The organism is Microbulbifer mixtoriginis (SeqCode) (assembly GCF_052466765.1).
On record NZ_CP174289.1, the window covers coordinates 1,441,120 to 1,671,805 of the forward strand.

Genomic DNA, 230,686 nt, shown 5'->3' on the forward strand with positions numbered 1-230,686 from the left:
TTCTGGCGACTGAAGGCAAGCTTTTGTTTTTGCTCAGCCAGCAACGATGTTTCTGTATCCAAGTCCACCGGGCTGTGCAGTAGTGAACAGCTGGCCGAAAGCCATAGGCGCTCGCCCAAACGATCCGCCAGAGGCTTCAGCTGTGAGTGCCACTTCTGCAAATCCGCTCGCCAAACATTGCGGCCATTCAGTACCCCCGCGGAAAGTACCTGATCTTCCCCAAGCAACTGCGCGGCTTCCGCAAGCTCCTCTGGCGCCCGTACGCAGTCAATGTGTACTCCCGCAACCGGCAGGGAAAAAGCCAACTGCAGGTTTTCCCGCAACGGGGAAAAATAGGTCGTCAGCAACAATTGCAAATTTGCCGTCTGGTTGAGTTGGGCATACACAGCGTGAAACGCTTTGCGCCACTGCTCTGGCAAATCCAAGCCGAGAATCGGCTCATCAATTTGCACCCACTCCACCCCCAGGCTTTCAATCTGGGAAAACAGCTCGGCATAGCAGGGCAATAGATTGGCGAGCAAATCCAGAACATCATCAACACCCCGCCCCAACCAGAGGTAAGTGAGCGGCCCAAGAACCACCGGCTTGGCCTTATAACCCAGGGCTTGTGCTTCACGTATTTCTTCCAGCAACCAATTACTATCCAGGGTAAAAGTTTGCTTCTCGTGAAGCTCTGGCACTAAATAGTGATAATTGGTATCGAACCACTTGGTCATGGCACTCGCCGCAACCGGTTGACCGGAGGGCGCGCGGCCGCGGGCCAGACGAAAGTATTGATCCAGTTTATTGTTCGCAGCCCCTTCGGCAAAGCGCTCAGCAACCACACCAAACATCAGCGAATGATTGAGCACCTGGTCATACCAGGCAAAATCACCAACCGTCACTAAATTGAGCCCCTCACTTGCCTGGGCCTGCCAGTTCTCCCGACGAATACTCTCACCAACCTCCAGTAGCCGCTGCTGAGATATTTCACCGCGCCAATAGGCTTCCTGAGCTTTCTTTAGTTCGCGATCAGCGCCGATGCGCGGATAACCAAGGACATGCGTTTGCACCATTTTCTACTTTCCCAAGTCCGTTCCTGTGAGAGGGGCCAAGCCCTTTTTTCCTGCCCACACATGTCGGCGCTATTTGTCTACCGATTGCGGCTTCACCACTTGTGAGGCTTAGGACTTGATTGTGTGCCTGCAATGTTATTCAATCAATTTCATATTTTTTGCCATAAACATGAATAATTTTAATGATGATAGAAATGCGCCATCTGCGCGCCCTCTCAGTTCTGCGTGAGACTGGCAGCCTGGTGCGCGCCGCTGAGCATCTGCACCTGACCCAATCGGCCCTCTCTCATCTATTCCGGGAAATGGAGGAGCGCCACAACCTGCCACTATTTGTGCGTAAATCCCGCCCTCTGCGCTTTACCAGCGCCGGCTTGCGCCTGCTGCAGCTGGCCGATGACATATTGCCGCGCGCGGCTCTAGCCCAGCGAGACTTGGCACGGCTGGCCTCCGGCCAGTCGGGGCGCTTGAATATCGCAATCGAATGCCACAGCTGTTACCAGTGGTTGATGCCGGCTTTGAATACTTATCGCGACGACTGGCCCGAGGTGGAGCTGGATCTGTGCAGTGGCTTTCACTTCGCACCGCTGCCAGCCCTTACCCGCGGTGACTTGGATCTGGTGGTCACCTCTAATCCAGACCAGGATTTGAAAGGCATCCACTATCAGCCACTATTTAGCTTTGAGATGTGCCTGGCACTCAGCCGCAAACATCCACTATTGCAAGATGATGCTAAACGCCGCTGGGTGACTCCCGGGGAGTTGGCCGGGGAGGTACAGATCACTTACCCGGTGGAGCGGGAGCGGCTGGATATTTTCCAGAATTTCCTCGAGCCCGCTGGCATCGAGCCCGCGGGTGTACGCACGGCAGAGTTGACGGTTATGATGGTGCAGCTGGTGGCCAGTGGCCGCGGTGTCTGCGTCCTGCCCAACTGGGCCTTGCACGAATATCTGCAAAAAGGATTTGTCGCGCAGCTGCGTCTGGGGGAAAAGGGTCTATGGAGTACTCTTTATGCCGCCGTACGCGAGGAAATGCTGGAGCAAGCCTATGCCGCTGACTTTCTGCGGACCGCCCGGGATACCTGTTTTAGCCATCTAAACGGGATTCGCGCGGCGAGTTAAGCGAACTAGCCACTACTATCAGCAACAGATAACTGGAGCGGGTGCACACGCCCGCCGCAACCTAACGCCCGCGCTGGGCGCTGCTTTACAGGAGACGTTCTATGTCCACAACGAATGATCGCTGGAACTCAGTGAGTAAAGGCCTACATTGGCTGTTTGTGATTCTACTACTGGCGGTATGGGGCGCCGTAGAGCTGCACGAATTCTTTGAACGCGACGATCCAATGCGCGGCTGGTTTATGCGCCTGCACTTCTCTCTGGGTGTCGCGGTGTTAATGCTGCTGGCAGTTCGTCTCTACTGGCGTGCGCGCCACAAGCGCCCGCAGATCCAGGGCCGCTCCTGGCAGAAGGCCTTATCCAACCTGACCCATGGTGCTCTCTACTTGGTTTTACTAGCAATGCCGGTTTCCGGTATTGCGATGCGTCAGCTGTTCGGCAGGGATACAGAGTTTTTTGGCCTTTTTGCCCTACCGCGCCTACTAGCAGAGAATTCAGACCTGGGCAAGCAGCTCGGTTTCCTGCACAAGGATGTTCTGTGGCCGGCCCTGCTGATATTGGTGGGACTGCATATCGCTGCCGCGCTCTGGCACCACTTCGTCATGCGCGACAGCACTCTGACCCGTATGCTACCGCAGCGCTAAGCACAGCTACCCTAGATTTGCGGCATAAAAAACGGCGCTATAAGCGCCGTTTTTTATGCCTCGGGATTCGCTGGGAAAAGATTACTCCCCGCCATTATCCCGTTTGAACTTGGGCTTGCCCTTGGGTTTGCCCTTGGGCTTACCTTTAGGTTTGCCCTTCGCCTTAACGGCCGACTCATCGAAACGGGAAATCTTCATGGGCTTACCAGCCACCCGTACCTTCTTCAGATGCTGGAAGATTTCCTTGGGCATACCTTCCGGAAGGTCCACGGTGGTGAAGTCTCCATAGATCTCAATACGACCTATATAGGAACTATCCAGATCCACCTCGTTGGCAATGGCACCAACGATACCACCCGGACGCACACCGTGCTCGCGACCAACTTCGATACGGTAGCGCTCCAGCCCCTCATCGGGTACTGGCATCTTGCGATCTTTTTCATAACCGTCTTTCTTACGGCGACGCCCTTCAAAATCATCGTCCCGCTCGCGGCGCTCCCTTTCCCTGCGCGGCTTGGACTCCTGCTCTTTGATCAGCAGCGGCTGGTCACCCTGGGCCATGGAGGCCAAGGCAGCAGCGACATCCAGTGGATCCACTTCATTCTGGGCGAGGAATTCCTCCACCAGCAAGCGGTAGGGTGCCAGGTCTGTCTGGCCTTCCAGGGTTGCGGTAATACGCTCGCGGAAGCGCTGCATACGGGCACTGTTAACCATCTCGGCACTGGGTAACTCCAGCTTCTCAATGGGTTTCTTGGTGGCCTTCTCAATAACACGTAGCATACGGCGTTCACGCGGCGCCACAAACAAGATGGCATCCCCTTCACGACCGGCGCGGCCGGTACGACCGATACGATGAATATAGGCTTCGGTATCGTAAGGGATGTCGTAGTTGATCACGTGGCTGATACGTTTCACATCCAGTCCGCGCGCTGCCACATCAGTGGCCACAACAATATCGAGCTTGCCGTTCTTAAGCTTATCGATTACCTGCTCGCGCAGGTTCTGCGCCATATCGCCATTCAGGGCGGCACTGGCAAAACCGCGCGCGGCCAGCTTGTCTGCAAGCTCAACAGTGCTGTTTTTGGTGCGTACGAAAATAATCGTGGCATCTACCGGCTCGGCTTCGAGGATACGAGTCAGGGCATCCAGTTTATGCAAACCGCCCACGGGCCAGTAGCGCTGGCGGATGGTCTCCGCAGTCTCTTGCTTGACACGGATTTTGACTTCAACTGGCTCGTGTAAATGCTCGCGAGCTATCCGAGCGATCTCTTTGGGCATGGTGGCGGAGAACAGCGCGATCTGGCGCTCTTCCGGAATCTGTTCCAATACCCACTGCACATCGTCGATAAAACCCATGCGCAACATTTCATCGGCCTCATCCAGCACCAAGGTACTCAGATTGGAGAGATCCAGGGAACCGCGACGCATATGATCCATCACTCGGCCAGGGGTACCCACCACTAGCTGCACACCGCGTTTTAATTGTTGGATCTGTCCACGATAGTCGGCACCGCCATAAATTGGAGCCACATGGAAGCCTTTCAGGTTAGAAGCATAAGCCTGGCAAGCCTCAGCTACCTGGATAGCCAATTCACGAGTCGGCGCTAGTACCAAAGCTTGCGGCCGACGGTTTTTCAGGTCCAGTTTGGACAGTAAAGGCAGTGCAAAAGCAGCTGTTTTGCCGGTGCCGGTCTGGGCCTGGCCCAGCACATCGCGATTCTCCAACAGGGAGGGGATTGTCTGTGCCTGAATCGGAGAGGGGGTCTCATAGCCCAGTTTTTCGATGGCAGTTAGGATTTCAGGCGGCAGGCCCAGCTGGTCGAAGCCGGCCGGTTTTGGGGTATCGGTCATTTCGGAATTCACTTGAAGCCTAAGTCCCTATCGTGGGACCGGAGCGGTGGGTCAAAAGGTCGCGCAGTCTAACAGGTTAGGCGTCCCAGATCAGCCTGTTTTTTAAGCAGATACCAGAAGAAAGCCACAACAGCTGCGAAATCTCGGCCCCACAGTGGGAGAATGATAGAAGAGAAAAGACCAGGCAGGGGCCGCAATCTAGTTAAAAAACCACTGAACACTCATTTTGCATCGGTCCTGATATTAGTGCCGACAGGCTTTGATAGCGGCAAAATGGAGTCTTTTCTACCAACTTCCTTCAAACGGGCACAAATCCTGTCCACTGTCGACTTAAGCCCTCGGGAAAAGCTGCCATCCACCTGTGTGCGCTCATACAGATAAGTATGAAAACGCCGGAAAAAATTGATGTCTACCGGCTCTGGCTGTTTCCAGAAACTAGAAAGGCTGCCCTGGTGCGTCAAACCCGGCAAATCATATAAGGACCGCCCCATTACCTTGGTAGGCACCTTGTGAAGCAGTGCGGAAATGCCCACAGTACTGTTGATAGTTACCACACCCCTTGTATGGTCCAACAAGGTCGGTAAATGCAGATCATGACAATAAATCACCCGCCCACTTATCCGATAACGCGCTTCCAGTACACTGATCAGCCTTTGATAGTGGCAAAAGCCGCGGTCCATCGGATGGTGCTTAAAAACAATGACCGTATCTTCAGGCGCATTTCGTGCAAAAGATTTACATACGACATCTATCGCATTCTCAATCGAGAGCAGGTCAGAATGCTTGCGCAACTGAAAATCATCGCAGGTCTGCAGAGGAAACAGGTAAAAACGGCCACTGTACTTTCCAGTCATCTGGCGGATAAGGCCGCGCTCGTTGAACTTATAGAGTCCCTTACGATAAAAGCTTCTCAGCCAACAGACGCCCTCCTGTAACCAACTGCGATTCCGGTGATGGCGATAACTGGCAAACTCTGATTGGGCAAAACGCATAGCCAAGTAATAAGCAGATGCGAAGTAGGCACGCCGCCAAAAAGTATGACCAACTGGCGCCGCCGGGGTACAGCCTCTAGGTAGATATTGGTCTATTGCCTGCCTGGACCAATCAGTTGAGGAAAAAGCATTAACCCCACCCCACTCCATAGTGACAAAATCGGGGCGCAGATAGCCTTCCTCGAAAACGATAAAAGCAACTCCCATCGATTGGCATACTTTTTTGGCGCTTTCATGCAGCCTTCTGCAGTCGCCATATGCAAAAACCGTATCAGCGCCATGCTCAGAAAGATAACGACGAAAAAAAGATGGCCAGTCAGCTTCTCTACCGGTGAAATCTACTTGGTAGTTCCCCCAGCCAAAGTAGCGATCACCTCCATTGAAGTTGATCTTGTGGGTAACAACACCGAGTTGCGAAAACCGCTTTGCCAGCTGGGCAAAAAACGGGCCATGCGGTCCCTGTAAAAATACTGCCACAGACATGAATAGGCCTACTCCGGAGTCACCCTACTAGGGGCATTGAAACTGAACAATGAAACATCAAGGGTACGATCGATAACTCATCACATACAAACGACTGCTATAGCAGACCAATAAACATCGCAACAAGAAACACAAAGCTGGTCATTCAATAGCCCAAAAATTTCCGAATAAAAAACGAACATCGATTGTACAGGCACTAATTTAGCGGCATAAACAGGTCTTCAGGATACATTACCGCAAATTTATCCATCAGGCGATAGCCTGAAAAGCCACCTTTAGAGACAAGTTTGCCCGATAAATAACGATGCGGGCCTGTGGATACTTCTCTGGTAAATTGATGCAGATTCAAAATTCATTTCAGTAATGGGGTTGGAAGCAGGCTCTATAGGAACCGGAATAGACACCAGTAGCCTTCACTTTATATATAGCAGAACAGATGACTCTCTGAGATTGCTCATTTGAAGAGTGTGGCGTACTTCACGGACGGCTATTCTAGAGAGTAAAGAAAATAATGCCAAGACAACCTATTACACGAGGAGCTCGCCAGCAATGTTCGTCTCTAGCAGGTTTAAAATCCTCTAATATATTTCAAATAACTTGATGCGCGCTCACTTTTTCAAGAGCCAACTTTTTCTCTGCACTACAGTGCCCAACTTAAAATAAAATGTATTTCAATCGATTGCATTCAGAATTATTCAGACTCAAGCATTTTGGAAGCCATCACACTTTTAGCACGATTAAAGGTACCAAAATAGTTACTCTGTTCTCCTCCTTCTGTTTTCCGGCTATCAATCTTCATCAACGCCTTCTTCCATATCCACTCAAATAGCAACGCGGTTGATCTCGGAAAAGGGGTGAACAAGGGGTTAAATGGGTTATCACGCGCCTGCATCCAAACCGTCATTCGGTGTGACTTTTGTAGCGCCCTACCACGGCAATGGAAACCATAAACATTGCCAATGATAAGCGTATTTTTCGGCACGGATAGCTTCTCCGCTTTAAAACCCATTTCTGCCAGTTCCTGAGTACTTACGCGAAATGAGCCATCCCAATAGCGCCCTGGAGCACGATCGGCCCCTTTCTTACATGCTTCTAAACTCTGCCTGTATTCCCATTTGAGCCGCCTCCATGTCAACCGGTGGGAACCGGGAACATAAACAAATGAGCCATTAGTATCCGAAGAATCATCTATGTATAACCAGGCTTTTACACATGGATGAAACGTGTCTGCATGCAAATCCCGCTGAGGATCTGGACGTGGAGTGACGTTCGCATGGTTACATAAATTTTCAATATAAAAGAGTGGAGGTCGATTCTTTGAAGAACAATAACGCATCAATCTATCCAAACCTTTATGGGAATAAAGCCTTTGAAAGTTTGGTGTTTTAGCTCTCTCCGTAGAGTCCATAAAGACTCGTTGGGTAATGGTAGTTCCCTCAATAACCTCTCTGACAGGGGCCTTCAGCTCAATCAACTCTTTAGTCAAGCGTTGAAACTCAGCCTGAGAAAGAAAATTTTTCTTAAGTAAATAACCATTACGTATGAATTCACGCCGATCTTCTGAGGAGACCAAAGGAGATAATAGTAAAAGACGAAATCGAAAAAGCAGGTGGGCCAGAATAACTCTGATCACATGTAACCCACAGCGATTTAAGAAGCTATTGCCCAGCAGGGGATTATTCTTAAAACTTTTACCCCAGCTGAGCAACTCAAAAATCCACTTTGGTACTTTCCAGCTTAGCCCAACCATAGAACGCCACATAACACTCCCCAAATTAAAATATGTTCTAAGCAGGTTTTACCCCTCCCACAAAAAAGAGGGAGGCCCAACAAAATCAAACACTCAAAACCGACTTATATTTGTTGCCAAATTAATTGACAAAACATAGATAAAAAGTATTGAGCTGAAATTCAATACTTTAAAAATCGACTCCGATACCAACGAAATATCTGCAAGAAAAAGCTTGCCGATTGATCGGATTTGCGACTTTTTTGCAAGATCTCAATGTTGGTTTTTGCATCAATAAATTCACCGCTCACCGAATCCACATATACAGGATAGAAAAGTAGAGTACCAGCGATTAACTGCTCCAAACTTAACGCTCTTTGCCGCCGAAGTTTAAAAGACTGCAAATCTAAAGCGTCATATACTGGCGCACTGAGAAGTATATCTTCTGTAAGCCCCCAACCAGCATAAAAAGGAAGCCCATAAGTTACCACTTTGATTTCTCGCAACAAAGCCTCAAAACCACACAGTGAACTCATGGTATGCACTTCATCCACTTTATCCAAAAGCAGAGAAATATCACCTTTTTCAATTAAACTGTCGTAAAGGGATTTTGCACCTACAGGCATCCCCCCTTCTCTTGCACCTTCAACAACATCTGGGTGGGGCTTATAGATAATATGGGCACTAGGATTTCTCGCCCTCACCTCTTTCAACAAAGCATAGTTACTTTTTATTAGCGGCGATCCAGTGGCAATGGAAGCATCACTCTCAACTTGACCGGGAATTAGAATAATTTTTTTATCCCTCGGAATCTCCAGCTCATAGGGTGACAATTCTCGACCAATGTTATATTTAGTTACTCTTTTATTTATTAAATTATCTCGCAATATTTTTGCTTGAATTAAACTTTCCGATGAAAATCTAGCACTATTGAGATACACTTCCAGATCACTGGAATAGCGGGCATCAAAATAAATACCACACGCATCCAATACCAATGAGCTTGGTTTTACCAGGTCAGCACCCAAACCCGCTGAGCGTAGAAAACCATCTTCAATTCTCCATAAATTTAATTGATTTTGTTGACACTGCTCAACCAAAGAATCTGTAACCTTACTGGCCCACACCAAAATATTGGTATTAGGTCTGGTTATTGCAGCCCTATCAAGAGATCTGAAGAAAGTAATCCTAGATTTATCCCCCAAAAAATTGGGAATAAAACTGCGTTTCCATGGGGAAAATCCAATTCCTAACCATGTCCCCTGAAAACGTTGCCACTGTCTTTTTTGTTCCAAAATCAATGACAACGTATCTTCAAATTCGCATGTAACACCCGTATAAGGATTGATATAACGGCAATAGCGAAGATAGGCCGCACAGAAAATTTCAGTCAGTGTTCGTTTTACATTGCGTCTGTCAACAAACTGGCGATCCTTTGTGAGCCCCCAGCCTGCATAGAAAGGAACACCAAAACAGTGCACTTCCTTACCTGCGATCAATGCATCAAAACCCAGCTGACTGGTAACTACATAGACTTTTTCAACGCGGTCAAATATTGACCATGGAGATAAATCCTGTCCAATAATCCTACAGCCTTCTTGCTTTGCAAGCTCTTGCAAATAACCACGTTTTCTGCCTGAAATAACGTCAGGATGTACTTTGACACAGATCTCAGCACCTGGATTTTCAGTAATCGCACTTCGCAGCATTTCCCTGAAGTGGCTCTCGGAAGCCAACCCAGCGGTTATTGATATATCACCATAAGTCTGGTCTACCACCAGGATCGCCGGACGCTCATCTGCTAAATCCAGAGGGATGTCAACCGATTTGTTATATTTGCACAAACGGTGGGTACGAAGAAGATAAAGTCCATTTTCAGCCCTATTGAGTTCTTCAACGCTAAAATCACTTGCACTGATCAAGCCCTCAAGATCACTGGGGCGAGAGGCGTCGTAATAAATACCGCTATAGTCCATGACCAAACTATGCGCTTGTGCTCCCTCCACTCCCAACCCCAGAGAGCGTAAAAAACCATCCTCAATACAGAAGTAAGGAAGTCCATTCCGTGTGGCTATTCGCTTTGCCTTTATCGACGTAGCCTTGAGCCCCCAGCCCACCATTTGGCTTACGTTTCTATTAGGCCTGGAAAATACATATTGACACTTAGCACCAAGAAAACGCTCTAGGGTACGCATTCTGCTAAGCCCTAAAGAGCAGTGCCCAACTACAGGCATTTTTTTGCCTCACTCAGCAGTTTTCCTCTTAAAGCATCATCAGCTGCCAATTGTAAAATGCCTTCTATCCAGAGTGATGGCTCCATAGGCAATAGAATTCCATTCTCCTGATGTCGAACCACCTTATCGTAGATAGCCCCCTCCGCATAAATGCCCACCGCACCTGCCTGCGTAATATCATAAAATTTGGTATGGGATCTTGCCCTATTGAAGGGGCTGTCCAAAAGAGGAGCTAAGCCTATAGAACGTCCCGGCCTCCGTAGCAAGGATAAATAAGTAGGCCATTTCATGGGGTACAGTACCCGTACTCTTGGTACACCACTAAATAAACGATTTACATGTTTATCCCCAATAATCTCAAAGCTCAGATCCGGATTTTCTGCCATTACTTCTTTGATAATTGGATAGAGCCAGTTGATGTCCTCATAGTGGGACGCTGATCCATGATAGAAAATAGAAAGTTGCTGGCCTTTATCTAGATCCAGTGGCTCTGCCGACAATAATTCAGGGGACCAATCCCGATATTTATTCTGTAGAAATGGAGTTGAGACCAGTAATTTCGCCCCTATAGACTTTAGCCAACGCTGTTTGGACCAGCTATAGCGCAGGATTTTGGCCTGATAGCGCACTGGCATCCTCGCGAAGGCCGACCAATCCAACAAATCATCATCAAGAAATACCGAAACGCCAGATAACTTGCTTAAATTCTGTTGTATCAGTGATTGCCAGGAACGAGAAATATAACGTACAAAAATGAGCTGCACCCCTTTGAGCTCACCTTCAGAAGGAAGCTCATTGAAAGTTAAGCGCTTGATATTTACCCCAAGCTTGCGTAAGTAGGGAATAACAAAGTAATCGGTCGAGGGATTAGGCCCCTCCTCTACAACGATCCAACGGCTAGCTACTTCCATTCATACTCCAGTAGTTCAGGTAAATATAGGGTCATCACTTAAAAGGAAATATGATTGGCAGTAGTATCAAAACTGTTATTGAATAGGCAATTGTGAGGGGTAAGCCTGCACGTAAGAAGTCACGTAAATGGTAGCCACCCAAGTTTTGTACAATTAAATTAGTTTGATAACCAAAAGGCGTCAGGAAACTTGCACTGGCCCCATAAGCTACAGCCATCACAAACGGCATCCAACTAACGCCAAAGCTATCGGCTAAACTCCAGGCTAATGGAAATGTGAGCGCCGCTGCAGCATTATTGGTCATCAATTCGGTTAACAACAGAGTCAGCAAAAAAATACCAATAACCCCAACAAATGGTCCAGCCCCCTGGAGTGAATCTCGCATTGACAGAGCAAGACTATCTGCCAGTCCACTACCGGAGAAAGCTTCTGCTAAGACTAACGCACTGGCAATAATGATCCAGATCTGGAATGGAAAGCGCCGTTGTAGTTCAGTGGTAGTAACGATGTTCAATATCACCATAAAACCTAGCAATACCACCAAGCCTTTTAGTAGTGAAAAGAGCCCCAGAGCTGATCCTGCCACAACACTAGCGAACCCCAGCCCCAGTAACCAACTGTCCCTAGAAGTTAGTTGGCGCTGTACATCAGTACCACTGATTACATAGAAATTCTTATCAATATTACGATGGTGCTTAAAATCCTGACCTACCGCCAAAAGTAAGGCATCACCAGGTTGAAGCTCAACCTCACCAAGCTTTCCGGACAGGCGATCACCGCCTCGGCGCATTGCCACCACGGCTGCATCGAAACGAGTTCGAAACTGACAACTTTTTAAGGTTTCACCGACGATACTGGAATTGGGAGTTAGAACGACCTCTGTCAGGTCCATATGCAGAGTATCATCATCCAATGCAAACAAATGCAGCCCCTCTATAGCCTGGAGCCTTTGTATGTCACGTACATCACCACTAAAAATCAGCTTGTCACCACTACGAATAAGTTCGGTGGGGGCCACAGGGCTAATACTCTGCCCTCCACGGACAATCTCGATTAGGTAAAGTGTTTCGAGTTGGCGCAAATTGTTTTGCTCTACACTGTGGCCATCCAACGGTGAAGCGGGAATGACTTCAGCCTCCAACAAATACTGAGCCGCCTCCTCCTCTACGGCACCCCCTTCGGGGAGCAGATGATTGCACAGTAACAATACAACCAGCCCTACCATAACCGCGGCACTACCAATAGGTAGGAAAGCAAAAAAGTCCAGTGACGCCGCCCCCCTATCCAAGACAAAGCTATTTACAATCAAATTAGTAGAGGTGCCAATTAGTGTCAGTGTACCACCGAGAATGGCTGCATAAGATAAAGGCAACAGGAGCTTACCTGAAGGATGGCGCTTCTGAGCCTTAACACTGGATGCCAACGCCGCGACAATAGCTGTGTTATTTAAAAAGGCAGAACTCAGGGCGGTAGCACTGGTAAGTCTAAGTAGGCTGGATATTAACTTCCCACCGATCAAACCATCAGATATCGCCCGGAGCCAGCGTGCTTTCTCCAAGCCAATAGAGATTAGTAGTAACACGACCAATGTCACCAAGCCGGGGTTAACCGCCTTTTGTAGCACCGACTCGGCTGGAACTAACCCGGTCAAAAAACATACAATAGCAGCAGAGGCAAAAACCAAGGAGGGACGAACACGAGTAAAAATCAGCGTAAAGATAACTAGACCGAAAGTGCCAGCAACAAATAATTGGGAAAAAGTCATAAAATTGGGGGGTCGCTCTGCTTACCTAGGTAGATATTTCACCTGAAAGATATCTTTGGCAAAGGCAAACTATACTAAATCTGTTGCCGGCACCCAACGCCTAGCTTTGCTCCCAACCTCGTAATGAATCTAGTTCTTCTCGCAGGGATGAAGATGGAAGCATACTAGCCCAATAGCTTCTATCAGTGACTAAAGAGATTGGGTTGTTCAGCCTAAGTATGCCAGTGCATGAACAACAAACTACCTGCTCATAAATTAAACAGGTATCAATCTTAGGGTTGCTCAAAAATTACTCAACAGATAAAAAACTACCCCCGAAAAACCTCCTCTAAACCCGATATGAAATCTGTGGTAACAAATCCAAGATGTTTTGCCCAACTACGAGCAAATTCTCAAAGTATATAGCTATGGATTGTGGAATAACGACAAAACAAATGGCTACGTTTTAAAGAGGCATATTTTGAAGAACCAATACTATTTACGGTGCGTAGGCCAAATATTATCTACTAAGAAGCAATAATAGGAAAAGTCATGGGCTAAAATTAAATTCTTGGGCACACCCCAGAAATTCACAAACGTCCCTCAGCGCGCAACTTTTTAACATTATATCGCACACACTCACACTACAGCACATTCCACATATAGTAAGTAGTAAGTAGTAAGTAGTAAGTAGTAAGTAGTAAGTAGTAAGTAGTCTAGTAATATAGTCGGAGTCATCTGTGGAGCTTTGATAAGTCTGCCAATGCCCTCTAAGGAAAATCAGGTTTTTTTTGGCTGAAACAATCATTCAGCGCCACAAAGGAGCCTTTGTTTTTTCATTTAGACCTAAAGAAAAGTCTTCCCTGGTATGAGTTAAAAATGGGCTGTAGTAGGGATCCTTTCCCTCGTGTGTTGACCACCTGGTCTTTAAACACATTGCTTCGCGATCAAACCTAGCCCGCTTTTCTGGCGTATTATCAATACCACGACTTATAGATTCATGGTGATACATTTCTGCCCAAGGTGTCCATAAATTACGATAACCAGCTTCCTTAACCTTCAAACAGAAATCAACATCATTGAAGGCCACCTCGAAATGTTGTTCGTCTAACCCTCCAACAGTTTCATAAATACTCTTTCGCACCACTAAGCAAGCAGCTGTAACCGCAGAGAAATTTTGTGTACACATCAGACGATTCATGTACCCTTCTTCATTGCGATGATAAAATTTATGAGGATGACCTGCTAATCGCCCCAGACCAACAACGACGCCAGCGTGTTGTATACGACCATCACCATAATACAATTTGGCACCAACACAACCTATTTCTGGCCTTAAGGCATGTGAAACCATTTCATTCAGCCAGTCAGGAGAAATCACTTCGATATCATTGTTTATCAGACCAACAAAATCACCACGAATATGTTGGACACCAAAGTTGTTGATTGCCGAGTAATTAAAGGGTGCATCGTACTTGAGCACTCTAACATTGGGGTATCCTTTCAACGCAGACAAATATTTTAGTGTTTTCGGATCAACACTTTGGTTGTCAAGAACCAGTATTTCATAGTTCCTATAGGTAGTATGATTAACAATACTTTCGATACATTGACGAAGTATCGATAACATATCTCGTGTGGGGATCAAAAGAGAAACCAGGGGTTCTTCTTTTTGAAGGGGCCAACGAAGCTTAAGAACCTTATGGTTTGTCATAGCCTTTACTTCAACATTTCTGCATCCTACATCATTTAGATACGTCTTTAAAATATGCTCACTCTTTTGTAAATATCTTGTATTATAAAAGGATTTCTGCCTGTGAAAAAGGACTCTAGGGATATGGATAATTTCCCGTTGCGGCTCCTTTAGCTTCCGTAAAGCCAAGAGGAATAACGAGTAATCCCATGCATCTTCAGAAAATAGTCTATGAATTTCAGAAATATCTACTAAACCAGGGGCAAAAAGAACAAATTCACCAATATAATTCCTTGAGAAGAATAGATCTGGATTCCAAGCAGGCTTGAAATCAGGCAGGCATCTTTTCCCAGCTTCATTAAGAAAATCCTCATCCGCATAGATTAGTTTTGCATGCGGCTTGCTCTGTAAAACATGCTGTAGACAAGTGAGAGCTTTGGAGGCAAGTGATGCACGCGGAGGACATAAAAGTTGGTAAGCATCAAAAGAGATAAGATTTGCAAATTGATTTACAGATATAGATTTATCAAACCATTTAATTCTATCATTTCCATTCACAATTTTATCAAGCTCGATGAAAGTGTCTTTTGTAATTTCATCTGAAGGTAAAATAAAAAGTTGCCAAGTTTTATAATCTTGGTCAAGAATTGAATCGATAGTACTTCGAATAGACTTCAGGGAATCATTTATATCAATGGGCATTAACAATAGAAATTTTATTTTATCTGAGGAATCAAGCGGATCGGGCCAAAATGTTGGTTCTATTTTATTCACCCAATCTCTATAAGATACACGTACCCCAGTTGGTCTAAATGTGGCGTCGTAGCAAGCCCAACGGTTTGTGAGCCTGAATGGTACTTGTAATTGGCGACGCTTAAGTCGTGAACGCATTCGATCACGAGCAAAAAAAAACGATACTCGAACAAGGGTTAATTGGCGAATAGTAAATTTACACTCAGTTTGAGCGGGAGAAAACTGTAATTCTTCTCCTCCCCTAGCAAACCAAAGCAAACGCTTGGATATACGTCCATTACGAACAGGTAGGTGAAGCTTCTGAGATTTATTCCTGTCATTATGCCGTAGAGTGAAAATCGCATTTAAATAGCTTAGATTAGACTCAATTAAAACCTCGACCATATACCATCCACGTGACATATATTTGCTGTCTATGCTAAAATTTGGCTGATTGGTTGTTGATCTTCCCACTACGTTACCATGGGTCTCACTCTTAACTTCTAATCCCTGAAGCGGAATTAAAAGTGGACGTAAATCGTATCTAGTGAAATGAGGGATAGTAATTTTTGAAATTTCAGTTTTCATAAAAACATTAAATAACTCTTCAATATTTTCATATCATTTGTTAAAGCACTGTAATCCTTGAAAAAAAACCTATACTCTTGAATGATAAATTTAAATTATTTAAACTTAGATGAACCAAATAATTTAAATAAAAGAGACTTGAAGTCTCGAGTAATACTATATTGTGTTATTGCAGCTTCTTGACTATTAAAATAAGCCTCTAGCTCAACATTCCCACCAGAGAAAATATGGACCATATATTCAGATCCATGGGATTTAGGAAGTGAATTTGGATATTCTAACTTCCAATCAGAGAAATCATATTTCAAGTAGCACATATACCTCTTGAAAATAGGCTTTAAAAAGGTTACATCTTCTTCCGAATACCATTCCCTCCAATTTCCATAGGACTTAGTTCTGATAACTCCTTTGTGATTTTTATCAACGGAGATATTATTCTCAACAGGAAAGGTAAGGTATTCTTCTAACTGTCCCAAATTTCTATCAATTAAATCCTCATATTTCAAAATAAGCCAGTCCTTATTAACTGCGGTGAGGAATTTTTCAACTTTCAGGTGTAGATCTGTAATTTTTTTTGCAAATCTTGAATAAGATTTGTGACTCTGGTTAAACAAAAAAAATGTAGGTATATCTTTCGGATATAACTCTTTATGTCTGACTAATCTGAGAATCCTTTCAAATTTATTCTTATCTGGGTTATGTGCCCGGTGCCACCTATATAAAGTCTGACTGATGAATCTATCACGAGGATCCCTAACAATAAAAATTTTTTTATCGAAATAGTCCTGATAGCGTAATATCTTTGTGGGCGATACTCCAGAATCAAGTAAGGCTTTAACAATTTCATTGTCATTTGATTCCACATGGCAATTTACTCCATCTTTAGAATACAGTAGAGATCCATTAGTTTCATAGATATCATATGGCTCAAAAACTTCTTGGGAGCTCCCATGAAGTATATTTTCCATAGATTTCTTCACCATCGTATGTAGAAAAGTGGTCCCAGATTTACTCAACCCATAGATTAAAATCCGCATTAAAAATATTCACTTTTGTAAAAAAACAATAATATTATTACTGCAAAGTATATTTCACACATGTCAGAAAATATATTCTTTATTTTCCAAGCTCAAGAATAAAGATAACCAAAAATATATTTATATTACTGTAGTTGTTGGAAAGTTAAATTCTTAGTAATTGTCTCAAAAAAGGGGTTCCACGCTTGTTAATTTCATATTAACTTTGCACATACTTATACTACTCTTTCTGAACATATGTAAACATAAAAGCCAATAAAGTTTGAATTTCACAGTATAATTCCAGCTAAATTCTATTCCTTTAACATCCTAAATTGAAGTAAACTACCAGCCTTAGCTTATAAATGGAAGTACTTCAACCAATCGCTGACAGACTGTGATCCTAGATAACAATTGAAAATATTTTTGCTTTTAGAACATCCAATTCAAGTATTTATAAATCAAAAATTAAGTGATTAATTCAGATATATTAACGTAATATCCGATTTTATCCTTCATATTTTAAAAAAACAAATAAGTAAAAATAAAATTGCAAGGAAATAATCAAGGAATAAAAGTTATATGAGATCCGCTTACACGGGGTACATCAAACCTTGTCCTTGCGCTTGTCCGCTCAGAAATATACATATAAATAATTTGTGATATCTTAAAAATTTAGCGTCCTTAAAAAGGATAGAACATAAATCAGAGAGAAAAACGGATTATTGCAATAATTATATAGCAATAAAACTAAAGTTAAGTAAAATCCACGATAATTTTTTTGAAAATTTTTTACTATAAAACTTAACTGTAAAGCTATACAGAATAAATTTTTATATTGATAAACTCAGCAAGGTAATGGCTCTCTACCTTCTTCCTTACCCATCGATATATAATGAATCAATGGATTAAATCCACTATCTTTTACATCAGGATTACTATCAAGGTACCACTGACTATCAAAATTAGGACCTGGGTTACGACCTTCAAAAGCTCCAAGTTTCAGATAGTGTAAAGCAGGATTATTGCCTAAAAATTTATCCTCAGTAATGTCTGGATAGGTTGTTAGGTACCATTCTGCATTAAATAAATCCGAGTGACAAATTTGTTCTAGTTCCTTTTTTTGCTTGCGTAATTCTTTTGCCTTCCTTGCAAAAGGGATATTAACAAGAAGTCCTTTTTTATTGTTAGTGCGATTCTCTGGTGTAGCAATTTTTTTACTCTTCTCTTCTATAGACAATCGTAGATCTGTAATCACCATCTCCTTCTCTTCTAATAATTTTGTCAGCAATGCTAATTCTTTAAATCGTTCTTCAACCGAGCTTGTTGCTCCAGAAAGGTCGGATTTTAATGATTGTATACGCAGTTGTAACTGTTGTTTTTCTTGAAGAAGTTTATCACGTTCTTTTACAACAATAATTCGCTTCTGCTCAATACTCTTACAGCGAGAATCAAGTTCAGACAGCGACTCCTCAAGCCCCGCCTTACTTAGCTCTATTAATCTAAGCTTTTCTTCCGTGGATTTAAGTGAGCCTTTAAGATTCTTATTTTGTTCATCCCACTCTTTATTACGATTTGATAGATCTTTTCTCAAATTATCAATTACTACATCACGATTTTTCTCAGTTTTCTTTTGTTCATCAAGTATGGTACTTCGCTCTTCGAGCTGATGTTCCAAATTTTTAATGGTTAGCTCAAGATTATTGATACTTTTCAGATAGTTATGGTACTTTTTCTCATATAAAACATCCGCTTCATCTTTCTGTTTTTTAAGAATTTTAAGATCACTAACAAGCTTCTCCAGCTCAAGATTGCGATCATTCAAAGATTTATTTTTTTCATCAAATTCCCTTTCTAAAGATTTTAATTCAACTTCTAGGTTTTGATTTTTATTTACGACTTCCGAATAACTTGATTTAAGTTCAGAAAGTTCGCCCTTTATGTGCTCTGAATTTTCTTGTTCTTTCTGTAAACTATCATTTAACGTGTTTTTTCTTTTTTCTAGATCATCTTTTTCAACCCATAATTTCTCATATCTTTTTTTATGTTCTGCAAGATCCTTCTCAAGTTTAAATTTAATATCTCGCATCTCATTTAAATTTTTGTTTTTACTTTCTAAAGACTTCAAACGTTGAGTGAGATCATGATTTTGTTTTGTAGCATTTTCATATTTTTGCTCAAGCACACTAATATTTTGTTTGAGATTATTTGCCAACCGTTGTGATTGATCCTTCTCTTTTTCTTCAATCTCCAGAGCTTGTATCCACTGATCAAGCTCGCCCTCTTCAACAGTCAATTGTTGTAATTTATTATCTAAATTGAATATTCTTTGCTCGAGTGTTTCGACATATTTCCTAGTTTTTTCCAATTCAAAGTTGGTTTTCTCAAAACTCCGAACATGCTTTTCAAGCTTGACTTTTTCGGTGTAAATGGAATCATACTTACTATGAGACGCTAAAAGATCCTTCTCTAATTTTTCTATACTTTGTTTTGATTTTTCCCAAATATCCTTCTGGGTCTTAAACTTTTCTAACTCCGAAGTAAGCTTTTCCTTCTCTACTGTCAAATATTTTATTTTTTTGGCATTTTCACCAAGTTGATTTTTTAAACCAGATAAAATGGTTCGGTCTTTTTCCCAATGTTGCTGTTTTATATGATATTCATGTGCCTGAACTGAAAGTTTCTTATGTTCTTTTTTTGAAAGTTCATATTTTTGAGACAAATTAGTAAGGTCACTCTCTAATTGTTCAGCTCTAATCTTAAAAGGCTGCAATTGCTGGATTTCGACATTAAGAGTTTTTACTTGGCTTTTTAGGTCTGCAGTCTCTAATAAATCTTTTTCAGTTTTAAGTTGATATTTCTTATAATCTATCTCTAATTTATCGGCATGACTCTTGACTTCTGCCCATTTATCTTGCTCAGCTTTAAGCTCCTTTATTTGATCTCTAAGTTTTCTTTTCTCTATAGAATCCGTCTCAGATTTACAAATTAATTCCTTAATTTTTTTCTCAAGATTTTCAATTTTAGTTTTAGCATACTCCCACTGTTTTTTTTCAAGATAAAGAGTCTTCAAATCATTCTCAAGTTTATTCCTAGCTGAAATAGAAGATTCGTGCTTACGGCTAACTTTCTGAAGCTCTTTTCCCATTTTCTTAGCGAGAACTTCCATTTCACGTAACTCATGATGCTTCTCTCTTAAAGTTTGCACTCTATTTTTTAATTTTTTCTTAACTTCTTCTCCATCATCAAGTTTACTTTGTAAAATGGAAATACTTTTATGCAGCTGTTCTGCATGTTTTACCTCCTCCTGTCGTTGCACACTGATTCTTTGTAGTTGATCTTGAAGCTGTTCCTTTTCTGCACTAATTATTTTATATTTATTCTCAGACTCCTTAAAAGCTTCCTTTATTAATTCAAGTTTTTCTTGAGAAATTTGCGAGCGTTCTTGTTCTTTAGAAAGCAAATTAACTTGTTCTTTAAGATTGATTTTCTCACATTCATTTTTCTCTAGCTTACTTACAAGATCAGCCTGAATTTTCTCCAAGGATTTTACTTGGGCCTGATATTTTTTTCTAAGTGAGTGTTCCTCATCAAAGAGTTGTATTTTCTCTTCTAATTTATATTTTGAAGAAAGTACTTTCTCATTTTCGGATTTTAAATCTAAACAATCTTTTTCAAGTTGCTTGATCCGCTTTTGTGAAGATTTCCAATTCTTTTGCTCTATCTGAAAATCTATGATTATATTTTCAAGTTCATCTTTCTTAAAGATAACACTTTGATATTTAATTTCTTTTTCTTTAATTTCACTTTTTAATTTTTCTACGTAGATTTGAGCCTGGCTCCACAGTAATTGTTTTTCCTGTAATTCATGGATATCCTTTTCGAGGCTATTCTTTTCTGAATTAACAGATTTAAAATTGCGCGTTATTTGTTCAAGTTCAATCTGCATCTTCTCAGCTTGATTGCGAATCTGAGAATAATCCTTTTGCTTCTTCTTAATTTCATTTAACTCTCTTTCAAGTGCTAACTTATCCTTTATTATGTCTTCAGATTTTTTCGAGAGTTCCAAGCAACTTTTTTCAAATTCCTCAGACCGAATTTTTTCTTTTTGTCGCTGGTCTTCCTTTTCTACCAATACAGATTTTAAGCTTTCATTTAATGCACGCTGAGCATCGAGAGCCTCCTCTTTGTTATTAAGTGTTCTACTTACATTATCCAATTGATCTGTCAAAGATGAGAGTTCTTTACCATGTTTTCTGCGGGATTGTCGCTCAATAGCTAGTTCAGATTCTAGCGACTTAATTTTCTCACCTTGTGATACTGAAGTTTTATTTTGAGACTGTCTTTCCTTGATATTTTTTGACAGCTCTACTTGTAATTTATCCACCTCTTCATTTCTTGTGGATAGCTGCTCATTCAAAGCCTCTATGCAAGAGTTTAGTGTGCTCCCCTTATCTCTTTGTTGCTCATACTTTTGTTGAAGGTCCTGTAGGCTATTCTGTGTCCTAACCAATTCTTCAGAGATTGATTCAGATTTTAATTGGTACTTTGAAAGTTCACATCGATATTCCCCACTTGCTGCTTGCAACTGAAGTAGCTGTTGATTACGCTCATCCATCTGGAGGTACTGGTTTTCCAACCGTTGGCGTAGCTGAATTATTTCAGACTTTAATTCATCACGGAACTCCTGCAGGATACTAACCCGTTCAGCTAATTGACCCCTTTCTTGGGCATGTCGCTCTAAAGACTGCTCAAAACGTTGATTGAAAATAATTAATTCATTTCGCTTGGATTCTAATAGATCTCTAGTTTTGTCATAGTTATCGCCTAATTTCTGAAGTTTCCCTTCGTTCTCATTAAGACGTGCCTGCAGAGACTCAGCCTTCTGCTGGTATTCACCAGCAAATAAAGAGTCTTTACAAGTCTTTCCCAAACGAGCAAATACATCTCGAACAATCTTTATTGCTGAATTGGATTCACTCCGCTCAAAAAGTTTTACTAACAATGGACTCAACTTACTTCCTAATGAAACAACACCTAATCCTTCTCCATGTTGGAATATGAAAAATGGTTTATCTTGAGCAAGATTATTAAATGTACTAAATGTAGTATTACTTTTAACGCGTTTTGATATACCTGGTACCAGCAAAATACCATGAGGGGACATCTTAGAATACCAGCATGAAAGCAAGCTTTCTAAATCCTCATCGACATCAGGATTTACCAAAATTAAATCAATACTGGAATCATCAAATTGATTTACGGCTCTCATTAAGGGGCTGTCAAGAAAAAAAGAGAAACTATCATAATGCTTATCATTGTAGTTTCGTGTCTGATTTCGTAAGGATGAGCTTTCATTTATTTGTTCATTACAAATAACATAACAACAGCTATCTAACCTTAGTCGTTGTATAGACTGACAAAGTGCAAAGTGTGCTACCCCAGACTCCATTCCTAAGGATACCGAAACTTTTGGTTGATGTGCCTCTGTTAACCAGAACAAAAAAGGGACATGCTCAAGCCAATAAGAAGTCTTAAGATAATCTGGCTTCCAAAACATGGAACTTTGAGCTAGAGTATTGATCGCTGGTTTTATAGCTAATTCAGATTGCATTTCTAAGTTCCTTTTTAGACTTGTATCCCTTACAATTACTAATAAGTATAGCTTAGTTATTCTTTGTAACAATTATCCCGAAAATCTAATAACAAAATAACTTGTATTTTCTTTTGAAAAAGATGTGAAGCTTGCATTAGGGATAGGTTAAATTATTTAACTAAATTTATTACGATGCCCTAGAAAATATATTTTTATCAATCTAGGAGGAATCATTTTGATCTTAGCAAACTAATATTAATATTTTTTAAATATTAGAAACTTGTTATGATGAAATACTTAAGCCCCCAATAACTCCGAGTTTTTTGTGTGCTTATTTAAGGGTTAGTTTAACAATTTGTAATGACACCCCATAAGTCACCCTTTGTGTCTTATACATATGCCGGAATGAAAGTACACAAGTAATGTGCCTGACCAACGGTATATCCTCAAAACTCTGATTGGATCGGGACTCTCGACTCACCGTCGTGATATTTCAAAGAAATTCTTGTAATCGCTCTGTAAACTTATCATGTTTCGTTAGACTGAAAATATACTATTGTTAAAAGTTGCTCAGCTAATAGTGACTCTTCCGTATCTCTTTCTAGATTCTTAAAGTCACTAACTGAACTCCCGCCACCAATTACACTCGGTTTCTATGGATAAAAAAATCTAATTCGTTCCACTAAAAGATATTCATTATGAGTGTTATATTTAAATAAACATCAATCAAAGGTTTGATTGTTTAAAAAAAGACATATTTCTTTCGAGAGATTTTAGGTACTTAGGATCATTTTTTGTGAAATTCTTCAGAAATTGTGAACTTAAAGAATCTTCTATATTATTTAAATTCTTCATGCGACCCAATCCCTTTTCTAAAGTTAGGTATTCCAAACTAAAGTTATGGTCTTTTACCCAGCGCTCGCATATGGTCTTCTCTTCTTTACGAATAGTATCATCCATCCAAACTTCAGCCCTGCTGGTCAACTTATTGAAAAGAGCAGGTAGCGCTGGGTACCGACTATATGGACAAGTAGCTCCCGGTGGTCCATCTATCCAAAGCAGATCAATATTATCAATTCCATCAAATAGAGACAAAGGATACCAGTGGCAAGGACTATTGGAATCGTCAGAGTTTAAATGTTTACCGCTCCAAAGTTCTAAATCACCAACTCTTAGATCAACCCAAGATTGTAAATACTCAACCTCGAGTGTAGATAATGTTTGAGCTCCATAATTATCGCTATGCTCAATAGAAATTAACTTACCCACTCCATTCTGGCGTAAAGCATCAGCAATGACCAGTGTAGAAGCACCGCTGCCCAACTCAACGACTATAGCTGGACGAGTAGACATAATATGTGTATGTAATAGAAGCAAAACGTCGGGAGATGCAGCCCATCCACGTAATGGTGGTAACTGCCCCTTAATTGACAGGCGTTTCTGAAGCCAGCTAAGGCTTTCAAGCTGAGCGTAAACACGATTCTGAACAGTTATTAAGTCTCGTGTAAGCTTACTAGCATTGTCTTTTCCTGATTGAATAATTTTCTCTTCAATACTTTTTAATATGGTATCAAGATCATCCAATTTCATTCTCAACTGTGAAGTTATTTTTTAGAATTACTTATAAATCAAGAAATATCAATATTCAAAAGTTATTACAATAGTAAACAGAAAATCCATTTGAAGAAAATCAATTATAACACATTTTTTAAAAGATAATAAAGATTAAACCAAATAGAAAGAGCGTTTTATGAAATATGATAGGTGTCATAGTTTTTGAAATTATTTTTATTTAAGGCATTTAAGACCATCAAGCGATCTTGTAGTTCCAAATCCTTTGTTTCTAATAAAATATCTTTAGAATATTCCCACCAAAGACTATCCAAAACTGATGAAAATAGAGATGAATCGATCCTGTATTTTATATGTCTTGCTGGTGAACCAGCAACTACGCTGAAATTACTAACATCTTTAGTAACAACAGCATTTGCTCCAATGACCGCACCTGTACCAATCCTTATCCCAGGTAAAATTATAGCTCCATCACCTACCCATATATCATTTTCTAAAATTACTGGACTTGTTGGTGTTTTTTTTGATAACCCCGGATAGGTTGTTAAATTTTTCATGGAGTGAGATCCTGCGCCAATGGTTACACGCCTACCAATAGAGCAATATCTTCCTATAAAGCATTGTTTTAAGTATCCACCCTCGCCTATGTAAGAATGTGCACCGATAAATGACCTAAATTGACCTGTTAATACTAAGGCGTTAAGCCTCACAGATTCTTCAAAGAAAGCATTCTTTAGCGCCTTTGGGCTTTTTATATTTATATATTCACAATCTAAGCTATCAATATATGTTGAATAATTTTCAGGTATGTTCGGTAGTTCCGATAAAAAAAGGGCTAATTTATCAAACAGTAAAGAGTTAATTGCATGCATAAATCTAACCCTCACTATAGAATATAATATGAATTAAATGTCGAGTTTAATTAAATAGTATATCATAAATCTAAAAGAGTAAATATCATTGACAATTAATATCCATAATAAATATCAAGAATTTTCTGATTCAAGAAATTGATCTTCTATTTTTTTATACTCATGACAATTCGAAATAAATTCCTCCTCATCAACTGTAAGCTCTTCCACCGGAGATGAGTCTTTAATAACTTTTTTTACTTTTTCAAGTGTGTTTTGAGGAGAAATTCTATTAATGCATTCGATAAAATCTGCATTATATTTGAGTTTAAGAATATCGAAGATTGGGCGATAAACTTCAAATGGTTGTAATTTGTCGAGCTTGTCAACATTTATGAAAATTATTCTATCTGGATACTTCTCCTTTATTTCTGTATAAATTCGATAGCTATTCTTGTAGTTTTCAAAAAGATCTTTAAATGGCAATTTATTCCATTGTATATTTTTTAAATTCTTTATACTTCTTAAAACATCGTAGGCATTTCTTGCACAGTAAATATAGATTGGCTTATTTATAGAAAATATTTCTTCATAGGTTTGATAATGTTTTTCAGCTCTAGGCGTCTTATTCCCAATAATTACTGCCTTATGTGATTTTTCTATTTGGTCAAATGTACAACGAAGAGTCCAATAATTTTTAACTAGCAATTCTTTCCGCAAAGGAATTGAATCTTCATCGACACGCTTGCTTAAGAAAGAAGAAATCTGTCGATTAGCAAGATTTAACAACATCTCTACATTGTAAAATTCATCTGTTATACAAATGTCAGGATGTACATTAAGCACTGTTGCACACATTCGTGTACCGCTTCTAGGATTACCAAAAATAATTACAGGCGGAGAATTTAACATTACGCAACTCCTTGAGAGTCATGCAAATTAAGAGTTAATAAGTGAAATATAATAATTTAAATCAAGCTCAATAATTTTTTCAGATTTTTTTAAGTAAATTTTTGAAGAGGATCTAGATTCAATGGTAATATCTAATTCGTCTTTTTCGCCTAATTGAACAAGTGTTAAAAAATAATCACTTTTAGTTTCGAATACAATACGTTGGCTTGGATGTTTTATGTTAAAATTTTTTGCGTAAAATCCTGGTTGAATAGAGCCAGTTGCTCTTTGCTCTGGGATATTATCTGGTTCATTAAACTGAAATTGTTCTATTCGACAGACTCTGACGCCGTTTATGTCAATTAAATTAGCGTGAATCCCATCTATAGACGCCTTAAAGCAAGACCCTACATGAAAAAACTGCTCCATGCTTTGATGCACTCCATCCAATGTATCATAAATTAAAAATATATTAGGTTTCACCCAAATAATCAATCTGTCAATTGTGCATGACTGGTAGTCTGATATTTTTGCTAGTGCTATTTCGACTTCATTTAGATTACGATATCCAATTATTTTTGATCGGCCAATATTGCCCTGATAGTTTTGATTTTCTTGAGAGAGATTGATCTCAATTATTTCTTGATTTTCACCTTTAGGGCATACTGTATTGTGAAAAGATGTTTTTTTTATTTCTATTGAGCTATCTGTTTTTTCATAATTTAAAAATCCTGGATCAATAAAAACATCCTGACCTTTATAAAAGAGATTAAAGGCCCCATTATCACCATGTTTATGGACATGAGTTTTATAACCAGAGCAAAAGTAGGCCCAAACAGTATCATCCGGATCTCTAAATATCACTTTATTTGCATCTTTCAAATACTTACTTGAAAGGCCTTGTGATATTTTATATTTAACACCAGCATGAGTATCCCCGATGGCAGGGACTGAACCATCAGGTCTTGCAATGAGCATTGCATATGCCGAAGCTTTTTCTAAGACACAAGAGGCTAGTTTATATAAATCTGTATCTATGTAAGCTAAAGGGTCAATAACTTTCTCTAAGAAACTTAATAGCCAGAAATGATAGCCAGGGCTATTTTCAACATGGACACCATCAGAGGTAATATCTCTAGAGATAGAATGGTTCAGGCGAGCAATTAAATTAAGCTTATAGCTTGCTGGGTAATTTATGTGTTCACCATCAAGAGTATTAATAAGGCCTAATAATGAAAGATCCATCATCAGTCCGTGATTGTAGTGGCTATAGTTTTTAATATCAGATAAGTAATCTCCATTTTTAATAAGATTTTCAATAAGCTTATCGGAAATGTTTTTACCTGCATGTCGCATGCATACTAATAAATAACATAGAGATTGTGTTCTATTTGAAAATGCATGATCTCCATGCAAAATTTTTCTCATTTTTTTATTTATTTTTTTAAAACCTTGTGCTTCCCATCGATAAAATCCGTCAACTAATTTAAGCGCATTATTTAGGTATATCTCGTTCTGTGTAATCTCATACGCATTAAGCAAATATGAAATTGGATAAAATGCGTATATATAGAGAGAATAGGTACTTTGAGCTGATGTAAATCGCGTCCACCATAAATCATTTAAACTAGTTACAGAGATATTTGGCAAAGTGGGGAATACTTTAATATTATTTCTAATTATTGAATCCGCAACCTGAACAGTGTCTTTTGTTATTGGGGTCAATCTAATTATTCTTTCTGAATTAAAAAAATTAAAATTCATTTCAAAACCTCAAAATAGTGAAATTAGCCTATCAGAGTTTAATTTATGGCAAAATTTTCTTGTATAATTCTTCTGAAGGTTTGAATCATGGCTTTTATTTTTCTTTATATAATTACAAGCGGTGCTAATTGTATTGAAAATATAATTGCTATTATATATGTATTCACTCCCAGGCCAATTTAACAGAATCGGTGTTGAGCCAGAGGCCATACCCTCAGCAACCGACAAGTGAAAACTTTCATTATCGCTTACAGATAGAATCCAGCCAATTTTTCGAAGCCATTCATCAATTGGCCCAAATCCTTCGAAGATGACATTATTCATCCAGTTATTTGTTTCAATTCTTTTATATAGCTGCTTGTAAAAAAATAATTCATTTTTTTTTGCTTTAGAGTGCATCCATGGATATTCTTCTGGCCTTTTTCCTTTTATAAAAAGTTTATATCTATTATCGTTTTGGTATAGATCCTCAAAAATATCTAAAGCTCGATCTAGTCGTTTAGATTGAGGCACATCCCCTATCATACCCAAATTAAATTCTGAACCAGACAATTTCGGCTTGTCAAGAAATTCCCTGTCAATCATATTAAAGATCATTCTGCATTTATTTCTAGCAAGAGAATATTTTTCTACCATCAGCTCATAATAATAGGGTGACACGAAAATATAAAAATCTATATTTTCATGATTACATCTTTTAAGATGTTCAGTTTTTAACTCTTGAGCGTGGACACGTGTAATAAGTTTTTGTCCTTTTTTCTTGTTTTTGGAATACCAAACTAAATTCCCTAGTCCCCATTCACAAAAGATTACATCAGCCTGATTTAAAAGATCTAGGCTCTTTTCTTCATCATGCTTTTCATGGCTTTCCCATTTATCAACTAAAACAATGAAATTTGTATTTTTTTTAACCTCGTTAATAACAAATTTGGCAAATTTCAAATCATGTCCAGTTATCAAAATGACTTTTTTATCATCCTTAAATGTCAGTGTCTCTCTAGCTTTTTCGGCATTATGTTTACATGAATAACTTTCTGCCTCATTCTTATCTATTATGTAACGTCCTTTAATCATGCCATACATTGCATCAGCAATCCCTTCAATATTATCTTCGCTGAGGGACGCACCTCCCAACTTAGAAAGTATATCTGGGACATAACCATTCTTCATAGTAACAGCCAATACAGGTCTTTTGGCACCAAGGTAATCAGCTAATTTTCCTGGAAAAAATGGACTGTAATCCAGACCTTGCTCACTAAATTCTGCATCGCGTAAAAGTAAGCAATCTGCCTTAGTCATCAAAGTAAGGCTTTTTAAATAATCAACAGTTCCTTTAAAACTCACGACCTCTTTAAGGTCATATTTCTCAGCAGCCTTAATAAAAGAGTCATTGGCTCCATAGAAGTCAATTTTAATTCTTCCTTTTAGATTGGGATGCTTCTGTAGTAAGCGTTGTGCTCCGAGCATAAATGGTTCAGATGTTCTCTTAAATTTATAAAGCATTCCGATATGCATGAAGCGAAAAATGCTTGTTTTTTCACCGGCTTTATTCTTTTTCTGTAATTCCTTTTCATACATTCGCTCATCAAAACAATGTGGAAGAACAAAAAATTTACTTTTTTTAATTGATTTAGTTTGTGAACTTAAAACTATTTTTTGCTGATATGGATTCGTGACAATAATGCGATCTGCTTTTTGTAGGACTTCCTCTTCTAGTTGAATATCCTCTTTGAGCATGGGGAATTTGTATGAATGGTTATATGGATTTGCAGCTATTGGATCCCCGAACGATGCTATCCAACGTAATTGAGGATTAAGATTTTTAATGGCCATTGCAGCCATATGTGAAATATTCTCATGTGAGTGAGAGAGTAATACTGAATAATGGTTGTGATCTCTTAAGATTCTATAATAATCAATTACTCTTTCTACAAAGTACATTCTTGATTCAGTATTTCGTGCATCTTCCGAGGGTACCGTTACTTCGTATCTATTAAAGCAACTTAATGAGTAATTAAACATTCTCTCGTTGTCAGGTTTCTCATCTCGGTAAGCCTGAATTACATCAAATTCAAAACATGTGTCTTTTAAGCGTTTAAATAAATTGAACGCTGATGAACTCTTATAGGGAGGGAAATGCCAAGATATCAATAATATTTTCTTCTTCATTTTTTAAAGATGCCCCCAATAGATAAAGTCCTCTAAGGCTTCCGGAATAATGTTATCTTTCATGTCAGCTTTTAATACGTTTTCAGTGTTGTAAAAACTATTTTCTGAAGGATAAAACTTCTTTGCAAAATCCATAGCATAAGTAATAGAATGAGAAGACTGGTTTAAGTAATGATAAGCTGATTCAAAGTTTTCTAGTTGAATAAATAATTTTTTATTTTGAGCTGTTTGTTCTTTAAATATTTTTTTTGCCTGATCTATTTCTTTTTCACTTTTAGCTGTCAAAGCCAACGTGGCATCTGGATATGAAATTTTCACGTCTAAACCAATTAAATTACATAATTCTTGGATACGATGGCCATAAGTGTGAGATCTCATAACTCTTCTAACTCCACAGCGTGAAAGATTTCGGTATTCATCTGGAGACCTTTCTAACTCCCCAAGTTGACTAGTAATTGTTTTGTTATTCTTGGGCATGATAACAATATCACCAAATAATTTTCTAACACCAACTGAATCATTGCTTATAACTGGTGTACCTGAAGCTAGCGATTCATAAACTCTACGGGCAAACATTGTTTCCGAATCTTGAACCGAATTAATATTTACTTGATATTTATAACCTTGGTGAGCTTTCCAAACTTCAGAAGGTATTAAATTTCCAATAATATTTTTTTGATATTTTTCTGGGAAAATGAATTTTTTGATATTTTTTCCAAAATTTCGATCAAAAATATCAAATTCTAAGCCTGCGTTTTCTATTTGATCAAATATAAATTTAAAATCGGAGCATCGTTTAGGTTTATCCTCATAGTATGACCCAGCAAATACTGTTTTAGCTTTTCTTATGAGAATACTTCGTGGGTTATGAATTTTCGGCTGTGCAGCAAAAGAGAGTGGATACACATCAATACCATAATCCTTCTTATAAATAGGAATCATATTACTATCTGTAGTAATTGCCACATCAAAGAGCTTAGCAATAGGGCCGAATTTTTGATAGTGAGGTGGATCCTCTTTATTCCAAAAAATTGTAGGAATATTTTTCTTTTTGCAGAAAGTAAGTAGTCCACTAAGCTTTTTTCCAGCTCCGCTACCCTTACTAAGGGTTCCCCAATTATTGTTGTTTCCTTTCCAACAGCTTTCAACTAAAAGAAAATTAGGATGATTCTTTTCTAATTCATAAGCCCAATTTTCTTGTGTTATCTTTATTAAAATAACCTCATGCTCTAAACATTCTGTAGTAAATTCATCCAGTATACATGCGACAACTAAATCTTTAATTAAACGCTTATGAGTAGGTTCATGAACAATTGCTGGAGGCATAGGCTGACGCTTTAAGAACTCTTTCTTACGAAGCATTTCTGCTGCTATGTTATAGCATCTACCAAGAATACGTATATCAATATGTTCGTCTGACTTCAAACCAAGACTTGCAACGGATATTGCCACACTCGCGACATCATCAGGAAGATTCAATTTGAAGATTTCTTTTACATCATCCTCTAATGAGTTATTATTTTTATTCAAATATCGAAAATGTTGATCAAATGCAGCAGCAATTCCAACCCCAGGAATACGCTTAATGATCTTTTCAAATTGATCGAAAAATTGGAAGAGAACTACGGCTTTACGCGTAGTTTGAGAATTACTAACATGATATACAATCGTCGAAGATAATTCTAGTATTGATCCATGTATAGGAATTTTTATTTGAGCAACATCTTCTCTTGTGTTTTCTTTTAGTCTAATTGTTTTTTCTTTAATATACTGAGCTTCATTTATTAATTCTTGTTTTTCATTTTTATTTTCAGTATATTTATTTGATGGTCCATTTGGAAATTTTTCACTCAACCTATTTGTAATTGGTTTAATGTTTTTTAAATAAGAATTAGATCGATTTCCATTAAAGTCAGCTCGTAGTTGATCTTGATTGGCCAGCTGAAAACTTATGTTAGAAGAAGCTCCTTCTAAAGTTTCTAATTTATTTTCTATTCTTTTTTCAAGCTGCTTTACTTCCTCCTCTCTATCTTCGTAATTTCGTGAAGACTTAACACATTTTGGCTGAAAGTTTTTGGTCTTTAACTCCGAAACTAACTCTGAGATATAATCTTTTAATAATGGAATTTGATTCGTATTTGAATCAGGTACATTTAATGAATTGTGGATGCATTTCACTAAATTATTGATATTTCCGGATTCAAATACAGTAATATTTTTATTTTTCCCTACAATTTCATTAAGTGGTACTACATCTGATACTACAAGCTGCTTCCCAAATGCAATGGCTTCTGCAACCTTTATCGGTGAAACTAGTTCACATACGGCTAATTTTTTACGTGGAATTACAACTGTATCGATAAGTGCATAATAATCAGCAACCAATTCATGTGGTACTCGTCCTACCTGAATAAACCAAGATTCATTGGAAATTCTTTGTGGTGTTGATATCGTTTCATTTACTGGTTCATAATCTCCTACAAGTAGTAATTTGATTTTATCTTCTTGGATTCTTAACTTTTTACAAGCATCAATAAGTAAATCTATTCCTTCATATGAAGAGAAACTACCAATATATCCTACAACCTTGTCATCATCATTTATTCTCAGCTTAGCCCTCAAATTAGAAATACTTTGCCTAACTTTTGGAACCTCACTTATACAGTTAGGTACAATAGATATTTTATTATTGTCCAATCCACGTTTTGTAAGCTCGGCTTTCATTCTTTGGTTTAAGGTAAAGATTTTTACTGCTTTACTACTTACAAAAGAATTACGATCTGCTTCTATTTGAAAATCCAAAGTTTTTTCAAAACCAGGTTCTCTGGCTGCTTTTGAAAGCTCCCAAAATCCTCTTACCTCATTATAAAAAGGCAATCCCAGTGATTTAGAGACAATCCATGCTGGCAAGCCGACCGTATAATCTGAAGCTGCTAATATAATTTCTGGCCGATAAATGCTAAAAAGTTCTGAATAACAAGCCACACTTGCTTCAAGTGAAGCTTGTTCATTGTTAGGAGGTATGTCATTTTTCCATCGGCTATGAATATATCTTACTCCATTAATTGCAACCTCTGGATTAATTGAGCCTTTTTTTACCCCCAACTCCCATGGTCTACCAGGGCGAACAAAGCAAAGAGTTTCTAATCCATTTATATTTAATGCTTTGGCTATCGCTTGTGTTCGTATTGAATAACCGTTGCTAGCATAACTTTGTCCGTGGCTGACTACATAGGCAACACGACCTTGAATAGGTAAATACACATCCTTTATAAGACGACTAGCAAGATCTTCAGCATGTTTTAATAATACATCCATATTGAGTTCTGCCCAACGGTTTGAAAGTTAGAGGGATCAAACACTTTGCTGTATTATTAAATAGCTAGCTAAGAAGGCCAACTACGTCGATAATATTATCTTTCTGATCGAATTTATTTACTAATTTTTGAAATTCATTGTGCTTTACAAGTATGCAAAAAATATCTGCATTCATTAATGAGTGATCTAAAGAAACTAGTTCAACATTTTTATTGGAGAGATTTTCAGGTAAAAGTTGGATATTAGGCTCAACAATTTGTAAGTTACAGTCAAGATTTGTGATTCCCTCTGCAATCATTAAAGCAGGACTCTCTCTAAGATCATCAATGTTTGGCTTAAAGGTAATTCCCAAGCAAGCAACAGTAATATCTCTGCTAGTGTAGCCGGGATTCTTGACTCTTATATTTTTTAAAATAACCTCCAACTGATTCAATACCCATTCAGGTTTACAGTCATTTACATCACGTGCTGTACGAATGAGTCTTGATTCAGCAGGACATGATTGAACAATAAACCAAGGATCGACTGCTATACAGTGTCCTCCTACGCCAGCACCTGGTTGAAGGATATTGACTCGGGGATGCCTATTAGCAAGAGATATCAATTCCCATGTATTGATATTTAATTTGCTGCAAATAACTGATAGTTCATTTGCGAATGCGATATTTAAATCCCTAAAACTATTCTCTGTAAGTTTGCTCATCTCAGCGGTACGTGCTGTAGTTAACAAGCATTCACCTCTAACAAAAATCTTATATAGGCTTTCTGCTGCTTCGGAACATTTTTTTGTTAAGCCACCTATAACACGATCGTTTTCAACAAGTTCATGAAGGACATTCCCAGGCAATACTCTTTCTGGACAATAAGCAATTCTTATATCGGATAACTCTCCATCAGCGTGCGGAAATGTGAGATCAGGGCGTGCTTCGGCAAGCCACTCCGAAATTTTCTCTGTTGTACCTACTGGAGAGGTTGACTCAAGTACAATTAAATCACCAATTTTTAATAAAGGCGCTAGTGATTTCGATGCAGCCTCAATATATCCTAGATCTGCTTTTTTATCTTTGACTTTTGACTCCTCAATAAAAGGAGTAGGAACAGCAATTAAAAATGCATCAGCAGATTGATGTTTAGTCGTTGCATGTAAATATCCGCTAGATACTGCCTTCTGAACAATTTGTTCCAGGCCCGGCTCTATAATATGTATATTGCCTGAGTTGACAATATTTATAGTGTCTTGATTAATGTCAACACCGATTACGTTAATTTTTTGAGTTGCTAGCATAGCAGCTGTTGGTAATCCTATATACCCTAAACCAACTACTGAGATTTTTTCAAAGTTCATAAATATCCCTATTTGAACAAAAGTGTCTTTTTAAAATAGCTTTTTAAGCTATATATTTAATCTTTTGAATTTTTTTTCAAAATCAGCTAACACATTAATTATTTTTTTTGATGCTTGACCATCCCCATATGGATTATGGGCAAAACTCATTTTATTATAGCTGTCTTTATCAGTAAGTAATGTAGATGTTTCCTTAATAATAACATCTACTTTTGTTCCTACTAATTTTACAGTTCCGGCTTTAACAGCTTCTGGTCGTTCTGTTGTGTCACGCATTACTAGTACAGGTTTACCTAGCGAAGGAGCTTCCTCCTGAATTCCACCAGAATCTGATAGAATAATGTATGATTTATTCATTAGATAGATAAATGGAAGATAGTCTAAAGGCTCTATCAGGAAAATATTCTCTACGTCATTTAATAGTCGATTAACAGGTTCCCTTACATTTGGATTTAAATGTAAGGGATATACTATTTGTACATTTCTATGTGATTTCGCAATTTCCAAAATGGCTTGACAAATACGTTCAAATCCGCCACCAAAGCTTTCGCGTCGATGCCCAGTTAATAAAATTAATTTTTTATTGTCATCAAGGAAATTAAATTCATTATTAAATTTATCATATATCTTCTTATCTTCATCTAATTTTCGTACTACTTCTAACAAGGAATCTATTACTGTATTGCCAGTAACAAATATTTTCTCAGAGCTTACTCCTTCATTTAGAAGGTTTTTCCTTGAATTTTCTGTTGGTGAAAAATGAAGGTCTGCTAAGGCACCTGTTAACTTCCGATTTGCCTCTTCTGGCCATGGAGAAAATAAATTTCCGGTTCGTAGGCCTGCTTCTACATGACCTATGGGGATTTTTGAATAATATGCTGCAAGACTTGTAAAAAAAGTTGTTGCCGTATCACCATGAACTAATACAATATCAGGTTTTGCTTCTTCAAGAATCTTATGCATACCTTGAAGTATTCCTACGCTTATATCAGTTAAGTTCTGACCAGATCTCATTAGATCTAGGTCATAATCAGGAATTAATCCGAATAGATTGAGTACCTGATCTAACATTTCTCTATGTTGAGCTGTTACACAAACTTGAGTATTAAATCTTTGATCAATTATCAGTTTTAAAGCTAATGGTGCCATTTTAATAGCTTCAGGACGAGTTCCAAAAACAATGAGTACCTTCATTTAAAACCTTCCTTACAAATACAAGATTCAATTTTTTTCATCTATGATTTGATATTCAAGCTCTCTGCATCGTCTGACATACTTTTCAAGTAAACCTTGAGTTTTTTTTAATTGATTTTTAAACTCTTCATTTAAATTTTTTTTTTCATTATCCGTCTCAGGAAAAAACAATTTATTAGTATCAATATTCAAATCTTTTTTTGTAAGAAAATTTTTCTCTTTTACTGCTTGCACTTCCCTTCCTTCTCGTTTTCCAAATCGGAGATAGTGGATAAGTGGATTTTCATTTCTCAGAGCTACATCGGGATATTTATTATGGTAACCTACTCCACAAAATAAAGATGATGGACTTCTTCCCATTCTCCACCCATATCGTAGATAATGTTGCTCTGGTGTTATCTCTATACTCTCAACATCTGAATGTTGTGACAAATACCATTCAGGGTCGAATAATATTGAATTCTCAAGTAGCTTCACCTGATACTTCTCATCCATTTTTATACCATTCAAATTAAATATCTAATTTGTTAATTGCCTTACTCAAAAACTAAAAATTACTAAGGGATTTGAATAAAATGATTTCTATAAACTTAAATCATAATTAATAAGCTAAATATAAAGTTTTAATTTAAAATATTTAGTTAACCTGAATTCAAACTCTAAAAAAGTTAATGCAACTGGGGGACCCTGTTCAACTATTAATAATAGAAAAAATCTTATGTTAATTTTGTTGTATTTCATGATATCATTAATGTTTATACGAAATTATGATCTCTTTGTGCGTCATTCAAGATACGCATCAAATATTCACCATATCCACTTTTCATAAATAATTTAGCTTGAACTTCAAGCTCATCAAGTGAGATAAAACCTTTACGAAATGCGACCTCTTCAGGGCATGCAATTTTTAATCCCTGACGACGTTCAATTGTTTGTACGAAGTGTGCCGCTGCGAGCAAATTATCATGCGTTCCAGTATCTAACCATGCAGAACCGCGGCCCATTAACTCTAGACTAAGTTCACCTCTTTCAAGGTATATTTTATTGAGATCCGTAATCTCCAACTCTCCACGATCACTTGGCCTGATCTCTCTGACTAAATCGCAAACATTATTGTCATACAAGTATAATCCAGTAATAGCATAATTTGATTTTGGTTTATTTGGTTTTTCCTCAACACTTATAACTTTTCCATCTTTATTGAATTCAGCAACTCCATATGCGCTTGGGTCCGCAATCCTATACCCAAAGATTGTTGCTCCTTGAATTCTTGAATTAGCTCTCTTTAAAAGTTCACTAAATTGATGAGCATAAAAAATATTATCTCCAAGAATTAGCGCGCAGGGACTGCTCTCTATATGATCCTGTCCAATTATAAATGCTTCAGCCAAACCATTAGGTGAAAATTGCTTGGCGTAACTTAGATTAATTCCCCACTGAGATCCAGTACCCAAAAGTCCCCTAAACAAACTTTGATCTTGGGGGGTAGTTATAATTAATATTTTTCGTATTCCAGCCAACATTAAAGTTGTTAACGGATAGTAAATCATGGGCTTGTCATATACTGGCATTAATTGCTTGCTGATACCTTTTGTTAATGGATACAGACGGGTACCAGTACCACCAGCCAGAATAATTCCCCTTCGTTCGGTATCAGTTTCAGCCATAATTCCTCCATCAATCCTTGAAATTAGAAACAGCTAAATTTCTACAGTAGTATTTTGAATATTTTCTTCAAAGAAGTTATTTAAAAATAAGATATTCATGTTGTTTTTCAGAATGATAGTATGGCCGCAGTCCCAACTGCTATACGATATAAAATTTCCGTAACATCTTTAGTTACCTGTAGTTCACTTGAATTAATTTTTGGCATTACCATTATTTCATCCCCAGGACGCAATCTATTTCCAAGTTTATTATCAAAGTCTCTATTATGAACTCGTGTTATCGTCCCGTCTAAATGTAAAATAATCAGTTCGTTACGGTTTGCATTATTGGCAAATCCACCTGCTAATTCGATATAATCTTCTAATGTATATTTTTTATGATACACAAGTGAAGTTGGAAAAATTACCTCCCCAACTATAGATATGGTTGATGTTTTCAGAGGTACAGTTATTTCATCACCATCTTCAAGTAACATTTTTCCAGCATCTGGGTTATTAGCAATTACTACCTGCCCTTTTGGAATGACTCTTCGAGCTTTTTTTATGAAATTTTGAATCATTAAAGCGTTATCTTTCTGAGCGTCTTTTTCAAGATCAGTTTTCGGTTGACGAGTTAAAACTTCCATTTGTAAAGCATCTAGTGATCTATCCAATGCAACCTGTTGTTTTTCAGCAACACTTTTTCGATATAACTGAATAGAATTTTGATCAGCATTTTCACGAAATTTTAATTTTGTCATCAACATTTCAAGTGTTGCGCCATATGGAAGCACATAAGTAGCGGGGCCATCTAATTCACCAGAAACAATTACTGAAATCGATTGAATATCATTATCGCGGACTAATTCTACAATTGCGCCTGGGTAAAGGCGTGTTGTCATTGCATTAGTTAAGGGTTGGTAACTTGCTTGTTTGACTCCATCAACTACCTGAGTAATACGAGCAAAATTTGCAAGAGGATCTGGCTTAATAACTAATAACATCTCTCCCAATTGAGTATAAGGACCGATAAATTCTAGTTGAGCCGACTGTTGAACTGCACCTTTAACCGTAACAAATCCTTTTTTTCCACCAACTACTATTACATCACCATTTCGCAGCTGTACGGCAGGCATTATCCCATCTACAATAAAACTATATAAATTTATTTCCTGTATTATTTTGTCCCTTCGAATTATCTTTATATCGACAAAACTACCACTTTGTGAACTTATTCCTTCAGCACTATCCAAATAATACAGAATTGAATCCGAACTAAAACCATTGAATAAACCAGGATTATTTACATACCCTGTCACAAACACTTTAACCGGCTGACTTGCTTCCAAGTTCGCATAGGCTTGTACATTATTTTTAAAAACACGCTTCACATGGCGTAACACAAAATTATTTAAGTCGCCATTTTGTACTCCAGCTACATGAACCGGTCCTACTTCTGGTACAAAAATATTTCCTTTTGGATCAACAGTTAAAGTTGCGCTAAAACTATAAGCGCCCCATAATTGAAGATTAATCTGATCCCCAACCGTGATTCTGTAGTCCGGGTTGAAACCATTAAATGGCTGGTCCTTAAATGTTCCCTGAAATAAAGATTGACCAAAAATTGGTATCTCATTTTTTGGTGTGGGCTGAGAATCTATACCATCTACTAACTGGGTTTCTAGTGCAAAAGCCAACCCATGACCCAAAATGATCAGTAAAGTTATTATCAGGGATAAAATATTTTTCTTTACTCTATTAATAGGTATCATGATTCTACAAGGCTTCCTTTATAGCTATTGAATAGCTCAACATATTGTTCGATAATGAAAACTCAGCCTATAAATTTTACATACGATGATCTCGAATACTGGCTGACAGCATAATTCCAACACCATATAATAAGAATAAAATCACCGTTAGACTTACTAAATTATATATTTTATGTGGGTACTCAGCCTCCTCTGCCAATGAAGGCCGTGTAATTACTATCAGATGTTTCAACTTACCAGAAGCTTCCATTCTTGCACTTTCCAAAGCTTTTAGTGATGCGGCGTAAGCATCAGTAGCAAATTGTAGATCTAATTCAAGATTCTGAAAGTGTGCACTTAGAGTATTGAGTCGCTGTTCACCTTTCTCGTCACTTATACCAACCAATCGAACTTTCTCTACTTTAATTTGATTTTCTAAGGCGCCAATTTCAGCTTGAATTGATATTATTTGTGATGAATCAGTATTTAAGTAGCTTTTGGCGGCTGTTAGTTTAGCGCGCTCTTCTGCTAATCGTGTCTCTAATCCTTGAATAATACTGCTTATCCCTTTCGTTAACTCTTCGGGGCTAACTAAATTATTACTATTCTGAAAATCTAGGATGTCTTGTTTTATATTTCTCAATTTTCTTTGAGAGAGTTCTACTTCATTATTTACGAAGTCAACTTGTTTATTGGCTAGTTGATTACTCAAAGCATTAACGAATAATTCTGATTTTTGTATTACAGTCTCAACAAGAATACGAGCGAAGATCGGTTCAATAAGCTTGCATCTCTATTGAAATTATACCATTTGTCTCATCATGACTAACATCTACATAATTTCTATAGTATTCTAAATATTCTTCTTGTGTTGCATCCGAAGACAAACGGGAAAATACGTCATACTGATTACTTTTATAGTAATTTTTTAATCCTAATTCCCTATCCAGATACAAGGCCATATCAAGTGACTGGATATAGTTTACAACTAAAAATGTATCTTGATTATCAACTCCTATACTAGGTATAAGAAAACTAATCCCCGTTGATGATCCTTGAGATGACGCTGTATCTTTAACAATTAATTGTGTAGTACTTACAAAACGATCAGTTACCCAAAATAAATAATACCCACTCACACAAACGATGGGTACTATTACAATCAGAGTAAAGCCATAATACCAAGGTAAATGTAATCTATGTTTATTTTTTATTTTTAAACTTTTTATTTTTGAAGAAATATTCTTATACCAAGAAATAAGTAAATTAAAGTATATGTTTTTTATTGCTCCACCAGTTTTTATTAAGCACTCTTTTAACACTCATATTTAAACTTTAAGTTTTATCATTTATGAAAATTTATACACTATTTTGGTAAATGCTTATGGCTTCATTTATAGATTGACAAATTCTAACCTTTCCATTTTCAATGTAGATTCCTACCTCACAATTTTTCTTTAAAACTTGAGTCGTATGAGCCACAATAATAAATGATGCTTTTTTTCTTTTTTCTTTAATTATATCTTCACATTTTTTTTTAAAGTGTACGTCCCCAACCGACATAACTTCATCAACTAAATAAACATCAAATTCTAGGGCGATACTTAGGCCAAATGCTAAACGCGCGCGCATTCCTGAGGAGTAACTTTTAATTGGTAAATCAAAATAATTGCCGATTTCAGAAAACTCTTGCACATAATTCATAATTTTACATTTATCTTTTCCCCATACACCATGAATTCCGCAAACAAAAGCCACATTCTCTCTGCCGGTCATACTTCCCTGGAACCCGCCAGAGAGCCCCACTGGCCATGAGATTCTCTTATCTGTGATTACTCTACCGGAATCTGGATAATCAATCCCCCCCATAATTCTAAGTAACGTAGACTTACCAACCCCATTGCGCCCTAAAATTCCAATATTCTTGCCCTCAGGAAAGATCGCATTAACATTTTTAAAAAGTGTTTTCCTTTCGTTTTTTGTTTTATACGATTTTGTGAGATTTTCAAGCCTAATCATTGACTACGTACCAAGTCTTTCCAGAAAGCACGATATGTCAGAAGACCTAAAGCAAGCATCATTATTGATGAATATATTAAATATTTAAAATTTGCAAAAATTCCATGATAGCTTTTAAATAAACTTTCTCTGGTTAATTCTATGATATGTACTAATGGGTTCCAAACAAGGTAGCTGTGATATTCTGAAGGAATTTGTTCAAGTGAAAAGAATACTCCTGAAATGAAGTAAAGAGGTCTTACAATCAATGGAAGAACTTTAGACATCTCAGGTAATTTCTCACCAATGACCGCTAATGTCAAAGATAACCCAAAAGAAAAGCATAAAAATAAAAAATTTACCTGAATAAGTAATAGAAAATCTCCAAATTCAGCTCTAATACCAATCCAAGATAATAAAGCTAATAGCGTAAGCATGCATAAGATATAAATAAAAAACTCTAATAATACTCTACTCAAAATTGCATCAAATGGTCGTAACTGACGATAGTTAAATAATCCACGATTTGATGATACAGCAGCAATTCCTTTATAAAAGCAGTGACTAAAAAATAAAAAAGGTGCAATTCCTCCCAACATAAATAAAGTTGTCGGAATACCTGGATAAAAGTTCCTATCAAGGAAATTAAATATTGCTGCCAGCATTAAAATATGAAGAGCTGGCTCAAGTAGTATCCAAGCATAACCCAGTCGCCACTTACCAAACCTTGTATTCATCTCACGAACGAGAAGTGAGTAGATCACATCTCTCTGGATCTTCCATTTAGTTCGATTAGATGTAGGAATTTTTATGCTCATATACTAGCGACTAGTCTCTCGTACACTCTTATTATTTAGAGTTATGCTAAAGTTATACGTATATATAGCGAATATTCCTGATAATGCCACTTAAAATTTTAAATTGGCGCCATAATTATTATGGTGACGTCTTTTGGCTCTTTTTAATGAAAAAATCTATCCTCACTAATTATTTAAAAAAGTTCACTATCATTAATTTCAACATTCATGTTAATTTTTATTTTCTTAATAAAATACTATGATTACATTGATATTCAATTGAATTGGTGTCTGTAATAATATAACAGACCTTATCTTTTATATCTTTCGTGGATTTATTATATCTAGAAGTTATGAACAGGAAATAGCAACTGCCAAAGCTTATAATAAATTTTTCATTTTAGAATGTTCTTTTATTGTAAGCTTTCCTACATTCAAACTACCCGCAAACGGGATAGATTATACTAGGAATGAAATATTGACTAAGTTTTATTAATACAGGTTATCTAAGGCCAAATATAACAAATTACATTGAAAAATACTTTTATCAGTTTTGATGAAGCACTCTAAACCTAAAACATAATGTGTCAGAATTTATCTGACAATTACAAATACTTCAGAATGTGTTATGTCAAGTCAGATTCGGTTGATACGTTTTCTTTCAGACGGCCTGCCCATCTTCAACTGTTACTATCAATATGCAGCACAACACTTTTAGCTTGATAAGTGCGATTAATATTATAATAGATAGACCATTCGTTTAAATTTTTTTCCTCTGTTGACCGATAAATATTTCAATATAATGATGGTTGGTAGAACTCTTGTAAAATAGTTTTATGGAATCTTCCATCGATACACTGGTTTGTAAATGGCTTGCTGTATATATTTCATTCATACTTAATAGCCGTGTTACACTAGATTGTAACAATATTCTGTTCTACGATCATTCAGGTAACATAAAACTATAAGATAATGTATGGCATAAAATGGAAATACAATGTCCTTCAGAAAGTCCTAAAAAGTAATTTGTATTTCGATGGTATACAGCTTGCAATAAATTTCTGTTAAAAAAGAATCGATATAGCCTTGCTGTTAAAAATGGCAAACTCCTTAAACTTTCCTACATAGAAGACATCCCGCGAGTCTAGATAGACTGGATGGTGAGTTTCAATTTCCCCTCAGGCTCCACCATGATGTCGCTATCTATCCGAAGCCTGATCCTGCTACTCCGTAAGAATTGGCACCTCCTGAGTACCTTGGCTTAAAGCGTCTTTAATCACAATTGAGACTTAGCCAAGTCATGCCACAGCCAGGTATTAAAAACCCCAATAGAGTAAACAAATACACTGCCTTTAGGCAGTTCATTGGAAACGTATAGTTTTCCACAGACAAGTTCTTACAAAAAAGACAAAACGCTAACTTCAATAACATAGTTTGCCTGATTTCTATGGTTGGGTACCAGCAGATTCATCTCAAGAAGAGTATCTACACCAGCAGTTTAAGCATAGAGCGTAAAAGTCATTTGATATATTAAGCATATTCCAAGCTTCGTAGATGTTCCCATATCTAATTTAACAATCCGATTTTTAGTTAATGTAACGATCATTAGTAAGGATCATGAGGTTTATCCTTAGTTTGTTTTTAAACGCACATCAAAACAATAAATTATATTTTTATAGAAGGATCTATCAGACATGGTCTAAAATAATAGAAGTTATTTATATGGCTGCAAGATAATTTTCTTGCAGCCTTGAGGAGTTGAAATTAATATTATACTTATTATCGAAACATTGGTGCTTTAATATCTTCATTTAAACCGAGAGAGAAATCCTCTCTTTTATGAGTAAGAAATGGGCTATAGTAAGGATCTATACCTGAATGAGTTCTCCATCGATTTTTTAAACATGTAGCTTCTCGTTCAAATCTTGCACGTTTTTCTGGTGTGTTATCAAGGCCACGGCTAATAGATTCATGATGATACATTTCTGCAAAAGGTGTCCAAAGATTACGAAAACCGGCTTTTTGGACCTTCAGGCATAAATCCACATCATTAAAGGCTACTTCAAAATTTTTCTCATCCAACCCTCCAACTTTCTCATAGGTTTCTTTTCGTAGTAATAAACAAGCAGCTGTTACTGCAGAAAAATTTTGGGTGCAAATTAATCGGTTCATATAGCCCATCACACTTTTTTTAAAAAATTTATGCGCATGACCTGCCAGCCCACCAAGTCCAATTACAACCCCAGCATGTTGAATTCGATTATCACTATAATACAGCTTTGCCCCGACACAGCCTATATTTGGACGGCTTGCATGAGCAACCATTTCCTCTAGCCAATTCGATGAAATAACTTCTATGTCGTTATTAATCAAACCAATAATTTTTCCATGGGCATGTTTCACCCCGAAATTGTTAATAGCTGAATAATTAAATGGTTGGTCATATTTTATAACTCTCACTTTATTAAAGTTTTTTATGTATTCTAGGTACTCTATCGTCTTTGGGTCTTTACTTTGGTTATCTAGAATTAATATTTCATAATTTTCATATGAAGTCTTTTTGAGAATACTTTCTACACATTGTTTTAGTATCGGTAACATATCCCGAGTAGGAATTAGAAGGGAAACCAACGGATTTTCATTCAGAATCGGCCAACGTACATACAGTGCACCTTGATCTTTTTCATATTCAACTTCAACATTCCTTTGCCCTTTATCATTAAAATATCGTTTCAGAATTTTTTTTGAACTTTCCAGGTAAAGATCTTTATTAAAATCACTAAACCTATGGAAGAGAATTCTTGGTATATGAAAAATAGAATCATTGGGTTTCTTTATTTTTTTCAGTATTTGAAGAAGTAAGTTATAATCCCAGGCCATCTCATTCTTCAAGTTACTGAATGAAGAGGCTTCTAATAGTCCAGGAGCAAAAACAACAAATTCACCTATATAATTTATTGAATAGAATAAATCTGGATTCCACGCTGACTTGAAGTTCGGTGAAGACCTTCGGCTAGCACTATTAAGCATGTCTTCATCAGAATAAATGATTTTCGCTTTTGGTTTCTTACGTAAAATGTATTCAAAACAAGAAAGGGCTTTATTAGCAAGGACCGCCCTAGGGGGGCACATGAGATAGTAGGTATCTTTATTTAAAATTTTTTCAATCGATTGTCTATAATTAACTCTATCAATCAATCTGATTTTTTCATTATAACCAATTAGAGACTTAATCTTAGAGATTATCTTTCTATCTAGAACTTCCATTGGGATAATGAATAGGTTCCAGTTCTTATATTTTTGAGATATTATAGAGTATACAGTTCTTTTAATGCTATCTAAATTACTAGACTGGTCAACTGGCATCAAAATGGTAAAGCTAACTTCAGTTAAACCGTCTAGTTTAGGCCAAAGGTCTGGTTCAACTTTTTTTATCCACTCTCTATAAGAAACTCGGACACCATTAGGATTGAAAGTGGAATCATAATATGCCCATCGATAAGTTAATCTTGATGGAACTGAAAGTGACCTGCAAGATAGCCGGGCTCGCATTCGATTGCGTGCGAATAACATAGAAACACGAACTAGTGTTAATCTCTTAATTACAAAATTACATTTATTTTGTGCCGGAGAAAACGATATATTTTCTTCTCCTCTGGCTAACCAAATCAATCGTTTTGCCATACGTCCATTTCGTACGGATAAATTCAGCTGTTTAGATTTCCGCCCTGATTGATGATGAATTGTGAAAAAGGTTTCAAGATAGCTTGTATCTGATTCGATCAAAACTTCAACCATATACCAGCCTCTTTCAAGTCTATTCTTCTCTATAGTAAACAGAGGCCGATTTGATATTGATTTCCCAACAATACAACCATTTTTATTTGTCTCAGTTAATATATCCTGAGAAGGGCGAAGTAATGGGCGTAAATCCAATCTTGTTAAATGGGGAATATTATTGGTTAGGCGCTTAGCTACTTTATACATCTTTATGAGCCCCATTTATATATTTCATTTTCTTAGTAAAATTAAAAATCTATTTTAAATTGTTTTATTTTCATTGTCTGCCTTTAAGGCATATATTTTGTGCAGAGAAATATATAATTAAAGGGTAAGAATATTTTAATTGAGTATCTTTAGAGCATTTTTCTATCCATTGATCCTGATTTACTATTATTTCTTCTCGTTCTTTATCATTTAATCCAGCCCATTTTTTTTCAATTTCATCTTCCAGCCGATAGCCAACTATTGGTGCTCTAATAACAAAGCGGCCATTAGTCTGCGCCAGTAGATAATTTGGACGTACCTGATTGAGTATAGTAACATCTATATTTCCAGCGGAATGAACAAAGATTACTTCATAAAAAATTCTAGAAACATAATCCAGCATTGTATAACTAGATGAAGATCCAAAAATCAAACACTTGGCAGAAACCAAGGCATCTTTATTTTGAGTAATCAGGACCCGCCCCATATTAGGTAAATGGTTATCATAATGAACCCATTGACGATATGAAATACCACTAGGTATCAACTCGCGAGCAGTCCGCCTCGGAAATATTTTATTTCCTAAATCTCCCGCCCTAACAGCCTCTCTAAATTTATCACCTGAAAATAGACTCGAGACTGCTTCGGTATCCAAACCTAAAACTTCTAAAGCAGCTAATAAACCACATTGTGCACCTTTGTGTGTCCAGTGGGTATCACATACACGAAAAACTCTATCCTTTGATGCTTGCATTCTCTTCACAGGATGCACAACATTATGCTTTTTATCTGCCAATTTCTCCACTTGCTCTACGGGAGTCATTGAACCTTTTCGATGAGGATAATAGTCTGACATCACCATTTCTTTACTTGGTGCTATCAATACTGAATGAGCAGAGAGATATTCCTCCGCTAACTTACTTAAAGAATCCAAATAATCATACCAAGCCCGCTTTTCACGCCAATCTAATAATAATTTTCCAGTAAATTGTTCGACACTCTGATTGGTATCATTATCAAGAAAGAGCCAACCATCAAGCCCTTCAATAATCTTTAAACTCCCCTCTATGATAATTTGCATTGTGTCATAGTCACATTTATTATTTTCAAAACCAAAAAAGCAAGTATCACTATTTAACGGTATTGCTGAACGAAATCCACAATATAATCGTGGATGTCCCTTTGACTCTTCATTTAAAACTCTTCTTATGACATCTGGCCTTGATAGATTTATCTTTAAATAATATTTCTTTGAATTCAATCTTATATAAGGTCTAACTGTAGCGCCTTCTTTAGCCAGAACCCAACCTTGGAAAATTAAACCACTTCCCAAAAGAGTTTCAGCATCATAGGTCTGTTCACGACGCGGATAATCCATACACCACCGGAAGACTTCCGGGCAATTATTCGAGAGTGGTATTATTGAAATTTGATACATATTTTAGTTTTTAACAACGCTTTACTAACTCTAAAAAACCAATACTAATTATTCTCGTATAAGTTCGTGATCTGTTATTAATGCTAGCGCTCTTTTGAGTTGACGAAGCATAACAGCCTCACAGAAATGCTGTTCCACTCTCTGCCTACCTCTCTTCCCCATACGTAAGCGTAATTCTCTATTTACTACTAATTTATTAATTCTATCTGCTACTTCATCAATATTGCCAAAAGGCACCAAAAATCCGGTGTCATTATCTCGAACAAGCTCAGGTATAGCCCCACGATGATAGGCAACTACAGGAAGTTCAGAAGCCATAGCTTCCAATACCGTTCGACCAAATGACTCATGAAAGTGGGAAAGATTGACCACAATATCAGCCTGGGCCAAGGCCTTTTGCGGGCTGGTAGCATAACCAACGAATTTAAGATTCTTAGTAATTAGTCCCCGATTTTGACTGACTTGTAAGTCTTTAATATAATCATTCTCTGGACCTATTAATATACAGACAGCAGGAATAGCTTTATTTTCAAGTCTCCTTGCCAAATCTACAAAATCTGATAAACCTTTCTTGGGTAAATTACTACTGATTAATACTACCCGAACAGTCCTCTCATTCGAACTGTCTGCCTCAATAGATAACTTGTATTGATTTGTATTTACAATATTCGGTACTACTACCGTATTAACTGCGCCCAGTTCACTCTTAACAGCTTCCGAGTTTACTAACACTATATCAGCTAGTGACTTAACATGAGAGATGATATTCAATGCATCAGTTTCTAATAATTTACAAAGAGCTATATCATGTTGTGGTAATTCACGTACATGGACTAAGGTTGGTACCTTCTGAGCTCTTGCCGCTAATAGAGGCTCATTAAGTACAAGTGTATTGGTATAGACTGCCTTGATATTGAATCGAGTTATCAGTGCCTCAAATTGTCTTAAGGTGACATGGTTTGCTGGCCGGTCAAATTTCCACCAGCCATAAGGGAGAATTACCACTCGCCAAGCATAATCCCTAATTTGTCCAACATAAAAATTATTGAGAGCACTTGGTAGCGCTACAATAAGATTAACATTCAATTTGTTTAAAGTAGACAACACATCTAAGAAGCTTCTTTCTGCCCCATACAACAACTCACCAGCTTGATGGGCACACAGAAGTATATTCAAAGACTTCGGTCGATATTCTTGTTTCCCTGAAATCTCTGGTAGAGGCTCAAATTGACTTTCAATACCTATTGTCAAATAGTGATAAAGTGCTGGTATATTATCTTTACCAGACTCCATATATTTGTATCTATAACCAGATTCACTAAAATCTGGACCTGGATCCCTTCCCTCTGAAGCACCGACGGTCCAATAATGCTCGAATAAGTCTTCGGATAAATTCTGCAAATCTGGGTACATTTCTAAGTACCATGATTGATTGAAACGTCCTGATTGCTGCACGATATCCATAGGATTTGGCTTCAATACTTTGTTCACATTAAGACATAAAGCCTTAGGTGCTAAAAATGGACGGTGCTTTGGACTTGACGGCAAATAAAGATCTCCCATCTCCATAGCTTCTGAGTGCCAACGCCTTGCAGCATCTTCATAATCCTTACGAAGCCCAACAAAACGTGTGCTAACGTGTGTTTCACTATTTTGACTCAGGGAGTTGTTTGTAATGCGGCCAAAACTAAGTGGTATATTTGGTAACACTTCAACTAAAGCTTCCTCACCAAAAACCTTTAGTAACCTATAGTAATATTCAGTATCAGCATTTACAGACACTCTGTCCCAATAGCCGATAGTATCTATTACCGAGCGACGTACCATCAATGAAGAAATATTGCGATGTACCCAACTCTCATCTGGAAACCAACGAGAAAAATATAGATTGTTGTTAGCGCGCACCCAATGTGAAATAGAACCTTGTGCATTTTCTGATTGAAGTAAAGCTTTGGCCTGTATTTCTATCTTTTGAGGATGAGACCAGTCATCACTGTCGTGAGTGGTTATCAAGTCGCCTGTCGCACTCTCCAAAGCAGTATTACGAGCACCATAAGAACCTTGATTCTTTTGATGACGAATTAGATGAAGCTCAAACCCAGGACGAAAATGACTACATCTTAAATACGAATTTAGTATTCGCCAAGTCCCATCCGTACTCGCATCGTCAACGATTATAACCTCTAGATTACGCCAAGTTTGATTACATAGTGATGTTAACGCTGTAATCAATGTATCCTCAGAGTTGTAAGTAGGTACAATAACCGAAACTTTCGGATCAGACTCCCCACCTACAATAGTAATCGGTAAAGTAGGAGTTATGGTATCCAAGCCTAATAGACCGTCACCAGTATTGGTCAAACTACACAACTCGTATCGAGTAAGAAAACTATTGATCAATTCCAGGCGCTGATAATTAAGCTGACTACTTGACCGAGTACCATCTAATTGACTTAGTAAATTAGATTTGGCTAGATTCAAATCAACGCACTCACCAAAACGCTGGGCTAATATGTCAAGCTCATTTTGAGCAATATCCAAATGTCCACATCGAAGTGCAGCCTCCAACATAAGTAAGTTTGGACCAGCATGAGCTGGATAGGAAAGTCCTTTCTCATGAAAACGCAGTAAAATATTTAACACTTTCTGCCAGTCATTTTTTACTGCGTACCAACGGGAGGTAACCCATGCTGCATAGTGACGCTCTAGCTTAGTGGCATCCGGTGTATCTATAAGGCGAATCAGCCTTGGTAATAAGAGTTTATTCCCCCCGCGCCACAGGTGATATTCCCAAGCAAGAGCGCGATTATTATATGGTAATCTACCTTCAAATTGTCCATGATTAATATAGTGTAAAAGAGGATCTATTCCCGAAGCAGCAACATCAGTATAGGTCTTTAAATACCACTCAGGATCAAAGTTCTCTATGTCTGGTACAGTATCCTTAACATTAGTAAAATTTTTTTTGCGCCTATTCTTATACCAATGAAAAAGATGCATCAATCTCAACATTTTTTTAATCCATTCAATAGGGTAGGGGCTCGCGCCCTTCCTTTCGACCCATGGATATATAATGTAATAATGGGTTACAGCCACTATCTTTAACGTCTAAATTAGTATCCAAGTACCATTGACTATCAAATCCAGGTCCAGGATTACGCCCCTCAAATGCACCATGTTTTAGGTAATGTAAGGCTGGATCTCTTGCTGCATCTTCATTACATGCTACATCAGGATAATTTCTTAGGTACCATTCTTCATTAAAAAAACCTGATTTGATGATTTTTTGTAATTCTTTTCTTTGCCTATGTTTTTGTTTTAAACCTTTACCCAAAATCTTGGCTACTGAAAAGGTACGTTCATTGAATGTGAAATTATTAGTTAATATAGCCTTACCATCAGGATCTAAATTTTTTTTACGTAGTTCTTTAATTTGAAGTTCTTTTTCTTCAAGTAGGCTTGTCAACAAAGACAACTCTCTAAACCTTTCATCAACAGAATTTTTTTCTTCTAAAAGATCATCTCTCAGAGATTGAATTTGCGCCTGGAGTAATTTCTTCTCTTGGTTTAGGTTATCACGTTCATTTTTAACAAGCTTTAAATCCTGTTCAATTTCCTTATATCTAGAATTAAGTTCTGTGTTTACTTTATCTGAATCATGGTTAGCTTTCCTCATCTGTTCTAAATTGGACTCATGGGTTTTTAACTGTGATTCAAGGCTAGTAATATTTTTTTCTAATTTATGAACACTTTCTGCAGACTTAAGATGTCTGTCTTTTTGCAACTCTTGCTGTTCAGTTTGCTGTTTCCTCATCTTCTCAAGTAACTGTGTGAGGGTGGCCAGCTCCTCAAAACGTACTTTAAGGGCAATATCTTTTTCAACGAGCTCCTTGTCTTTTTGTCGTATCTGCGAGTTCAAATTATTTTTCTCAATCTCCAGATTTTTAAAATTTTGTTCAACCTCTAACTCTCGCTGTTTTATACGTTGGCTAAAATCAGTAAGCTCCTTCCTTTGTAAATTAAGCTCAGCGTTAGCACCTGCATACTCTGCACTCAACTTTTTTAATTTATCTTTTTTAGATAAAAGATTTATCTCTAGGGACTTTACTTTTTGTTGATATTTTTTCGCCTGCAGTACATCAATATAGGTTTGCCCTAATCTCGCGAAGTTATCGCGAACAACTTGCCAGGAAGAGTTATTCTCGTCACGATCAAATAAATTTATCAGTGTCGAACTTATCTCATCTCCTATAGAGATAACACCCAGCCCTTCCCCATGGTAGAAAGAAAAATTGGTATATTCCTCTTTTAACAACTCAAAAATCCGGAAAGTCTCACACCCTGGATTCCTTTTAGAGATTCCTGGCACCAGTACAATACTTCGTGGGGACAATTTAGATTTCCAGTGTGCTACTGTACTCTCAAGATTATGTTCATCCGTTGGGATAAAAAGTAGCAAGTCAATACTGCCATCTGAAAATTGACTTGCAACATCAGACATTGAACTTTCAAGAATATATGAGAATGTATTATAATATTGGCTATTGTAATCTTGACATTCGTAATTTAAGCCATCAGATTTTTCATTCTGTACATCGATACTCAAATAGCAACTAGCCTTTAGGCGAAGGTGTTTTATCGCTTGACAGAGTGCGAAGTGTGCCACATCTGAGGTGGCCCCTAAAGAAACTGCCTTCCGTGGCTGATGTGCCTCAATCAGCCAAAACAAAAAAGGTAAATGCTCTAACCACTCTGAAGGTCGAAGATAATCAGGTCGCCAAAAAATTGAACTCTGGGCTAGAGAGTTGATAGCTGGCTTTTTAGCCAAGTTTTTTGATATTTTTTTTTGCTTTTTAATCGACATCTGAAATTTCTCAAATTATATTTAGGTAAAAGCACAGCATTAAATATTGCTAAAAATACACTTCAACTCTACTCAAATATTTTTTGCCATAAAATTGATTTTATATAAAATAATTCTACTTTTTGAACTACTCGATTTTCAATCTAACTTCTAGACTTTTATCCAAACCACCAAGCAACACTCTATTGCATTTGGAAAATTGGCCATATTTTTTGGAGAAAATTGAGTTGGTACTCAATTCATTTGAAGACCAACCATGCATTATCCTTTTTGACTTCGACTGGTCAGAGCTAATAACCAGTCTGAAATTAGAAAATTCAATCTTGACTCCCTTGTTTGATAAAGTTATATCACGATCACCAATGATCCAGTTAGAGGATAAATCTTGGTCATCGCATTCATCCCTCACAATCAATAACCCGTTATTTAGGTTGGAGTAATCAATTTCCCTCATAACCTTAATACCATATCCATAGCTTATACCACTCAGCACTTTTTTATTTGTCTCATGGATTAACTTCGGAAGTAAAGACAACTTTGACCTTTCTCGGATGAATGGACGATTAATGACTGGCATTGTGTGAGCATGAACGGATCTTAGGTATTTTCTTTTAGGGTTTTTTTCATCATGTAAACCAAGTCCACCATCACCTAAAAGTGTCTCACCATCTACATTAAGATAAATCATCAGATCATCATCATGACGATGGTAATTAGAGTCATGGCAGCATTTAAATATCAGGGTAAACGAATGCTTCTTTTTGATTTTACCCTTAACTATTAGGTAACCTGAAGAAGAATAGTCGTAGACTCTATATCCCTCTTCAGGAATTTCATCATCAACCAGCCCTTTGTCCTCACTTCGAGTATCTCCAATTATCGGGAGATAACCATTAGGTAAGGTTATTGCTTTAAGAAAGGACTCTGCCTTCGCTATGTAGTGCTCCCCTAATTTCGTTACTTTATCTTCTCCAAACACTGATAGCGAAGTTAGCTGCCTTAATCTTCCGAGCATTGCTTTCTGATAGCCAGGGCTATTCTCTTTATGAACACCCTCAACAGTGAAAGCAAAAGTCACCTCATTTTCTAAACGCTCACGATTAATCCTACGATAGGGTTCAAAATCATCATGTGTGAACATTAAGCTTACTGTTAGTCCAATCATAGCCTGATCAAATCCATGATTGGTATGAATGGAGTAATTCTTATCATCTTGCAACCAGTCAAGATGCTCAAAAACTAGATCTTCTAACCAATTCACTTTAACATCAGCACCAACTGGTAACTCTGCAACTTGACAAAATATAAACCAGTTAACTAAGTTTTTAAGTCGAAAAGCCGATGCATGATCGTGCCAAACTAATGGAGAATCTTTGTTGTCTTTCCCATTGTTTATCCAACATAAAATTGCTTTAAGACATAAAGAAAAATATTCTAATCTTTCCTCTTTGGTTTGTACCTTATAACTATTAATATACCAATTCAGAAATGGTAATGCCTGCAATTGCCACCACCAATTGCGGTCACATTTAACACTGTTCCAGTCGAAATTTAAAACATCTAGATCCACATCAGAAAAACTATTGGCTTCATATTTTCTTTCCGAAAATAATTTCTTCAGCTTGTTGTAGTCCGTCTGATTCCTGCTAAATATATTTTTATCAATATATAGTTTTGTTTCTGAAGCAATACCCATTTTCAGATTATTGATAGACATCTTGCTGCAAACTCTTTCTTTCAATTGTCTCTAGAATTTATATTTAACGCACAACCTTAATCATAAGGAATATTAATTAAACAACCTTAATAACAAAAAAATCTTCCTATTATATTTTTATTCAAAACCTGATGTACCTAATACTAGTGCGTCATATATTAGTCACCCCTAGAAATTATTAAAGACTTAAATCTTGATGGCGATTAAATATATTTTTAAATATACCATCCTTAAATATCTCAAGGGAGTGATGAACTAAAACTTTAAAATTTTATCAAATATTTTTTTAATTTTAGTGGTGGGTTGTTACACTCACCACTAAAATTTAAGAGCAATCAGTTATTAAAACTCTGACAACCATTATAATTGAATTAAATTCGTAAGACTTCTCTCATGTTGGAATAAATTATCTCTGAATCGAACTGGCTTGCTGCATAGCTAGTTACATTTAATTTATGCTGACCATCCAAAATATAACTAACCAAAGCTTCTTCATCTGAAAATATATTACTGCTAGGGTATACAGTTGATGCCCCTTTCCATGGTAAAATTACTGGTATCGCGCCTGACGCCATTCCTTCTGCAACGGCTTGATGACTCCCTTCATAATCACTAACAGAAAGCAAATAATCAATTTGTTTATACCAATCATCCATATCATTACCATGGGAGTCAAAATATACATTTCTTTTCCATGGTGCATTTTCAATTTTTTTAAATAATTTTGTGTATTTCTCGAGCTCACCAACATGTTGAGGATTATTCATCCAAGGCAGTTGTTCCGGCCTCTTACCTTTAACACGCAATTTGAAACGCTTATCTATGCCCCATAATTTTTCAAAAATATTTATGGCTCGATCTAATCGTTTTCCCCAGGGTACAATACCGACTATGCCTAATGTAAAGCCATCGCTATTTCTATTCTTAGAATTAAATCTTTTTGTGTCAACTGTGTTAAATATCATTTTTGCTTTAGATCTTGGTATATCAACCTTCTCTACAAACTCCTCATAACGATATGGAGCAATAAAAATATAACCATCAATCTTTTCAGCTTCCGATTCACAAAGATAATCTAATCTCTGAATCTCTTGTCGATGAACCCTTACAAAAAGTTTTTGACCTGGTTTTTTATTTCTGGAATACCATCGAATATTTCCTAAACCCCACTCACAAAATATAATATCCGATTGTTCTAACTTAACCAAACTTTGTGTTTCATCATGAACTGTGTGGCCTTTCCATTGATCTATCAGAATATCATATCTCTCATCTTTCTCAAAAGACCGCATGATATCTCCGATAAACTTAAGGTCATGGCCGGCAAATAGAATTGTATCTTTCTTATAGCTTACTAACCGTCTTACAATGTCTTGATGATTTACCCTTTTGGAAAAAGATTTGTAGGCCCCATATGACATTTTTGCAGCTTCACTATAAAGCTCAACACAGGTTAACGCTTGAAAGCACTTTTCTGCTGCTTCATCACAATCGTTTGCAAAAAGTGGATAATTTTGACCTAATAAATCCTTGTGCACTGTTGTCGGTCTGAGAATTACAGGTTTACCAGCACTCATGTATTCAAATAATTTTGTAGATAATTCCTGTGAGTTGTTATTATCAATTTCACTTGAGCGTAATGCAAAACCAATATCGGAACTACGTGACAATCCAATACTGTCCTGCCGTGAAACCTCTCCAATCCAATTAACATTACTATCATTTGAGAAAAATTCTTGTACTTCTTCTCGTCTACCACCAAGATCACCGTGAAACTTATTTCCTGCAATATTTAATTTCACATAGTGAAGTTTCTTTTTTAACTTCTTGAAAGTATCGACAAGACCTGGTGTCCCCCATTCTTCAGAAAACTTCCCAGTATAACATACGGTGTTAGAGCTATTTCTGAAACTAGGATTCTTTACTATTGGTGGAATCAATGGGGGCAAGATATAAATGTGTTCTTTCGGAATAGAAAAATCTGAGGAGTAGCTATTCTTCATTCGCTCACTTTGCACAATAGTAAATGCAGTCTTATTTAGAAGATTTTGTATCTCTTTATTTTCCTCAGGGGAAAATTCACCCCTTCTCTGAAAAGGCTCAAGGGTGTAATAAACAAGCCTGTTAGGTAGGAACTCAATAAGATCCAGTCCTAAACTAATATTACCACGGACAAGAATCCTCTCATATTGATTCTCATTATCTAGGTCACGTATGGATTCTACCACCTGTTCCAACTTCATTGGCTTAGGGTGTTTTTCTATCCGTTTTATATTTTTTATTTCATTAACTTGTGCATTCAATGGGCCACCTTCATCTGGGGCTTTTTGCAGAAAATCTAACTGAATTCGAGGGTCATTCGATAATAAACGCAAGAGCTCAACAAGCCAAACAGAAGACCCATCCATAATATTTAGATTTACATCCGCATACACTAATAATTTCAACGTATTCATGCTGCGAACTCTCTATTTGATTGGTTTGATTGTTCCACTTGGAATTGTGTTTTAATTGCTTCATCTTCTATGAAATTTTTGGAGTAGGTATCTTGCAGGTCCATTTTTAATTCAACACCATCAATAGGTTTAGCAAACTCTGTAAGAACTCTAAAAATTTCTTCATCGGTATTTCTATTGAGATATGAGTGTAAGAGGTTACTGTTTTTTAGATTTACAACAAGCCTCTTGCGGTGGTAGCTCTGTTTTTGGAATGCATTTCTTGCAATTTCAACCTCTTCATCGCTACCGACAGTATATACAACATTAATAATTGGCAGGTGTGGCTCTACAAGTATGCCTAAACGTTCGCAAACTTGTTCTAGGCGATCTGCCAAAGTATGTCGTCCAAGGGTTTCTCGAACTCCAGCATTACTTATACGCTGATATTCTTCTGGGTTCTTCAAATGATTAAGAAAATCAGATATCTCTCTTTGATTATCGCTTGCACATACAATCCCCCCAAATTGTGTTATCACACCTTCTGAGTAATTGCTAATAACTGGTGTTCCACATGCTAATGACTCATACACACGGCGGGCAAACATAGTTGGACTATGTTTTACGGTATTTAAATTTATGGTATATCGATAGGATTTATAAGCTTTACTCATTTCATGAGGCTCTAAGTAACCTACAACATGACTTTTGTATTTCTTAGGAAACTGTAAATGTGCAGTCCCCCTTTTTAAACACCGATCATAAATATCGTAATTAATTCCAGCTTGTTTTAATCCAGCTACAATTGTATGGAAGTTTTCACATCGTTCTTTTTTATCACTGTAATAAGATCCAGCAAATGCCGCTTTATTATTCCTTGGTGACATACAAATGGGGTTGTGCACCTTTGGCTGACAGAAAAATGATAATGCTTGTGCATCAATTCCATAGTCTTTCTTATAGGCCGGAATCATATTTGCATCACTGGTATAAACGTAATCGAACAATTTAGCTGTAGGAGCAAAGCGTTTATAGTGAACAGGATCTTCTTTAGCCCAAAAGATGCTTGGTATACCTTTTTGTCGGCAATAGGTAATGACTTTAATTAATTCATCCATTCTGTTGGGGCCGTTGGAAGTATAGCCATACATTAAGCCACTCCAACTGTTACCATTGCCAAACCAACAGCTTTCTACAAATAAAAAATCAGGATGCTTTTTTTCTAATTTTTCCCGCCAGTTTGAGGGGGTAATCAAAGTAAGGTTTACCTCCGGCCGAAAGCATTCCATAGTAAATTCATCAAGAATTGCTGCGACTTTAATATCTGACAGTTTACGCAGTGGAGTTTTTGTTTCTTCTCTACTATTAACGGAGGGAGTTTTAATAGTAGGATTAACTTTAATCTCAGATTCGAGAATAAAGTTACCATCTAGCCAGACCTTACTTTTAGCATTCCATCGCTGCAACCCAATAGCGGCCTCCACAGCTCCTTTTGGTGGCATCAGCTGGACAATTCGTTCTTCTTTAGCGCTGATATATGAAAATGAACCTACTGTTTTAGACAAAGGTAGACCTGAATAAGGACCAGGAATTTCTTTCTTTTCCTTATCGAAATATTTAACTCTTACAATGATAGATTTGCTATGTTTATCTTCTGATTTTTCAAACTTAAGTTTTGCATTTAGACTATGTGGAATAAACTCATTGACTCTAAAATTTTCCCAAAGAGGTTCCTGATTTAACTCTATAAGATCTTTCTTCTTATTAAAGGCTTGAAATTCTCTAACACTAAACTCACGAACTTTTACTATCTCCCCTTCCTGATAGTTAAAAGCACAAAAACCAAGCTCAATTTGCTCAACTCCTTTAGGAATAACAAATTTATGTCTCTCCTCTAACCCTTTATCAGATTCAAGGTACTTAAAATATGAATCAAGATGTGTAGACTTCGCTAACTTCCCTAGCGGCTGATCTATTTCATTTCCATTCATATCTTTTGATTTTAACAACATCACCGCTTTACGTTTATGATGCTTATGTAATTTTAACGAATCCTGATATTCTATGTTTGCATCAATAACAAGTTCCTGTCCTGGAACAACTTGAATTTGGAACCAAATAGGCTCTTTATTCGCTAGCGGTAAGGGTTCAATTTTTTTTACTAATTCTCTTGGGTTAGAATTATTATTAGACTCTTTTCTTTCACAATTCTTGCTGTTTAGCCCCTTTAATATATTAACTAATGGTAATATACGTGTAGCCAACGTTAGATCATTAATTACACTATTCTGTGTTGCAGGTTTCCTTAAGCTTTCTTGCAAACATTGTGTTAAATGGCTAGGTACTTCAGCCTTAAATGTAATCAAATCTTCATATTTGTTGTCATTTTCAGCCAAAGGAATCACATCAGATATTACGATTCGCTTTCCATAGGCCATTGCCTCAACCAGCTTCATCGGTGATACTAGTTCACATACCGGCATTTTTTTTCGCGGGATTACTACCGTTTCTATTAACGCATAATAATCTGCTACTTTCTCATGAGCTACACGACCAACTTGAATTAACCAGGGCTTACTAGCAAGTCTTTGATCAGCCACAATAAAATCATTTACTGGCTGCTCATCACCTACCACCAATAATTTTATATTTTCTCCTTGCTCAATTAGTTCGGCACAAGAATCAATCAATAGATCTAATCCCTCATAAAAATTCAAGCTACCTACATATCCTATAACTCTATCATGTGACTCTATACCCAATTTCAAACGTAAATTATCATCTTCGGGATTTTTCTTTGGAAAAGAATTAATCCCATTTGGGATAGCATGTATTTTGTTCGCACTAACTCCACGGTCAACCAATTCTGATCTCATTGCGAGATTAAGAGTAAATACCTCTAAGGCCTGCTTACTCACAAAAGAGTTACGCTCAGCTTCAATTTTAAAAAAAGAGGTGTTTTCAAAATTTGGTTCCCGGGCAGCACGAGAAAGTTCCCAGAAACCACGAACTTCATTATAAAATGGTAAATTGAGGCGTTTTGCCGCGATCCATGCGGGTAGCCCAATAATATAGTCTGAGGCAGCTAATACTACTGCTGGTCTATAAACTTGGAATAACTCAACAAAGCGCGCCACACAGGCTTCCAGGTGTGCTGTTTCATCAGCCGGTATTTGATCATTATGCCAACGGCTATGGATGTATAAAACCCCATCAATTTCAGCCTCTGCATTGATTATATTTTTCTTTGCTCCCAGCTCCCATGGCCGACCCGGACGAACAATACATAACGTCTCAAAGCCATGGCTATTCAATTCCTTCGCAACCTCCTGAGTTCGTACTGCATATCCGTTACTGGCATAACTTTGCCCATGACTAACTATATAAGCTATACGCTTATCAATAGGGGTATACAATCCATTAACAGGGTGGCGCGCAAGTGTTTCAGCGTGTTTTAACAGTACATCCATAGGAAATTGTGTCCAGCGATCAGCAAACTGATAATTACTATTAGGTTTTAGCGGCAGGTTCCGCTCAACTAAGTACCTAGCTAAGTAGGCCTACCGAGTCGATAATGAAATTCTTAGCTGATAGGTTTTTAATTTCTTCAGTGAAAGGGCTATGTTTAACAAGTACACAAATCACATCGGCTTCATCCAGAGATTGCCTCAAAGATACAAGTTCTATATTTTCTCGTACAAGATCCTTTGGAAGGCGTTCGATATTAGGCTCAACAACCTGTACCTGACATCCTAATTTTGAAATTTCGCCTGTAATACTCAGTGCAGGACTTTCACGTAAATCGTCAATATCCGGTTTAAAAGCAATGCCTAGGCATGCCACTTTAATATCACTTGTGGTACACCCAGTTTTACTTTCGCATGACTTGATCAATGCATCTTTAACTTGATTCAATACCCAACTCGGCTTTTTATCGTTCACCTCACGTGCCGTGCGTATCAAATGTGCCTCTTCAGGACATGAGTCAACAATAAACCAGGGATCTACGGCAATACAATGACCTCCAACACCTGCACTTGGTTGTAATATATTTACTCTAGGATGACGATTGGCGAGGGAAATCAACTCCCATACATTTATATCTAGTTTTTCACAAATAATCGACAATTCATTCGCAAAGGCAATGTTTACATCTCTAAAACTATTTTCGGTTAACTTCGCCATTTCAGCAGTTCTAGCTGTCGTTACCAAACATTCACCTGAAACAAAAATTTTATACAGAGCTTTGGCCGCTTCAGAACATTTTGGTGTCATGCCTCCAATGACACGATCATTTTCAACCAGCTCACGTACCACGTGTCCAGGTAGGACTCGTTCAGGGCAGTGTGCAATACGAATATCGGAAGATTCGCCATGAGTTTGGGGGAAGGTAAGATCTGAACGAATCTCAGAAAGCCATTCAGACATTTTTTCAGTTGCTCCTACAGGAGAGGTAGATTCTAATATTACTAGATCCCCTGATTTTAGAACTGGGGCTAAAGCTTTTGCAGCAGCTTTAATGTAGCTAAGATCTGCTTCATGATGATTATTCTCAAATCCTGACTTAAAAGGCGTAGGCACTGCAATCATAAAGGCATCTGATGGCTGTGGCTTAGTTGTAGCCTGGAGATACCCTTCTGTTACCGCAGCGTGTACGATCATATCTAGCTCGGGTTCTACAATGTGAATTTCACCCCGGTTAATCGTATCCACAGCATTTTGGTTTACATCTACGCCTATCACTTTTTTCCTCCGTGAAGCGATCACGGCGGCAGTAGGCAATCCAATATAACCTAACCCAATAACGGAAATAGTTTCAAATTTCATAAACACCTTTAAAGAACTTTCCTGCTTGTTATTTTAAAAGTAAAGCAATTAATTTACTCTGCCTTTTAATCCTATTTTTTTAAATTGATTAATTCGTTGATTATTTTTTCACAGGCCTTGCCATCACCATAAGGATTATGTGCAAAGCTCATTTCCTTATATGCACTCTCATTTGTGAGCAGCAAATTTAGTTCCCGAGTAATATTATCTACTTCCGTCCCGACCAGCTTCACGGTTCCAGCAGAAATAGCCTCTGGGCGTTCCGTAGTATCCCGCATTACTAAAACCGGTTTGCCAAGTGAAGGGGCTTCCTCTTGAATACCTCCAGAGTCAGTTAGAATAATATTGGATTTATTCATTAAGTAGATAAATGGTAAGTAATCCAGTGGCTCTATAAGGTATATATTCTCTATTCCCTTCAATATACGATTCACTGGTTCACGAACATTTGGATTTAAATGTACTGGGTATACTATTTGAATATCTGGGTGTTCTTTAGCGGTATTTACTAATGCCTGACAAATTCGCTCAAACCCACCACCAAAGCTTTCTCGTCTATGCCCCGTTACCAAAAGCAGCTTTCGAGCATCTTCTAAAAAAGGAAATTCCTCCCTTACCTTTTCATAAGTTGACTGGTTGCTATCAAGCTTATGGACGACTTCCAGTAGAGCATCAATTACTGTATTTCCTGTAACAAAAATACTCTCTTCTAATACCCCTTCTTTTATTAAATTACTTTTGGAATCATTTGTAGGAGCGAAATGTAATGCGGTTAAAGCACCTGTAAGCTTACGATTCGCTTCCTCTGGCCAGGGTGAATAAATATTCCCCGTCCGCAATCCTGCTTCAACATGCCCGACAGGGATTTGTTGATAGTAGCAAGCCAAACTCGTTGCAAAAGTTGTTGCTGTATCGCCGTGCACTAATACAATATCTGGCTTTGATTTTGTCAATACTTCACGCATTCCCTGAAGAATACCCGTCGTTATATCTGTTAAATCTTGCCCCGGTTTCATCAGATTCAAATCATAATCTGGTTTTAATTCAAATAGACTAAGAACTTGATCAAGCATTTCTCTATGTTGTGCGGTAACACAGACTGATGCATCAAACCGAGTATCACGCTGTAACTTTAACGCCAAAGGAGCCATTTTTATCGCTTCTGGGCGTGTCCCAAACACGATTAGAACTTTCATCTCCACATTCCCCTAAATAAACTTATCTTTTTGCATCCATAATTTGATACTCAAGTTCCTGACAACGCAAAAAATACTTTTCTAATAAACGTTGAGTTTCTTTTAATTGCATGAGAACTAAATCATTTGATCGAGAAAGATCTCTATTACTTACCTGAAAACTGTTATTCCCCTTATTTAAGTCAATATCAGATCGTATATTCAGTTTTTTATGATCTACAGGCTTTACTTCACGCCCCTCACTTCGTCCAAAATTTAAGTAATGTATAAGTGGGTTCTCATTATTCTGAACGACATCAGGATACTGTTCTTGATAACTTACACTACAAAACGAAACCGAAGGGTTTCTCCCCATTCTCCATCCATAACGTAGATAATGCTGTTCAGGTGTTAGCTTTTTGCTTTCCACATCTGGATGCTGATTTTTGTACCATTCAGCATCAAAAAGAGGAGATTCCATTAATAATTGAATTTGATATCTCTCATCCATTACAGCTTCCTCATAACTCATCACTTAAAAAATTTCGTTAACACCTAAAACTTACTTCTGGTAATTGTTAAGCACTATAGGTCTCCACCAAGTATCATTTTTGAGATACCAGCTAATAGTTTTCTGTATACCTGATTCAAAAAATTCACTCGGCTGATATCCTAATTGTGAAACAGCCTTATCTGTGTTCACAGCATATCTACGATCATGGCCAGGGCGATCAGAAATAAAATTTATTAATTCTTGTGCCCTTCCTTGTATTGCATGTACTGCCAGAGGATATTGTTTTTTTAGTTCAGGGGCTCTGGAAAATTCTTTATTGATTTTTTTACATATCAGCTTAACGATATCGATATTGGTCCATTCATTATTCCCACCTATGTTATAACACTCCCCTAACTCTCCTTTTTGTATCGCCAGCTCAATCCCACGGGCATGATCAGCTACAAAAAGCCAGTCACGTACTTGCTGGCCATCACCATATATAGGCAATGATTTGTTCTGTAGAATATTGGTGATTACTAGTGGTATTAGTTTCTCTGGGAAATGGTAAGGCCCATAGTTGTTCGAGCAATTACTGGTTGTAATCTTTAGGCCATATGTATGATGGAAAGCACGTACCAAATGGTCAGAAGCTGCCTTACTGGCTGAGTAGGGGCTATTAGGTGCATAAGGTGTGGTTTCCCTAAATGGTGAATCCTCAGAATTCAAAGCTCCATAAACTTCATCCGTGGAAACATGATGAAATCGATGGCTATCTTTGTTTATTCCTTCATCCAACCACACCCTCTTAGCAGCCTTAAGTAAACTGTATGTTCCGATAATATTGGTTTCAATAAATGAATCTGGACCACAGATAGACCTATCTACATGACTTTCTGCCGCAAAGTGTACCAGCGTATCAATTTTATACTCTCTAAGTAGAGCTTCTACTAGAGATGTATTACAGATATTTCCATGACAAAAATAGAAATTAGTATTTTTTGCTACCGGATTCAGATTCGCTTTATTTCCTGCATAGGTTAAAGCATCGAGAACTATAATTCGATCCTCAGGGTGATTTTCCATCCAATAGTGTACGAAATTCGCACCTATAAACCCTGCGCCACCAGTCACCAGTAAATTACTCATTCTGTAGCTACCACTTCTTTTTATAAAGTAGGAAAGAAATAATTGAATATATGCATAGCTCTAAGTAATCGATAATTAAATATTAAAATATGACGTATTTAACTTCTAACTTTAGGCTCCTATATCCTTTTTGTAAGTTACAAAAAAGGATATAGGAATCGAGTATACTTTTTAGCTATTAACTTTTTCTTGTAACACTTGACGCAATGCTTGACGCCAGTGCTTTAGCTCAATACCTAGATCTTCTACGAGGCTACTTTTATCCAATACACTGTATGACGGCCTTACCGCGCAAGAATGATATTCGGTATTTCCAATTGGTATAATATTGACATTAGCGTCTTTGGTTAGCACCCCTAAATTTTTGGCTTCCTCATAGATCGCTACAGCAAAATCATACCAGCTGGCTGTACCGGCATCGGTGCAATGATAAATACCGCTAACTTCCGGTTTGCTTACCAAAGTAAAGATAGTTTCAGCCAATGTTATACAGCTAGTAGGGGTACCTATCTGGTCTGCAACTACACCTAACTGATCACGCTCGCGCATAAGTCTAAGCATAGTGTTGGTAAAATTAGTTCCGTGGGCGCCATAAACCCAGGCTGTCCGTAAAATGACTGCTTGTGGTAATACACTTTGAACGGCAGCTTCACCAGCAGCTTTACTTTCTCCATAGATACCCAATGGACGAATCGAATCCTGAGGTTTGTATGGGCTACAACCCTGGCCATCAAATACAAAATCTGTGGAGATATGTATTAAGCGAGCATCCATTTCGTGACAGGCCCTAGCTAAGTTTTCCGGACCCGTAGCATTAATTGCGAAAGCTTGCTCTCTCTCTGATTCCGCCTTGTCTACCGCCGTGTAGGCAGCGGCATTAATCAACGTATCTGGTTTGTACTTATTAACAGCTTGCATAACCTGATTACTATCTGTGACATCCAGATCATTGCGGGTTAACGCTACCAGATTGACATCGCGCGGTTTGCGTTTTTGTAATTCTCTTGCCAGCTGGCCATTTCTACCTGTTACTAGGATTCTCATTTACTTATTCACACTGAATTAGTTAGTGCCAACTGTTCCTGTCCCTTATGGTGGAAACTAGGAATGATGAAGCTTATCCCTCAAAGTTACATACCTGAGCCTATTCATTATTTTGGCTATACTTTGAAGAATAGATCTTGTCTACAACGAGCCTTTACTCGAAAACAAACGCTTCTTTTAAATATTTTCCCTCAGCATCTTTAGCCGAGAGTTTTGGCTCCTCGCCATTTACCAAGGGCCATTCGATCGACAGTTCAGGATCATCCCAGCGGATGGAGTGCTCATACTCGGGAGCATAGTAATCAGTACATTTATAAACGAACTCTGCTTCAGAACTAGTGACATAGAAACCATGAGCAAAGCCTTCCGGCACCCAAAGTTGGCGTCTATTTACTGCTGAAAGCGTCACACCAACCCACTGGCAAAAAGTTTGCGAATTTTTACGTAAATCAACCGCCACATCAAAAACTTCACCTTTAGTGACTCGAACCAGCTTACCTTGACACTGCTTGGTTTGGTAATGGAGGCCACGAAGTGTTCCTTGTGTAGATTTGCTGTGGTTATCTTGAACAAAAATTCTATCTTTACACTCTTTATTGAAGAAATCCTGGCGAAAGGATTCGTAAAAGAAACCACGATCATCATTAAAGATTCTAGGTTTAATAATTTTCACATCTGGAATTGCGGTTTCAATCACTTTCATGCGGTTTCTCTAACTGCTGATTTTTCTCAACATGGGTCAAGCATTAAGGTCAAAGTAATGTGGCTAAGCGTTGCTGAGTTAAAGAGGAGATTTCGCCATTTTCGTACAATAGGTTCATGAGATATTCACCATACCCACTCTTCAAAAGTGACTGAGCTTGCTTTTCCAGCTGCTCTGCGCAGATAAATCCCTTACGATAGGCTACCTCCTCTGGGCAAGCAATTTTCAACCCCTGACGACGCTCCATAGTTTGAACAAAATGTGCGGCCTCAAGCAGGTTGTCATGGGTTCCGGTATCCAACCAAGCACTACCACGGCCTAAGAACTCAACGTTTAGTTGATTTCTGTTCAAGTAAGCATTATTGATATCAGTAATTTCTAGTTCACCACGAGTACTAGGCTTCACTTCTCTAGCTAAGTCACACACCTGATTATCATAGAAGTAAAGACCAGTCACAGCATAATTAGATTTAGGTTGAACCGGCTTTTCTTCTAGGCTTATTGCTTTACCTTCCTTGTCAAATTCAATGACTCCATAATCCTTTGCATCTGCTACTCGATATCCGAATACCGTTGCACCATCTTCACGTGCATCAGAGCGCTGCAGTATCTGACTAAAATGTTGGGCATAAAATATATTGTCGCCAAGTACTAAAGCACTACTATTGTTTCCTACATGATCACGGCCTATCAAAAATGCTTGTGCTAAACCATCTGGGCTTGGCTGTATCGCATAGCTAATATTAATACCCCATTGTTCACCACTTTCAAGTAAGCGCTGGTACAAATATTGCTCTTCTGGAGTAGTGATAACCAATATATCTCGGATACCCGCAAGCATTAGAGTTGTCAGGGGATAATAAATCATTGGTTTATCATAGACGCCCATCAGTTGCTTGCTTACCCCTTTAGTTAGGGGGTATAAGCGCGTACCAGAGCCACCAGCAAGAATAATTCCCTTCCTAGTTGAGCTTCCTTTTATTTCCATAGTTTTCCCCTGAAGCTAAATAAGCTGCTCCCTCCTTATTATGTTTGCTTTCTCACTCTCAATTACCAAAAGTAATTAAAAGAAGGAAGTAACTTTAAGTTTTAGAAGGACAAAACTGCCGCCGTTCCTACAGCAATACGATAAAGAATTTCTGTGACATCTTTAGTCACCTGTAGCTCACTGGAGCGCACTTCTGGCATCACCATTATTTCATCGCCAGGGCGCAAGATATCCTTCAGACGATTATCGAACTTCCTTTTTTTAACCCGGCTGATTGTGCCATCCAAATGCAGGATCACCAGTTCATCTTGATTGGCGTTATTGGAGAAACCGCCAGCCATTTCAATATAATTTTCCAGTGTATGGCGCGCATTAAATACCAGTGATGTGGGGAAAATCACTTCACCTACTACTGAAACGGTCGAGTTCTTCAGGGGCACCACCAGCCTGTCACCATCTTCAAGCAACATCGTTCCAGCATTGGGATTGTTAGCCAGTACCACTTGACCACGGGGATGTGCTTTTCGTGCCTCAGCAATAAATTTTTGAATCATTGCCGCATTTTCAGACTGAGCGCCTTTTTCTAACTCAGTGTTTGGCTGGCGGGTAAGAACTTCCATCTGAAGTGCATCAAGGGAGCGTTCTAGTGCTGCACGCTGCTTCTTGGCCACGCTCTTACGATATAACTGCACTGCAGATTGATCGGCATTACCGCGATACTGAAGCTGCGACAAGAGATCTTCCAGGGTTGCGCCGTAGGGAAGGACATAGCTGGCAGGGCCATCCAATTCACCACTTACGCTAACGGATATCGATTTGATGTCGTTATCTCTAACCAACTCAACTCTGGCCCCAGGATAAAGCGCAGTATTCAGAGCTTCCTCTAGAGGTAAATAGCTGGCTTGCTGCTGATCATCGATCACTTGGGTAATACGGGCAAAATTAGCCTGCGGATCTGGCTTGGTAACCAGTAACATCTCCCCTAACTGGGTGTAAGGACCGTTAAATTCAATTTCTGCGGCCTGTTGCACCGCGCCTTCGATAGAAACGGCTCCGTTACGTGCTCCAATAACAATGGTATCACCATTACGCAGCTGCAATGCGGGCATGCTGCCCTCGGTAAGGAATTTATACAAATTGACGCTTTGCAACAGCTGATCACCACGTACAACTTTAACATCTATAAAGCTGCCACTATCGCGATCAATACCACCGGCACTATCCAGATAGTAGAGGATGGAGTCAGAGGAGTATCCATTATATAAGCCTGGATTTTTCACATAGCCAGTTACAAATACTTTGACTGGCTGACTCGCTTCCAGATTGGCATAGGCGCGCACATTTTTCTTAAATACGCTTTTAACGTGACGCAGAACAAAATCATTGAGTTCGCCATTTTTCACGCCGGCTACATGTACCGGCCCAACCTCAGGCACAAAAATATTACCCTGGGGGTCCACCGCCAGGGTCGCGCTAAAACTATAGGCGCCCCACAGCTGTAGGTTAATCTGATCACCTACGGTAATACGATAGTCTGGGTTAAAGCCACTAAAGGGCTGATCTTTAAAAGCACCTTGGAATAGGGATTGACCAAAGACCGGCACATTGGATCTGGGAATCTCTGTAGATTCATTCTTATCCAACAGTTGGGTTTCCAGGGCCTGCGCATTTGGCAAGGCAAAGCCAGTCAGTAAGCCTAATAATACCCCAAGGGTTTTTAAGTTTCTCACGATCATTTTTTCGGTTTTTTAGTTTGTGTATCTATTTCTAAAGCCCAAATTTTGAATTAAAAATTTTGGCTAGTTTCGTTTTCAATAATTCAGCTACTTTCAGTACCCTCTAAACCTTCAACAGGGATTAACGATACTAAATCCTGTGGTCGCGGATACTGGATACCAGCATCTTCACAATGCCATAAATTAATAACAGGATAATTGCCAAGCTAGTGAGGTTATAAAGTTTGCGTGGATATTCCGCTTTCTCAGCCAACGACGGCTGACTGACAACCATTAAATGCTTCAGCCGCCCGGAAGCCTCCATTCGCGCTGTCTCCAAGGCTTTAAGGGATGCGGCGTAAGCATCGGTGGCAAACTGAAGATTCAATTCCAAATTCTGAAAGTGTGCACTCAAACTGTTGAGTCGCTGTTCTCCCTGAGCGTCTGAGACACCTACAAGGCGTTCCTTTTCTGCAGCTATTTGCCCTTCCAAGGCATTAATTTCAGCCTGCATAGAGACAATCTGAGAGGAATTAGGATTAAGGTAGGTTTTGGCCGCAGTCAGCTTGGCACGCTGCTCAGCAAGTTTTGCCTCCAATCCTTGAATAATGCCGCTGATGCCTTTGGTAAGCTCTTCTGGGCTGACTACTTTATTGCGGTTTTGAAAGTCGAGAATCTCCTGCTTAGAAGCACGGAGTTTATTCTGCGCCAACTCCAGCTCACTGCGAACAAAAGCCACTTGCTTGTCAGCCAGCTGATTGCTAATCGCATTTACAAAATCTTCAGATTTCTGGGTAACAGTTTCAACTAACCTACGAGCAAATTCAGCCTCAAAAGCCTGCATTTCGATTGTAATAATGCCAGTCGACTCATCGTAATCAACTGCAATATGTTCTCGGTAGTACTTCAAATAATCTTCCTGGCTGGCCTCCGAACCGAGACGAGAGAAGATGTCGTAGCGATCGCTCTTGTAGTAATCACTCAATTGCAATGTTTTATCCAGATACACCGCCATGTCCAGAGACTGGATATAGTTAACCACTAGGAAGGCATCCTGATTGTCTATTCCCACCCCAGGCAACAGGAAACCGAGCGAGGGGGACATTCCTTGGCTGGAACCGTTGTCTTTTACAATAAGCTGGGTACTACTGACATAGCGATCCGAAACAAAGAAGAGATAATAGGCGGATACCAGAAACAGCGGTAGGCCAACACAAAGCAGTAATCCATGCCAAGAGCTCATGCGCGAGCGACCTGCACCAGGTTGTGGCTGCGGTTCATTCGCAGCAAAACTTGCAAATATACCTTTCACAACCTCAGCGGTTCTTTTAAATGCGCCACTATCGGGCTTAGTCTTTTGCTCTGTGACAAGCTGCGTATTTATTTTCATTGTCTATGCCTTAAGTGCCTGTGCGGCCCTGTTCTGTAGTTGCACCTTGGGCTTGGGGATTCCCTGCTGATAAACCTCTATAGCCTCTTCTACGGTATCGTATATCTGTAACCCTTCCGGCCCGAGATAGATACCAACATCGCAGTTCTTTTTCAGTTGCTGCATTGCATGGGCCACAATAATAAAATTGGCTGATTTACGTCTCTCCGCGATAATCTGCTCACATTTGTGTTTGAAATGTGCATCGCCAACCGACATCACTTCATCTACTAAGTAACAATCAAAATCTACAGAAATACTTAGGCCGAACGCTAAGCGGGAACGCATACCAGAAGAGTAAGACTTAACCGGTGCATTAAAATAATTACCAATTTCTGCAAAATCCTGAACTCTATCTAATACCATTTGCCTAGCAGTTCCCCAAATCCCGTGAATACCGCAGATAAACTCGGCATTCTCTCTGCCTGTCATACTACCCTGGAAGCCACTGGCAAGCCCCATAGGCCAGGATATGCGCTCGTTGGTAATGACTTGTCCATAATCGGGATAATCAATGCCGCCCATAATCCGTAACAGGGTTGATTTGCCGGCACCATTACGTCCAAGAATGCCAATATTCTTGCCTTCAGGGAAAATAGCATTCACATCTTTAAACAACATTTTGCGACCATTCGGCGTTCGAAAGGACTTAGTCAGATTTCTTAACTCGATCACTTGCTGCGTACCAAATCTCTCCACTGGCTGCGGTAAGCCAACAAACCAAAAGCGAGCATTGCTAACGAACTGAAAGCCAGATAAGGCAAGTCTGAAAACATGCCGTGATAACTACTGAACAATCCCTCACGGGTTAACTCAATCACATGTAACAAAGGGTTCCAGGCAAGAAATGGATGGTATTTTTCAGGTATCTGTTCCAGGGAGAAAAACACTCCCGACATAAAATAAAGTGGCCGCTGGATTAAGGTTCCGAACTTCGAAATCTCAGGATATTTCGCGCCTGCTACACAAAGCGCCAAACTCATGCCGAATATGAAACAAAGATAGAAAATGTTTACTGCAACTAACAGTAGAAAGTTATTAAACTTTGCTGATATACCACCCCAAGCCAGTATCCCTAATAGCCCAACCATGCTTATTATGTATATAGCAAACTCCAACATCACTCGGCTCAAAACGGCATCAAAGGGGCGTAGTTGTCGATAGTTGAAGAGACCACGGTTAGAGTCCACCGTAGCCATAGATTTACCAAAGCAATGGGAAAAAAATAAAAACGGAGCGATACCACCGAGCATGAACAGCGCAGTGGGAATCCCAGGATAAAATTCCCGCCCAATGAAACTAAAGATCGCAGCCAAAACCATGATATGCATGGTGGGCTCCAAAAGAGCCCAGGCATAACCCAACTTCCACTTGCCAAACCTAGTTTTCATTTCGCGCACAAGCAGTGCGTAGATTACATCCCGCTGGATCTGCCAGACAGTTCGCGAAGTTTTTGGGCCCATAGCAGCTTTTCTTGAATAACTGTGAACCAGTCCCGCTATCTAAAACGTGAAACTGGGATAATGACTTCAAATCCATTTGGAAGGATTTACTTCAAATACCCGAGTGATACTTGGTAGAGCTTCACTCATCTACTTCTGATAGCTTCAAAGCTTGCAGGAATAGATGATGATGACTCCTCCTGAGTACATCAGCAGCCTTGTTGGTCAGCGCGGCATATTATCGCGGCGATTGATCTACGTCACACTAAATTAATTACGCGCCATTACGTGAACCCCGTCTGATAACTTGCTTTCTTACAAGTCGCAGAACTTACACAGATTAAAAACCAGTCTCAATGAGCGTCTGGTGCCTGTCATCAATGGGCAAACAAGTAGCTCTCTCTTAACTTACTTTGTGAGCACTTACCTCTCTCTAAAGCCATAACGAAAACACAGTATCATTTTTATACGAATCGAGCTGATTTTATACACATCCACAAATGTGATAGGAGTAAGCCCCTAAGGGTTTACCCCCAAACTTGCAAGGTAATTTTTCAAAATCGCTACCAAAAAATAGCGGAATGACCCAGCATCCAAGACTTGCTCTGAATACCCCTAGAAAATAGAACTTGTACTAGATGTAAATATGAAAGGGAGCAGGGTAGTGCTTTAGAAGTTGGTTAGCGCTCACAACCTACTTAAAAGTCATGCTGACCTCATATGCCCGCAAGTAATCAGTACGGAAATCCTCCTATCGATTAAGGAGCAAGATTTACAGGCACAACTCATTTCCGAAAATGACTTGAAACTTTGGTACAGTTTTCATGGGATGGCTAGGCCGAGCACTCTGAACTTGATCATGTTTCGCAGTGAGCGGGCACAACACACGCTAGCTTGCAAAAGCATCTCAGCCTACTATCAAAATTATGAGTGTACAAATACAGTCGTCTAATAACTGAGCAACTTCGAAACATGTTTTGAGCATATGAGGATCAAATCTTATAGCTCTTTCATACTCTGCTCCTACCTTAACAGCTGGCTCCACTGATACTTACCCCCAATAAAGTCAAACCCTCACACTCTTGATTGCTAAAAAGTGCGTGTCCATAACATAAAAGGCACGGCTCAAATCTTTCATAGATTCAATTTTCAACAGCTGCCATCCACATAGAATCATCCCTTCTGTGTTACCAACTGGGCAGCGACATGCGGTTAACTTTGACCAATTCATAAGCCAGCTAAACCTGCTGGCAGGCTGAGAGCAGGTAACGCAGTCGTCTGGCTAGGAAATGGCCAGGCATAAGAAATTACCGCTGCCCCTATATACTGAGCCACACACCTAAACAACGGCGCACCGAAAAAACTAAAGAGCATGTTTGCCAGGTAAGCGCCCGCCGACTGAACGATATGTTTATAGAAGCTCGTAACGCTATTGGACTCTATATTGGATTACCGAATAAGCAAACCCCACCCAGCTTTCACGAAGTGCCTAGCCTGGCCTCAGACCGGTTTAAGCGAATGGGATACGACGTGCAGTCGGTGCAGCAATTGATGGCGCATACTGATGAGCGGGTTACTCAGTCTTATCAAGCGGGACACGATATTGATTATGAAGAGATTAGTATCTATTTGGATAGGCAAGCAATAGGAAGGGAGTTTTAATAGGGGGAATTTTTAACACTAAGATAAATACTGGTCCAGCACCTAAACTGGACTAGTTAGAATTATAATAAATTTACTTAAGTTCTATTCTGCCCAATAGTTTCAATATTATTGTTGGGCTCTAAGTAGCGTATCTTCTTTGATTGGTTCAGCTTGTAATAGCCAAGATTTTTTATGACTCTCCCTGAGGCCTCTTAGGTAAGCAATACACCGTTCAGAAGGAAAAATTTGAACCCAAATCGCTTATTCATTATTCAATAAGCCAATTTCGTGGGCAATCTCCACGATTGGTTGGTACATTGAGTTATCAGCTTTGATAAACCCTTTACGAGGAAATGCGGCAAGTAGTTTTGGATCTCGCATATCCAAAATCGCCTGTTGTACCTTGTTTGTGAATCCATTACCCCAGGTCTCATCGACATCTCCACGAATTGTCCAGTTGTAATCTGGATATCCAGGAGTTTTCCAGATCACTTGTACTTTACTCTCATCCACTTTGCCAGCTTTCTTTTCATTCTCCCACACTTTGTGATTCAGGGCTCCAACCTGATATTTCCCAGACTGTACAAGATCCAAGGTATTGGAATGGTGGTCACCAAAACCAACGTGGCTAAACACATCGGCTGGAGACTTACCGAATGCCTTTCGGATAAAATATTCCGGCATTAGTCGTCCAGAAGTAGAGTGTTCTGAACCGAAAGTAAACGTCATACCCTCAATACCACGGGGAAAGTCTTCTGACGATTTTAGTCCGGTGCTTTTATTAGCAATAAAGTAAGAAGTGAAATTTTGATCTTCTTCACCTTGAGCAATAGCTTTGGCGCCAGGATCCGCAATACGAGCCTGCACCCCAGTAAAACCTCCGAACCAAGCCAATTGAACTTTATTATTTCTAAAAGCTTCGACCGTATCGCTATAGGACTCCACAGGTAAGTACTTAACTTCAACCCCTAGCGTATCAGATAAATACTGAGCAACTTTGCCAAAACGTTTTTGTAAGCGTACCGGGTCCTGGTCCGGGATGGCAGTAAAAACAAACCGATTTATATTTTCTTGGGAAGATATGAGGGATATGCCGAATAGCATTATGAGACTGAGAATAGACACGGTTAAACGTTTTAACATTCTATTGGTCCTCTACAGGCCCATAATTCGAAATTTATAGGCTAAAAGTAAGCAAGTAAATATAAGTGTTATATATAGATACGAAAGTGTAACCAAAATGTATGGTATTTATTTGGATATTCAAGAGCGAGATAGCTTTTCACCATTATACGTATTATCTGAACTGTTAATATAAAGGCGGTGGGGAATACTATGACGGAGGTATACAGAGGCGAGAAGCTGCACCACTTTGCGCAGCTTCTCTTTTCACCGTTGATTACCCTGCTGTATTCGAAGCTACCACAGGGATTTAGCTGGATTATTTTAAGAACAGCTAACCACTTTTCAGCAACTTGTTATATGCCTACCGCCGCGCCACCAATAGTACGCCTGCTACTATGAGTAGCGCGCCACACACCCTTGAAATTGACAATTCTATCTTGGGATACCCAAGCCATCCGTTATGATCTAGCACTAGAGACGCTATAACTTGGCCACAAACAATAGAGATTGCCAAAACTAGCGCTCCCAGCTTTGGAGCCAAAAATACAGACATTGCAATATTGAATGCTCCGAAAGCGCCACCAAGCCAAGCCCACCATGGTATGGAAGTAATTGACTCTTTAGTAAACCAGCTTTCACTTTGAAAAAGTGAGATAGATCCTAGTATGAGCGTGCCTATCAAGAAAGAGATAAATGCCGCTTGGATGGGAGTATGGAGAGCTACACGAAGCTGTGAATTCACCCCCGCTTGTGATGCAAGAGAAGCTCCAACAATCAGAGCAAAAACCAGTAAGGTATACGTACTTAAACTATTCAACTTCCAATACTCTTTACTACTTATCGCACTAAGCGCTTATCGTAGGAGCGGAAACTCGTCCAACGATTTTAGGGACCGGGCCTGTAAGGCCGTACTGCCGGTACTTATTATATGCTCTTACTATCATTTAGACTCATTGCTGCTTTTACTAAGATTCTCTCTACTTCCTTGTTTCTACACTCGAAGTATCGATGAACATCAAGGGCAACTAATGCAGGGGCATTTTCTTTAATAGCATCGAGAATAGCAGCCCGTTGTTCTGAGTTTGCGCTTTCTAGCTTGGCAATATTTTTTATAGTAGCAGCAATAGTTCCTTTTCTTACTCTTACCCCTTTAATAGTTTTGTAATCCTCATCATCCTTGAGTAAATCTTGTGCCTTTACTGGTCTTTCACCCATACAGTTCGACTCCTTCATCGTGAAATACTCGCAACACATAACGAGACTGTAGAAAAACAGTTTTAGAAAAATCTGCCATTTCCCAGATTCCTCCAATTGAAATTTCGGCCAAATTTTATCTATACCACCAAATTTCATTCATTGTATTAAATTTAGGCATCTTGATGCCCTTAATTTATACTCAATCAGTGGATACTGCCATATCTCATCAACTTTTCAATGTTATGTACCAAGCAGAACATCTGCCATTGTCCTTGAACCTTACTTTTTCCTCGTAGCGAGAAGCGATTCAATCGTTTATTGGTACCAATGTTTCCAAATACCGGTTCGACAGCAGACATTCGATGTCCATAAATGGTCTTGCCCTCGATACTATCAACCCTCTTCTTCATCCAGTCGGTGGCTGTCCGTCCGTTTGTCCACGTAAGGGATACTTGCCTTCCGTGTCCTTTTCGAGAGTCAGCAGAGTCTGGGTTTCGCATACACTGACTTTTAAGGCTGCATGCCCTGCAGTCGGTGAGGCGCCCTTCGAACAGTAGTTTCTTCTTACCTTCACTGACATGCTCTTCTTTTAACAAGAGCATGGCTTTTCCTGCAGGACAGATACAGGTTTTCTTTTTCTTGTTGAATGTAAATTCACTAGCTGGGGTAGTCTTCTGGACATTAGCCCTACCTTTTTGATTGCGCTTGCCATACTTGGTTTTTTGCGTTGTAAAAGCTTTATCACGTGAACGGAATTTATTATCAGGTATGTAGGCATTGATGCCGTTCTCTCGCAGGTAGTTGTAGTTAGCGTCGTTGGAGAATCCAGTATCAGCAGTAATGATGACCTGTTTGGCCAAGATGTCTTCATCTATTCCTATATTCTGATAATGGCAACTGATGCCATCAAGAATAGGTTTCAATGTATGATGCTCCTGGCCCTCTCCAAAGGCCTGGGCCTCAACAACTATCTGATGCTTCCTATCAACTGCGGCAACACCGTTATAGCCCTGGATGGTTCCCTTGCTGGTAGTCATCTTAGCTGATTCATTGTCCGTGATATTACTTTTCACTTCTTTAGGTTTTTTACCTTGCCCCATCCTGGGGGAATGATTCTTTAAGAACTGATCAATTTTATCAAAGTGTTTCTGCAGCGTATCCGCCGCTTTAGCTACCGCTTGCTTTCGCTCTTTTTCTTTAGGCTTCCTGCCATCCAGCCTCTTGTGCTCTTTGAGGAAATATTTGATCTTCTTGCGAATTTTTTCCTGCTTCTGTGCTAGCTCTCTAAAAGTCCCCGAATGTTCTTTGCTGGCATTGGATGGCATCTTGCATCCATCTATTGCGAAAAGTTCGTTTCCAAGCAGTCCCTGCTGATCGCAGACCAGTAACACTTGCTCAAACACCGACTCAATCGCATCAGGATAACTGCTTACGAAACTTGCAATACTAGTAAAATGCGGAACGGTATCGCATGACAGTGCTTTGAAGAGGATATTGTTCTCACATTGCCATTGAATTTCACGACTTGAGGTAATGCCTTTTGAGTAAGCAAACAATATGATTTTCAGGAGGATAGCTGGATCATAAGCGGTTCGCCCGCCGCTATCATTTTGATATTTTTTATGGAAGGCAGAGAGGTCGATATGATCATCAATCAGATGATGAAGTGTAAACTCAAAGGTTTCAGGTTGTAATTGTTCTTCGAAATTGATGACGACCATTGCATCTTGGTTGTAATCGTAACGTTTGAAGTTGGGCATATGGATAATCTCGACATCAAGACCTCCATTTTAACAAAAAAGCTACCTTTTAAGAGTTTTTCTACAGCCTGAACGCCGCCAGCAGGGGCTGGAGCAAGCAGTGCGGAAGTCCCTCTGGCTTGCCTTATTAAACATTGCTTTTCAGTTTTTGAACATACTTGTACGAAGTTTTGGTGAAACCAATACTTTCATAAAACTGTTGAGTCGACTCACGTTTGAGCGATGTTGTTACTTCAAGTGTACTACAACCTTTTGCGGCAGCATTATCTCGCGCGAAATCAATTAGTCTTGTACCCACACCATATCCCCTGACATCTGAATCCACGACAATGGCTGTAATTCGGCAAAACCTTTCAGCTGAAGGAAAATAGTCAAAGTAGATGACAGACATAACGCTTACGACAGATTTGTCTAAAATTCCAACAAGCGTTTCATCGCTATCGCAAATGGGATTTGATATTAGCGATTCAACTGCCTGAATGGATGGCTCATATCCTAGCTGTTGCAGCAAGCTCACAACGACTTGAATATCATTTTTCTCAACTTTTCTTATTTCGAAATTAGCCATAACTTTGAGTGATGTTTAACAACCAGCTTTGGGGCAACCGGAAGGCAGTGTAGGCTGTCCTAGCCATGTGGAGCATGGCGACAACAGCGTTTTTTTATGTGTTTTTGGCATGTCGCCTAATCAGAACCTTATTGAGTATCATTGCTGATAGCACTAGGGCGAATGACAAGGCTATGCCACATGTAACCCAGAACGCTACGTATTGAAACCCGTGATTATTAGCATACAAATCTGGCGACGGATTCCTAGCCAGTTTCTCCATTATTTTGGAAGCATATATTTCGCCAAGAAAATGAATACTAACAGTTCCCAGAACAATATATATCGCAACACAGATTCCCCTAATCCTCTTACTCATTGTTGCCTCGGATTACACATAACATTGCGAGAAGGGGCGGCACGTATGCGGCGTCCGCTGCCTTACCTTGTATGGTTGTTCTTGTCCAATTCTGATGTTGAAAATCCTTTTCGCTAACGGGTAAATTGAGACCCACCTTCGGCGGCCACCGAAGGCCTTGTTTGTCACAGTTCGTTGCTGCGCCGGTTCATAAAGACCGTTAACAAGTATGAACGTGACAGACACTCACTAGGCATAACTCGAATAGTCATGTGGGCCTCGAGCCCGAATAGCAAGGCGGAGATAGCTTATCTTATGGAACCTCAAGAGATCAATGTCGGTATCGATACCAGCAGTAAACAACTCGATATATATGTGAGACCTAATGGCCAGTTCTTTAGTGTTACCAATAACAAAGAGGGTATTAAAGACGCCATTAAACAACTACAACCGCTTAAACCGCAAAGAGTATTAATCGAGTCCACAGGAAGACTAGAATTAGAATTCGTCTGTGCTGCTTATAAAGCGGGACTGCCGATAGTTGTTTGCAATCCTTTACAAGTAAGAAACTTTGCAAAGTCAGCGGGGCGACTCGCCAAAACAGATAAGCTAGATGCAATTGATATCGCACATTTTGGTGAAGCAATGAAGCCAAGATTGTCATCAATCAAACCAGAAAAACTTAGAAATATTAGTGATTTACTGACGGTCAGGAACCAGTGCTTAGAAATGAGCACAATGCAAAAGAATCGCCTCAAGAGAATGCCCAAATCTGTTCACAAGCCCATTCAGGCTATCTTAAAAGCCATCAAGAAAGAGCTAGAAGGGGTCGATAAGCAACTTGATAAACTTGTTAACAGTGTTGCCGAGTGGCGACAAAAACGCGATCTCTTATTAAGTGCTAAAGGAGTTGGCAATGTACTGGCTTACACGCTAATGAGCGAACTTCCTGAGCTGGGCAAGTTGAACCGCAAAGAGATTGCGGCACTTGTGGGTATCGCCCCGATGAATCGTGATAGCGGCAGCTTCCAGGGTAAGCGCTATATTCGAGGTGGGCGACATCGTGTACGCACGGTTTTGTTTGTTTCTATGATGTCGGCAATACAATGCCACCCTAAATTAAAGCCAATGTATGAGCGCCTGGTCGCTGCTGGTAAACCAAAGAAAGTAGCCCTTATCGCATGTATGAGGAAGCAACTTACCATTCTAAATACGATGGTAAAAAACAACACTTACTGGGATGAGAAAATGGCTTAAATACTTGACAAAGGACCATAGTCACTTGTTATGCCTTGCCCTCTAAAAATCTTCCGAATCAGAATCTAATCTGACCTGCAACTCTTCCATCGTACTAAACTTTTCTGTACTAGGATAAGGAGCTTCCTCCTCCTTACCAGACCAAGTTAGATGAACTATATAGAATGCACTCTGGTCAGTTAAGAGTATATCGTCTTGGTCTTCACGCTTTGCGAGAGCTTGAAGCTCAATCCCATACAAGCAATGATCTTTCGAGAGTTCCTTAAACAACTCTCGCTGTAAAGCCTTGCTATGACTTTCACCGTATTCATTTATATCTGACCAAGGTTCCTTGTACATCACTACCTCTCAAGAGGCATAACGCCGCCAGCAACGGCCGCAATGTAGGGGGGAAGGTTCCGTAAGCCGTCCCGCCCCGATAGAGACGAACAAGGTGCGCTTTTTAAGCATGACGTGGCCCAAGCATGATGATTGCCATCCCAATTAGGCAGAATATAACACCGACAAAGTCCGTGACCACAGGTCGAGTTGATTCTACTGCCCAAAGCCTAAGTAGCGCGACTGAAACATAGACGCCACCATATGCTGCATATGTACGGCCTGCAGCTTGTGGATGTAAGGTAAGCAACCAAACGAACAATGCCAAGCTTAATGCAGCAGGAACGAGCACCCAAATAGAATAACCTTGACGCAACCAAAGGTATGGGAGATAACAGCCCACAATTTCCGCTATGGCAGTAGCTATAAAAAGAAATAATACCTTTAATATTTCCATAGTTCTTTATGAATGCTTAACGCCTCAAGAAGGGGGCCAGTTACGGCGTCCCGCTTCCTTGATTTGTAAGTACCTTTGACGGATTTAGGGGCCCAAATAATTATTGATAGTAATACTTTGAATATCAATTAAACCTGAGGAACCATCATAATCACGGAGATTATCATTTAGTTCTCCAAGTTGATCAGTAAACTCATTCACCAGCGGATAGTAGTCCCTTGATAAAACAGTTTCTTTATTTGGTCCAGAAAAAAGAATTGTTTCTACATTTGTTAAGACGTTACCGCTAACTAGATTATCATATGTGCTCTTAGTAAATTTTCCATGATAGCTCATAGTTAACTGTAAATACCCTTCTACATTCGTGAGTTCATACGAAAGATCGCGCCCAATAAGAGTGCAGCACCAGCCTATAATATCTCCATAGCTCCAAGTAAAGAAGTAATCTGTCAGATCGCAACTTTCAGAACCGCTTGGACAATCCATATTGTAAAAAAGGGCAAAGTCCTGCCCCATAACATCACCAGCTCCATCGGTAGCCACCACAACTTTTACTCCGATATTGAGTGCGTCTTCTTGCGATACGTTCTGTGAAAATCGTACAACAACTTCAAAAGTAGGAGGATCAATTGAAAGTATTTCGGTGGAGGTAAAGCTTTCTATTTCAGCGGGCATCTCTACTGGATCAGAACTATCTCCGCCGCTGCCACCACTGCATGCGAGCAGAAGGCCCGCAAAAGAAGCTAGAGAGATCAAATGTAGAATTTTTTTTAGTATATATAACATCTAAGTTTAGGCTAATTTATTTTGGGTATCACTACTAACGCCGTGTTAACTGGCCCAGTGTAACGAAACCAGCGTGTGGTAACGTGAGCGAAAGCGAGCCACATGCTGGTAGAACGTAGCTGGATCCACGTTCAACACTTTGTTAGAAACATCATATGCCGCTTTCTGGCTTTAATCTCTGCTTATCACTTTCAGCTTTCTGTTGCCACTTAGGCAGATACTTAGATTTCAATTTTTCAATTTCACTTGCTTTGTTTTTTGCCCAATTTAAACCAGTCTCGTTAGGCACAACTTCAGCCGTACTATTGTACCAGCTATCAATCTGTTGTTGAGATACGTCTCCACTTGCAGGATTTAAACTAAACCTAGCCTTCCATACTCCCATTCTGGGCGACACCAAAACATAGTATGTTTTATTTTCCAAAAGATTCGCTTCAAGAAAATCTGCATTTTCTCCAATTACCATAAACATATGCTTGCCCGGTTCCGCTTGGTAGGCAACTCTTGTTTGCGCTGATACTGTACCTAGATAATTAGAGTCATTATAAATCGTCGACTGAATTGCTCCGCCATAATTGGAAGGCCTCATGAAATGAACCAACGCCTTACCGTCTTCAGGTTTTGTTACAACGGATTCCGGTGTAACTCTTGTCATATGATTGCTTTGGGTTGCACAGCCTGAAAAAAATAAAACCCCAAGAAATACAATTATCAACCTATTAAACATCTATCTTTCCTCTTTCTGTGAATGAAAATTTTTTCTAACCGCTTATTAAAGAGTCAGGGGCTCACTATCCTTTTGGCTACTATTTCTGGGATTGAGGCTTCAAGCTCCACAAAAAAGCCTTTATTTACAGCAGGCTATAAACCACTGTCTAAATAGCAACCAGGGATAGTGAGCCACTGACTCAAGTCGTCCGACTCAACTTCCCGTTCTTAAACACACTTTACCCATAATTCAACCAATAAGTTAGGGAGCACCTTTCTGTAGATGTAAGCCATGGCTCTATAATTCGGGCCCTCGCACCGGCGACACGCTTTCTCCACTGTCCAGCTTTTCGCTCGAAAGAACTTATCCAGAAACTAAAGCTACAAGCTTTCTTCTTCCTTCCTTTACACGAACACGAAATAGTTCAGGGTGAGCCTCTGCCAACTCTATCCATGAACCTGCTGATTCTGGTTTTCTTTGAAGCTGTCCCCCCACCCCCTCTTCGCTTCTACTCGTGCCTTTATGATATGCAAGGACTTGTATTAACGACAAAACCTCTCCCAACCGTGCAAGCTCTAAATAAAATGATTTTTTGCCACTCATACCATCTTCCTTAATGCGCAAAAAATTAATTCAATAGAAACTTCGTTAAGTGCAAGTATTTTCGCTGCTATAGAACACCTTGAGCCCCCTTAAAAAACCAACTGAATAGCACCTCTACCAGTGAATGGGTGAGTGAAGACGCTGTTGATTCTAATTAACCCAGGCAAAGAGCTTGATGTTGCACATGAGAAGAAATCAATATTTGTCCAGGCAAGCGAGTGACTAAAAGGGATTTTTTGTGAAAAGGTAAAATTTCAGACGAAAAAAAAGGGCCTAAAGGCCCTTTTTTCTTTCTTGTGAGTTTTGTCCGGTTTTTATTCACCGGATAAGAGGTCATTACTCTCTTCTCACAACCCCTTGATAGACAAGAGAAATTTGGTGGAGCTAAGCGGGATCGAACCGCTGACCTCAACACTGCCAGTCTTCTCCGTACAAAAACTTAGTCGGTTGTTTTATATACAAAAATCCATCTTTCATCAACCTCTAGTCGAGCAATCTCGTCCATGGTAGAGTGCTTATACCTTTATCACTCTCTTCACAATCAATTAAAGCCTATCTTAAATAGGAATAAGTGATTTATTCGAATTTTTGGCAACAAATACTGAAACACTGTTGGAAAGTTCACAATTAATAAGTAATTATTTAGATTTATTTTCAATGCAAATATAACTGAATTATATAATCGAGTCATGATCACTAAGCAGGCATTTAGTGTAGCTAATTTTTCCATTCAACAACTAGGATCTTAAGGTAGCTCAAATCTCGGAACCTCCAGAAATTTGCTACTTGCTATTTGCTATTTGTTAGTGAGATACGATTTCCTATTAATTTCAGTTGACGCATAAGGAGTAGACTAAACGAAAAAATATTTCGAGTACTATGCTGAACCATAAGCCCACAAATAAACAAATGGCTCAGCCAGATGAAAAAATACCTTATAAGGAAAATATATTAGCTATAAATTTCATTTCACTTCAAAAGTATTTGAGATGTCCTTGAATACATTCGCAATGTTTTTATATACTCCATTTTGATATACAGCAAGAGATACATAGCTAGCTGTAGTTCCTAGCTGACAAGTAGATGAAATATTTTTAAGCTCTACACCATGCGTACCAGCCATGTATTTTCCTGTAAACGTGTCGCCATCATTAAATCCATAAATTTTTCTTACATAAGAGCCATCAATATAAACATCTGCACTACATCCACTTTCACCTGCGATTAAAAACTCTACAGTTTTCCTCTTATCGGGTATTGACTGACCAGGACAACCTAATGTCACATCCCATTCGGTAAGACCATCTCTGTTTCCAGTTACCTTTAATTTTACTGAGTGAGTGGATGTATCCTTAGGGTCTGGATCATGCTGAAAAGACTTTCGATGATACCCAGATTTTAACCCATATGTCGAGGCTACCACTGCATCATCTGAGGTACGCTTAACCGTCATTGCGTCAGGTATATGATAAGCTTCAAATACTACTGTCACTTTACCAGGCTTATTTCCTAAGTTTACGGGAGGCGGTGAGAAACCTTCACTGCTACCACTAGCATTAATAGTGCTTCCACATGCTATTGTTGAGACAGGTTCAGCGTAAGAGAATTGTTTTCCGCCTAGGCCTATTTTCTCACCATGGCGAGAACTGGAAGCGACGATAATGTAATTCCCGCTCGTATCTTGAGGCTCAAGAAAGCCTATCAAATCGATTGACTGACCCGCCTTAATAGTTCTTTCTCCATAATTTGCTCCACTAACTATCTTTCTCTTTCCATCCGTCGTGTCATAATAAGTAGTTAAATTCGCAGTTAGCGTTTTGTCACTAAGATTAGTAACACGCCATTTTGATGGTTTACCTTCACCTTGTGATAATTCTTGGATACCTAATCGGTATTTGAAGAAATGGTTGACTAGCCCTGCCGTATATCCAACTGCTCTCGGCAATAGAGCTTCAATTTGACGCTCTAAATTAAAATAGTTAACAGAAAAAATACTAGGGGCTATATTCATACCACCTATATTAAATTCACGTCCAGTAAGCCTTTCCGTAAACAATGAAAAAGTCGCCATGCGATCATTATATAACCTCTGCCCTGTATAGTTATCGGTATAATAGAGCCCTATAAACTGTAGCTTTCCATCACCCAAACCTTGAGGTACTTTCAAGCCTCTTTGTTTCAACAAATCACTCAAGAGAATAGTTTGAACTGTTGTAACTGTCGGATTACCATTTGGCATAGGAAGAGAAATGCTATTAGGCCCTAACTTATCAAGCTCAAAGTCACAGGGAAGTGATGCGCTTCCTTTGCAGCCAGTATAACTATAATGAGTATCGGTAGTAATAAAGTTACGACTGGAAAAATCTGCTAGTCCACGATTACCCGCTGTATGCCAGTAATCACGAGGAGTATCCAAATTCACAGCAGGGTAGCCTGATAATTTAAAGCGCGGTGATCTCCAATCATACTTCCAGTCAGCAATGTTCTCGGCTGCACAACCCAAATGACCACCACCTTCAGGTCTATCAGCATCAATAGCATTACATACTAATAAATCATATGTAAAAACCTCATAAACACTAAGATCACTATCATTTTCTGGATAAATAGCTACACACAATGGAGCATCACAATGAGCATCTAGACGTGTATGCTGAGGTTGAGCCATATCCTGAATATGATGAACCACATGACCCAATCTTTGTATGGTTCGTCCCAAACTCAACAATCGGTCAGAAGCCGATTGGTTGGTCAAAGATTTGAAAAATTGAACCTGAGCATCATGATAAGAGAAGTTTTGAACTTCACACCCAGCTCCTTGGAATGGTGAGACACAAGTAGTACGCGATATCTCTTTTGTATCCTCCAAAATCCAATCAGGGGACGTAAAATTATATTGAATAGGTGCAACAAAGCTAACATCCAATTTTTGATTGGCCTGAGGATTATAGAAATGGTTGAATGCTCTAGAAACTTTAACTTCATGTTCGGTATCTTCCACATCCGCCCCATATGCCATAATATCTGGTGCCGTGAGTGTAGAAGGCAAAGGATGATTTGCCCATGAAATATTTGACCCAATAGGTAATGCATTATCAAAAGTTAACAACGTATTCTTACCAGGGTATCCCCAATCACGCCATAAAGCGTCAGAGCTTCCAATTACTGATTGTTTGGATGCATATTTTGTCAGCTCGATATGTACATCTTGTTTATACGCCATAGAAATTGTGGGACAGCATAACGCCACAATAATTAAGCTCTTAAAGCACTTACTCGTAAATTTCTTTTTCTGCATTAGTTAAAACTCCACTGCTCTTTGAGCTTCAATCCATTCGATACCACCAGGACAGTCCCCACTATAAGCTGTTTTCTCTGGAGGCATATACCAGGGCCCAGCAGACCCCTTTAGCAACCCCAACTTCTCACCTTCATGCATTTGTTTATCATATTCAATTATCATGTGCTTCATTTTTGTCCAAGTGCAGCCTTGATCAAGGGCTGGGATAAGAAATGGAAGCGGGTTTCTTGACAACCCCATAAACTTTTGGAACCGAGTAGATGGATCATCAGGCAGAGCTGATATATTCAATGTCTTTTTGCCCTTCCATTCGATATTACCAGATAGATCACGCAGACCCGGTTTAGAGGACTGGCTATCGTAACTATTCATGTAGCGCTCTGGTACGTACTTGTATTTAAAAACCACTATTTCTGGCTGCCTCGCGGAAATAAAACTATTGCTAAACCAGGGCCACCAACGTTTATCAAAACCGGGCAATAAAACTTTTCCCTCAGAGTCTGATAAGGCTTCCTGTAGCTCAAACGCTCCCGCATTATAAGTTTGAAACCAACCCTTAGAGACCGTCCAACGCGCAACCACAACAGCCCCCTGAACCGGCTTTTGTGTATCGGCATCAAGAATTGTTAAATAAATTGGTGACTGCTGGTAATAAGGCACCATCGGCTTTCCAAGCCACACAGTTAATGCTATGAGCGGCATAATTATTATCGCAGCCTTTCTCATAATTGATGCAGCTTCCAAGAACCATCTGACTGCCGTCTATATGTGACAGTATGGATATAGGTACCCCCATCATCTCCTTGTTTTTCAAGTAAGAAAATTGCTACGTCTCCACTAATAAAGTACGGTTTTTGTGTTCGAACTTGAGCGGCAACTTCGGCAACTTCCTCACCAAGCACATCAAATACTTGACCAAATTTTTCTCGAGACCGGACATCAATGTACTTGTTCATATTATTCCGGTCATTGGCCAACATTGCATTTAAGAATAAATTCCATGTAGTATTAATAGTTGCTATATCATCACTTCCATTTTCTTCAGAAAATAAACCATCGTCTCCTGCAAGCAAAGTTCTGATATACTCTCCCGACTTATAAACATTGATATCTTTGCGACCATCGCCGTTAGTATCCTCGACAGAAATGTCGTACCGATCGCTACGAATGATTAAACCTAGAGATTCACTACTTAGTAAAACTCCACTTTTAGATACAACAAGTACAATAGAACTATCGGTTTTCCCCTGCAGTAACAAATCTTTTTGCCCATCCCCGTTAAAATCACCATCAAAGAACTTGTACGTTGATTCCTTACAAACGTAGCCGCTAGAAACACACATTTTTTCTATAGTCTTGGCGTTTGTGCCTTCAGCCATTTTAGACAGACTACCTAAACTTCCATTAGCATAAAGTGTGCCAGTAAATGCAGGCCCATCCTCATAATAAATTATAGGGATAGCAATATCACCATGGAGAATCAATATCGACTCTGAGGGCACAACATACAAGACCTTATCTGAACCTTTTGTACGCTCATATACTGCATAAGAACTTGCTAGAATCTCTGCATTAGCTCCCATACAAAATAGGTATATACAAGTTGCAAACCCTACAAGAAATATCTTTTTATACACAAAATTCTCAACTTTATTTCAATGAATAACACCCTACTCAAGGTAGGAGCTTTTAGGGAGTGAAGGGACATTAGCCTGTTCTACTACCCGTAATTTTTTTAACTACTTATCCTAGTAATTAACAAGAACAACCTTATCTATCTCAGGAGCACAACTTGAGATTTTGCTTATTACAAGTTTGACTTTCTTTCCAGTAACAAACGAAGTGAGAAGAGTTGAAGATGTTACCTCATAGTTATGGTGATCTTTTGGCAAAAAGAACCTGCGACCCTCATTGCATGTAGAATAATTTGAATTAACCGTTTTTAGTACGATATTTACACCATTTTGATCAGGGTAAAATTCATCAAGAGTGTCAGGTGCAAGCCACTCAGTACTTTCCGCGCTCGCCAAAAGTGAGAAACTACTCACCAACATAAACAAAAACAAGTGCTTCATATATTTTCAATCTCTATTGTAATTTATAATTAAATTACAGAATTTCTGTAACTACCCCAGCGTTACCCCATACGCTCACCACCCTGGAGAAACCAAAAAGACGATCATTAAAATAGGGAAAAAAGTTCATAACTATACTCTTCATACACATTCCAGAAATTTATTTTTTAAAGCAAAATAATGTTGATCGTCTGGAGCAGGTTAGGTAGAAATTTTACTTAAATATCTCAATGTATGCGGCTCGATGTCCGATTCAATATAGTTCTACCCACCGTCGAAAGACGGTCCCAAGCTGGCACTACCCCAGGCGTTTATAAACTTAATTCTGCACGTATATTTGGTCTATAGACGGATTGCCGTGTACGCACGAATCCAAAGTGTTTACTTTTACGCTTAACTGTGCAGTTAGTGCTGTTAGCGCAATTGAACGAACCATTGACATTGCCATTAAGTCCTTTTGTGTGTTATCCGGCTCTCCCAGATACACTTTTGCGAATGTATCATTACAATCCGGAGGACCAATTGCTCGGTCAAACCGGATATACAGTAAGCTATTACCCGTTGTCCAAGCTCCTACTTCCACAACTTTTAGGTTGCTAACACTTGTCGCACTAGCTGAGCTGTACACACCAAAAAAAATCAAAAATAGCACTATCTTCTTAAACATCAATAAATCCTGTATCTATGAAAACCTAATGGGTTTATGGGTTTATGGGTTTATGGGTTTATGGGTTTATGGGTTTATTGCATGCGATCCGTTTACTTCATACTTTTCTCCCCCGTTCTTGACACCGAGTCTATTTTTTATACCCACCATTTAAGCCCATTTAGAGTTTCTGTAGCCTCAATATGAATCTGTAACTTATTTATTGCAGGGATAATTTTATCTTCCTAGTGATAACTAAATTTACTAATTTTAGCGGGTAACTTGGCAACAACCTGACAGTGTATCTAAAAAGCAGCTGCAATTTACCCCGGTATTATCGCTTCCAAATATCTTTTTGGAAACACCATAAAGATTAAAGGGTTAGTAGTTATTCCCTGTGAATAGATGAGTGGGCTATAAATCTCTGATATAAAAGCAGTCTAGTTCGTCTGATCATCCCAAAACACCCCATCCAAAGCCCCCAATATCTGCCCAACCACCCCAGCCAAATCCGTTGTAGTATCCCCAGTAATCTGTGGCAGTGTCGCCGGGCGGTTGGCGATTTGCCAGCCGCTATTAGCTTTTACATACAACAGACCATCCGCTTTATTTAGGGCCACTTTTGCGGGGAAAAATTGCCAGTAGCCAGGGTCTGCCACATAGCGGGCCAGCTGGCCGTCTTTGCCCGCCCACTCATTGGTGCCTGTGGCAACTAAGTAGCGTTCGCCATCGCTGGCAGAGCCCGGTGGATCATTCTGTATGGCCAGCACTTCCAGCTGTAGCAGTGCGTCTACTGTATCCAGGGCCTGATTGAGGCTGGCGGCAGGGTCTAGGGTGCCCTCTTGTGCGTAAGGGATACCGTTATTCGGTGTGTTGCTCATGGGGTTTGCTTCCTGCTTATACCGTGATCTGTGCGGCCGGGCCTGGGCCGGTGATGCTGTTTAGCGGACTGACGGTGATAGTCGCGGTGCCTGGATCTGCAATGGTGAGTGTGGTTGCGGTGGTGTCAGTGCTTTGGTTGTTGATCGTTACCCGGTAGCCACTGAAGTATTGCGACTGGTCGTAGGCGGCGCGGCCACCGAGGCGCCCTACTCCGAGCCATTGGATTACCAGCTGGCCATTTGCACGGTGCGCGTTGAGATTGGCCGGTGCGAGTTCAGTGTGGCTGGCGCCAGTGAAGCTGCCGCTAGTAACTGTCTCTTTACCACTGCCAATACTGGTGGCGCGGAAGGTCAGCGTCTGGCCGAGGTTGTAGCGCTCGGTGGCAATAAAATTCAGGGTGTTGCGCTCGAGTAATACAAAGCGTGTGCCCGCCGGGTGATTTGTGGGTGTAGTGCCGAGGCGCCCACGCAGCAAGTAGCCAATTTCCCAAACACCGGGGCTGACTTCTTCCGCCTCACCAAAGCTGACAATTTCGTTGCCGATCAACGCCCTATTCTGGCGGTTGAGCAGGTCCGAGAGGGTGCGGTTTTCCAGGGCGTCGCCGCTATCGTACAGACGCAGCTGCACGCGATTGTAAGTGTCGGGGATTTCTGGTTTATGGCTGGCGAGGCTGGTGGTGAGTTCGCCCATCACTGCTTCGATATCGGTATTATCGGACTCGATATAGTTCTGCCCACCATCGAGGGACAGGGCCACTGTAGCGCCGGCCCAGGCGCTGTTGCTGCCAGCAATCGCGATGTAGTAGCCCAGCTGTAAATCATCACCGCTGGCCAGAATGGGCGCGTCGATAAATTGGATATACGTAGAGCCCGGTACCAGCGGCACTGGGGCCGGCGGTGCCATAGGAGCTACGCCGAAGGCCTGGCTCTGGTAAGCGCTTTTGCGGTCGTGGATCAGTTTGTACTTCTGCTCGCCGCTATCCAGGGAAACTTCATCGATGCGGCAACGATCCCCACGGAACAGCACCACGTCGCCGGGGGTGAGTTTTAGATAACTATCCGGCAGGGTAATTTCAAAATCCCCGCGCTGCTCCTCAATCATCACCTTGTGCATAATCACGGCGATCTGCGCGGCCTGGTCGGCTTCTAAAACTAATGGGCTCTCGATATTTTTCTCGCCCTCGCCACGGGTATCGATGCTGCGATCTGAGGTTTGCTTGCAGGTATCGATACCGCCTTCAGCATCGTAATAGTTCAGGTTTAAAACCCGCACAATCTCCTCAGGGGAGCGTCGGGTTTTCTCGTCATCGCTATCACCGATTAAATCGTTTTCATCGATGGTCATTACCGGCTCAGCGCCGCGCGGGGTAAATACCAGGGAATCGCCGCGATTGGCCGGGTCAAAGAAAAACGCCTTGGCCAGCTCCTGAATATGTTCGAACGCGGGGGCCTCGTTACTAATCTGCATACCCGAGACATACCCCTCCAGCAGGGTGGTATCAAATTTGCCGTACGGCAGGCCGGCGCGCTCGCAGATCTCTGCGACCACGGCATAAAGGGGATAAGGCATAGGAATTTATTCGAGGGTTTTCTAGTCGGGATTTTTGAGAAGAAACTGCAGGCGGAATTGCCGGTGTAGTCCTATTTTTACCAGGCCGGGACTGGGTACGTTTTGCTGTAAAACATATGCGGTTTGGTAGCGGTCGCGCTGCTGGCGGTAGCAAAGATCGCCGTTCTTTAAATAGGCAAAAATCACATCACTGATGTGCAGCTGCGTGGGCCGCTTATCATCCAGAGTCACGCGGGGCGTGATCAGGCCGGGCCAGTCGGTAGTGACCTGGGCGCCCTGGCTGCTGTCATACCAGTACAGTTTTGCGGTGCCGCTCTCGACGTAAGCGATCACCGGGCGCATATTCTGATCGAAGGCCAGGCTCACCTCAGTGATATGGTTTCCAGTAATCACCGTAAACGGGGCCACCTGTTCGGCATCCAGCACTATCTCGCTGCCATCCTCCAACACCCGCGCACGCCAGTGCTGATAGTCCAGGCCGCGGCTGGTGTCCTGAATGGCGACGCCGCCGGTTTCATAGTCGGTAATGGCGCGCACCGGTAGCGCGCGGCCACCAAGAAACGGGGCAAAGATGGGCTGAGCACTGAGCGCGTTATCGGGCAGGGCCATCAGACGGCCACCCGGTGGAAACTTTGCGTAAAGGTCAGCACCAGCGCCTTATCCGAGTTTTTGGGGATGGCATCGCCGCTGCCCTGGGCGGCAAACTCGATCTGCCAGGCAGCAAAACCCATGCGCGGCTCTACCGAGCGAATACCGTTAGTAAAGTTTGCTTTGTCCGGGGGATAGGTTGCCGTCCACACCGCTTCAAAACTGCCGTCCACATAGGGCGCAATCTCAATGGTGTTGTAGTGGATAGAATCACTATTACCGCTGGGGCGGTTGTACATATCGCCAATGCCACCGTCGTAAGCCAAGCTGTTTTGCGTTACGCCGGGTAGGCTACGTGGGGAAGTCATCGCCCACCCGGGGGATGTTTGGCCGGTAGAATTGAAATCGGCATTGCTGGGGCGGGCGCGCCAATCGTAAATAATGCCCCCCAATGCCACAGTGCCAACCGCGTCTACCGTGGGAATATAAAGGCGCAACTCATAGGTAACGTCTAAGTATTCATCTGGCAGCACGGTTAGCGAAGTGGGGTTGCCCTGGGCATCGGTAATCAAGGTGCGAGAAAATAAATCGGTGTGATTCGTGCCCCAGCCCACACCGACCTCAGCCAGGTTGCCTGCAGCCTCGCCTTCACCAAAGGAAAACACCGTGCGTTTCCACACAAAGGGCGCACCGCTGTTATCCAACCCGTTGGTGAGCGAGGAGCGGTCCTCGGTGTAGGCCAGCGGGCTGCTTAAGCCGGTATCAGTGACCGCCGGTGTGCTGGAACCGGCACCCACATGACAAACCCGGTTAATATCCTTATTCACTGCCCAGCCATCCAGGCCCTGATCCAGAATCAGGTTGTTAAACCAGGGCGCAGCCACACGGCGACTGCCGGGGATTTCCGCACCGCTGGCATCGCGTTTATAGGCTTCGATTTTAAACCTTCCGGCTAGGCCGCTTTTTAATTTCATTCCAGTGATCCTTCGATTTTGACAAACAGGGCGTTGACGGCCTCGGTCTCGACCGTGTGTTTAATACAGTCCGGCATACGGCCGCTGACCGATGCCAGGGCGGCGTTAACGCTTTCAGTGGGGATTTCAATATTGTGTTTTTCCCGTATGTAACCGCTCAGGCCAGCAAAACCGGCAGCGATGGTTTCGGTGTAGGCGTGGGACTGATACACCGAACGCAGGCTGCCGCTAATACCGGTAAAGCCGGCCTGGGTAGCCTCGGTGAATTCACGGGTGTAATCGGGCTTGGTGCGCCCACCCTGCACACCGGGGCAGGTAGTCACGCCATCGGTGGCCTCAATGGCATAGGGTTTACTGGTGAGGACAAAACCCTCGGCCCGCTCCACCTCAAAGGCATATTGCGGAATCGCGCCGCCGGTACTGGTGAGGTTTTCGTTATCGATGACCAGATAACAGGTGCCGCGATAGGCGGGCACGTTGTTAATGCCAAAGGCAGCCTGCAGTACCGCGCTGGGCATTTGCCCAAAACCACCGAGGAAAAACTCGGCTAGCTGTAAAAACGCTTGGTTATTGTCGATCTGGGTGGGGTCTGTGCTGTCACGGTCGTAAACCAATTCATTGTTGCGCCAGACCTTACAGACGCCGGTAATCGGGCCTTCGCAAATACGGATCGCATAAGTGCGGTACACCTCCTCGTTCACGACCTCGGTTTTGCCGCCGCCTTTTCCGCTTTTTTGCTTTTGCTTCTTCTTAACAATTTTTGGCGGCGTGGTGGCGATAATATTGCCGATCACCGGCTTTACCCGTCCGAAAATAATCTGGCGCGGCACCCCCGCCTTGCTAGTCTGCAGTTGGATCTTGTCGAACTTACGGCCCTGGATTGTGGTGGTGCCGAATATTAAAGCGCCCATGGCGAGTACACCTCCACCAGTAGCCTGCGCCAGCGCGCATCCAATACATGCTCTCTGCAATCCTGATCGGCGTGGGCATGGATCAGGGAGAAGTCACCAAAACTTCCAAGTGGGTAATCCCCTAAAAAACCCACATGGCTGGGATCGCTGCGCTGCGGGGATTTAAAAACAGCAATATCCCCCGGCTGCCATAAATCCTCGGCAATCGGCTCGCCGAAACGCGCGCGCATTTTCTGGCGCACGCCGTCTTTCCAGGGCTCACGGCCGTAGTGTTTTTCATCTTCGATATTCAGCCCGGCGGCGTGCAGGCTGAGTACGATTAACCCCACACAATCCACCGCCCAGGGGGTGCGGCCCCGGTGCCGCCAGCGCACGCGCTTAGCCACCAGGCCGCGGGCAAAGGCCAGTGTGTCGATTCTTTGTTGTTGCATTAGTGGTGCTGCTGGCTGGAATTAAACGAGGAGCCACCGCCGGTACTACCGGGCACACCGGCGCCGGGGGTATCGCTGGCCTGGCCGATCGGAATTAAATTTTCGCCTTTAAAATCCAGGTGATTGCCGTACACATCGCGGCAGACAGAAAAGGTCTTGTCGCAGTCCGGGCGGATCTGCAGTTGATCCCCATTTTCTACCGCAAAGGGCAGCGGCTCGATTTGGGTGATTTGTCCGCTGGCGGTATCTACTGCTTCCACCTGATACAGGCGCGAACTGACGTTATTGCCGCTTTTCCAGCGCACCCGCCAGCGCTTGGCAGCGGTGGGCAGGCTGGCAATATCGCTGACCTTGTAGGTGACTTTGGGCTCATCCCCAGAGACGGCGGTCACCGTGGCGGACTGCCACAAAGGGTCTGCATTCACACCGCAACCGGTCTGGGAATTGGCCTGGGTGCCGAAAATCGCGCGGCAGGTGACGGAATCCACATGGCCGATAGACTGGCGCAGGCGCATGGCATAGCTGAGTAATTCCGGCATAAAAACCGTATTGCGCGCGGTGCGCACCTCGCCCACATCACCGCCATCCAATAACAGCGCACCCATGGACAGATCGCGGTAATTCACCAGAACCATGGCCCACTCCGCCCCGTCCAACTCGCCGCGCTCCGCCATCTCGACGGTAATGCCGGGTACGTCGGTGCTGTAGAGGGAATAGCCCTCGGCGTTGTCCACATCGAAACTGGTATCACTGGCGATAATGCTGGAATCGAAACCGTTCTGGGCGTAATAAATCAGACCTTCGAATTCGATATCGCGATCGAGCGTTGTTGCACCGAACTGGCGGCCATCGGTGAGGGTAATTTTTAATAAGCGGCACAGTGTGGTGACGCCGCTGTCCAAGTGGGCCTGCAGTGCTGGGGGAATCGTTCTCACAAGCGAATCTCCAGCAGCTCCACATTGCCATTCAGCACCGGCATTCGCTGGTGGCGATTGTCGATGCTGAAGCCGATCTCATCGTCTTCAAAGCGCACCGGCACATCGAATTCCCCGCTCCAAGTAATTTCCGCACCGTTATCGGCGCTGAGCTGCACTTGGCCCGTGGTGTAGTCGATACTGGCGGCCACCGGGTTGCCATCAACAAAAATCATTACTCGGCCAATCACCGGTTTTACAATTTTGCGCTGATAGGAAAAGGCACCGAATATATATTTTTTTACCAGCTGGTAGCTTTCGCTATTGCCGCTGCCAAAGCCAATCACTTCCCGCTCTGCTTCAAAATCACTGGCGTCTTTAAAACGAAAACCAATCAGGGCACCCATACAGGCGTGATGAGCGGCGACCACGATTTGATGGTGTTCTTGATTTAGGTTTTTAAACAGTACCGAATAACGGCCCAGCGGGCGCTCCCATTCGGCATTGCGGCGCTCTACCCCGCTGCGCAGTTCTTTAATATCAGTTTTATAGCGGTGGCCGTATTCGGAGCCATAGGCCACTTTTTCCAGCAGGCGACTTTCGTTAAACATTAAGAGCCGAGCCTCCTGCGGTTAATCCGTTGTTTGCGCTCGCTCTCACGGGCGAGCTGTGTGGCGGTGCGATTATTTACCGTGCCATCTACGCGAATATTCTGCGTCATGGAAACCGGGCGACCGTAATCTCCACCGCCGCCACCGCTGTGCATATCCGCCTGAATCATGGCCAGGGTGCGGTCCAGTTTTGCGCTGGTTTCCGAGGTGGTTACCCGCTCGCCTTTTTGCAGTAGCCAGGTGCCATCTTCCGGTACGGCATCGAGTCCGTCGTGGGCCATACCGGTAATTTTTGCCGCAGCCAAGCCACCAGTGACATAGACCGCACCCGCCGCAGCGGCGCCCAGCACCGGACCGACATAGGGAATAGAGGCCATCGCGTTATAGGCACCCATAGCAGCGTCCTGGGTATTGGCGATTACGCTTTGCAGGGCATTGCGTTTTTTCTCATCCAATAGGGCCCCGCCGATAGAAAGGGCCGCGCGCATATAGGCCGCCTCTTCGCCTTCCATGCCCGAGTAATAATCTGAAGCCACCTGCATCAAGGTGCTGTAGCCATCCAGCTGTTGCTGGCGGCGCAGGTCTTCATTGGCCTGGGTGATTTCAGTCAGGCTCTCTTCGTATTGCTGCCGCAGGGATAATTCCTCTTCATCCCAGGTGGCATTGAGGTCGGCGCGCTCACTGCGGAATTGCTCCAGCATTTGCAGCTGGGTGGAATACCAGTCTTCCAGCTCGGTGCGCGCGGTTTCGACATCCTCACCACTGCCAAGGCCGCCCAGGGTTGGGCCGTCTTCGGTGGCGGCATCGGCGATACGGCCGAGGGTGCTGGCCCGCTGCTCTTCGGTGAGGCCAGCCATGGCATCGACGATGGCCAGGCGCTCGCGCATCTGATCGGTGAGCACTTCTTCATCGGTACGCAAATCCCGCAGTAAACCCCCATAGGCTTCCTGATTGCGCTGCAGGGCCTCAGCTTCTTCCTTGGCAATTTTAAATTCGGTGCCGAGTTCTTCGATGACTTCGTTAAAAATCAGCCAATGGTCTACAGGCGGAAGTAGCTCACCCTCCGGGTTCGCATCAGTAACCAGGCTGGTATTTTCAACTAGGCCGGCGGGAGCTGGTGATGAGTTACCGGTAATTTTTGAGCGCGGTTTGTAATAGGTATCAATCGCGGATTCCAGCCGCGCCAGCTCCGTTTTTAATTCTTCGTCATTCCAATATTCCACCACGCCTTTCGGGCCGAAGAAACGCAGACGCTGGCCGAAGTCATTGCTGTCGAGCACATCGCGAATACGCTGGGCATCCCGCTCCAGACGCACAATATCGCCGGCATGAATGCCCACAGTAATTGCCGCGAATTCCTCGGCCAGATATTGAACCGTGTTCACCGTGTCGGTAACCACTTTGGAAACTGCGGTAAAGCCTTTGATCAAACCATTGGTAAGCGCAGCGGCCGCCTTCTTGGTAGCCGGATCTTGCAGCAGTTCGGTCAGCTCCTGCAGGGCCGCTTTCCCCTCATTGAGCCCGCCCTCGGATTCGAGCAGATCGCCAAAGGCATTCTGGGCCTGCTTTAATGCCCCACCAAAAGTATCCGCAGCCGCCTCGGCAGCGCCACCAAATTGCTTTTCCAGCTCTTCAAGGATCAGCCCCTGCGCCTCAGCAGTGCGACCGGATTCCACCAGGGCTTCAATAGTGCTTTTCTGCGCGTCGGTAAACTGAATACCGGTACGGCTCAGGGCTGAAATTCCCTTAATTGGATCATTCAGCGCTTTGCCCAGCTGTACTGCCGAGGAACGCAGATCTGTACCCATGGCCACGGACATATCCAGAATCGCCGGGGTAGCCCTTTTAAATACCTCGCCTTGGATATTGGTAAAAGTGAGCAGCAGCGCTTCCATTTCCATCACGGCTTCATCACCAAAGGTGGTGAGCTGCTGCATGGTGCCAGCCAGGTTTTGCAATTCCTCCGAGGAGAGACCGGCGGCGCCCTCGGTGGATTTAAGCCGCGCTTCCAACTGACGTAAGGCGTTTTCCTGGCGGATAGTGGCCTCAATAATCTCCTTGGTGCCCACTGCCGCACCAATCGCGGCGAAGGCGGCCCCGATAGCCCGTGCGGCGGTTTGACTGCTCTTTTTAATTTCCCGCATACGTTTATTCGTATGACGAGTGGCCTTATCCAGCCCCTTTTCAAAACCGCCCACCTTGGCGATTAAATCCAGCGTTAATGTGCCCAGGCTTTTTTTAGACATAGCGATCCACTGGCCCCTAGGACCAGCTTTTCATCGCCTCTTGCAGCGATAGCTCTGGCTCTTCCTCATGGGGCATAAAGTCGGTGATTTTTACAGGGTTGCGTTTACCACGATGGGTATTGGCGTAGAGGGTGGCGAGTAGCGCCGATGATCTTTCGATTCGCATCCCAAGATGCAGGGAGCCGCGTTTTTTGCGGTAGAGTGCCCAGCGCTGGACCTCTTCATAGCTGAGTCGCTGCTGGGCCTCGGCGATGGTGCAACCGCCGATACCATTCAGCACCAACTCATGCCAGAGTTCGTCTAGCTCGCTGAGCTGGGCGTCTTTCCCAGATTATTGACCGCGCCGATTTCCAATAGCAGGGCCTGGGTCAGATTCGCACTGAGCGGGCCGCGCTGCGGGTCTGCCTCACCGGTAATATCCGCCGGGGTAAACACCGGCTTGCCCTCGGCATCGACAATACAGGCAGCGATCCGCCCGGCAATCACATCCCCCTCACCACGCAGCGCCGCCACATCACTGACGGCGCTGTGATAAGAGAGTCGGCGGACATAAACGGTTGCCGACAACTCCTGTTCACCCTGCTTCCAGGTAATGGAACGCTTCACAGGCGCACCGGAAAAAGCCCCCTGCTGCTGCAGGGATTCGATTGTTAATTCCATAATTAAGCTCTCAGGTTGAAGACTTAACGGTCCAGGCCGAACCGCCACTGCGCTGGATCGACATTTCACCAGTGACCAAACTGTTCTGCTGGAAATCAAAGGGGAAGTCGGCCACATAGCCCTCAAAGGTGAACCAGGTGCGGGTGGTCGGTAGGGTCCACTCGCCGGTCGTCACCGTGGGCGCCTCGGTGCCATCACTCCAACCCACCGCCCATTTCATATTGTCCACGGTGTCATCTTGGGACAGCTCATGCAGGCGTTTATGGACTGCATTTCTCGGATCAATTTTGAGACCTACCGACGCCTGCCCCGGTGTACGCAGGCCCCGTTTGAATTTTTTATCCAAATCCTCCAAGGAGGTATCGTCGATCTGATCCGCCGGATTGCCACCGGGGTTAAAAGAATTCAGCCCGGTCACTTTCTGCACAGAGTCATCTGCCGGGTCGATAAAATAGATATTGGTGCCCTGAGCCAATTGAGACATAGGGGTTCTCCAGTTGCTTTTTTAGAAGTGAAAGTCCGACGCAGGGGTGCGTCATTCAGTGGAATATTGGGCGGTATAGGTCAGGCGTGCTTCACCAAGCGGGTGATCCTGATCCAGGGCAAAATCGGTTTGTGACAGCGCAAAAATCTCACAGGTACTGCCCAGGGTTCGATCCTGCAGGACGCCCTCTACATCCTCAGAAGCCTGATCCAGCAGTTCATAGATATCCCCCCGGCTATGCACCACCACCGACACAACAAGATCCAGCTGGCGGGTAGTACCTGAGAGTTCCTGCTCTGTTTGTTCCGTGGCAAAGCCCACAAGGATGGCCGGCAGTTTTTCCCGCTCGATACCTTCAGTACTACCCACTGAGGGGAAGTTATAGCCGGATAAGGTTTTCAGCTTTTTTAGTACCGCATCGCGGATTGTTATGCGTTGGGTCAATGGGATTGCTCCAGGAATTTTGGGCATAAAAAAACCCGCTGGTGCGGGTTTAGGGCATCAATAATTCGACAGTGTCTTTTGCACCAATCGCTTCAACTTAGGATATCAATAATTAACTAAAAAAATAATATTTATAGATATATAGATTTACTCTCTGTCTTATCGAGCAACGCAGCGTTTTCTTGGAAGACCCAAAGGCTCGCAGTGAAATGCAACCACTTATTTGAACTGATTACTAAAAAGGAACAACAATCACATTAATATCTTCCCTATCTCCCCAATAATTGCATCCATGCTTTCCATGGATTTCTACTTGTTTACCCTGGGATGCGGCTGCCAAAGCAGCCGAATACATTGCTTTACCAGTATTCGTTGATACATCAATTGCAAACTCTTTTATCTCCTTGGCACAATCAGGCGGGTTCAAATAGTCTACTGTCTTAATAAAGACTCTATCCCCCTCATGAACGAGAATCTTTTCTATTTTGGTTAGTGGAGTCGATCCTGCATGAGTAGAAGAGGAAAAACTTAAAATCAAGGCTACCGGTAGAAAATATACTTTAAACAATCTCATTTTAAACCTTATTTGTTAAACTCCAAAAATGGAAATGGCTCTATACTCTCGTAACGATTAAAGCCCCCCTACTTTCCATCCTTGCTGGCCGGCATTTTCTCCTTTTTGTATCACGTTGAAAACCCTCTAAATATTAATTGGTTACTAATGTTCACCGAAAATAGGAAAAGCGGTTGCTGGCCTTTGTCATGAAGTGCAAAGCTTGGGTGTTTTTCACTCAATGTGATCGATTTTTAATGGTAAAAACCGAAATTCTACAGTACTCTCTCAATATTCTCTGCAGTCATATCCAGTAGCTTATAGATACCCCCCGGCTATGCACCACCACCGACACAACAAGATCCAGCTGGCGGGTAGTACCCGAGAGTTCCTGTTCTGTTTGTTCCGTAGCAAAGCCGACAAGGATGGCCGGCAGCTTTTCCCGTTCAATGCCTTCAGTGGTTCCCGCTGAGGGAAAGTTGTAGCCGGACAGGGTTTTCTGCTTGTTTAGTACGGCATCGCGGATTGTTATGCGTTGGGTCATGGCGTAGCGCTCCAGGAATTTTGGACATAAAAAAACCCGCTGGTGCGGGTTTGAAAAACTACTGTGGTTTTAACTAGCTATCTTTTTGATATCGACGATTCAAATAGCCATGTAAAGAAAATTAAAATTTACTCTTTCACACAACCGTTAAGCATCTCAGTCTCTACCCTTTCGCCTTTTTTACCACCAGTAATATCGTAGATGAAGACGACGCAAAAAAGTGGATACGCTTCATAGCGTTTATTACTCTCTAGGCTCATAGCATAAGTGCCTCTACAAATTTCTTTACCTGATTTATTCACGTGAAGCACAATATTTTTGTTAACTTGAACATATACATTTTCGCTATCCAAATAGCTTTCAGTCCTTACAGCTCTAAAGTTGACAGCACAACCCTTCTCGTTTAGCTCACCTAGCATGTATAAAGTGTTGTCATCTTTTGGCAATTTCAATTTAGCCAAATTACTATTTTGAGGTGGCTTATACGTTACAAGGGCAGAATTACAACCCAAAATGGAAAGTGAAATTATAATAAGAAAAAAACTTTTCATATCTACTACAAGCTACCACGTTTAAAACTTAAACACACATAACGCCCGCCAAACCACCCCATTATCCGCCAATTTATGTTCATAACGATTTCAATAGGTCTGATTGGACAAGGCGGCAGCCACTGAACACCCAAAGGAGAATGAAAAGTGGGCGAGCGCTATTTCCTTGCGGTATTGTATTCACGCTCATGGCCGCCATCAAACTTACACTACTTTAAGGAAGGAGCCCCCTGGCAACTTATCGCGGAGCTGTTCGGCATATCGAGCTACCTCTTCCAGTACTGCCTTACGCCATTTGAGCTGCTGCACGGGGGCGCCGCCGGAGTGATTCTTGCCGGTATCGCAATAACGACCAAACTCTTCACCCTTTGGCGTTAACTCCCAGCGTTTCTTGCGCGGCTTGTATTCCACGTGCTTCTGGAGCCCCATCCGCTGTAGGATGGCGTTGAACTCTCGGGCACTCATTTCGTACGCTTTACCCAATTCCGAGGGGGTATAGAGAGGTTCGTTATTCTCGGCCTCCAGGTGGGTTACACCCATTAACTTCATTGGGCTGATGCCGGTAGTTTCTTCCACTACCCGATTGGCCAGTAAGATAGCCTGATTCCCCTTCATGCCCATCCGTTTGGCTAATCCGTGAGCAGCTCCAAATGAGCGATTGGCAACGACCAATAACTTATCGCCTGACAACTCTTCTTTAGGTTCACCGTATTGGCCCGTCTTTCGGATGCTGGGCAGGACTTCATGAGTTACCCAGCGTTTGAACGCTTTGGCTTCAGCTTTCTGGCTTGTCAGGATTACCGAGTACAAACCCGCCTCATTGATGAGGTTCACACCACGATTTCCAAAACCGCCGATCTGGCGGTTTTGAACTTCGTCATCATCCAATTTGCTAGTCATCTTATGGGCATCGGAATACCCAAGCACTTCTGCTACATCCTTGGCGATAAACCACGGCTCACCATTCTGCTCAACAATACGTACTTGGCGGCTTTTGAAATCAAATGGAATTACATTACTCATAATCACTCTCCTGTGGTTAATGTTCAGTACTCTGCCTCGCAGCCATACGTTCGGCGGCGTAGGCCAATCCATCCAGGACCGCACCCTCTTCGCCACAGAGGGCATTGAGTGCGGCGTTTTTTACTGGGGAATCGGGCCAGTCGAGAATGCGCTGGCGGGCTAAATTGAGATATTGCAGTTCGCGCAGCTGCTGGACGTGAGCCGGCTGTAGCACACAATGAGAATGATCCATCTTGGAGATTAATTGGGGATTGGCCATGGGCGGCCTCCATGTAGTTTTAGAGGTGCCGCTTTGCTGAGGCGGCGGGACTCACTAAGGCCTACATAGAAGCCCGGGCGCTATTTCCCCAAAGGGGTGTTGTATTCACGCCTATCTCATCCCGCCATAACTGGCATTTCGCGCACGGATTTCGGGCGCAAAAAAAACCGCTGCTAACGGGTGCGGGAGGCCGCTATGTAAGTTTTAGGCCTCCAACACTACACGCCAATGGCGGTTTAGACAATACCCCGCCACCAACTCCAGTATCATTCCTCTCAACCTATGGGTTTCTATACAGCCCGCTACCGCAGGCAATAAAAAACCCCACCAGCGCTAACTCGTAGGGTTTTTAAGTGCTACTCAGGGGGTAATTAACGAGACTGTAGAAAAACAGTTTTAGAAAAATCTGCCATTTCCCAGATTCCTCCAATTGAAATTTCGGCCAAATTTTATCTATACCACCAAATTTCATTCATTGTATTAAATTTAGGCATCTTGATGCCCTTAATTTATACTCAATCAGTGGATACTGCCATATCTCATCAACTTTTCAATGTTATGTACCAAGCAGAACATCTGCCATTGTCCTTGAACCTTACTTTTTCCTCGTAGCGAGAAGCGATTCAATCGTTTATTGGTACCAATGTTTCCAAATACCGGTTCGACAGCAGACATTCGATGTCCATAAATGGTCTTGCCCTCGATACTATCAACCCTCTTCTTCATCCAGTCGGTGGCTGTCCGTCCGTTTGTCCACGTAAGGGATACTTGCCTTCCGTGTCCTTTTCGAGAGTCAGCAGAGTCTGGGTTTCGCATACACTGACTTTTAAGGCTGCATGCCCTGCAGTCGGTGAGGCGCCCTTCGAACAGTAGTTTCTTCTTACCTTCACTGACATGCTCTTCTTTTAACAAGAGCATGGCTTTTCCTGCAGGACAGATACAGGTTTTCTTTTTCTTGTTGAATGTAAATTCACTAGCTGGGGTAGTCTTCTGGACATTAGCCCTACCTTTTTGATTGCGCTTGCCATACTTGGTTTTTTGCGTTGTAAAAGCTTTATCACGTGAACGGAATTTATTATCAGGTATGTAGGCATTGATGCCGTTCTCTCGCAGGTAGTTGTAGTTAGCGTCGTTGGAGAATCCAGTATCAGCAGTAATGATGACCTGTTTGGCCAAGATGTCTTCATCTATTCCTATATTCTGATAATGGCAACTGATGCCATCAAGAATAGGTTTCAATGTATGATGCTCCTGGCCCTCTCCAAAGGCCTGGGCCTCAACAACTATCTGATGCTTCCTATCAACTGCGGCAACACCGTTATAGCCCTGGATGGTTCCCTTGCTGGTAGTCATCTTAGCTGATTCATTGTCCGTGATATTACTTTTCACTTCTTTAGGTTTTTTACCTTGCCCCATCCTGGGGGAATGATTCTTTAAGAACTGATCAATTTTATCAAAGTGTTTCTGCAGCGTATCCGCCGCTTTAGCTACCGCTTGCTTTCGCTCTTTTTCTTTAGGCTTCCTGCCATCCAGCCTCTTGTGCTCTTTGAGGAAATATTTGATCTTCTTGCGAATTTTTTCCTGCTTCTGTGCTAGCTCTCTAAAAGTCCCCGAATGTTCTTTGCTGGCATTGGATGGCATCTTGCATCCATCTATTGCGAAAAGTTCGTTTCCAAGCAGTCCCTGCTGATCGCAGACCAGTAACACTTGCTCAAACACCGACTCAATCGCATCAGGATAACTGCTTACGAAACTTGCAATACTAGTAAAATGCGGAACGGTATCGCATGACAGTGCTTTGAAGAGGATATTGTTCTCACATTGCCATTGAATTTCACGACTTGAGGTAATGCCTTTTGAGTAAGCAAACAATATGATTTTCAGGAGGATAGCTGGATCATAAGCGGTTCGCCCGCCGCTATCATTTTGATATTTTTTATGGAAGGCAGAGAGGTCGATATGATCATCAATCAGATGATGAAGTGTAAACTCAAAGGTTTCAGGTTGTAATTGTTCTTCGAAATTGATGACGACCATTGCATCTTGGTTGTAATCGTAACGTTTGAAGTTGGGCATATGGATAATCTCGACATCAAGACCTCCATTTTAACAAAAAAGCTACCTTTTAAGAGTTTTTCTACAGCCTGAACGCCTACAACAGGGGTTGGCAGGCGTAGCCTGACAATCCCTTTGCTTGTAATTGTTAGGGCTGATCATTGTGAGAAAAAACCCGAGATGTATAGCGCGCCGTATAGCCCGCCTATAGTCCACACCAAGGTGTGTATCCACGTAGACTTCTCATTTTCTGATGATGGCTCTGGATTAAAGTTTTCGGGAGTCGCGTTATTAGTGAAGGCTGATTGAGGTGGTGGCTGTTGAGCTTTACTTGCTTGGCGCGCAAGTTCGAGTTCATCTTTTAAAGATTGAACTCGATATTGAATGTAAAGAGCTTTGGCTTTTTCATCTTGACCATTGGCGTTCGCTACTGCCTTTGCCCACAAACCATTGCGCCTAAGCCCTTGAGCAAGCTCTTCAACAACTATCTCGTACAGTTGTTCTTCTACAATTCTTGTAGCTGCCGAATGCTTTTTGAATGCCTCAAACAACCTTGTATCTCCTGCTTAAGCCCTAACGCCTTGCTCAGCTGCGCATTGAACTTAGGGTGATTTTGCGCATCAGCGCGAAATTCAAACTAAGTTCAAGGTGTCAGCTGCAGCAATTTGTTAGGTATTTTATTTTTTCCTACCAAGATATTCCAATAAATATTCTTTAGTAATCCATTTACAGTTTTCCCAGCTGTAACATATTTCCCTTTCTGTTTCTAAAAGTTTTTCAGGTGTATTGATATCCACATAACGAGTAGGAAGTAATATGGCATCCTTGTATCCATTTTCGCTTGGGCGCTCTAACTTTCTAATACCATAACCACTGTGCATGACAATCAAATCAGGAAAACTTGATAGACAATTTTTCCGTAATTCTGCCTCAGCTGCTTGCGAAGTAGAATTCGTACTCATTAAAGGTCTAAAGACACTTTCTTTCCTATTTAGAAATACAAGATAATAATTACCTAAACCGTGGCCAATAAAATAACCGAACTCTATATATTCACCTACTTTTGAATTTTTTATAGGATTGATTACCTTTGCCTTGTAAGAAACTCCACATGGCTTCTCTTCAGTTCCTAATGTACTACCATTTTCTATTCTAACAATAGCAGTAACATCTGACCGATCTAGCAGCTCACCAATTTCAACCCTCGGCAAAGTAGTACCGGCCGATACAACTGGAAGAAAAAGTAAAATCAATAAAATAAACCTATTCATACTCTCCCCGAACCTAACGCCGTATTCAGCCGCCGCCGAAGCTGGGCGGATTTTGTGGTAAAAGCGCGGCGACCACAAAAACTGCGTAGCTTTGGCGGTCGTGCTGCAATGCCTTGTTATGGCACCGCTAGAAGATTACTTCACCATCCTAAGTCCCAAAAAATCTTTACGTGCCGCACCTAAAGAATCACAGTTTAATCCATTTTCTGGGTACCTAACCTTTAACCGTTTACCTGACGTAAATGCAGTTAACCCCATAGAATAGATTCTATTCTTTTGATCTTCCGACAACTCGCTGCTTAAATCTTTGTAAACTGCAGTGCTACTTCCGTCAGACTTACTCAGCTCAATCCATATTACCTCAGCGCCTCCATCGTCAGATGTAACATAAACTGAATCAACGTCCATAATGCATTCAGAATATGAAAAAGCCATGTTTGAGCTAGCCAAAAGTAATATTGCAGATAATACCTTCTTCATTGAAACTCCTTTAGTGCCATAACGCCAAGCTTTGGGGCGGACCACGAAGTGGGACGTCCCAGCAGCCGCAGGCTGCGACAACAGCGCCTTGTTATGTGCTGCACTTGCTAATAGATACATTGTAATTACCTGGATTAACCAACAGGATATTTGCATTATTTACGATTTGACTGCCATGCCAACCGCAAAACTTGTGGTCCTTTTCTGTTTGATGACACAGAGCAAGTGCGGACTCTATGTTTCTGGCTTTGACCCCAGAGCAGTTTATAGATATACAATTCTCATCATTTGAAACTGCTACAGTAAAACCTCTGAACGCTTCTACGCTCGACTTACACTCCTGCCCGTCTAGAGCTTGCACAGAAATAGATGATAGAGGTAAAAGCAATAGGAATAAAATTCTAATTTTTCTCATAGCTCTCCCAACCGGATGACACATAACGCCAAGCTAACCGCGCGGGGCGAAGCCACGTCCGGTTGAGCACCCTGTTAACTTTTTAGTCGAAGTCCATTGTATAGATAACTTCTGGACACTTACGACACTTAAACTTATAAACAGCCGGACTACCGCCCTTTTGGTAGCCTTCGAGTATATTTACCCAGATATCAGGTTTGATCATTTCTTTTTCTAAGAATGAATCAAGTGCCTCACCTGATAAAGCCTTTAACTCTTCTTTTTCAGCATCTCCGTGAAACTCACAGGCATCGTCACAATGGCTTTGCCATTGCTCTTGTTGCCAAGAGTTATAGCCTGGGGTTCGTTCGCAAACTTCTGAAATAACTTCTTCGCTTAGACCCGCATTTATTAGTGGGTAATCATCGATATACGTACCATCAAATTTTTTAGCTGCCGAACCATCGGAAATACACCAAGGGCAGATAAATTCGATTTCTTCTTCGGCATAGAGGATTGATGAATAAATATAACCAGTTGCTTTGCCACAACACTCGCAGACTTCATCACTAGCTTCAATTGAGCCAGTAGCTAGAGGGTCAGGATGATATTTAAACTTGGGAAGTTCCACTATCTCTCCTTGAAAGTTAACAGTTAATTCAAAAGAAGCTTCTTTATATCACCCTGCTCTATATTTCTAAGCCCCATTTCCTTCGAAGATGAAAAAAACTCAGCATATCAATAAGCTATCTGCACTTGGCGCAAATGTACAAAAAAAGATATAAAGCAGCGTCTTTATAATTCTGTATTTTCTCTGCTTTATATCACTTTTGGAACCCTTTAAGTATCAATGGGTTACAAAGTTTCACCTAGAAATAGGAGCAGCTGCTGCTGATCTTTGTTATAAAATGCACGGCTGTACACTTTTCGACCACCCTTAATACACCCAAAGGCCTTAATTCAATAACTCTACTTTTTGGGCTACCCATCCACCAACACCCGCCAAACAACTCCATCATCCGATAACCGCCTGCGCACCTGATACGCCACACCACTGAGCGTTATCACCGCCCCAGAGTTGTAAACTCCCACCTCACTCACCAACAGACTCAACTCGATACGCGGCACCCGCACACGCTCATCCTCATCGAAGTCGTCAATCTCTTGATCCTTGATCACCCGGCAATCAATAGGCTCAGCACCGCTACCGTCTGAATAAGTAGCGGGCTTGCCCCATTTACGAAACGCGCGCTCTGCGGCTCGTTGGTCCAGATCCATGGATCACCTAGGTCTTCACAGTGCCCGGCACGCCGGTAAACTTCACCGCTAGGCTGGTAACGCCATCACCGGCAGCCTCTGCGGCAAAGGCGGTAGGGCCAGTGATATCCCCGGTTGCGGCTGTTGCAGCACTATCGTCAAAGGCTGCAGCAGAGATACCCCAAGTGAGGGTTTCCCCCTGACTGATCTCTGCAGCGGATATCTTGGGCACGGTGAAAACGCCATCAATAGCGATCACACCAGATGTGCCCACGGCGATATCATCCATCGCTACACCCAGCACTGCGCCGACCGGTACTACCTGGCCAGAGGTAATATCCGCGCTGGTGCTATTGATGTAATCCAGCATGCGCCCGTCTTGTACAAAATTAGTAGCCATTCTCTTTCTCTCGATTGGGTTAGAACTGTTGCAATAAAAAAGGCCGCACATTGCGGCCTCGTTCGGATTGTTTAAGTTTTGGCTCGGTTTGAGCTGGGTATTAGGTCTTGGGCGTTTTCACCATGCCTTTTGCATCCCAGGCTTTCGCAGCTGCATCGAGGCGCACTTTGAATTCTACCCCGTCGATATTCCAGCCGTTTTGCTGCTCCAGTACTGGGGCTTGCTGGCCATCCAGGTAAAGCACTTCTATGGTGTCGTGCGCTACCGGGTCGGCATTGAGGTACCAGCCATTGTGCCCGCTGAGGCGACCATCGGAGATCACGCTGGCAATATTGCGCACACTGTTGGGAACGGTATTGGATTTCTCAGTAGCACCCACTTCAAACTCTGACTCCAGCGCTACCTTTGCGGCCCCCTCATCGGCGATATCACACAGCAGGAATTTGGGGCGAATATTTAAGAAAGCGGTACCGTCCTTCTGTTTGCCCATCAAAACCCGCGCGGCATCGATGCTGGCTGTATTGATGCCTGCCTTAGTAGCTAGGTTGCCATGGTCGGTATGGAATAAGGCCTTGCCATCGGCCATTTTGGGATTGTTGATCAGGATACTGAAAACCAAATCCCCCACGGTGCGAATAGCAGCAAGACCCATCTTTTGCGGAATGCGGGTGAAGGCCCCCAGGTCGTCATTGATAATCGCCTGGCGATTAATGGAGAAGAGTTCACCGTAAGTGGCCAGCGCGGCAGTCTCGGCGCGCTCCCCGATACTCACATATTTAAATTCTGCCCCGGGTGCCACTTGGCGCAGTGAGGGGAAGGTACCAAGATCCGTGCGAGTGGCTATCTTGAAATCGCTTAAGTTTCCAGTGGCGGTAAACTGCGGAAACACCTCTGCCGCTTCAGAGTAACCCTTCAGCATCGATTTATTGGCGATATTGCCGAGGACGGTAGCGAAGTCACCAGAGCTATGGGTAAAGGCTGCAGCCACCACGCCCATTTTATCCAGCCCTGCTAGATTCTGTCCGTGGGCGTGCATAAACATGCGGGCAATTTCCAGCATGGTATAGCCGGCCAGACTGTTGCCTTCGGTGCGCTTCTCGCCAAAAGCACGTATGGCAATAGCATTCTCAGCATCCGCCTTGATGCGCTTGATACCCTCCCCCTCCTGCACCACTACGCTGTAGCTTTGCACCGGGGTTGGGGTTTGATTACCCAGGGCTGTGAGCAGCTGGTCTTTGGCTTTTTCCGCGGTGCAGTCCATATCATCCAGGCAAGATTGCATCACGGTGCTGTGTGCTTCGAAGCCTTTAAAAACGGCCTTAATCGTGTCTTTGCGCTTTTGCTCATCCGCTGCAAATTGTGCTTTGGCATCGGCGGCAATCTGCGCTTTCATTTCTGGGGTAACCTCGGTCGCAGCGGTTGCAGCTGGCGTAGTGGAGGTGGTTGTAGTCATGGCTTGCGCCTCCTTGGTTTTGGGGGGATTGTCTGCAACCGCAGACGGGAATCTAAATTCAGTGGGCCCCTGCATAACCAATGCACTAATGGCTTGCGGGGTATTTTTGAATTGGTTTAAGTGATCGGCGTTAAAGCTGGCAGCCATTTCCATTGCGGCAGTGGTATCAGTAGCGAAGCCGGCTTCCACGGCTTCGGCGCCGGTATACCAAGTCTCGTCATCCATGACTTGGCTGATTTCCTCATCCGACATCCCTGTGCGTGAGGCATACAAACCAATCATGGTGGTTTTGACTTTTGCCAGCAGGCTCTTGGTTTTTTCCAAGGCGCGCTCATCGCCTCGCACACCGGCACTGGGGTTGTGCACCATGTAATAGGCGTTCTCGGCGATATGAACCGTATCCCCGGCTAAAGCGATCACACTACCCATGCTGGCTGCGATGCCTTCAATCCAGGTTTCCACCTCGGCTTTGTGATCTTTGAGCAGGTTGTAAATAGCGGTGCCGTCGAACACATCACCACCAGGGCAGTTAATGTGCAAATTGATCTTGCTGATATCCCCGAGCGCTTTCAGATCTCGGGCAAAGTCTTTTGCCGTTACCCCCCAATAACCGATGGTGTCGTACAGATAAATATCGGCTTCACCTTTGTTTGCGGCGGAAGTGATGCTGTACCAGGATTTTTTAGGCATTGCGGTTTCCTATTAAGAGTCGGAGTCAGACTCGGAGTCGGACTCAGTATTTTCTGCGGGGACCGCAGTGCGTTTGCTTGGGGTGGTGATATCGTTTTCTTTCAGCTTCCGCTGCCAGGCCGCGGTTTGCTTAATCACATCGTCCGGCTTTTTGCCACGGCGGCGGATGGTCTGCTGTGGGCTGACCAGTACATTTTCCAGCAGGGTTTCATCGGCGCTGGCTTCGTGGGCTGGGTTAATCCAGGGCATCACTGGGGTAATAAAATCGACATGCATCAGGGTGGCCGGGTCGACATCAGCGGGCACTTGAAAGGCATCGGCCAGTAACCCCATTTGCACCCAGCGCCGGGTGACCGGTTCCACGATCTCCTCACAAAATTCCAGGCTGAGGGTTTCGTAATTGGTCCACTGCTCCACCAGTTCCTGGCGCTGCGAACTATAAGTACCGTTGTAGTTTTTGCTGATACTGCTAAAGCTGGCCATGGTGCCGGCGGCAGCCATGCGGTGCATGGTTTCTAAAAATGGCGTTAGCAGACCACTGGGGCGATTGCTTTGGATGGTGCCGACAGATTCCCCGGGGCGGAGATTGTCATAGATGGCACCGGCACGGATATCGAGAATGCGCTTTCCTTCGCTATCCCAAGCATCATCATGCTCATACTCAGTAGGGCTACCCTTCTGAATAAAGCCAACCATGGCCGAGGCAATCTTGGCGGCAACACGCTCGTTTTCTTCATAGTCTTTAATATCGTTGAGGCGATTCATCACTGCGGCAAAGATGGAAACCCCACGGGTCTGATGCAGCCTACGCACAAATTTCAGATGCTCGATATTTTCGGCAGTGTGGCGCCTGCGCTTCATACGCCAGTTCAGAGAGGCCCCCGGGTGTTCGTCGTGCAGCCAGAACGCCTTGGCTTCCCCCCAGGCAGATTTCTCAATGCCCTGCACTATGCGCTTGCTGGGATCGTTGTAATCCACCGGCAGAAAATCCGGTTCCAGGCATTCGATGGTGTAAGGCACCAGGGTGCGGTGCTTTAACCCGGGTACCGTGCCCTGCAGGTGCCGCAGCAGGGTTTCGCCATCGCGCAGCCAGGTATTGCACAGTAAGCGCTGGGATTTGCCCCAGCTGAATTGCCGGGTGCATTCCGGGCGCCGCGCCCATTCCTTGTGAGCTTCATTCATTTGGCTGGCGAGACCTTCGTGAATATCGCCATCCCAGGTTTTGGGCTGGAACTCCACATCGATACCGCGTGGGCCAACGATGTTGTTGGTCAGGGTGGTGAGAATGCCAAAGGCAAAATCGTGGTTTTGCTCCAGGTGCCGGGCCTGGCCGCGCAGGGTTTCCACACTGCCTTCAATGACTAAATCCCCACTACGGTTATCACCGGGATTTTTCCGAAGGCGACTGGGTCGCGCGGCTTCATAGGCGGCGGCAATCTCCAGGGCACGGCGGGCTTGCACGCGGCGCAGGGCGGCCTCGGGCGCAAAGAACCCGATAACAGAATCCAGTTTGTTCATTAGTAAAAGTTCGCGTAGGCGGGTCCGCGGCGTTTGCCGGCAGCCTTTAGTTGTTCTTGCAGTGCGCGGCGCTCCCACTCCTGCCGGCCAGCACGGATTTCCTGCAGGTTCTCTGCCGTAAATTGGCGGCCGTTAATCACCGTGGTTTTACCGGCGAGCACGTCTATCTCGGCCTCGATATAGAGGTCGACCATGGCTTGTGCGGTTTTCGACATTTAACTATCCAGTAGGGAGCCCACCGGCTGTGCTGGCCAGTGTGGTTTTTTCGGGGCTGGCTGCGGTTGATCCGGTTCGCTAAACAGGGTGCGCTGGCCCAGCTGAGATTCGATGGTGGACCATTTTTTCTCGTTGTATTTATGCATGCCCTTGGCGTGGGCTGCGTGCAGGGCGTAGACCTCGGTATCGGTGCCCTCGTTGGGCCTGCCGGGGCGCGGCTGCCAGGTTTCCCTACCCTTGTGCTTTTTGCTTGGGGCTTTCACTTCGGCAGTCACCTGCTCCCAGTAGTCCTGGCGCACATGCTTGCAGCTGTGCATGTAGGCACTGGTGCCGAGCAGACGCTTGGCGATCAGGTCCTTGGCCTTATGGGTACCCACCATATAAACCCGAACCCCGTGGCGGTCTGCCTTGGTGCGGCGCTTGGGATTGTTGTAATCCACCTGCCTAGGTTGCGTGAAGATTTCCTTGGTGCCCAAGTCTTTACTGTCACCCTTGATGGCCATCACCAGCACGCTGCGATGTTTTTTATCGCGGGTTCGTACCCAGTGATACACCGCATTGCTGGTACCACCATCACCAGAGTCGATACTCACCGCCGCTGCGCGGATCTCGCCAAAGCGCTCATGCTCGAAAGGCTGGAATACCAACTTGTCTAGGGCCGCCCAGCAGTCGTCACGCTTGTCTGCGGTATCGCCATCGATCTCACCCCAGAACATCTGCCAGCTTTCTTCATTGCGTCCGAAAGCGCGTATCGATATCGCGAGGCGGTCGTGCTGTACATCGATGCCCACCGTTACCAGCAGGCCACCGGCGGGGCAGGATAATTCCGGGTAATCCTCGGCGGCCTCTTGTAGTTTTTCATGGTCCAGGAGGCGGCTAGCGGCATACTGGTAGGGCCGGCCCAGTTTGTTGTTCTGGAATACGATACGTGCGGATTCATCACCGCTTTTGGCTTCATGCTCCGCTTCGAGAAAATCCCGCACCACATCGGCGAGGCCGGTTCCGGGGATACACACATAGAGCTCGGAGAGCTCCATAAAGGTTTCTATCGGTTCGATTTCATCGGGCCCAAAATCTTCACCGCATTGGGTTTTGACCCAGCCGGCAAAATCATCACCACTTTCCCGCGCGGTTTTGCAGGTCTGCAGGATATTGGTCTGGCGGCGGTAGTCATCCCATTCGCTGCCACATTCCGGGCAGCCATAGATAGCAGTATCAGGCTGGTGCAGACCGAATACCGGGTGCGGTATGCCCTCTTCTTTCTTCAGCCAGCGAACGTTTTCCCAATCCAGTACATGGGATTCTCCGCAGTCATGGCAGGTCACCGGCAGCACGCGCATGGTGCCGAGCTTGGTGTAATGCTCTACCTGGGAAAGATCCGCTACCGCAGGTGTGCCACCGATAATTAATTTCTTATTGCGCATGCGCTTGAGGCGTTCGCGCAAGTGGCGAATAGAGTCGCTCTGATCGCCGACGTCTTTGTTGGTATCGTCTGGCTCCTCCACATAGCCCCGGCGGGCTGTGGTGGATTTCACATTGGAGATAGAGTTGGAGCCAATGGTGCGCACCTCACCGCCGGGGAATTTCTTCCGCGTCGAGCGACTGCCGCCCTTGCGGCTGGTGGTGATATCGATCACCCGATTCACTGCTGGCGAGCCTTCGATAATCGGCACCAGCTTTTCATCCATAAACAGCCGGCCTTTTTCATCCTTAGGAAACAGCATCAGGATACGGGCCGGGTCGGTGACGGCGACCTTACAGATATCGGTGGCCAGCAGAACCGTCCAGCCAATCTGCGCGGCCTTCTGCATTACCACCATCCACGACACCGGATTATCCAGTGCGTGCATCACGCCCCAGAAATAGGGCACATAGTCGTTGCGGTAATAACCGGCGTTATCGCTATCCTCCGACGGCAGTTTGATATTGTCTGGCAACCACTCAATCAGCGGGATTTTAGGCTGCGGTATCCAGGCCTGGCGCACCTCCTCCACCAGCCTCTTCAGATTCAATCTCGTAACTGCCAATAGCTTTGAGGGCAGCGTCAATGTTTGGCTGTAGGGGTTCGCGATCGATGGTAATGGCATGCTGGCTCTCGATAGCAATAACGATGCTTTCCACCGCTCCTAAAAATTCATTCTTGCCAATGGTGGACCACTCCACCATCGCCTTGCGTACGGACTCAATATCCAGGATTAGCTGATCATCTTTATACAGCTCACGCATTTTCATCTGAGCATTCACCTCAGACTCAATGGCTTGGGCCATATCGCGGCGGCTGCGGGCATCGCTAACCTGACGGCCTGCCGCTTCTGTACGCAGCCGCTCGCAATATTCATGAAGCCAAACTCTAAAACTGGCACCTTCAGTAAACAGCTGAGCTTTGTAGTGCTTGGCAATCGCTGGCTGCGAAGCGCCAACCAAGCGAGCAAAGCCCGATTGAGTGGCCTGATCATCAAGAGAGATATCACCAGCCAAGGTATAACCCCCTATGAAATTTTAGATATCTGTTAAAAACACGGGCCCGAATTGCTCGTGGGCTGGGTCGCTCAGGAGGACCCGTTCATCAACGCTTTGAAGTCTTGATTGCATGGTCCATTGCCTTATCAAGCTCTATCGGCAGGTGCCGCCGAGCAATACCCTGTGCAATCCCAACAAAAGGAAAGCGCTGGCGATAGTTCGGCCTGCCTTTAAGGAATATAAGAATGGGTTTAGCGGTTGGGTTGCGCTTACCACCGGCCCTTTTCCATATACCCAACTTCCCATTAATCTTTCCGACAAAATATTTAGACTTACTGCCCTGTGCGCTATCAACCCCGCGCATTTTAGAGCCCGAGCTAGCGCGCAGTTCTGCCAAGATCTTTTTATAAGTCGCCACTGAAATGTTGCCATGCTTATTTAATTTGGCTTCCTTTCCATGCACGGCATACATACCTCTTGGTAAAAAGCCTGCATGACGAAGTGCACGCTCAAAGCGTTTCTCTATCCGGTTCTCATCAATAACCGAGGGTGCCAAGTACTGACTAGGAGCCGTGCCGTTGGTTGCCTCATCTCGGATAAAGATCTTCGCAACACCTGAGCGCTTCGTGGCTTTCTTCACCAGTACAGAGTTCAGCGTCAGCTTCGCCGGGTTTACAAATATGCGCCCAATTGCCGCACGCTCCTCCCCCCGTATACGAAAGGCCACGTTATTTAGGGCAACCGAACTGGCATAAGGTAACTGCTTTTTTAATTCAGCCGATGCTCGATCAAACTTTGAAGTATCCAGCTTTACACTAATGTCCATCATCCCCGTCCTGCTGCCTTTCCTGCAGCTTCAAACGCTTATGGTTGTAATACCAATTCACAATGAACCCACTCAAAGCAATCAGGAAACCACCCACCGCCAATAACTCTTGTGCTGCATATCCACCGACTACCGCTGTACCCGCAGCAACCGTGGTGGTTGCACTGGCGATCTTTTGAACCATGGCTTCCCTCGCTGCCTCTTGAGCTACAGTGTTCACCGCTTAACCTCACTCACCCACGACTTCACGAAATAGAAACCGATGATGATGCTGTAAGGCTGCACAACCACATCAACCAGCAAGCCTTTCAGGTCTGCTACAAAAGGCGCCTTCAAAGCCATGGCCGCCGCAATAAATAAAACCAGCAGCGCCCAAACCAATGTCACCAGAAAGGCAATTAATCGCCGTGCCCGGTTCTGCGGCTGCGTGGCTTCCAGGTATTTGAGATACCAACGAGATTTTTCCTCATTGGTAAACCACACCGCATCCACGGTATTTACAGTGGCATCCAGCACTTTGCCCGCAGACTCTGGGCCAGCAAATAAACCCTTAACTCCAGACCAAATACCCATCACGGATACTCCGGCACATAGTGCGTAATTGTCAGATCAAACTCAGGCGGCAACAGCTCTCGCAACTGCTGCATTGCCTTGCGGGATTGCATCACCCACCAGCCACCGGGAGCCAGGCCAGAACCAATACCAATACAGCCCTGCACATCCGCCGAATAATTAGCAGTGTGGATCAATATTTTTGTGCGGCCAGGGACTTCCTGAAGCTCCCACACATTGGGGAACCTAGGTGAGTTATAGGGATTACAGGAATAAACCCCTTCAGGAATACAGCTCTCGAACGGACGATTACCCAACCACGGGCGCTCTACCGTATAAAACACACAGTCGCGCACTCTCAGCCGCCCCAATGTGGCATCTGGCCCATAGGCGAATCGTTGCAGATTGCAGTTCATGAATTTCCGCTCGCAGAGCTAAGGAATAAAAAAACGGCGCCCACAAGAACGCCGCCAAGTACAGGTGATGGAGCAATGAAAAATAGAAAGTCAGAAACGAAAAAACCCGGCTGGGGGAGCCGGGTTTCTGTTGCAAGCGGAAATACCGCAAGCTAGAAAAAAAGTACCATCCTGGGCCAAAGTCTGTCAACCCACTTTCAGAAACTTTTCTTTGTAACACTCCACAACCTTAGAAACAGGGCCCAGGGCACGTGCTGGTAGCGGGTCCAAACGCCTCTGTAATTTACGCCAAATATTCTTCCACTCCAGATCCCAGGTGGATTTATTACAGCCAACAATAGCGCGGGCCTGCTTCACCTCCACCTTGCGCCCATTCACATCCCGCAACGCACTCGCACTAATACAAAATAACGCCAGCTGGCTAACCTTATCCCTCGGGTGCGGCTCCTCCCACTTATCGAATTCAGAGATCAAGTACTGCAACAGCGCCGCCCGCTCTTTAAATCTTTTTGCCGGTGGTGCATAGGCAGCCATGCCCCAGCAGTAAGCCAGTGGGTCACTTTGTCTCAGCTTGGCAACCACGCTCTGAATGATTCCCTTCTCACAGGAATCCATAACCCGGCTACCGCTACCCTTGCCCACAATCGTTTCAACACCACTCACCCGAGGCGCATCAATGCGGCAAATCACCTGATTAGCCTCTCCCTGCACCTCACCCCGAATAATTAATTTCCGCCCTCGCCGAGCCTTTGAGGTGACCGTGCTCCTATTGCCCATAGCCTCATAATCAAACGCCGCCGCAGAGCCATCAAAGGCATCATGCCAAGCCTGTCTCGCTGAATCGAATCTCATGCCACCTCCCCAAGACTGTAAACACTAACCTCAACTGGCCCCGCCGGGCCCTATCACGCTGCCGCTCGTAAACTTTCGGCATTTTCCCTAAAAACCTTCCTCGCCACATGTAAATTATCCCGGTGGAAAGTCCCCAAATAATCCTCATGCACCTCTCGGATTTTATTTTGAGTCACCACCGTATGAGCAAACACCAGATCCACTTGGCGCGGGTTATCCGTACGAAATACCGCTAAGGGTCTACTCGCAACAGTAGTCATAATTCGCTCTTGGGCTTCTGTCAGAGTTACAACGGTCATACTTCACGCTCCATGATGATTTGTAATTACCAGTTAAAATCTTCCAGCATCTCGGCCCAGGTAGTTGGCCCGCTGGTGGACTCCTCGCAAGGGATATATTCCCCCTCCAAAACCTCCTCCTCTACGCCCTCTGAACTCACTGGAATAACCCCCGCATTTTTGCCAGCTCGCTCTCCCCGCAGCGTCGGGCCCGCTCCTGAGCGCCATCGTCAGGCAGCGCCAGAGGTTTAAACCTGTTGTGCGCCGCACTGCCTGGGGACGGCTGGCAAAGCCCAAGAAATTCCGCATAGTTCGGCGGCCAGCTAGACTCCCCACCCCGCGCAGCTTCGATATTGCGGTGCTCGATGTTTTCCATCCCCCTTGCCCAATCCTTGCCAGACAAGCCCTGTGTCTTTCGCGCCCACAGCATAAAATCCTCACCGTAAACCCCATTTCGCTCCCCCTGCTCCGAGTCATACAACGCGCGCTGGGAAGTCCACTTGTGGCCATACAGCTGCGCCATGCGTTTCCACAGCGCCAACAGCAGCCTCTCGTGCCGAGGCTCTAGCGAAGGCCGTGTTGATCTGCTGCTGTTGCTGCTGGAGCCGGTTGCCAGCGCCTGAGTTATGGTTTTCATTGCCCACTCCCTGTTGGTGACTCACTGGAGGCCTGAATTCCTCCTGCCAATGTTTTCCACGGCCAAAGAACCGCTTGGCCTGCATAACGTATTCAGTCCCGATCTTTCCGGTTTGCTCGCAGAAGGAGCGATAGCGATCCAGCCCTGATTGAAATTCTTCAGGCTGGTGCTGTTTGCGTTGCTTGCGATACGCCTTCAGGGCCTCACCCCTTGGATTACCGCCAGCGCGCTTTGGGTAGGATTTCCACAGCTGGTCAAATTCAGATTCAATCGGATCAACTTCCGAAAAATCCGGATTTGTTCCAATAGTATTATTCTCTACTGTATTACTCAGTAATGTATTCCTCTCTTTTAGGAAACCTAAATACCCCTCTTTAGGATTCCTAAAGGGGTCGTTTAGGTTTTCTAAATACCCCCCTTTAGGTTTTCTAAATAGGTCAGGCTGGTTTTTAGAGTGCGTTTCAGACAGGAAAATGTTCCGCTCAACAACCCGTTTTCCCTCCCGCTTATGGCGAAGATAGATATACCCCTTATCTTCTAGCGAGGTGAGGATTTGCGAAACTCTCGATGTAGAAACCCCAAAGAATTCAGCGAACGCCTTGTTAGATTTGTAACAGCCCCTCACCGGGTCAGCGGATAAACTCTTGATCTCTACCAACATCACCTTTTCTTGCATTGTTAAGGATTTATCCAGCCATAAACTGGCCGAAATCCAAACCCCCTCAAAAGCCCTTTCTTCAGACACAACTAATCCTCCAGCGAACTCACCTGAATTGGCAAAAATCAATGATTAGATATTGAATGCCGGTCTTTCCCGGCTGTCAGCGGTCTTTCCCGCCGTCATCAAAGCGGGCCGGGTTGGCGTCCCTCACCGGCCCTTTCTGTGGTTATTTGAGATAACCCTGTACAAATCCCCATATACCGCAATGAATTAATCCCAACCCTCATTCACCGCAGAATGGCAGGACAATAAAATGGGGATTTGACAATGATCGTTACTCTGGCTTCACCGACAAACCCTCACGGGCTTAACTTGCCTCCCGAACCTCTGGAATGCTTTGCTGATCTATTTGCCCCTCCAACGAACCAAACACATCAGGGCGCAAACAGGCGCGAGATACCTTCCGCTGAGTAGCCAACTCAATTTTTGTGCATAACTTTGGAGGCACTGCTCTCAGCCCTCGACGCATCTGAGACACAAAGACCGGCGTAACCCCAATTGCCCGCGCTAGCTTGGCCTGAGAGCCAACCACCCTCACCGCATCATCGATTGCTGAATTGATCACGTCCTGGGTCATCTAGGCTTCTCCCTACTGTCAGTAGCCAAAGTATTAACTTTCGGCTACCTGAAATCAATAGCCGCTAATTAATTAACTTGTAGCTAACATGTCGATATGAAACATCCTGACTTTGCAAAGCGGTTTAAACAAGCCGTTACACATGCCGGCGTAGAAGACACGCAGGAGGCCCTAGCTCGCCTATTTGATGTCAGCACCGTGACTATTTGGAGCTACCGGAACGGTGAAAAATTACCGCGCATGAGTACCGCCACAAGGATTGCAGAAACTCTCGGGGTGTCAGTGGATTGGTTGCTCACTGGGGCCGGTAAAGGTCCAGGACTGCTAGGTAACACGGAGGGAAGCAATGTTACACAAGGACCAAGAATTCAAGGGAGAATCCCCCTGATCAGCTGGGTACAAGCAGGCGCTTTTTGTGAAGCGGTAGATCTGCTAGAACCCGGCGAAGCCGAAGCATGGCTGCCCTGCCCCGCTGCACACTCAGACCGCGCCTACGCACTACGTGTGAATGGCGACAGTATGACTAGCCCTTACCCAGGCCAGCGTTCTTACCCTGAGGGAACAATCATTTTTGTCGATCCCGACAAACCTCTTACTAATGGATGCCGGGTTATAGCCAAGATAAATGGAGAGGCAACTTTCAAAACTTATGCTGAAGACATGGGCCACATTTACTTGCGTCCGATCAACCCAACTTACTCACCGATGGATGTGACCGGCAAAGACATAACCTTTTGCGGCGTTATTATTGGCTCTTACACCCCTGAATAAAAAAAAGCCCGCAAATACGGGCTTTTTAATACTAAGAATCACAACAGTATTTTTTTAGCCATCTCAACTTCTATAACACCGCGAGATACACAGTTCAAAGTAAGATTTTGAGCCAATTCTCCCGGTATATACTCTCCCTGGATGTTTGAACGAACAATCACAGCTTTATCATCAACGACCACATTAAAAGCCACTTCCGTCTTGGTGTGATTGTCATTCAAGTAATCCATCCCTTTAGCCGTACCACAATGGGCCTGCTCCGGCGAAAGCCTCCAATCTTTAAGGGAGGTCGAGATATAACCCGCCTCTAAATCACTAGATAAAATCTTAAATCCATCTCTCAACAAGGCCTGCCTTGCCTTACTCAATACTTCCTGCTTGCTAGAGAAATGCTCTATAGCGAAATATTCGCTAATTATCACTGGCGCATCATTCTTTACAGCACAACCCTTAAGGCCAAATACCAGCAGAACTCCTACCACCACACAACTTAGCTTTTTCATTCTTATCCTCCGTGATAAGTGCTCTTCGAGCATACCAAGGGTATTAACTGTGAAAAATTAACTTATGGCTATTGACCGGCATGTTAACTTTCGGCTACTTTAATTGCTAACCAAGGACAGGGCACTCAAATGGAAACCGCCAAACACCTCAGACCACTGGCACCTCGCCAGGCCGAAGCACTGACCCATCGCGCCCGAGGTCTTTCCAATCGCGAAACCGCCCAGGCCATGCAGTGCTCAGTCACGAACGTCACCAACCTGCTAGCGGAGTGCTTTTACAAACTCCACGCCCGCAACAGCACAGACGCAGTGGCCAAGGCGGTAAAGCACGGATTAATTCAATTCGCCCTGCTCACCTGCGTACTCAGCGGCATCGGTGCCGATGCACAAGACCAATTGCGCACCCGCTTCCAGCGCCGCCCCACAGTTCGAACCATTCGCATCCGAAACAACCGGGAGGGAATCGCATGACCGCCACCGTGTTTGTACATCCAACGGCCATGAGCAAAAACCATATCGACCAGCTGAAACGCCGCATCGATATCGCCAACACCGACCACAAAGCGAACATCCGTTTAGTGCAGCCAAAACCCACTTTTGCACGGCCAACACAAAACAATAACTGGCCACCATTTGGAGGTGATGCCGCATGAATACTTTCAGCCCAACCCAGAGCGTGGAAACCCTGCTCCGCGTTGCCAACGGATACTCCGGCGCGAGTGAAATAGCCGCACAGGTTTTGCTTTCAGCCTGGAATAGCAGTGATTTCGCAGTCCCCGTTGCCAGCCTCTCCCTGCTGGACGGCGACAACTACGAACACGCAATCAACGTGATGAATCTGCGCTACCACGGCAGAGCACCGCAAAGCGTAATTGCAGACGGCGATAAAAAACTGAATGCCCTCTACCGCGAATGGAACCACCTGGAAATACAGAGGAAGGAAGCAGCGTGAACCAAACCCAGCCGCTTCCGCAAATGCCTTGCCGCCAATGCGGGAAACCCGCAGAACCAGCATTTAACGGGCAATTGAAACTACGCGGCTGGAGCTGCCAACCCTGTCGATACTGGGAGCCCGCCATCGGCAGAGAAAGAAAGTTCAAAAAAACAACGGGGTTAAGCCATGAGTGAATTTAGCCGGATTTTAGAACTTTACGAAGAGCTAGTACGCACAGTACAGCTACAACAAATCCAAATAAATCAACTGCGCAAACTCGCAGCTCAACAAGCTCAAACCCCACAAATAAAACCAAAAAAACAGGAGGCAGCGTGAACCAGACAAAACCCTATTCCGTCACCCAGGCCGCCCGAATGCTGGGAATGGGCAGGAATAATCTGCTGAAGCTTCTGCGCAACAATGGCTTTTTATACAGCCGTGAACCCATGCGTAATTCACCCACAAAGTGGGCTCTAGAACAAAAACTCTTAAAACAAAAAGAAAGTGAATATCAAGTAGGACCAGTAAAAGTGCAGCACATCACCGCACTTGTTACCACTAAAGGCATGGCCTGGATACGTGACATCGTTGAACAAAATGCGGCACCTAAAGCCAGCTAAAAATTTAACCGCGCCCAGGCGCATCAGTCAGCTGTAACCGTTAGGGCTGCCGGTATGGAGCCCAATTTTAAAAAAACTTGGAGCATCCCATGAGCACAAACGTCACCCAGCTTTTCGCCGACTTAGACGGCGGAGTATTTTTAGAGAAACTAGCCCACACCCTCAGCGATGTAGCCGGTGCAGTCACCGACCACGAGAAAAAAGGTGAGGTAAACATCAACCTGAAAATGTCCAAAATCCAGAATAGCGATCAGGTTCAAATTGAACACACCGTCAAGTTCAAAAAACCAACTATGCGTGGCTCTATTGTTCAGGATGATGCCACTTCTACCCCGATGTATGTCGGCAGCAAAGGCGCCCTGAGTTTCTACCCTGAGAAGCAGCCACCACTGTTTGACCAAGATAGTAAAGGCAACGTCGCCAAACTTAAAAGCAACGGCTAAGCCTTAAACACTCAACTCATTTCAAACCCAATCAAGAAAAGAAGGATTTATCGATGACTATGGATCGAAGTGCAATTCAGGAAATTAAGGAATCACAGACTACCGCAGAGTTGGCGTCTGTGATTGAGCAGGCCAAGCTTTCCACTCCAGCAATGGCAGCTCCAAAAGATTTCCAGATTCTAAATCTGGAAAAATATCAGCAGGGCCGCACACGCTATCGCGGGAAAATGGAAACTACATCGCTAGAAGATTTCGAGCAATACTGCATGGACTTCGGTAATAAGAGCGCCAAATGTTTTGTCGATCCCGAAAGCATGACCGCACAAACCATTTTCAACTTGGGAACCACCCAAGAACCCGGCCACGCCGACTTCTCTGCAAAACTTCGCCTGATTAGAACCGCTGAATATAGAGCGCTATTACAACTTAATGGCGATAGATGCTCACAAAAAGCCATGGCGGAATTTATGGAGGATTACGCCGAAAACATCCTCTGCTATACCGCCGATGGGGAGCCGATCAACACCAGCAAAGCCATTGCCGCCGTGCGCCGTCTCACTATCGAATCCTCACGCAAAGAGGATCACTCCGTTGATGACTTTAAATCTAGCCGCAGTGCCTTGGAAAATATCGAAGCCCGCAGTGAAGAGGTTCTCCCGGCCGGGTTTAAATTTGAATGTATCCCCTACAACGGTTTGGAATCCCGCAGCTTTGACTTGCGCCTATCCATCCTCACTGGTGGCGACGCTCCACGCCTTACAGCTCGCATTAAACGCCTAGAGGCCATACAGGAAGCCATGGGCCGAGAGCTACAGACGCACCTCAGCTCAGTGCTGGTTCAGTCCCAAATGAAAACTTATATCGGTGATTTCGCCGCGTAGCTTAGGACTGTCCACAATAGCCAACCGGGCCGCAGGTACTGGGCCCTAATACAGGACCAAGATCCAATGAAACGATACGCCTTATTTTACGGCACCTACAACCTTGAGATGGGTGGCGTAATAGATTTTAAGCAGTCATACCACACAGAAAAAGAAGCCTTTGAAGAGGCAACACAAATTGCCAAAAACGATATTTTCACTAGATGGATACAGATATTCGACAAGAAAACAGACACCGTAAAGATTTTCAGCGTAGTGGATAGAAAGCTAAAGGAACGGAAGGATAAGACCTGCCGAGCAGGGTTATTCGAAACCGCCCAGCCCCAGGCCTGCTGAAAACCAAATACTGACTCAAGCCCGCCCAATGCGGGCTAAGTGAGTAGAGGATATTGAGGAATAGAGAATGGCCAAGCGCAAACCCCGCAAACCTATGAGCAAGCAGGCCCAACACGCCCGCCTGGTAAACCGCTGGCTGCCCGGCTTGGTCCTCACCGCTCGCAGCAGCACCGGCCTGGATACCGATGGCGACCCCATCCTAGCTATCAGCTATCGACGCCAAGGTGGCGCCGTTGGCGATATAGCCCGAGCGAAGCTGCAGCACGAAATCCTCAACTGGCAACACCACTGGCTGGTAACAGTTTTTGTTGAGTGCAAAGCCCCAAAGGGAGAACACTATACCGACTCCACTGAGTTCGAAGCCTACGGCGTTCGCCTGAATGACCTGGCTGAACTGGTGCGCCCAGAGCTGGACAATATCCAAAACCAAGCCAACCCCAACCACTACAAAGACCACGGCTGGCAGGCGGAGATTCTGCCTAATCGCAAACAGGAAAAAGGGAGAGCAGCATGAAAACCAAGAACATTGAAGTTTCAGCTTTTCGAATTATTAACCCAGCGGGCCTTGATTCCATCACTGTGCTTATTGAAAACACCGCCACAGGTTCAGGACAAATCACCCTCACCTGTTTCGGTGAGGCTTGGAATCATTTCTGGCCGCGTATGGGAGAGCAGCACACCATCGAGAGCTTTTTTCTTTCTGCTAGCACGGATTATCTAGCCCGGAAACTATACCCAGACCACCTTCCAAGACAGGTTACACATTTCTCAAAGCTTTATGACGAAGCCAAAAAGACCATTTTGGAGGATCGCCGGCAGGAAAACATAGATAAAGAATCAGCGAGAAAACTATGGACTGACGCTGAGGACTTAATGCACATAACCGAAGAGTACGAGCTGCAAGATAACTTTGACACCCTCAGTGAAATCTTCGGCCAAGAGTGGTACGAGTTTCTACCCACCACGAATCACCATGAATTTAACTACCTATGCAAAATCATTAAGGTAGTAAAAGAAGCACTAAAGCTGCGCACAGCCGATCAACTTGGAGAGGCTGCGTGAAGCTCTGGCAATCCCTCACCGGCATCGCCGCCCTAATCTTCTGCGGCACCAGCTTGGCTTTTACCGTGCAGCTATGGGTATCCATGCCAGCAGGTTTGGGCGGGCAGCTGGTGGCCGGAGCCACTGCGGTGGCTCTGGAGCTGTGTAAATTCAGCTTTGCCCCACTGGGCCTGTGGTTGTGCAGCCAAGGGCAAAAGAGCGGCTATGCCCTGCTCTGCCTCTGGCCCCTGCTGGTACTGATCAGCATTGTCGCCACCGTTGGATTCCTCGCCACCCACAGCGAAGAGCAGCAACAACGTAGCGCCCGCAACAGCCAGGAATACCGAGCGTTGCAACAGCAGCTCAACAGCCTGCAACAGCAGATCAACAGCCTAAACGGCCTGATCAACACCGACGCCAACAACGGCTACCGCCAGCGCGCCCTTAATACCGCAGCGCAGTTATCCACATTGGAGACTGAGCGCACCCAGCTGATAGAAAAGTTATCCACCATCGGCCAAACCGCCAACACACACAGCGCCTTTAACAGCCTCGCCAACACCCTAAACACAGACCCCGCGCGGCTTCAGCACATCAGTTTCCTGGCGCTCGCCATCATTACCGACATAGTGGGACTGGTCGCGTTACTCGCGTTTAACGCCGCTGCAACGGTTGGTAAACGCGTTTCACAACCGTTTCAGCAGCCCGAAACAGCTGAACAACAGCCAGAACACACCAGCCACCTGAGCAAAGAACAGCAACAACTGGCCCAACGCATCTGCGCCGGTGAATTCGGCAACCGCCCAGTGCTGCGCAACCTCAGCAACAGCATCACCGGCGGATACAGAACCGTTAAACCCGTTTTCGACGCCCTGCAACAGGCAGGCACACTCACACGCAACGGCCAGGGTTTTGCCCTGATGCACCATGGAGGGCTGACCAATGGGTAAGCTGGTGAAGGGAACAGCCTGGGCTAGAGAGCAATTCGAAAAAGGCTCCCGCCCCGGCAAAGAGAAAATCTTGGAGTGGATTGAGGCCGAGCACATCCCCGGCCAGATCATCGCCGGGGAGCCCTATGTGGATGCCGACAGGTTCGCCATCCGCGACCACACCGGCAAAACCCCAGCACAGAATACCGCCGCCAACGATGGTCAGCCCAAGACCGGGATGGACCTGTTGGCAGGCTAACCCCTATTAAATAGAAGTAGTCGAGCAAGGAAATGGCCAGACCTAAAAAGCCCCGTATGGTGGGTGACACTTTATTACCCGATAACCTATATCCAGATTCACGCGGGCGGGAAAACTATTGGCGCTATCGTCGCCCCGATCTAACGGATAAAGTTTTCTCTGCATCGCTTGAAGAAGCTATTCGCATGGCCGAGCAAGCCAATGCTCAACGCGGTATGAAGGTAGAGCGCAAGCCAGCAAAAGCCCCTGACAGAGCGAGTTTCGCCTACCATGCTGCACGCTATATAGATTGGCGTGTTGAAAATGACCCACGCCTATCCAATAAGTCCAGCTGGCGCAATCGCTGTAACGCACTCAAACGATTTGGCGAAGAGTTTGAAGTGATCCCCATTCACAAAGCCAAATTGGCTGATCTGCGCAAGTGGTGGGAATCCCTCACCTATCACCAGCAACATGCACGCCGTTCGGAATTTAATAAATTCTTTAATTTCTTAATGGCTGAAGGACTGTACAAGCTCGAGAGTAACCCTTTCACTACTGCCGATGATCGCCCGCGTCTACTGGAAAAAGGAAAGCCTACCAAGAAACGTCAACGCTTAACCTTGGAAGCTTACTGGACCATCTATGAAAAAGCTGGGGAGCTGGGCTATGAAGCACTACAAGTTGCCATGGGCATCAGTATGCTAACCACTATGCGCCGCTCCGATATTTGCGAGCTAAACTTTGAGAAACACTTGCAAGGCGACCACCTACGCAAAACAATCAATAAGTCCGAAGCGCAACGGGATAGCCTCGCCGCCAGCCACTTAAGTTTTAACTTAAAAACGCACCAACAACTCAACAAGCTCATTAACCGCGCTAGAGAGCTCAGCCTAAGGAATTACCGCTGCCCCTACATACTGAGCCACACACCTAAGCAACGGCGCACTGGAAAAACTAAAGAGCATGTTTGCCAGGTAAGCCCAGACCGACTGAGCGATATGTTCACTGAAGTCCGCAACGCTACCGGACTCTACATCGGCTTACCTAAAAACCACACTCCACCCAGCTTCCATGAAGTACGCAGTCTTGCTTCAGACCGTTTTAAGCGTATGGGGTATGACGTGAAGTCAGTGCAGCAATTGATGGCGCATACTGATGAGCGGGTTACGCAGTCTTATCAAGCGGGACATGGTATTGATTATGAGGAGATTAGTATCTATTTGGATGAGCAGGCTATCGGAAGGGAGTTTTGAAAAAAGGGCTTTTTATAAATTAAATAAATTAACGAGCCCATCGTTGACACGAAGGGCCCATAAATCCTAACAAAGCGTGCTATATATCTGATGATTCACTTGTCAGATTTGCATGTGCAACTGCTTCGCCATTTGCCATATCATTAACACCAACAATATTTGCAGATGTAATTTCTTCACCACGAACACGCCCCACAATATTCAAGCTAATGGGCTTTTCATTAGTAAAGGCTCTCATGATATTTTCCATCTCATCCATACTAAGATGCCCCTTAAAAAGCTCAGTAGGCACCACTCTACCATCCGAAACTCTCAGCACATCTATCTTATAACTATCTTGTTTTATTTTTAGCGATGAAATAAGGTACAGGTCATCTATACGTTTCAACTCAGTTGATTGTCGCTCCTGTTTAGTTATATTTTCTATTTCATCCTTTCTTAGCGTGACCTTATCAGTTGTAACTAAATCAGCATCAGGCACACTTTTCAAAATATTTGTGTACGCCGCAACGTTCGCATTTTGGATTTCCATCAGGCGAGGCTGCTGCTTAATAAGCTGCACTGTTATTTCATGCCGATTCTTCTCCTCGGCAGATTTTTGTTTATCTTTTAAGTAGTGATCGTATGCAGAAGTGCTAGCCCAGAGTGCTGCGGCGCCAAGCACAACCGTAACGACTTGCTTTCCTGTCATCTTTTCCATTGCATTTTTGCCTAACTCTGCAAAAAAACCACTTAAATCTGCTACAACGTTCGAACTCCCTTTCTCAACCTTAAAAACAATTTCTAGGGAGGATCTTTCTTCAGCAGTAAGTGATTTCGCACTCTTCCCATATATTATTTCTGCGTAAACTCTATTAAGGTGCCCCTGAAGATCTACAAGAGACCTCATCATACTAGTAGTAATAGTAGAGTCGTACCTGTCGCCTTTAACATTCACATGAAATGAAGGCCACTCGTTGAAATCAAGCTCAACAACGTCATTGTCATACTTCCCTTCTAGCGCCTCCTCTATATAGCGCCATGCTACATCTTCACTTTGAATTTTAATTGCTGTTGTTGACAAGCTTTACTCCTTAAAACTTCACTTCAGATTTACCACAAACTTAAAAGCAAACAGTTAACTCAAAAAACTTTCTTTATATATCCAAGAATGAATTTCCCTGCGAAAAACTACGCACACAATTTATATTCTTTTAATTGGTACCAGTGTGCACTTACACAGCGAGCAACTTAATATTATTTCTGGATTCTCACCGCTATTTAGCTTTTTTGGAACCCCCCACGAAAAACTTAAGATATTTTTTCAGTCTGAAGTATCACTTATATTCGATAAAGCAAAAAACAATCGAATAAACTTTGATAACAGGTAAAGAAGCCAAACAGATATGAGGCTCGTTCCATCAAGGGTAGAGCCAAGCTGGCGAGCCATTCATTGCTATCCCATATAATCTGGCCTAAATCAGCTGATCGTAAGGATGTTTTAGAAGAGGAAATTCAAGACGAAAAAAAAGGGCCTGCAAGGCCCTTTTTGTCACCCGTAAGTTTGTGTACGGGTTTATGTGCAGTTTGTGTGCACCTTGCAGAAGTTGATTTCTCTTCTTCTACAACCCCTTGAAATACAAGGGAAATTTGGTGGAGCTAAGCGGGATCGAACCGCTGACCTCAACACTGCCAGTGTTGCGCTCTCCCAGCTGAGCTATAGCCCCAAATCCTTTTTGCTTAACGTTTCCGTTGAAAGCGAGGCGCATTTTAGCAAGGTTTAGACGCCTGTCAACAGAAAAAATAACTTTTTAATCAATTAGTTAGCAACTTAGCCGGCACAGCCCCCTGCCGGGGGCTGTGGGGTACTTAGGAGAGTGAGGCGTACTCTTTCTCCCAACGTTTGAGGACTTTTTTCCCGGCGCCGCCCAGGGCGTCGATGGCCTGGCGCAGGCGGGCGCGGCTGAGGTCTGGGCCCAGTAGTACCATGGCGTCCATCACAGAGAAGGAGGCGGTGGTGCCACTGATGGCGACAAACAGGGGCGCGTTGAAGTCCTTGAGCTTAATCTCCATGGACGTGGATAGAGCCTTCACCGCCTGGAAAATACTGTCGCGGTCCCAGGCACGCAGGGCTTCCAGACGCCACAGGGCGAATTGCAGCAATTTCTTCTGCTCATCCAGCTCCAACTTATTGCCACTGAAGCTCTCCTCGGTGAGCGGCAGCTTACCGGAGGCAAGGAAGCTCACCAGCGGTGCGAAATCGCCGAAGGTCTCCATACGCTCTTTGGCATGGGGCAGTACCTTGAGCAGGTTCTCGCGGTTAAACATCCAGTCCATAAGGCGGTCGGCAAGCTGCTCATTTTCCAACTCGCGAATCCACAGGCCGTTCAGCCAGGACAGTTTCTCTACATCGAACACCGGACCGCCCAGGGAAACGCGGTGGATATCGAAATGTTCGAGCATTTCCTCCAGAGAAAACTTCTCGCGCTCATCCGGCATGGACCAGCCCATACGGCCCAGATAATTGAGCAGAGCTTCGGGCATAAAACCGGCGCGCTGATAATAAAGAATAGAAGTGGGATTTTTGCGCTTGGACAGCTTGGTTTTATCCGGGTTGCGCAGTAGCGGCAGGTGGCAGAGCACCGGCATTTCCCAACCGAAGTATTCATATAGCAACTTGTGCTTGGGTGCGGAGTTAATCCATTCCTCACCGCGCAGCACATGAGTGATCTCCATCAGGTGATCATCCACCACGTTGGCCAGGTGGTAAGTGGGCATGCCATCGGACTTGAGCAGAATCTGCGCATCGACCTGGGCCCAGTCGATCTCAATAGTACCTCGCAGCAGATCTTCCACTACACAGGTACCGCTCTCCGGTACGTTCATGCGCACTACATAGGGGGCTCCGGCGGCGCGACGCTTCTCTACTTCCTCTTCCGACAGCGCCAGGTCACTGGGCTTCAGTGAGGTGCGGCCGGCTTCGCGCAGTTCTTCGCGCAGCTGCTCCAGCTCTTCGGCGGTGCGGTAACAGTGGAAGGCATGGCCTTTCTGCACCAGTTCATCGCAGTAAGTTTTGTAGATATCACCTCGCTCACTCTGCCGATAGGGGCCGTGGGGGCCGCCTACGTCTGGACCTTCCTGCCAGTCCAATCCGAGCCAACGCAGGCTATCGAGAATCGCCTGCTCGGATTCCGGGGTGCTGCGCTGCTGGTCAGTATCTTCGATACGCAACACAAACTGGCCGCCCTGGGCGCGGGCAAAACACTGATTAAACAGGGCGATATAGGCGGTACCAACGTGGGGATCACCGGTTGGAGACGGTGCGATTCGGGTTCTTACGGTCATGACAAACCTGGTTGAAGATAAATAAAGGACTCTAAAGGCGCGGGATTATAGCGCTGGCCGCGCGTCGGGCACAGATACAAGCTGGTCGCTAATAAGATCTTTTAGGCGCCATAAATCGAAAATTACCCGTAAATGACGTGACTTGAATCACAAAAAAAGTATGATCCCCGCCATAAAGATGGAATAGCTTGACTAACGCATTACCCCTGACAAGTGCAGGATCTTCGCGAGCGGCTTTTCACAGAACGATAACCAACGGCTCAGGAAGATACGCCATGCACAAAAATGTAGTTCGTTCACTGGCCTCTGCTCTCGCAGCAGGCATGCTTTTCAGCGCTTCGGCCGCCACCATGGCAGCCACCAATAGTGCCAGTAGTGATATCACCCTTACCTTTAACCCGAGCATTGTAATTGCCGATGTCGGCGATATCACAATTACCGACCCTGCCCTGGGGACCGATGCCGTTGCCAGTGATGCCTTTTGTATCGGCGGTTTTGGTTTTCCCACCTTTAGCATTACCTTTGAAAGCAATGATGGCAATAACGATACGGCTTTCAGCCTCTCCGGCAACGGCCTAGACGTTCCCTACAGCGTCGGCTTCGACAACAGCACTAACGGTCCCTTTACTGTGGTTAATGAGGGTGAGCCACTAACTGGACTAGATCGTAACGCCGCTTCTTGCAGTGGTTCCGACAATGCCAGATTCCAAATCACTGTTGCCAATAGCGCCTGGCAGACCAACGATGTGCTGGATGGCACCAGCTACACCGATACGCTGCTGATCACTGTAGCCTCAGAATAATTTTGTGGCGTGGCCGGATAGGATTTCCAGCCAAACCCATCGCAGTTTATGGCAGGACGTCTTAACCAATGGCATGCGCTGGCATTTTGTCTGGCGCAGGCCATTCACGCCGATAGCTTTGCAACAACAGCAGCCACTTTTCTGCTGGAGACCTCTGCACCGGAAGGGTTTGATTCACTGACCGAACCACAGCAGTTATTGGTAGACCTCTACTATGGCGGCCGCCAAATAGGCGCAGCGCCAATTACTGTTGACCCCACCCATATCCAATTCGACGAGCCAGAGCAATTGCTCCCTCTTCTACCTAAATTATTGGATAGAAAAACCGTAATAGCGGCGTTGGCCGATCCTTTGCCCAGAAATTCACAGTATCTCTGTCGTTCAAGCTGGCAGCGAAAGTGTGGCTATCTAGCGCCTGAGCAGGTGGCGGTCATTTACGATGAAAACCGCTATCGGCTCGATTTATTTTTCTCCGCAAAGTTACTGCCACAAGAAGCCGCCATCAGCGATCCCTATCTCCCGGCCTCCACCAGTGAATTTTCCATTGTTCAAAACCTCAGTGGCGCCTGGAGTGGTGTGGAGAGTAATCTCGGTGAAAACAGTCATAACGCCACTTTGAATGGCAACACCATTATCAGCTTTGGCGAGAGCGCCCTTCACGTCCAGTGGTCAGCTGCCACTGCGCAGCACAATCAGATTAGTGCCCTACATTGGTCCAGGGATTATCGTGGAAGAGCCTATTCGATTGGCTTACTACAACCCCAAGGGGGCTGGCACTATTTCGGTAACCACAGCAGCCTGTATGGGTTAGAGATGCGCAGCTCCCAGCTCAGCCGTACAGACATTAAATATCGGCAGGGCAGCCCACTGGAAATCAATATGCCGGTACGCGGGCGTGTGGAAATTTACCGGGATCAGCGGCTGATCCACACAGAAATGCTGGAGGCCGGTAACCGGTTGCTAAACACCAGCACCCTGCCGCATGGTTCCTACGAAATTGAGGTGCGAACTTTTGATGAAATGGGGCGCTCGCTGCACAGCCACTCAGAGTTCTTTACCAAAGACTCCCTGCTACCGGCCCCAGGGGAATGGTCCTGGAATTTTTATGCCGGGCAACCCGCGAACAATTACAGTAACTATCAGACGCTACCCGAGCGCTACCAGGATGTGCTGGCTCAGGGATCTATAGCTCGACGCTTAAGTGGCAATCTGGGGTTCTTTGCCTCGGCAGCCTCAACCCGCGAGCAACAACTTTACGAGATTGGCGCCCGCTGGATAAGTGGCTTCTTCGAAGTTTCGCCGAGCATAGTGACTAACAAGGATGGGCGTAGTGGTCACAGGGTTCAGGCGCTGTTGAAAACCCCATTCGCCACACTGAGTGCTATTGATGCCAGGCTGGATGACGCTGCCGATTTTGATCAAACCAAGGGTCTGCAACTGCTACCACTAGGTTACTCGCAGCGCAGCCTGGCTCTACAGAGTAATCTGCTGGGAGGGCAACTCTCTCTTCGCTTGCGTGAGCGGGACAGTGGATATCGGTTGTTGCCCGGAGAGCAAGTCGACAAATTAGATAATGCGAGTAAGCTCACCAGCCTCTCCTTCAAACGCAACTTCTTACAAAGTGCTAAGTGGCTGGGCAGTGCCACTTTCTCACACCATAAGGCCGACGGGCAGCAATATACCGGCCTGGAGATAGAACTCCGACGCCGCGCCAAACACTGGCAGCACAGCGCCAATATAAACAGTGAGCGCAGTAATCACAGCGATCACGAACAGCGCTTGCTCCTGGAGAGTCGCTGGCACGATAGGGATCTATGGGCAGCGGAATTTGAGCAACAAATCACTGCAGAAAAAAGCAGGCATGGCCGTTATCTTGAGAGCAGCAGCCATCTCGCCGGCCACTTCGGATATTTAAACAGCACTCTCACCTTTAATAACGTTAACCATAGCAAGGCTTTCAATTATCTGGGTGGCTTCAGAACCAACCTAATTGTTGCAGAAAATACCTTCGCCTGGGGTGGTGAACGCGCACTGGAAAGTGCTGTAGTTATTGAAATCGATGGCAGCGACCAACAGAATTTTGAAGTATTAGTTGATGGCAACCGGCGCGGCTATGCCAAAGGCGGTGATAGGTCTGTAATCAACTTGCCTGCATTTCAGAGTTATGACCTGTCCCTGCGCCCATTGGATAATGGTTTCTTTGATTACCGCGAACAGAGTAAAACCTTCACCCTATATCCCGGTAATGTTAATTCCACAACCTATCAGATAGAGCAACAGCTGCTTATTTTGGGGCGTCTAACCGATATGGGTGAGGGGTTGCCTAACACCCCATTATTTATCGGTGAGCACAGTACCACCACCGATCGGTACGGCGTTTTCCAACTAAGCATAAATACCAACAAGAATAACCTGCTTACTCAAGCATTAACTTGGGATCACTGTCAGGCTCCCATAAATATTCTGTCTTCTGGGGATAGCTGGTTGAATCTAGGCAGCATTGAACAATCCAAGGCCAACTGCCATATCGAAACTACTGCGAGGTTGACCAGTGCACAGCATTAAACACTTAATTGGGAAACTCCTTTGGCTCGGTGTTCTTTTTTTACATTGTCATAATCCGGCCAAGGCACAAAGCTGCTCCAGCAATGACAGCTTGCGCACCTGTAATCTGGGCAGCACACACACCCTAAATTACCAGTCCAATAGCCAAGAAGTTCCCTTCACCTTGCGCAGTCGCAGCGCATTCAGTGGCCGCTCCCTAGCTTACTACGCGGAACTCACTCCTTTAAGTGGTAGCACTTACTCTCTAACTGCCGACAATGGCGACACTTTGGATATCTCCTTTACTTTAAACCCCAGCAATAGTGATGCACAGCTACTCACACTGAACAATCTCGCTGGCCCCTTTAATGGTAGTAGCAATGATGTCAACGCGTCCTTAACCTTGGAAATTGACGATACGAAAACGCCCTCCTCCAATCGCTATAGCGGTAGTTTTCAAGTCATCCTAGAGCAGTACTTCCTTATTTTTCTGGTTGATAGCGAAACAGTAGAATTTGATATTGTTTTGCAGGTAGAGCCCCGTATTTCAATTCGAAACTTGGGGGATATTAACCTCAGTAACTCGGGTATTTCCTTCGGCCAGGCGATTGAAGGACAGGAAGATTTCTGTATTGGCGGCATTGGATTTGACCGCTATACCGTAAATCTATCTAGCAGCAATGGAAGTACGGGTGGAACTGGGCTTCAGCCTTTTTCCCTTAGAGGTGTTAATGAAAACATTACCTATTCGGTCGGCTTCAGTAATACGTTAAACAGCAACACGTTCAACAGCCCTAATAGTCAGGGTGATATCGCGGGGTCATTTACTAGACAGTCAGATGAAGCTTGTACTAGTGATAACGCCAGAGTATCTATCTCAGTTGCCCCCTCAGATTGGGAGCTGGCTGGGGAACCTGTATATACCGATGTATTGACAATTACGGTCAGTAGCCAATAATAATTTTTACAACTTCTTACTGACCGCCAGCTTTGCAAAACAACTTTAGTATTAAATAAAAAAATTTCGCAAACCCAAAAAACTCCATTAGCTGGTGCTAATCCTTCAAAACTCTTACACATATCCCGTATTAGCGTCTCTATGGTAATCATTCCGCTAACACCCCTCTAAAATTCAATAGGCGCCGAATAAGAACTCTTGTTCCATATAAAACGGCATTTTAAAAATCCTGATAACTCCACAAATCCAGCCAAACAAATATTACGACAATTCAGGCGCACCATTTATCCACAAATAAGAAATTATCACTATTTTCTACCGACCCAATGGGAAATTTTCCCTATTCTTTTAGCCGCAAGCTCAACTATACCCTTCTCTGCTCACACTTAACAAAAGGACATCAATAATGAAGCACATGTTAAGAAGTTATGTCATCCCCGTGGCGATGGCTGCTATATCCACTGCTGGGGCACAATTTGCCATAGCAGCAACTGATCAGGCCAATACAGAAATAATGCTAAAGTTTAATGAATCGATTGATATAAATGGCCTCGAAAACCTCACCTTTGAAGACCCCACACCAAATACTGATGCCGAGGGTTGGGTGGATTTTTGTATTCGAGGCATTGGATTCATAAACTTCGAAATTCAATTTGACAGCCTCAATGGAGACGGTGCATACATACTGAGCAATGGCTCCACGGATATCCCCTATCAAGTTAGCTTTAGAAATGTTTCGGGAGGAAATTTCTCTCCAACAAATGAAGGTGTAGCCCTGAACGGACAAATCCTCCAGAATCCTGGCAACTGTAATGGAGCTCCAGATAACTCCACCTTTGAAGTATTAATTCCAAATGCAAACTGGGAAAAGCCCGATGTTTTAAGCGGCACCATATATACCGATGTTTTGACCGTCACAGTTACGTCAGAATAACCAATACAAATAATAAAATGTAATTTTGTCCAGGGAACAACCTCCCTATGGTAATGGTAAATAAAAGCAACGTCGGGAAGTTTCCTTGGATGCTCTTACCGCTATGGTTCTGGCATACAACTGCAGTGTCAACAGAACCAATGCATCTCGTAACCACAGATGTACCTGCGGGTTTTTCAGATCTAACCAAGCCCCAAAGAATTGTGGCAGACCTGTACTATGGCGGGCGCAGTTTGGGCTCGGCGCTAATTATTGCCGAGCCTGAATCCGTGCGCTTTGTAGAACCTGAGGAGGCTATCAAGCTTCTCCCTGTTAGCCTTAACCCAGAGCGCCTGCTGCTTTCATTACAGAATTCACTTGACAAAAATAGTGATCGAGTTTGTCGGGATAAATCCCAAACAGATTGTGGATTTATAAATCCAGAATACTTCGCAATAATCTATGACGAGGAGAGGTATCGACTGGATGTATTTTTCTCACCAGAATTACTTCCTCAACAAGAAGCCCCGATCGAACGATACTTGCCCCCAGCCAGCAATAGTTTTTCTATTGTGCAAAATATCAGTGGTTCCTGGTCAGGAGTAAAAAGCGATGAAGTAGACAGCAACACACAAACTACTTTAGCTGCTACCACCATTATTGGATTTGGTGAGAGCGCTATTTATGGGGATTGGTACACAGCCAACGAAATTGGTACCCGTGTCAGCAGTCTGCATTGGGAAAGGGACTTCCGCGGAAAAGCCTATAGCCTGGGATTACTGCAACCAAAAGGAAATTTTAGTACTTTCCAATCATTACACCGTCTCTACGGATTAGAGCTCCGTGACTCTCAATACAGCCGCACAGACATCGGCTATCAACATTCCGCCCTTTTAGAAATAAACATGCCTGTGCGTGGCCGGGTGGAACTTTACCGAGATGGCCGTATGATTCACGCCAATTTAATGGAGGCTGGCAATCACTTACTGGATACCACTACTTTACCGCATGGTGCTTACAATATAGAAATTCGTATTTACGACGAATCTGGCAGATTAATTAATAATACCACTGAATTTTTTACCAAGGATTCACAACTGCCCGCACCAGGTGAGTGGCGCTGGAGCCTGCAGGCAGGAATGCCAGTAAAACCTGAAATATCCTCCGGAATGCCAAATCATTATCAACAAGAGTTACTGCAAGGATATATTGCCCGCCGCCTTTCAAAAAACTTTGGCGTTTTTTCTACACTAGCAGCCACCGAAGATCAGCAATTTATGGAAGTTGGCGGCCGTTGGGTAAGCTACTATCTAGAACTCTCTCCCTCATTTGCTAAAGAGTCTAATGGTATTGATGCCTATAAATTACAGGCTCTGATAAAAACACCTTATGCAATGTTGAGCGCCTATCGGATCAAGATTGATGAACAGAGAATTGATTTAAAGCCCGATAGATACACCCTGCTAAGCAATAGACTATCTCAAAATAATATTAGCCTGAGGGCCCCACTCTTTGGAGGTAACCTGAGTATAAGGCGTAGTAAGCGCGACCGCTCTCCCAGAAGTTATACCGATTCACTCTCTTTGGACAATCAACTTAGTGAAGCCCAAGAGCTAAGAACTTTGGAATATCGCAGGAATATATTTCGCGGAAGAAAGTGGCAGGCCACGGCAAATCTATCTTACAGTGATGCTGACGGTGAAAAATTTACGCTGCTGAGTATTGAGCTTCTTCATAATAATAAGAATTGGCAGAATTCAATCAGTTTTCGTGGAGAAAACCAGCAAAGTTCCGGTAATAACCAATATTTCGAAGTCAACTCCCGCTGGCGTGATGCCGACCGCTGGGCAGCAGAGGTAAATCAGGATTTCACTATAGAAGCAACACCGGAAGATTACTATTTAAGAAGTTATAGCCGACTTTCCGGTCATTATGGTTTTATCAGCTCCACCATTAGTCATAGTGACGTTAACAATAGCCGCTCTACAAATTATATTGGCAGTTTTAACACCAATATCATTGCCACAAAGGACCATATGGCATGGGGCGGTGAACACTCACTGGAAAGTGCCATCATTGTAGATATAGAAGGCAGCCAACGGGAAAACTTTGAAGTATTAATCGACGGTAACCGCCATGGCTATGCGAAAGGCGAGAAAAAGTCCGTGATTAATCTTCGTCCATTTCAAAGCTACAATATATCACTTCGCCCGCTAGGGGATGGTTTCTTTCACTACCGTGAAAACACGGATCAAGTGACGCTTTATCCTGGCAGTGTGACCACCGCTACTTACAAGATTCAACCTGTCTATCTGACCATAGGTCGAGTTATGGCTAAGGGTCAGGGCTTAGACAATGTGTTAGTTTCCATTGAAGGAGAGTCAACACTCACAGATAGCTTTGGTGTTTTTCAATTGGAAATACCTCTTTCTGACAAGCCCCCTTCACATCTCGAAGTCACCTGGCTTGATTGTAATGCCAAAGTTGAGGTTGTGGAGTCCAGTGAAGACTGGTTAAACCTCGGGGTTATTGATGAAAGTTCAGCCAACTGTCAAATCTCACAGACTGCTAAAACAAATGACACCCAATAAAAAATCAAGAAAGTTTATTAAAAATTTTCTTATACTAATTTTTCTTCTCTATCTGCCAAATAGCAGCCTTGCCAGCTGCCAAGGTGACACTTACCTGCGCATCTGCAATCTCTCTGGATGGCACACGATCAACAACCAAGCACAACAGCAGAATATTAGCTTCACATTCCTCAGCCAGGAACTCGGGGCAGCCTCACCTTTTTCACTGGAGATTCAGCCAGAGCATGAGGGTTATTATAGGTTATACGCCGATAATGGTGATACCGTAGATTTATCTTTAGCTTTATCTGCCCCTCATCGTAAATACTTTACTTTTCGCCCTGGTAAAACTTATCAGGACATACCCGGCAGCATAAGCGATTTCAATGCTGACCTTAAAGTAAAGTTAGTTGGGAATAGAAACTTCACCTCCAGCAGTTACCGAGGGAATTTTCAATTGCAGGCTATTCAAGAGGAATCAGGCAAAGCTGAGGAAATTAATTTTTCCATAGAACTAACAATTGAACCAACAATCAAGATCCTGCAACTCGACAATATATTTCTTAGTGATACAGGAATCTCACCGGGACAGGATATAGTTGGTCATGAAGATTTTTGCGTTGTTGGCAACGGCTTTAGCCATTACGCCATCTCCCTTTCCAGTAGCAGCGGCATCATCGCTGGTAATAGCGGGCGCATTACCACTAGCCTCCAAGAAGAAATGTTTATGCTCACCGGCATAAGAGAAGAATTGCCCTATATGGCCAGCTTTTCTAATAATGCACAGGGGAGAGCGCTCAAAAACCTCAACGCATCCGGGCATATTCCCGGTATTTATGCTCGCACAACCCCAGAGGGATGCCTTGGCGACAATACCAGAATTACTATTAGAGTACCATCTCCTTACTGGGAACGTGCAACAGAATCCAAATATACAGACGTCCTTACCGTGACAGTTACTAGCCAGTAGCCAATACTAATAGCCATGATTAATGAGAACTTCCGCTTAGCTATACCCTATACAAGCAGTACATTTAGAGTTTGAACGATTGGTTTAGATTAAACCCCAAGCATAAAATAAAAATGGACTTTTTCTTTAAACTGAAAAAATTTCAATGCTGTAAATCAGGTATAAACTTTCGATATTATAAGAGGGATACCAAACCAGGTCTTAGATATCCCCTTATCGTATTTATTCTATATCACCTAGTCAGTAAAAATCTTAGCTAACTGACCCTTAACTGCCCAAAGGAAGCCGCACTCGCTCGCTATCACGCCCTCTTAAAAAGAGCTCTAGTTCCCCTTCGGTGGGAAGGTCCTCTAACGTCAGGCTTGTTCCAGCATACAAACGACCTGAAATATCAAGCTTTTGACATTCACCCTCGCTTGGGCAATGGCGGGCCTCAACCACTTCAATATTGATATTTCCGATGTTCTTTAAGTAGCGTTGACTTCCGTCAGCCTGTAACTCCAGCTGGTAACTTCCATCTTCAGGTTGCACAAATACTAATGCCTGGTAGGCCACAAGAATTTTTAGTGCGGTTTGCTCCGACTTGACCTCCCCAACTACTGGCTTGAAGGTAACCCGGTAGACCTTCTCTTCCTTTAAATCTCTATCCAACGCCATTAGACGAAAACGTTTCCTCTCTCCTGGCGCCAATATGGCCTTGGCCGGGCTCACCAACAACCTGAATTCATCCGGGTTAATCACTCGAATGCGCTCTTCGTTATCTAGCCCGGGGTTATCTACCCGAAATATTTCTGTCTGTACATACAGGGTCTCTTTATCCGGATTAGTGATAACCACGTCATCACGCGCATTGGGAGCATCATCAAGATAAAAAATTATTTTATCCAGGGACATGGCTGCCAGTGCGGGCTGCCCTAGTAGCAACAAGAAAGAGAGCAGTATTTTTTTCATCGCTCTAATATCCACCTAAATTAACCATTATTTTAAAGACTGTATTCATCGAATTTATATGGCTGTATATAGTACTCTTCCCATATTTCTGTTCTAACTCAGGGAGACCTACAGAAACTCACCCCCATACAAAAGAATTAACTCCGAGCCAGTCATTCAAAAACGATTTGTTCTTGAAATGATTACTCCGCTGAAATCATCACTCCCGAAAAGTTCTCAATGGACTTTGTTTCCAGGCACTTATTAACACCTAAATAATATACACGCTGCTCAGAGGAAGACAGCAGAGCTTCGCTTGTTAAACGAAAATGTTTGGCCGGTATGTTGCGAAGACAAAACCTTACCGATTCCCTGCTTCGCTCATAACGCCACTGCACCTGAGGTGTAAAACTCAGCACTATCTGTGAAGTCGCCTGGGCAGTCGGTCCTGCAGACTGTACCTGCTCCGCTAACGCTAGCACAGTGGTGGAAATTGCCAAAAGCAGAATACGTCTTTTACTACTCACGGGGGCTATATACCTCTTTAACAGCGCAGTTATGCCACAGCTGCACAGACATCTAAAGGGCACACCTTAAGTTTAGCTGGCTATTCCCTACTCTTGAGGAATGCACCTGAGCATCGAAATTTCCGCCTAACTCTACTTGCAACAACCTCTCCAGGGTCTATTTTTCCTGTAAGACCCAATTCCAGCCTGGGTCATTTGACCCTTGGGTTACAGAGCGCCTAAGCGCCTATATCCACTCGACAATAACGCCTGCTTTCCGGATTTGACTCACATGCTAATCGCGCACCGAGGCGACAAAACCCGCCACCCGGAGAATACCATCGCCGCCTTCGAGGCGGCCCATAATCTGGGCGCCTGCGCCATTCAGTGCGATGTCCGCTTTAGCTTGAATGGCACTCCCTGGTGCTACCATAGCGATACACTGCCTATGCCAAGTGATAAGCGTCAACATTTCTTCCACGATCTAAGGGACTCCCAACTCAACCGCTTGCCTATCGATTCCTTTATAAAATTGGTGGACTGGGCCAGCTGTCACCGGCATCTGGATTGGTTTGTAGGCATCTCCGCAGCCAATATCACCAACATGGGTTTTACAGCCGCGGTAAAGAAGCTCATGGAGTTAATGCGTAACGAACGCGAGTCCTTCGCGCTGCTCACAAAAGACTGTCGCAGTCTTCGGGCCGCACGCAGCATGGGCTGGCATAGGGTGGCCTTGCAAATCAACAGCGTTCCACGTTGCCTGTCTGCCGATATTGTCACTCTCGCCCCGGAGTTTCTGCTGATTCGCGACAGCTTCGTCGATTGCGAAGAATTACCCCCTGGCCCCTGGCAGTGGGTTGTCTATGAAATTAACTCTGCCGAAGAAGCTGTACTCTGGCGAAAGCGGGGGGCGCACCATATCCTCACCGGCAACCTGCCACTATTAATGCGCTCCTGGGAAGCGAGTGATGTCTACGGATTTTGATGTACTGGTAGTTGGTGCGGGAATTCTTGGCGCAGGCACCGCAGAGGCTCTGGCCAAGGAACGGCATTCGGTCGTGATTCTGGAACAGCTCGGTATCGCCGCAGCCACCTCCTCACGCTCATCCAAGCTTATCCATGGGGGCCTGCGCTACCTCGAGAGCGGTCAATTCCGACTTGTCTATGAGTGCCTGCGCGAACGTCACTGGCTGCTGGAAAATAAGCCGCAGTTGGTGCGTATGGTGCCCTTCTATATTCCTATTTACCGTGACAGCAAGCGTCCACCATGGATGGTCAGACTGGGGCTTAGCCTTTACGCGCTCCTCTCCGGTATCGGCAGTGAGGCCTCGCGCTTTCGCGCTTTACCCAAATCCGAATGGGATACCCTACCTGGCCTCAAGCAGGAGGATCTACTCGCGGTATTTCGCTATTACGATGCGCAAACAGACGATGCCGCCCTAACCCGTGATGTAGTCGCCTCAGCAATCGCGCATGGTGCGCAAATTATCTGTCCCGGCAGTTTAGTCGGGGCGGAAGTTACCGAGGAGGGGGTGCGGGTTGATTACGTGGCCGACGGCAAACTCAATACTCTACACACCCGTGCCCTGGTTAATTGCAGCGGCCCCTGGGTAGCGACCACCAACACGCGCTGTTCTCCCTCTTTGACCCTACCTCCTATAGACCTTGTCGCTGGCACCCACATATTGTTGCCACTGTCGCTCGGCAATAAGATCTTCTATGTGGAAGCCGAGGATCATCGAGCGGTCTTCGTAATGTCCTGGCAAGACAAAACCTTAGTTGGCACCACAGAGCGCCCCTTCTTCGGCGATCCACGGGAAGTGGTTCCCACCATGGAAGAGGAGGCCTATTTGCTACGTACAGTACAGCAGTATTTTTCCCAGACACGCAGCCTACAGGTGGAGGATATATGTGATAGCTATGCTGGATTGCGGGTTCTACCGGAAGCGGAAAAAAGTCCTTTCGCCCGCTCGCGGGAATCCATGATTTGCTGTGATAATGAGCGCAATCCTCGTATTCTCGCGGTAGCCGGCGGCAAGCTTACCAGCTACCGCGCCACCGCACGCAAGATACTGAAAAAACTGGAGCCTACCTTCCAGGCTGGCCAACCGATTGCTACAAAAAACACTCCAACCAAATCAGAAGATAGCTCCTCCGAAAGAGAGCGAAACATTTAAATACATTTTGAAGAGCAGTTTAACCACCTGAGCGCAAGTAATCTGAATAACAATCTGAAGAACTGCCCCCAAACAATGAATTATCTCTCCACATTTTCACCATAAATATGCCTAACCGAGTAGAAAGCTAACGGCAGAATCAAATAGCTAATAATCGGTACTATAATAGCCACCGCAGTAATTACCTGGAGCAATTTATGATCTGGCAAGATTAAGGCTAAACTGTCAGGGATAAAATAAACCAAAGGAATCAAGGACAAAAAAGTAATTAGTGGCGCAAAATGTTTGTTGTGATGAACCATAGGCATACTCCCGCCCCTCCCGTACAAATGAGAGGGGCTCTAAATTACTTTTGGTTTGCTGCAGTAAGGTAGCTGTTATATACCCATCGGTAGGTCGTGTGTTGAGCTAATATGCCCCCAAGTTCCGTGCCGTGATCACTTCGCCAATCATCCATCATTTCTGCCAACACGGATGACCAGGTAGCAACTTTCACACCCGCCTGCGTCATACGATGCATAGCAGCCTGTGTCACTGTACTATTCCAAGTACCTGAAGCATCCACTACGGCATATACATCATACCCTTCGGCTACAGCAGAGATAGCGGGAAACATCAAACAGACATCCGTAACGATGCCAGCCATAATTATTTTTTTACGCCCGGTTGCTTCAATAGCTCGCTTAAACTCCAGGCTTTTCCACGCGTTTATCTCACCTTCACGCTCAATAATTTCATTGCCCAAGATGTTTGTTATCTCAGGCATAATAGGGCCATTTGGCCCCTCAGGCATACTCGCAGTAACAACAGTGGGTAAATTTACTGCCTTCGCAAGATTTGCCAATCCCTTTATGTTCTCCGTCATCAGATGAGGGTCCAGATCCCGACAACTCACCAATAGTCCCGTTTGATGATCAATTAACGCCAACACAGAATTGTCTTTAGTTAAGGTTTCTGAAAACTTATTCACGGTGTTACCTACCTATTTAATGATTTAACTTTCTAATAACAATTGCACTTGTATTAACATCTGCAATTAACTTACCGCTATGACTCCTAATTAAATCTCCATCCTTCACACTTTCTTTTTGCTCAGCTTCAGAAAAGATTCCCCAGCCATTAGTTAGGTAAACCAGAGTCTCGCCATTAAATGAAATTTGCTCGTCTGCATTTAAATTGGCGATCTCGATAATCGTACTGTTATCAAAGGTCACTGTTTGATCATCGCGCCCCCCATAAACTCGGGTGACCTTATTTTGGCTTGGCCTGTAGTACTTGTAGCCTGCGGCTTGACCAGAGACAGGTGGTAAGGCCCATAGCTGGATCATTCGATTTTTTTTGGAATCCGGGTTCACCTCGTTATGTGTAAACCCCTGGCCTCCAGCCCGCTGGACTTGTACTCCTCCTTTATCTAAACCTTTGCCATGCTCTAAAGAGCCCTCATGTTGTATTCGTCCATCCACCATGACCGAAATCACATCTATCTCACGGTGAGGGTGCATGCCTGTTTCGCCTTTCGGATTGAAGCGGGCATCGGCCAGATAAACAAAATTATCGAGTCCTTCAGAGGTATGTGGATGTTTGTGCGGACCGAATACCTGGCTATCCATGACCAACCTGTGCTCGGTAAGCCCAGCAAAACCGCCAAGTGGTAGTGAGTCACGTTTGAGGATTTTCATGATGTGCCTCCAAAATATGTAAGCGATGGAGGTATCTTAGGTACAACTTATTGTTTGATATATACAAAAATTAGAATATAACTATCTCATTTTTAACAACAATTGATTTCTATGAACCAAGACCTCAACGATATGATGGTGTTTTTAGCCGTAGTGGAAACTGGCAGTTTTACCCAAGCCGCAGACCGACTGGGCATACCAAAAGCCAACGTAAGTAGGAAAGTCGCACGCCTGGAAGATCAGCTATCAGTCAGGCTCCTGGAGCGGTCCACTCGCTCTCAAACCTTAACGGAGGCTGGTAGGAAGTATTTAAGTCACTGTAAGCGTATTGAAGAAGAGATAATGCTGGCCGAAGCGGAAGTATCAGAAATCCTGCAGGTCAATCGAGGCCTCATTAAGGTAGGGGCATCAATTACTATTGGCCAGCAAATCCTAAAACCCACGCTAGCAAAATTTTTGCATCTTTACCCTGAAATACAAATGAACCTGAGCTTGGTTAATCACAGAGTCGATTTGATCGAAGAGGGCTTTGATGTGGTGATTCGAGTTGGGCAATTGGATGACTCCAGGCTGGTCGCAAAACCTCTTGGGCACGCATGCCGAAAAATCTATGCCAGTCCAGCTTATCTTAAAGAATATGGAACACCTACGAGAACTATAGACTTGGAGGGGCATCAATGGCTGTTTATGAACGCCATGCAGAAGGCTCCTAAAATAATTTTGCAGAACGGGAAAAAGGTATTTGAAATTAACATAAACCCAACCTTCTCTTCGGATGACTTCTCCATCATTAAGCAAGCCACATTGGATTCATGCGGTATCGCAGTTCTGCCAGACTACATGTGCCACACGGAAATTAGACAAGGCACTCTTGTAAATCTATTACCAAACTGGAACATGGAAAGAATTGGTATCTATGCACTGTACCCACAAAATCGAATCAAGATTGCTAAAGTCAGCGCATTTGTCGAGTTTCTATCAGAGGTATTTAAACAGAAAGAACTTTGTACTACCTAGCCGTGAGGATAGCAGGAATAAAGTGTTATTGCGCATCAGGGCAGCTGCCAGTCTCTCTATGCAACCAGTCAAGTGTTTGAATGTAGCAAATGTCCTGGGAGTTCAGATTGAGGGCTTGCAGGAGGTAAATTTATCTTCATTTACATGCACTTCCACATAGGGTCTATGTTTTACATCCCATATAATGGCGGGCTACTCTGTTTTTATTAGTCTTTTACATCGTAGTTTATGTCTGATTACAGTCCCCACCGCTTTTGCACCGCGCCACTACTCGATTGGAGTGACCGTCACTGCCGCTATATGTGGCGCCTACTGAGTAAACGCGCTCGCCTGTATAGCGAAATGGTGACCACTGGGGCAATTTTGCACGGAGATCGCCAGCGTCACCTGCAATTTGACGCTGCCGAACAACCTGTCGCCCTGCAGCTCGGCGGTAGCGACCCGCGCGAGCTGGCGGAGTGCGCACGAATTGCCGAGGAGTGGGGGTATGCGGAAATCAATCTCAACTGCGGCTGCCCCAGTGACCGGGTTCAATCTGGACGTTTTGGCGCCTGTCTGATGGCGGAACCAGATGTCGTAGCTGCCGGCTTATCTGCGATGCGTGACGCAGTGTCTATTCCGGTCACAGTCAAACACCGTATCGGTATAGACGATATGGAAGACTACCCTGGCCTGACCCGTTTTGTGGAGGCACAGGCAACCATAGGCACAGAGACATTTATCGTCCATGCCCGCAAAGCCTGGCTGCAGGGCCTCAGCCCAAAGGAAAACCGCGAAATCCCACCGCTTAACTACGATATGGTTTACCAGCTGAAAAAGGATTACCCACAGCTGCAAGTCATCATTAACGGTGGCATTAATTCTCTGGAAGAATGCCAGCAACATTTACAGCGGGTAGATGGTGTTATGCTCGGTCGCGCCGCCTATCAGACCCCAGCGCTTCTTTCGCAGGTGGACAGTGTGTTGTTTGGAGAAAATGAAGGGCCCGATGCCGCGCAAGTGGTCGAGCAGATGTTGCCCTATATCGAGCGAGAGCTGGCAAGTGGTCAACGCCTCAACCATATTACCCGGCATATGCTCGGGCTCTTTCAGGGCCTGCCCGGGGCACGCCGTTTCCGTCGTCATCTGAGTGAAAATGCTCACAAGAAAGGGGCAGGGCCTGAGGTTGTGGAGCAAGCTTTGTCACTGGTCACCCAAGCGGCTTAACTTGGAAGGCCAGTATTTCATAGGAAGGGAAGCCAAATACTATCGAGGGAATCGCGATGAATAAACTGGATCAACTCAAACAGCGCAGCCAGGTGGTAGCAGATACTGGCGATATTGATGCCATACGCCGCTATCGCCCCCAGGATGCCACCACCAATCCCTCTTTACTCTTTAAGGCTGCCCAACTGCCCCAATACAAGGGCCTGATCCAAGAGTCACTGGAGTGGGCAACTCACCACCACAGTGGCGCCAACTCCTCTGAAACAGCGCGGCTGGCTGCAATCAAGCTGGCTGTCAGTATCGGTAGTGAAATATTGCAATTGATCCCTGGGGTAGTCTCTACCGAGGTGGACGCGCGCCTGTCTTTCGATACCCGCGCCACTATTGATTACGCCAGACACCTTGTGGCCCTATACGAGCGCGAAGGCGTAGCCCGGGAGCGAGTACTAATTAAAGTCGCCGCCACCTGGGAGGGAATAGCAGCAGCAGAGATACTGGAACGGGAGGGCATTCACTGCAACCTCACCCTGTTGTTCTGTTTGAGCCAAGCGATTGCCTGCGCCGAAGCTGGAGTAACATTGATCTCTCCCTTTGTGGGCCGCATCCTCGACTGGCATCTAGCCAATGGGGACCGCAAAGCCTTTAGTGGTGAAGAGGATCCCGGTGTACTGTCGGTACGCAATATCTATCATTATTATAAGTCGCGCGACTACTCCACCATTGTGATGGGCGCCAGCTTCCGCAACACGGAGGAGATCGAAGCGCTGGCCGGATGCGATCGCCTAACCATCAGCCCTCAGCTGCTCCAGTCTCTGGAAGAGAGCGAGGGTTTATTGGTTGGTGGGCTTCCCACGGTCAACGAACCGCTGCCACGCCCTGAGGGGCGACTCTGCGAAGCGGCATTCCGCTACCAACTCAACAGTGATGCCATGGCCACAGAAAAGCTCGCCGAGGGTATCCGTAATTTTGTCAAAGACCAGGAGCGGCTCGAAATGCTGCTGCAGAGCCAAGTGATGGGACGCCGGGAAACTGATGCTGCAACAAATCCGTAAGCTGTTTGAACAGATTGGCAACAGTGCCGATGTCGAAATGCACGATGAAAAAGACGTGCGAATGATCAGTGCCGCCTTACTGGTTGAGGTGGCTACTGTGGATCAAAAGCTAGACCCGCGCGAACGTAACACTTTGATCGAACTACTTTGCCAACACTACGCGCTGAGCAGCCAAGCAGCGGCAGAGATTATTGATGAAGCCATAGAACAAAGGGAGCGAGCCACTTCCCTGTTTGAGTTTACCCAGGCCGTCAATGACCAGTTCGGCGAGCGAGACAAGTACCTGCTGGTTCGGCAGATGTGGCAGGTGGCTTTTTCCGACGATGTGATCGAGGCTTTTGAAGAACATCTAATCCGCCGGGTTTCCGAGTTAATTTACCTTCCCCACGGACTCTTTACCCGCGCACGGGCGGAAGCTAGAGACATGCGGAGTGGCTGAAAAGTTTTGCCGGGATGTTAAAACTTTGAAGGAGGGTATTTATTAAATCTCAATGCAGGTGCGCGGAGGACTTGCCGTGGGAGCCACATTCTAGCTCGAGGGTATGGACCAGATCGCGAAAGGTTTCCGCATTTTGCTCGTTCATACTCATCAGCACCCGGTGTGCCTCTAGTACCTTCTCCCGAGCAGCACATTCATCCGGGGTTTTACAGACCAACGGAGTTGTCTCCACGGAGAAATCACGTTTCTCATCGCTGATTTCCATCAGGGAATCGAACCCCATCGCATCTAGCAGGTGTTGAATACCCCTATCGGCAAGGAATACCAAGGGCTTCTGGCAGCCGCGCTCCTGGGCGCGAATCGCGATCTTGGCCATCAGCCCCAGGGTTGTGCTATCCACACCCTCGGCACCGTGTAGGTCAAAGGCCACACCGGCAAAGTCACTGCTTGCAAACATATTATCGATAAAACTATCGAAAGAAGTGCATAGGTTGAGGCGAACATCGCCCATCAATTTAATGATGTAAACGCCCTGGTGGGCCCCAACCATAATTTGCCCGGACTGCATAACAACCCCTGGCTCACCCGAACACACTCAGTGGATTAAAGTGTACTGGATGGCGAAAGTTCACTGGTAGAGCAAAAATGCTTGCGGCGGTTTTGCCGCCTCGGCACTTTTGTGCATAGGATGGGCGGAGCTTACTCCTGACTGCTGGGACTGACAAGAGTGCTAGGGCATGAAATTCGACTATTTAGTCGCAGAAATGCCACCTCTAAACGTGGGCAAGGGTAAGAATTGTAATGTCATCGGGTAATGCACCAAAAGTATCCACTTTCAGGCTCTCGCACAGTACCCCCAACTCACCGCCTGTAGCGCTTATCAACTCTAGTAACCGCTCTTCTTTTTGCAGTAAATCGCCTTCGAGTAACTCCAATACACCATCGGAACAGGCCACCAACCGCCAGCTGCTGGGCAGCTCGGCACACATTACCTGCCAGTCACCCCGCTCAAAAATGCCCAAGGGCCGCCCCTTGCCTGGCAGCCAATCGGCGCCAGCAGCACTGGCAAGCGCCGGCATGGGGATCTGTCCGGCGACGGCATAGTGCAGTTGGCTAGCGGCGGTATCTACCACACCGATAAACATGCTGGCGTGCTTACCCATACCTGTGGATAAGAGCTCGCGGTTAATCAACTCCAAAACTTCCAACAAGTCGGAGTCCAGGGACTCCAGTTGGGAAAACAAAGGGCGCTCACGCAGGCGATGCATCACGCTGTTTTTGATCAGTGCCGTAACCAGTGCGGAGGACACCCCATGCCCTGAGACATCCACCAGATAAAACGCCACAAAGCGCTCGCCGAACAAACCGTAATCGACAAAATCGCCGCTGAGATACAGAGAGGGGATCAGGCGGTAGGCGGCCTCAACGCCGCCGGGATAAAAATAGGGACTGCGTGGCAACAGGTGCTGCTGCAGCAAGCGACCGGCCTCCTGATCACGGCGCAATACTTCTACGTGCTCTCGCAGCTCGCTATTGCGCTGCTCCAGGGTGTTGCGGTACTCAATATTCTGCTGGGCGAGGTTTTCCGCGCCGGTGATACGGCAGATTACTTTATCGATCAATGCAGCCTGTTGAATGGGTTTGATCAGATAATCGCAGGCCCCCAGACGCATGGCCTGTAATACTTCGTGAAGCTCACCCTGCTCGGCAATCATTACAACCGCCGTCGCCGGGGAGCGGAGCTTGATTTTGCGCAGTACCTCCAACCCATCCATATCGGGCAGGAGTAGATCGACGATAACCAGCTGAAACAGTTCGGGAGTAAATTGTTCTATGCCTTGCTGGCCACTATCAGCTACAGCAACTGAAAGCCCTTGACGCGAAAGCGCTCCACGCAAGAAATTGCGGGAGCGCTCATCATCGGTCAGTAACAGGCTACTGGGGCCGGCCATGGCAGGCTCTTTTGGAAAGAGGGTTAACTAGCTGTTGCTCAATAGTCACTGGACTCTTCGACTTCCCCCTGATCGATTGCCTCGGCAGCTTCGGTCGCGGTATCCACATCCACTTCACCATCCACAATCAAGAAGTCGCGGCGCTGCAGGTAGGCGTCGCGCAGCAGAATATAGCGATCACCCTGCAGAAGGGATTCAGCCTTCAGCAGGCTAGCGCGACTCTGGATAATATCGGTAGCCTTAAGCGTATAGCGAGTGGGATCGTGCTCCACATAGGTCAGAGGATTGGTGTAGTAATCCACCACTCTTGCTGGCGTATCCCGCACCGTGGAGGGCCCTAGCAGTGGCAACACCAGGTAGGGACCAGAGGGTACCCCCCAAACCGCTAGAGTTTGGCCAAAGTCCTCACCGTCACCTTTCTCCAAGCCCATATGCTTGGCAACATCAAAAAGACCGGCAATACCAATGGTGGTATTGATTAGCAGACGACCGGCGTCATTACCCGCCTGGCCCCACTTACCCTGTAACACACCATTAAAGGTATTGGTTACTTCAGCCAGATTACTGAAAAAGTTGCTTACACCTTGCTGTACAAATATCGGGGTAATCTGCCGATAACTCACAGCCGCCGGTTTTAGCACATAGCGATCCGCACCGTCATTGAAGCTGAATATGGCGCGGTTAAATCCCTCCCAGGGATCGCGAAGAGAAAAGTCTTCACCTTCCTCACTCTCAAACTCTTCCGCGGGGTCAAAGCCATACTCATCCAGTAGTGAACCATTGGACTCACCACTAACGTCATTCTGCTCTACCGCCTCAGGCTGGGCTGAGGGAGTGGCGGCGTCACCAAATGGGTCCTGTGTCGCCAAAGCGCCCATAGGGGAGATGGCCAGTATTGCGGCCATCAACCAGGGCGATAAATCTCTGCGTCCTAGCAAAACCCTGCTCCTCTTCTAACAAATTTCAAGGTCAAGGATTCTAACGCCCCCGCAAACTGTAAACCACCCTCGGCAGCATAGCAGCTGGTATTCATCAAAGATGCCGCAGTTTCAGGCAAGCACACGCTGTCACAGAAAGGTAATTTGCGCCAGAAATCCTAGGCCCGGCCGATCTACTCTGTCGCCTGAGGCCGCAAACCAGCGATCACTCCGTTATCCAGTAATTTCTGGAGTAACTCAATACCGAAGCCGAAAAGGGCTTCGCTATCGACTTGCGGTAGCTCGGCAGCAATTTGTGCCAAGAGCTGCTCCCCTGTGACATCACCCTCTGAGGCCAACTGCAATAGTCGTGCGGTTACTGCATTGATTTCCATAAAGCTGACTTCATCGCTAAGGTCGCGATAGACCAGCAAGAAGGTGGGAGAATCAGCTGGCTCCTGGGGCTGATAGGTAGGACCGATACGGTGCACCGGGAAACGGTAACTGAGACTCCACACCAGCGGTGACACCACCGGAATAGAGGTCAATAAATCTCCCTGGCGATCCAGGTCGGTGGGAATCTCCTCAGTACTCACATCCAGCGCCAGCTCCACCCACTCATAATGAGCCAGCTCCAATAGAAACGCTGGGTCTTCCTCCCGCTGTTCCCTCTCCTGTTGCAGGTAAGTGAGAAACTCCTCACTAATCTGCAGAAAGTACGGGCTCTTGGAAGTGTGGTGCTGAACAAAATCACGCACCATTTTGTGCCAGTGCTCATCACTGTAGAGGCTGCGTAATACAGGGAAACCACTGGCAATAAAAGATTCGATATTGTTGTAAATCAGGTCCCGATATATGGCAACTCGCCGGTCCTCAATATCCTCTGGCGCCTCAACTTGATCAGGGGCGCGTAGGTGATTGGCTAAAGCCCGCTGTAAGCCTTGGAACCTGGCTGTCTTATCGGCGACTGATGACATAGCTCTCTTCTTCTCGGTGACAGGCCTGAATGCTCTTGATCTGTTCCACTTCCTGAAACAATTGCGGCAGCGGTGGGATATTGAAATCGCGCTCCAGCAAGGTCGGCATGACACCGTGTACCTCGTAGGCTTTGTTCAACAACTGCCACACGGGATCAATCACTGCAGCACCGTGTGTATCCACTTTCAGATCATCCGCCTCATCGTAATGCCCGGCTACATGTACATAACGCATACGCTCGGAGGGAAGCCCGCGCAAAAATTCCAGGGGGTCATAGCGATGATTGATTGAATTCACATAGATATTATTTACGTCGAGCAGAAGGTCGCAGTCCGCCTCTTGCAGGACCGCCTGCAAAAATGCCAGCTCACTCATCTCCTGACCCGGCGCCGCATAATAGGAGACATTCTCCATGGCAATACGTTGCTCCAGGGTATCCTGCACAATGCGAATTCGCTCGGCGACATACATTACCGCTTCTTCGGTAAAGGGGATGGGTAATAAATCGTAGAGATGGCCCTTATCTGAGCAGTAGCTCAAGTGCTCGCTGTAAAGACGGATATTGTGATCGCGGATAAACTGCTTGATCGAAGCAAGCAGGTCCATATCCAGCGGGTCAGACGAGCCAATAGATAGAGACAGACCATGTAGGATAAATGGATATCGTTCGCTGAGCTGGTGAAACCAGCGGCCATAGCGCCCGCCGACGCCAATCCAATTCTCCGGCGCCACCTCAAAGAAATCCACCGCACCCGATGAAAGTTCTTCACCCATCATAGAGCGACGCAGCCCGAGACCGGCACCCTCCACTGGATAATTACGCACCGCTATTTGCCTCTAATGATAGTGAAAAGTACTTGGGGCGGCCCTTAACACAGTGCCGCCCCAATCGCGCGTGTTGGGGTATTAGTTACCGCATTTCCCCTCGCCGCACTTACCTTCTTTCTTTTTACCTTCTCCACACTTACCTTCGCCGCATTTACCTTCTTTCTTTTTGCCTTCGCCGCATTTACCTTCTTTCTTTTTACCTTCGCCGCATTTACCTTCTTTATTCTTGCCGTGGCCGCACTTGCCTTCTTTCTCCTTGTCATCGTGATCGGCCAGAGCCAAGTTATAACCGGAGGTGAGCTCAGCAGCGGCAAACGGGTTAGCTTCAGCGGTGGATGCAGATACATTCATCGCAGCAGTTGCAATAAAAGCAGCACCAACAGCAGCTGCTACAGGGGAAAGATGCTTCTTGTTCATAATGAATCTCCTAACTAATACCCAATGTAATATAACTCTCTATGACTTTTTCTATGTCCCGCAACAGTATAATGATGCGCACTGAAAAACCGTCATATTGTGAAACCGGCTCACAGCCATCACATATTTAATGATGCCGCGTATGCTTACCGACTCTCATTCATCTGTCGGGCCAGTTTGGGAAATATTACACAAGGCCACAAATTTTTTTGTGAACTGTGGCTAAGCAGTACTCAACCGAGCAGCTCCATGCCATCAATTTCTATCCAAACTTTGTGCAGGCGCTTGGCGGAGATCGGCATCAGAGTCTTTAACGTCTGTGCAAACAGGCTCACACGGAATTCCTCAAGCATCCAGCGATACTCTACCAGCGCAAGCTCTGAAGCCAGCTCTCTCCTCGAAAACTTCTCAATCTGATTATCGAAAGACTCGGCAGCCTTGTGGTACTCCACTTGCAACTTGCGGTCGCGGTTTGGATCGAGGGCCGCCTTTTCCAGACGCACAGAAATCGCCTTGAGATAACGGCCATACTGGCGCAACCATTGCAGAGGGGTATCAAACAAGACACCCCGGTAGAAAAGTCCTGCCAATTGTTGCTGGATATCCCCCACCGCCATAGCGACTGCCAGGTTCTTTTGCTGTTTGATCTGCTTGCGCAGGGGGACCAATTGCCCCAGGGCTTTGACCAAAAGGTCGCCAATTTCCTGGGCCACTCCCACCAAATCACCCTCTTTCTCCAGTGCAGATAGAAACTCAGCTTCACTGCGTGGCCAGTTTTCACCTCCCCAGAAGACTTCACGCGCGGCAGCCATCAGAATATCGTCTGCCACTTCTTCGCGGCGCCCCAGATCTGCGGCGGAAAGCCCCAACTCTTTGCCACGCAGCAGCTCTTTACGTAGATATTTCACCTTCTCGGGCAAGTGCAACAGAGCCAGGCGGCAGATCCCAGCACGACTCAGGCGTCGCGCTTCAGCAGGATTATCCAGCAATTTCAGGGAAACACTTTCCTTAGCTTCTACGAGCGCCGGATAGGCGCGCACCTTGAGCCCTCCCTGATCGAGGGTATAAGTTTCCGGCAGTTCACCAAAATCCCAGCTGGTAATATCATCCCGCTCGAAGCTATCGCCCGCATTTGCCAATCCCTGCTGTACCCGGTCGCGATAGCGTGCCTGCAATAGCGAGAGATCGCGATCCTGATCCAGCAATTTTCCTGACTCATCCAACACCTGAATATTAAAGCGGTAGAAATCTTCCAAGGAATGTTCCGCAGATTCCCAGGCATCTTCAGGCAGCTGCTGAGCGGTCTGACGTTGCAGCTCCAGGGCCAGCGACTGCCATAGGGGAGTATTGTCTGCGCGCAGTCGCGGCAGGGCCTTATCCACAGCCGCCGGTACCGGTACAAAGTATTTGCGCCACTGTTTCGGCAGGGCTTTTATTAGGGCGATACATTTATCTCGTAAAATTCCAGGTACCAACCAAGAGAGTCGAGCGGCAGGCACCTGATGTAACGCCCCAACGGGCACCTGGATACTGACACCATCATCCACACTGCCAGGCTCGAAGTGATAACGGAGTGGGTAAACAATACCCCCAGTCTGCAGTTCGTTAGGGAATTGCGCCTCACCCACGTGATCAGCACTCTGCTGCATCAACAACTCACGGGGGACAAACAGCAACTGCGGATCACTGGCTTCAGCTTTCTTGCGCCAATGCTCAAACCCGGCCAGGTTGACGACATCTGCGGGAACTAGCTCATCGAAAAAGCGATAAACCACTTCATCGTCCACCAAAATATCCCGGCGACGGGACTTGGCTTCCAACTCTTCCAGGGATTTCAACAGGTCAGTGTAGTGCTTATAAAAACGACCCTTGCCACGATAACGCTGTTCCACTAATGCTTGGCGAATAAATACTTCCCGGGCGATTTGCGGGTCCAACTTGCCATAGGGAATACGGCGTTTTTCTACCAGTACCAAGCCGTACAGAGAGACTTTTTCAAAAGCCATTACTTGCCCAGAGCGGACATCGTAGTGGGGCTCAAAATAATTGCGTTTTACCAGGTGCTTAGACGCAGCCAACACCCAGTCCGGTTCTATTTTCGCAACAGTGTGGGCGAACAAGCGGCTGGTTTCTAATAACTGAGCGGAAACCACCCAGCGCGGAGGTTTTTTAAACTGGCCTGAGCCGGGGAAAATATGGAAGCGACGATTACGACAACCGATAAATTCCTTATTCTCATCTCGAGCGCCAATATTACCGAGTAAACCCACGACAATGGCCCGGTGTATTGCCTCGTACTCCGCAGGTTCTTTGTTTTCTTTGATTTCGAGGTCCCGGCAAGCCACACGCAATTGGTGGTGAATATCTCTCCACTCACGCATACGCAGCCAGGATAAGAAGTTTTTCTGGCACCATTTGCGCAGCTGGTTTTGGCTCAGTTCCTGGCGCTGAGTCTCGAAGGCATCCCATAGCTGCACAAAGGATAGAAAATCCGATTGCTCATGCTGCCACTGTCGGTGCTTTTCATCCGCCGCTTGGCGCTTTTCCGCCGGGCGTTCGCGCGGGTCCTGCACGGCCAGGGCGGCGACAATAATTAATAATTCGCGCGCACTGTCATTGTCCGCACCGGCCAGCAACATTCGGCTCAATCGTGGGTCCAGTGGCAAACGTGAAAGCGCGCGGCCCAGTTTGGTTACTCTGCCCTGGTCATCGACGGCCTGTAATTCCTGCAATAATTTATAGCCGTCATTGATCAGGCGCGGATCGGGCGGATCGACAAAGGGAAACTCACGGATATCGCCGATACGCAGCTGCAACATTTGCAGGATTACCGCTGCCAGGTTGGTGCGCAAAATTTCCGCATCGGTAAATTCTGCGCGCTGTGCAAAGTCCCGCTCTTCGTACAAGCGCACACAGACACCGGCACTGACACGACCACAGCGGCCAGCGCGCTGGTTGGCACTGGCCTGTGAAACCGGCTCTATGGGCAATCGTTGGATTTTACTGCGATAGCTGTAACGGCTGACACGCGCAGTACCCGGGTCAATCACATAGCGAATACCCGGCACCGTAATGGAGGTCTCCGCCACATTGGTGGCCAGCACAATACGGCGACCTTTATGGCCGTGAAAGACCTTAGCCTGTTCTGCCAGACTTAACCGCGCATATAAGGGCAGTATCTCTAACTGAGCAATCTGCGCATCCCGCAAAGCCTTGGCACACTCGCGGATTTCCCGTTCACCACTCATAAATACCAGGATGTCCCCGCCGCGCCGGCTGCTGGACTTTTCCTCATGCAGTAACTCTTCAACTGCTGCGACAACCTGCTCGTTGAGGTCGGCATCGCTATCTGCCGTCGGGCGATAGTGAATTTCCACCGGGTAGGTGCGACCGGATACTTCGATAATCGGTGCGTCATCAAAGTGCTGAGAGAATTTTTCTAGATCAATCGTAGCTGAGGTAATAATCAGTTTTAAATCTGGGCGCTTGGGCAGAATGGTTTTTAAATAGCCCAGTAGAAAATCAATATTGAGGCTGCGTTCATGGGCCTCGTCGATAATCAACGTATCGTATTTATTCAATAGTGAATCGCGCTGAATTTCAGCCAGCAGAATACCATCAGTCATCAATTTGACATGAGTGTGCTCAGTGCTGTGGTCGGTAAAACGCACTTGGTAACCGACTGATTCCCCCAAAGGTTGCTGCAATTCTTCAGCAATTCGATTGGCTACAGTGCGCGCGGCGATTCTACGTGGCTGTGTATGCCCAATCTGGCCATAAATACCCCGCCCCAGGGACAGGCAGATTTTGGGTAACTGGGTGGTTTTACCGGAGCCGGTTTCACCAGCGATAACAACAACCTGATGCTTTTCGATCAGCTCGGCGATTTCCTCACGCCGCGCCACCACCGGCAACGACTCCGGCCACTGCACTTCGGGCAATTTGCCCTGGCGCTCTTCTGCCAAAGACTGTGAAACCTGCAGCTGCTGTTCCAGCTGGGCTAACATACGATCGACCGGCTTGCCCTCTTTCTGGCGCCGGCGCACATTTTTAACCGTTCGATACAGCTGGTAGCGGTCCCGCCCCATACAGCCGGAGATTCGGGCCTGTAAAGCGGCCAGGCTTTTATCTGCTTCGGTGTGACTCATAATTCATACAGAATTGGTAAACGGGAGATTATACCCGCACTTTGCTAAGGGGCAGAAAACCCCTTGGTGGCGCTCAACTATACTGGTCCAGATAGTAATTTTTTTCACAGGCGCACTGCTTTTGGTGGCAGTGCTGCGCCTTAGGGTCACACCTTGCGAGCAGTACTATGCAAGAGATCAAGCCCAAGCCCCCCGCCAGCGCCGGACAGCTGTTTGGCCACCCCAAAGGGTTGTTTCTGCTATTTGGCACCGAGATGTGGGAACGTCTCAGCTACTACGGCATGCGCGGTATTTTTGTCTTTTACCTGACTTCCACTGCCACTGCCGCAGTCTTCGGCTGGGAACAGCTCACCGATACTGAATTGCAGTCCAAAGCCCTGAGCTATCTGGGCTGGTACGCCATGTTGGTGTACCTGACCCCCATTATCGGTGGCTGGATGGCTGACAACCGCTGGGGGCAGCGCCGCTGTATCATGTTTGGCGGTACCCTGATGATGCTGGGGCAATTCTCCCTGGGTTTTCCTCATACCTGGCTACCAGACGGTAGTGAGATTTACATGCTGTGGCTGGGGCTGGCCCTACTGATTATCGGCAATGGTTTCTTTAAACCAAACATCTCCACTATGGTCGGGGATCTCTACGAAGAGGGGGACCACCGCCGCGATACCGCATTTACTATTTTCTATATGGGGATCAACCTGGGCTCAATTCTCGGTTATTTGGTCGTAGGCTGGATTGGGGAAAAGGTGGACTACCAGCTCGCCTTTATTGTTGCAGGCATTGGTATGTTGCTGGGCCTGATTCTGCAAATGACTCAAGCCAAACGCTACTTGGGAGAAATAGGCGTAGAACCCTCCGCTCATCTGGAACTGAAAAATAAAAAAGACGAGGAGGAAAATAAACACCGCCCCCTCACACAGGAAGAGCGGGATCGCATTAAAGTCATTCTGGTTCTGGGTGTGTTTATCGTGGTTTTTTGGGCTGGTTTTGAGCAAGCTGCCGGGTCAATGAATCTATTTGCCAAGTACCGCACCGACCTGAATATCTTTGGATGGGAAATTCCTGCCAGCTGGCTACAAATGGTCAATCCCTTGTTTATTATTATCCTCGCACCGATTATGGCCTCTATCTGGGTAGGTATGGGAGATCGCGAGCCGAGTTCACCGGCTAAATTCAGCCTGGGGTTAGTTTTTCTCGGAATCGGTTTTCTCTCTATGTGCGGCGCGGCACTACAAATCGGCGACTCCGAGACCATTAAAGCAAGCATCTGGTGGCTGATTTTCGCCTACATTTTTCACACCATTGGTGAACTTTGCCTGTCACCTATCGGACTTTCTGTGGTGACCAAATTATCTCCCCTGCGTTATTTATCCCTGATGATGGGACTCTGGTTTGCCTTTATTGGTATCGCCAACAAAGGGGCAGCAGAGATCGGTAAATTAGTGGGGGTTTCTGGACCACTCGCCACTTTCGGCGGTGTCGCACTAACTGCCATAGTGGCCGGTTTTATTCTATATTTGATTCGTGAAAAACTAGTGGATTGGATGCACGGTGCAGAAGAGGTGCATGTTACAGTGGGCGAAACTACCAGAGAAGAAATCAGTATTACTGCTGATCACGAGGGAACGCCACCCAAACACTTCAGCGGTAATAAAGAGTAGTACTTGATTAACTCTAAAATTATCTATCGGGTAGTTCGGCACAGGAGTGTGCCGCCTGCGGATAATTCCTTGCCCAAAACTCCTTAGATTAGAGCTTCTTGCAAGGAACCTTCATTGACGCCGCTATTAGCGGCCTTTGACTAAATAGGCAATCGCCCGATCCAATCCCTCAAGGGTCATCGGATACATATGGCCATCCACTAGACGCTGGGTCATGCCGATACTGGGCGTAAACTGCCAATACTCCTCATCAACCGGATTTAGCCAGATCAGATTGTGGTAAATATCGGTGATACGTTCCATCCAGGCTGCACCCGGCTCTTCATTCATATGCTCAACACTGCCGAAACGGCTGGTAATTTCGTAGGGTGCCATAGAGGCATCACCGACAAAGATAACCTTGTAGTCCTTGCCATAGGTACGCAGTACTTCCAACAGAGACGTATTCTCGCTATAGCGCCGCTGGTTATCTTTCCACACATGTTCATAGACAAAGTTGTGAAAATAAAAATACTCCAAATGCTTAAATTCCGAGCGGCAGGCAGAGAATAACTCTTCACACACGCGCACATAGGGGTCCATAGAACCGCCCACATCGAAAAAAATCAGTACTTTTATTGCGTTGTGCCGCTCTGGCACCATCTTAATATCCAACAAACCCGCATTGCGCGCAGTGGAAGAAATGGTGTTATTCAAATCCAGCTCTTCTGCTGCGCCAGTGCGGGCAAATTTACGCAACTTGCGCAGAGCCACTTGGATATTGCGGGTTCCCAGGCTGATACTGTCATCCAGATTTTTAAATTGGCGCTTCTCCCAAACCTTGGATGCCGAGCGATTACGTCCCTGCCCTCCCACCCGAATACCACCCGGGTGATAGCCACTGTTACCAAAGGGGCTGGTGCCACCGGTACCTATCCAGCGATTGCCGCCACTGTGGCGCTTTTTCTGCTCTTCGAGACGCTTTTTGAACTCCTCCAGCAACTTTTCCAAACCACCCAGGCTTTGGACTTTAGCCTTTTCCTCTTCGCTTAATTGCTTGAGAAATTCCGCTCTGAGCCAGTCTTCCGGAATCATTTGCTCAACGATATCGTCGAGGGTTTCCAAATCTTTGAAATAGGCCTCGAAAGCGCGGTCGAACTTATCGAAATGTTTTTCATCCTTCACCAGACAGACACGAGCGAGGAAATAAAATTCCTCCAGATCTGCAAAAACCAGGCGCTGTTGTAAAGCCTCCAGCAAGGCCAACAACTCGGTGATGGATACCGGTAATTTATAGCGACGTAAATTCAGGAAAAAGCCAATCAGCATAGTAATTCGCAGTCAGCAATGGGAAAAAATGCTCAGTGGTACCGAGCGGAACATCATCAGGGGCAGAAGTTTACCCCTAATGAAAGGCAACAAGGCTTGCTCAGCGGTTGTCACGACGTGCCATAAACGCCAGGCGTTCGAGCATATGCACATCTTGCTCATTTTTCAGCAAGGCGCCATACAGTGGAGGAATGGCACTGCTGTTATCGCGATTCTTGAGTACTTCTTCCGGAATATCATCGGCCATCAACAACTTCAACCAATCAATCAGCTCTGAGGTGGAAGGCTTCTTCTTTAAACCCGGTACTTCGCGCAACTGGAAGAAAATATCCATCGCTTCTGCGACCAGTTGCCCTTTAATTTCCGGGTAATGGACATCGACAATTTTGCGCATGGTATCGCGGTCGGGAAAGCTGATGTAATGAAAGAAGCAGCGGCGCAGGAAGGCATCCGGCAGTTCTTTTTCATTATTCGAAGTAATAATGACAATGGGGCGGTGCTTGGCCTTGATAGTTTCTCCGGTTTCGTAAACGAAGAATTCCATTCGATCCAGCTCCACCAACAAGTCGTTGGGGAATTCGATATCCGCTTTGTCAATCTCATCGATCAGCAGTACCACACGCTCTTCCGCAGCAAAGGATTCCCACAGCTTGCCGCGCTTGATGTAATTGGCAATATTGTGAACCTTATCCACCCCCAACTGGGAGTCGCGCAGGCGGGATACCGCATCGTACTCATAAAGTCCCTGCTGGGCCTTAGTGGTAGATTTGATATGCCATTGGATCAATTTCATTCCAAGGCTCTCGGCAACCTGTTCCGCGAGCAGTGTTTTGCCGGTGCCCGGTTCGCCTTTGATCAACAAAGGGCGCTGTAAGGTGACGGCTGCGTTCACCGCCATCTGCAGGTCTTCGGTAGCTACATAGCTATCGGTACCGGTAAATTTCATGCTTACTCCAATCCTGTCATCACGCTATCTTCAGATTTAGCGAATGATAATTGAACAGCGGGGCGGGTGGCGAGGCGGGAACGATCAAATTGGATGACCAGCCCGAGTAGAGACTAAATGAAGGGGGTTATCGACTATGGCTCAAGCCATCTGAGTGCTGCGGCGGTGTACTACTTGGCGCCCCTTACCGGTGATATACCAGCGAATCCCCAGGTGACTGTGGATTTTGCCCACCATTTCTAATACAAGCAGGCTGTTAAGGGCACGGGCAATAGAATTGGTCTCCATACCACTATCTTGCACCATACCACTTAGGGAGCGGAATACACACTCACCGTCATTTAGCAGATTGAGTACCTGCAGGGCATTGTCGTCCAGCTTGCGAATTTGGTTGAAATCCAGCACCGGCCCCTGCTCCAGATCCCCTTCTATCTCATGTTCCAGCAAAGGCATCATTTCCAATTGCATAGTGCGCAGTTCCTGCTCCATATTTTCCACTCGAGCACGGGCGATACTGGCATCGCGCAGCTGGCGACGCGCAGCATTAAACACGAACATGCGGGAAGCTATAGCGGCAAGCAGACAATAACCGGTAAAAATCAAAAGCCGCGAAGGGTCGCCTTGGATTTCGATCAGTAAATCGCTTTGGGTAAACTTCAGGAAGATTGGCACCATTAAGGCACCACACAATCCCATAATCAGGCAGCGAGCAAGGCCGGCGGGATCCTCCTCCGTAAACAGCATTTGATAATAGTTCACCAGCCCACCGAGAATGCCCGATACCAGCATTACTGCAGTGAGAATCAGCAGGTGGTCGAGCATCAGGGTTCCTCAGCCATCTGGCAACCTGCGCCATAACAATGGGCGAAAATCTACGCCAAGGGCAATTTATAAACTTTATCTGTCGTGAGTCTGGCTTACCAATAAGTAACCCTCTCCACTGGGATATTCAGGAAATACAATCCATGATTTCCCAACAGGGGCTTGTTTATTGGTCTTTATCAGTAAGCCGGCTCGTCTGGCCTCACGCCAAGTGCGTAAGCAGCCTAATAGATATAGCAGCTGTCACCATCTACAGAGAGGCTAGAGAAAGGAAGGAACGCCTTTGATAAGCAAGGGGAGAAAAGTGAGTGGGCCCAGTTGCGATGAGCCCTGTGATGAGGGAAGATCTGGATGAAAAATCCCGTTACTGTTCCTTGAAGTATGGGTCTTCGTCGAAACGACGGCGGCGACTGCGACGAAACTTAGATAATAGCGAAACCAGTCCCCACACAATCATCACCGCTAAAGCACCACCTGCAGCAAATACCAAATTTGCTGTCACTTCCGGTGCAGCCCCATTTTCTTCAAATAATACCTGGTAGAGATACAGGGGTAGTACGGGCATGGCTACTGACTCGGCCACCGGTATTTTTACCGGCAGCAGTAGTACACCAGCCAAGACCAATAACAAGGTGCGGCGCAGCCAGCTCCAGCGCCAATTGCGCATAAACCACCAGCCGGCAGCTAGTAAAACCAGTGTCGAGCCGGTATATACCAACCAGGCAAGTTGAAAATCTTCAGACATTTTTTATTTACTCTATGTTTCCCGCCCAGTTCAGGAACTAGTGACTATGCCTCACTAGCTCAACCGGCTTCCACCCAGGTGACGATGTGCTCCTCCATATCGTCCGGGTGAACCAGCCCCTCACTGATGACACTGCCGCGCACAGACATACCCGCTTTGTGTACAGACTGGCTATCTCCACTCACAAGCGGATGCCACTCCGGCAAAGGGTGCCCTTCGGCCAAGCGACGGTAGGCACAGGTGCTCGGAAGCCAGGTGTATTGGTCTATATCCTCTACCCGCAACTGCACACATCCAGGCACCAATTCTTTTCGCCTTGAATACTGGCTACAGCGACAGGAGTCTGTATCCAGCAAACGGCAGGCGACATTGGTGTTGTAAAGCTCACCAGTTTCCTCATCTTCCAGGCTGTGCAGGCAGCAGCGCCCACAACCATCACACAGAGCTTCCCATTCAGGTTCACTCATTTGCGCTAGAGTTTTACGTCGCCAAAAAGGCAATTGTGCCATTAATCTAACTCAGCGCTGCAGTTTGCTGTTTTTCAATGCGATCTCACGCATTTCAGAATCGGCCACCGGCGGCATCTGCAAATAGTAACCTTGCACACGTACCTCTTGCAGGACTTTGTCGGCATTTGCACGCGCCAGTTTGCGCTCTGGAGTCATTAGCATGGTAGTGACGTGCTGGGGGCTGCCAAACAACTCCAATAAATTTTTAGGTACTCGCGCAGTCCCCTCACGCTTATCGACGTACAAATACATTCCTTCTTTTTTGGGACTGCGATAAATATCACACAAGACTTTCACTTCATTTCCTCTTTGCGTAAATGTCGCAGAGCTTTAAGCAGGGGCCGACCAACCACTTCGGCGCGCCAACCACAGAGACGCCCCTGCAACTGGGGGTCGCGAGCAAGGACCAGGGCTTCCAACTCTTTTTTGCGAATTAGGATTTCTGCAGGCAGATTTTCACGCTCTGCAATACTCGCGACCTCTTTACGCAGTAACTTCAGTAACTCCCCCTGTTGTCGGTTGAGCGGCTGCGGTAAACGCGTCGGTAAATCGCTGCGCTCCAGAGCGCGGGAAATCAACTGCAACAACCTATCACCGTGTTCTCGCAGGGCACGGCCCTCGAGGCCAGCCTGGCTCAAGGCGCCTTTATGCCGCGGCAACTGCTGGGCCATGGTCATACAAAGATTTTCCTTGAGCAGGTGGTTGCGCGGCATATTTCGGGTTCGCGCCTCACATTCCCGCCAAGTACAAAGGTCCTGTAACACGGCCAAGTGTTTACCGCGCAGGCGCCAGGCACCTTTCACTTTCTGGTAATAGAACTCAGGGGGTTGCGGGCTTCGCGCAGTTGCCACCAAAGTTGCGCAGTCTTCTACTAGCCAAGTTTCCCGCTGCTGCTCCTGCAACCGCTTTAGCAAGGCACCATAGAGAACCGGTAGCCAAGCCACATCGAGTGCGGCGTAGGTTTTCTGGGCATCACTGAGAGGGCGCTGCAACCAATCCGAGCGGGTCTCGCTCTTCGGCAGTTCAATACTCAATAGCTCGCGCACGGTAGCGGCGTAACCGAGGCCTGCCCCCATACCACTAATCGCCGCGGCGATCTGAGTATCAAAAATGGGCTCGGGGATCACCCCCAGCAGACGCTCCAGAGTCTCCAAATCCTCGCTGCAGCTGTGCATGATTTTTGTAACAGCCGTATCCAGCAGCAGATCACGCAAAGGTTGCAGGTCTTCAATGCCGAGATTATCGATGAGGTAGCAGTGCCTGCCATCCCCAACCTGTACTAGGGCCGGCTGAGGATAAAAGGTGCGACTGCGCATAAACTCGGTATCCAGAGCCACAGCGCGCTGCTGTCGCCACTGTGCGCACAAAGCCGCCAACTGCTCGCAGGAGTCCACCCAGCGCGGAGTAGTATCTATTTCAACCATCGGTATTACTCTGCTGGGGGGAAGAAGGCGGTGCGACTATTGAAGGCGTGTGCCAGAGTACCGCCGTCGATATATTCCAGCTCACCGCCAATGGGAACGCCATGGGCAATACGACTGACAGTCACTCCCTGCGCTTTGGCGCGCTCGGCAATGTACTGGGCTGTCGCCTCCCCCTCTACTGTGGGATTGGTGGCGACGATCAACTCCTGTAATGGCTCACTGGCCAACCTGCATTCCAGCAGGTCCATTCCAAGATCTGCGGGGCCGATACCATCGATCGGAGACAAGTGACCATGCAGCACAAAGTAGCGGCCATGGTAGTTACCAGCCTGCTCAATCGCCAGCACATCGGCGGGAGTTTCAACAACGCAGAGAGAGGTTTGTTCGCGGCGGCTGTTGTTGCATAGAGTGCATACGGCTTCTTCGGTCAATGTACGGCACTGCTGACAACGACCGACCTTCTCCACAGCCTGCGCCAGGCTGCGCGCCAGTAATTCTGCAGCGTCGCGATCCTTTTCCAACAAGTACATCGCCATGCGCTGGGCCGACTTGGGGCCCACACTGGGCAGGCAGCGCAGCGCGCGAATCAACTCTTCGATTAAGGGACTAAACATATAAGGCTAAACAACCGGGCTCTGCCCCTTAAAATGGAAACTTGAAGCCTTCCGGCAGATTCATACCAGAAGCGAGGTTACCCACCTGCTGCTTTTGTAACTCCTGGGCCTTCTCCTCAGCTCGGCGCACAGCATCATTCACTGCCGCGGCCAAAAGATCTTCCAACATCTCTTTGTCTTCGGACAGCAGGGAAGGGTCGATTTCCACAGAGATAACATCGTGCCGGCCATTCATGGTGACCTTAACCATACCCGCGCCGGATTCACCGCACACGCGTAGCTCATTTAACTCCTGCTGTACCTTCTGCATTTTTTCCTGCATGTCGGCCTGCATTTTCTGGGCCTGTTGCATCAGATCGCCCAAACCTTTCATAGGTAACCTCTATCTCTATTATGTGTGAGCCCGGTTAGACGCCGGGCAACCAAAAACTCTATCAATCCGCCTTCGCCAGGGATTCAACAGTATCTGACACTAACTCAGCGCCCAGCTCGGACTGAAGTTCCTGAACCAGGGGGTCTGAGGTAAGGGCATCCCGCGCTGCTGCTAGGCGCGCATCGCGAGTCGCCGCAGCCAAACGTGCCGGCGTACTGCCTTGTACCTGCCCCACCTGAATCTGTGAAATAACCGGCTGCTGGAAAAAGTCTCCCAGCAAGTCCCCCAGGCGCCGCTGATGCACCTCGTCATAAAGACTGCTAAAAGATTCGTCCAGGGTAAAGGAAAGTATATTGTCCTGGCGCCCCACTAGCTCCAGATGCTGCGCGATCGAGTGCAATATGCCGCTGACGCCCAACTGCTTATAGAGTGCCGGCCAGCTACCTGATGTAAGGGCATCAAAGCGTGCCGGCGGTGCTTCAGCAACCTGAGCAACCGCTTCCGTTCTCGTGGGGGCCTGGTTTTCTACCGCAGGGGGGGAGGCCTCGACTTCCGCTACGCGTTGGCGAAGTTCAGCTAGAACCCCCTCCCGCGAGCCAGAGGGCTGCGCGCTGGGTACCTCTAGTGGTCGCTCAACTATTGCAGTCTGGACACCCAGTACTAACTCGCCGGCTTGTTCTGCATGGTATGGAGACTGCTGGGGCGCGGGTTCTTCAAGTTTAGGGGGCATATCCCCTCTAGCCGGCACCGAGTTCTGAACCGGGCTTTCATTCTGCGCAGCCGCTATCGCTTCGGCATGAGGCCCTGGAGTTGGCACAACCTCGGCACTCTCAGAGTGCTGAGGCACCACAACTTCAGACTTTTTTTCGACGGCATTCTCCTGCTCGATAGGCGCCTGCTCTCTAGGAGCCGTCTGAGTTTGCGCACTAGCAGTTGTTTCAGGCAGTTCTGCCCTTGGAATTGTCGCTACGCCCTGCGGGCGGAACGCCAGCATGCGCAACAGGGCCATTTCAAAGCCACTACGGGGATCTGGGGCCAGGGGTAGGTCACGGCGAGCGTGAAGGGTCATTTGATAGTAGAGCTGTATATTCTCTGGGGCTATGCGACTGGCAAGCTGTCGTAGCCGCTCGCCATCCCCCAGGGCGTTATCTATCGACTGGGGTAGAATCTGAGCGACCGCCAGGCGATGTAAGTTATCGGAGAGCTCTGTCAGGGTGGCGCCAAAGTCTGGAGCCTGTTGAGCCAGCTCAGCAACAGTAGCAAACAACGTCGCCGCATCTTCTTCTGCCAAGGCATGTAGCAGTTTCCACACCAAGCCGGTATCGATACTACCGAGCATGCCGCGCACTTCGGCTTCGCTGATTTTGCCACCGCCAAAAGCGATAGCCTGGTCGGTGAGACTCATACCATCGCGCATACTGCCGTCTGCCGCGCGGCCTAGCTGCCAAAGGGCGCCTTCTTCAAAAGGCACCTGTTCCTCCCCCAGTACAAAGCGCAGATGCTCGACAATCCGCTCGGGGCTCATATTCTTAAGCTTGAACTGCAAGCAGCGGGACAACACAGTTACTGGCAGCTTCTGTGGGTCTGTGGTAGCGAGCAGGAATTTTACATGGGGCGGCGGCTCCTCCAGGGTCTTCAGCAGGGCATTGAAAGAACTGTTCGAGAGCATATGCACTTCGTCGATCAAATAGACCTTGTAGCGACCCCTGGTCGGAGCATACTGGACATTTTCCAGCAGCTCCCGGGTATCCTCCACCTTAGTGCGGGATGCCGCATCCACCTCAATCAGATCGACAAAACGGCCATCGGCTATCTCATTGCAGGCATTGCACTGTCCGCAGGGCTCAGAGCTGACACCCTCCTCACAGTTCAGACATTTGGCCAGAATTCGGGCAATTGTGGTCTTTCCCACTCCCCGAGTACCGGCAAACAGGTAGGCGTGGTGCAGCCGGCCGTTATCCAAGGCATTGATAAGTGCCTGAAGCACGTGCTCCTGCCCCACCATCTCCTTAAAAAGACGCGGGCGCCATTTACGTGCCAGTACTTGATAGCTCATCCAGTCTCCGGTGCTCGGCACACCTCTGCCAACTTATATCTCAGCGCCTTTGGCGCGGGCGCCATTATACCGGCATAGACGACGAGGCATAGCGAATAGCAGGCTATCACCCCAAGAGATCGTTTCGCGCCACTCGTAGCCCAAGCCAACCTTGTGATATAACTGCGCCAGCTCGCACTAAGAACAAACAATTCACAACGATAAAGCGAGCCTGGGACGGGGAAAGCAATACGCAATGAATAAAGCCAGGAAGACACTTCTGGAGAGGCTATTTGCCGAGCACGGCCAAGCCTTGGTGCGCTTTGTCGCACGTATTGTCAAAAGCCCAGACGATGCCGAGGATATTGCTCAGCATGCCTACCTGCGCCTACAAAAACTCAGCGATGAAAAGGAGTTGGAAAACCCTCGCGCCTATCTCTACCAAATCGCAAACAATCTGGCTGTTGACCAACTACGTCGAGGCAAGCTGCATGTGGAGTACCTCAACCAGCAAGTCTCATTAGAGGGGGAGACTCACGGTAACGACCATACCGATCACCAGTCCCCAGAACGGGTTCTCGCGGCACGCCAACAGTTACAGTCCATCTATGAGGCAATGGATAAACTGCCACTGAAGTGCCGACAAGCCTTTCTGCTACATAGAACTCGCGGACTCTCTTATAGCGAAATCGCCCATGAAATGAACATCTCAGTGAGCAGTGTGGAGAAATATATTCTACAGGCACTAAAGGCCTGCCGGCGCAAAGTGGATTCCTCCCCGTAAACCCGAAGCTTCCATTCAGCCTCCTCACTAATTTTTGTTGAGGGGGGCACCTTCTCAGCCGTCTCAGTGTGCATGAGTGGAGCTTAAATCCTGACAAAACCTGAAAAGTGAGGCACTTTCAGAATTATTTGCTGCTACATGAGGCAGTTGCGTTGCGATTATTCTGTAGGAAGATCTTTACCTTCACCGGCATCGCAAAAGTCGGGCAGTTTTGAGTAAGATGCACTGAATTTTGAGACCAAAGTCCCACTCTTAAAGCGTTATTTAACCCTTAACTACCAGAGCAAATATGAACAGCAACCCCCAAAGTCAAACAAGCGATGAGAGCCTGGACCAGGCCTGTGCTTGGGTTGCTCGCTTACGCTCAGAGGCCATGAGTAGCGCGGAAAAGCATGAATTCGAAGCCTGGCTGTCGGCTTCTGAAGCTCATCGCCAGGCTTTCGATGAGGTGGTCGAGCTCTGGGGCGACCTGGGTGCCCTCGCTCATATGCCAATCGATCAACTGTTCCCCGAGAGTGTACCCAGCCCCCACACCCAAAATGGAAAAACTCAAGAAAAGAAAAGAGTACAACCTATTCATTGGGGACTACCGCAATGGTTCATCGGTGGCGGACTCGCCACCTGTGGTGTATTCCTCGCTGTCTGGGTTGGCCTGCAATGGCTAGGAAACAGCAAGACTGATCAACAAATTTATATCACCCAGCTAGGTGAGATTCGCACCATCAGCCTGCCTGATGGGTCCGAAGTAAAGCTGAACTCTAATAGTGAATTTCACGTCAGCTTTAGCCGCAAGGAAAGACAAACGCAACTCCTTCGTGGAGAGGCCTTTTTTGACGTCGCTCGCCAAACTGCCCGCCCTTTCACCGTTGCCGCAGGCAGTGCAAGTATCCGTGTACTGGGAACCGAATTTAATGTAGAGCTGAACCCAAAGAATACCCGAGTATCGGTCACCGAAGGTAAAGTCTCTGTCAGTGAAACAGAGAAAACACCAGGCCTAACCCCCGACTCCGTTACGCTAATCAAGAACCAAAAGGTCAGCGTATCTGACCAAGGCCTCACCCAAGTCCAGCGCACCTCACCGGAAGAGGCGACAGATTGGACTCGCGGTATCCTGGTATTTGAAAGAACTCCCCTCAAAGAGGCCTTGCAAGAGCTAAACCGCTACTTAGCCACCCCTGTTGTCGCTGCACCACAAATCGAGGGGCGCCTAGTATCTGGTACTTTTGCCATATCCGACCCAGATAACACACTCGAAGCCATTACCACGGCCCTGGACCTTCAGCAGGACCGCAGTAACAACAACCTGACTATCTTGTCTCCCAAGCACAACTAGGTTATAACCGTCTCAAATGGCGGTCGTTTATTAAGCAAATAACCAACTCCCCGCCCACAAACACAATAGATACACCCGCTCAGTTAAATTCAAACTGCTGGGCGCAATAAAAATGGGCAATTTCTTGACGGTAAAGCACTGGGTTACAGCTTTTTTAGCACTCATGCTGTCGGCAAATAGTGCGGCCGATGCACTGTGCCCAAAGCCCAGAATCGAGCTTCCAGCGAGCTCTCTGCCAGAGGCCCTCATTTCTTTGGGAAGGCAGTGCCAAGTCTCTATTCTGGTACCAACCTCCTCAGCTTCGTTATATCAACTACCTAAGCAGACACTGAGTACAGGGCAAAACCCATTTGAAGCAACAATTGAACAACTACTAGAAGGCCTTCCATTTTCCTATCACCGTATAGGCCCGACCTCCTTCGCGGTGACTCCAAATAAGGAGTCACCGCCTCGATCTGAACAGCAATCCAGCAAAGCACCTGAAGAAATCACAGTTACCGGCCAAAGCCTTACCGGCAGCCATTTGCGCCATTATCAGCTAGACGGCTATGCTCCTATCGACAGACTAACCCGGGAGCAGCTTGAACTTACCGGAGCGCAAACTGTTGCCGATGTACTCAAGTTTCTCCCAGCCATTTCGGGAAATTCCACCAGTACCTCAGTCAGCCAACAGGATGACGGCACAGCCACCGTCTCTCTCCGTTACCTTCCTGCCAGCAACACACTGGTCTTGATCAACGGCCGCCGCATAATTGGGGATGGTTACAACGGAGAGGCTACTGACCTCAACACAATTCCTTTATCTTTAGTCGAGCGTGTCGAAATCCTAAAAGACGGGGCTTCTGCAGTTTATGGATCGGATGCCATTGCTGGAGTGATCAACATTATCCTCCGCAAGGACTTCGAGGGCCTATCTATAGATAACTACTATGGGCAATCAGGTGCTGGCGATCGCGAAACCGAATCCCACCATTTAACCTGGGGGAGACACGGCGAGCGGGGTCATATCATGCTCAACCTGGCACAATACACCCAAGGCTCAATAATGAGCCGCGACCGCAACTTATCTGAGTCTGCAGACAGCCGAAATTTTGGTGGCACAGATAAACGCTCATCAGCCACCCCCGAAGGATTTATCGCGCTTGATAACGGCGCCACTCTGACCAGCCAAACCTCCAATAATTATCGGGACTGGTCCCTAGAGGATCGCTACAACTATAACGACTACACCTCTGCCGTCACTCCACTCAAAAGTAACTCTGCTTACCTATCTGCTAATTTTGACCTTTCAGACAACCTCCTTTTATTTGCCGAGGTAATGGGTCTACACACCTCTGCAGAGTCGACCAAAGCACCCTCCCCAGTCTTCACACGCTTCGATAACGGTGATTTGACAATAACAGCAGATAATATCTACAACCCCTTTAACCAAACAATTACAGATGTTAGGAAGCGCATTACGGAACTAGGTCCGCGCATTCAAAAAAACCGCACAGCCACCTGGAGACTCAATACAGGAATCAAAGGGGTCTACAACCAGTGGCATTGGGAACTGAATACCTCCCTGCAAAGGGCAAAAAAATCTGAAAAACTCAGCAACCTTATTAACCCCCTAGCGCTCTCTCAAGGCCTGAAGGGGCCTACCAGCTGCAATTCAAGCAACGACTGTACCCCTATCAATCTCCTCGGCCCCAGCGGCAGCATCCCTCAGGAACAACTGGAGTTTATTCGAGGAACAAGCACTACCAACAGCCGCACGAGAATGGAATCTCTCACCTTTATCTCAGACGGATCCCTAGGGGAAACCAGAGCCGGAGAAATTTTAGCGGCAGCAGGATTCGAGATTAGACATGAAACTCTGACCAGCGACTCGAATGACCTAAACGGCCTTTCCTATATTGGTGGGCACTCCCCAGGAGCGACTCGAGGCTCACGCACCATTAAAGAAACTTTCGCCGAGGTCTCAATCCCAATTCAGGAAGAAAAACTCTGGCTCGATGGGGCCGTTCGCTTATCCAGCTATAGCGACTTTGGTAATACCTACAACCCCAAGCTCGCCATACGCTGGCAGGTTTTGGAAGACTTAAATCTACGGGTCAGCTATGCCAGCGGTTTCAGGGCCCCCGCTCTTACTGATATGTATCAACAGGGCTATCAAAGTCAGGAGTTTATCTTTGACCCCTGTACCAGTAAGAGCGCAAGCACTTTAACTGGCTGCCCAGGGCAATCAGACAGCGCACGAATTCAGTATCTTACCGAGTTTGGAGGCAACCCCAACCTCACGCCTGAAACTTCAAAAACCCTTACAGCTAGCCTTGCCTGGACACCAGAACATATAGAAGGGTTAAGCTCTGCAGTCGAATTTTTTAACATTCAACAGGAAGATGTCATTGGCAGTAACCCTCAGTTCCTGGTTGAGCAAAATGCCTATGCTGGGCTATTCAGCGATAGAGTATTGAGAGACGAGCAAGGTGAAATCACCAAAATTCTCGCAACAAGAATCAATCAAGGTCGCAGAACCATCCGTGGTTACGATGTTGCGCTTCGCTACGATCTACCCGAGGATGAGCTTGGGCAGTTCAAGCTAGCTATGAACATAAGCCATATGCTGGACTACCTCAACCAGGGAGCCGCAGGACTACCTGAAGAAGAACTGTCAGGCACTTTTGTAGACATCACAACTGGCGGGGCAGGCTCACTGCCAGAATTTAAAGCCAATGCTGGGATTTATTGGAGCAGCAACCAATGGAAGGCTGGCTACACTGTGCATTTCGTCGGCAGCACTAAGGAAACCTACGCTCACAACGATAAAATCATCACCCACGATATTGGCAGCTGGTTTAGCCATGATGCACAACTCTCCTTCAACCCTTCTAGCAGATTTCGATTCTCAATCGGTGTCAACAACCTACTTAACACTCCGCCTCCTCTTGCTGTAACAGCGACAGAAAATAATTTCGACCACCGTACTTACGACCTGACTGGAAGGTACTGGTATGGGGCTTTCTCCTTCGAACTATAACCTCCTATAGTCCGATAGCGGCAGACCAATTGAATCAATCCACACCCCTCCCAGACCTGCCAAAACAGCCATAACGAAGTATCAGCAAAAAAATGAGATTTTTTTTGAGGGAGTCTTTCTGTCACTCGTTAAGAGATATGTTGGGAGGAAAGCGGCCACTTGGGGGTAGCTGCTTTCAAAACTCGTCATTATTGACAACAGATTATAAATCCAACGATCAAGAGAGGATTGACAATGAAAAAGAACCTCCTGTCCGCAGCTGTGAAAGGAGCCATTGGCTTCACTGCTGCCGCAATTATGGTTCCGACCATGCCTGCTTTCGCTCAACAAGATGCGGAGATGGTTGAAGAAGTAGTAGTAACTGGCTCACGTATCAAACGCCAAGATCTAGAGTCTGTTACTCCACTGACTTCAATTGGCGCAGAAGAATTTCAGATTTCCGGTAACCTTAACGTAGAACAAAAGCTCGCAGAGCTTCCGCAAACTCTACCAAGCTTTGGGCCCAGCTCTAACAACCCTGGTGATGGCACCGCACGCGTTGACCTTCGAGGTCTTGGCAGCTCTCGTACAGTTGTACTTGTAAATGGTCGCCGCTATATTCCATCAACTCAAACAGGAGTTGTAGACCTTAACACCATTCCTAGCACCTTGATCAAAAGTGTAGATGTCATTACAGGCGGTGCGTCCGCGGTATATGGCTCTGATGCTCTCGCTGGGGTTGTTAACTTCCAGCTGGTAGATGATTTCGAAGGCGTCCAAATTACCAGCCTTTATGACGTCTCAGAAGATGGAGATGCTGCAAAGCGCAACATTGATTTAACCATTGGTGGAAATTTCGCTGAAGGTAAGGGTAACGCAACTGTATATGCCTCCTGGACTGACCGCGAAGAAGTTTTCGCGCGTGATCGCGGCTTCACCAACGTTACTTGGACCGAATCTGACACCGATGGAGACGGCTTTAATGATAGCCTGGTTCACGGCGGATCTAGCCGAATCCCTGGCGCCCTAGCAACAACTGCTAAGCACCCTAATGCTGAGTCCGTGAACCTATATAAGACCTTCAATACAGATGGCACCTCTCGTGACTTTGTAAGCCCTGATGACCTCTACAATTACGCTCCTGATAATTATCTTCAATTGCCACAAGAGCGCTTCCTTATCAGTGCATTTTCGCACTACGATATTTCGGATAAGGTAACCGCCTACGGCGAAGCAGCGTTTTCACATAACGAGGTACCCCAGGAGCTAGCCCCGGTACCCGCAGCACTAACCGTTGATGTAAACCCGAATACACCCTTCTTTGATGAAGCTTTCCAACAGAGCCTGAAGGATATCAATACTGCTGCCGGCCTAGACGAGAACACCCCTGTTCCTGTGGCAGTAACACGTCGCATGGTTGAAAATGGCTCTCGTCAACAACGCGATACTCGCGATGCTTTTCGGATTCTCGCAGGCTTCCGCGGTGACATAAATGACGATTGGTCTTTTGATACCTATTACAGCTACAGTAATCTTGAATACACTAGCTTGCTGAATAATGACGTTGCTGCATCTCGCTTTGCCCAAGCAGTCTTAGTTACCGATGATGGAAAAGCCTGTCAGGATACCTCTGGGGGCTGTGCACCTTTAAATATCTGGGGGGAAGGCAACATCAGCCAGGAGGCCCTTGATTTCATCAATGTTGGCGCAACCAATGTAACCACTATCACTCAAGAAGTGATTTCTGCTAGTGTGTCCGGCGTCCTAGGCACAATTCCATCAGCAGATGAAGCTGTCGGTATCGTTTTTGGTCTGGAACATCGCGACGATGAATCTAGCTATCGCCCAGATACCTTCCTCTCCTCCGGAGATGTTCTTGGCTTTAATGCCGGTGAGGCAACAGAAGGTGGCTATACCGCAATGGAAGCCTTCACCGAGGTAAACGTACCGCTTATCTCAGGAAGACCGGGAGTTGAAAGCCTTAGCCTCTGGGGCGCATACCGTTACTCCGATTACTCAAATATAGGCGGCGTTAGTTCCTTCGCAGGTGCATTGAACTATGCACCAATTGAAATGGTGAAGTTCCGCGCAGGTTATCAAGAATCTGTTCGTGCGCCCAATGTATATGAGCTTTACCAAGGTCAAGCTGCAGGGTTCCCTGGCGCCAACGACCCTTGCGCCCAAGGTAACATTACACCCGACACCGACTTGGCTCTATGTAGCCAAATGGCTGGCACTCCAGCAGGCAGCTTCAAACAGCAAGATACTCAAATCGAAGGCCTGTTCGGTGGCAACACTGAGCTTAAAGAAGAAACTTCTAGCACCATTACTTTTGGTGCCGTAGTTGAACCTATGGATGGCCTTGATATCGCTATCGACTATTATGATATCGAGATTGAGGACGCAATTAGTGTTCTTGGTGGCAGTGTTAACAATGTTCTTGACCTGTGCTACAACCAGATTAAGGATATTAACTCCCCATTCTGTCAGGCGATCACTCGCAAAGACAGTGGAAATGTTGATGTTGTCCAAGTTCTTAACCAGAATATCGGCCTTATCGAAACCCGCGGAATTGACCTCAACATTAACTATGGTACTGACCTCGACTTTGGCTTCGATGGCAGCTCCTACTTGAATGTTACTTTTAACAGCTCTTATCTATTGCAGTACGATGTAACCCCAATTGCTGAACTGCCTGACCGTAAGGATGAGTGTGCAGGGTATTTTGGCACTACCTGCGGATCACCGAGAGGTGAGTTTAACTGGAACACTCGCGTCAGCTGGCAGAGTGGTCCTCTAACTGTTTCTGCGCTCGTACGTTACCTTGATGGCACTGACGATGACACGTTGATGTCTGTAACTGGGTCACGCACAATTCAGGTTACTGATGAGAATATTGCTGATCTGCAAAAAGCTGGTAGTGCTTTCGACAATGTTAGTGTTGGTGATGTTGTAACCAATCCTTTTGACGCAAGGAATCAGCTTGTTGCAGACTCCCTCGATGATGAGTTCTATCTAGATTTAAGCCTTGGTTACGCAGTTTCAGACAATTTTGACCTCAATTTTGGTGTTAAAAACGTACTCAATACTGAACCTACTAGGCTAGGGGATTCTGCAGAGCAGGGTAATACCTTCCCATCCACATACGATATGTTAGGTCCCCGCTACTTTATGAGCGCTAGCTATCGCTTTGAATAATAACCCACAGGGTAATTTGTAATACTAAGAAACGGCGGGGCTGCTCGCCGTTTCTTTATTTGGTAATTAGGTATGCCTTCAAATCTAAGTCTTCAGGAGTTACTAACCACCCTAGGAAAAATGATTGAGACGGGAGAGGCAAGTAAAGTCTTACCTATTGCCCTCAAACTAAATAAGCAATACCCCAATGAACCCAACACCTTGCATCTAATTGCCCTTGCCCAGGCCCAAAAATCTAATAAAAAAGATTCAAAATTATTCTTCAAAAGATCACTTGAAATAAAAGACAATCAACCATTTGTCCATAACAATTTCGCCAATTTTCTTAAGCAGCAAAAACAAATAAAATTAGCTCGGCACCACTACAATCAAGCCATTTATTATCACCCAAAATTCGCGGAAGCCTGGCGAAACCTAGCAATATTAGAGTATGAAACAGGCAACCTAAACACAGCCTATGAACATGCACTAAAAGCATCAGAAATAGCTCCCGACCTTATTGCAACATTGACTCTTCTTGGAAATATCTGCAGAAAAAAAGATCAGCTCAAAGAGGCCGCCAATTTCTTCCAAGCGGCCAGAAAAAAAGACCCTAAAAATGTAAATGCCATTTATGGTCTAGCTATCACGTGCTCAGATTTAGAGAAAGCTGAAGAAGCTCTCACTTTATTTGAAGAGGCACTTAGTTTAGCCCCAACGATGAGTGAAGCTCTATACTCTAAAGCACTGGTAGAATTAAATCTAGGGCACCAAGACTCAGCTATAGAGACACTAAAAAAACTAATTGATCTAAACCCCTTGCACGCGCAGGCCCACAAAACTCTGAATGAAGTTTATTGGCAGCTTGGAAATACAGATTTATTTTGCAGTAGCTACCTCAAGCTAACAAAAGAGAAAAGAGGGAACAAAGAAATTGCAATCCCTCACATAGAAAACCTCATCGCAGCGGGGCTAATTGAGGACGCGCAAAGTGCTTTAGATAATTGGCCTAATTCAAGCAATAAATTCGAATCAACTTTCCTTCGAGCCAGAATTGAAGAAGAAAAAGGTGATCTAGTAACCGCCCTGCAACTTTATGAAACTGCCTATTCATTGCAGCCGGATCTCAGCATTACCAAACAGTACTTGGCAATCCTTATGAAAACCCATAATTTTGAGAGGGCAAACAAGCTAGTAAGTCAAGCGTTAGCGTACTCTCCTGACGATCAATTGTTATGGGCTATTCAGGGAACCTGCTGGAAAATACTGAACGACGAACGCCATCTTTGGCTTAATGGCAATGGGGACTATATTCGTAAATATGTGATACCCACTCCAAGTGGATTTTCTAATCTTGGTGAATTTCTTCTAACATTAAAAGAAGAACTACTCAAAATACACAACTTAAAAGAACGCCCCCTCTTCCAATCAGTACGCTCTGGAGTACAGAGCCCAGGAAGATTACTTCACAAAAATAGACCTATAATTCATACCTTAAAAGAAAGCCTGAAAGAGGCGACCAGCCAATATATATTGAACCTCCCCGAGGAGAAAGAGCACCCTTTTTTAGGTAAAAAATCTATAAACTTTAAATTCTCCGGATCATGGTCCGTGATGCTAAAAAATAGCGGCCACCATGTTAGCCATGTGCATACTCAAGGTTGGATAAGTTCGGCTTTTTATGTTGAAATCCCACCATCCACAAGCAAACACACTCCAAAAGATGCGGGCGATATTTATTTTGGCAAATCCCCATACCAATTAGGAGACAAAGATTTTATCGAAAAGCAAATAACACCTCAAAAAGGGACTCTAGTTTTATTTCCCTCTTATACTTGGCATGGAACAGTACCATTATCAAATAATACAAAACACCTGAGAATTACAACACCATTTGATGTTATACCGAACCATAGATAAAAGATGGTTAAATTTACTACTTAACCTGCCCTCGCCTCAACCAACCTGTAATAGAGTAGCGACTCTCTCGCGCAAATGGAGTTACGTATGAAACCGAGTGCTTCTGAGGAACTTTGAATACATTAATAGCATTAAAAGTGGGCACCAAACCTTGAGTCACATTTTTTTTCCCCCCGTAAAAATTTAGTATCCCCCCCCAATCCGCATCCCAATCCGGGGTTAGATTTATTACATATGCTGCTACCCTATTTTTACCATGAACACCATCATCATGCACCTTAAGGAAATGCCCCCGATCAAAACAAGTTGCCTGTACATCAGCAAAGGATATACTTTGATCTCCAACAATTGAGCGCATTAAAGACAAGAATGGTCGACTATTCACCAGCTCAAAAATAGCCGAGAAACGCTTATCTTGACCATACCCACGACTGCAAAAATCAAATATAGGTATACTCTTGTAGAAGTATTGAAACCCCCCTTCTGCCTGAGACCACACAACATCATTTAAAGTAGTTTTTTGCTTACTACTCCAACCACAAAAATCCAAAAAACTAATGTCCGCATGAGACCCAAACTTATTAAAAGAAAGATTCCACTCCTCCTGCCCCCTCAAAAAGGAAAAAATATCCGCAGCTGATTGTGCCTGAAGAAAACTAGACACTTGCACAACCGACGCCTTTAAATATTCTTTGCGCAACTCTTCAACAGCAAAATCAGATGACATATAAAACATTAGGGGCCCAACAAATACTCTTTAATGGAACACAAATAACTAACTTTAGTAACCGATGCAAAAATGAGAGTATACAGATACAAACCATTCAAATGAAGTACCAAGCAGAACTCTAAAACAAACAACTAAAGAATTACCACTTAAAAATTAGGGGTAGCTTCATAATTCTCCAGAAAAATTTTGGAAGAGCGCCCAGGCTTCAATATTATTAGAAACCGAAAAGTCATATCAATAAGAATCTAATCCATTCCCAGAAAACCACAAAGAAACCGGACATTATGGCAAATAAAAAATCTCGCGAAAACTTGACATAGGCAAAGGAGAAAACTTTACAAAGCCCGCCTCAAACTCAGAAAAAGGTATTGAAACTGCATAAAATAATATTCTGCACTCTATAAAACTAACCACCCACTATAAATTTACAAATACTGCAGCAAACCCAAATAATCCGACCTCCCCTTAATTACGAGCCTACTCGAATCACCATACCAACAATAAGATCTTATTTTCTTTTGAAAGATCACAACGAAACTTAACCACGTTAGGATTCTTTATGTTATTAATTTTTTAGATACAAGTACAGGCCCCACTTCACAGCTTAAACCATCATCATTTATTCTTATTTAACACCATGCAAAAGAGTAACAATATTAACCCTTTCAATCATATTTATATTCCCAAACAAATGTAGTCGCTCGATAGCAACCATTTAAATGGCCAACCTTTCCGCACACTCCAAAATACTCTCATCTAGAAATCCACTCAGAAATTACACTTTTAGCTGGTAGCCGATGTATACTTCCACCTCGAAATCAGGTTAAGTGTGAATCTGGGACTGATACCATCACTACAGCTCCTGATAGACCTCAACCGGTCATGACCCTCATCGCTACCGATAGGTACGGCTCTTCATATGCCCCTGCTTTGCTTTGCTTTGATTCAATGGAAGTTAAAGCTCGATTTATCATTGCCAAGTATATCAACTATTTCCAGAATCTAACTTTCTACAGAAACTAAAACGATGAAATTTAATCAAAACCGCCATAAATATTTGATTAATCTTAAAAAGGGAAACCAGGGAGAACCAAACAACAAATTAGCAGGAATGCCATAAGCATGAAATATAAACTAAACAGTGGACTGGACCTCAATCACTGGAATAACGTGTTCAGCATTGACCTAAAGTGTCGAATCAAAAATCTATTAAACTATGAATCCGCATGCCTAATAAGAAGCGAGATTCAAGCTAATGCTAAATTTAGACAGGCTCACTTTTCAGGGAACCAATATTCTGAAATCTCAAAAGACGAGTTTGCCCAATTAGAAGCCAATCAGAGAGTTTCACTCATCAAAAGCGTTCATAATTTAGCAAGAAACGGAGTTGGGTTTTGGTACGGAAGACAAGGACTCAACCAAAACTCCCCCCCACATCTCGCCCAGATTTATAACCTGCTATCTAGTGAAGCGATGATGAGTAATGTTAGAGCAATCACCGGCATTCCTTCACTGGCTTACCTAAGCGCCCAATTAACAGCCTTTGCTCCAGGGGACTTTATTACAAGGCACAAAGATGATATTTCATCCGAGAAAAGGCGCATTGCATTTGTATATAACCTATCAGAAAACTGGCACCCTGATTGGGGTGGCTTACTTCAATTTTATAAGAACGATGGCACCCCTACTGACTGCTGGTCACCCTTATATAACAGCTTGTGCTTATTTGACGTCAAACACGTCCACTCCGTGACTTGTGTTGCCCCATTTGCACCAAAATTGAGAATAGCTATTAGCGGATGGTTTCACGATAGATAAAAAAATATTCAATTAGTTACAGTATAAATGGATCCAATTGCTATTACACAATAGATTGCTAGTGTACATAACTAATAAGATGAGAATTTGGGGCAGAAAACAACAAGAATAAACGATCAATTGGCACTGCAATCAAATGATTGCAGTGCCCTCTAGCCAGCCTCCACCTTCAAGAGCCGGCGCCGAAACATAAAAGCGCTAGGTTACATTCTCCCCTCAAGAGTAAAAAATTAATACATTAAGAAAGCTTCCTAATCAGCAACAAAATTCAAGCAAAACAAGAAAATATAGGATGAAAAAACTAAGTTGATTGGTATATCTCTATAAAAATCGTTTTCTTCACATCTCTTGAATCAGTACATAAGTCATCAAAATTGTCATAATAGTTCCATATTGAAGCCTTTTCATTTAAAGTCAGCTTTGACAGGTTATCTTGTAATTATCTTATAGCCATAAAAGCACCTTAAGTATAAAAAGGTTCCACTATGATCAAGACCAAACTGAGCGTTGCCATTGCAGCACTGGGCACCATCGCCAGCTCTGGCGTTTTCGCCCAGGAATCCATCCCCGGACCAGAGGTTGAGGAAGTAGTTGTTACTGGTTCCCGCATTGCTCGTGACCCACTCTCCACTACCGGCCCCATTACCCTGGTTGACTCTGAAGCTATCCAGCGTTCTGGTGTAGGCACCATTGATGAGCTGCTTAACCAGCTTCCCTCCATGGGTACTACCGGTATCAACGCCAACGACAACAACGGTGGTGGTGGTCTGTCATTTGTGGACCTGCGTAACCTGGGTTCTGCCCGCACCCTAGTGCTGGTTAATGGTCGCCGCTTTGTATCCTCCAGCTCCGGCGTAAGCTCCGCAGTGGATATGAACAATATCCCAGTTGATATGATCGACCGTATCGAAGTTCTGACCGATGGTGCTTCCGCCGTATACGGCTCTGACGCTGTAGCAGGTGTTATCAACGTCGTTTTGAAAGACTCTTTCGATGGTGTTCGTGTTAATGCCCGAGCAGGTGCCACTGAAGCTGGCGGCGGTGAGAATGGCGAGCTGTCTATCACTTTCGGTAAGGAATTCGACCGCGGTCAATTTATCGGTAATCTAACCCATAGCAAGCGTGATGAAATTACTTATAAAGACCGAGACTGGGCGGGATTAACCAGTTCTGTAGCTGCCACAGGCTCCTTGTTCACCAGCTATGGTGATGGGGCTTACACCATCAAGGAAGGCGGGACTGAGCTTGGAGATTACACTCCTTACGATATTGGCCAGTATATGTGGCTATCGGGTGCTATGGAGCGCACCAGCTTAACAGGGAGTGGCACCTTCTCACTTACCGACTCTATTGAGCTTTACGGTGAAGGCTCATATACCGTTAAGACCACTAACCAGCAAATGGCCGCTCAGCCATTATACACTGGTAATGGTTTAGCCTTAACCACAGACAATCTTCCTGCCGAAATTCAGTCACAGCTAGCAGAAGCTTGGGATGAAGCAGAGAACCAATATCAAATTGACTTGGCAGAGTACGAGGCGGCTAAAGCAAAGTGGGAAGAGCTGGGCAAGCCCGATGGACTAGAGCCTGAAAAACCGACAGCCTCTCATGGTGAGAACTGGGCTGATGGTGTCTCCACTATTCTTGTGCGACCCGTAGACACGGGGACCCGCGACTCAGAGCAGAAAACGGAAACTTACCGTTTTCTCGGTGGAGCTCGTGGTGACCTCGCCAATGGTTGGGGTTGGGATACCTTCTTAAGCTATGGCAAAAATGAAGGTGAAAACATCTTAGAAAACTCCATCAGTAAAACAAAACTGCAGGAGATTCTCGATGGAACCAGTGGTATTGATGAAGAGAATATTCAATTCTTCGGCGGTCTTAGTGATGAAGTAGCCAACTATATCGGCTACACCGACCGTGAAGATAATGAATATGAAATGATTAATTTCGGTGCCAGCCTGACTGGAGACATCGAAGCGATTCAGTTCCAAGGTGGTGCTTTAGGTTTTGCTACTGGTGTTGAATACCGTAAAGAGTCTGGCGAGTTTAATCCAAGCGTAGAAACCCAAAGTGGTGATACTTTTGCTAATAAGCAAGAAGCAACTTCCGGTGACTTCGCAGTTACTGAGGTATTTGCAGAGTTTAACCTACCTATTTTGTCTGGAGCTAAGTACGCAGATGAACTCTCGGTTGATGCTGCTCTACGTTACTCCGACTACGATACTTTTGGCGGCCAAGCAACATACAAAGTTGGCGTAGTTTACGCACCAACGGAGAACCTGCGTTTCCGTTCCAGTATGTCTACAGCGTTTCGCGCACCAGGAATCTATGAACTCTATAGCGGTACCGCCCAAAGTTATCCATCACTTATAGACCCTTGTGCCACAAACAAGGAGGCTAACCCCGATGGTCGAGGCAAAAACTGTACATCAGAGCAAGTTTCGGAAACTTTAGTGCAGGTAGGTAGCCAAATTCCTGTAAACATCGGCGGCAATGCTGATTTGCAGCCTGAAGAGTCAACCAGCTTTACCGCAGGTGTTGTATGGACCCCAGCATTTACTGAAGACTTGTCCATTACCTTGGATTACTTCAATATAAAAGTTGAGGATGCAATTACCTCTCCTGACCTTCAGCAAATCCTGGATGACTGCTACCGGATTGATGGTAAACAGGCCGCTTGTGACTTTATTACACGCCTGAATAATAATGAGATCATCGATATTAACGGCGCAAAGATGAACGTTGGTGAGATCAATACCAGTGGTATCGATATCGATGTGGTACAAAACTTCCACTATAACGCTGGAAAACTAGCACTGCGTGCTCAAGCTACACACCTGCTTGAATATGAAGAGCACAACTCCCAAACGGGTAGTACTAGTGACTACCTAGATGAAATCGGAACTACTAGTGGTGCTTATTCCAAATGGCGCGGCTTAGCCAGTGCAACTTGGTACGCTGATAACTGGGACTTTGGTGCTGATATTCAGTATATTGGTGATGGCCATAGTGAAAAATTGGATATGCCCTCTCACACCTACCTAAATCTTAAAGCAGGCTGGGATGTCAGTGAGGCTATGCGCTTGACCGCCGGCATCGATAACGTAACTGATCGCGATCCATCCTACACCGCGATCAATGGTGCCAACAGTTTTGATACTAATAGCACTTACGATTACCAAGGCCGCTATGCTTGGGCTGGTGTTACTTACCAGTTCTAAGTAGCGAATCTTGCAAGTCAATAAATAAGAAAGGGGCCAATCTGGCCCCTTTCTTTATTTAGCAATTTAGCATTGAATTTTAGTACGCCCTTGTACTTAACACTTAATTACAAGTAACAAAAACCCTCACTCACTCTGCATTATCAGATGCAATTTTCGCTGATAGGCGTTGACTGTTGAGGGACTAGTCACCAACGAGAAGGCCTCTTCAAAGCTCTCCCTTGATGCCGCCATTTCCCCAAGCTGATATCTGGCCAACCCGAGCAGAAAGTGGAAGCGATGATCACCCTCATAATGCGATACAGCTCTGCGCAAGCGGCGTTCGGCCCGCTTGAAGTCCCCCTGCTCATAGGCCTCCCGTGCCTGGTAGAAGAGATAATAGGGATTACGTCCCCGGTGGTAGCGGGCACGCTTGGCGTATTCATCGGCAAGTGCTTGCTGGCCGTTGTATCGGTAGAGACGCTCCAGATTGCTGATTGCAACGAGGTTGCTGCTTTTTAAATGTAAGGCTTGCTGGTAACTTTGCTGCGCCTCGGTTAGAAAACCGAAGTGGCTGTACATGGCTCCCAAGTTGGCCCATAAATCACTCCTCTGTGGACGCAGCTCCAGAGCCTTGCGCAGATATAAAAAGGCTTGCTCTCTCTCCCCTTCACGCATCAACTCAACTCCGCGATTACTGTAGTAGAGAGCAAAGGCCGTTGTGTCATCCAGGATATGCTGATCGTAAGCGGGGTCATAAGCGGCAAGGTTGAAATCGACTACACGGCGGCCGCGCGAGCTTTCCGATACCATATTCACGTGTCGGTAAACGATGAAGGTCTCAGCCTCATCGTGGCTCCAGACGGGAGGTACTTCTACCTGGTTGAAGGAGGCCTCAGCCCCTAATTCCCTGGCCATCGCCACCATCATCAGTGTGAAAGCTAAGCAGTTACCCCGTGCCAGCCGATAGGTTTCCATGGCTGTTAAGGTAGCGTTTTCATCATACTCTACAGTGAAGTCGCGCTGCTCAAAGGCCCGTATCAGGGCTGCCAAACGACTTTGCGGGCTGGCATTTGGAGCTAACTCTTTCAAATAAGCGCGTATATCTGAGTCTAACCCCAGAAGATCTTCTTGCGGCAACTCCTCCATGGAGACCGCTCTGCCCAGCAAAGCCTCACCGCTCAAGGCATTTTCCAAGTCAATTGACTGAATATGACCAGACGGTAGCCTCGCACATGCACTCAAGAACAGGAGCAGACTTAGCAGCAATAGGGTTTTCATTGTTATTTTCCCCTTAAAATTCCATGTTACGCAGGATTTACCACTTATCACGCTGCAATGGAAGCACCTGATTACCATTTCTCTAAATTGTTCCACAACGGTTCGCCTGTAATTTAGACAGCTGGTAAACTCTGTCGGCTGTACTGGAAGCTCTGGAAGCAGCCCAATCAATCCCGCCCCTTATTCCGGGAGAGTGGCTAGCGGAGGTTCCCCAATAACTATTACAGACAGAGGAACTTCTATGTCTTCTAATGTCGCGGACGTCACAACGGCGGCCTCTCCGAGCTCGGGCGAATTGCTCGGCCACCCGAAAGGGCTCTATATCTGTTTTGCTACAGAGCTGTGGGAGCGATTCTCCTTCTATGGGATGAAAGCACTTCTGCTACTTTATCTAACAAAATACCACCTATTTTCAGATAGTGCTGGTTTGGACATCTTGGGCGCCTATGCCGGCCTGGTATACGCGCTGCCACTGATTGGAGGTCTGCTGGCCGACCGCTATCTGGGGATGCGTAAGGCTGTACTCATCGGAGGAGTCTTTCTCTGTCTTGGGCACCTGCTAATGGCAGTAGAAGGCCATCAGGCTATCTCCTATGCCGCAGGTACAGTTCTTTCCGAAGCCATTACTTTGAATGATGGTAGCGTGATTGCGGCAGGTACTACCCTGACTGAAAAGGTCATTATTCAGGATGTGGTGGCCCTTAAAGTCTTCTTTATGGCCCTGGCACTGATCACCGTGGGAGTCGGCTTCTTAAAGCCAAATATTTCCACCATTGTCGGCCAACTCTATCCGAAAAATGACTCCCGCCGCGATGCCGGTTTTACCATCTTCTATATGGGTATCAATATCGGCTCTCTAGCTGCAACTATACTCTGTGGATGGCTGGGTGAAACTTACGGTTGGGGCTATGGTTTCGGCCTCGCCGGTATCGGTATGTTATTTGGTCTGATCACCTTTATTTGGGGACAAAAATATCTAAATGGCCTAGCGGAACCGAGCCGACCGGAAGTTCTGAAAGAAAAGGCTTGGGGCATAATCAATAAAGAGTGGGCCATTTACTTAGGTGCAACCATTTCCCTTGGCTTAGTATGGTACCTAGTGCAAAGTGAACCTGTGGTCCATATTGCCCAAAATAGCTTACTAATCGTTGCCATTGTTGGACTGATCCTATTCTCCATGCTTCACAAAGACAACAAGGGCAAAGATGTTGTCGCTATCGGTATGGCCGCTCTGTCTGCCGGCCTAGGATTGATTTGGGCATTCAGCGGCGTGGACCTATGGCTAGGTGGCATGTTGCTAACACTGGTAGCCTTCATTGGTTACGGTTTTGTCCGCCACTACAGTGAAGAGTTCTCCCGCACCGTGGTACTGATGGTACTTATCACGTCCACAATTGTTTTCTGGGCACTATTCGAGCAAGCATATGGCTCTATGACTCTCTTTGCTGATCGTGCGGTAGACCGATCAATAGCAGGGTTTGAAATCAATGCTTCTCAATTCTCCTCGCTGAATCCAGCCTTTATTATTCTTCTGGCAATTCCCTTCGCAGCTGTATGGGTATGGCTGGGCAAGCGCGGATGGGAGCCGAGCACTCCGGTAAAATTCGGTTTAGGTATAATTCAGGCAGGCTTGGGCTTTGGCGCCCTCGTACTCGGAGCAACCTTCCCTACTGAGAGCGGAAAAGTAGCGATGATCTGGTTGGTGCTCGCCTACCTTCTGCACACGATGGGAGAACTATGCCTATCACCAGTTGGCCTATCTGCTGTTACCAAGCTATCCATTGGTAAGGTGGTCAGTGTAAGTATGGGCACTTGGTTCCTGGCTACAGCCCTATCTGAAACAGTAGCCACTCGTATTGGTAAAATTGCTGCTATGGATTCAGGTGCCAGTGCCGATACTGCCGCTGCAGTAGCAACTTACACTGCACTCTTTGAGTATCTAATGTGGTGGGGCCTGGGTGTCGGTGTACTGATGATTGTTATCTCACCGTTATTGAAAAAAGGTATGTGTGGTATCCGCTAAGGGAAACCATCATCACAGCAAAAAGCCGCTGTTTTTACAGTGGCTTTTTTATTTCTGATATCCCACCCCTCAAACACCAATAAATGAAGAAGTCCTCTTCGTCACCTATCGAGCACTAATAAGTTAGAAAGTAGCTCTAGCTCAGCCCCACTAACAGATTGAAATTTTGCCAAATAAATCGAATCCCGATTATGCAGAGCAATAAGGCAAAGCAGAGTTTCAATCGCTTGGAAGATATTTTATGCGCCAGGTTAGCCCCAAGCTTGGCAAAGAGCACGCTGGTAAGAACAATCCCTAGAAAAGCCGGCCAGTAAATATAACCACTGCTCCAGCTCGGCAATAACTTATTACCCCACCCCTGTACAACAAAGCTCAGTGAGCCAGAGATAGCAATAGGCAAACCAAAAGCCGCAGAGGTGCCCACTGCACGCTGCATTTTGACTGCAAAGTACGACAGGTAGGGGACAACCAGTGCCCCTCCGCCAATACCAAAGATGGCCGCGAGCCAGCCGATTACCCCCCCCGAACAGATCAAGGGGAGTGATCCAGGTAAGTGAGTATCACTCTCCTTCTGAGAAGCTGTGCGCAAGCCACTCATGCCCATACGCACGGCCATAATTATGGCGAAGACACCAATCAAGAGTTGCAGCCAGGCTCCAGGTAAAAGATCCGCAGTCACGCCACCCAGCCAAGATCCCACCAGTATCCCAGGGGTCATAACCCAAAATAGATGCCAATCCACACCGCCCTTGGCGTTGTGAGCCCATACCGAGCTTATTGAAGTAACGACAATAGTTGCTAGAGAAGTACCCACAGCCATATGGGTCAACACTTCGGGAGAAATACCCGTCGCGGAAAAGATCAGTACCAGAGCAGGAACAATAATCAGCCCCCCACCAATCCCCAAGAGGCCTGCCGCGGTACCTGCAACAGCACCGAGTAACAAATAAATAAGCAACATTTCCATGTTGCTTCAGTTTAGCCACCCCTGTGGGACTAGGATGGGTTGTGGGCAACAGAGAAGGTACAAAGCACTCACCCCCTAACTGCGCTTTGCCAAAAAGCTCAGATCAATATGACCTGAGCAACCTTACTTCACAGAGCCAGTAAGCCGCTATTCAGCCAAATGAAACGTCCACCGATAACGCAGAGCAACACTGCAAATCCATGTTTCAACCACTTTGCCGGTAGGCGGTGGGCCAGATTAGCGCCGAAGCGAGCGAAGATCGTACTGGTCGCAACAATCCCCAAAAAGGCAGGCCAGTAGATAAATCCACTGCTCCAGCCTGGCAGTAGAGTGTTGCCCCAACCCTGCACCGCAAAGCTGAGAGCTCCCGCAATGGCGATGGGCAAACCGCAAGCTGCGGATGTAGCAACGGCTCTCTGCATCCGCACCTTGCAACGGGACAGAAATGGCACTGTGAGCGAACCACCACCAATGCCAAAGATTGCCGAAACCCAACCAATCACTGCACCTGCGCCAGCTAATATGGGGGCTGCCGGTAAAATACCGGCTCCCTCTTCCGCCCCACTGTGCCGCAAGCCACTCAGCCACATGCGAATGGCAATAACGATGGCAAAGACACCGATTAACAGCTGTAACCAGGCCCCAGACAACCAATCTGCTGTCATTCCGCCAAGCCAGGAGCCAATAAGAATCCCCGGAGTCATCATTCCAAACAAGCGCCAGTCCACCGCACCTTTTTTATTATGTGCGCGCACTGAGCTGATAGAAGTAATGATGATGGTTGCGAGAGATGTCCCCACCGCCATATGAGTAAGGATATCCGGGGAGATACCCATGGCAGTAAAAACCAGCACTAGGGCCGGCACGATAATTAAACCACCGCCCACCCCAAAGAGGCCGGCAATAGTCCCTGCCGCAGCCCCCACTAACAAGTAAATAAGTAAGGTTTCCATCCAGTCTCTATCCTTTAAACAACCGCTAGCACTGACCGCAGCGCCCTTGGGCCTGTGAGTTATCACTATTTTTTGCGAGGAAATTTAGGTGGCACCCGAGTGCCGATTACTCTCGGGCCTCAACGGTGAGCCAGTCAAACCCTTCCTGCTGACAGGCAAAAATGCAGTTCTCGACACTCTCCACCATTTCTGCCAGAGCCGAACGAGCAAGTTCGAGAGTATTGTTTTTTTCGCTGATATGGGCGACCACCAGATGCTGCAGCTGTTCATAACCCACACGCTGTAAAAATCCCGCAGCCTGCTGGTTACTCAGGTGCCCATAGGCACCACCTACACGCCGTTTCAGAGAGGGGGGGTAGGGCCCCTGGGCCAGCATCTGTGGATCGTGGTTGGCTTCCAGAACCAGTGCATCGCAACCTGCAAAATGGGATTCCACATGGGGCGTTACTGTGCCCAGGTCGGTCAATAAGCCCAAACTACTCCCTCGGCTGCGGAATACATACTGTGCAGCTTCTCTGGCATCGTGCGGCACGGCGACAGGTGTCACCTGAATATCCCCAATAAGGAAAGGCTCATGCCCTTCGATCAAATGCACCTGTGGCAACTTGCCGATATCACGGGCGCGAAGAGTCCCAGGAGTCAGGTAAATCGGCAGGCCATACTTGCGCGCAAGCGGAGCGACACCGGAGAGATGGTCGCTGTGCTCGTGGGTTACCAGTATCGCAGCGAGGTCAGCCGGAGACATACCGAGCCGAGACATACGTCGCTCGGTTTCCTTGATGGTAAAGCCGCAGTCCACTAACAGACATTGGTCGCCACTGGCGACCAATGTACCGTTTCCTTTACTGCCGCTTCCCAGTGAGGCGAAGCGCAGACCCATTATTAAATCAGGTTCTGCTGAATAGAGAGCAGTAGCTGGGAGGCCTTGTTGCGCGAGAGAGGCTGACCGCGGGTATCGCGGATACGCACTTCGATCTCATCGTCACCACCCCGAATCACAATTAAGTAGCCGGGGAAGCCGCCCTCAGGAATTGAGCCGACACCCAAGCCTTTGATTTCCTTGAACAGCGCAGGCTCACTACCCTCAGAGGTATCGATACCGGCAAGGATCTGCTGCAGGGTTATCTGGTCAGCATTTTCGGCCAGCTCATCGTCCTGCTTGGACTTCTTACCCCAGGAGAACCAGCCACCATCATCCTCTTCACTCTCCGCCAACTCGCGCTCTTCATCGTAGGTAACGTAGAAAAGACCGATATCGGAATCCTCGCGATGCAGACGATAAGCGCCGGCATTCACAGCGTGGGCAACGGTAGCCCAAGCACGTTCCATCTCGAGCCCCATGGAAATATAGGGTTCGTGGCCTACGGGTTCACGCAGCTGCACCTTTACAGAGCTACCACCTATGGCCTGGGCCACCAGAGAGGCTGAAGCACCGGAGGCATCTGTGGCCAGGGCAGTGGACATCTCATCGATCATCCAGCCCTCGCGCTCCGGGCTGCTTGAGAGTTGCGGCCAGTTGACCGTTCCCCCCACAGGAGCATCCACCGCAACAGATAAGTGGCGCACGTGGACCTCGGTGGTGTCCGGCTGAACACCAGTCTCTATCTGCAGGCGATATTTATCCTTGGTATCGGGGCTCTCATTAAATGTCATCCAAGCGGTTTCCATAATACCGGCACTGGCATCAGACATCTCCACGGTCAGCCCGGAAGTGCGCAGGAAATAGTGCAGCTGGGGCCAAACCTCTTCCGGGGGTTGGGAAATCAATACCCAGCGGCTGTTGCCCAGCTTCTGAATTTTTACTCGCTCCAGCCCCGCATTGACCGATAGTGCCTGTGGACGCGGCACTTCAAAGTCCCCATCCTCTAAGCCATTTCCGGCGATCTGTGGAATCTCGTAGAGTTCTTCCTGGTGTTTGGCGTTGATACCCTCTGGAATCTGCAGCGGCGCCAGGCTGTCCGCCTGCTGGTAATCGTTACTGCGATCGCGAAAATAGCCATCGTTGCCGAACACACCACAACCCGCCAGGCTGAGACTAGAAATACAAAGCGCGACTCCAACGGTCAATTTGTTCATTAAAGCTTTCCTGGTTAATTCACGATTCGCAGGTTTATAGTACGCCGGCACTGCGCAGAGCCTCGCGCACTGTAGCATGATGCTCGGGCGACAGACTGGTCAGCGGCAGGCGGATGCCACCATCAATACGGCCCATCTCCCGCAAAGCCCACTTCACCGGTATCGGGTTGGACTCCAAAAACAAAACTTTGTGCAATATTTGAATACGCTGGTCTATTGCCCGTGCAGTCACGGCGTCTCCAGCCAGTGCGGCCTCACACATCTGAGCCACTGCCGCTGGGGCCACATTGGCAGTGACACTGATATTACCTTGGCCGCCCATCAACATCAGTTCCATGGCAGTACTATCATCACCGGAGTAGAGTGCAAAGCCCTCTGGCAAGGTATCCAATAAAACTTTAGCGCGCTCCAGGTCACCGGTGGCCTCTTTAATCCCAACGATATTACCAATTGATGCCAGGCGCTGAACTGTCTCTGGCAACATATCGACGGCAGTGCGACCAGGCACGTTGTATAGAATCTGAGGAATCGGCACAGCCTTGGCGATAGCGCGGTGATGTTGATATAAACCTTCTTGGCTCGGCTTGTTGTAATAGGGCGTCACCAACAGACAGGCATCGGCACCACAGCGGGCGGCACCTTCAGTTAGATCGATCGCCTCTGCGGTAGAGTTGGCGCCAGTACCGGCAATTACCGGAATACGCCCCGCGACCTGATCCACAACCCGACGGATAATCTCAACATGCTCATTAACGTCGAGGGTTGCGGACTCTCCTGTGGTACCCACGGCCACCAGTGCACGTGTACCCTGTTCAATATGCCAGTCAACTAGGTTACGTAAACTGTCCCAGTCCAAGCTTCCGTCTGCAAACATTGGGGTGACCAGGGCCACCATACTGCCGGTAAACATCCTCTCTCCTTATTTATTGCGCTCGGCCTGGAATAGCACCGCCAAAGTCGAACTGGTATGTTACTTAGGGCGCAGAATCTATGCCAGTGCCACTAGCTCGCTACCTTCCTGCGCTTCTTTTTCTTCTTGCGCACACCTTCATAGACATTGGTTGCGCCCTCTGGACGGGTCTTAAAGCGGCGGTGAACCCACATATACTGCTCGGGCACCTCGCGGATACGCGCTTCGATGAAGCGGTTGACCAGAATCGCGTCCTGTAGTTCATCACCGGAAGGAATTTCATCGATGGGATCGTACACTTTGAGGCGATAACCGGAATTGTCATCCAGGCGGGTAAGCACGTAAGGCACAACCCTAGCGCGCCCCACACGGGCAAATCGCGAAGTCCCTGTGACGGTCGCTGCAGGCACACCAAACAAAGGCGCAAAAACACCCTGCTTAATCCCATAATCCTGATCCGGAGCATACCAGACCGCCCGACCATGTTGCAGGGCGCGCAATACTCCACGCACATCCTTACGCTGATAAACGCTGCCACCGCCAGTATGTCGCTCGCGTCCTTTGCGTTGCATATAGTCGTAAACCGGATTTTTATGGGGCCGGTACATGCCATCCAGGGTAATACTCATACCCATCAGGGCCGCCCCCATCTCCAGAGTGGTGAAGTGCATGGCCATCAACAACACACCCTGCCCCTGAGACTGAATTTCCTGTAACTGCTCAAGGCCCTCGAAAGTACATCGCTTTCGCAACCAGCGCGCTGAGCGAAACCAGGCCATACCGGTTTCCATTAACGCGATGCCACTGGATTCAAAATTGCGGATAAGTAAGTTTTCCCGCTCGGTATCACCGAGCTCGGGAAAACACAGGGCCAGGTTGCGCTCGGCTATGGTACGGCGGCTCTTGGCCATTCTGAGCATTGCTCGGCCAAAACTGCGTCCCATTGCCAGCTGCCAGCGATAGGGCAGTTGAGCCACCAGGAACCAGAGACCGAACAACAACCAGGTCGGCCAGTATCGGGGGTGCAGCAGGGCCGCTCGAAAACGAGGTTTTTCCATCGGGTATCGCTACGCGGCCGGGGAGTTCCCCCGGCTTAATCGGTTGAATTCGGCGTAGTATAACCTATGGGATACGGCGCAGGGGTGGACAACTGGCCAGTGACACGGCGGATTAATGACGCAGCAGTGAGTCCAGCTCATCGACTGCGACGCACCAGTCAGAATCTTCTTCTATGGCACTCTCGAGAAATTGTCGCTGCCCCTCGGTCCAGAAAGATGCTGCGGACAGTTTCTCATGCCGATGCAGGTAATGAGTGATCAGAAACTCGTGAATTTCCGCATCCTCTGAAGCCAGCCCGAGCTGGGCGAACAAATCATTGAGAGTGTGATGCCCGGTGGTCTCCATAAAAGCTCCCTAAAGTTTTCCCTTACCGGTTACGCAATTTTCTCTCCCAATTATAGATATCTCCACCCGCGCACTAAGGTGCCGGGTTAGGGTTTTCGCTGTGGATTGCCTCAATTGCGGCCAGCACTTCCTCATCGAGCTTTAAATCAAGGCTGGCAATATTTTGACGCAACTGCTCCATGGTTGTGGCGCCGATAATATTAGAGGTCACAAACGGCTGCTGATTGACGAAGGCCAGGGCCATCTGCGCAGGGTTTAGATCAAATTGACGCGCCAATTTCACATAGGCCTCGGTAGCTGCACCAGTGCGCCCCCCCGTATAGCGCTGGAAACGATCATATAGTGTCAAGCGTGCGCCGACGGGCTTTTCCCCTCCCAGATACTTCCCGGAGAGGACCCCAAAGGCCAGTGGCGAGTAAGCCAATAATCCACATCGCTCGCGCAGGGATATCTCGGCACAACCAATCTCAAAAGTGCGATTCAATAAGTTGTAGGGATTTTGGATCGAGGCGATGCGCGGCTTACCTAAAATCACAGACTCCTTAAGATACTCATGCATCCCCCAAGGGGTCTCATTGGAAATGCCAATGTGGCGCACCTTACCCACCTTGACCAGCTCCTCCAAGGCATCGAGAGTCTCGGCAATAGCGATGCCATCATCCCCTCCGTGCTGATAGCCGAGACGGCCGAAAAAATTAGTCAGGCGCTCGGGCCAATGCACCTGATATAGGTCGATATAATCGGTAGCCAGCCGTTTGAGGGAGTGGTCACAGGCCTCCAGTATCTGCGCACGATTCAGCCGCGGGCCCGAGCGCAGATGCCCAACGCCGGAGTTTGCCTCCCCACGACCAGCTACCTTGGTGGCGATAATCACCTTGTCACGCCCACCGCGGGCCGAGAGCCACCTGCCGATATACTCTTCCGTCCGTCCCTGGGTCTCTGGCCGAGGTGGCACCGGGTACATTTCGGCGCAATCAATAAAATTCACCCCTTGCTCGAGGGCATAATTCAGCTGTTCGGCGGCATCATCGGCGCTATTTTGCTCGCCAAAAGTCATGGTGCCCAGGCAGATCTGGCTCACTTTGAGATTGCTGGTACCGAGCTGGCGGTATTCCATGAAGTCCTCCCCGCAAAAACAAAAAGGGAATTATGCCCCCTTGCCGCAGGTAGAAAACAGGGAGGTGAAGAAGTAATTAGGGAATGAGAGAAAATGCCATGCAAACCTTAACGGTGAGGCAAAATAAAAGGGAGTAGCGACACAACTCCCCGTGGATAGGGGCTCTAACTTGAGCCCCGCAAAAATCAACGGAACTCCGCCTCTACCAATGGGCTGGTATCCGCCTCATAGTCAACACTCTCAGTGCCAAAACCAAACAGCTTGAGAAAATCCGCCTGATAGCCGCTGTAATCAGTCAACTCAAACAAATTTTCCGCCGTTACCTGAGGCCACAGGTTTTCAATCTTAGCCTGGGTCTCTGGGCGCAGCTCTTTATCGTCCATACGCAGGCGGTTCTCTTCATCGAGGCGCGGCGTATCGGTATAGAGCCCTTCGGTGTAAAGACGATACAACTGCTCAATACAACCCTCGTGAGTACCCTCTTCTTTCATCACCTTGTAGACCAGGGAGATATAGAGCGGCATTACCGGGATCGCGGAGCTGGACTGGGTAACCAGAGCCTTGAGCACCGCAACATTAGCGTTTGCCTTACCGCTCTCGGTAATCGCCTTGGCGGCGCGATCCAGGTCTTCCTTGGCCTTGCCGATGGTGGCGTGGCCATAAATCGGCCAGGTGAGCTTTTCACCGATATAGGTGTAAGCCACCGTCTTGCAGTTATCGGCCAGAACCCCAGCTTCGCCCAGGGCCTGCATCCATAGCTCCCAGTCTTCACCGCCCATCACCTTCACGGTGTTGGCAATCTCTTCCTCGCTGGCGGGGTCGACAGTGATATCAGAAATTTCCAGTTTGTCAGTATTCAGGTTTTTGGCGGTATAGGATTCACCGATGGGCTTTAATACGGAGCTGTAGAGTTCACCGGTCTTGGGATCTGTACGGCGGGGCGAGGCGAGACTGTAGACCACAAGGTCTACTTGCCCCAAGTCCTCTTTAATCATTTCAACAGCCTGGGCTTTTACCGTGTCGGAAAAGGCATCGCCATTGATACTCTTAGCATAAAGGCCGGCCTTATGCGCCTCGGCCTCAAAAGCTGCGGAGTTATAGTAACCAGCAGAGGCTGTGCGCTTCTCCGTGGGCGGTTTTTCGAAAAACACCCCCAGAGTATCGGCGCCACTGCCAAAGGCGGCAGTTATCCGCGAGGCCAATCCGTAACCGGTGGAAGCACCCACGACCAGGACACGCTTTGGACCATTTTCGATCGCTGGCTGCGACTTGATGTAGTCAATCTGCTCACGCACGTTGGCAGCACAGCCCTGCGGGTGGGCATTGGTACAAATGAATCCGCGAACTTTCGGCTGGATAATCATCCTAACAGTCTCTCCCTATGCACTTGGGGAATCGTGGTTATGTGATCACAGATACGCGGAACACGCATCGGGGAAAACGGTGCTGCAAACCCTGCGCATCGACGCCTGAGTCACACTGATACGTCATTCTAATGGTTGTGGCCTAGGAGTCCCATAGCCCCTTTTCCCTTAAAACAGTCTCACTGTCCAGAACCTCCCCAATAGCGGCCAAAGTGGCCAAACACCCCTAAAGTGACTTTTTGCACTATTTTTGCGCATCAGGATTAATTTCACGTCGGATATATGGCTTAAATCTCTTGTTATGGCATGCATTCCACCTGAAAAGCTCAGCTAGACTTTCACAGGCTTGGCACGCTGTGTGCAGAACACTCCATATGCAAAAGCTATCGGTTTGAATACTGGAAGCATCCAATCCGAATAGCCACTGCGCAATTACTTACCCGTCGAGCGTTAAACCCAAAGTAAGTTAGGAAGGTCAGCGTGAAATATTACTCCCGTCACTGCGTCAAACCCTGCGACCTGAATCCCGCACAGCGCCTGTTTGGCGGTCAGCTGCTCGCCTGGATTGATGAAGAAGCCGCCATTTTTGCTGGCTGTCAAATGGGCACGCCCATGCTGGTCACCAAGCTGATGTCAGAAATTGACTTTGTTAGTTCAGCCTGCTGCGGCGATGTCGTGGAATTCGGCTTTGAAGTGGTTGGTATTGGTCAGACCTCCCTGACCGTTCACTGCGAAGTGCGCAACAAGCAGACCCAACAACTGATTGTGCAGGTGGAACAGATTGTTTTCGTGGCACTGGATGCCAACGGCAAACCCACTCCCCACGCCAAGGCCGGGATGACCCTTGAGCAGGCGCGTATCGCTACGCGGCGTGAACGGGAGCTTCGCGAGCGTCGATTGGCCGGTTAAAGCTCTCTTTAGTCCCCAGAAAGCTATTCCTGTGGATGACGGTATAATGACTATTTTGTCACTGCCGTTATCCACCATGTTGCAACTACGCTTTAAAACTCCGAGGGCCTGGGCAGAGGTAGTGCTCAAAGATTTCAATCGTTTTCTACAGGATCACGCCGCCGCCGAAAAGAAGGCCTCTGGCATGGCCGTCTCCATGTTCTCCCACTATCCGGACAAACCTCTGTTGGTGGAAGCCATGGTGAACCTGGCATTAGAGGAAATGAACCATTTTCGTCAGGTCATCAAAATCATGCACGAGCGAGGTATCTACCAAGCAGCGGACGAGAAAGATCCCTATATCCACGCCCTGCGCCAGTTAATCCGCCGCGGCCCTGATGAATACTTGATGGATCGCTTGCTCACCGCAGCCATTATTGAGGCGCGTGGTTGCGAGCGCTTTGGCCTGGTGGCCGAAGTACTACCAGAGGGGACGTTGAAAACTTTTTATCGGGTAATCACCGAGAGCGAAGCCCGCCACCATGAACTCTTTTTAGAGTTGGCACTGGAATACTTTCCTAGCCATACAGTAGAAGACCGCCTTTGCCATCTACTGGGTAAGGAAGCGCGAATTACTGAGGCACTGCCCTACCGTGCAGCTTTGCACTAGCCAGGGATGGAGGCAGTAATTCGATACAACCCACGGAGATAAGCAATCGTGTATGCTGGCGCGGATATACCTTGTCTGTAATGGGGCTTCTGCAGTTATGTCCACCCTTCGCCAACACTGGTACCGCTTGGTACTACTGAGCGTTTTCGCCTTTACTTGGGGTTGGTCCGCCTGGCAGCCCCTACATCCGGATGACTGGTTGCTGGAAAACTACCTGGTCTTTGCAGCCCTTCCCGTTATTTTACTCAGCGCCCGGGTATTTCCTCTATCCAGGGTTTCCTACACGCTAATCACCCTGTTTATGTGCCTGCATGTAATCGGCTCCCACTACACCTACGCGGAGGTACCATTCGGTTTCTCCATGGGAGAGTGGCTCGGCAGCGAGCGCAATATGTACGACCGGTTGGTGCATTTTAGTTTTGGCTTATTACTGGCCTACCCGGTACGAGAGATATTGATCCGCCTCGCCGGTTTGCGCGGTTTCTGGGCTTACTTCTTTCCGGTAGATGTCACCTTCGCCCTGTCCTCCATTTATGAAATTATCGAGTGGCAAGCGGCGCGCACAGTTTCCCCGGAATTGGGCATCGCCTTTCTCGGTTCACAGGGGGATATTTGGGATGCGCAGAAAGATATGTTGCTGGCGGGCCTAGGCGCCATAGTCGCTATGTTGATTGTCCTAGCCCTAAACCTGTGGCTGAACTCCAATACTTGGAAAGAAATACGCAATAGTATGCGGGTTCCTGAAGGGGACCGGGCCAGAGGAGAAGCCAAGCTCCTGCAATGGTGGCGCAACCGGCACAGCCACTAATCCTTCAGCCTGTCCCTGCGTAAGTCAGTGGCAGGCGGGTAGTCTGTTTCATGGTCTCCATCACAAAACTGGAACTGACATCGAATAGGTCAGCTTTGATCAGCGCCTTATAAAGGCGGTCGTAACCGGGCATATCGGTAACCACCGCCTTGATCAGGTAATCAAGGTCCCCACTCATACGGTGCACCTCCAATATCTCGGCGATGCCTTGCACCAACTCACCGAACTGAGCAGCCCAATGATCATTGTGCTGATTGGTTCGAATGGAAATATATACGGTCAGTGGCAGATTGAGTTTCTGCTGGTTCAGCAGTGTCACCCGTTCGGCAATCACGCCCTCCTCCTCCAGCTTGTTAATACGCCGCCAACAGGCGGATTTTGATAGCCCCACCTGCTCGGCAATATCCCCCACAGAGAGTGTCGCATCCCCCTGCAATAATTCGAGAATTTGTTTGTCCTGCCGGTTAAGTGCCGCTGCCATACCTGTCCCCACTCTGGCCATCAAATGGCCCATCGTCTCACTTAACCATTAGAATTCAACACAAAGAATCTAAAAGCTTCAAGTTACGGCACAACGTTTCGGTGATGAGCTGAAAAACCACATAAATAGGCACATTGTTTCACTCCCAAAGCCCTAGAGTGCCCCTATAAAACAGGGAAGAGAATCATGACCACTCTTATCAAGCACATCCGTGAATCTGTTATCGGCGATCGCACACCGATTCCTACTCCTTTTGGACCGAGGCCATTGGTTTATGCCGATTACACCGCTTCCGGTCGTTCATTGACGTTTATCGAAGATGCCATCCGTCAGCAGGTACTGCCCTACTACGCCAATACCCATAGCGAGAGTTCCTTTACCGGTGCCCAGATTAGTGCGCTGCGCGAGGAAGCACGGGAAGAAATTCGCCGTGCGGTCAATGCAAGCCCCGAACACAAAATAATTTTTTGTGGCTCTGGCGCCACCGCTGCGATCAACAAGCTGATTGATATCCTTAACTTGCGTTTGCCGGCTGACCTGGATAAGCGACACCAGCTACTGGAGCAAATCCCTCCGCAACAGCGGCCGGTGGTTTTTATCGGACCCTACGAGCACCATTCCAATGAATTGCCCTGGCGGGAAAGCATCGCCGAACTGGTTTCTATTCCCCTGAATCGCCAAGGCGGGCTGGATCTAAACGGCCTGGAATCCATGTTGCACACTTACGCCGAGCGACCCGTGAAGATTGGCAGTTTTTCCGCTGCCTCCAATGTAACCGGCATTAAAACCGACGTAGCGGCCGTCACCCAACTGCTACACCGCTACGGCGCTCTGTCCTTCTGGGACTATGCGGCTGCCGCGCCCTATGTGGGGATCGACATGTGTGCAGTTGGGGATAATGGTGAGGATGCGAGTAAAGATGCAGCCTTTATTTCCCCACACAAATTCGTCGGCGGGCCGGGTAGCCCCGGTATTCTGGTGGTACACGAGCGGCTGTTAAAAAACTCTGTACCGGCGACTCCCGGCGGAGGCACAGTACTCTATGTCACCCCGAAAGATCACCGCTACCTGGAGGACCCGGAGCGCTGTGAGGAGGGCGGCACACCCGCCATTGTTGAGTCTATTCGCGCCGGTATGGTCTTCAAACTGCAGGGGATGGTGGGCACAGAGGAAATTGCCAGACGTGAAGAGCAGTTTATCAACCGAGCGCTGCAGCGCTGGTCCCGTGAAGAAAATATCGAAATTCTCGGTAACCTGCAGGCACCTCGCCTTTCCATCGCTTCACTGCGTATTCTCTGGCAGGGCAAGGACTTGCACTACGGTTTTGTTGTGGCACTGCTCAATGATCTGTTTGGTATCCAGGCCCGCGGTGGCTGCTCCTGTGCCGGCCCCTATGGGCACGCACTGCTCGGCATCGATATGGAGCACAGCCGCGCTCTGGAAGAACAGATTCTAAAGGGGCAAAAACTACTACGGCCCGGCTGGGTGCGCCTGAATTTCAATTATTTTATCGACGAAGACACCTTTGAATACTTGCTAGAGGCAGTTGCCCTGGTCGCACAGCACGGCTGGAGGCTGCTGCCCTATTACGCCTTCGACACGGCTCAAGGAGTCTGGCGCTTCCAGCAAGAAAAACTCGGCCCAGTTGTCAGCTTGGCAGAGATGGATTTTTTCGCAGGGGCAATAAACGAAGAAGAGGAGCCTCAACCGCTACGACCCCTGAGCGACTACCTTGCTATCGCGGAGGAGGAGCTATGCCGAGCTCGGCCGGAGGCGCATTACTGCGAATTAACACTGCCTGCAGATGCCGAAGCACTGCGCTGGTTCACCAGCCCCAGAGAGGCAGCGTTGGCACTCTGAGGCCGCAACCCCTGAGCTTCAATGATCAACGCAACAGCAGCAGGGGTTGCCGGGTTTTTAGCAGCATCTTGGCGGTGATGCTCCCCATTAACAGGTCACGCAGGCGATTGTGGCTGAAGGCCCCCATCACTGTGAGGTCAATCTGCTGCTCTGACTGATAGGCAATCAAAGCTTCAACCGGATTGCCCTCCAGGTGGCTGGCTGTAACCGCCAGCCCCGCAGTATCCAGCTCAGCGCTGGCCTGCGCCAGCAGCTTCTCCGCTACATCCGCTGGTCCCACATTGACCAGATGGCAGGACATCTGCCGGAACAGAGGGCTCTCTGCCACCAGCGACAGGGCCTTGCGCGCGGCTTCGCTACCATCGTAAGCGAGCATAATGCGCTTAGGTGGCTGGAATTCCCGGTTAACCACCAGAATCGGCTTGTGCAGGGCACGCACCACCGTCTCCAATTGCGCACCCAGGCCCTGGTCAGAATCCGCGTGCTCTTCACCGCGAATACCGAGCACCAGCACACGAATCGAATCCTCAAGCTCCACCACGGACTCGGGCAAGCTGTCGTGGCGCTGGCAGCTCATTACCTGCTCCACTCCAGCAGCCTCAACGCGAGTACGCGCGGCCTGCAACATCAGTTTGCCCTGTTTTACCAGCAACTGCGCGCGCTGTTGCTCCAGCGCGGTCAGCTCTTCCAGTAACTCTTCCTGGCTGCCGAGGCCGATGCTACCAGTGAAGTCCGTTACCGCAGGGACCTCACTGCGTTCGATGTTATGCAACAGCTTTAACGGCGCACCCAGGCTATCGGCCAGCCAGGCCGAATAATCACAGACTGCGCCGGTGTAATGGGAGCCGTCGATACAGGAGAGTATCAACGGCGGTGTAGCACCATTACCAAAGGAGTTATTGTTATTGTCGCTGTTGCTTACGGCCATCAATGTCCTCCAAGAACCCGTTCAATTTCCTCGGGTTTATCATGTACGCCGAACCGGTCGACGATTGTCTCACTGGCTTGGTTAAGTCCCACCAGCTCTACCTGGGCGCCCTCGCGACGGAATTTCAGCACAACTTTGTCCAGGGCGTTCACCGCGGAGATATCCCAGAAGTGTGCGCGGCTGAGGTCGATCACTACCGTATCCACGACTTCTTTGAAGTTGAATGATGCGGTGAATTTATCGGCGGAATTAAAGAAAACCTGCCCAATCACTTTATAGGTACGACGACTCTGCGCCTCGTCCAGTTTACTGCTTACATACATAAAGTGGCTGACTTTGTTGGCAAAAAATAGCGCGGCCAGCAACACCCCAACAAACACACCATAAGCCAGGTTATGAGTCCACACTACCACAATCACAGTGGCCAGCATGACCAAATTGGTGGAGAGCGGATAGTGTTTCAGGTTGCGAATGGAGCTCCAATCAAAGGTGCCGATAGAGACCATGATCATGACCGCCACCAGGGCCGCCATAGGGATCACCGCCACCCAGTCACTGAGGAACACCACCAGGGTCAATAGGCCAATACCGGCTACCAGGGTCGAGAGTCTACCGCGACCGCCAGACTTCACGTTGATTACCGACTGGCCAATCATGGCGCAACCGGCCATACCACCGAGGGAGCCGGCAGCGATATTGGCAATCCCCTGCCCCTTACACTCGCGGTTTTTATCGCTGTTGGTATCGGTCAGGTCGTCGACAATGGTTGCCGTCATCAGAGACTCCAGCAGACCGACCACAGCCAGGCCAGCGGAATAAGGGAAGATAATCTGCAGGGTTTCAAAATTCAGCGGTACTTCGGGCCAGAGGAAGATCGGCAGAGTATCCGGCAGTTCACCCATATCGCCGACGGTACGGATATCCAGCCCCATGAATACGGCCACTGCGGTGAGCAGTAGGATACACACCAGCGGTGAGGGCACCGCTTTACCAATCACCGGAATATAGGGAAAAAGATAAATAATCCCCAGGCCCGCTGCGGTCATGGCGTAGACCTCCCAGGTGCCACCGATCAACTCGGGCATCTGCGCCATAAATATCAGAATGGCCAGGGCGTTCACAAACCCGGTCACCACCGCCCGGGACACAAAGCTCATCAGGCTGCCCAGCTTGAGGTAACCGGCAATAATCTGCAGTACCCCGGTGAGCAGCGTCGCCGCCAGCAGATACTGCAAGCCGTGCTCCTTCACCAGCGTCACCATCAGCAATGCCATGGCACCCGTGGCCGCGGAAATCATACCCGGCCGGCCGCCCACAAAGGCGATCACCACGGCAATACAGAAGGAGGCGTAGAGTCCAACCCTGGGGTCCACCCCCGCAATAATAGAGAAGGCGATCGCCTCTGGAATAAGAGCCAGGGCCACTACCAGGCCTGCGAGAACGTCGCGACGTATATTGCCGAACCAGTCGGCTTTGGTCGATGAGAGCAGCGATGGAAGGAACATAAACGCAATAAATTTGAATTGATCAAAAAAAGGCCGCGCACTCTACCACATGCACAGTCCCCCCGCATAAATCCCCACTACAGACCAAAGATTCAGCGGATAGACCTTCGCCTTCAGTCTCCCCAGCCCTAGCTTTATTCATCTTCCCCGCCCCCTTAGCACTAGCGGACAAAGCGGACAGCGGACACTTTTTGCGGACACCCCCGAAAAAGCCCTGTACTACCAATAACTCAAAAAATCCTTATTTTTCAATGGGTTAACAATTATTTCGAAGTTGGCACAGCCCTTGCTGAATACCCGGCAAAACCAGTTTTTTTGATTTGCATCCGAATAGAAAATTTTTTGCATCCAAGTTGGAAAAGCAAAAGCCCCAATTAGAGAGTAATGGAAAGCGAGATGATCAGAGACACTTCCAGGCAAGATACAAAAATCGAAGCCGTGCCGCTGTGGAAGAATCCAAAAGTAATCAAGAGTACCCTCGGCCTCGGCCTGGCCACCGCTTTCCTCACCTGGGGTATCAGCGCCTGGCATAGCACCAGCTCCGTAGATAACACCCTATCTCTATCAAGGATCAATATCGCCCAAGTGGAGCGCGGTGATCTAGTCCGCGACCTGGTGGTTCAAGGCAAAGTCGTTGCCGCCAACAGCCCCACCCTGTTCAGCCCCGCTCAAGGTATCGTGAAGTTTTCCGTGAAAGCCGGAGATAGCGTAAAGGCCGGTCAGATCCTCGCCAGCGTCGACAGCCCAGAGCTGTCCAACCAACTGGCCCAGGAAAAAGCGCAACTGAACCAGCTCGGTGTGCAGCTGCAACGGCAGAAAATCCAGGCCAAGCGCCAACAGATGGAGAACGAGCAAAAAGCCGACCTGGCCAAAGTCGATCTCACTGCAGCTAAGAGGGAGTTAAAGCGCTCCGAACTCTCGATGGAGAAACAGATTATCTCCCTGCTCGACTTTGAGCGCAGCAAGGATGAAATGGCCCGCGCCCAGCTGGAATACCAACAGGCCGTACAAAATGCAGAGCTGGAGAAAGAGTCCCTCACCTTTGAAACCCAGACTCTGGAGTTGCAGCTATCACAACAACAACTGCAAGTGGAGGAGTTGGAGCGCCGTGTGCGCGAGCTGCAGATTCTCTCTCCAGTGAATGGCACTGTCGGCAGTCTCGCCGTCACCCAACGCAGTGCAGTGCCCGCTAATTCACCGCTGATCACTGTAGTGGATCTCACCAGTTTCGAATTGGAAGCCGCCGTGCCAGAAAACTACGCCGACGACCTGGGTCTGAATATGGCCGTGGCCATCAACCTTGGAGGGCGGGAACTGCCCGGCGAAATCACCGCGATATCCCCTGAAGTCATCGACAGCCAAGTCATCGCCCGGGTGCGCTTTAGCGAGGGGCAGCCCCAAAACCTGCGCCAGAACCTGCGCCTCACCGCTCGCGTACTGCTGGAGAACCGCAATGATGTGTTGCTGGTAAAACGTGGAGGCTTTCTGGATCAGAGCGGCGGCCGCTTTGCATTCCGTCTCAACGATCAACAACAGGCAGAGCGCGTTGCCATTCAAGTCGGCGCGCTGGGATTGAAGCAAGTGGAAATTGTTTCCGGCCTGCAAGAGGGCGATCAAATCATTATTTCCGCCTCCGAAGGATTGGATACGGCGCAGCTGATTGCCCTGAAAGAATAGGTCAAACAAGACATTCGGCACGCGCAAGCTACACCCACTCAGCTTCCGCGATTCATTAAAGATTTAAAAAATTCAGTGATAAACAAGGAATATCGCCATGCTTAAAATGCATAACGTCCGCAAGAGTTTCCGTACAGACACCATAGAAACCCACGCCCTGCGTGACTTCAGCCTGGAAGTAAAGGAAGGGGAATTTGTCTCTGTCACCGGTCCAAGCGGCTCCGGTAAAACCACCTTTCTCAATATCGCAGGGCTACTAGAAACCCCAACCGGTGGCCAATATTTGCTGGACGGTGAAGATGTCAGCAACCTGAATGACCGCCAACGCTCCCTCCTGCGCAACGAGAAAATCGGTTTTATTTTTCAGGGATTCAACCTGATTCCAGATCTCAACCTATTCGACAATATCGATGTGCCTCTGCGCTATCGCGGCTTTAATGCTAAAGAGCGCCGTAAACGCATCGAAAAAGTTCTGGAACAAGTAGGTCTATCTGCCCGAGCCAAGCACCTTCCAGCACAGCTGTCCGGTGGTCAGCAGCAGCGTATCGCCATCGCCCGTGCCCTGGCCGGCGAACCGCGCTTCCTGCTCGCGGACGAGCCCACCGGAAATCTCGACTCCCTGATGGCGCGCCAGGTTATGGAGCTTCTGGAGTTTATCAATGAATGGGGCACTACTATCGTGATGGTCACCCACGACCCCGAGCTGGCCCGCCGCGCGCATCGCAATATTCAGATTGTGGATGGGCAAGTATGTGATCTGCGCCCGGTCACCGAGCAACCTGAAGCCGCTACTGCTTAAGGAGCCTGCAGTAATGATTGGATACTATATTTCCCTGGCTCTGCGCAGCCTGCGCAGTACACCGATATTAAGTGCACTGATGGTCGCGGCCATCGCGGTGGGTGTTGGTGCCTCCATGACAGTGCTTACTTTGAACTACACGATGTCAAAAAATGCTCTCAAGCATAAAGATGACGTACTTTTCGCAGTACAGCTCGATGGCTGGGATGTTAATGAAGCCGCAAATACCACCAATGAAATTCCCTGGCAGCTAACCTATAGAGATACTCAGGCCCTGCTACGTTCCGATATCCCCACTCACCAGGTGGCCATGCACCGCTATGGTTTCACCGTGGAGCTGGAAGATTCAGCGATCCGACCTTATACCGCCGATATCCGCGTAACCACTCGCGATTTCTTCGCCCTGTTCGATGTTCCTTTTATCTATGGAGGAACCTGGGAACAAGCAGCTGATAACTCCCCCTCGCAAGTGGTAATAATCTCCAAGGCCACTAATGAAAAATTATTCTCGGGAAAAAACAGCGTTGGCGAAACCGTTATATTAAATAGCCAGCCTTTTACAGTCATTGGCGTTATTGATACCTGGGAACCCTCACCTAAAGTTTACGATGTAAACAACAGTTCCTTTGCAAAAGTTGAATCCCTTTTCGTGCCTTTTGGCCTCCACCGCAAGCTGGAAATTTACAGCTGGGGGAACACTAATGGCTGGGGTAATAGTGGGGAAGGAGAGGGAGAAGGCTACGAGGGTTTCCTACAAAGTGAGAGCGTCTGGATTCAATTTTGGGTTGAACTCCGCGATAGCGAACAGAAAGCTGAGTACGAAAACTTCCTAACCGCGTATATTCAAGGACAAAAGGACCAAGGGCGCTTCGAGCGACCATTAAAGTTTGCCCTGAGTAAACCTTCCGAGTGGCTAGTTCTTAACGAAGTTCTCAGCGATGACAATCGTATATTGGGCTGGGTATCTCTGGCTTTTCTGTTGGTTTGCGTTATCAACGCGGTAGCTCTGCTACTAGCCAAGTTTCTGCGCAAAGCGCCCGAAGCGGGTGTGCGCCGGGCGCTTGGTGCCAGCCGTAATGCCATCTTCACACAACACCTCATTGAAAGCTCTACCATCGGTATTCTCGGTGGGATAGTTGGTATTTTACTTGCTTTTATGGGCATCAGTGGAATCCGTTATTTGGCCATGGGACAACTGGATACAGTGGCCAAGATGGATTGGATAATGGTAATAGCCGCCATCGGGCTTGCCCTGATCGCAAGCCTGCTGGCAGGACTTTACCCAGCTTGGCGTATCAGTCGCACTAATCCATCCATTTACCTGAAAACCCAGTAAAGGACGAGTCATGCTTGAATTAAAACCCATGTTATCCGCCCTCTGGCGTAACAAAGTTCCTGCCATGCTGATTGCTCTGCAGCTTGCATTGACACTGGCAATCATCAGCAACACGGCTGTTATCGTAAAAGACCGCATTGCAAAAATAGAAAGACCTACTGGTATAGCCGTAGAGGAAATCATAGCCATCAACGTAATGGCGATCCCTAATAACTACGATATGATTGGAGCTGTATCTTCTGATTTAGAGTTACTGCGAAAACTGCCTTTCGTCCAAGATGCAACGGTTACCAATCAAGTACCTTTATCCCGGTCAGGTTCCGCGGGCACTTTTTACAATCAACCTAATCAGGAAATCGGTGGAGAGGTCTCTAACCGTTACAATACAGACCCAAACTTTATCAATACTCTGGGCCTAAAATTAGTGGCGGGGCGAAACTTTACCAGTGCTGAAATGCAATATTTTGATCCCAGTGAAAATCGGGATATAAATGTCGCAGTTATTACCCAGCAATTCGCGGATAAAATTTACCCAGACCAAGATCCTATTGGAAAACCCCTCTATGATGGCAACACTTCCCATCCAATAGAAATTATTGGTATTGTCGAACGGCATCTGGGCGCTTGGGTGGATTGGCCAAAAGCAGGCAATGTGGCCTTTTTCCCCATTGTCAGAAATACTCAGGACGTCAATTATTTAGTACGTGCCGAGCCGGGAAAGCGCGATGAAGTATTGAAGACCTTAGTAGAGAAACTGTCAGAAAGGGATCCTCAAAGAGTTATAAGAACCAGAGTTCTCTCAGAATATGTCGCTCGCAGTTATGCAGGCGATAACTTAATGGTAAAAGTGTTATCTATTGTTGCAGCCACCCTCAGCTTTATCGTAGCACTGGGAATTGTCGGCCTGACAATCTTCTGGATTAATCAACGGGCCAAACAAATTGGCGTAAGGCGTGCACTAGGTGCAACCCGCAGTAATATCAGCCGTTATTTTCTGATTGAAAACAGCCTGATTGCCGCTACTGGTATTGCCCTGGGCAGTGCCGCAGCCTTAATCGCCAACCAATATATGGTGCGCGATTACTCCCAGCCGGTATTAACCCTGCTGCCACTCACTATCTGCGCTCTATTGGTACTGGTTGTCAGTCTTGCTGCAGCTCTAGCACCAGCACTGCGCGCTGCCAATATTTCCCCGGCGACTGCAACACGAAGTGTATAAAGATTGGACTTGGTGGTCAGCCTCTTAATAGCCTGACCACTATTCTTGAGAAAACATAGAAGGATTTTTTATGCGCAATTATTTTGGAGCTGTAGGTTTTACAGCTATATCGCTTTTCATGTCCACAGCACTTGCCGAGCAGCACCCAGTCGTTGCCGGCCCTCAAGCCACGAAGGAATTAGAACAAGAAATCACAGCTGTGGATTCACAACTGTTTGATGCAGTTTTCAACAGCTGTGACATCGACAAACTGAGCCAGCTTATAACCGAAGACTTGGAAATGTACCACGATAAATGGGGAAAAACGGCAAGCTCCGCACAAGAGTTTCTCGATGGTATTAGCGGTATGTGTGAACGACAAAAATCCGGCAGCGATATCAAGGCACGCCGCGAGTTAATTGCTAAAAGCGTAAAGATATTCCCAATCAACAACTACGGCGCGGTCCAAACCGGAACGCATAATTTTTATGGTATTCACGCCAACAACAAAGAAGTACTGCGTGAAAGTGGACAATTTACCCATCTCTGGCAAAAGGTAGATGGGCAATGGAAGCTCGCCAGGGTGCTGAGCTTTGATCACCAACCTGCCAACAATAGTCAATAACTCCTAATACTTTGGTGAACGCCTTCCGCTGGGGCACATATTGCCCTAGCTGCAGTTCCCCCTTAATACCCACTCATTGCATAATGTTCAGCTTACAAGCTGGCTCTTGGCCCTATGGATAAAATACTCATTATCGACGATAACAGCGGTATCGTCTCAGCCCTAGAAATACTGTTGTCACTGCACGACCTACAGCCTCTCTGCGCCATTACCCCCCAGGCAGGTCTGCAGCTGTTGCGGGAAAACCGGGATATCAGCCTGGTGATCCAAGATATGAACTTCACCGCGGATACTACCTCTGGTGAGGAGGGGCGCGAATTGTTTTTTGCCATTCGCGAAATTAACCCAGATCTACCCATCATTCTTTTGACCGCCTGGACGCAATTGGAAATGGCCGTGGAGCTGGTCCGCGCCGGTGCTGCCGATTATCTGGGCAAACCCTGGGACGATAACAAGCTGATTTCCACCATCAATAATCTTCTTGAACTCGGTGAATTGCAAAAACGGCAACGAGCTTCCCAGCAAAAGGCCATCGATGCCCGCAGTGAATTACAGGATAAATTCGACTTGCGCGAGATCATCTACCGCAGCGATAAAATGCAACAACTGCTAGAGATGGCCACGCAGGTGGCCAAATCTGATGTACCAGTTCTAATTACAGGGCCCAATGGAGCCGGCAAGGAAAAAATTGCCGAAATTGTGCAGGCCAATTCCATGCTACGTGACCAACCTTTTGTAAAGATCAATGTGGGCGCCCTACCGGAAGAGCTGATGGAGGCAGAACTATTTGGTGCCGAGCCAGGCGCCTATACCGGCGCTGGTAATAAGGCCCGTGAAGGACGTTTCGAGGCCGCCGATGGCGGCACCCTCTTTCTCGATGAGATCGGCGAACTTTCTGCCAGTGGGCAGGTGAAGTTATTGCGCGTACTGCAAACCGGCGAGTTCCAGCGGCTCGGTAGCAGTCAAACCCGCAAGGTTAAGGTTCGGGTGATCAGTGCCACCAATAGCGATCTGCCCCAGGCCATCACTAATGGCAGCTTTCGCCAGGACCTGTTCTACCGCCTGAATGTGATTGAGTTGCGCCTGCCCCCTCTGTGTGAACGCCCCGAGGATATAGCCCCGTTGGCCATGAATTTTTTACAGGATAACGGCAGTTCAAAAAAACTCTCCCCCCAAGCGTTGACCGCCCTAACCCGCTATCAGTGGCCCGGCAATGTGCGTGAACTGCAAAACGTGATGCAACGCGCTTCGGTTCTCTGCCGTGGAGATACGATAGATGAAGCACTGCTTGCCCTGCCGAAACAGGCCTCAATAGACAGAGCCGAAGTACATTTCGAGCCCAGCCGCGAACTCCTACAGCAAACTCTGGCCAGCTGTAATGGCATTATCGCCCAAGCTGCCAGGGAACTGGGCATGAGCCGTCAGGCACTGTATCGCCGACTGGACAAACACGGTATTCCCTATTGATGTCGAAATATTTCTCTCTGGAAGGCCGTATCCTCGCCTTCTCCATATTGGCTCTAGCCATCGCCGCCGGCCTGCCGTGGTTATTAAGCCTTATTGGTTTGGACGCCCGTCTCTCCTGGACCCTGGGCCTTATCCTGGGAATTTGTACTCTTATCAGCCTGATACGTCTGGCACTAAAGCCCCTGACCTCCACCCTGAAATCCCTACAGGGTGGATTGCTCAACTTTCGCGATGGTGACTTTTCTATTTCACTGGTCTCTCCCCGGGATACTGAACTGAGCAAGATCACGAATTTATACAATGATATCGGCGAACACCTCAGACGCGAACGCGCCCATATTTATCAGCGGGAATTACTTCTGGATACAGTAATACAAAGCTCTACCCAGGCTTTGATCCTGGTGGACCAGAGTGATCATATTATTTATTCCAACAGTAGCGCTAAAAAGTTACTCAATGGCGGGAAACCTATTCAGGGTTTACTGTTGCAAAAGTTGCTGCCCAACAGCCCGAAAGAAATTACCAGCGCCATACAAAATTGGGATAACGGCCTGTTTAATTACACGGATAAATATGGCAGCCACTCCATGCATATTGGCAACAGCACATTTGTACTCAACGCCCACAAGCACCGCCTGATTGTTATGCGCGAGATGACAAAGGAGCTCACCAAGGCGGAAGTAGAGGTATGGAGAAAAGTGATTCGCCTGATTAGCCATGAATTAAATAATTCCCTCGCCCCCATCTCCTCCCTGGCCCACTCAGGAAAAATGCTGATCGCCAAACCGGATAAAGCCGCAGCGCTTGGAAAGGTGTTCGATATTATTGCCGAGCGCTGCAAACACCTGACTGAGTTCACCCAAGGCTATGCCAGCTTTGCCAAATTACCCCCACCAAGCTGTGAACTAGTCAGCTGGCAAGAACTTGTAGAACGCATAGCCCCCTTACAGGAATTTATTTTAAAAGGTGAACTACCAGAGCGACCAGGCTACTTTGATCCGGTACAAATTGAGCAAGCTCTACTAAATTTAATCAAAAATTCCCGTGAAGCAGGCTCCAGCAGTAATGATATCGAACTATCGATTCACACTGATGGTCTGGGTCAACAACTGGTTATTGCCGACCGTGGTTGCGGCATGAGTGAAAAAGTGTTGCAACAAGCGCTGCTGCCATTTTTCTCCACCAAAGAACAGGGAGTGGGCCTGGGCCTCGCCCTCTGTAGAGAAATTGTCGATGCACACGGAGGGCACATTCAGTTAATGAACCGAAACGGTGGCGGCTTGCAAATCTCACTATGGCTACCCAGGGAGCAAGAAACTTAATAGCAAAAATTTAAATTAAACAATTAAAATAGAAATTAAGCCTTCCAAGAAGGATTAAGATAAAAAAATAATTCCAGAGTGTGCACCCACTATCTCAGTGCAAAGCAACGTAAATAACCGAGTAAAAAAATACCAAGTCCATCACAAAAAAAGTGCTGTGGCTCTTCCCTCTTACTTCGTTGAACAACATGGGGCTACTGAATAGTTCAGCCGGCCCTTAAGGTTCGGGTAATGCACCGGCAAAGTGTCCTTAAAATTTATAAAAATCTCCCGAGCTCTTTGTTAAAACAAAAATGAAAGAAGGGATCAATGCTAAAAGTAAATAGTCTGCTGCCCGTCAGCGCGCTTGCTCTCAGCCTGATGGCTGCGAGCAGTTACGCTGCACCCTCACCTCAGCTACAAGGTGGCAATCAGTTCGACCTGGTAATCGCCAACGAAGCCAAGCTGATCGACATGCTCAAGCGCTCAGGCCGCATTAGTAAAAATGCATCCATTGGCGAAGCCGAGCGCACTCTACACCAGTTTCTGAAAGAACGTGCCAGTAAAAGCCAGAACCTGGCCCAGGATTTGTCCAGTGAAACGGTACAAATGATGAAGCATGCCCGTGGCGGCAAGCATCCCAGATTAGGGCGTGGTAAAGGCAAGGGGCGCTTCCATGGCATCGGCCATGCACCGGCACCCATTCAGCTCGAAAACTATGAAGGTGAAATGCGTACCGCGAAGGTTCTCGCAATCTTGATGGACTTCCCAGATTTCCCCCACAACAGCATTGAGCCAGGGGAAACGGATATGTACTACGAGGACTATGCCGCACAACACTATGCAGATCTGCTGTTCTCCCAACAGGGCTTTACTGGCCCCCAGGGTGAAAACCTACTGTCTATGCAACAGTTCTACTGGCAACAATCCGGCAATAGCTACTCCGTCGAAGGTGCAGTAGCAGGTTGGTACACTGCCAGTCAGCCAGCAGCTTTCTATGGTAACAATGAAAACGGCGATGCCCGTGCTTTGGTGCGTGAAGCACTGCAGGCTGCCGCAGCAGATCCCAGCGTTAACCTCGCTGACTTCGATATCGAAGACCGCTACGACCTGGATGGGGATGGCAACTATTGGGAAGCCGACGGCTTGGTGGACCACATTATGATCTTCCATTCCTCAGTGGGGGAAGAAGCTGGTGGCGGCCAGCTGGGAGAAGACGCGATCTGGGCGCACCGCTGGAATCTCGGCGATGTTTTCTCTATTGAGGGAACTACCGCGTCAGTGGATTACTGGGGCGGCACCATGGCGGCCTACGACTACACAGTACAGCCTGCCGACGCAGCAGCAGGTGTTGTCAGTCACGAGTACGGCCATGACCTGGGTCTACCCGACGAGTACGACACCGATGGTTCCGGCCGCGGTGAACCCGTCTCCTCCTGGTCAATCATGTCCAGCGGCAGCTGGGCCGGTGTTATCCCGGGCTCAGAACCCACGGGTTTCTCTGCTTGGGCAAAGGAGTATTTGCAAACCAACCACGGCGGCAATTGGCTGCACGGTGAGACCATCGCCCTGCAAGATATTCCCCGCCGCGGCATCCCGCTCCTGCTTGACGAGGCGGTACACAAGGGCACCAACAACGATGCGATCCGTATCGACCTTCCCAAAAAGGAAGTGGTCGTGACCGTACCAACCAGCGGTGAATACGCCTATTTCAGTGGCAGTGACAACAACCTGCAAAACTCCATGGTAATCCCTGTCGACCTGACCGATGCTCAGAGCGCAAGCCTGACCTTCAAGGCCTGGTATGACATTGAGCAGGATTGGGATTACGGTGCGGTTATGGTTGACCTGGGTGAGGGCTTCGTCACTATTCCCGGTAACATTACCACCGAGACCAGCCCCAATGGGCAAAACCCGGGCTTCGGTATTACCGGCAGCTCCAGTGGTTGGGTCGATGCCGAATTTGACCTGAGTGCCTACGCTGGCCAACAGTTCAACCTGTCCATCGCCTATATTACCGATGCCTATGAAGCCAACCCCGGCCTGTTTGCCGATGACATCACCATCAATGTCGACGGCCAAGCCACCCTCTTCGATGATGCGGAGAGCGACGGCAACTTCAGCCTGACCGGTTTCAGCCGCCACCCCGGCTACAACCTCCACGACCACTACTACCTGTTGGAATGGCGTACCCACCGCGGTGTAGACCAAGGCCTGGCACACATAAATGTGGCCGGCCAAATGCTGACCTATAACGAGGGTCTCCTGATTTGGTATGCGGACACCAGCTATGAAAACAACTGGGTAGGTGTCCACCCCGGTAATGGCTTCCTCGGCGTAGTCGATGCAGATCAGCAGGTTCTGAAGTGGAGCGATGACTCCGTTGCATCTACTCGCTACCAGATCCACGATGCCACATTTGGTGTCGACTGGACCCAACGGCTGACACTGGACCTTCTGGAAGATTACGGCATCACCATGACCGATATCCACAACCGTCCCCAGCGGGTATTCAACGATCGCAGAAGCTTTAGCAGCGATGAGATCCCCGATGCCGGCCGCGCGATTACCCCTTACGGTTTGAAAGTTCGCGTAGTCACGCAGAGCAGAGACAAGTCGGTAGGTAAAATCCTTATCTCTCAGAAGTAATTCTGTTTTGAGATAAATCTGAAAGGCGGCCAGATGGCCGCCTTTTTTATAAGCGAATAAGATTTCTTCTTATTTCGTTTCCCTTCTGCAGCAATGCAAACCCTCCAGCAGAAATTCCAAACCGAGCTACTCTGAAATTCTGAAGACTAATGCAAAGCGTTTTGGAAATTTTGCCAATGGAAAAACATCAGAATATTTCCCGCAGAAGGTTCCTTAAGTTATCCGGCGGTGCCCTGGCGATTCTTCCGGTTAGCATAATCGCCACTGATCGGGCCAGCGCCCAAATCAAGGCGACCAAGGAATCGGTCAATTACCAGGACACACCGAAAGATGGTAAGAAGTGTGTGGACTGCCAGCTATTTACACCACCCAATGCCTGCATAGTGGTGGAGGGCGATATCAGCCCCGAGGGCTGGTGTAGCCTGTTTGTTCTCAAACAGGGCAATGCCACTTCAGACTAAGCCGGCACCCGCAGCTCACCGCGCAGCTTACTGACATCGGCGCGAGGCGGTAGGCCGAACATGCGGCTGTATTCACGGCTGAAATGGGAGGGACTTTCGTAGCCCACCCGATAACTGGCTGAAGCTGCTTCCAACCCCTCTGAGAGCATCAGACGGCGTGCCTCATGCAGACGCAGTTTCTTTTGGAACTGCAGTGGCGACATGCGGGTTATCTGCTTGAAGCTGTGATATAGGGAGGACTCGCTCATATTGGCCTGTTCAGCCAGATCACTGATACGCAGGGGCTCAGAGAAGCGGTCTTTGAGCACCTCTATCACCCGCGACACCCGGTTAGCCTGGCTGTCCGCCATGGCAAACTTGCGCATGCGCGCACCGATCTCCCCCATCAGAGCCCGATAGATAATCTCCCGCCTCGCCATGGGCGCCAGTATTTGCGCGTCTATAGGGTTTCCTGCCAAGTGCACTAAGCGGCTCACTGCATCGAGAATGCCCTGATCCATCTGTGTTACACAGAGGCCGCAGCTGACCTCCGGGCAGTCATAGCCCGCTTCAATGCCGGGAGCCTTATCTCCTAGCTCCAGGACCAGGTCTGCCACCTCTTTGGGGTCAATTATCAACTTTACCCCAAGAAAGGGGACATCCTTGGAAGCCCGCTCTACTCGCCCCAAAATCGGCAAATGTACAGACGTTGCGACATAACTAAGGGGCATATAGGAAATTTCCCTATCCCCCAACTCCAGGGTTTTGTTGCCCTGGATAATAAAGTTCAGTGAAGGCGTATAGACTGACGATGCACAGGCGAGTGGCTCATTGCAGCGAATCAAGGCCAAGCCATCCAGTTCAGTCTCCGTCAAGCCTTGCTCCGGTGCCTGGCGCATCAGGGTTTGGATCAGTTTTTGCCTGGTCGACTCCAATTCCGCCGGAATGACTTCTGCTACCGCTCTCTCTTCACTGCTCATAGTTTTTCCTCGCGCCCGCGTGCCCTGGGCGGCATCAAACAAGGTGGCTGACAGTATACGGAGTTTTAGGCAACTCTCGCAGGATTTTGCAGGATTGGGCAATTACTGTGCAGCAATAGATAACTTACCGTAATCTCCTAACGTTTAAAGCCGTGATAAATTCATTAATGAACCACAAACCTAGTTATATATACAGTACTAATTGATTGACTTAAAGGTCTTTCTCAGACTGTCACCTCACTGAGAAAAATAGAAATAGGCAATCAAGCCATAGTTACCGGATACCGCCCCCCTATTGCGCCCTATTAAAGTTGCCTCCCAACTGAGAGGAGTGCCAAACGGCCCCTCTCTTCCGAAGCAAAGGGAGTACACGCGTTATGGTGAAGAAACTTACCGCCACACTGTTCGGCCTCTCCGCACTAGTCCTGGCTGGCTGCGGCAGCGAAGAGCCCACTGGGCAGCAACCGCCCCCTCCGGCCGTAGAAGTTGCCCAGGTTAGCACCGAGGCAACCACTTTGTGGCGCAGTTTTACCGGCCGCGTTGTCGCTCCGGAGACCGTTGAACTACGCCCCCGTGTCAGCGGGTATATCGACCAGGTATCTTTCACTGAAGGCGCGCTGGTAGAGCGAGGTGATGTGTTATTCACCATCGATCAGCGCCCCTACAAAGCCAAACTGCGTGCCGCTGAAGCGGATTTACAGCGGGTACGCAGCGAACTGGCATTCAATACGAAGCAGGCCCGCCGCGCCCAGCAGCTGCTCGACAGTAAAGCCATCTCGCGAGAAGAATACGACCGCCGCATCGCCGCGCGGGATGCCAAGCACGCAGCCCTGAATGCCGCCGAAGCCGCTGTGGAAAACGCACGCCTCAACCTGCAATACACCGAGGTGACAGCCCCTATTAGTGGCCGTGTTAGCCGCGCCCAGATAACCCGCGGCAATCTAGCCAACGCGGATACAACCCTGCTGACCACCCTCGTGTCTGTAGATCCCATGTACGTGTATTTCGAAAGTGACGAGCAGACTTTTGCCGCCAGTCGCAACCTACTTAACAGCGATGCCAGGCCCCCAGTTCATATCGGCTTAGCAGGCGAACACGGCTACCCGCATAAAGGTCAGTTGGATTTTATCGACAACCGCCTCAACAGCCACACCGGCACTATCCAGTTCCGAGCTGTAGTCTCCAACCCCGAAGGCACATTTAAGCCAGGGCAGTTCGCCCGCGTGGAAATGCCTATCGAAGAAATGGCCCTGGCAGTACTGATCGATAGCAAGGCAGTACTCACCGACCAGGATCGCCGCTATGTCTATGTGGTCACGCAGGAAAACTTGACGGAACGTCGCCCGGTAGAATTGGGCCCGCGGCAGGGGGAGCGCACGGTAATCCGTAGCGGCCTTCAAACTGGCGAACGAATTGTAGTCAACGGCCTTCAGAAGATCTTCTTCCCCGGCATGCCGGTCGCACCCGAGATGATCGCCCAGCAGGGTCAAGGCAGTAGCGCTCAGGCCGCCGGACACTGAGCCTAGGTGCTTCCACCACTTTTGGACACCGAATTTTGGGCGCCGAGCGCCCAACGAATCCTATCAATGGAATCCGAGCGGCCTGAAAGCCGCTCCCCAGGTAGCAGCGTATGAATTTTTCCCGTTTCTTTGTCGACAGGCCCATCTTTGCCTCGGTGCTGTCGATCATTATTTTTGTAGTGGGATTGATTAGCATCCCATCATTACCAGTCAGTGAATATCCTGAGGTTGTGCCGCCTAGCGTGCAAGTAAGTGCCCGCTACCCTGGTGCCAACCCCAAGACGATATCCGAAACTGTTGCCACACCACTGGAAGAAGCCATCAACGGTGTGGAAAACATGATCTACATGAAGTCGGTGGCCGGCAGTGACGGCACCCTCACTTTGAATGTCACTTTTAAACTGGGCACCGACCCAGACCAGGCCCAGGTTCAGGTACAAAACCGGGTATCCCAGGCACTACCCCGTCTACCGGAAGACGTACGCCGCCAGGGGGTAACCACGCAGAAGCAGTCGCCCAACCTGATGATGGCGGTGCATCTGATCTCTCCAGACGACAGCCTCGATGCCACCTATATTCGCAACTATGCGGTATTGCATATTCGCGATGAGCTGTCGCGTATTCCCGGTGTGGGCCTGGCAGCAGTCTTTGGCTCCGGGGACTATGCCATGCGCCTGTGGGTAGACCCGCAAAAAGCGGCGGCCCTGGGCGTGACTGCAGCGGATATCGTCAGCTCAGTGCGTGAGCAAAATGTGCAGGTGTCGGCCGGACAGATCGGCGCCTCACCGATGCCCAATGGCTCTGATTTCCTGATTTCTATCAACGCCAAGGGCCGCCTGCAAAGCGAAGAAGAGTTTGGCAATGTGGTACTGAAGACCGGCAGCGATGGTGAAATCACCCGATTGCGTGACGTAGCGCGGGTTGAACTGGCCTCATCCCAAGACTCTCTACGCGCCTTACTAAACGGCCGCCAGGCGGTCGCCATTCCGATCTTCCAGTCCCCGGGCTCCAACTCCCTGGAAGTCTCCGCTGCAGTACGCGAGAAGATGGCGGAACTGGGAGAACAGTTCCCCGAAGGCCTGGAGTGGAAAGTTGCCTACGACCCAACCGTATTTGTCAGCACTTCCATCAGCTCTGTGATCAAGACCCTGCTTGAGGCGGTGTTACTGGTAGTGCTGGTGGTTATCCTGTTCCTGCAGACCTGGCGCGCCTCCCTGATTCCACTCTTGGCCGTGCCGGTATCCATTGTTGGTACCTTTGCGGTGCTACTGATGCTGGGCTTCTCGATCAACACCCTGACCCTGTTCGCCATGGTACTGGCCATCGGTATCGTGGTGGATGACGCCATCGTGGTAGTGGAAAACGTCGAGCGCAATATCGAGGAAGGACTGACACCCCTGGCTGCAGCCCACCAGGCCATGCGCGAGGTGAGCGGCCCGATTGTCGCCATCAGTTTGGTGCTCTGTGCGGTATTTGTGCCCATGGCCTTCCTGGACGGCATCACCGGCCAGTTCTACCGCCAGTTCGCCACCACTATCGCCATCGCCACCATTATCTCCGCGATCAACTCCCTGACCCTGTCCCCGGCTCTGGCGGCTACTCTGCTGAAGCCCCACGGTGCCAAGCCGGATATGCCTGCGCGCATTATCGAGCGTCTGTTCGGCTGGTTATTCCGCCCGTTCAACCGCTTCTTCCAGCGCAACTCTGAACGCTACCAGCGGGTGGTGGGCCACAGCCTCAAGCGTCGCGGTATCGTATTTGGGGTCTACCTGATATTGCTCGGCGGTACCTTCGCCCTGTTCCAACAGGTGCCCGGAGGCTTTATTCCGGTTCAGGATAAGACTTACCTGGTGGGCAGTATCCGCCTGCCGGAAGGAGCCTCCCTGGATCGCACTGAAGAAGTTGCGCGCCGCGTGAGTGAATTGGCTCTGGAAACAGAGGGCGTTGCCAACGCGGCGGCTTTTGTCGGCTTTAACGCCCTACAAGGCACCAATACCCCCAACGTGGGCACGGTATTTATCCTATTCGACGACTTCGATGTGCGCGAACGCAGTGCCACCGAAATCGCCGCGGAGCTAAACGGCAAGCTCTCCCAGATCAAGGAAGGCTTCGCCATGACCTTCATGCCACCACCCATCTTCGGGCTGGGCGCAGGCTCCGGTTACTCCCTCTATGTCCAGGACCGCCGTGGTGCCGGCTACGGTGAGCTGCAAAATGCCACCAATATGCTGGCTGGGGCCTTGAGCCAGGCCAGCGGCCTCAGCTATCCCTTCAGCTCCTACCAGGCCAATGTGCCGCAGATGGACGCCGAGGTAGACCGCCTGCAGGCCAAAGCCCAGGGCGTGCGTATGGACGACCTGTTCGGCACCTTGCAGCTGTATTTCGGCTCCATGTATATCAACGACTTCAACCTGTTCGGTCGCACCTACCAGGTAGTTGCCCAGGCTGATGCGCCTTTCCGCGATGAAGTGCAAGATCTCGACAATCTCTACACCCGCAATATGAATGGGGAGATGGTGCCCATCAGCACCATGGTGACCCTGCGCCAAAGCTATGGGCCCGACCCGGTCATCCGTTACAACGGCTATCCCGCAGCCGATTTGATGGGGCAATCCGATCCCAGCATGCTGTCTTCCTCTGAAGCACTGGCGGCGGTTGAGCAGGTAGCCGACCAAGCCCTGCCTCCGGGTATGCAGATCCAATGGACCGACCTCAGCTTCCAGCAGGTTAACCAGGGCAACGCCGCTATGGTGGTCTTCCCACTAGCAGTACTGCTGGTATTCCTGGTACTCGCCGCACTCTATGAGAGCTGGGTGATGCCGCTGGCGGTTATTCTGATCGTGCCCATGTGTCTGTTGGCTGCACTATTCGGTGTTTGGGCTACTGGCGGCGACAACAATGTATTTGTTCAAGTAGGGCTGGTTGTATTAATGGGGCTCGCCTGTAAAAACGCCATTCTGATTGTGGAGTTTGCCCGCGAGCTGGAAATGGACGGCAAGGGTACCGTAGAGGCAGCCTTGGAAGCCTGCCGCCTGCGTTTGCGTCCGATCATTATGACTTCCGTAGCCTTTATTGCCGGCGTGGTTCCCCTGGTGCTGGCCAGCGGTGCCGGTGCCGAAGTGCGCAACGCCATGGGTATTACCGTATTTACCGGCATGATTGGCGTAACCCTGTTTGGCTTGTTCCTGACCCCAGTGTTTTATGTTGCGCTGCGCAAACTTGCCGGTGGCAGCTTGTCCAACACAACAAAAACTAATGAACCAGCACTGATTCAGGATTCAATGGAACAACCGGCGCATAGCTAGTAATAACCCCCAACTTCAAGCCCCCGCTGCGCTCTGCTCGGGGGCTTTTTTTTGCTCTATGGTTCTTCTTTTTTCCAGCGGGCACTGGGGAAAACCAATACATAAAGCCAGGTAAACAGACAGAGAGGCATGCAGAAAAAAATCACGATCACCCCCAGCAACACACGCATAAAGTCGCTGCCCTCTTCATGCTTTTCTGCGCGATCCCACAGATAAGACCGGTAGCAATGATCCGGCCCATCAATGGGGATAAAGGTAAAATTGATCACCCATTCCAAAATCCGCCAATAACGGCGTAAACGTGTCTCCTGCACCCGTGAAAAATAACCGCAACGACCAGAGATAGTGGCATCAGGATTGCCTCCGGCAATAGCATTACCGAGCTGATCAATCGCGATGCAGACATTGATTATCCAGCTTCTTCTGGCGCCTCTCATTACACGCTCGTCTAATTAAAAGAAATTCGGCAAGCAGTGCCACTCGCCAAATAATGTATAGACGTATCGAGACAAGAGCAGCCCCCCGAGTTGTACAGACCTGTCACTTCAGATAAAAGGGTCGGCTAGACTTCTCACAGGTGGCAAAGAAACCTTTGCCGGCTTAGAAAGTTGTAGGCGCAGGGGTTTCTCCTAAAAAATGTTGCATATCGCCACCATTGCCACCCACTCGGAAAGAATGTTTCCCGTACTCCAGGAATCCGCCAGACGCAATGGCGTATCACTTACCATTCTTGGGCGCGACCACCCCTGGAAAGACTTCTCATCCAAAATGGATATTTTGCTTCCTTTTTTTCAAACGCTGCCTGAGGAGGACATAATCTGCTATCTCGATGGCTTCGACTCATTGATATTACCCTCAGTACGCCTGCTCGAAAAAAACTTTCACTCCTTTGGCAAGGATATTATTTTTTCCAATGACTACCGGCACGATGGTGTTCAAGGGTATTTTGAGAAAAAATTCTTTCCTAACGAACATGTTTTTTCCACGGGACTATTTATTGGAAAAAACAAAGCGCTACAAAACCTATTCCAGGCAGCCCGCGGAATGTATCCCAATTACTGCGATGACCAGAAAATACTGCGGCGCTATTATGCGCATCACACTTGTGAGCAGGTGGATATAGATCACGAGGCCAAGTTATTTTATAACTTTGACATGGCCGACCCCAGTTACAATTTGCTCAATCAAGTGGACCATATTCAGGGAGGAAAAATTTACCTACTCAACGGGCAGAGCCCCAGCATTATCTCCTTCCCCTGCAGCTGGTTCGCCATTGGTATCAAGAAAAACCTGCATATCCTGCTGGAAAAGCTGGGCTATGATTACTACCCGGAAGTGAATATCAAGGGCACACTTAACGGCTTAAAGTACTATATAGGCACTTCGATAAAAGAAAGCATTAAAACACTGCTGAAGTAACTCAACACTTTTGCCGCTTCCTATATTTTCACCCCTGCTTCACCCGGAGCAGTCACGAGCAATATCTATCAATAGAAGCTGTAACTCAATTCAAATGGTGAATAGGGCCCGGCACACCAGTCGCCAGTATCCAATTGATAGCAAGGCACTCCCGCAGCAATGCAATTGTCCAGGTCACCCATATAGGGATCACAAACCAGGCAAAAGCGTGGGAATGCAGTCAGTTCATCGGGCGGAACGGGACTGTGCTTATAGGAATAATAAATTGCGGTGCCATTTAAATCCTGCCAAAAACCATCGGCACAGCCACCGAGCAGCTGCGCCATAATCAATGACAGTAAAACTTTACTCTTCATAGGAAATACAACGCCTTCCACCGGAAATATCAAAGCAACGGGCACTCTCAGGACAAATTGATCCGGGCGCCAATTCCTCAGAGTCACCGGGGCAACTGGAATGACTGGACCTGCGTGTTGAGGGAGCTGCGGGCATTGCTTGAGAGGGATATGCGCGATATTCCGCATGGCGGGGTATCGGCGCACTGGTTGGGTAGACCACCTGGTTGCGCGTATCCGGGGTACCGCAAGCTGGAAGCAGCAAGCTGGTACACAACGCGGAAATGGCTATAGGGAATTTTTTCATGGGCTTGCCTCCGTATCGGCACCACGCGAAACCTAATTCGCGTACTTCGGTAAATGATCGGACGGTGCAGCCACAACCTTGCGCACTACCTTCCCAGACTCGCAGCTCGGTGCTTAGTACACCCTCAGAACCGGGAAGAACCAGGCGGTGGAGTCGTACACCTGGTGAGTGCAATGCCCTTCACACTCATTATTAACAGGCAAGGCCTGAGCAGGCGATGAAACAATCGAGTCGGCTTCGACAAAGCCACCTTCCTGCCCGCTAGCCTGAGCCTCGAAAAAGAAAGGGTCTTCCCCTTCCACTTCCTCCGCGGGTAAGAATAAGCAACCCTGCACCGCCAGAGCCGCTACAAGCGGCAGAGCGAATTTCCTTGAAGGCCTCATGATCCGACACTCCACTTTCAGTGTTGCGCTGATAGCTGTCTTTCAAAAAAGTCTAGCCGGCGAGGATTATCCAGCCAGTTGGCGCCAGGTCATTTCTGCGTGCAATTCATTTTTATAAAGTTTTATGCGCCATTTTAGGTACTTTTGTGGGTAACTGGTTAAAAGTTTCTTCGCAGTAAGGCACCTACGAGTCCGTTCTGACTAAAAAAAGCAGAAAGAACTCACAACTTCTTAAAAGCCCAATTTCAGCTGAGTGGCCCCCATAAAAAAAGCGGCCATAGGCCGCTTTTTGAGGGTTGTGCTGTAGCTTATGAATAGGCTATAGCAGCAGGCGCCGCACATCCGCAAGCACACTCACCAGGTAGGTCATAAAGCGTCCGGCATCGCCACCATTTACCGCGCGGTGATCGTAAGACAGCGCCAAAGGCAGCATCTGCCGCGGCTCGAATTCCTCGCCGTTCCACACCGGCTTCACCGCCAACTTGGAAACACCGAGGATGCCCACTTCTGGCGAATTGACGATCGGGGTAAATCCAGTACCGCCAATAGCACCCAGGCTTGAGATGGTGAAACAGGCACCCTGCATCTCGTTGGGCTTCAGCTTGCCATCGCGGGCTTTCAGGGCCATTTCAGTGGCCTCGGCCGCCAGCTCGTACAAGCCTTTTTTATCCACATCGCGGATAACCGGCACCATCAAGCCTTTTGGCGTATCCACCGCCATACCCACATGTACATAGTCCTTGCGCACAATCTGCTCGCCATCGTTGTGCAGGGACACATTGAAGCTGGGCTCTGCGCGCAGGGCCGCGGCTACCGCTTTCAGCAGGAAAGGCACAGGCGTGAGTTTCACACCGCGCTTTTCCGCCTCAGCCTTCATAGACTTGCGGAAGGTTTCCAGCTCTGTGATATCCGCATCATCAAACTGGGTGACGTGAGGCACATTGAGCCAGTTGCGCGACATATTGGCTGCGGTGATCTTGTGGATCTTGCTCATCGGCTCCACGCTCACCGGGCCAAACTGGCTAAAGTCGATATCCGGCATCTTGGCAATACCGATTCCACCGCCGACCGCACCGCTCTCGGCTTTCTTCACCTGTTCGCGGATATAATTGTGCAGATCGTCCTTGGAGACCCGGTTGCGCGGACCAGTGGGCTTCACCTTGTTCAAGGTAACACCCAACTCACGGGCCAATTTGCGTACGGCGGGACCGGCATAAACCTGGGCTGCAGCAGTGAGATTGCGCTCCAGCTGGTAATCTTTCTGCGGCACTGACGGCGGCTCAACAGATAAAGGGGCCTGCTGTGGAGCGCTCTCGACAGGCGCAGCAGCTGCCGGAACCGCGGCTTGAGCTGCGGGCGCGGCGGCACCGCCTGCGGCAACCACGTTCAATACACCGAGGGTATCGCCCGTGGAAACCTTATCGCCCTCTTTAACGGCGATAGAAACTACAGTACCGGCGCTGGGGGAAGGGACATCCATGGAGGCTTTATCGCCTTCCACCACAATCAGAGAATCACCCTCTTCGACGGTATCACCGGGTTGCACACTGATCTCGATCACATCCACCGCATCGGCACCGCCCAGGTCCGGGATCTGGATCGTTTCCTCTTTCGGCTCGCCGCTCGCTGCTGCCGCAGGGGCTTCAGCTACAGGCTCTGCCGCCGGCGCAGCGTCTTCCTGGGCGGGGGCTGCAGCGGGCGCCTCTGCCGGTGCTTCCGCGACATCGGTTTCGATCTCGCCAATCACATCGCCTTCAGAGACCTTATCGCCCTCTTTTACGCTGATGCTGAGGATTTTGCCGGCCACCGGGGCCGGCACATCCATGGAGGCCTTGTCGCCCTCCACCACAATCAGAGAATCCTCTTGCGCGACGGTATCACCGACGGCAACCGTAATTTCAATCACATCCACCTGATCGGCACCGCCGAGATCAGGCACTTTAATGACTTGTTTTGCCATAGGAGTTCTGCCTTCTCTTAGCTGATGCGCGGGTTAACTTTTTCGGCGTCGATATTGAGCTTCACGATCGCTTCGGACACTTCTTTCGCATCAATCACACCCTGCTTCGCCAGCCCATTCAGAGCGGCAATCACCACATAGTTGCGATCCACCTCGAAGAAGCGACGCAGCTGCTCGCGGCTGTCACTGCGGCCGAAACCATCAGTACCCAGGGTGGTCAAGTCCCCATCGATAAATTCACGCAGGGGCTCCACATAGGAACGGATGTAGTCAGTGGAAGCGATCACCGGTGAGGTATTGCCCTCAAACTGCTCGGTGATCCAGGCTTTGCGCAACTCGGCTTCTGGGTGCAGCATATTCCAACGCGCCACATCCTGGCCTTCGCGGGCCGCTTCCACAGCAGAGGTGAGGCTCCAAACATCGGAGGTCACGCCAAATTGATCGGCGAGGATATCCGCTGCTGCCAGCACTTCGCGCAAAATAGTACCGCCACCGATCAACTGCACATGCTTCTTGGCAGTCTTGCCCTTGGCGCCTTTCTTGACGTTGGACTGGAGTTTGTAGATGCCGCGAATAATGCCCTCTTCCACGCCCTGGGGCATTTCCGGTTGCAGGTAGTTTTCATTCTCGATGGTGATGTAATAGAAGACATTCTTCTGCTCCTCGTACATCTCCTTGAGGCCCCGCTGCATAACCACAGCCAACTCGTAACCGTAGGCCGGATCGTAGCTGCGACAGTTGGGGATAGTGGAGGACAGTACATGGCTGTGGCCATCCTGGTGCTGCAGGCCTTCACCATTCAAAGTGGTACGGCCGGCGGTGGCACCAATCAGGAAACCGCGCGCCTGCATATCGCCAGCGGCCCAGGCCAGATCGCCCACGCGCTGGAAGCCGAACATGGAATAATAGATATAGAAAGGCACCATCGGCACGCCGTGGTTGCTATAGGCCGTAGCCAACGCCATCCAGGCAGACATGGCACCGGCTTCGTTGATGCCCTCCTCCAGCACCTGGCCTTTCTTATCTTCCTTGTAATACATGATCTGGCCGTGATCCACCGGGGTATAGCGCTGACCTTCAGAAGAGTAGATACCCAGCTGGCGGAACAGGCCTTCCATACCGAAGGTACGGGCTTCATCGGGCACAATCGGCGCGATGTTCTTGCCGATATTCTTGTCTTTCACCAGTGCGGCGATAGCGCGCACAAATGCCATGGTGGTGGAAATTTCGCGCTCGCCGGAGCCTTTGGTCAGCGCGCTGAAGGCATCGAGACCGGGCACTTCCAGTTTTGGGCACTCAATCGGGCGACGGGGAACCGGACCGCCCAGGGTCTTGCGGCGCTCCGCCATATATTTCATTTCCGGGCTGTCCGGAGACGGACGGTAGTAAGGCACTTCTTCCAGCTCTTTATCGGTGAGCGGAATGGCAAAACGGTCGCGGAAGCGCTTAAGGGAATCCAGATCCAGCTTCTTCACGGAGTGGGTATCCATCGCCGCTTCACCGGCGGAGCCCAGGCCGTAGCCTTTAACTGTTTGCGCCAGGATCACAGTGGGCTGGCCTTTATGGGCCATGGCAGCCGCGTAAGCTGCGTAGACTTTATAGGGGTCGTGGCCGCCGCGATTGAGCTTCATAATCTCATCGTCGGACATATCCTTGACCAGCTCCAGCAGCTCCGGGTACTTGCCGAAGAAGTGTTCGCGGGTATAGGCGCCGCCGTTGGCCTTGAAGTTCTGCATCTCGCCATCGACCACTTCGTCCATGACTTTCTGCAGTAGCCCCTTGTCGTCTTTCTCCAGCAGCGGATCCCACAGGCGGCCCCAGAGAACTTTAACGACATTCCAGCCGGCACCGCGGAATACACCTTCCAGCTCCTGCACAATTTTACCGTTACCGCGCACCGGGCCATCCAGGCGCTGCAGGTTACAGTTAACCACGAACACCAAGTTTTCCAGTTGCTCACGGCCGGCCAGGGAAATGGCGCCCAGAGTTTCCGGCTCATCACATTCGCCGTCGCCGAGGAAAGCCCACACCTTGCGGTCACCGCGCGGCGACAAACCACGGGCGGACATGTAGCGCATAATATGCGCTTGATAAATTGCCTGAATCGGTCCCAGCCCCATGGAAACTGTGGGGAACTGCCAGTAATCCGGCATCAACCAGGGGTGCGGATAAGAGGAGAGACCGTTGCCGTTCACTTCGCGGCGGAAGTTATCCAGCTGCTCCTCATCGAAGCGTCCTTCCAAGTAAGAACGGGCATAAATACCCGGCGCACTGTGGCCCTGGAAGAAAATCAGATCGCCGCGCTCTTCACCTTCATTGCCGCGGAAAAAGTAGTTAAAGCCCACATCGTAGAGTGTGGCGGCAGAAGAGAAGCTGGAGATATGGCCGCCGAGATGGTCGTTATTCTGGTTGGCACGCACCACCATCGCCAGGGCATTCCAGCGAATCAGGGAGCGAATGCGGCGCTCCATAAATAGGTCGCCGGGCATGCGCTTTTCCGCATTGGGCGGAATGGTATTGCGGTAAGGGGTAGTGATAGCCGCGGGTAGCTGCACTCCGACATCGGTAGCGCGATCAGACAGCTGCTTTAGAAGGAAGGCGGCGCGCTCTTTGCCGCTGTAGCGGATAACCGCCTGCAGCGCATCCAGCCATTCCTGCGTTTCGAGGTTATCGGTATCTTCGTGCATCAAATGCTCCTCGGCGAATTAGGCGACGTCGAGTCGGTCTATTTCTCAAAAATCGGTACGCGGGCAAACTACAGCGCAGGCGAAAAAATGCTTCCTTTTTTTCAGGCTTCCGCCAATTCACCGCCGTTGGTGGCGGAAATGCAATGTGTGAATCTTCACCCGATCGCGGCGGAGAGGAAAAGCGGCGCCAGTCTGTGCCGCGAGTGCTTAGTTTGACTGTAATTATCTGTTCCGGGCCCCACTCTAACGTGGCGGACAAAGCCCCATTCCCGGTTATTAGCGGAAGCGATTGTAGTATTACTACAAAAAATTTTCCAGATAGGACGGTTAGTAACAAACAAAACAAAACGGCAAAACAATTATTTGCCATTTTGCTGTTTTACCGGAATATTTTATGGAAAGTTTGAGAAATCAAATTACAAAATCGAGTCTCAAATAAAGGTGCCAGTCACAGCTGCACCAGCTCCCCGCCAGATTGGTATTCAGCGTAGACCAAGTAGCGCAGTGGACCACCCGCCGCCATAGCATCGAAGGGATAGCAGGTCACCAGTAGCAGGCCGCGCTCGGCAAAAACCGGCAGACGTTCGCGCTCACTATTTACGATGCGCAGCTCCGTCACCCGATACGTGTGCCAGCGCCCGTCTTCACCCTGCAGGTAAATGCCATTGCCACGCTGCAGGGTTTGCAGCCCCGCAAAGTGCGTATCCCGATGCGCAGCGATTACCGTGGTGCGAAAATCACCGGGCTTACCGGAACCATTAAGCAAGCCGGGACCAAAGGCGAGGGATTCTCCACTGCCTCCCGCCAGCACAATAAAAGGACGCTGGCCCTGCAGCTTGAGTTTGGCCACCGGCCGGGTATCCGCCCAGGGCCAAGGCTTTTGCGGAACCCCGCCCTGCAACTGCTCCTCCCAGGCACTGGCAATCAGCAACTGGGCCAGCTGCGCCTTGGCCAGCAGCCAGGAGGCGGAGCCCAACTGCCACAACCCCACCAGCAGGCACACTGAAAAAAGGAGTAGGCGCATCACTGCGGCGTACTCCCCAGCTGCGCCTCCAGACCACTGTTACAGCGGCGCAAATCCGGCACAACCTTGCGCAGCAGGCGGCGGATTGCCCCCATCAAATTGGCGCGTATTGAGCGGCCGCGGCGCAACAATGCTGCCAGGCTGAGCAGACTCAAGGCAGCGAACAGCTGCGCGTAAACGCCTGTGGCCGTACTGGGGTAAGCCTGGCGCTGCAACACCTGCCCTCTAGGCACCATGTTGGTGAGCGCACTTTGGGAGAGCTTTTCTTCGGGCTTGCGCACCAGCTCTTCTTCAACCGCGACAAAGCTGGTGTAGGGGCTGGCGAGTTGATGATCCAGGGCGAGCTGTAAAATCTGTGCATGCAGAGCCTGACCCGCATCGCTCTCCTCACCCAGCTGGGTCTGGCGGTCGCGCAGGGATTCCATTTTTCTGCGCGCCCACAAACTGCCGATGCCCTTGCTACTGGGGGCCTGCTCCAGTGTCAGCGCCAGGTTACGCACAAACTGCTTACCGGCCATACGCCCACGCAACTGAATGTCCCCATGCAACGACTGCCCTTCCACCCTGGCCACCAGCTGCAATGGCTCGCCGCGATAGAGATCGGGGATTCGCTTGGGATAGGCATCCGCCACCACACCCTCGGGCCAGCTCAGCTGCAGGTCGGTGGCCATAGGGTTTTCCAGCTTGGCGAAAAGGGTCTGCATGCGTCCGCGCACCTCGGAAAGATCGCCGATAGTGACGAAAGAACCGCGGCCAAACTTGGCGGCTTTACGCATAAAGTGGCTGTTAGGGGCCGAGCCAATGCCCACCGTAAATAAACGCGCATCGCCCAGGTGTTGGTGGATTAACTCGAATAGCGCCTGTTCATTGCCCACCGCACCATCGGTAATAAATACCACCTGGTGCACCAGGTTATTGTTATCGGGCAACTGCTGGCCCAGCGCTAAACGTAGCGCAGCAGCCATCTCGGTGCCGCCATCGGCATTTAAGCGTTCCACCTCCCGGCGCGCGCGCTGAATATTCTCCGCACTCGCCGCCAGCGGGCGTGGGAAAAATGCGCGGGGGCTGTTATTAAATTCGATTACATTAAAACGGTCATTACCATCTAGACGCGAGAGCGCCAGGGTAAGACTCTCCTTGGCCTGGCGGATAGAGTTACCGCCCATAGAACCGGAGGTATCGATCACGTAAACCACTTCCCGTGGCAAGCGCTGGGCGCGAGTACCCTCATCTGGTGGCAGCAGCATTAGCTGCAAATAGGTACCGGATTTTTTATCCGCACTTTCCCTGCCATCCGCCTGCACACCGGCGGCACGCTCACCAACATGCTCACTAAACAGCGCCGCACGCGGCATAGCCGAGGGCTCCGGCTGCCAATTTAAAAGAAAGTCCCGATCCATTTTTGCCCTGCCCTTGCGCAGACGAATCGAGTAGCGCTCTCCGGCTTTTTCATCGATGGCAATATCGTGATAAGGACTGCCGATTTTCACCAGCGGCAAGCCGCCCTCCAGCTCCACCTCAATGGCAATATTGTGACTGCCCACCGCTTCCAACTCTGCCGCCGGCTGCATCAACGGGGTAATCGCTGCGGCATCCGGCACCTGATCAGTGGGCAGCGCCCAGCCACTGCTCTGAGTGGCCAGCTCCAGTTCGGTACCACCGAGGGCTTGTGAGGAAATGGGTTCACCGGGGATATAACGGGGAGTCAGGGTGGTTGGCAGCCGCAATGAAAAGACACCACTGTCATAGGCTACTGGCTGTAGATAGCGAATATTCACCTGCACCGTTTCTCCCGGTGCAATATTAGCCACTTTGTTGGTAAACAGGTTGGGGCGCTGTTGCTCTAAAAGAGCCGCGCGCTTACCCGCCGCGCGCGCGGCCTTATAAATCTTTGCCGCCTGTTTGCGTTCGCGCACCTTGCCGACAATACGGCGCTCGCCCAATTGAATCTCGAGACCAGCCACCGCTGCCTGCTCGGGCAGCGGCAGTGCGTAAACCGCCTCCTGCCAGCTATCACTGGTATTCTGAAAAGCCTGCTGTAACTGCACTTCCGCAACCAAACCGCGCACCACCATTTTGACACTACTGTGCAGGTGCACGGCGGGCATATAACGGCCCGGCTCCGCGCCGGTAAACAGTAAATCCCCGGCTTGCACATCGTCCAGGGTAATCAGTTCAGAGGTAATATCACCATTACTAGACGTAAGCTCCTGGGCACTAACCTCGGCTCCGATTGCCGCAATCACCACCGCCAATACCACCACAATAAATAACAACCAGCGCCCGGTACCACCGCTCTTCTGGCGGCGGCGGTAATATTCCTCCGTCGGCAACATCAGATCATCTTTATGAAACCGCTGCCCAAACAACATCACCCTGTTCACTCACTTCCCTCCACTTTTAAATTGGATGTTGAAGTTATTAAACAGAGGGAAGTGGGCGAAAGGCGGCAGGGAATCGGGTGGGAAATGGGTGGAATTATGGCGAATTGTGGTGGGAGAGTAATATGTCGCGAAAATCCTTAGATTTTATAAGACCTGCATCAATTCACTAGGATCTAAAAAAACGTATGATGGGGCTTTCGATGGCATCAAGGAATTACTCAAAGTTGCTGTAATCAAGCCCAATCATATGTTCACTCTCGCTGGCAACTAGGGCGCGATACTAAAAAATAATGCGTATTTCCAGTAACTCGCCTAGCCACTTACACCCTCACACGGCACTGCAATATCCGCATCTTTGCCAGAACTCTTCCAGTTTTGCACCTTATCTAAAATTTGCCCAACATTTT

199 protein-coding genes and 1 tRNA gene (2 of these 200 running past the window's edge) are annotated in these 230,686 nt (G+C 46.4%); 56 read left to right on the forward strand and 144 right to left on the reverse strand.

Annotated features, from left to right (window positions below; all coding sequences use genetic code 11):
- Positions 1–1,055: the beginning of a 5-methyltetrahydropteroyltriglutamate--homocysteine S-methyltransferase gene (metE, locus tag ACJJIV_RS06325; RefSeq protein ID WP_444891144.1), read on the reverse strand. 1,177 nt of this gene lie to the left of the window's left edge; only the first 1,055 of its 2,232 coding nucleotides appear in the window; it begins with the start codon at positions 1,053–1,055; its stop codon lies beyond the left edge, outside the window.
- A 182-nt stretch (positions 1,056–1,237) separates the two neighbouring features.
- Between metE and ACJJIV_RS06330 the strand changes: the two genes are divergently transcribed.
- Positions 1,238–2,173 carry a LysR family transcriptional regulator gene (locus ACJJIV_RS06330; protein ID WP_444891145.1) on the forward strand — a complete coding sequence of 312 codons (936 nt, stop codon included), beginning with the start codon at positions 1,238–1,240 and terminating at the stop codon, positions 2,171–2,173.
- Positions 2,174–2,274: 101 nt separating this feature from the next.
- Positions 2,275–2,814, forward strand: a complete 540-nt coding sequence (locus ACJJIV_RS06335; RefSeq protein WP_444888162.1) for a cytochrome b — start codon at positions 2,275–2,277, stop codon at positions 2,812–2,814.
- 81 nt (positions 2,815–2,895) lie between these two features.
- Here ACJJIV_RS06335 and ACJJIV_RS06340 read toward each other — a convergent pair whose 3' ends face one another.
- The 42 genes from ACJJIV_RS06340 to ACJJIV_RS06545 all read right to left on the reverse strand — a co-directional run bounded on the left by ACJJIV_RS06340 (position 2,896) and on the right by ACJJIV_RS06545 (position 71,106).
- Entirely contained in the window at positions 2,896–4,665 is a 1,770-nt protein-coding gene (locus ACJJIV_RS06340) for a DEAD/DEAH box helicase (protein WP_444891146.1), read from the reverse strand.
- A 221-nt stretch (positions 4,666–4,886) separates the two neighbouring features.
- Positions 4,887–6,140 carry a capsule polysaccharide biogenesis protein gene (locus tag ACJJIV_RS06345; protein ID WP_444891147.1) on the reverse strand — a complete coding sequence of 418 codons (1,254 nt, stop codon included), beginning with the start codon at positions 6,138–6,140 and terminating at the stop codon, positions 4,887–4,889.
- A 691-nt stretch (positions 6,141–6,831) separates the two neighbouring features.
- The gene (locus ACJJIV_RS06350; RefSeq protein ID WP_444891148.1) at positions 6,832–7,902 is read right to left on the reverse strand and encodes a phytanoyl-CoA dioxygenase family protein; all 1,071 of its coding nucleotides are present in this window, start codon (positions 7,900–7,902) and stop codon (positions 6,832–6,834) included.
- 149 nt (positions 7,903–8,051) lie between these two features.
- Positions 8,052–10,064: a capsule polysaccharide biogenesis protein gene (locus ACJJIV_RS06355; protein WP_444891149.1), complete on the reverse strand. Its 2,013-nt coding sequence runs from the start codon at positions 10,062–10,064 to the stop codon at positions 8,052–8,054.
- Positions 10,065–10,093: 29 nt separating this feature from the next.
- A complete protein-coding gene (locus ACJJIV_RS06360) occupies positions 10,094–11,014 on the reverse strand; it encodes a glycosyltransferase family protein (protein ID WP_444891150.1) in 921 nt (306 codons plus the stop codon).
- Between the two features lie 34 nt (positions 11,015–11,048).
- Complete coding sequence (locus tag ACJJIV_RS06365) at positions 11,049–12,779, reverse strand: SLC13 family permease (RefSeq protein ID WP_444891151.1); 1,731 nt, start codon at positions 12,777–12,779, stop codon at positions 11,049–11,051.
- Positions 12,780–13,566: 787 nt separating this feature from the next.
- Positions 13,567–15,771 (reverse strand): glycosyltransferase family 2 protein, encoded by a 2,205-nt coding sequence (locus tag ACJJIV_RS06370; protein ID WP_444891152.1) that lies wholly within the window; start codon positions 15,769–15,771, stop codon positions 13,567–13,569.
- 95 nt (positions 15,772–15,866) lie between these two features.
- On the reverse strand, positions 15,867–16,808 hold the full coding sequence (locus tag ACJJIV_RS06375) for a sulfotransferase domain-containing protein (RefSeq protein WP_444891153.1): 942 nt from the start codon (positions 16,806–16,808) through the stop codon (positions 15,867–15,869).
- Between the two features lie 826 nt (positions 16,809–17,634).
- Entirely contained in the window at positions 17,635–22,401 is a 4,767-nt protein-coding gene (locus ACJJIV_RS06380) for a hypothetical protein (RefSeq protein WP_444891154.1), read from the reverse strand.
- A 708-nt stretch (positions 22,402–23,109) separates the two neighbouring features.
- Complete coding sequence (locus ACJJIV_RS06385; RefSeq protein WP_252084750.1) at positions 23,110–23,973, reverse strand: class I SAM-dependent methyltransferase; 864 nt, start codon at positions 23,971–23,973, stop codon at positions 23,110–23,112.
- 158 nt (positions 23,974–24,131) lie between these two features.
- The gene (locus ACJJIV_RS06390; protein WP_286037004.1) at positions 24,132–24,827 is read right to left on the reverse strand and encodes a CatB-related O-acetyltransferase; all 696 of its coding nucleotides are present in this window, start codon (positions 24,825–24,827) and stop codon (positions 24,132–24,134) included.
- Positions 24,828–24,941: 114 nt separating this feature from the next.
- Entirely contained in the window at positions 24,942–25,718 is a 777-nt protein-coding gene (locus ACJJIV_RS06395; RefSeq protein WP_252084749.1) for a sulfotransferase, read from the reverse strand.
- A gap of 27 nt (positions 25,719–25,745) precedes the next feature.
- On the reverse strand, positions 25,746–27,461 hold the full coding sequence (locus ACJJIV_RS06400; RefSeq protein ID WP_444891155.1) for a heparinase II/III domain-containing protein: 1,716 nt from the start codon (positions 27,459–27,461) through the stop codon (positions 25,746–25,748).
- A 9-nt stretch (positions 27,462–27,470) separates the two neighbouring features.
- On the reverse strand, positions 27,471–29,630 hold the full coding sequence (locus tag ACJJIV_RS06405; protein ID WP_444891156.1) for a glycosyltransferase: 2,160 nt from the start codon (positions 29,628–29,630) through the stop codon (positions 27,471–27,473).
- Positions 29,631–29,633: 3 nt separating this feature from the next.
- On the reverse strand, positions 29,634–32,948 hold the full coding sequence (locus tag ACJJIV_RS06410; RefSeq protein WP_444891157.1) for a glycosyltransferase: 3,315 nt from the start codon (positions 32,946–32,948) through the stop codon (positions 29,634–29,636).
- Positions 32,949–33,012: 64 nt separating this feature from the next.
- Positions 33,013–34,293, reverse strand: a complete 1,281-nt coding sequence (gene wecC / locus ACJJIV_RS06415; RefSeq protein ID WP_444891158.1) for a UDP-N-acetyl-D-mannosamine dehydrogenase — start codon at positions 34,291–34,293, stop codon at positions 33,013–33,015.
- A 48-nt stretch (positions 34,294–34,341) separates the two neighbouring features.
- Positions 34,342–35,487, reverse strand: coding sequence for a non-hydrolyzing UDP-N-acetylglucosamine 2-epimerase (wecB, locus tag ACJJIV_RS06420; protein WP_444891159.1), 1,146 nt, complete (start codon positions 35,485–35,487; stop codon positions 34,342–34,344).
- A 27-nt stretch (positions 35,488–35,514) separates the two neighbouring features.
- Positions 35,515–35,982 (reverse strand): hypothetical protein, encoded by a 468-nt coding sequence (locus tag ACJJIV_RS06425; protein WP_444891160.1) that lies wholly within the window; start codon positions 35,980–35,982, stop codon positions 35,515–35,517.
- 260 nt (positions 35,983–36,242) lie between these two features.
- Positions 36,243–37,154, reverse strand: coding sequence for a glucose-1-phosphate thymidylyltransferase RfbA (rfbA, locus tag ACJJIV_RS06430; RefSeq protein ID WP_444891161.1), 912 nt, complete (start codon positions 37,152–37,154; stop codon positions 36,243–36,245).
- Between the two features lie 107 nt (positions 37,155–37,261).
- A complete protein-coding gene (locus tag ACJJIV_RS06435) occupies positions 37,262–38,905 on the reverse strand; it encodes a polysaccharide biosynthesis/export family protein (RefSeq protein ID WP_444891162.1) in 1,644 nt (547 codons plus the stop codon).
- A gap of 76 nt (positions 38,906–38,981) precedes the next feature.
- The gene (locus ACJJIV_RS06440) at positions 38,982–39,596 is read right to left on the reverse strand and encodes a KpsE/RkpR family capsule polysaccharide export protein (RefSeq protein ID WP_444891163.1); all 615 of its coding nucleotides are present in this window, start codon (positions 39,594–39,596) and stop codon (positions 38,982–38,984) included.
- Between the two features lie 64 nt (positions 39,597–39,660).
- Entirely contained in the window at positions 39,661–40,206 is a 546-nt protein-coding gene (locus tag ACJJIV_RS06445; protein ID WP_444891164.1) for a hypothetical protein, read from the reverse strand.
- 37 nt (positions 40,207–40,243) lie between these two features.
- Entirely contained in the window at positions 40,244–40,903 is a 660-nt protein-coding gene (locus tag ACJJIV_RS06450) for an ABC transporter ATP-binding protein (protein WP_252084739.1), read from the reverse strand.
- Positions 40,900–41,646, reverse strand: a complete 747-nt coding sequence (locus ACJJIV_RS06455; protein ID WP_444891165.1) for an ABC transporter permease — start codon at positions 41,644–41,646, stop codon at positions 40,900–40,902. Before ACJJIV_RS06455 ends, ACJJIV_RS06450 begins: the two co-directional genes overlap by 4 nt.
- A gap of 1,812 nt (positions 41,647–43,458) precedes the next feature.
- Positions 43,459–45,666, reverse strand: a complete 2,208-nt coding sequence (locus ACJJIV_RS06460) for a glycosyltransferase family 2 protein (RefSeq protein ID WP_444891166.1) — start codon at positions 45,664–45,666, stop codon at positions 43,459–43,461.
- A 70-nt stretch (positions 45,667–45,736) separates the two neighbouring features.
- Positions 45,737–47,044: an alginate O-acetyltransferase AlgX-related protein gene (locus ACJJIV_RS06465; protein ID WP_444891167.1), complete on the reverse strand. Its 1,308-nt coding sequence runs from the start codon at positions 47,042–47,044 to the stop codon at positions 45,737–45,739.
- 108 nt (positions 47,045–47,152) lie between these two features.
- Positions 47,153–50,116 carry a glycosyltransferase gene (locus ACJJIV_RS06470; protein ID WP_444891168.1) on the reverse strand — a complete coding sequence of 988 codons (2,964 nt, stop codon included), beginning with the start codon at positions 50,114–50,116 and terminating at the stop codon, positions 47,153–47,155.
- 13 nt (positions 50,117–50,129) lie between these two features.
- Entirely contained in the window at positions 50,130–51,968 is a 1,839-nt protein-coding gene (locus tag ACJJIV_RS06475) for a coiled-coil domain-containing protein (RefSeq protein ID WP_444891169.1), read from the reverse strand.
- Between the two features lie 127 nt (positions 51,969–52,095).
- Complete coding sequence (locus ACJJIV_RS06480; RefSeq protein WP_444891170.1) at positions 52,096–53,685, reverse strand: heparinase II/III family protein; 1,590 nt, start codon at positions 53,683–53,685, stop codon at positions 52,096–52,098.
- A 371-nt stretch (positions 53,686–54,056) separates the two neighbouring features.
- Positions 54,057–56,141, reverse strand: a complete 2,085-nt coding sequence (locus ACJJIV_RS06485) for a glycosyltransferase (protein ID WP_444891171.1) — start codon at positions 56,139–56,141, stop codon at positions 54,057–54,059.
- Entirely contained in the window at positions 56,138–59,590 is a 3,453-nt protein-coding gene (locus tag ACJJIV_RS06490; protein ID WP_444891172.1) for a glycosyltransferase, read from the reverse strand. The genes ACJJIV_RS06485 and ACJJIV_RS06490 overlap by 4 nt, the downstream gene beginning before the upstream one ends.
- A 76-nt stretch (positions 59,591–59,666) precedes the next feature.
- Complete coding sequence (gene wecC, locus ACJJIV_RS06495) at positions 59,667–60,947, reverse strand: UDP-N-acetyl-D-mannosamine dehydrogenase (protein WP_444891173.1); 1,281 nt, start codon at positions 60,945–60,947, stop codon at positions 59,667–59,669.
- Between the two features lie 71 nt (positions 60,948–61,018).
- Positions 61,019–62,143: a non-hydrolyzing UDP-N-acetylglucosamine 2-epimerase gene (gene wecB / locus ACJJIV_RS06500; protein ID WP_444891174.1), complete on the reverse strand. Its 1,125-nt coding sequence runs from the start codon at positions 62,141–62,143 to the stop codon at positions 61,019–61,021.
- Positions 62,144–62,165: 22 nt separating this feature from the next.
- The gene (locus tag ACJJIV_RS06505) at positions 62,166–62,633 is read right to left on the reverse strand and encodes a hypothetical protein (protein ID WP_444891175.1); all 468 of its coding nucleotides are present in this window, start codon (positions 62,631–62,633) and stop codon (positions 62,166–62,168) included.
- A 51-nt stretch (positions 62,634–62,684) separates the two neighbouring features.
- Positions 62,685–63,764 (reverse strand): dTDP-glucose 4,6-dehydratase, encoded by a 1,080-nt coding sequence (rfbB, locus tag ACJJIV_RS06510; RefSeq protein WP_444891176.1) that lies wholly within the window; start codon positions 63,762–63,764, stop codon positions 62,685–62,687.
- Between the two features lie 171 nt (positions 63,765–63,935).
- Positions 63,936–64,808 (reverse strand): dTDP-4-dehydrorhamnose reductase, encoded by an 873-nt coding sequence (rfbD, locus tag ACJJIV_RS06515; RefSeq protein ID WP_444891177.1) that lies wholly within the window; start codon positions 64,806–64,808, stop codon positions 63,936–63,938.
- A gap of 154 nt (positions 64,809–64,962) precedes the next feature.
- Positions 64,963–65,511 (reverse strand): dTDP-4-dehydrorhamnose 3,5-epimerase, encoded by a 549-nt coding sequence (gene rfbC, locus ACJJIV_RS06520; protein WP_444891178.1) that lies wholly within the window; start codon positions 65,509–65,511, stop codon positions 64,963–64,965.
- Between the two features lie 49 nt (positions 65,512–65,560).
- On the reverse strand, positions 65,561–66,499 hold the full coding sequence (gene rfbA, locus ACJJIV_RS06525) for a glucose-1-phosphate thymidylyltransferase RfbA (protein WP_252084724.1): 939 nt from the start codon (positions 66,497–66,499) through the stop codon (positions 65,561–65,563).
- Positions 66,500–66,600: 101 nt separating this feature from the next.
- Positions 66,601–68,229 (reverse strand): polysaccharide biosynthesis/export family protein, encoded by a 1,629-nt coding sequence (locus ACJJIV_RS06530; protein ID WP_444891179.1) that lies wholly within the window; start codon positions 68,227–68,229, stop codon positions 66,601–66,603.
- Between the two features lie 136 nt (positions 68,230–68,365).
- On the reverse strand, positions 68,366–69,604 hold the full coding sequence (locus tag ACJJIV_RS06535) for a KpsE/RkpR family capsule polysaccharide export protein (protein ID WP_444891180.1): 1,239 nt from the start codon (positions 69,602–69,604) through the stop codon (positions 68,366–68,368).
- A 3-nt stretch (positions 69,605–69,607) separates the two neighbouring features.
- On the reverse strand, positions 69,608–70,318 hold the full coding sequence (locus ACJJIV_RS06540; RefSeq protein WP_444891181.1) for an ABC transporter ATP-binding protein: 711 nt from the start codon (positions 70,316–70,318) through the stop codon (positions 69,608–69,610).
- Positions 70,315–71,106, reverse strand: a complete 792-nt coding sequence (locus tag ACJJIV_RS06545; protein ID WP_444891182.1) for an ABC transporter permease — start codon at positions 71,104–71,106, stop codon at positions 70,315–70,317. Before ACJJIV_RS06545 ends, ACJJIV_RS06540 begins: the two co-directional genes overlap by 4 nt.
- Positions 71,107–72,492: 1,386 nt before the next feature.
- Here ACJJIV_RS06545 and ACJJIV_RS06550 point away from each other — a divergent pair.
- On the forward strand, positions 72,493–72,747 hold the full coding sequence (locus ACJJIV_RS06550; protein WP_252084720.1) for a site-specific integrase: 255 nt from the start codon (positions 72,493–72,495) through the stop codon (positions 72,745–72,747).
- 243 nt (positions 72,748–72,990) lie between these two features.
- Here the strand turns inward: ACJJIV_RS06550 and ACJJIV_RS06555 are convergent, their stop codons facing one another.
- The 5 genes from ACJJIV_RS06555 to ACJJIV_RS06575 form a co-directional block, all read right to left on the reverse strand.
- Positions 72,991–73,872 carry a putative selenate ABC transporter substrate-binding protein gene (locus tag ACJJIV_RS06555; RefSeq protein WP_444891183.1) on the reverse strand — a complete coding sequence of 294 codons (882 nt, stop codon included), beginning with the start codon at positions 73,870–73,872 and terminating at the stop codon, positions 72,991–72,993.
- Between the two features lie 343 nt (positions 73,873–74,215).
- Positions 74,216–74,671: a DMT family transporter gene (locus tag ACJJIV_RS06560; protein WP_353505464.1), complete on the reverse strand. Its 456-nt coding sequence runs from the start codon at positions 74,669–74,671 to the stop codon at positions 74,216–74,218.
- Between the two features lie 107 nt (positions 74,672–74,778).
- The gene (locus ACJJIV_RS06565; protein ID WP_444891184.1) at positions 74,779–75,069 is read right to left on the reverse strand and encodes a hypothetical protein; all 291 of its coding nucleotides are present in this window, start codon (positions 75,067–75,069) and stop codon (positions 74,779–74,781) included.
- A 185-nt stretch (positions 75,070–75,254) separates the two neighbouring features.
- The gene (locus tag ACJJIV_RS06570; RefSeq protein WP_444889496.1) at positions 75,255–76,811 is read right to left on the reverse strand and encodes a transposase; all 1,557 of its coding nucleotides are present in this window, start codon (positions 76,809–76,811) and stop codon (positions 75,255–75,257) included.
- Positions 76,812–76,938: 127 nt separating this feature from the next.
- Positions 76,939–77,379: a GNAT family N-acetyltransferase gene (locus ACJJIV_RS06575; RefSeq protein ID WP_444891185.1), complete on the reverse strand. Its 441-nt coding sequence runs from the start codon at positions 77,377–77,379 to the stop codon at positions 76,939–76,941.
- Positions 77,380–78,031: 652 nt separating this feature from the next.
- On the opposite strand from ACJJIV_RS06575, the gene ACJJIV_RS06580 reads away from it, so the two are divergent.
- On the forward strand, positions 78,032–78,973 hold the full coding sequence (locus tag ACJJIV_RS06580; RefSeq protein ID WP_252082793.1) for an IS110 family RNA-guided transposase: 942 nt from the start codon (positions 78,032–78,034) through the stop codon (positions 78,971–78,973).
- Positions 78,974–79,015: 42 nt separating this feature from the next.
- Here ACJJIV_RS06580 and ACJJIV_RS06585 read toward each other — a convergent pair whose 3' ends face one another.
- The 47 genes from ACJJIV_RS06585 to ACJJIV_RS06815 all read right to left on the reverse strand — a co-directional run bounded on the left by ACJJIV_RS06585 (position 79,016) and on the right by ACJJIV_RS06815 (position 118,565).
- Positions 79,016–79,312 (reverse strand): hypothetical protein, encoded by a 297-nt coding sequence (locus tag ACJJIV_RS06585; protein ID WP_444891186.1) that lies wholly within the window; start codon positions 79,310–79,312, stop codon positions 79,016–79,018.
- Positions 79,313–79,415: 103 nt separating this feature from the next.
- Positions 79,416–79,748: a YnfA family protein gene (locus tag ACJJIV_RS06590; RefSeq protein ID WP_444891187.1), complete on the reverse strand. Its 333-nt coding sequence runs from the start codon at positions 79,746–79,748 to the stop codon at positions 79,416–79,418.
- Positions 79,749–79,832: 84 nt separating this feature from the next.
- Positions 79,833–80,534, reverse strand: a complete 702-nt coding sequence (locus ACJJIV_RS06595; protein WP_444891188.1) for a hypothetical protein — start codon at positions 80,532–80,534, stop codon at positions 79,833–79,835.
- A 151-nt stretch (positions 80,535–80,685) separates the two neighbouring features.
- Entirely contained in the window at positions 80,686–81,261 is a 576-nt protein-coding gene (locus ACJJIV_RS06600; RefSeq protein WP_444891189.1) for a hypothetical protein, read from the reverse strand.
- Positions 81,262–81,606: 345 nt separating this feature from the next.
- Positions 81,607–81,846 (reverse strand): hypothetical protein, encoded by a 240-nt coding sequence (locus ACJJIV_RS06605; RefSeq protein WP_252084712.1) that lies wholly within the window; start codon positions 81,844–81,846, stop codon positions 81,607–81,609.
- A gap of 964 nt (positions 81,847–82,810) precedes the next feature.
- Positions 82,811–85,144, reverse strand: coding sequence for a hypothetical protein (locus ACJJIV_RS06610; RefSeq protein ID WP_444891190.1), 2,334 nt, complete (start codon positions 85,142–85,144; stop codon positions 82,811–82,813).
- Between the two features lie 3 nt (positions 85,145–85,147).
- Complete coding sequence (locus tag ACJJIV_RS06615; protein WP_444891191.1) at positions 85,148–85,873, reverse strand: hypothetical protein; 726 nt, start codon at positions 85,871–85,873, stop codon at positions 85,148–85,150.
- A complete protein-coding gene (locus ACJJIV_RS06620; RefSeq protein ID WP_444891192.1) occupies positions 85,870–86,784 on the reverse strand; it encodes an FG-GAP repeat domain-containing protein in 915 nt (304 codons plus the stop codon). The genes ACJJIV_RS06615 and ACJJIV_RS06620 overlap by 4 nt, the downstream gene beginning before the upstream one ends.
- A gap of 1,524 nt (positions 86,785–88,308) precedes the next feature.
- Positions 88,309–88,749, reverse strand: coding sequence for a DUF2793 domain-containing protein (locus ACJJIV_RS06625; RefSeq protein ID WP_444891193.1), 441 nt, complete (start codon positions 88,747–88,749; stop codon positions 88,309–88,311).
- Between the two features lie 16 nt (positions 88,750–88,765).
- Positions 88,766–90,319, reverse strand: a complete 1,554-nt coding sequence (locus tag ACJJIV_RS06630; protein WP_444891194.1) for a phage tail protein — start codon at positions 90,317–90,319, stop codon at positions 88,766–88,768.
- 21 nt (positions 90,320–90,340) lie between these two features.
- Complete coding sequence (locus tag ACJJIV_RS06635) at positions 90,341–90,928, reverse strand: hypothetical protein (protein ID WP_444891195.1); 588 nt, start codon at positions 90,926–90,928, stop codon at positions 90,341–90,343.
- Positions 90,928–91,881 carry a hypothetical protein gene (locus tag ACJJIV_RS06640; protein WP_444891196.1) on the reverse strand — a complete coding sequence of 318 codons (954 nt, stop codon included), beginning with the start codon at positions 91,879–91,881 and terminating at the stop codon, positions 90,928–90,930. Before ACJJIV_RS06640 ends, ACJJIV_RS06635 begins: the two co-directional genes overlap by 1 nt.
- Positions 91,878–92,792, reverse strand: a complete 915-nt coding sequence (locus tag ACJJIV_RS06645) for a hypothetical protein (RefSeq protein WP_444891197.1) — start codon at positions 92,790–92,792, stop codon at positions 91,878–91,880. Before ACJJIV_RS06645 ends, ACJJIV_RS06640 begins: the two co-directional genes overlap by 4 nt.
- Positions 92,780–93,223: an NlpC/P60 family protein gene (locus tag ACJJIV_RS06650; protein WP_444891198.1), complete on the reverse strand. Its 444-nt coding sequence runs from the start codon at positions 93,221–93,223 to the stop codon at positions 92,780–92,782. Before ACJJIV_RS06650 ends, ACJJIV_RS06645 begins: the two co-directional genes overlap by 13 nt.
- Positions 93,223–94,158, reverse strand: a complete 936-nt coding sequence (locus ACJJIV_RS06655; RefSeq protein ID WP_444891199.1) for a phage/gene transfer agent baseplate hub protein — start codon at positions 94,156–94,158, stop codon at positions 93,223–93,225. The genes ACJJIV_RS06650 and ACJJIV_RS06655 overlap by 1 nt, the downstream gene beginning before the upstream one ends.
- Positions 94,155–94,748: a DUF2460 domain-containing protein gene (locus tag ACJJIV_RS06660; RefSeq protein ID WP_444891200.1), complete on the reverse strand. Its 594-nt coding sequence runs from the start codon at positions 94,746–94,748 to the stop codon at positions 94,155–94,157. Before ACJJIV_RS06660 ends, ACJJIV_RS06655 begins: the two co-directional genes overlap by 4 nt.
- Positions 94,748–96,994 carry a phage tail length tape measure family protein gene (locus ACJJIV_RS06665; protein ID WP_444891201.1) on the reverse strand — a complete coding sequence of 749 codons (2,247 nt, stop codon included), beginning with the start codon at positions 96,992–96,994 and terminating at the stop codon, positions 94,748–94,750. The genes ACJJIV_RS06660 and ACJJIV_RS06665 overlap by 1 nt, the downstream gene beginning before the upstream one ends.
- A gap of 16 nt (positions 96,995–97,010) precedes the next feature.
- The gene (locus ACJJIV_RS06670) at positions 97,011–97,274 is read right to left on the reverse strand and encodes a phage tail assembly protein T (protein WP_444891202.1); all 264 of its coding nucleotides are present in this window, start codon (positions 97,272–97,274) and stop codon (positions 97,011–97,013) included.
- Between the two features lie 20 nt (positions 97,275–97,294).
- A complete protein-coding gene (locus ACJJIV_RS06675) occupies positions 97,295–97,654 on the reverse strand; it encodes a phage tail assembly chaperone family protein, TAC (protein WP_444891203.1) in 360 nt (119 codons plus the stop codon).
- 10 nt (positions 97,655–97,664) lie between these two features.
- On the reverse strand, positions 97,665–98,138 hold the full coding sequence (locus tag ACJJIV_RS06680) for a phage tail tube protein (protein WP_444891204.1): 474 nt from the start codon (positions 98,136–98,138) through the stop codon (positions 97,665–97,667).
- Between the two features lie 51 nt (positions 98,139–98,189).
- Complete coding sequence (locus tag ACJJIV_RS06685; protein ID WP_444891205.1) at positions 98,190–98,582, reverse strand: hypothetical protein; 393 nt, start codon at positions 98,580–98,582, stop codon at positions 98,190–98,192.
- 235 nt (positions 98,583–98,817) lie between these two features.
- On the reverse strand, positions 98,818–99,156 hold the full coding sequence (locus tag ACJJIV_RS06690; RefSeq protein ID WP_444891206.1) for a hypothetical protein: 339 nt from the start codon (positions 99,154–99,156) through the stop codon (positions 98,818–98,820).
- Positions 99,157–99,439: 283 nt separating this feature from the next.
- Positions 99,440–99,679 carry a hypothetical protein gene (locus tag ACJJIV_RS06695; RefSeq protein ID WP_444891207.1) on the reverse strand — a complete coding sequence of 80 codons (240 nt, stop codon included), beginning with the start codon at positions 99,677–99,679 and terminating at the stop codon, positions 99,440–99,442.
- A 128-nt stretch (positions 99,680–99,807) separates the two neighbouring features.
- Complete coding sequence (locus ACJJIV_RS06700) at positions 99,808–100,230, reverse strand: hypothetical protein (protein ID WP_444891208.1); 423 nt, start codon at positions 100,228–100,230, stop codon at positions 99,808–99,810.
- A gap of 204 nt (positions 100,231–100,434) precedes the next feature.
- Positions 100,435–101,253 (reverse strand): BRO-N domain-containing protein, encoded by an 819-nt coding sequence (locus ACJJIV_RS06705; protein WP_444891209.1) that lies wholly within the window; start codon positions 101,251–101,253, stop codon positions 100,435–100,437.
- Between the two features lie 16 nt (positions 101,254–101,269).
- Positions 101,270–101,512, reverse strand: coding sequence for a hypothetical protein (locus ACJJIV_RS06710; RefSeq protein WP_444891210.1), 243 nt, complete (start codon positions 101,510–101,512; stop codon positions 101,270–101,272).
- Positions 101,513–102,031: 519 nt separating this feature from the next.
- Complete coding sequence (locus ACJJIV_RS06715) at positions 102,032–103,588, reverse strand: transposase (RefSeq protein WP_444889496.1); 1,557 nt, start codon at positions 103,586–103,588, stop codon at positions 102,032–102,034.
- 137 nt (positions 103,589–103,725) lie between these two features.
- Positions 103,726–104,118, reverse strand: coding sequence for a hypothetical protein (locus tag ACJJIV_RS06720; protein ID WP_444891211.1), 393 nt, complete (start codon positions 104,116–104,118; stop codon positions 103,726–103,728).
- 126 nt (positions 104,119–104,244) lie between these two features.
- A complete protein-coding gene (locus tag ACJJIV_RS06725) occupies positions 104,245–104,838 on the reverse strand; it encodes a hypothetical protein (protein ID WP_444888105.1) in 594 nt (197 codons plus the stop codon).
- 135 nt (positions 104,839–104,973) lie between these two features.
- A complete protein-coding gene (locus tag ACJJIV_RS06730; protein ID WP_444891212.1) occupies positions 104,974–105,318 on the reverse strand; it encodes a hypothetical protein in 345 nt (114 codons plus the stop codon).
- 497 nt (positions 105,319–105,815) lie between these two features.
- Positions 105,816–106,343: a CbrC family protein gene (locus tag ACJJIV_RS06735; RefSeq protein ID WP_444891213.1), complete on the reverse strand. Its 528-nt coding sequence runs from the start codon at positions 106,341–106,343 to the stop codon at positions 105,816–105,818.
- 350 nt (positions 106,344–106,693) lie between these two features.
- Positions 106,694–106,990 (reverse strand): head-tail joining protein, encoded by a 297-nt coding sequence (locus ACJJIV_RS06740; protein WP_444891214.1) that lies wholly within the window; start codon positions 106,988–106,990, stop codon positions 106,694–106,696.
- A gap of 7 nt (positions 106,991–106,997) precedes the next feature.
- Positions 106,998–107,369 carry a capsid cement protein gene (locus ACJJIV_RS06745; RefSeq protein ID WP_444891215.1) on the reverse strand — a complete coding sequence of 124 codons (372 nt, stop codon included), beginning with the start codon at positions 107,367–107,369 and terminating at the stop codon, positions 106,998–107,000.
- Positions 107,370–107,469: 100 nt separating this feature from the next.
- Positions 107,470–109,512 carry a ClpP-like prohead protease/major capsid protein fusion protein gene (locus ACJJIV_RS06750; protein WP_444891216.1) on the reverse strand — a complete coding sequence of 681 codons (2,043 nt, stop codon included), beginning with the start codon at positions 109,510–109,512 and terminating at the stop codon, positions 107,470–107,472.
- A 12-nt stretch (positions 109,513–109,524) separates the two neighbouring features.
- Positions 109,525–111,030, reverse strand: a complete 1,506-nt coding sequence (locus ACJJIV_RS06755) for a phage portal protein (protein ID WP_444891217.1) — start codon at positions 111,028–111,030, stop codon at positions 109,525–109,527.
- Positions 111,030–111,245, reverse strand: a complete 216-nt coding sequence (locus ACJJIV_RS06760; protein WP_444890033.1) for a DUF6148 family protein — start codon at positions 111,243–111,245, stop codon at positions 111,030–111,032. The genes ACJJIV_RS06755 and ACJJIV_RS06760 overlap by 1 nt, the downstream gene beginning before the upstream one ends.
- Positions 111,246–113,258: a terminase gpA endonuclease subunit gene (locus tag ACJJIV_RS06765; protein ID WP_444891218.1), complete on the reverse strand. Its 2,013-nt coding sequence runs from the start codon at positions 113,256–113,258 to the stop codon at positions 111,246–111,248.
- Complete coding sequence (locus ACJJIV_RS06770) at positions 113,203–113,724, reverse strand: hypothetical protein (protein WP_444891219.1); 522 nt, start codon at positions 113,722–113,724, stop codon at positions 113,203–113,205. The genes ACJJIV_RS06765 and ACJJIV_RS06770 overlap by 56 nt, the downstream gene beginning before the upstream one ends.
- A gap of 88 nt (positions 113,725–113,812) precedes the next feature.
- Positions 113,813–114,532 (reverse strand): hypothetical protein, encoded by a 720-nt coding sequence (locus ACJJIV_RS06775; RefSeq protein WP_444891220.1) that lies wholly within the window; start codon positions 114,530–114,532, stop codon positions 113,813–113,815.
- Complete coding sequence (locus tag ACJJIV_RS06780; protein ID WP_444891221.1) at positions 114,522–114,752, reverse strand: holin; 231 nt, start codon at positions 114,750–114,752, stop codon at positions 114,522–114,524. The genes ACJJIV_RS06775 and ACJJIV_RS06780 overlap by 11 nt, the downstream gene beginning before the upstream one ends.
- Positions 114,749–115,105 (reverse strand): hypothetical protein, encoded by a 357-nt coding sequence (locus tag ACJJIV_RS06785; RefSeq protein WP_444891222.1) that lies wholly within the window; start codon positions 115,103–115,105, stop codon positions 114,749–114,751. Before ACJJIV_RS06785 ends, ACJJIV_RS06780 begins: the two co-directional genes overlap by 4 nt.
- Positions 115,105–115,500 (reverse strand): DUF5675 family protein, encoded by a 396-nt coding sequence (locus ACJJIV_RS06790; protein WP_226649293.1) that lies wholly within the window; start codon positions 115,498–115,500, stop codon positions 115,105–115,107. The genes ACJJIV_RS06785 and ACJJIV_RS06790 overlap by 1 nt, the downstream gene beginning before the upstream one ends.
- Before the next feature lie 186 nt (positions 115,501–115,686).
- Positions 115,687–116,352, reverse strand: a complete 666-nt coding sequence (locus tag ACJJIV_RS06795; RefSeq protein WP_444891223.1) for a hypothetical protein — start codon at positions 116,350–116,352, stop codon at positions 115,687–115,689.
- A gap of 53 nt (positions 116,353–116,405) precedes the next feature.
- Entirely contained in the window at positions 116,406–116,651 is a 246-nt protein-coding gene (locus ACJJIV_RS06800; protein ID WP_252084497.1) for a hypothetical protein, read from the reverse strand.
- Between the two features lie 136 nt (positions 116,652–116,787).
- Positions 116,788–117,153: a hypothetical protein gene (locus ACJJIV_RS06805; RefSeq protein WP_444891224.1), complete on the reverse strand. Its 366-nt coding sequence runs from the start codon at positions 117,151–117,153 to the stop codon at positions 116,788–116,790.
- Positions 117,104–118,012 (reverse strand): helix-turn-helix domain-containing protein, encoded by a 909-nt coding sequence (locus ACJJIV_RS06810; RefSeq protein WP_444891225.1) that lies wholly within the window; start codon positions 118,010–118,012, stop codon positions 117,104–117,106. The genes ACJJIV_RS06805 and ACJJIV_RS06810 overlap by 50 nt, the downstream gene beginning before the upstream one ends.
- A gap of 283 nt (positions 118,013–118,295) precedes the next feature.
- The gene (locus tag ACJJIV_RS06815) at positions 118,296–118,565 is read right to left on the reverse strand and encodes a transcriptional regulator (RefSeq protein WP_444890024.1); all 270 of its coding nucleotides are present in this window, start codon (positions 118,563–118,565) and stop codon (positions 118,296–118,298) included.
- A gap of 96 nt (positions 118,566–118,661) precedes the next feature.
- On the opposite strand from ACJJIV_RS06815, the gene ACJJIV_RS06820 reads away from it, so the two are divergent.
- Positions 118,662–119,336 carry a LexA family protein gene (locus ACJJIV_RS06820; RefSeq protein WP_444891226.1) on the forward strand — a complete coding sequence of 225 codons (675 nt, stop codon included), beginning with the start codon at positions 118,662–118,664 and terminating at the stop codon, positions 119,334–119,336.
- A gap of 38 nt (positions 119,337–119,374) precedes the next feature.
- Here the strand turns inward: ACJJIV_RS06820 and ACJJIV_RS06825 are convergent, their stop codons facing one another.
- A complete protein-coding gene (locus tag ACJJIV_RS06825; protein WP_444891227.1) occupies positions 119,375–119,839 on the reverse strand; it encodes a hypothetical protein in 465 nt (154 codons plus the stop codon).
- A gap of 129 nt (positions 119,840–119,968) precedes the next feature.
- Between ACJJIV_RS06825 and ACJJIV_RS06830 the strand changes: the two genes are divergently transcribed.
- The 13 genes from ACJJIV_RS06830 to ACJJIV_RS06890 all read left to right on the forward strand — a co-directional run bounded on the left by ACJJIV_RS06830 (position 119,969) and on the right by ACJJIV_RS06890 (position 126,517).
- Positions 119,969–120,310: a response regulator transcription factor gene (locus tag ACJJIV_RS06830; RefSeq protein WP_444891228.1), complete on the forward strand. Its 342-nt coding sequence runs from the start codon at positions 119,969–119,971 to the stop codon at positions 120,308–120,310.
- On the forward strand, positions 120,307–120,492 hold the full coding sequence (locus ACJJIV_RS06835) for a hypothetical protein (protein WP_152451300.1): 186 nt from the start codon (positions 120,307–120,309) through the stop codon (positions 120,490–120,492). The genes ACJJIV_RS06830 and ACJJIV_RS06835 overlap by 4 nt, the downstream gene beginning before the upstream one ends.
- A complete protein-coding gene (locus ACJJIV_RS06840) occupies positions 120,489–120,791 on the forward strand; it encodes a DUF7673 family protein (RefSeq protein ID WP_444883504.1) in 303 nt (100 codons plus the stop codon). The genes ACJJIV_RS06835 and ACJJIV_RS06840 overlap by 4 nt, the downstream gene beginning before the upstream one ends.
- 168 nt (positions 120,792–120,959) lie before the next feature.
- Positions 120,960–121,109 carry a hypothetical protein gene (locus tag ACJJIV_RS06845; RefSeq protein WP_444891229.1) on the forward strand — a complete coding sequence of 50 codons (150 nt, stop codon included), beginning with the start codon at positions 120,960–120,962 and terminating at the stop codon, positions 121,107–121,109.
- A complete protein-coding gene (locus ACJJIV_RS06850) occupies positions 121,106–121,393 on the forward strand; it encodes a phage antirepressor KilAC domain-containing protein (RefSeq protein ID WP_444885031.1) in 288 nt (95 codons plus the stop codon). Before ACJJIV_RS06845 ends, ACJJIV_RS06850 begins: the two co-directional genes overlap by 4 nt.
- Positions 121,394–121,482: 89 nt before the next feature.
- Positions 121,483–121,836 (forward strand): YfdP family phage-associated protein, encoded by a 354-nt coding sequence (locus ACJJIV_RS06855; RefSeq protein WP_444885032.1) that lies wholly within the window; start codon positions 121,483–121,485, stop codon positions 121,834–121,836.
- 53 nt (positions 121,837–121,889) lie between these two features.
- Positions 121,890–122,717: a DUF2303 family protein gene (locus ACJJIV_RS06860; protein ID WP_444891230.1), complete on the forward strand. Its 828-nt coding sequence runs from the start codon at positions 121,890–121,892 to the stop codon at positions 122,715–122,717.
- Between the two features lie 66 nt (positions 122,718–122,783).
- A complete protein-coding gene (locus ACJJIV_RS06865) occupies positions 122,784–123,053 on the forward strand; it encodes a hypothetical protein (protein WP_444891231.1) in 270 nt (89 codons plus the stop codon).
- Between the two features lie 67 nt (positions 123,054–123,120).
- Positions 123,121–123,567, forward strand: coding sequence for a hypothetical protein (locus ACJJIV_RS06870; protein ID WP_444891232.1), 447 nt, complete (start codon positions 123,121–123,123; stop codon positions 123,565–123,567).
- On the forward strand, positions 123,564–124,115 hold the full coding sequence (locus tag ACJJIV_RS06875; RefSeq protein ID WP_444891233.1) for a phiTE_072 family protein: 552 nt from the start codon (positions 123,564–123,566) through the stop codon (positions 124,113–124,115). Before ACJJIV_RS06870 ends, ACJJIV_RS06875 begins: the two co-directional genes overlap by 4 nt.
- Positions 124,112–125,044, forward strand: a complete 933-nt coding sequence (locus tag ACJJIV_RS06880) for a hypothetical protein (RefSeq protein WP_444891234.1) — start codon at positions 124,112–124,114, stop codon at positions 125,042–125,044. The genes ACJJIV_RS06875 and ACJJIV_RS06880 overlap by 4 nt, the downstream gene beginning before the upstream one ends.
- Positions 125,037–125,282 carry a hypothetical protein gene (locus ACJJIV_RS06885; RefSeq protein WP_444891235.1) on the forward strand — a complete coding sequence of 82 codons (246 nt, stop codon included), beginning with the start codon at positions 125,037–125,039 and terminating at the stop codon, positions 125,280–125,282. The genes ACJJIV_RS06880 and ACJJIV_RS06885 overlap by 8 nt, the downstream gene beginning before the upstream one ends.
- Positions 125,283–125,314: 32 nt before the next feature.
- Positions 125,315–126,517 (forward strand): tyrosine-type recombinase/integrase, encoded by a 1,203-nt coding sequence (locus ACJJIV_RS06890; RefSeq protein ID WP_444891236.1) that lies wholly within the window; start codon positions 125,315–125,317, stop codon positions 126,515–126,517.
- 79 nt (positions 126,518–126,596) lie between these two features.
- Here ACJJIV_RS06890 and ACJJIV_RS06895 read toward each other — a convergent pair whose 3' ends face one another.
- The 3 genes from ACJJIV_RS06895 to gltX form a co-directional block, all read right to left on the reverse strand.
- A complete protein-coding gene (locus ACJJIV_RS06895) occupies positions 126,597–127,580 on the reverse strand; it encodes a hypothetical protein (protein WP_444891237.1) in 984 nt (327 codons plus the stop codon).
- 567 nt (positions 127,581–128,147) lie between these two features.
- Positions 128,148–128,223, reverse strand: a tRNA-Ala gene (locus tag ACJJIV_RS06900).
- A gap of 142 nt (positions 128,224–128,365) precedes the next feature.
- A complete protein-coding gene (gene gltX, locus ACJJIV_RS06905) occupies positions 128,366–129,841 on the reverse strand; it encodes a glutamate--tRNA ligase (protein WP_444891238.1) in 1,476 nt (491 codons plus the stop codon).
- 275 nt (positions 129,842–130,116) lie between these two features.
- Between gltX and ACJJIV_RS06910 the strand changes: the two genes are divergently transcribed.
- The 6 genes from ACJJIV_RS06910 (at position 130,117) to ACJJIV_RS06935 (ending at position 138,599) form a co-directional block, all read left to right on the forward strand.
- Entirely contained in the window at positions 130,117–130,644 is a 528-nt protein-coding gene (locus ACJJIV_RS06910) for a hypothetical protein (protein ID WP_252084710.1), read from the forward strand.
- Between the two features lie 48 nt (positions 130,645–130,692).
- Positions 130,693–133,209, forward strand: coding sequence for a TcfC E-set like domain-containing protein (locus ACJJIV_RS06915; protein ID WP_444891239.1), 2,517 nt, complete (start codon positions 130,693–130,695; stop codon positions 133,207–133,209).
- Entirely contained in the window at positions 133,196–134,146 is a 951-nt protein-coding gene (locus tag ACJJIV_RS06920) for a hypothetical protein (RefSeq protein WP_444891240.1), read from the forward strand. The genes ACJJIV_RS06915 and ACJJIV_RS06920 overlap by 14 nt, the downstream gene beginning before the upstream one ends.
- Positions 134,147–134,552: 406 nt before the next feature.
- Positions 134,553–135,080, forward strand: coding sequence for a hypothetical protein (locus ACJJIV_RS06925; protein WP_444891241.1), 528 nt, complete (start codon positions 134,553–134,555; stop codon positions 135,078–135,080).
- Positions 135,081–135,631: 551 nt separating this feature from the next.
- Positions 135,632–137,650, forward strand: coding sequence for a TcfC E-set like domain-containing protein (locus tag ACJJIV_RS06930; protein ID WP_444891242.1), 2,019 nt, complete (start codon positions 135,632–135,634; stop codon positions 137,648–137,650).
- On the forward strand, positions 137,592–138,599 hold the full coding sequence (locus ACJJIV_RS06935) for a hypothetical protein (RefSeq protein ID WP_444883873.1): 1,008 nt from the start codon (positions 137,592–137,594) through the stop codon (positions 138,597–138,599). Before ACJJIV_RS06930 ends, ACJJIV_RS06935 begins: the two co-directional genes overlap by 59 nt.
- 267 nt (positions 138,600–138,866) lie before the next feature.
- Here the strand turns inward: ACJJIV_RS06935 and ACJJIV_RS06940 are convergent, their stop codons facing one another.
- Positions 138,867–139,550 carry a fimbria/pilus periplasmic chaperone gene (locus ACJJIV_RS06940; protein ID WP_444891243.1) on the reverse strand — a complete coding sequence of 228 codons (684 nt, stop codon included), beginning with the start codon at positions 139,548–139,550 and terminating at the stop codon, positions 138,867–138,869.
- A gap of 777 nt (positions 139,551–140,327) precedes the next feature.
- Here ACJJIV_RS06940 and ACJJIV_RS06945 point away from each other — a divergent pair.
- Together ACJJIV_RS06945 and ACJJIV_RS06950 are read left to right on the forward strand one after the other, a co-directional pair.
- Positions 140,328–141,020: a glycerophosphodiester phosphodiesterase family protein gene (locus ACJJIV_RS06945; RefSeq protein ID WP_252084703.1), complete on the forward strand. Its 693-nt coding sequence runs from the start codon at positions 140,328–140,330 to the stop codon at positions 141,018–141,020.
- Positions 141,004–142,212 (forward strand): glycerol-3-phosphate dehydrogenase/oxidase, encoded by a 1,209-nt coding sequence (locus ACJJIV_RS06950; RefSeq protein WP_444891244.1) that lies wholly within the window; start codon positions 141,004–141,006, stop codon positions 142,210–142,212. Before ACJJIV_RS06945 ends, ACJJIV_RS06950 begins: the two co-directional genes overlap by 17 nt.
- Before the next feature lie 80 nt (positions 142,213–142,292).
- Here the strand turns inward: ACJJIV_RS06950 and ACJJIV_RS06955 are convergent, their stop codons facing one another.
- From ACJJIV_RS06955 to ACJJIV_RS06965, 3 genes are read right to left on the reverse strand one after another with little or no spacing between them, the layout of a single operon-like run.
- Positions 142,293–142,514, reverse strand: coding sequence for a hypothetical protein (locus ACJJIV_RS06955; RefSeq protein WP_252084701.1), 222 nt, complete (start codon positions 142,512–142,514; stop codon positions 142,293–142,295).
- Positions 142,515–142,558: 44 nt separating this feature from the next.
- The gene (locus ACJJIV_RS06960; RefSeq protein ID WP_252084700.1) at positions 142,559–143,182 is read right to left on the reverse strand and encodes an isochorismatase family protein; all 624 of its coding nucleotides are present in this window, start codon (positions 143,180–143,182) and stop codon (positions 142,559–142,561) included.
- A 16-nt stretch (positions 143,183–143,198) separates the two neighbouring features.
- A complete protein-coding gene (locus ACJJIV_RS06965) occupies positions 143,199–143,891 on the reverse strand; it encodes a pirin family protein (RefSeq protein WP_444891245.1) in 693 nt (230 codons plus the stop codon).
- Between the two features lie 111 nt (positions 143,892–144,002).
- Between ACJJIV_RS06965 and ACJJIV_RS06970 the strand changes: the two genes are divergently transcribed.
- The 4 genes from ACJJIV_RS06970 to ACJJIV_RS06985 all read left to right on the forward strand — a co-directional run bounded on the left by ACJJIV_RS06970 (position 144,003) and on the right by ACJJIV_RS06985 (position 147,605).
- A complete protein-coding gene (locus ACJJIV_RS06970) occupies positions 144,003–144,908 on the forward strand; it encodes a LysR family transcriptional regulator (protein WP_444891246.1) in 906 nt (301 codons plus the stop codon).
- Between the two features lie 228 nt (positions 144,909–145,136).
- Positions 145,137–146,114, forward strand: coding sequence for a tRNA dihydrouridine(20/20a) synthase DusA (gene dusA, locus ACJJIV_RS06975; RefSeq protein ID WP_444891247.1), 978 nt, complete (start codon positions 145,137–145,139; stop codon positions 146,112–146,114).
- 56 nt (positions 146,115–146,170) lie between these two features.
- Positions 146,171–147,166 carry a transaldolase gene (gene tal, locus ACJJIV_RS06980; protein ID WP_444891248.1) on the forward strand — a complete coding sequence of 332 codons (996 nt, stop codon included), beginning with the start codon at positions 146,171–146,173 and terminating at the stop codon, positions 147,164–147,166.
- The gene (locus ACJJIV_RS06985) at positions 147,147–147,605 is read left to right on the forward strand and encodes a tellurite resistance TerB family protein (RefSeq protein WP_444891249.1); all 459 of its coding nucleotides are present in this window, start codon (positions 147,147–147,149) and stop codon (positions 147,603–147,605) included. Before tal ends, ACJJIV_RS06985 begins: the two co-directional genes overlap by 20 nt.
- A 49-nt stretch (positions 147,606–147,654) precedes the next feature.
- On the opposite strand, the gene ACJJIV_RS06990 is transcribed toward ACJJIV_RS06985, so the two are convergent.
- From ACJJIV_RS06990 to hrpA, 7 genes are all read right to left on the reverse strand, one after another.
- On the reverse strand, positions 147,655–148,173 hold the full coding sequence (locus ACJJIV_RS06990; RefSeq protein WP_444883864.1) for an STAS domain-containing protein: 519 nt from the start codon (positions 148,171–148,173) through the stop codon (positions 147,655–147,657).
- 205 nt (positions 148,174–148,378) lie between these two features.
- The gene (locus ACJJIV_RS06995) at positions 148,379–149,557 is read right to left on the reverse strand and encodes a PP2C family protein-serine/threonine phosphatase (RefSeq protein ID WP_252084693.1); all 1,179 of its coding nucleotides are present in this window, start codon (positions 149,555–149,557) and stop codon (positions 148,379–148,381) included.
- Between the two features lie 38 nt (positions 149,558–149,595).
- Positions 149,596–150,495: an MlaA family lipoprotein gene (locus tag ACJJIV_RS07000; protein WP_444883863.1), complete on the reverse strand. Its 900-nt coding sequence runs from the start codon at positions 150,493–150,495 to the stop codon at positions 149,596–149,598.
- Positions 150,496–150,668: 173 nt separating this feature from the next.
- Entirely contained in the window at positions 150,669–151,451 is a 783-nt protein-coding gene (locus ACJJIV_RS07005) for an HvfC family RiPP maturation protein (RefSeq protein WP_252084691.1), read from the reverse strand.
- On the reverse strand, positions 151,432–152,277 hold the full coding sequence (locus tag ACJJIV_RS07010) for an HvfB family MNIO-type RiPP peptide maturase (protein ID WP_286037002.1): 846 nt from the start codon (positions 152,275–152,277) through the stop codon (positions 151,432–151,434). Before ACJJIV_RS07010 ends, ACJJIV_RS07005 begins: the two co-directional genes overlap by 20 nt.
- Before the next feature lie 81 nt (positions 152,278–152,358).
- The gene (locus tag ACJJIV_RS07015) at positions 152,359–152,697 is read right to left on the reverse strand and encodes an HvfA family oxazolone/thioamide-modified RiPP metallophore (protein ID WP_252084690.1); all 339 of its coding nucleotides are present in this window, start codon (positions 152,695–152,697) and stop codon (positions 152,359–152,361) included.
- A 233-nt stretch (positions 152,698–152,930) separates the two neighbouring features.
- Positions 152,931–156,845: an ATP-dependent RNA helicase HrpA gene (gene hrpA, locus ACJJIV_RS07020; protein WP_444891250.1), complete on the reverse strand. Its 3,915-nt coding sequence runs from the start codon at positions 156,843–156,845 to the stop codon at positions 152,931–152,933.
- A gap of 167 nt (positions 156,846–157,012) precedes the next feature.
- Here hrpA and ACJJIV_RS07025 point away from each other — a divergent pair, with 167 nt between their 5' ends.
- Complete coding sequence (locus ACJJIV_RS07025; RefSeq protein ID WP_444891251.1) at positions 157,013–158,506, forward strand: peptide MFS transporter; 1,494 nt, start codon at positions 157,013–157,015, stop codon at positions 158,504–158,506.
- Positions 158,507–158,632: 126 nt separating this feature from the next.
- Here ACJJIV_RS07025 and ACJJIV_RS07030 read toward each other — a convergent pair whose 3' ends face one another.
- From ACJJIV_RS07030 to dnaX, 10 genes are all read right to left on the reverse strand, one after another.
- Positions 158,633–159,814: a vWA domain-containing protein gene (locus ACJJIV_RS07030; protein WP_252084687.1), complete on the reverse strand. Its 1,182-nt coding sequence runs from the start codon at positions 159,812–159,814 to the stop codon at positions 158,633–158,635.
- A 100-nt stretch (positions 159,815–159,914) separates the two neighbouring features.
- Positions 159,915–160,760, reverse strand: a complete 846-nt coding sequence (locus ACJJIV_RS07035) for an AAA family ATPase (RefSeq protein WP_252084686.1) — start codon at positions 160,758–160,760, stop codon at positions 159,915–159,917.
- A gap of 141 nt (positions 160,761–160,901) precedes the next feature.
- Positions 160,902–161,582 carry a YEATS-associated helix-containing protein gene (locus ACJJIV_RS07040; protein ID WP_252084685.1) on the reverse strand — a complete coding sequence of 227 codons (681 nt, stop codon included), beginning with the start codon at positions 161,580–161,582 and terminating at the stop codon, positions 160,902–160,904.
- A gap of 364 nt (positions 161,583–161,946) precedes the next feature.
- Positions 161,947–162,327, reverse strand: coding sequence for a hypothetical protein (locus tag ACJJIV_RS07045; protein WP_252084684.1), 381 nt, complete (start codon positions 162,325–162,327; stop codon positions 161,947–161,949).
- Between the two features lie 59 nt (positions 162,328–162,386).
- Positions 162,387–162,836 (reverse strand): YcgN family cysteine cluster protein, encoded by a 450-nt coding sequence (locus tag ACJJIV_RS07050; RefSeq protein ID WP_444891252.1) that lies wholly within the window; start codon positions 162,834–162,836, stop codon positions 162,387–162,389.
- 9 nt (positions 162,837–162,845) lie between these two features.
- The gene (locus ACJJIV_RS07055) at positions 162,846–163,133 is read right to left on the reverse strand and encodes a YcgL domain-containing protein (protein WP_444891253.1); all 288 of its coding nucleotides are present in this window, start codon (positions 163,131–163,133) and stop codon (positions 162,846–162,848) included.
- Complete coding sequence (rnd, locus tag ACJJIV_RS07060) at positions 163,130–164,260, reverse strand: ribonuclease D (RefSeq protein ID WP_444891254.1); 1,131 nt, start codon at positions 164,258–164,260, stop codon at positions 163,130–163,132. The genes ACJJIV_RS07055 and rnd overlap by 4 nt, the downstream gene beginning before the upstream one ends.
- A 5-nt stretch (positions 164,261–164,265) precedes the next feature.
- On the reverse strand, positions 164,266–164,874 hold the full coding sequence (gene recR, locus ACJJIV_RS07065) for a recombination mediator RecR (RefSeq protein WP_444891255.1): 609 nt from the start codon (positions 164,872–164,874) through the stop codon (positions 164,266–164,268).
- Between the two features lie 28 nt (positions 164,875–164,902).
- Positions 164,903–165,247, reverse strand: coding sequence for a YbaB/EbfC family nucleoid-associated protein (locus tag ACJJIV_RS07070; protein ID WP_152451685.1), 345 nt, complete (start codon positions 165,245–165,247; stop codon positions 164,903–164,905).
- 61 nt (positions 165,248–165,308) lie between these two features.
- Positions 165,309–167,303 (reverse strand): DNA polymerase III subunit gamma/tau, encoded by a 1,995-nt coding sequence (gene dnaX / locus ACJJIV_RS07075; protein WP_444891256.1) that lies wholly within the window; start codon positions 167,301–167,303, stop codon positions 165,309–165,311.
- 235 nt (positions 167,304–167,538) lie between these two features.
- On the opposite strand from dnaX, the gene ACJJIV_RS07080 reads away from it, so the two are divergent.
- The 5 genes from ACJJIV_RS07080 to ACJJIV_RS07100 all read left to right on the forward strand — a co-directional run bounded on the left by ACJJIV_RS07080 (position 167,539) and on the right by ACJJIV_RS07100 (position 177,497).
- The gene (locus tag ACJJIV_RS07080) at positions 167,539–168,066 is read left to right on the forward strand and encodes an RNA polymerase sigma factor (RefSeq protein WP_252084678.1); all 528 of its coding nucleotides are present in this window, start codon (positions 167,539–167,541) and stop codon (positions 168,064–168,066) included.
- 289 nt (positions 168,067–168,355) lie between these two features.
- Positions 168,356–169,399 (forward strand): FecR family protein, encoded by a 1,044-nt coding sequence (locus ACJJIV_RS07085; protein ID WP_444891257.1) that lies wholly within the window; start codon positions 168,356–168,358, stop codon positions 169,397–169,399.
- A 112-nt stretch (positions 169,400–169,511) separates the two neighbouring features.
- Entirely contained in the window at positions 169,512–172,421 is a 2,910-nt protein-coding gene (locus ACJJIV_RS07090) for a TonB-dependent receptor (RefSeq protein ID WP_444891258.1), read from the forward strand.
- Positions 172,422–172,655: 234 nt separating this feature from the next.
- The gene (locus ACJJIV_RS07095) at positions 172,656–175,598 is read left to right on the forward strand and encodes a TonB-dependent receptor plug domain-containing protein (protein ID WP_444891259.1); all 2,943 of its coding nucleotides are present in this window, start codon (positions 172,656–172,658) and stop codon (positions 175,596–175,598) included.
- A gap of 72 nt (positions 175,599–175,670) precedes the next feature.
- A complete protein-coding gene (locus ACJJIV_RS07100) occupies positions 175,671–177,497 on the forward strand; it encodes a tetratricopeptide repeat protein (protein WP_444891260.1) in 1,827 nt (608 codons plus the stop codon).
- 16 nt (positions 177,498–177,513) lie between these two features.
- Here ACJJIV_RS07100 and ACJJIV_RS07105 read toward each other — a convergent pair whose 3' ends face one another.
- Positions 177,514–178,233 (reverse strand): 2OG-Fe(II) oxygenase, encoded by a 720-nt coding sequence (locus ACJJIV_RS07105; protein ID WP_444891261.1) that lies wholly within the window; start codon positions 178,231–178,233, stop codon positions 177,514–177,516.
- A gap of 1,116 nt (positions 178,234–179,349) precedes the next feature.
- Between ACJJIV_RS07105 and ACJJIV_RS07110 the strand changes: the two genes are divergently transcribed.
- Positions 179,350–180,045 (forward strand): 2OG-Fe(II) oxygenase family protein, encoded by a 696-nt coding sequence (locus ACJJIV_RS07110; RefSeq protein WP_444891262.1) that lies wholly within the window; start codon positions 179,350–179,352, stop codon positions 180,043–180,045.
- 485 nt (positions 180,046–180,530) lie between these two features.
- Positions 180,531–183,269, forward strand: a complete 2,739-nt coding sequence (locus ACJJIV_RS07115; RefSeq protein ID WP_444891263.1) for a TonB-dependent receptor plug domain-containing protein — start codon at positions 180,531–180,533, stop codon at positions 183,267–183,269.
- Positions 183,270–183,395: 126 nt separating this feature from the next.
- Here ACJJIV_RS07115 and ACJJIV_RS07120 read toward each other — a convergent pair whose 3' ends face one another.
- Positions 183,396–184,529 carry a tetratricopeptide repeat protein gene (locus tag ACJJIV_RS07120; RefSeq protein WP_444891264.1) on the reverse strand — a complete coding sequence of 378 codons (1,134 nt, stop codon included), beginning with the start codon at positions 184,527–184,529 and terminating at the stop codon, positions 183,396–183,398.
- Positions 184,530–184,770: 241 nt separating this feature from the next.
- On the opposite strand from ACJJIV_RS07120, the gene ACJJIV_RS07125 reads away from it, so the two are divergent.
- Complete coding sequence (locus ACJJIV_RS07125) at positions 184,771–186,552, forward strand: peptide MFS transporter (protein WP_444891265.1); 1,782 nt, start codon at positions 184,771–184,773, stop codon at positions 186,550–186,552.
- 136 nt (positions 186,553–186,688) lie between these two features.
- Here ACJJIV_RS07125 and ACJJIV_RS07130 read toward each other — a convergent pair whose 3' ends face one another.
- The 9 genes from ACJJIV_RS07130 to fabV form a co-directional block, all read right to left on the reverse strand.
- Positions 186,689–187,513 (reverse strand): sulfite exporter TauE/SafE family protein, encoded by an 825-nt coding sequence (locus ACJJIV_RS07130; protein ID WP_444891266.1) that lies wholly within the window; start codon positions 187,511–187,513, stop codon positions 186,689–186,691.
- A gap of 134 nt (positions 187,514–187,647) precedes the next feature.
- The gene (locus tag ACJJIV_RS07135; RefSeq protein ID WP_252084670.1) at positions 187,648–188,472 is read right to left on the reverse strand and encodes a sulfite exporter TauE/SafE family protein; all 825 of its coding nucleotides are present in this window, start codon (positions 188,470–188,472) and stop codon (positions 187,648–187,650) included.
- Between the two features lie 106 nt (positions 188,473–188,578).
- Positions 188,579–189,352, reverse strand: coding sequence for an MBL fold metallo-hydrolase (locus ACJJIV_RS07140; RefSeq protein ID WP_444891267.1), 774 nt, complete (start codon positions 189,350–189,352; stop codon positions 188,579–188,581).
- Positions 189,353–189,354: 2 nt separating this feature from the next.
- Positions 189,355–190,548 carry an NlpB/DapX family lipoprotein gene (locus ACJJIV_RS07145; protein ID WP_252084668.1) on the reverse strand — a complete coding sequence of 398 codons (1,194 nt, stop codon included), beginning with the start codon at positions 190,546–190,548 and terminating at the stop codon, positions 189,355–189,357.
- A gap of 34 nt (positions 190,549–190,582) precedes the next feature.
- A complete protein-coding gene (gene dapA / locus ACJJIV_RS07150; RefSeq protein WP_252084667.1) occupies positions 190,583–191,458 on the reverse strand; it encodes a 4-hydroxy-tetrahydrodipicolinate synthase in 876 nt (291 codons plus the stop codon).
- 92 nt (positions 191,459–191,550) lie between these two features.
- Complete coding sequence (gene lpxL / locus ACJJIV_RS07155; protein WP_444891268.1) at positions 191,551–192,516, reverse strand: LpxL/LpxP family Kdo(2)-lipid IV(A) lauroyl/palmitoleoyl acyltransferase; 966 nt, start codon at positions 192,514–192,516, stop codon at positions 191,551–191,553.
- 112 nt (positions 192,517–192,628) lie between these two features.
- Positions 192,629–192,862 (reverse strand): DUF2789 family protein, encoded by a 234-nt coding sequence (locus ACJJIV_RS07160; protein WP_252084665.1) that lies wholly within the window; start codon positions 192,860–192,862, stop codon positions 192,629–192,631.
- Positions 192,863–192,935: 73 nt separating this feature from the next.
- Positions 192,936–193,979, reverse strand: coding sequence for an NADP(H)-dependent aldo-keto reductase (locus ACJJIV_RS07165; RefSeq protein WP_444891269.1), 1,044 nt, complete (start codon positions 193,977–193,979; stop codon positions 192,936–192,938).
- A gap of 185 nt (positions 193,980–194,164) precedes the next feature.
- Positions 194,165–195,343 carry an enoyl-ACP reductase FabV gene (fabV, locus tag ACJJIV_RS07170; RefSeq protein ID WP_252084663.1) on the reverse strand — a complete coding sequence of 393 codons (1,179 nt, stop codon included), beginning with the start codon at positions 195,341–195,343 and terminating at the stop codon, positions 194,165–194,167.
- A 480-nt stretch (positions 195,344–195,823) separates the two neighbouring features.
- Between fabV and ACJJIV_RS07175 the strand changes: the two genes are divergently transcribed.
- The 3 genes from ACJJIV_RS07175 to ACJJIV_RS07185 all read left to right on the forward strand — a co-directional run bounded on the left by ACJJIV_RS07175 (position 195,824) and on the right by ACJJIV_RS07185 (position 197,709).
- Entirely contained in the window at positions 195,824–196,252 is a 429-nt protein-coding gene (locus tag ACJJIV_RS07175; RefSeq protein WP_252084662.1) for an acyl-CoA thioesterase, read from the forward strand.
- A 76-nt stretch (positions 196,253–196,328) separates the two neighbouring features.
- Positions 196,329–196,901, forward strand: a complete 573-nt coding sequence (locus ACJJIV_RS07180) for a MiaE family protein (protein ID WP_444891701.1) — start codon at positions 196,329–196,331, stop codon at positions 196,899–196,901.
- A 97-nt stretch (positions 196,902–196,998) separates the two neighbouring features.
- Positions 196,999–197,709, forward strand: a complete 711-nt coding sequence (locus ACJJIV_RS07185; RefSeq protein WP_444891270.1) for a DUF2238 domain-containing protein — start codon at positions 196,999–197,001, stop codon at positions 197,707–197,709.
- 4 nt (positions 197,710–197,713) lie between these two features.
- Here ACJJIV_RS07185 and ACJJIV_RS07190 read toward each other — a convergent pair whose 3' ends face one another.
- Positions 197,714–198,190, reverse strand: a complete 477-nt coding sequence (locus ACJJIV_RS07190) for an Lrp/AsnC family transcriptional regulator (protein WP_444891271.1) — start codon at positions 198,188–198,190, stop codon at positions 197,714–197,716.
- Between the two features lie 186 nt (positions 198,191–198,376).
- On the opposite strand from ACJJIV_RS07190, the gene ACJJIV_RS07195 reads away from it, so the two are divergent.
- Positions 198,377–200,050: an aminotransferase class V-fold PLP-dependent enzyme gene (locus ACJJIV_RS07195; protein WP_444891272.1), complete on the forward strand. Its 1,674-nt coding sequence runs from the start codon at positions 198,377–198,379 to the stop codon at positions 200,048–200,050.
- A gap of 25 nt (positions 200,051–200,075) precedes the next feature.
- On the opposite strand, the gene ACJJIV_RS07200 is transcribed toward ACJJIV_RS07195, so the two are convergent.
- Together ACJJIV_RS07200 and ACJJIV_RS07205 are read right to left on the reverse strand one after the other, a co-directional pair.
- Entirely contained in the window at positions 200,076–200,978 is a 903-nt protein-coding gene (locus ACJJIV_RS07200) for a universal stress protein (protein ID WP_444891273.1), read from the reverse strand.
- Positions 200,978–202,483 (reverse strand): SulP family inorganic anion transporter, encoded by a 1,506-nt coding sequence (locus ACJJIV_RS07205; protein WP_444891274.1) that lies wholly within the window; start codon positions 202,481–202,483, stop codon positions 200,978–200,980. The genes ACJJIV_RS07200 and ACJJIV_RS07205 overlap by 1 nt, the downstream gene beginning before the upstream one ends.
- 396 nt (positions 202,484–202,879) lie before the next feature.
- On the opposite strand from ACJJIV_RS07205, the gene ACJJIV_RS07210 reads away from it, so the two are divergent.
- The 9 genes from ACJJIV_RS07210 (at position 202,880) to ACJJIV_RS07250 (ending at position 213,996) form a co-directional block, all read left to right on the forward strand.
- Positions 202,880–204,160 carry an efflux RND transporter periplasmic adaptor subunit gene (locus tag ACJJIV_RS07210; RefSeq protein ID WP_444891275.1) on the forward strand — a complete coding sequence of 427 codons (1,281 nt, stop codon included), beginning with the start codon at positions 202,880–202,882 and terminating at the stop codon, positions 204,158–204,160.
- Between the two features lie 97 nt (positions 204,161–204,257).
- Positions 204,258–204,959 (forward strand): ABC transporter ATP-binding protein, encoded by a 702-nt coding sequence (locus ACJJIV_RS07215; protein ID WP_252084656.1) that lies wholly within the window; start codon positions 204,258–204,260, stop codon positions 204,957–204,959.
- Between the two features lie 13 nt (positions 204,960–204,972).
- Positions 204,973–206,295 (forward strand): ABC transporter permease, encoded by a 1,323-nt coding sequence (locus ACJJIV_RS07220; protein ID WP_252084655.1) that lies wholly within the window; start codon positions 204,973–204,975, stop codon positions 206,293–206,295.
- A gap of 10 nt (positions 206,296–206,305) precedes the next feature.
- Entirely contained in the window at positions 206,306–207,514 is a 1,209-nt protein-coding gene (locus ACJJIV_RS07225) for an ABC transporter permease (protein WP_252084654.1), read from the forward strand.
- Positions 207,515–207,584: 70 nt separating this feature from the next.
- On the forward strand, positions 207,585–208,118 hold the full coding sequence (locus ACJJIV_RS07230) for a nuclear transport factor 2 family protein (RefSeq protein ID WP_252084653.1): 534 nt from the start codon (positions 207,585–207,587) through the stop codon (positions 208,116–208,118).
- A gap of 114 nt (positions 208,119–208,232) precedes the next feature.
- Positions 208,233–209,585, forward strand: coding sequence for a sigma-54-dependent transcriptional regulator (locus ACJJIV_RS07235; RefSeq protein WP_444891276.1), 1,353 nt, complete (start codon positions 208,233–208,235; stop codon positions 209,583–209,585).
- On the forward strand, positions 209,585–210,907 hold the full coding sequence (locus ACJJIV_RS07240; protein ID WP_444891277.1) for a sensor histidine kinase: 1,323 nt from the start codon (positions 209,585–209,587) through the stop codon (positions 210,905–210,907). Before ACJJIV_RS07235 ends, ACJJIV_RS07240 begins: the two co-directional genes overlap by 1 nt.
- A gap of 309 nt (positions 210,908–211,216) precedes the next feature.
- A complete protein-coding gene (locus ACJJIV_RS07245; RefSeq protein WP_444891278.1) occupies positions 211,217–213,535 on the forward strand; it encodes an immune inhibitor A domain-containing protein in 2,319 nt (772 codons plus the stop codon).
- A gap of 176 nt (positions 213,536–213,711) precedes the next feature.
- A complete protein-coding gene (locus ACJJIV_RS07250; protein ID WP_444883830.1) occupies positions 213,712–213,996 on the forward strand; it encodes a hypothetical protein in 285 nt (94 codons plus the stop codon).
- On the opposite strand, the gene ACJJIV_RS07255 is transcribed toward ACJJIV_RS07250, so the two are convergent.
- Complete coding sequence (locus ACJJIV_RS07255; RefSeq protein WP_252084648.1) at positions 213,993–214,955, reverse strand: AraC family transcriptional regulator; 963 nt, start codon at positions 214,953–214,955, stop codon at positions 213,993–213,995. The genes ACJJIV_RS07250 and ACJJIV_RS07255 overlap by 4 nt on opposite strands.
- Positions 214,956–215,332: 377 nt before the next feature.
- Between ACJJIV_RS07255 and ACJJIV_RS07260 the strand changes: the two genes are divergently transcribed.
- On the forward strand, positions 215,333–216,475 hold the full coding sequence (locus ACJJIV_RS07260; protein ID WP_444891279.1) for an efflux RND transporter periplasmic adaptor subunit: 1,143 nt from the start codon (positions 215,333–215,335) through the stop codon (positions 216,473–216,475).
- Positions 216,476–216,585: 110 nt separating this feature from the next.
- On the forward strand, positions 216,586–219,780 hold the full coding sequence (locus tag ACJJIV_RS07265) for an efflux RND transporter permease subunit (protein WP_444891280.1): 3,195 nt from the start codon (positions 216,586–216,588) through the stop codon (positions 219,778–219,780).
- A 56-nt stretch (positions 219,781–219,836) separates the two neighbouring features.
- On the opposite strand, the gene ACJJIV_RS07270 is transcribed toward ACJJIV_RS07265, so the two are convergent.
- Entirely contained in the window at positions 219,837–220,217 is a 381-nt protein-coding gene (locus ACJJIV_RS07270; protein ID WP_252084645.1) for a hypothetical protein, read from the reverse strand.
- A 199-nt stretch (positions 220,218–220,416) separates the two neighbouring features.
- On the opposite strand from ACJJIV_RS07270, the gene ACJJIV_RS07275 reads away from it, so the two are divergent.
- A complete protein-coding gene (locus ACJJIV_RS07275) occupies positions 220,417–221,199 on the forward strand; it encodes a glycosyltransferase domain-containing protein (protein WP_444891281.1) in 783 nt (260 codons plus the stop codon).
- Between the two features lie 68 nt (positions 221,200–221,267).
- Here the strand turns inward: ACJJIV_RS07275 and ACJJIV_RS07280 are convergent, their stop codons facing one another.
- The 5 genes from ACJJIV_RS07280 to aceE all read right to left on the reverse strand — a co-directional run bounded on the left by ACJJIV_RS07280 (position 221,268) and on the right by aceE (position 226,871).
- Positions 221,268–221,555, reverse strand: a complete 288-nt coding sequence (locus tag ACJJIV_RS07280; RefSeq protein ID WP_444891282.1) for a hypothetical protein — start codon at positions 221,553–221,555, stop codon at positions 221,268–221,270.
- Positions 221,545–221,841: a hypothetical protein gene (locus ACJJIV_RS07285; protein WP_444891283.1), complete on the reverse strand. Its 297-nt coding sequence runs from the start codon at positions 221,839–221,841 to the stop codon at positions 221,545–221,547. The genes ACJJIV_RS07280 and ACJJIV_RS07285 overlap by 11 nt, the downstream gene beginning before the upstream one ends.
- A gap of 113 nt (positions 221,842–221,954) precedes the next feature.
- Entirely contained in the window at positions 221,955–222,224 is a 270-nt protein-coding gene (locus tag ACJJIV_RS07290) for a hypothetical protein (RefSeq protein WP_444883824.1), read from the reverse strand.
- A gap of 319 nt (positions 222,225–222,543) precedes the next feature.
- A complete protein-coding gene (gene aceF, locus ACJJIV_RS07295; RefSeq protein WP_444891284.1) occupies positions 222,544–224,184 on the reverse strand; it encodes a dihydrolipoyllysine-residue acetyltransferase in 1,641 nt (546 codons plus the stop codon).
- Between the two features lie 17 nt (positions 224,185–224,201).
- Positions 224,202–226,871, reverse strand: a complete 2,670-nt coding sequence (gene aceE / locus ACJJIV_RS07300; protein WP_252084639.1) for a pyruvate dehydrogenase (acetyl-transferring), homodimeric type — start codon at positions 226,869–226,871, stop codon at positions 224,202–224,204.
- Between aceE and ACJJIV_RS07305 the strand changes: the two genes are divergently transcribed.
- Positions 226,866–227,087 (forward strand): hypothetical protein, encoded by a 222-nt coding sequence (locus ACJJIV_RS07305; RefSeq protein ID WP_444888059.1) that lies wholly within the window; start codon positions 226,866–226,868, stop codon positions 227,085–227,087. The two genes, aceE and ACJJIV_RS07305, sit on opposite strands and share 6 nt — an antisense overlap.
- 232 nt (positions 227,088–227,319) lie before the next feature.
- Here ACJJIV_RS07305 and ACJJIV_RS07310 read toward each other — a convergent pair whose 3' ends face one another.
- The 3 genes from ACJJIV_RS07310 to ACJJIV_RS07320 form a co-directional block, all read right to left on the reverse strand.
- Positions 227,320–227,895: a class GN sortase gene (locus tag ACJJIV_RS07310; RefSeq protein ID WP_444891702.1), complete on the reverse strand. Its 576-nt coding sequence runs from the start codon at positions 227,893–227,895 to the stop codon at positions 227,320–227,322.
- Entirely contained in the window at positions 227,895–230,279 is a 2,385-nt protein-coding gene (locus tag ACJJIV_RS07315; protein WP_444891285.1) for a marine proteobacterial sortase target protein, read from the reverse strand. Before ACJJIV_RS07315 ends, ACJJIV_RS07310 begins: the two co-directional genes overlap by 1 nt.
- A gap of 312 nt (positions 230,280–230,591) precedes the next feature.
- Positions 230,592–230,686: the end of a hypothetical protein gene (locus ACJJIV_RS07320; RefSeq protein WP_444891286.1), read on the reverse strand. Its footprint extends 751 nt past the window's final position; only the last 95 of its 846 coding nucleotides appear in the window; the start codon falls outside the window, past its right edge — the gene reads right to left on this strand; it ends in the stop codon at positions 230,592–230,594.

Excerpts from the sequence above, each read along its gene's own strand:
- ACJJIV_RS06885 (WP_444891235.1), top strand. The coding sequence starts at position 125,037 with ATGGGTAAGCTGGTGAAGGGAACAGCCTGGGCTAGAGAGCAATTCGAA.
- ACJJIV_RS06725 (WP_444888105.1), bottom strand. The coding sequence starts at position 104,838 with ATGAATAGGTTTATTTTATTGATTTTACTTTTTCTTCCAGTTGTATCG.
- ACJJIV_RS06870 (WP_444891232.1), top strand. The coding sequence starts at position 123,121 with ATGGCCAAGCGCAAACCCCGCAAACCTATGAGCAAGCAGGCCCAACAC.
- ACJJIV_RS06505 (WP_444891175.1), bottom strand. The coding sequence starts at position 62,633 with ATGGATGAGAGATATCAAATTCAATTATTAATGGAATCTCCTCTTTTT.
- ACJJIV_RS07025 (WP_444891251.1), top strand. The coding sequence starts at position 157,013 with ATGCAAGAGATCAAGCCCAAGCCCCCCGCCAGCGCCGGACAGCTGTTT.
- ACJJIV_RS06570 (WP_444889496.1), bottom strand. The coding sequence starts at position 76,811 with ATGCCCAACTTCAAACGTTACGATTACAACCAAGATGCAATGGTCGTC.
- ACJJIV_RS06795 (WP_444891223.1), bottom strand. The coding sequence starts at position 116,352 with ATGAGATTCGATTCAGCGAGACAGGCTTGGCATGATGCCTTTGATGGC.
- ACJJIV_RS06385 (WP_252084750.1), bottom strand. The coding sequence starts at position 23,973 with ATGAAATTGGATGATCTTGATACCATATTAAAAAGTATTGAAGAGAAA.
- tal (WP_444891248.1), top strand. The coding sequence starts at position 146,171 with ATGAATAAACTGGATCAACTCAAACAGCGCAGCCAGGTGGTAGCAGAT.
- ACJJIV_RS07035 (WP_252084686.1), bottom strand. The coding sequence starts at position 160,760 with ATGAAATTTACCGGTACCGATAGCTATGTAGCTACCGAAGACCTGCAG.
- ACJJIV_RS06700 (WP_444891208.1), bottom strand. The coding sequence starts at position 100,230 with ATGAAAAGTTTTTTTCTTATTATAATTTCACTTTCCATTTTGGGTTGT.
- ACJJIV_RS06855 (WP_444885032.1), top strand. The coding sequence starts at position 121,483 with ATGAGCACAAACGTCACCCAGCTTTTCGCCGACTTAGACGGCGGAGTA.
- ACJJIV_RS06830 (WP_444891228.1), top strand. The coding sequence starts at position 119,969 with ATGGAAACCGCCAAACACCTCAGACCACTGGCACCTCGCCAGGCCGAA.
- ACJJIV_RS06550 (WP_252084720.1), top strand. The coding sequence starts at position 72,493 with ATGTTTATAGAAGCTCGTAACGCTATTGGACTCTATATTGGATTACCG.
- rfbA (WP_444891161.1), bottom strand. The coding sequence starts at position 37,154 with ATGGCTGAAACTGATACCGAACGAAGGGGAATTATTCTGGCTGGTGGT.
- ACJJIV_RS06970 (WP_444891246.1), top strand. The coding sequence starts at position 144,003 with ATGAACCAAGACCTCAACGATATGATGGTGTTTTTAGCCGTAGTGGAA.
- ACJJIV_RS06645 (WP_444891197.1), bottom strand. The coding sequence starts at position 92,792 with ATGGGCGCTTTAATATTCGGCACCACCACAATCCAGGGCCGTAAGTTC.
- ACJJIV_RS06835 (WP_152451300.1), top strand. The coding sequence starts at position 120,307 with ATGACCGCCACCGTGTTTGTACATCCAACGGCCATGAGCAAAAACCAT.
- ACJJIV_RS06680 (WP_444891204.1), bottom strand. The coding sequence starts at position 98,138 with ATGTCTCAATTGGCTCAGGGCACCAATATCTATTTTATCGACCCGGCA.
- ACJJIV_RS07200 (WP_444891273.1), bottom strand. The coding sequence starts at position 200,978 with ATGGCCGTAAGCAACAGCGACAATAACAATAACTCCTTTGGTAATGGT.
- ACJJIV_RS06465 (WP_444891167.1), bottom strand. The coding sequence starts at position 47,044 with ATGGATTATCCGCGTCGTGAACAGACCTATGATGCTGAAACTCTTTTG.
- ACJJIV_RS06750 (WP_444891216.1), bottom strand. The coding sequence starts at position 109,512 with ATGCCTAAAAAATCCTGGTACAGCATCACTTCCGCCGCAAACAAAGGT.
- ACJJIV_RS06755 (WP_444891217.1), bottom strand. The coding sequence starts at position 111,030 with ATGAACAAACTGGATTCTGTTATCGGGTTCTTTGCGCCCGAGGCCGCC.
- fabV (WP_252084663.1), bottom strand. The coding sequence starts at position 195,343 with ATGATTATCCAGCCGAAAGTTCGCGGATTCATTTGTACCAATGCCCAC.
- ACJJIV_RS06475 (WP_444891169.1), bottom strand. The coding sequence starts at position 51,968 with ATGTCGATTAAAAAGCAAAAAAAAATATCAAAAAACTTGGCTAAAAAG.
- ACJJIV_RS06375 (WP_444891153.1), bottom strand. The coding sequence starts at position 16,808 with ATGCGGATTTTAATCTATGGGTTGAGTAAATCTGGGACCACTTTTCTA.
- ACJJIV_RS06945 (WP_252084703.1), top strand. The coding sequence starts at position 140,328 with ATGCTAATCGCGCACCGAGGCGACAAAACCCGCCACCCGGAGAATACC.
- ACJJIV_RS06985 (WP_444891249.1), top strand. The coding sequence starts at position 147,147 with ATGCTGCAACAAATCCGTAAGCTGTTTGAACAGATTGGCAACAGTGCC.
- ACJJIV_RS06910 (WP_252084710.1), top strand. The coding sequence starts at position 130,117 with ATGCACAAAAATGTAGTTCGTTCACTGGCCTCTGCTCTCGCAGCAGGC.
- aceE (WP_252084639.1), bottom strand. The coding sequence starts at position 226,871 with ATGCACGAAGATACCGATAACCTCGAAACGCAGGAATGGCTGGATGCG.
- ACJJIV_RS07050 (WP_444891252.1), bottom strand. The coding sequence starts at position 162,836 with ATGGCACAATTGCCTTTTTGGCGACGTAAAACTCTAGCGCAAATGAGT.
- ACJJIV_RS07260 (WP_444891279.1), top strand. The coding sequence starts at position 215,333 with ATGGTGAAGAAACTTACCGCCACACTGTTCGGCCTCTCCGCACTAGTC.
- ACJJIV_RS07275 (WP_444891281.1), top strand. The coding sequence starts at position 220,417 with ATGTTGCATATCGCCACCATTGCCACCCACTCGGAAAGAATGTTTCCC.
- ACJJIV_RS07205 (WP_444891274.1), bottom strand. The coding sequence starts at position 202,483 with ATGTTCCTTCCATCGCTGCTCTCATCGACCAAAGCCGACTGGTTCGGC.
- ACJJIV_RS07115 (WP_444891263.1), top strand. The coding sequence starts at position 180,531 with ATGATCAAGACCAAACTGAGCGTTGCCATTGCAGCACTGGGCACCATC.
- wecB (WP_444891159.1), bottom strand. The coding sequence starts at position 35,487 with ATGAAGGTACTCATTGTTTTTGGAACTCGTCCTGAAGCTATTAAAATG.
- ACJJIV_RS06640 (WP_444891196.1), bottom strand. The coding sequence starts at position 91,881 with ATGAAATTAAAAAGCGGCCTAGCCGGAAGGTTTAAAATCGAAGCCTAT.
- ACJJIV_RS06380 (WP_444891154.1), bottom strand. The coding sequence starts at position 22,401 with ATGCAATCTGAATTAGCTATAAAACCAGCGATCAATACTCTAGCTCAA.
- ACJJIV_RS06650 (WP_444891198.1), bottom strand. The coding sequence starts at position 93,223 with ATGCAACAACAAAGAATCGACACACTGGCCTTTGCCCGCGGCCTGGTG.
- ACJJIV_RS06355 (WP_444891149.1), bottom strand. The coding sequence starts at position 10,064 with ATGCGTACCCTAGAGCGTTTTCTTGGTGCTAAGTGTCAATATGTATTT.
- ACJJIV_RS06630 (WP_444891194.1), bottom strand. The coding sequence starts at position 90,319 with ATGCCTTATCCCCTTTATGCCGTGGTCGCAGAGATCTGCGAGCGCGCC.
- ACJJIV_RS07095 (WP_444891259.1), top strand. The coding sequence starts at position 172,656 with ATGAAAAAGAACCTCCTGTCCGCAGCTGTGAAAGGAGCCATTGGCTTC.
- ACJJIV_RS06865 (WP_444891231.1), top strand. The coding sequence starts at position 122,784 with ATGAAACGATACGCCTTATTTTACGGCACCTACAACCTTGAGATGGGT.
- ACJJIV_RS06825 (WP_444891227.1), bottom strand. The coding sequence starts at position 119,839 with ATGAAAAAGCTAAGTTGTGTGGTGGTAGGAGTTCTGCTGGTATTTGGC.
- ACJJIV_RS07190 (WP_444891271.1), bottom strand. The coding sequence starts at position 198,190 with ATGGCAGCGGCACTTAACCGGCAGGACAAACAAATTCTCGAATTATTG.
- lpxL (WP_444891268.1), bottom strand. The coding sequence starts at position 192,516 with ATGGAAAAACCTCGTTTTCGAGCGGCCCTGCTGCACCCCCGATACTGG.
- ACJJIV_RS06490 (WP_444891172.1), bottom strand. The coding sequence starts at position 59,590 with ATGGATGTACTGTTAAAACACGCTGAAACACTTGCGCGCCACCCTGTT.
- ACJJIV_RS06595 (WP_444891188.1), bottom strand. The coding sequence starts at position 80,534 with ATGTTATATATACTAAAAAAAATTCTACATTTGATCTCTCTAGCTTCT.
- ACJJIV_RS06690 (WP_444891206.1), bottom strand. The coding sequence starts at position 99,156 with ATGAGATTGTTTAAAGTATATTTTCTACCGGTAGCCTTGATTTTAAGT.
- ACJJIV_RS07140 (WP_444891267.1), bottom strand. The coding sequence starts at position 189,352 with ATGGGTCTGCGCTTCGCCTCACTGGGAAGCGGCAGTAAAGGAAACGGT.
- ACJJIV_RS07230 (WP_252084653.1), top strand. The coding sequence starts at position 207,585 with ATGCGCAATTATTTTGGAGCTGTAGGTTTTACAGCTATATCGCTTTTC.
- ACJJIV_RS06665 (WP_444891201.1), bottom strand. The coding sequence starts at position 96,994 with ATGTCTAAAAAAAGCCTGGGCACATTAACGCTGGATTTAATCGCCAAG.
- ACJJIV_RS07285 (WP_444891283.1), bottom strand. The coding sequence starts at position 221,841 with ATGAAAAAATTCCCTATAGCCATTTCCGCGTTGTGTACCAGCTTGCTG.
- ACJJIV_RS06940 (WP_444891243.1), bottom strand. The coding sequence starts at position 139,550 with ATGAAAAAAATACTGCTCTCTTTCTTGTTGCTACTAGGGCAGCCCGCA.
- ACJJIV_RS06365 (WP_444891151.1), bottom strand. The coding sequence starts at position 12,779 with ATGACTTTTTCCCAATTATTTGTTGCTGGCACTTTCGGTCTAGTTATC.
- ACJJIV_RS07250 (WP_444883830.1), top strand. The coding sequence starts at position 213,712 with ATGGAAAAACATCAGAATATTTCCCGCAGAAGGTTCCTTAAGTTATCC.
- ACJJIV_RS07100 (WP_444891260.1), top strand. The coding sequence starts at position 175,671 with ATGCCTTCAAATCTAAGTCTTCAGGAGTTACTAACCACCCTAGGAAAA.
- ACJJIV_RS06345 (WP_444891147.1), bottom strand. The coding sequence starts at position 6,140 with ATGTCTGTGGCAGTATTTTTACAGGGACCGCATGGCCCGTTTTTTGCC.
- ACJJIV_RS06800 (WP_252084497.1), bottom strand. The coding sequence starts at position 116,651 with ATGACCGTTGTAACTCTGACAGAAGCCCAAGAGCGAATTATGACTACT.
- ACJJIV_RS06875 (WP_444891233.1), top strand. The coding sequence starts at position 123,564 with ATGAAAACCAAGAACATTGAAGTTTCAGCTTTTCGAATTATTAACCCA.
- ACJJIV_RS07180 (WP_444891701.1), top strand. The coding sequence starts at position 196,329 with ATGTTGCAACTACGCTTTAAAACTCCGAGGGCCTGGGCAGAGGTAGTG.
- ACJJIV_RS06395 (WP_252084749.1), bottom strand. The coding sequence starts at position 25,718 with ATGTTAAATTCTCCGCCTGTAATTATTTTTGGTAATCCTAGAAGCGGT.
- ACJJIV_RS06785 (WP_444891222.1), bottom strand. The coding sequence starts at position 115,105 with ATGGGTATTTGGTCTGGAGTTAAGGGTTTATTTGCTGGCCCAGAGTCT.
- wecC (WP_444891173.1), bottom strand. The coding sequence starts at position 60,947 with ATGAAATTTGAAACTATTTCCGTTATTGGGTTAGGTTATATTGGATTG.
- ACJJIV_RS06660 (WP_444891200.1), bottom strand. The coding sequence starts at position 94,748 with ATGTTTAACGAAAGTCGCCTGCTGGAAAAAGTGGCCTATGGCTCCGAA.
- ACJJIV_RS07265 (WP_444891280.1), top strand. The coding sequence starts at position 216,586 with ATGAATTTTTCCCGTTTCTTTGTCGACAGGCCCATCTTTGCCTCGGTG.
- ACJJIV_RS06600 (WP_444891189.1), bottom strand. The coding sequence starts at position 81,261 with ATGTTTAATAGGTTGATAATTGTATTTCTTGGGGTTTTATTTTTTTCA.
- ACJJIV_RS06370 (WP_444891152.1), bottom strand. The coding sequence starts at position 15,771 with ATGAAAACTGAAATTTCAAAAATTACTATCCCTCATTTCACTAGATAC.
- ACJJIV_RS06965 (WP_444891245.1), bottom strand. The coding sequence starts at position 143,891 with ATGAAAATCCTCAAACGTGACTCACTACCACTTGGCGGTTTTGCTGGG.
- ACJJIV_RS06860 (WP_444891230.1), top strand. The coding sequence starts at position 121,890 with ATGACTATGGATCGAAGTGCAATTCAGGAAATTAAGGAATCACAGACT.
- ACJJIV_RS06450 (WP_252084739.1), bottom strand. The coding sequence starts at position 40,903 with ATGATTAGGCTTGAAAATCTCACAAAATCGTATAAAACAAAAAACGAA.
- ACJJIV_RS06335 (WP_444888162.1), top strand. The coding sequence starts at position 2,275 with ATGTCCACAACGAATGATCGCTGGAACTCAGTGAGTAAAGGCCTACAT.
- ACJJIV_RS06470 (WP_444891168.1), bottom strand. The coding sequence starts at position 50,116 with ATGTTGAGATTGATGCATCTTTTTCATTGGTATAAGAATAGGCGCAAA.
- ACJJIV_RS07215 (WP_252084656.1), top strand. The coding sequence starts at position 204,258 with ATGCTTAAAATGCATAACGTCCGCAAGAGTTTCCGTACAGACACCATA.
- ACJJIV_RS06710 (WP_444891210.1), bottom strand. The coding sequence starts at position 101,512 with ATGGCCAATCCCCAATTAATCTCCAAGATGGATCATTCTCATTGTGTG.
- ACJJIV_RS07235 (WP_444891276.1), top strand. The coding sequence starts at position 208,233 with ATGGATAAAATACTCATTATCGACGATAACAGCGGTATCGTCTCAGCC.
- ACJJIV_RS06435 (WP_444891162.1), bottom strand. The coding sequence starts at position 38,905 with ATGATACCTATTAATAGAGTAAAGAAAAATATTTTATCCCTGATAATA.
- ACJJIV_RS07040 (WP_252084685.1), bottom strand. The coding sequence starts at position 161,582 with ATGCTCGACCACCTGCTGATTCTCACTGCAGTAATGCTGGTATCGGGC.
- aceF (WP_444891284.1), bottom strand. The coding sequence starts at position 224,184 with ATGGCAAAACAAGTCATTAAAGTGCCTGATCTCGGCGGTGCCGATCAG.
- ACJJIV_RS07255 (WP_252084648.1), bottom strand. The coding sequence starts at position 214,955 with ATGAGCAGTGAAGAGAGAGCGGTAGCAGAAGTCATTCCGGCGGAATTG.
- ACJJIV_RS06565 (WP_444891184.1), bottom strand. The coding sequence starts at position 75,069 with ATGGGTGAAAGACCAGTAAAGGCACAAGATTTACTCAAGGATGATGAG.
- ACJJIV_RS07195 (WP_444891272.1), top strand. The coding sequence starts at position 198,377 with ATGACCACTCTTATCAAGCACATCCGTGAATCTGTTATCGGCGATCGC.
- ACJJIV_RS06460 (WP_444891166.1), bottom strand. The coding sequence starts at position 45,666 with ATGTATAAAGTAGCTAAGCGCCTAACCAATAATATTCCCCATTTAACA.
- ACJJIV_RS07240 (WP_444891277.1), top strand. The coding sequence starts at position 209,585 with ATGTCGAAATATTTCTCTCTGGAAGGCCGTATCCTCGCCTTCTCCATA.
- ACJJIV_RS07290 (WP_444883824.1), bottom strand. The coding sequence starts at position 222,224 with ATGAGGCCTTCAAGGAAATTCGCTCTGCCGCTTGTAGCGGCTCTGGCG.
- ACJJIV_RS06425 (WP_444891160.1), bottom strand. The coding sequence starts at position 35,982 with ATGGATGAGAAGTATCAGGTGAAGCTACTTGAGAATTCAATATTATTC.
- ACJJIV_RS07160 (WP_252084665.1), bottom strand. The coding sequence starts at position 192,862 with ATGGAGACCACCGGGCATCACACTCTCAATGATTTGTTCGCCCAGCTC.
- ACJJIV_RS06615 (WP_444891191.1), bottom strand. The coding sequence starts at position 85,873 with ATGAGAAAGGCTGCGATAATAATTATGCCGCTCATAGCATTAACTGTG.
- ACJJIV_RS06575 (WP_444891185.1), bottom strand. The coding sequence starts at position 77,379 with ATGGCTAATTTCGAAATAAGAAAAGTTGAGAAAAATGATATTCAAGTC.
- ACJJIV_RS07245 (WP_444891278.1), top strand. The coding sequence starts at position 211,217 with ATGCTAAAAGTAAATAGTCTGCTGCCCGTCAGCGCGCTTGCTCTCAGC.
- ACJJIV_RS07080 (WP_252084678.1), top strand. The coding sequence starts at position 167,539 with ATGAATAAAGCCAGGAAGACACTTCTGGAGAGGCTATTTGCCGAGCAC.
- rfbB (WP_444891176.1), bottom strand. The coding sequence starts at position 63,764 with ATGAGTAATTTACTGGTGACTGGTGGCGCAGGGTTTATAGGTGCGAAT.
- ACJJIV_RS06340 (WP_444891146.1), bottom strand. The coding sequence starts at position 4,665 with ATGACCGATACCCCAAAACCGGCCGGCTTCGACCAGCTGGGCCTGCCG.
- ACJJIV_RS06740 (WP_444891214.1), bottom strand. The coding sequence starts at position 106,990 with ATGGATCTGGACCAACGAGCCGCAGAGCGCGCGTTTCGTAAATGGGGC.
- ACJJIV_RS06935 (WP_444883873.1), top strand. The coding sequence starts at position 137,592 with ATGAAAGTTCAGCCAACTGTCAAATCTCACAGACTGCTAAAACAAATG.
- ACJJIV_RS06815 (WP_444890024.1), bottom strand. The coding sequence starts at position 118,565 with ATGACCCAGGACGTGATCAATTCAGCAATCGATGATGCGGTGAGGGTG.
- ACJJIV_RS07130 (WP_444891266.1), bottom strand. The coding sequence starts at position 187,513 with ATGTTGCTTATTTATTTGTTACTCGGTGCTGTTGCAGGTACCGCGGCA.
- dapA (WP_252084667.1), bottom strand. The coding sequence starts at position 191,458 with ATGTTTACCGGCAGTATGGTGGCCCTGGTCACCCCAATGTTTGCAGAC.
- ACJJIV_RS06840 (WP_444883504.1), top strand. The coding sequence starts at position 120,489 with ATGAATACTTTCAGCCCAACCCAGAGCGTGGAAACCCTGCTCCGCGTT.
- wecC (WP_444891158.1), bottom strand. The coding sequence starts at position 34,293 with ATGAACTTTGAAAAAATCTCAGTAGTTGGTTTAGGGTATATAGGATTA.
- ACJJIV_RS06625 (WP_444891193.1), bottom strand. The coding sequence starts at position 88,749 with ATGAGCAACACACCGAATAACGGTATCCCTTACGCACAAGAGGGCACC.
- ACJJIV_RS06695 (WP_444891207.1), bottom strand. The coding sequence starts at position 99,679 with ATGACCCAACGCATAACAATCCGCGATGCCGTACTAAACAAGCAGAAA.
- rfbA (WP_252084724.1), bottom strand. The coding sequence starts at position 66,499 with ATGGAAATAAAAGGAAGCTCAACTAGGAAGGGAATTATTCTTGCTGGT.
- ACJJIV_RS07135 (WP_252084670.1), bottom strand. The coding sequence starts at position 188,472 with ATGGAAACCTTACTTATTTACTTGTTAGTGGGGGCTGCGGCAGGGACT.
- recR (WP_444891255.1), bottom strand. The coding sequence starts at position 164,874 with ATGTTTAGTCCCTTAATCGAAGAGTTGATTCGCGCGCTGCGCTGCCTG.
- ACJJIV_RS06605 (WP_252084712.1), bottom strand. The coding sequence starts at position 81,846 with ATGAGTGGCAAAAAATCATTTTATTTAGAGCTTGCACGGTTGGGAGAG.
- ACJJIV_RS06760 (WP_444890033.1), bottom strand. The coding sequence starts at position 111,245 with ATGTCGAAAACCGCACAAGCCATGGTCGACCTCTATATCGAGGCCGAG.
- ACJJIV_RS06350 (WP_444891148.1), bottom strand. The coding sequence starts at position 7,902 with ATGTGGCGTTCTATGGTTGGGCTAAGCTGGAAAGTACCAAAGTGGATT.
- ACJJIV_RS06915 (WP_444891239.1), top strand. The coding sequence starts at position 130,693 with ATGGCAGGACGTCTTAACCAATGGCATGCGCTGGCATTTTGTCTGGCG.
- ACJJIV_RS07030 (WP_252084687.1), bottom strand. The coding sequence starts at position 159,814 with ATGCTGATTGGCTTTTTCCTGAATTTACGTCGCTATAAATTACCGGTA.
- ACJJIV_RS07085 (WP_444891257.1), top strand. The coding sequence starts at position 168,356 with ATGAACAGCAACCCCCAAAGTCAAACAAGCGATGAGAGCCTGGACCAG.
- ACJJIV_RS07280 (WP_444891282.1), bottom strand. The coding sequence starts at position 221,555 with ATGAAGAGTAAAGTTTTACTGTCATTGATTATGGCGCAGCTGCTCGGT.
- ACJJIV_RS07015 (WP_252084690.1), bottom strand. The coding sequence starts at position 152,697 with ATGAACAAGAAGCATCTTTCCCCTGTAGCAGCTGCTGTTGGTGCTGCT.
- ACJJIV_RS06330 (WP_444891145.1), top strand. The coding sequence starts at position 1,238 with ATGATGATAGAAATGCGCCATCTGCGCGCCCTCTCAGTTCTGCGTGAG.
- ACJJIV_RS06715 (WP_444889496.1), bottom strand. The coding sequence starts at position 103,588 with ATGCCCAACTTCAAACGTTACGATTACAACCAAGATGCAATGGTCGTC.
- ACJJIV_RS07210 (WP_444891275.1), top strand. The coding sequence starts at position 202,880 with ATGATCAGAGACACTTCCAGGCAAGATACAAAAATCGAAGCCGTGCCG.
- ACJJIV_RS06995 (WP_252084693.1), bottom strand. The coding sequence starts at position 149,557 with ATGGCCGGCCCCAGTAGCCTGTTACTGACCGATGATGAGCGCTCCCGC.
- ACJJIV_RS06405 (WP_444891156.1), bottom strand. The coding sequence starts at position 29,630 with ATGAAGAAGAAAATATTATTGATATCTTGGCATTTCCCTCCCTATAAG.
- ACJJIV_RS06390 (WP_286037004.1), bottom strand. The coding sequence starts at position 24,827 with ATGCATGCAATTAACTCTTTACTGTTTGATAAATTAGCCCTTTTTTTA.
- ACJJIV_RS06545 (WP_444891182.1), bottom strand. The coding sequence starts at position 71,106 with ATGGGCCCAAAAACTTCGCGAACTGTCTGGCAGATCCAGCGGGATGTA.
- ACJJIV_RS07110 (WP_444891262.1), top strand. The coding sequence starts at position 179,350 with ATGAAATATAAACTAAACAGTGGACTGGACCTCAATCACTGGAATAAC.
- ACJJIV_RS07045 (WP_252084684.1), bottom strand. The coding sequence starts at position 162,327 with ATGTCTGAAGATTTTCAACTTGCCTGGTTGGTATATACCGGCTCGACA.
- ACJJIV_RS07105 (WP_444891261.1), bottom strand. The coding sequence starts at position 178,233 with ATGTTTTATATGTCATCTGATTTTGCTGTTGAAGAGTTGCGCAAAGAA.
- rfbC (WP_444891178.1), bottom strand. The coding sequence starts at position 65,511 with ATGAAAGTGATTGAAACCGCAATTCCAGATGTGAAAATTATTAAACCT.
- ACJJIV_RS06480 (WP_444891170.1), bottom strand. The coding sequence starts at position 53,685 with ATGTCTATCAATAATCTGAAAATGGGTATTGCTTCAGAAACAAAACTA.
- wecB (WP_444891174.1), bottom strand. The coding sequence starts at position 62,143 with ATGAAAGTTCTAATCGTGTTTGGGACACGCCCAGAAGCGATAAAAATG.
- ACJJIV_RS06580 (WP_252082793.1), top strand. The coding sequence starts at position 78,032 with ATGGAACCTCAAGAGATCAATGTCGGTATCGATACCAGCAGTAAACAA.
- ACJJIV_RS06805 (WP_444891224.1), bottom strand. The coding sequence starts at position 117,153 with ATGGCGCAGCTGTATGGCCACAAGTGGACTTCCCAGCGCGCGTTGTAT.
- ACJJIV_RS06730 (WP_444891212.1), bottom strand. The coding sequence starts at position 105,318 with ATGAAGAAGGTATTATCTGCAATATTACTTTTGGCTAGCTCAAACATG.
- ACJJIV_RS06675 (WP_444891203.1), bottom strand. The coding sequence starts at position 97,654 with ATGGAATTAACAATCGAATCCCTGCAGCAGCAGGGGGCTTTTTCCGGT.
- ACJJIV_RS06820 (WP_444891226.1), top strand. The coding sequence starts at position 118,662 with ATGAAACATCCTGACTTTGCAAAGCGGTTTAAACAAGCCGTTACACAT.
- ACJJIV_RS06400 (WP_444891155.1), bottom strand. The coding sequence starts at position 27,461 with ATGAATTTTAATTTTTTTAATTCAGAAAGAATAATTAGATTGACCCCA.
- gltX (WP_444891238.1), bottom strand. The coding sequence starts at position 129,841 with ATGACCGTAAGAACCCGAATCGCACCGTCTCCAACCGGTGATCCCCAC.
- ACJJIV_RS06845 (WP_444891229.1), top strand. The coding sequence starts at position 120,960 with ATGAGTGAATTTAGCCGGATTTTAGAACTTTACGAAGAGCTAGTACGC.
- ACJJIV_RS06925 (WP_444891241.1), top strand. The coding sequence starts at position 134,553 with ATGAAGCACATGTTAAGAAGTTATGTCATCCCCGTGGCGATGGCTGCT.
- ACJJIV_RS06950 (WP_444891244.1), top strand. The coding sequence starts at position 141,004 with ATGTCTACGGATTTTGATGTACTGGTAGTTGGTGCGGGAATTCTTGGC.
- hrpA (WP_444891250.1), bottom strand. The coding sequence starts at position 156,845 with ATGAGTCACACCGAAGCAGATAAAAGCCTGGCCGCTTTACAGGCCCGA.
- ACJJIV_RS06360 (WP_444891150.1), bottom strand. The coding sequence starts at position 11,014 with ATGGAAGTAGCTAGCCGTTGGATCGTTGTAGAGGAGGGGCCTAATCCC.
- ACJJIV_RS06590 (WP_444891187.1), bottom strand. The coding sequence starts at position 79,748 with ATGGAAATATTAAAGGTATTATTTCTTTTTATAGCTACTGCCATAGCG.
- ACJJIV_RS06410 (WP_444891157.1), bottom strand. The coding sequence starts at position 32,948 with ATGGATGTATTATTAAAACATGCTGAAGATCTTGCTAGTCGTCTTATA.
- ACJJIV_RS06890 (WP_444891236.1), top strand. The coding sequence starts at position 125,315 with ATGGCCAGACCTAAAAAGCCCCGTATGGTGGGTGACACTTTATTACCC.
- ACJJIV_RS07090 (WP_444891258.1), top strand. The coding sequence starts at position 169,512 with ATGGGCAATTTCTTGACGGTAAAGCACTGGGTTACAGCTTTTTTAGCA.
- ACJJIV_RS07120 (WP_444891264.1), bottom strand. The coding sequence starts at position 184,529 with ATGAAAACCCTATTGCTGCTAAGTCTGCTCCTGTTCTTGAGTGCATGT.
- ACJJIV_RS06535 (WP_444891180.1), bottom strand. The coding sequence starts at position 69,604 with ATGAAAATAAATACGCAGCTTGTCACAGAGCAAAAGACTAAGCCCGAT.
- ACJJIV_RS06635 (WP_444891195.1), bottom strand. The coding sequence starts at position 90,928 with ATGGCCCTGCCCGATAACGCGCTCAGTGCTCAGCCCATCTTTGCCCCG.
- rnd (WP_444891254.1), bottom strand. The coding sequence starts at position 164,260 with ATGGTTGAAATAGATACTACTCCGCGCTGGGTGGACTCCTGCGAGCAG.
- ACJJIV_RS07070 (WP_152451685.1), bottom strand. The coding sequence starts at position 165,247 with ATGAAAGGTTTGGGCGATCTGATGCAACAGGCCCAGAAAATGCAGGCC.
- dusA (WP_444891247.1), top strand. The coding sequence starts at position 145,137 with ATGTCTGATTACAGTCCCCACCGCTTTTGCACCGCGCCACTACTCGAT.
- ACJJIV_RS07185 (WP_444891270.1), top strand. The coding sequence starts at position 196,999 with ATGTCCACCCTTCGCCAACACTGGTACCGCTTGGTACTACTGAGCGTT.
- ACJJIV_RS07145 (WP_252084668.1), bottom strand. The coding sequence starts at position 190,548 with ATGAACAAATTGACCGTTGGAGTCGCGCTTTGTATTTCTAGTCTCAGC.
- ACJJIV_RS06990 (WP_444883864.1), bottom strand. The coding sequence starts at position 148,173 with ATGCAGTCCGGGCAAATTATGGTTGGGGCCCACCAGGGCGTTTACATC.
- ACJJIV_RS06610 (WP_444891190.1), bottom strand. The coding sequence starts at position 85,144 with ATGCAGAAAAAGAAATTTACGAGTAAGTGCTTTAAGAGCTTAATTATT.
- ACJJIV_RS07220 (WP_252084655.1), top strand. The coding sequence starts at position 204,973 with ATGATTGGATACTATATTTCCCTGGCTCTGCGCAGCCTGCGCAGTACA.
- ACJJIV_RS06790 (WP_226649293.1), bottom strand. The coding sequence starts at position 115,500 with ATGAACTGCAATCTGCAACGATTCGCCTATGGGCCAGATGCCACATTG.
- ACJJIV_RS06745 (WP_444891215.1), bottom strand. The coding sequence starts at position 107,369 with ATGGCTACTAATTTTGTACAAGACGGGCGCATGCTGGATTACATCAAT.
- ACJJIV_RS06775 (WP_444891220.1), bottom strand. The coding sequence starts at position 114,532 with ATGGACATTAGTGTAAAGCTGGATACTTCAAAGTTTGATCGAGCATCG.
- ACJJIV_RS07005 (WP_252084691.1), bottom strand. The coding sequence starts at position 151,451 with ATGTCATCAGTCGCCGATAAGACAGCCAGGTTCCAAGGCTTACAGCGG.
- ACJJIV_RS07225 (WP_252084654.1), top strand. The coding sequence starts at position 206,306 with ATGCTTGAATTAAAACCCATGTTATCCGCCCTCTGGCGTAACAAAGTT.
- dnaX (WP_444891256.1), bottom strand. The coding sequence starts at position 167,303 with ATGAGCTATCAAGTACTGGCACGTAAATGGCGCCCGCGTCTTTTTAAG.
- ACJJIV_RS07310 (WP_444891702.1), bottom strand. The coding sequence starts at position 227,895 with ATGCGCCTACTCCTTTTTTCAGTGTGCCTGCTGGTGGGGTTGTGGCAG.
- ACJJIV_RS07165 (WP_444891269.1), bottom strand. The coding sequence starts at position 193,979 with ATGGAATACCGCCAGCTCGGTACCAGCAATCTCAAAGTGAGCCAGATC.
- ACJJIV_RS07270 (WP_252084645.1), bottom strand. The coding sequence starts at position 220,217 with ATGAGAGGCGCCAGAAGAAGCTGGATAATCAATGTCTGCATCGCGATT.
- ACJJIV_RS06485 (WP_444891171.1), bottom strand. The coding sequence starts at position 56,141 with ATGAATACGTTGAAATTATTAGTGTATGCGGATGTAAATCTAAATATT.
- rfbD (WP_444891177.1), bottom strand. The coding sequence starts at position 64,808 with ATGAGAATCCTAGTAACAGGTAGAAATGGCCAGCTGGCAAGAGAATTA.
- ACJJIV_RS07125 (WP_444891265.1), top strand. The coding sequence starts at position 184,771 with ATGTCTTCTAATGTCGCGGACGTCACAACGGCGGCCTCTCCGAGCTCG.
- ACJJIV_RS06585 (WP_444891186.1), bottom strand. The coding sequence starts at position 79,312 with ATGTACAAGGAACCTTGGTCAGATATAAATGAATACGGTGAAAGTCAT.
- ACJJIV_RS06955 (WP_252084701.1), bottom strand. The coding sequence starts at position 142,514 with ATGGTTCATCACAACAAACATTTTGCGCCACTAATTACTTTTTTGTCC.
- ACJJIV_RS06555 (WP_444891183.1), bottom strand. The coding sequence starts at position 73,872 with ATGTTAAAACGTTTAACCGTGTCTATTCTCAGTCTCATAATGCTATTC.
- ACJJIV_RS06705 (WP_444891209.1), bottom strand. The coding sequence starts at position 101,253 with ATGAGTAATGTAATTCCATTTGATTTCAAAAGCCGCCAAGTACGTATT.